221 protein-coding genes, 1 tRNA gene, 2 pseudogenes and 1 other annotated feature (2 of these 225 only partly in view) are annotated in these 230,686 nt (G+C 45.6%); of the genes and pseudogenes, 42 read left to right on the top strand and 182 right to left on the bottom strand.

All coding sequences use genetic code 11. From position 1 onward, the window contains the following. From AB4Z45_RS09320 to AB4Z45_RS09280, 9 genes are all read right to left on the bottom strand, one after another. Nucleotides 1-127 carry the beginning of an alpha-glucuronidase family glycosyl hydrolase gene (locus AB4Z45_RS09320; protein WP_441908878.1) on the bottom strand. 1,922 nt of this gene lie to the left of the window's left edge, so the window shows 127 of its 2,049 coding nt (coding positions 1-127); the start codon lies at nt 125-127; the stop codon falls past the left edge of the window. A gap of 28 nt (nt 128-155) precedes the next feature. Next, the gene (locus AB4Z45_RS09315) at nt 156-1,175 is read right to left on the bottom strand and encodes an endo-1,4-beta-xylanase (RefSeq protein ID WP_441908877.1); all 1,020 of its coding nucleotides are present in this window, start codon (nt 1,173-1,175) and stop codon (nt 156-158) included. An 18-nt stretch (nt 1,176-1,193) separates the two neighbouring features. Continuing rightward, nucleotides 1,194-2,138 (bottom strand): carbohydrate ABC transporter permease, encoded by a 945-nt coding sequence (locus AB4Z45_RS09310; RefSeq protein WP_441908876.1) that lies wholly within the window; start codon nt 2,136-2,138, stop codon nt 1,194-1,196. Nucleotides 2,139-2,153: 15 nt separating this feature from the next. Next, complete coding sequence (locus AB4Z45_RS09305) at nt 2,154-3,128, bottom strand: ABC transporter permease (RefSeq protein WP_441908875.1); 975 nt, start codon at nt 3,126-3,128, stop codon at nt 2,154-2,156. Between the two features lie 192 nt (nt 3,129-3,320). After that, nucleotides 3,321-5,000, bottom strand: a complete 1,680-nt coding sequence (locus tag AB4Z45_RS09300; protein ID WP_441909084.1) for an ABC transporter substrate-binding protein — start codon at nt 4,998-5,000, stop codon at nt 3,321-3,323. A gap of 160 nt (nt 5,001-5,160) precedes the next feature. Continuing rightward, complete coding sequence (locus AB4Z45_RS09295) at nt 5,161-6,936, bottom strand: sensor histidine kinase (protein ID WP_441908874.1); 1,776 nt, start codon at nt 6,934-6,936, stop codon at nt 5,161-5,163. Between the two features lie 47 nt (nt 6,937-6,983). After that, a complete protein-coding gene (locus AB4Z45_RS09290) occupies nt 6,984-8,564 on the bottom strand; it encodes a response regulator (RefSeq protein ID WP_441908873.1) in 1,581 nt (526 codons plus the stop codon). Nucleotides 8,565-8,587: 23 nt separating this feature from the next. Continuing rightward, nucleotides 8,588-9,382, bottom strand: coding sequence for a Nif3-like dinuclear metal center hexameric protein (locus AB4Z45_RS09285; protein ID WP_441908872.1), 795 nt, complete (start codon nt 9,380-9,382; stop codon nt 8,588-8,590). A gap of 248 nt (nt 9,383-9,630) precedes the next feature. Further along, entirely contained in the window at nt 9,631-11,604 is a 1,974-nt protein-coding gene (locus AB4Z45_RS09280; RefSeq protein WP_441908871.1) for a glycoside hydrolase family 127 protein, read from the bottom strand. Between the two features lie 137 nt (nt 11,605-11,741). On the opposite strand from AB4Z45_RS09280, the gene AB4Z45_RS09275 reads away from it, so the two are divergent. Further along, on the top strand, nt 11,742-12,614 hold the full coding sequence (locus AB4Z45_RS09275; protein ID WP_441908869.1) for a helix-turn-helix domain-containing protein: 873 nt from the start codon (nt 11,742-11,744) through the stop codon (nt 12,612-12,614). Between the two features lies 1 nt (nt 12,615). Here AB4Z45_RS09275 and AB4Z45_RS09270 read toward each other — a convergent pair whose 3' ends face one another. Beyond that, entirely contained in the window at nt 12,616-13,638 is a 1,023-nt protein-coding gene (locus AB4Z45_RS09270; RefSeq protein WP_441908868.1) for a dienelactone hydrolase family protein, read from the bottom strand. 144 nt (nt 13,639-13,782) lie between these two features. On the opposite strand from AB4Z45_RS09270, the gene AB4Z45_RS09265 reads away from it, so the two are divergent. Next, nucleotides 13,783-14,997 (top strand): aspartate aminotransferase family protein, encoded by a 1,215-nt coding sequence (locus AB4Z45_RS09265; RefSeq protein ID WP_441908867.1) that lies wholly within the window; start codon nt 13,783-13,785, stop codon nt 14,995-14,997. Between the two features lie 111 nt (nt 14,998-15,108). Here AB4Z45_RS09265 and AB4Z45_RS09260 read toward each other — a convergent pair whose 3' ends face one another. Beyond that, the gene (locus AB4Z45_RS09260) at nt 15,109-15,843 is read right to left on the bottom strand and encodes an SDR family NAD(P)-dependent oxidoreductase (RefSeq protein WP_441909082.1); all 735 of its coding nucleotides are present in this window, start codon (nt 15,841-15,843) and stop codon (nt 15,109-15,111) included. A gap of 100 nt (nt 15,844-15,943) precedes the next feature. Between AB4Z45_RS09260 and AB4Z45_RS09255 the strand changes: the two genes are divergently transcribed. Next, a complete protein-coding gene (locus tag AB4Z45_RS09255) occupies nt 15,944-16,198 on the top strand; it encodes a hypothetical protein (RefSeq protein WP_339207608.1) in 255 nt (84 codons plus the stop codon). Between the two features lie 15 nt (nt 16,199-16,213). On the opposite strand, the gene uxaC is transcribed toward AB4Z45_RS09255, so the two are convergent. Continuing rightward, the gene (uxaC, locus tag AB4Z45_RS09250) at nt 16,214-17,620 is read right to left on the bottom strand and encodes a glucuronate isomerase (RefSeq protein WP_441908865.1); all 1,407 of its coding nucleotides are present in this window, start codon (nt 17,618-17,620) and stop codon (nt 16,214-16,216) included. Between the two features lie 21 nt (nt 17,621-17,641). Further along, on the bottom strand, nt 17,642-18,934 hold the full coding sequence (locus AB4Z45_RS09245) for a Gfo/Idh/MocA family protein (protein ID WP_441908864.1): 1,293 nt from the start codon (nt 18,932-18,934) through the stop codon (nt 17,642-17,644). A gap of 132 nt (nt 18,935-19,066) precedes the next feature. Here AB4Z45_RS09245 and AB4Z45_RS09240 point away from each other — a divergent pair, with 132 nt between their 5' ends. The 4 genes from AB4Z45_RS09240 (at nt 19,067) to AB4Z45_RS09225 (ending at nt 23,187) form a co-directional block, all read left to right on the top strand. Continuing rightward, nucleotides 19,067-19,918: a helix-turn-helix domain-containing protein gene (locus tag AB4Z45_RS09240; RefSeq protein WP_441908862.1), complete on the top strand. Its 852-nt coding sequence runs from the start codon at nt 19,067-19,069 to the stop codon at nt 19,916-19,918. Nucleotides 19,919-20,078: 160 nt separating this feature from the next. Further along, a complete protein-coding gene (locus AB4Z45_RS09235) occupies nt 20,079-21,083 on the top strand; it encodes a Gfo/Idh/MocA family protein (protein ID WP_430057532.1) in 1,005 nt (334 codons plus the stop codon). Nucleotides 21,084-21,124: 41 nt separating this feature from the next. Further along, nucleotides 21,125-22,072: an AraC family transcriptional regulator gene (locus AB4Z45_RS09230; protein ID WP_076267964.1), complete on the top strand. Its 948-nt coding sequence runs from the start codon at nt 21,125-21,127 to the stop codon at nt 22,070-22,072. A gap of 35 nt (nt 22,073-22,107) precedes the next feature. Beyond that, nucleotides 22,108-23,187: a Gfo/Idh/MocA family protein gene (locus tag AB4Z45_RS09225; RefSeq protein ID WP_076267965.1), complete on the top strand. Its 1,080-nt coding sequence runs from the start codon at nt 22,108-22,110 to the stop codon at nt 23,185-23,187. Nucleotides 23,188-23,263: 76 nt separating this feature from the next. On the opposite strand, the gene AB4Z45_RS09220 is transcribed toward AB4Z45_RS09225, so the two are convergent. From AB4Z45_RS09220 to pdxR, 13 genes are all read right to left on the bottom strand, one after another. Next, nucleotides 23,264-25,111 carry a glycoside hydrolase family 9 protein gene (locus AB4Z45_RS09220; RefSeq protein WP_441908861.1) on the bottom strand — a complete coding sequence of 616 codons (1,848 nt, stop codon included), beginning with the start codon at nt 25,109-25,111 and terminating at the stop codon, nt 23,264-23,266. 29 nt (nt 25,112-25,140) lie between these two features. After that, nucleotides 25,141-25,836: an SDR family oxidoreductase gene (locus AB4Z45_RS09215; RefSeq protein WP_441908860.1), complete on the bottom strand. Its 696-nt coding sequence runs from the start codon at nt 25,834-25,836 to the stop codon at nt 25,141-25,143. A 58-nt stretch (nt 25,837-25,894) separates the two neighbouring features. Continuing rightward, nucleotides 25,895-26,353, bottom strand: coding sequence for a VOC family protein (locus AB4Z45_RS09210; protein WP_339207600.1), 459 nt, complete (start codon nt 26,351-26,353; stop codon nt 25,895-25,897). Nucleotides 26,354-26,602: 249 nt separating this feature from the next. Continuing rightward, nucleotides 26,603-27,652 (bottom strand): LacI family DNA-binding transcriptional regulator, encoded by a 1,050-nt coding sequence (locus AB4Z45_RS09205; RefSeq protein WP_441908858.1) that lies wholly within the window; start codon nt 27,650-27,652, stop codon nt 26,603-26,605. 152 nt (nt 27,653-27,804) lie between these two features. Next, complete coding sequence (locus tag AB4Z45_RS09200; RefSeq protein WP_441909081.1) at nt 27,805-28,584, bottom strand: ABC transporter ATP-binding protein; 780 nt, start codon at nt 28,582-28,584, stop codon at nt 27,805-27,807. 5 nt (nt 28,585-28,589) lie between these two features. Beyond that, entirely contained in the window at nt 28,590-29,450 is an 861-nt protein-coding gene (locus AB4Z45_RS09195) for an ATP-binding cassette domain-containing protein (protein ID WP_441908857.1), read from the bottom strand. Nucleotides 29,451-29,480: 30 nt separating this feature from the next. Then, on the bottom strand, nt 29,481-30,347 hold the full coding sequence (nikC, locus tag AB4Z45_RS09190) for a nickel transporter permease (protein WP_441908856.1): 867 nt from the start codon (nt 30,345-30,347) through the stop codon (nt 29,481-29,483). Next, entirely contained in the window at nt 30,344-31,288 is a 945-nt protein-coding gene (gene nikB, locus AB4Z45_RS09185; RefSeq protein ID WP_441908854.1) for a nickel ABC transporter permease, read from the bottom strand. The genes nikC and nikB overlap by 4 nt, the downstream gene beginning before the upstream one ends. Beyond that, complete coding sequence (nikA, locus tag AB4Z45_RS09180; protein ID WP_441908853.1) at nt 31,288-32,865, bottom strand: nickel ABC transporter substrate-binding protein; 1,578 nt, start codon at nt 32,863-32,865, stop codon at nt 31,288-31,290. The genes nikB and nikA overlap by 1 nt, the downstream gene beginning before the upstream one ends. Before the next feature lie 33 nt (nt 32,866-32,898). After that, nucleotides 32,899-34,113, bottom strand: coding sequence for a GTP-binding protein (locus AB4Z45_RS09175; RefSeq protein ID WP_441909080.1), 1,215 nt, complete (start codon nt 34,111-34,113; stop codon nt 32,899-32,901). 535 nt (nt 34,114-34,648) lie between these two features. Then, nucleotides 34,649-35,212 (bottom strand): hypothetical protein, encoded by a 564-nt coding sequence (locus tag AB4Z45_RS09170; RefSeq protein ID WP_441908852.1) that lies wholly within the window; start codon nt 35,210-35,212, stop codon nt 34,649-34,651. Nucleotides 35,213-35,407: 195 nt separating this feature from the next. Further along, nucleotides 35,408-35,797 (bottom strand): tautomerase family protein, encoded by a 390-nt coding sequence (locus AB4Z45_RS09165; RefSeq protein WP_339207598.1) that lies wholly within the window; start codon nt 35,795-35,797, stop codon nt 35,408-35,410. 91 nt (nt 35,798-35,888) lie between these two features. Then, nucleotides 35,889-37,292 (bottom strand): MocR-like pyridoxine biosynthesis transcription factor PdxR, encoded by a 1,404-nt coding sequence (pdxR, locus tag AB4Z45_RS09160; RefSeq protein WP_441908851.1) that lies wholly within the window; start codon nt 37,290-37,292, stop codon nt 35,889-35,891. A gap of 103 nt (nt 37,293-37,395) precedes the next feature. Here pdxR and AB4Z45_RS09155 point away from each other — a divergent pair, with 103 nt between their 5' ends. Continuing rightward, nucleotides 37,396-37,941, top strand: a complete 546-nt coding sequence (locus AB4Z45_RS09155; protein ID WP_441908850.1) for a pyridoxamine 5'-phosphate oxidase family protein — start codon at nt 37,396-37,398, stop codon at nt 37,939-37,941. Nucleotides 37,942-37,970: 29 nt separating this feature from the next. Here AB4Z45_RS09155 and AB4Z45_RS09150 read toward each other — a convergent pair whose 3' ends face one another. The 16 genes from AB4Z45_RS09150 to AB4Z45_RS09075 all read right to left on the bottom strand — a co-directional run bounded on the left by AB4Z45_RS09150 (nt 37,971) and on the right by AB4Z45_RS09075 (nt 57,374). Next, complete coding sequence (locus AB4Z45_RS09150; RefSeq protein ID WP_441908848.1) at nt 37,971-38,450, bottom strand: GNAT family N-acetyltransferase; 480 nt, start codon at nt 38,448-38,450, stop codon at nt 37,971-37,973. A gap of 120 nt (nt 38,451-38,570) precedes the next feature. Continuing rightward, on the bottom strand, nt 38,571-40,415 hold the full coding sequence (locus AB4Z45_RS09145) for a glycoside hydrolase family 127 protein (RefSeq protein ID WP_441908847.1): 1,845 nt from the start codon (nt 40,413-40,415) through the stop codon (nt 38,571-38,573). Between the two features lie 27 nt (nt 40,416-40,442). After that, the gene (locus AB4Z45_RS09140) at nt 40,443-41,273 is read right to left on the bottom strand and encodes a carbohydrate ABC transporter permease (protein ID WP_076267977.1); all 831 of its coding nucleotides are present in this window, start codon (nt 41,271-41,273) and stop codon (nt 40,443-40,445) included. Next, nucleotides 41,270-42,208 carry a carbohydrate ABC transporter permease gene (locus AB4Z45_RS09135; RefSeq protein WP_076268074.1) on the bottom strand — a complete coding sequence of 313 codons (939 nt, stop codon included), beginning with the start codon at nt 42,206-42,208 and terminating at the stop codon, nt 41,270-41,272. The genes AB4Z45_RS09140 and AB4Z45_RS09135 overlap by 4 nt, the downstream gene beginning before the upstream one ends. 84 nt (nt 42,209-42,292) lie before the next feature. Continuing rightward, the gene (locus tag AB4Z45_RS09130) at nt 42,293-43,729 is read right to left on the bottom strand and encodes an ABC transporter substrate-binding protein (RefSeq protein ID WP_076267978.1); all 1,437 of its coding nucleotides are present in this window, start codon (nt 43,727-43,729) and stop codon (nt 42,293-42,295) included. A gap of 124 nt (nt 43,730-43,853) precedes the next feature. Continuing rightward, on the bottom strand, nt 43,854-45,626 hold the full coding sequence (locus tag AB4Z45_RS09125) for a sensor histidine kinase (protein WP_441908845.1): 1,773 nt from the start codon (nt 45,624-45,626) through the stop codon (nt 43,854-43,856). 2 nt (nt 45,627-45,628) lie between these two features. Then, complete coding sequence (locus AB4Z45_RS09120) at nt 45,629-47,221, bottom strand: response regulator transcription factor (protein WP_441908844.1); 1,593 nt, start codon at nt 47,219-47,221, stop codon at nt 45,629-45,631. A 226-nt stretch (nt 47,222-47,447) separates the two neighbouring features. Continuing rightward, nucleotides 47,448-48,017, bottom strand: a complete 570-nt coding sequence (locus tag AB4Z45_RS09115) for a histidine phosphatase family protein (protein WP_441908843.1) — start codon at nt 48,015-48,017, stop codon at nt 47,448-47,450. 39 nt (nt 48,018-48,056) lie between these two features. After that, nucleotides 48,057-49,013, bottom strand: a complete 957-nt coding sequence (locus tag AB4Z45_RS09110; protein WP_441908842.1) for a serine hydrolase domain-containing protein — start codon at nt 49,011-49,013, stop codon at nt 48,057-48,059. Next, entirely contained in the window at nt 49,010-51,412 is a 2,403-nt protein-coding gene (locus AB4Z45_RS09105; protein WP_441908841.1) for an ATP-binding cassette domain-containing protein, read from the bottom strand. The genes AB4Z45_RS09110 and AB4Z45_RS09105 overlap by 4 nt, the downstream gene beginning before the upstream one ends. 120 nt (nt 51,413-51,532) lie before the next feature. Beyond that, a complete protein-coding gene (locus AB4Z45_RS09100; RefSeq protein ID WP_441908840.1) occupies nt 51,533-52,552 on the bottom strand; it encodes a DUF4871 domain-containing protein in 1,020 nt (339 codons plus the stop codon). Then, complete coding sequence (locus AB4Z45_RS09095; protein WP_441908838.1) at nt 52,549-53,103, bottom strand: sigma-70 family RNA polymerase sigma factor; 555 nt, start codon at nt 53,101-53,103, stop codon at nt 52,549-52,551. The genes AB4Z45_RS09100 and AB4Z45_RS09095 overlap by 4 nt, the downstream gene beginning before the upstream one ends. A 16-nt stretch (nt 53,104-53,119) precedes the next feature. Beyond that, entirely contained in the window at nt 53,120-54,022 is a 903-nt protein-coding gene (locus tag AB4Z45_RS09090) for a phosphotransferase (protein WP_441908837.1), read from the bottom strand. 209 nt (nt 54,023-54,231) lie between these two features. After that, complete coding sequence (pyrH, locus tag AB4Z45_RS09085) at nt 54,232-54,963, bottom strand: UMP kinase (protein ID WP_441908836.1); 732 nt, start codon at nt 54,961-54,963, stop codon at nt 54,232-54,234. Between the two features lie 205 nt (nt 54,964-55,168). Beyond that, nucleotides 55,169-56,242 carry a Gfo/Idh/MocA family protein gene (locus AB4Z45_RS09080; RefSeq protein WP_441908835.1) on the bottom strand — a complete coding sequence of 358 codons (1,074 nt, stop codon included), beginning with the start codon at nt 56,240-56,242 and terminating at the stop codon, nt 55,169-55,171. Nucleotides 56,243-56,246: 4 nt separating this feature from the next. After that, entirely contained in the window at nt 56,247-57,374 is a 1,128-nt protein-coding gene (locus AB4Z45_RS09075; RefSeq protein ID WP_339207580.1) for a Gfo/Idh/MocA family protein, read from the bottom strand. A 176-nt stretch (nt 57,375-57,550) separates the two neighbouring features. Between AB4Z45_RS09075 and AB4Z45_RS09070 the strand changes: the two genes are divergently transcribed. The 3 genes from AB4Z45_RS09070 (at nt 57,551) to AB4Z45_RS09060 (ending at nt 60,200) form a co-directional block, all read left to right on the top strand. Beyond that, the gene (locus tag AB4Z45_RS09070) at nt 57,551-58,405 is read left to right on the top strand and encodes an AraC family transcriptional regulator (protein ID WP_441908834.1); all 855 of its coding nucleotides are present in this window, start codon (nt 57,551-57,553) and stop codon (nt 58,403-58,405) included. Nucleotides 58,406-58,504: 99 nt separating this feature from the next. Continuing rightward, the gene (locus tag AB4Z45_RS09065) at nt 58,505-58,957 is read left to right on the top strand and encodes a MarR family winged helix-turn-helix transcriptional regulator (RefSeq protein WP_441879177.1); all 453 of its coding nucleotides are present in this window, start codon (nt 58,505-58,507) and stop codon (nt 58,955-58,957) included. 28 nt (nt 58,958-58,985) lie between these two features. Continuing rightward, nucleotides 58,986-60,200, top strand: a complete 1,215-nt coding sequence (locus AB4Z45_RS09060; RefSeq protein WP_441908833.1) for an MFS transporter — start codon at nt 58,986-58,988, stop codon at nt 60,198-60,200. Here the strand turns inward: AB4Z45_RS09060 and AB4Z45_RS09055 are convergent. The 22 genes from AB4Z45_RS09055 to ilvB all read right to left on the bottom strand — a co-directional run bounded on the left by AB4Z45_RS09055 (nt 60,192) and on the right by ilvB (nt 95,502). Next, the gene (locus tag AB4Z45_RS09055; protein ID WP_441908832.1) at nt 60,192-62,003 is read right to left on the bottom strand and encodes a PAS domain S-box protein; all 1,812 of its coding nucleotides are present in this window, start codon (nt 62,001-62,003) and stop codon (nt 60,192-60,194) included. The genes AB4Z45_RS09060 and AB4Z45_RS09055 overlap by 9 nt on opposite strands. A gap of 195 nt (nt 62,004-62,198) precedes the next feature. Further along, complete coding sequence (locus AB4Z45_RS09050; RefSeq protein ID WP_441908830.1) at nt 62,199-68,675, bottom strand: S-layer homology domain-containing protein; 6,477 nt, start codon at nt 68,673-68,675, stop codon at nt 62,199-62,201. A gap of 33 nt (nt 68,676-68,708) precedes the next feature. Further along, a complete protein-coding gene (locus AB4Z45_RS09045) occupies nt 68,709-69,584 on the bottom strand; it encodes a carbohydrate ABC transporter permease (protein ID WP_441908828.1) in 876 nt (291 codons plus the stop codon). Beyond that, complete coding sequence (locus AB4Z45_RS09040) at nt 69,581-70,486, bottom strand: carbohydrate ABC transporter permease (protein WP_441908827.1); 906 nt, start codon at nt 70,484-70,486, stop codon at nt 69,581-69,583. The genes AB4Z45_RS09045 and AB4Z45_RS09040 overlap by 4 nt, the downstream gene beginning before the upstream one ends. Before the next feature lie 107 nt (nt 70,487-70,593). Beyond that, nucleotides 70,594-72,036 (bottom strand): ABC transporter substrate-binding protein, encoded by a 1,443-nt coding sequence (locus AB4Z45_RS09035; protein ID WP_441908825.1) that lies wholly within the window; start codon nt 72,034-72,036, stop codon nt 70,594-70,596. 169 nt (nt 72,037-72,205) lie between these two features. After that, complete coding sequence (locus AB4Z45_RS09030) at nt 72,206-73,495, bottom strand: response regulator (RefSeq protein ID WP_441908823.1); 1,290 nt, start codon at nt 73,493-73,495, stop codon at nt 72,206-72,208. Continuing rightward, the gene (locus AB4Z45_RS09025; RefSeq protein WP_441908821.1) at nt 73,488-75,290 is read right to left on the bottom strand and encodes a histidine kinase; all 1,803 of its coding nucleotides are present in this window, start codon (nt 75,288-75,290) and stop codon (nt 73,488-73,490) included. Before AB4Z45_RS09025 ends, AB4Z45_RS09030 begins: the two co-directional genes overlap by 8 nt. 227 nt (nt 75,291-75,517) lie before the next feature. Further along, nucleotides 75,518-76,783: a 2-oxoglutarate dehydrogenase complex dihydrolipoyllysine-residue succinyltransferase gene (gene odhB / locus AB4Z45_RS09020; RefSeq protein ID WP_441908819.1), complete on the bottom strand. Its 1,266-nt coding sequence runs from the start codon at nt 76,781-76,783 to the stop codon at nt 75,518-75,520. A gap of 6 nt (nt 76,784-76,789) precedes the next feature. After that, nucleotides 76,790-79,705 (bottom strand): 2-oxoglutarate dehydrogenase E1 component, encoded by a 2,916-nt coding sequence (locus AB4Z45_RS09015; protein ID WP_076267998.1) that lies wholly within the window; start codon nt 79,703-79,705, stop codon nt 76,790-76,792. Between the two features lie 293 nt (nt 79,706-79,998). Continuing rightward, entirely contained in the window at nt 79,999-81,003 is a 1,005-nt protein-coding gene (locus AB4Z45_RS09010) for an acetylxylan esterase (RefSeq protein WP_441908817.1), read from the bottom strand. A 175-nt stretch (nt 81,004-81,178) separates the two neighbouring features. Next, a complete protein-coding gene (locus AB4Z45_RS09005) occupies nt 81,179-81,886 on the bottom strand; it encodes a DNA alkylation repair protein (RefSeq protein ID WP_441908815.1) in 708 nt (235 codons plus the stop codon). Nucleotides 81,887-81,978: 92 nt separating this feature from the next. Continuing rightward, nucleotides 81,979-83,502, bottom strand: coding sequence for a leucyl aminopeptidase (locus tag AB4Z45_RS09000; protein WP_441908814.1), 1,524 nt, complete (start codon nt 83,500-83,502; stop codon nt 81,979-81,981). 232 nt (nt 83,503-83,734) lie between these two features. Then, nucleotides 83,735-85,105, bottom strand: a complete 1,371-nt coding sequence (locus AB4Z45_RS08995) for an ATP-binding protein (protein WP_441908812.1) — start codon at nt 85,103-85,105, stop codon at nt 83,735-83,737. A 198-nt stretch (nt 85,106-85,303) separates the two neighbouring features. Then, nucleotides 85,304-86,623, bottom strand: coding sequence for an anti-sigma factor domain-containing protein (locus AB4Z45_RS08990; RefSeq protein ID WP_441908810.1), 1,320 nt, complete (start codon nt 86,621-86,623; stop codon nt 85,304-85,306). After that, the gene (gene sigI, locus AB4Z45_RS08985) at nt 86,620-87,435 is read right to left on the bottom strand and encodes an RNA polymerase sigma factor SigI (protein WP_441908809.1); all 816 of its coding nucleotides are present in this window, start codon (nt 87,433-87,435) and stop codon (nt 86,620-86,622) included. Before sigI ends, AB4Z45_RS08990 begins: the two co-directional genes overlap by 4 nt. Before the next feature lie 231 nt (nt 87,436-87,666). Next, a complete protein-coding gene (locus AB4Z45_RS08980) occupies nt 87,667-88,083 on the bottom strand; it encodes a hypothetical protein (protein ID WP_076268004.1) in 417 nt (138 codons plus the stop codon). A 273-nt stretch (nt 88,084-88,356) separates the two neighbouring features. Further along, nucleotides 88,357-88,905, bottom strand: a complete 549-nt coding sequence (locus tag AB4Z45_RS08975) for a peroxiredoxin (protein ID WP_076268005.1) — start codon at nt 88,903-88,905, stop codon at nt 88,357-88,359. A gap of 144 nt (nt 88,906-89,049) precedes the next feature. Beyond that, a complete protein-coding gene (gene leuB / locus AB4Z45_RS08970; RefSeq protein ID WP_339207563.1) occupies nt 89,050-90,129 on the bottom strand; it encodes a 3-isopropylmalate dehydrogenase in 1,080 nt (359 codons plus the stop codon). Between the two features lie 364 nt (nt 90,130-90,493). After that, a complete protein-coding gene (locus AB4Z45_RS08965) occupies nt 90,494-92,038 on the bottom strand; it encodes a 2-isopropylmalate synthase (protein ID WP_076268007.1) in 1,545 nt (514 codons plus the stop codon). A 120-nt stretch (nt 92,039-92,158) separates the two neighbouring features. Further along, nucleotides 92,159-93,151, bottom strand: a complete 993-nt coding sequence (ilvC, locus tag AB4Z45_RS08960; RefSeq protein ID WP_076268008.1) for a ketol-acid reductoisomerase — start codon at nt 93,149-93,151, stop codon at nt 92,159-92,161. A 123-nt stretch (nt 93,152-93,274) separates the two neighbouring features. After that, on the bottom strand, nt 93,275-93,760 hold the full coding sequence (ilvN, locus tag AB4Z45_RS08955) for an acetolactate synthase small subunit (RefSeq protein WP_076268009.1): 486 nt from the start codon (nt 93,758-93,760) through the stop codon (nt 93,275-93,277). After that, a complete protein-coding gene (gene ilvB, locus AB4Z45_RS08950; protein WP_076268010.1) occupies nt 93,757-95,502 on the bottom strand; it encodes a biosynthetic-type acetolactate synthase large subunit in 1,746 nt (581 codons plus the stop codon). The genes ilvN and ilvB overlap by 4 nt, the downstream gene beginning before the upstream one ends. 514 nt (nt 95,503-96,016) lie before the next feature. On the opposite strand from ilvB, the gene AB4Z45_RS08945 reads away from it, so the two are divergent. Beyond that, nucleotides 96,017-96,517, top strand: a complete 501-nt coding sequence (locus tag AB4Z45_RS08945) for a GNAT family N-acetyltransferase (RefSeq protein ID WP_083681944.1) — start codon at nt 96,017-96,019, stop codon at nt 96,515-96,517. 14 nt (nt 96,518-96,531) lie between these two features. Here the strand turns inward: AB4Z45_RS08945 and AB4Z45_RS08940 are convergent, their stop codons facing one another. The 5 genes from AB4Z45_RS08940 to AB4Z45_RS08920 all read right to left on the bottom strand — a co-directional run bounded on the left by AB4Z45_RS08940 (nt 96,532) and on the right by AB4Z45_RS08920 (nt 99,767). Next, nucleotides 96,532-96,924 (bottom strand): hypothetical protein, encoded by a 393-nt coding sequence (locus AB4Z45_RS08940; RefSeq protein ID WP_441908808.1) that lies wholly within the window; start codon nt 96,922-96,924, stop codon nt 96,532-96,534. Between the two features lie 184 nt (nt 96,925-97,108). After that, on the bottom strand, nt 97,109-97,468 hold the full coding sequence (gene rplT, locus AB4Z45_RS08935) for a 50S ribosomal protein L20 (protein ID WP_054028358.1): 360 nt from the start codon (nt 97,466-97,468) through the stop codon (nt 97,109-97,111). A 50-nt stretch (nt 97,469-97,518) separates the two neighbouring features. Next, nucleotides 97,519-97,716: a 50S ribosomal protein L35 gene (rpmI, locus tag AB4Z45_RS08930; RefSeq protein WP_076268012.1), complete on the bottom strand. Its 198-nt coding sequence runs from the start codon at nt 97,714-97,716 to the stop codon at nt 97,519-97,521. Nucleotides 97,717-97,750: 34 nt separating this feature from the next. Continuing rightward, nucleotides 97,751-98,248 carry a translation initiation factor IF-3 gene (gene infC / locus AB4Z45_RS08925; protein WP_144376751.1) on the bottom strand — a complete coding sequence of 166 codons (498 nt, stop codon included), beginning with the start codon at nt 98,246-98,248 and terminating at the stop codon, nt 97,751-97,753. Nucleotides 98,249-98,304: 56 nt separating this feature from the next. Then, nucleotides 98,305-98,462: a sequence feature (ribosomal protein L20 leader region), on the bottom strand. Nucleotides 98,463-98,528: 66 nt separating this feature from the next. Next, nucleotides 98,529-99,767: a glycosyltransferase family 2 protein gene (locus AB4Z45_RS08920; RefSeq protein WP_076268014.1), complete on the bottom strand. Its 1,239-nt coding sequence runs from the start codon at nt 99,765-99,767 to the stop codon at nt 98,529-98,531. A 706-nt stretch (nt 99,768-100,473) separates the two neighbouring features. Between AB4Z45_RS08920 and AB4Z45_RS08915 the strand changes: the two genes are divergently transcribed. Next, the gene (locus tag AB4Z45_RS08915; protein WP_076268015.1) at nt 100,474-101,046 is read left to right on the top strand and encodes a phosphatase PAP2 family protein; all 573 of its coding nucleotides are present in this window, start codon (nt 100,474-100,476) and stop codon (nt 101,044-101,046) included. On the opposite strand, the gene trmB is transcribed toward AB4Z45_RS08915, so the two are convergent. Both trmB and AB4Z45_RS08905 read right to left on the bottom strand, forming a co-directional pair. Beyond that, nucleotides 101,043-101,810, bottom strand: coding sequence for a tRNA (guanosine(46)-N7)-methyltransferase TrmB (gene trmB, locus AB4Z45_RS08910; RefSeq protein WP_076268016.1), 768 nt, complete (start codon nt 101,808-101,810; stop codon nt 101,043-101,045). The genes AB4Z45_RS08915 and trmB overlap by 4 nt on opposite strands. Nucleotides 101,811-101,963: 153 nt before the next feature. Continuing rightward, nucleotides 101,964-102,173 carry a hypothetical protein gene (locus AB4Z45_RS08905; protein ID WP_076268017.1) on the bottom strand — a complete coding sequence of 70 codons (210 nt, stop codon included), beginning with the start codon at nt 102,171-102,173 and terminating at the stop codon, nt 101,964-101,966. A gap of 282 nt (nt 102,174-102,455) precedes the next feature. Here AB4Z45_RS08905 and AB4Z45_RS08900 point away from each other — a divergent pair, with 282 nt between their 5' ends. The 3 genes from AB4Z45_RS08900 (at nt 102,456) to AB4Z45_RS08890 (ending at nt 105,097) form a co-directional block, all read left to right on the top strand. Next, nucleotides 102,456-103,421, top strand: a complete 966-nt coding sequence (locus AB4Z45_RS08900; RefSeq protein ID WP_076268079.1) for a TIGR01212 family radical SAM protein — start codon at nt 102,456-102,458, stop codon at nt 103,419-103,421. Nucleotides 103,422-103,427: 6 nt separating this feature from the next. Then, nucleotides 103,428-104,021: a class I SAM-dependent methyltransferase gene (locus tag AB4Z45_RS08895; RefSeq protein ID WP_441908805.1), complete on the top strand. Its 594-nt coding sequence runs from the start codon at nt 103,428-103,430 to the stop codon at nt 104,019-104,021. Between the two features lie 95 nt (nt 104,022-104,116). After that, nucleotides 104,117-105,097: a type I phosphomannose isomerase catalytic subunit gene (locus AB4Z45_RS08890; protein ID WP_441908804.1), complete on the top strand. Its 981-nt coding sequence runs from the start codon at nt 104,117-104,119 to the stop codon at nt 105,095-105,097. Nucleotides 105,098-105,180: 83 nt separating this feature from the next. Here AB4Z45_RS08890 and AB4Z45_RS08885 read toward each other — a convergent pair whose 3' ends face one another. Together AB4Z45_RS08885 and AB4Z45_RS08880 are read right to left on the bottom strand one after the other, a co-directional pair. Next, nucleotides 105,181-107,073, bottom strand: a complete 1,893-nt coding sequence (locus tag AB4Z45_RS08885) for a B12-binding domain-containing radical SAM protein (RefSeq protein WP_441908803.1) — start codon at nt 107,071-107,073, stop codon at nt 105,181-105,183. Between the two features lie 157 nt (nt 107,074-107,230). After that, on the bottom strand, nt 107,231-108,781 hold the full coding sequence (locus AB4Z45_RS08880; protein ID WP_441908802.1) for a stalk domain-containing protein: 1,551 nt from the start codon (nt 108,779-108,781) through the stop codon (nt 107,231-107,233). A 190-nt stretch (nt 108,782-108,971) separates the two neighbouring features. Between AB4Z45_RS08880 and AB4Z45_RS08875 the strand changes: the two genes are divergently transcribed. Continuing rightward, nucleotides 108,972-109,898, top strand: a complete 927-nt coding sequence (locus AB4Z45_RS08875) for an RluA family pseudouridine synthase (protein WP_083681946.1) — start codon at nt 108,972-108,974, stop codon at nt 109,896-109,898. Between the two features lie 148 nt (nt 109,899-110,046). After that, nucleotides 110,047-110,382, top strand: a complete 336-nt coding sequence (locus AB4Z45_RS08870) for a DUF1904 family protein (RefSeq protein WP_441908800.1) — start codon at nt 110,047-110,049, stop codon at nt 110,380-110,382. A gap of 108 nt (nt 110,383-110,490) precedes the next feature. On the opposite strand, the gene AB4Z45_RS08865 is transcribed toward AB4Z45_RS08870, so the two are convergent. The 3 genes from AB4Z45_RS08865 to AB4Z45_RS08855 form a co-directional block, all read right to left on the bottom strand. Then, nucleotides 110,491-112,458: a glycosyltransferase family 39 protein gene (locus tag AB4Z45_RS08865; protein WP_441908797.1), complete on the bottom strand. Its 1,968-nt coding sequence runs from the start codon at nt 112,456-112,458 to the stop codon at nt 110,491-110,493. After that, nucleotides 112,451-113,755 carry an MFS transporter gene (locus AB4Z45_RS08860; RefSeq protein WP_441908796.1) on the bottom strand — a complete coding sequence of 435 codons (1,305 nt, stop codon included), beginning with the start codon at nt 113,753-113,755 and terminating at the stop codon, nt 112,451-112,453. Before AB4Z45_RS08860 ends, AB4Z45_RS08865 begins: the two co-directional genes overlap by 8 nt. A gap of 105 nt (nt 113,756-113,860) precedes the next feature. Further along, nucleotides 113,861-114,421, bottom strand: coding sequence for a GNAT family N-acetyltransferase (locus tag AB4Z45_RS08855; protein ID WP_441908795.1), 561 nt, complete (start codon nt 114,419-114,421; stop codon nt 113,861-113,863). Between the two features lie 69 nt (nt 114,422-114,490). Between AB4Z45_RS08855 and AB4Z45_RS08850 the strand changes: the two genes are divergently transcribed. Together AB4Z45_RS08850 and AB4Z45_RS08845 are read left to right on the top strand one after the other, a co-directional pair. Next, entirely contained in the window at nt 114,491-116,725 is a 2,235-nt protein-coding gene (locus AB4Z45_RS08850; protein ID WP_441908794.1) for a UvrD-helicase domain-containing protein, read from the top strand. Between the two features lie 18 nt (nt 116,726-116,743). Then, nucleotides 116,744-117,730: an HD domain-containing phosphohydrolase gene (locus AB4Z45_RS08845; protein WP_441908793.1), complete on the top strand. Its 987-nt coding sequence runs from the start codon at nt 116,744-116,746 to the stop codon at nt 117,728-117,730. A 71-nt stretch (nt 117,731-117,801) separates the two neighbouring features. Here the strand turns inward: AB4Z45_RS08845 and AB4Z45_RS08840 are convergent, their stop codons facing one another. From AB4Z45_RS08840 to AB4Z45_RS08825, 4 genes are all read right to left on the bottom strand, one after another. Next, nucleotides 117,802-118,362 carry a GNAT family N-acetyltransferase gene (locus tag AB4Z45_RS08840; protein ID WP_441909079.1) on the bottom strand — a complete coding sequence of 187 codons (561 nt, stop codon included), beginning with the start codon at nt 118,360-118,362 and terminating at the stop codon, nt 117,802-117,804. A gap of 176 nt (nt 118,363-118,538) precedes the next feature. Then, on the bottom strand, nt 118,539-119,420 hold the full coding sequence (sigJ, locus tag AB4Z45_RS08835; RefSeq protein WP_441908792.1) for an RNA polymerase sigma factor SigJ: 882 nt from the start codon (nt 119,418-119,420) through the stop codon (nt 118,539-118,541). A 37-nt stretch (nt 119,421-119,457) separates the two neighbouring features. Continuing rightward, nucleotides 119,458-120,651 (bottom strand): NAD(P)/FAD-dependent oxidoreductase, encoded by a 1,194-nt coding sequence (locus AB4Z45_RS08830; protein ID WP_441908791.1) that lies wholly within the window; start codon nt 120,649-120,651, stop codon nt 119,458-119,460. 60 nt (nt 120,652-120,711) lie between these two features. After that, on the bottom strand, nt 120,712-121,689 hold the full coding sequence (locus AB4Z45_RS08825) for a phosphotransferase enzyme family protein (RefSeq protein WP_441908789.1): 978 nt from the start codon (nt 121,687-121,689) through the stop codon (nt 120,712-120,714). 244 nt (nt 121,690-121,933) lie between these two features. Here AB4Z45_RS08825 and AB4Z45_RS08820 point away from each other — a divergent pair, with 244 nt between their 5' ends. Beyond that, nucleotides 121,934-122,962 carry a Leu/Phe/Val dehydrogenase gene (locus AB4Z45_RS08820; protein WP_441908787.1) on the top strand — a complete coding sequence of 343 codons (1,029 nt, stop codon included), beginning with the start codon at nt 121,934-121,936 and terminating at the stop codon, nt 122,960-122,962. A 92-nt stretch (nt 122,963-123,054) separates the two neighbouring features. Here the strand turns inward: AB4Z45_RS08820 and AB4Z45_RS08815 are convergent, their stop codons facing one another. The 3 genes from AB4Z45_RS08815 to AB4Z45_RS08805 form a co-directional block, all read right to left on the bottom strand. Continuing rightward, nucleotides 123,055-123,558 carry a ferritin gene (locus AB4Z45_RS08815; protein WP_076268034.1) on the bottom strand — a complete coding sequence of 168 codons (504 nt, stop codon included), beginning with the start codon at nt 123,556-123,558 and terminating at the stop codon, nt 123,055-123,057. A 93-nt stretch (nt 123,559-123,651) separates the two neighbouring features. Then, a complete protein-coding gene (locus AB4Z45_RS08810; protein WP_076268035.1) occupies nt 123,652-123,873 on the bottom strand; it encodes a DUF1450 domain-containing protein in 222 nt (73 codons plus the stop codon). Between the two features lie 68 nt (nt 123,874-123,941). Then, entirely contained in the window at nt 123,942-125,366 is a 1,425-nt protein-coding gene (locus AB4Z45_RS08805) for a S41 family peptidase (protein ID WP_441908785.1), read from the bottom strand. A gap of 277 nt (nt 125,367-125,643) precedes the next feature. On the opposite strand from AB4Z45_RS08805, the gene AB4Z45_RS08800 reads away from it, so the two are divergent. Further along, on the top strand, nt 125,644-126,447 hold the full coding sequence (locus AB4Z45_RS08800; protein WP_441908784.1) for a Cof-type HAD-IIB family hydrolase: 804 nt from the start codon (nt 125,644-125,646) through the stop codon (nt 126,445-126,447). A gap of 23 nt (nt 126,448-126,470) precedes the next feature. Then, nucleotides 126,471-126,656 carry a cysteine-rich CWC family protein gene (locus AB4Z45_RS08795; protein WP_441908782.1) on the top strand — a complete coding sequence of 62 codons (186 nt, stop codon included), beginning with the start codon at nt 126,471-126,473 and terminating at the stop codon, nt 126,654-126,656. A gap of 58 nt (nt 126,657-126,714) precedes the next feature. On the opposite strand, the gene AB4Z45_RS08790 is transcribed toward AB4Z45_RS08795, so the two are convergent. Both AB4Z45_RS08790 and fur read right to left on the bottom strand, forming a co-directional pair. Next, the gene (locus tag AB4Z45_RS08790) at nt 126,715-129,141 is read right to left on the bottom strand and encodes a bifunctional diguanylate cyclase/phosphodiesterase (protein ID WP_441908781.1); all 2,427 of its coding nucleotides are present in this window, start codon (nt 129,139-129,141) and stop codon (nt 126,715-126,717) included. Nucleotides 129,142-129,320: 179 nt separating this feature from the next. Next, nucleotides 129,321-129,800, bottom strand: a complete 480-nt coding sequence (fur, locus tag AB4Z45_RS08785) for a ferric iron uptake transcriptional regulator (protein WP_339207536.1) — start codon at nt 129,798-129,800, stop codon at nt 129,321-129,323. A gap of 226 nt (nt 129,801-130,026) precedes the next feature. Between fur and AB4Z45_RS08780 the strand changes: the two genes are divergently transcribed. Then, a complete protein-coding gene (locus AB4Z45_RS08780; RefSeq protein ID WP_076268041.1) occupies nt 130,027-130,275 on the top strand; it encodes a type B 50S ribosomal protein L31 in 249 nt (82 codons plus the stop codon). A gap of 89 nt (nt 130,276-130,364) precedes the next feature. Here the strand turns inward: AB4Z45_RS08780 and AB4Z45_RS08775 are convergent, their stop codons facing one another. The 19 genes from AB4Z45_RS08775 to AB4Z45_RS08685 form a co-directional block, all read right to left on the bottom strand. Continuing rightward, a complete protein-coding gene (locus AB4Z45_RS08775; RefSeq protein ID WP_441908779.1) occupies nt 130,365-131,147 on the bottom strand; it encodes an SDR family NAD(P)-dependent oxidoreductase in 783 nt (260 codons plus the stop codon). 39 nt (nt 131,148-131,186) lie between these two features. Further along, on the bottom strand, nt 131,187-131,597 hold the full coding sequence (locus AB4Z45_RS08770) for a DUF4265 domain-containing protein (RefSeq protein WP_076268043.1): 411 nt from the start codon (nt 131,595-131,597) through the stop codon (nt 131,187-131,189). A 39-nt stretch (nt 131,598-131,636) separates the two neighbouring features. Beyond that, on the bottom strand, nt 131,637-131,933 hold the full coding sequence (locus tag AB4Z45_RS08765) for an antibiotic biosynthesis monooxygenase family protein (protein WP_076268044.1): 297 nt from the start codon (nt 131,931-131,933) through the stop codon (nt 131,637-131,639). Between the two features lie 342 nt (nt 131,934-132,275). After that, a complete protein-coding gene (locus AB4Z45_RS08760; protein ID WP_441908777.1) occupies nt 132,276-132,740 on the bottom strand; it encodes a DinB family protein in 465 nt (154 codons plus the stop codon). A 25-nt stretch (nt 132,741-132,765) separates the two neighbouring features. Further along, a complete protein-coding gene (locus AB4Z45_RS08755; RefSeq protein ID WP_441908775.1) occupies nt 132,766-133,275 on the bottom strand; it encodes a HugZ family pyridoxamine 5'-phosphate oxidase in 510 nt (169 codons plus the stop codon). Between the two features lie 19 nt (nt 133,276-133,294). Continuing rightward, nucleotides 133,295-134,074, bottom strand: coding sequence for an ABC transporter ATP-binding protein (locus AB4Z45_RS08750; protein ID WP_076268047.1), 780 nt, complete (start codon nt 134,072-134,074; stop codon nt 133,295-133,297). Between the two features lies 1 nt (nt 134,075). Continuing rightward, nucleotides 134,076-135,068, bottom strand: coding sequence for a FecCD family ABC transporter permease (locus tag AB4Z45_RS08745; RefSeq protein WP_441908774.1), 993 nt, complete (start codon nt 135,066-135,068; stop codon nt 134,076-134,078). Nucleotides 135,069-135,088: 20 nt separating this feature from the next. Then, a complete protein-coding gene (locus AB4Z45_RS08740; RefSeq protein ID WP_441908773.1) occupies nt 135,089-136,084 on the bottom strand; it encodes an ABC transporter substrate-binding protein in 996 nt (331 codons plus the stop codon). A 382-nt stretch (nt 136,085-136,466) separates the two neighbouring features. Beyond that, nucleotides 136,467-136,700, bottom strand: coding sequence for a hypothetical protein (locus AB4Z45_RS08735; protein WP_076268049.1), 234 nt, complete (start codon nt 136,698-136,700; stop codon nt 136,467-136,469). A gap of 592 nt (nt 136,701-137,292) precedes the next feature. Beyond that, the gene (locus AB4Z45_RS08730) at nt 137,293-137,994 is read right to left on the bottom strand and encodes a PIG-L family deacetylase (RefSeq protein ID WP_441908772.1); all 702 of its coding nucleotides are present in this window, start codon (nt 137,992-137,994) and stop codon (nt 137,293-137,295) included. Beyond that, entirely contained in the window at nt 137,991-138,302 is a 312-nt protein-coding gene (locus AB4Z45_RS08725) for a DUF1806 family protein (protein ID WP_441908771.1), read from the bottom strand. The genes AB4Z45_RS08730 and AB4Z45_RS08725 overlap by 4 nt, the downstream gene beginning before the upstream one ends. A 129-nt stretch (nt 138,303-138,431) precedes the next feature. Next, on the bottom strand, nt 138,432-138,887 hold the full coding sequence (locus AB4Z45_RS08720; RefSeq protein WP_441908770.1) for a DinB family protein: 456 nt from the start codon (nt 138,885-138,887) through the stop codon (nt 138,432-138,434). A gap of 191 nt (nt 138,888-139,078) precedes the next feature. Further along, nucleotides 139,079-141,181 (bottom strand): transglycosylase domain-containing protein, encoded by a 2,103-nt coding sequence (locus AB4Z45_RS08715; RefSeq protein WP_441908768.1) that lies wholly within the window; start codon nt 141,179-141,181, stop codon nt 139,079-139,081. A gap of 292 nt (nt 141,182-141,473) precedes the next feature. Further along, nucleotides 141,474-142,544, bottom strand: coding sequence for a sulfate ABC transporter substrate-binding protein (locus tag AB4Z45_RS08710; RefSeq protein WP_441908766.1), 1,071 nt, complete (start codon nt 142,542-142,544; stop codon nt 141,474-141,476). A 34-nt stretch (nt 142,545-142,578) separates the two neighbouring features. Further along, entirely contained in the window at nt 142,579-143,643 is a 1,065-nt protein-coding gene (locus tag AB4Z45_RS08705; RefSeq protein ID WP_441908764.1) for a sulfate/molybdate ABC transporter ATP-binding protein, read from the bottom strand. Nucleotides 143,644-143,646: 3 nt separating this feature from the next. Continuing rightward, nucleotides 143,647-144,444 carry a sulfate ABC transporter permease gene (locus tag AB4Z45_RS08700; protein ID WP_441879435.1) on the bottom strand — a complete coding sequence of 266 codons (798 nt, stop codon included), beginning with the start codon at nt 144,442-144,444 and terminating at the stop codon, nt 143,647-143,649. Beyond that, the gene (gene cysT / locus AB4Z45_RS08695) at nt 144,444-145,205 is read right to left on the bottom strand and encodes a sulfate ABC transporter permease subunit CysT (RefSeq protein WP_076271066.1); all 762 of its coding nucleotides are present in this window, start codon (nt 145,203-145,205) and stop codon (nt 144,444-144,446) included. The genes AB4Z45_RS08700 and cysT overlap by 1 nt, the downstream gene beginning before the upstream one ends. Before the next feature lie 288 nt (nt 145,206-145,493). Then, complete coding sequence (locus AB4Z45_RS08690) at nt 145,494-146,126, bottom strand: YigZ family protein (protein WP_441908763.1); 633 nt, start codon at nt 146,124-146,126, stop codon at nt 145,494-145,496. 36 nt (nt 146,127-146,162) lie between these two features. After that, complete coding sequence (locus AB4Z45_RS08685; RefSeq protein ID WP_076271049.1) at nt 146,163-147,512, bottom strand: glucose-6-phosphate isomerase; 1,350 nt, start codon at nt 147,510-147,512, stop codon at nt 146,163-146,165. Nucleotides 147,513-147,684: 172 nt separating this feature from the next. Here AB4Z45_RS08685 and AB4Z45_RS08680 point away from each other — a divergent pair, with 172 nt between their 5' ends. After that, entirely contained in the window at nt 147,685-148,584 is a 900-nt protein-coding gene (locus AB4Z45_RS08680; RefSeq protein ID WP_441908762.1) for an NAD(P)-dependent oxidoreductase, read from the top strand. 65 nt (nt 148,585-148,649) lie between these two features. Here the strand turns inward: AB4Z45_RS08680 and AB4Z45_RS08675 are convergent, their stop codons facing one another. The 5 genes from AB4Z45_RS08675 to AB4Z45_RS08655 form a co-directional block, all read right to left on the bottom strand. Beyond that, nucleotides 148,650-149,171, bottom strand: a complete 522-nt coding sequence (locus AB4Z45_RS08675) for a DUF420 domain-containing protein (RefSeq protein WP_441908761.1) — start codon at nt 149,169-149,171, stop codon at nt 148,650-148,652. Between the two features lie 190 nt (nt 149,172-149,361). Beyond that, nucleotides 149,362-149,679, bottom strand: coding sequence for a pyrimidine/purine nucleoside phosphorylase (ppnP, locus tag AB4Z45_RS08670; RefSeq protein ID WP_441908760.1), 318 nt, complete (start codon nt 149,677-149,679; stop codon nt 149,362-149,364). Nucleotides 149,680-149,741: 62 nt separating this feature from the next. Continuing rightward, a complete protein-coding gene (tkt, locus tag AB4Z45_RS08665; protein WP_441908759.1) occupies nt 149,742-151,760 on the bottom strand; it encodes a transketolase in 2,019 nt (672 codons plus the stop codon). 164 nt (nt 151,761-151,924) lie between these two features. Further along, on the bottom strand, nt 151,925-152,827 hold the full coding sequence (purU, locus tag AB4Z45_RS08660; protein ID WP_339207517.1) for a formyltetrahydrofolate deformylase: 903 nt from the start codon (nt 152,825-152,827) through the stop codon (nt 151,925-151,927). Nucleotides 152,828-152,879: 52 nt separating this feature from the next. Next, the gene (locus tag AB4Z45_RS08655) at nt 152,880-154,010 is read right to left on the bottom strand and encodes a deoxyribonuclease IV (RefSeq protein ID WP_441908758.1); all 1,131 of its coding nucleotides are present in this window, start codon (nt 154,008-154,010) and stop codon (nt 152,880-152,882) included. 391 nt (nt 154,011-154,401) lie between these two features. On the opposite strand from AB4Z45_RS08655, the gene AB4Z45_RS08650 reads away from it, so the two are divergent. Together AB4Z45_RS08650 and AB4Z45_RS08645 are read left to right on the top strand one after the other, a co-directional pair. Then, the gene (locus AB4Z45_RS08650; RefSeq protein WP_441908757.1) at nt 154,402-154,737 is read left to right on the top strand and encodes a YolD-like family protein; all 336 of its coding nucleotides are present in this window, start codon (nt 154,402-154,404) and stop codon (nt 154,735-154,737) included. Then, nucleotides 154,727-154,933 carry a hypothetical protein gene (locus tag AB4Z45_RS08645; RefSeq protein WP_441908756.1) on the top strand — a complete coding sequence of 69 codons (207 nt, stop codon included), beginning with the start codon at nt 154,727-154,729 and terminating at the stop codon, nt 154,931-154,933. Before AB4Z45_RS08650 ends, AB4Z45_RS08645 begins: the two co-directional genes overlap by 11 nt. A gap of 87 nt (nt 154,934-155,020) precedes the next feature. Here the strand turns inward: AB4Z45_RS08645 and AB4Z45_RS08640 are convergent, their stop codons facing one another. From AB4Z45_RS08640 to AB4Z45_RS08460, 37 genes are all read right to left on the bottom strand, one after another. Further along, a complete protein-coding gene (locus AB4Z45_RS08640) occupies nt 155,021-155,686 on the bottom strand; it encodes a hypothetical protein (protein ID WP_441908755.1) in 666 nt (221 codons plus the stop codon). A 23-nt stretch (nt 155,687-155,709) separates the two neighbouring features. After that, a complete protein-coding gene (locus AB4Z45_RS08635; protein ID WP_441908754.1) occupies nt 155,710-156,759 on the bottom strand; it encodes a hypothetical protein in 1,050 nt (349 codons plus the stop codon). 191 nt (nt 156,760-156,950) lie between these two features. Beyond that, entirely contained in the window at nt 156,951-157,607 is a 657-nt protein-coding gene (locus tag AB4Z45_RS08630; protein ID WP_441908753.1) for a peptidoglycan recognition protein family protein, read from the bottom strand. Beyond that, entirely contained in the window at nt 157,600-158,100 is a 501-nt protein-coding gene (locus AB4Z45_RS08625; RefSeq protein ID WP_441908752.1) for a phage holin family protein, read from the bottom strand. The genes AB4Z45_RS08630 and AB4Z45_RS08625 overlap by 8 nt, the downstream gene beginning before the upstream one ends. Before the next feature lie 58 nt (nt 158,101-158,158). Continuing rightward, nucleotides 158,159-158,263, bottom strand: coding sequence for a CD1375 family protein (locus AB4Z45_RS08620; protein WP_441908751.1), 105 nt, complete (start codon nt 158,261-158,263; stop codon nt 158,159-158,161). Between the two features lies 1 nt (nt 158,264). Beyond that, nucleotides 158,265-158,663, bottom strand: a complete 399-nt coding sequence (locus tag AB4Z45_RS08615; protein WP_441908749.1) for a hypothetical protein — start codon at nt 158,661-158,663, stop codon at nt 158,265-158,267. An 11-nt stretch (nt 158,664-158,674) separates the two neighbouring features. Further along, nucleotides 158,675-159,754, bottom strand: a complete 1,080-nt coding sequence (locus AB4Z45_RS08610; protein WP_441908747.1) for a hypothetical protein — start codon at nt 159,752-159,754, stop codon at nt 158,675-158,677. A 12-nt stretch (nt 159,755-159,766) separates the two neighbouring features. Beyond that, complete coding sequence (locus tag AB4Z45_RS08605; protein WP_441908746.1) at nt 159,767-160,657, bottom strand: hypothetical protein; 891 nt, start codon at nt 160,655-160,657, stop codon at nt 159,767-159,769. 26 nt (nt 160,658-160,683) lie between these two features. Then, the gene (locus AB4Z45_RS08600) at nt 160,684-161,454 is read right to left on the bottom strand and encodes a hypothetical protein (RefSeq protein ID WP_441908744.1); all 771 of its coding nucleotides are present in this window, start codon (nt 161,452-161,454) and stop codon (nt 160,684-160,686) included. Next, a complete protein-coding gene (locus tag AB4Z45_RS08595) occupies nt 161,447-161,635 on the bottom strand; it encodes a hypothetical protein (RefSeq protein ID WP_441908743.1) in 189 nt (62 codons plus the stop codon). The genes AB4Z45_RS08600 and AB4Z45_RS08595 overlap by 8 nt, the downstream gene beginning before the upstream one ends. A gap of 54 nt (nt 161,636-161,689) precedes the next feature. After that, complete coding sequence (locus tag AB4Z45_RS08590; protein ID WP_441908742.1) at nt 161,690-162,226, bottom strand: hypothetical protein; 537 nt, start codon at nt 162,224-162,226, stop codon at nt 161,690-161,692. 41 nt (nt 162,227-162,267) lie between these two features. Beyond that, the gene (locus AB4Z45_RS08585; protein WP_441908741.1) at nt 162,268-164,340 is read right to left on the bottom strand and encodes a hypothetical protein; all 2,073 of its coding nucleotides are present in this window, start codon (nt 164,338-164,340) and stop codon (nt 162,268-162,270) included. A gap of 2 nt (nt 164,341-164,342) precedes the next feature. Then, nucleotides 164,343-164,702, bottom strand: coding sequence for a DUF6711 family protein (locus AB4Z45_RS08580; RefSeq protein ID WP_441908740.1), 360 nt, complete (start codon nt 164,700-164,702; stop codon nt 164,343-164,345). Between the two features lie 12 nt (nt 164,703-164,714). After that, the gene (locus AB4Z45_RS08575) at nt 164,715-167,726 is read right to left on the bottom strand and encodes a phage tail protein (RefSeq protein WP_441908738.1); all 3,012 of its coding nucleotides are present in this window, start codon (nt 167,724-167,726) and stop codon (nt 164,715-164,717) included. Next, nucleotides 167,727-168,107 (bottom strand): Gp15 family bacteriophage protein, encoded by a 381-nt coding sequence (locus AB4Z45_RS08570; RefSeq protein ID WP_441908736.1) that lies wholly within the window; start codon nt 168,105-168,107, stop codon nt 167,727-167,729. Further along, nucleotides 168,061-168,375, bottom strand: coding sequence for a hypothetical protein (locus tag AB4Z45_RS08565; RefSeq protein WP_441908735.1), 315 nt, complete (start codon nt 168,373-168,375; stop codon nt 168,061-168,063). Before AB4Z45_RS08565 ends, AB4Z45_RS08570 begins: the two co-directional genes overlap by 47 nt. Nucleotides 168,376-168,387: 12 nt before the next feature. Further along, nucleotides 168,388-168,834, bottom strand: coding sequence for a phage tail tube protein (locus AB4Z45_RS08560; RefSeq protein WP_441908733.1), 447 nt, complete (start codon nt 168,832-168,834; stop codon nt 168,388-168,390). After that, nucleotides 168,835-169,260 (bottom strand): phage tail terminator protein, encoded by a 426-nt coding sequence (locus tag AB4Z45_RS08555; protein WP_441908731.1) that lies wholly within the window; start codon nt 169,258-169,260, stop codon nt 168,835-168,837. It lies immediately after the preceding gene. Then, a complete protein-coding gene (locus AB4Z45_RS08550) occupies nt 169,227-169,625 on the bottom strand; it encodes a hypothetical protein (protein ID WP_441908730.1) in 399 nt (132 codons plus the stop codon). Before AB4Z45_RS08550 ends, AB4Z45_RS08555 begins: the two co-directional genes overlap by 34 nt. Then, a complete protein-coding gene (locus AB4Z45_RS08545) occupies nt 169,625-169,951 on the bottom strand; it encodes a hypothetical protein (RefSeq protein ID WP_441908729.1) in 327 nt (108 codons plus the stop codon). Before AB4Z45_RS08545 ends, AB4Z45_RS08550 begins: the two co-directional genes overlap by 1 nt. After that, entirely contained in the window at nt 169,951-170,316 is a 366-nt protein-coding gene (locus AB4Z45_RS08540) for a hypothetical protein (protein WP_441908728.1), read from the bottom strand. Before AB4Z45_RS08540 ends, AB4Z45_RS08545 begins: the two co-directional genes overlap by 1 nt. Before the next feature lie 8 nt (nt 170,317-170,324). Further along, entirely contained in the window at nt 170,325-170,621 is a 297-nt protein-coding gene (locus tag AB4Z45_RS08535) for a hypothetical protein (protein WP_441908727.1), read from the bottom strand. Further along, nucleotides 170,621-170,830 carry a hypothetical protein gene (locus tag AB4Z45_RS08530; protein ID WP_441908725.1) on the bottom strand — a complete coding sequence of 70 codons (210 nt, stop codon included), beginning with the start codon at nt 170,828-170,830 and terminating at the stop codon, nt 170,621-170,623. The genes AB4Z45_RS08535 and AB4Z45_RS08530 overlap by 1 nt, the downstream gene beginning before the upstream one ends. Before the next feature lie 13 nt (nt 170,831-170,843). Continuing rightward, nucleotides 170,844-171,797, bottom strand: a complete 954-nt coding sequence (locus tag AB4Z45_RS08525; RefSeq protein ID WP_441908724.1) for a major capsid protein — start codon at nt 171,795-171,797, stop codon at nt 170,844-170,846. Between the two features lie 14 nt (nt 171,798-171,811). Next, nucleotides 171,812-172,396 carry a phage scaffolding protein gene (locus AB4Z45_RS08520; protein ID WP_441908722.1) on the bottom strand — a complete coding sequence of 195 codons (585 nt, stop codon included), beginning with the start codon at nt 172,394-172,396 and terminating at the stop codon, nt 171,812-171,814. A 125-nt stretch (nt 172,397-172,521) separates the two neighbouring features. After that, nucleotides 172,522-172,836 (bottom strand): hypothetical protein, encoded by a 315-nt coding sequence (locus tag AB4Z45_RS08515; RefSeq protein WP_441908721.1) that lies wholly within the window; start codon nt 172,834-172,836, stop codon nt 172,522-172,524. Further along, nucleotides 172,833-174,482, bottom strand: a complete 1,650-nt coding sequence (locus tag AB4Z45_RS08510) for a phage minor capsid protein (RefSeq protein ID WP_441908720.1) — start codon at nt 174,480-174,482, stop codon at nt 172,833-172,835. Before AB4Z45_RS08510 ends, AB4Z45_RS08515 begins: the two co-directional genes overlap by 4 nt. Next, nucleotides 174,479-175,984, bottom strand: coding sequence for a capsid protein (locus AB4Z45_RS08505; protein ID WP_441908719.1), 1,506 nt, complete (start codon nt 175,982-175,984; stop codon nt 174,479-174,481). The genes AB4Z45_RS08510 and AB4Z45_RS08505 overlap by 4 nt, the downstream gene beginning before the upstream one ends. Before the next feature lie 2 nt (nt 175,985-175,986). Then, a complete protein-coding gene (locus AB4Z45_RS08500; RefSeq protein WP_441908718.1) occupies nt 175,987-177,303 on the bottom strand; it encodes a phage terminase large subunit in 1,317 nt (438 codons plus the stop codon). Next, nucleotides 177,296-178,009 (bottom strand): phage terminase small subunit, encoded by a 714-nt coding sequence (gene terS / locus AB4Z45_RS08495; RefSeq protein WP_441908717.1) that lies wholly within the window; start codon nt 178,007-178,009, stop codon nt 177,296-177,298. The genes AB4Z45_RS08500 and terS overlap by 8 nt, the downstream gene beginning before the upstream one ends. Before the next feature lie 78 nt (nt 178,010-178,087). Then, nucleotides 178,088-178,906 carry a TIR domain-containing protein gene (locus tag AB4Z45_RS08490; protein WP_441908715.1) on the bottom strand — a complete coding sequence of 273 codons (819 nt, stop codon included), beginning with the start codon at nt 178,904-178,906 and terminating at the stop codon, nt 178,088-178,090. Between the two features lie 148 nt (nt 178,907-179,054). Next, a tRNA-Pro gene (locus AB4Z45_RS08485) sits at nt 179,055-179,130 on the bottom strand. A gap of 101 nt (nt 179,131-179,231) precedes the next feature. Further along, complete coding sequence (locus AB4Z45_RS08480) at nt 179,232-179,660, bottom strand: hypothetical protein (protein ID WP_441908713.1); 429 nt, start codon at nt 179,658-179,660, stop codon at nt 179,232-179,234. Beyond that, nucleotides 179,657-179,935, bottom strand: coding sequence for a hypothetical protein (locus AB4Z45_RS08475; RefSeq protein WP_441908712.1), 279 nt, complete (start codon nt 179,933-179,935; stop codon nt 179,657-179,659). Before AB4Z45_RS08475 ends, AB4Z45_RS08480 begins: the two co-directional genes overlap by 4 nt. Next, nucleotides 179,932-181,323: a DEAD/DEAH box helicase gene (locus tag AB4Z45_RS08470; RefSeq protein WP_441908711.1), complete on the bottom strand. Its 1,392-nt coding sequence runs from the start codon at nt 181,321-181,323 to the stop codon at nt 179,932-179,934. The genes AB4Z45_RS08475 and AB4Z45_RS08470 overlap by 4 nt, the downstream gene beginning before the upstream one ends. After that, nucleotides 181,311-181,616: a VRR-NUC domain-containing protein gene (locus AB4Z45_RS08465; protein ID WP_441908710.1), complete on the bottom strand. Its 306-nt coding sequence runs from the start codon at nt 181,614-181,616 to the stop codon at nt 181,311-181,313. The genes AB4Z45_RS08470 and AB4Z45_RS08465 overlap by 13 nt, the downstream gene beginning before the upstream one ends. A 281-nt stretch (nt 181,617-181,897) precedes the next feature. Continuing rightward, nucleotides 181,898-184,318, bottom strand: a complete 2,421-nt coding sequence (locus AB4Z45_RS08460) for a VapE domain-containing protein (protein ID WP_441908708.1) — start codon at nt 184,316-184,318, stop codon at nt 181,898-181,900. A gap of 208 nt (nt 184,319-184,526) precedes the next feature. Between AB4Z45_RS08460 and AB4Z45_RS08455 the strand changes: the two genes are divergently transcribed. After that, nucleotides 184,527-184,733: a hypothetical protein gene (locus AB4Z45_RS08455; protein ID WP_441908707.1), complete on the top strand. Its 207-nt coding sequence runs from the start codon at nt 184,527-184,529 to the stop codon at nt 184,731-184,733. Nucleotides 184,734-185,027: 294 nt separating this feature from the next. Here AB4Z45_RS08455 and AB4Z45_RS08450 read toward each other — a convergent pair whose 3' ends face one another. The 13 genes from AB4Z45_RS08450 to AB4Z45_RS08390 form a co-directional block, all read right to left on the bottom strand. Further along, the gene (locus AB4Z45_RS08450; protein ID WP_441908706.1) at nt 185,028-185,183 is read right to left on the bottom strand and encodes a hypothetical protein; all 156 of its coding nucleotides are present in this window, start codon (nt 185,181-185,183) and stop codon (nt 185,028-185,030) included. 28 nt (nt 185,184-185,211) lie between these two features. Next, nucleotides 185,212-185,430: a hypothetical protein gene (locus AB4Z45_RS08445; RefSeq protein ID WP_441908705.1), complete on the bottom strand. Its 219-nt coding sequence runs from the start codon at nt 185,428-185,430 to the stop codon at nt 185,212-185,214. Nucleotides 185,431-185,468: 38 nt separating this feature from the next. Next, nucleotides 185,469-185,912: an XF1762 family protein gene (locus tag AB4Z45_RS08440; protein WP_441908704.1), complete on the bottom strand. Its 444-nt coding sequence runs from the start codon at nt 185,910-185,912 to the stop codon at nt 185,469-185,471. A gap of 11 nt (nt 185,913-185,923) precedes the next feature. Beyond that, on the bottom strand, nt 185,924-186,466 hold the full coding sequence (locus AB4Z45_RS08435) for a site-specific integrase (RefSeq protein ID WP_441908703.1): 543 nt from the start codon (nt 186,464-186,466) through the stop codon (nt 185,924-185,926). Between the two features lie 45 nt (nt 186,467-186,511). Then, the gene (locus AB4Z45_RS08430; protein WP_441908702.1) at nt 186,512-186,889 is read right to left on the bottom strand and encodes a hypothetical protein; all 378 of its coding nucleotides are present in this window, start codon (nt 186,887-186,889) and stop codon (nt 186,512-186,514) included. After that, nucleotides 186,889-187,989: a zinc-finger domain-containing protein gene (locus tag AB4Z45_RS08425; RefSeq protein WP_441908701.1), complete on the bottom strand. Its 1,101-nt coding sequence runs from the start codon at nt 187,987-187,989 to the stop codon at nt 186,889-186,891. Before AB4Z45_RS08425 ends, AB4Z45_RS08430 begins: the two co-directional genes overlap by 1 nt. Nucleotides 187,990-188,013: 24 nt before the next feature. After that, the gene (locus AB4Z45_RS08420) at nt 188,014-189,984 is read right to left on the bottom strand and encodes a DNA polymerase (protein WP_441908700.1); all 1,971 of its coding nucleotides are present in this window, start codon (nt 189,982-189,984) and stop codon (nt 188,014-188,016) included. Nucleotides 189,985-190,037: 53 nt separating this feature from the next. Beyond that, a complete protein-coding gene (locus tag AB4Z45_RS08415; RefSeq protein WP_441908699.1) occupies nt 190,038-190,871 on the bottom strand; it encodes an ssDNA-binding protein in 834 nt (277 codons plus the stop codon). Between the two features lie 84 nt (nt 190,872-190,955). Further along, entirely contained in the window at nt 190,956-192,149 is a 1,194-nt protein-coding gene (locus AB4Z45_RS08410) for a DUF2800 domain-containing protein (RefSeq protein WP_441908697.1), read from the bottom strand. Further along, nucleotides 192,146-192,619: a hypothetical protein gene (locus AB4Z45_RS08405; protein WP_441908695.1), complete on the bottom strand. Its 474-nt coding sequence runs from the start codon at nt 192,617-192,619 to the stop codon at nt 192,146-192,148. The genes AB4Z45_RS08410 and AB4Z45_RS08405 overlap by 4 nt, the downstream gene beginning before the upstream one ends. A 154-nt stretch (nt 192,620-192,773) precedes the next feature. Further along, the gene (locus AB4Z45_RS08400; protein WP_441908694.1) at nt 192,774-193,016 is read right to left on the bottom strand and encodes an AbrB/MazE/SpoVT family DNA-binding domain-containing protein; all 243 of its coding nucleotides are present in this window, start codon (nt 193,014-193,016) and stop codon (nt 192,774-192,776) included. Nucleotides 193,017-193,319: 303 nt separating this feature from the next. Beyond that, nucleotides 193,320-193,589, bottom strand: coding sequence for a hypothetical protein (locus tag AB4Z45_RS08395; protein WP_441908692.1), 270 nt, complete (start codon nt 193,587-193,589; stop codon nt 193,320-193,322). 30 nt (nt 193,590-193,619) lie between these two features. Further along, nucleotides 193,620-193,841, bottom strand: coding sequence for a helix-turn-helix domain-containing protein (locus tag AB4Z45_RS08390; RefSeq protein ID WP_441908690.1), 222 nt, complete (start codon nt 193,839-193,841; stop codon nt 193,620-193,622). Between the two features lie 232 nt (nt 193,842-194,073). Between AB4Z45_RS08390 and AB4Z45_RS08385 the strand changes: the two are divergent. The 7 genes and pseudogenes from AB4Z45_RS08385 to AB4Z45_RS08355 form a co-directional block, all read left to right on the top strand. Then, a pseudogene (locus AB4Z45_RS08385) lies at nt 194,074-194,199 on the top strand (helix-turn-helix transcriptional regulator); the annotation flags it as partial. A gap of 330 nt (nt 194,200-194,529) precedes the next feature. Then, nucleotides 194,530-194,730, top strand: a pseudogene (locus AB4Z45_RS08380) (transcriptional regulator); the annotation flags it as partial. Between the two features lie 12 nt (nt 194,731-194,742). Further along, nucleotides 194,743-195,204 (top strand): ImmA/IrrE family metallo-endopeptidase, encoded by a 462-nt coding sequence (locus tag AB4Z45_RS08375; protein ID WP_441908689.1) that lies wholly within the window; start codon nt 194,743-194,745, stop codon nt 195,202-195,204. A gap of 129 nt (nt 195,205-195,333) precedes the next feature. Continuing rightward, a complete protein-coding gene (locus tag AB4Z45_RS08370) occupies nt 195,334-196,509 on the top strand; it encodes a tyrosine-type recombinase/integrase (protein WP_441908688.1) in 1,176 nt (391 codons plus the stop codon). A gap of 102 nt (nt 196,510-196,611) precedes the next feature. Next, on the top strand, nt 196,612-197,049 hold the full coding sequence (locus AB4Z45_RS08365; protein ID WP_076271042.1) for a DUF2621 domain-containing protein: 438 nt from the start codon (nt 196,612-196,614) through the stop codon (nt 197,047-197,049). A gap of 156 nt (nt 197,050-197,205) precedes the next feature. Beyond that, on the top strand, nt 197,206-197,691 hold the full coding sequence (locus tag AB4Z45_RS08360; RefSeq protein ID WP_339207515.1) for a hypothetical protein: 486 nt from the start codon (nt 197,206-197,208) through the stop codon (nt 197,689-197,691). Nucleotides 197,692-197,734: 43 nt separating this feature from the next. Then, complete coding sequence (locus tag AB4Z45_RS08355; RefSeq protein ID WP_441908686.1) at nt 197,735-198,637, top strand: TIGR01777 family oxidoreductase; 903 nt, start codon at nt 197,735-197,737, stop codon at nt 198,635-198,637. A gap of 9 nt (nt 198,638-198,646) precedes the next feature. Here AB4Z45_RS08355 and AB4Z45_RS08350 read toward each other — a convergent pair whose 3' ends face one another. The 15 genes from AB4Z45_RS08350 to AB4Z45_RS08280 form a co-directional block, all read right to left on the bottom strand. Continuing rightward, nucleotides 198,647-200,215, bottom strand: a complete 1,569-nt coding sequence (locus tag AB4Z45_RS08350; RefSeq protein WP_441908684.1) for a DUF6382 domain-containing protein — start codon at nt 200,213-200,215, stop codon at nt 198,647-198,649. 30 nt (nt 200,216-200,245) lie between these two features. Continuing rightward, nucleotides 200,246-200,758 (bottom strand): A24 family peptidase, encoded by a 513-nt coding sequence (locus tag AB4Z45_RS08345; protein WP_441908682.1) that lies wholly within the window; start codon nt 200,756-200,758, stop codon nt 200,246-200,248. Between the two features lie 33 nt (nt 200,759-200,791). Beyond that, nucleotides 200,792-201,763 (bottom strand): TadE/TadG family type IV pilus assembly protein, encoded by a 972-nt coding sequence (locus tag AB4Z45_RS08340; protein WP_441908680.1) that lies wholly within the window; start codon nt 201,761-201,763, stop codon nt 200,792-200,794. Continuing rightward, the gene (locus tag AB4Z45_RS08335) at nt 201,729-203,993 is read right to left on the bottom strand and encodes a hypothetical protein (protein WP_441908679.1); all 2,265 of its coding nucleotides are present in this window, start codon (nt 203,991-203,993) and stop codon (nt 201,729-201,731) included. Before AB4Z45_RS08335 ends, AB4Z45_RS08340 begins: the two co-directional genes overlap by 35 nt. A gap of 52 nt (nt 203,994-204,045) precedes the next feature. Next, complete coding sequence (locus tag AB4Z45_RS08330) at nt 204,046-204,771, bottom strand: TadE/TadG family type IV pilus assembly protein (protein ID WP_441908678.1); 726 nt, start codon at nt 204,769-204,771, stop codon at nt 204,046-204,048. 12 nt (nt 204,772-204,783) lie between these two features. Then, nucleotides 204,784-204,969: a Flp1 family type IVb pilin gene (locus tag AB4Z45_RS08325; RefSeq protein ID WP_441908677.1), complete on the bottom strand. Its 186-nt coding sequence runs from the start codon at nt 204,967-204,969 to the stop codon at nt 204,784-204,786. A gap of 25 nt (nt 204,970-204,994) precedes the next feature. After that, on the bottom strand, nt 204,995-205,879 hold the full coding sequence (locus AB4Z45_RS08320; RefSeq protein ID WP_441908675.1) for a type II secretion system F family protein: 885 nt from the start codon (nt 205,877-205,879) through the stop codon (nt 204,995-204,997). A gap of 18 nt (nt 205,880-205,897) precedes the next feature. Beyond that, nucleotides 205,898-206,770: a type II secretion system F family protein gene (locus AB4Z45_RS08315; protein ID WP_441908674.1), complete on the bottom strand. Its 873-nt coding sequence runs from the start codon at nt 206,768-206,770 to the stop codon at nt 205,898-205,900. Then, complete coding sequence (locus AB4Z45_RS08310; RefSeq protein WP_441909078.1) at nt 206,767-208,002, bottom strand: CpaF family protein; 1,236 nt, start codon at nt 208,000-208,002, stop codon at nt 206,767-206,769. Before AB4Z45_RS08310 ends, AB4Z45_RS08315 begins: the two co-directional genes overlap by 4 nt. After that, complete coding sequence (locus AB4Z45_RS08305) at nt 207,992-209,167, bottom strand: hypothetical protein (RefSeq protein WP_441908673.1); 1,176 nt, start codon at nt 209,165-209,167, stop codon at nt 207,992-207,994. The genes AB4Z45_RS08310 and AB4Z45_RS08305 overlap by 11 nt, the downstream gene beginning before the upstream one ends. A 181-nt stretch (nt 209,168-209,348) precedes the next feature. Further along, nucleotides 209,349-209,747: a nucleoside-diphosphate kinase gene (gene ndk / locus AB4Z45_RS08300; RefSeq protein WP_441908672.1), complete on the bottom strand. Its 399-nt coding sequence runs from the start codon at nt 209,745-209,747 to the stop codon at nt 209,349-209,351. Nucleotides 209,748-209,782: 35 nt separating this feature from the next. Further along, the gene (locus AB4Z45_RS08295; RefSeq protein WP_441908671.1) at nt 209,783-210,583 is read right to left on the bottom strand and encodes a pyruvate, water dikinase regulatory protein; all 801 of its coding nucleotides are present in this window, start codon (nt 210,581-210,583) and stop codon (nt 209,783-209,785) included. Further along, nucleotides 210,580-211,215 (bottom strand): CBS domain-containing protein, encoded by a 636-nt coding sequence (locus tag AB4Z45_RS08290; RefSeq protein WP_076271030.1) that lies wholly within the window; start codon nt 211,213-211,215, stop codon nt 210,580-210,582. Before AB4Z45_RS08290 ends, AB4Z45_RS08295 begins: the two co-directional genes overlap by 4 nt. A gap of 125 nt (nt 211,216-211,340) precedes the next feature. Beyond that, nucleotides 211,341-212,231, bottom strand: a complete 891-nt coding sequence (locus AB4Z45_RS08285) for an NAD(P)-dependent oxidoreductase (protein ID WP_441908670.1) — start codon at nt 212,229-212,231, stop codon at nt 211,341-211,343. A gap of 221 nt (nt 212,232-212,452) precedes the next feature. After that, nucleotides 212,453-214,237: a M3 family oligoendopeptidase gene (locus tag AB4Z45_RS08280; RefSeq protein ID WP_441908669.1), complete on the bottom strand. Its 1,785-nt coding sequence runs from the start codon at nt 214,235-214,237 to the stop codon at nt 212,453-212,455. Nucleotides 214,238-214,349: 112 nt separating this feature from the next. On the opposite strand from AB4Z45_RS08280, the gene AB4Z45_RS08275 reads away from it, so the two are divergent. Together AB4Z45_RS08275 and AB4Z45_RS08270 are read left to right on the top strand one after the other, a co-directional pair. Further along, complete coding sequence (locus tag AB4Z45_RS08275) at nt 214,350-214,514, top strand: YycC family protein (RefSeq protein ID WP_441908668.1); 165 nt, start codon at nt 214,350-214,352, stop codon at nt 214,512-214,514. Further along, nucleotides 214,511-214,753, top strand: coding sequence for a hypothetical protein (locus tag AB4Z45_RS08270; protein ID WP_076271026.1), 243 nt, complete (start codon nt 214,511-214,513; stop codon nt 214,751-214,753). The genes AB4Z45_RS08275 and AB4Z45_RS08270 overlap by 4 nt, the downstream gene beginning before the upstream one ends. On the opposite strand, the gene AB4Z45_RS08265 is transcribed toward AB4Z45_RS08270, so the two are convergent. Together AB4Z45_RS08265 and AB4Z45_RS08260 are read right to left on the bottom strand one after the other, a co-directional pair. Next, nucleotides 214,750-215,490, bottom strand: coding sequence for a DUF2225 domain-containing protein (locus tag AB4Z45_RS08265; protein ID WP_441908667.1), 741 nt, complete (start codon nt 215,488-215,490; stop codon nt 214,750-214,752). The two genes, AB4Z45_RS08270 and AB4Z45_RS08265, sit on opposite strands and share 4 nt — an antisense overlap. 4 nt (nt 215,491-215,494) lie before the next feature. Continuing rightward, nucleotides 215,495-215,884 (bottom strand): globin domain-containing protein, encoded by a 390-nt coding sequence (locus tag AB4Z45_RS08260; protein WP_076271024.1) that lies wholly within the window; start codon nt 215,882-215,884, stop codon nt 215,495-215,497. Nucleotides 215,885-216,382: 498 nt separating this feature from the next. On the opposite strand from AB4Z45_RS08260, the gene ylbJ reads away from it, so the two are divergent. Both ylbJ and AB4Z45_RS08250 read left to right on the top strand, forming a co-directional pair. Further along, nucleotides 216,383-217,393, top strand: a complete 1,011-nt coding sequence (ylbJ, locus tag AB4Z45_RS08255) for a sporulation integral membrane protein YlbJ (RefSeq protein ID WP_441909076.1) — start codon at nt 216,383-216,385, stop codon at nt 217,391-217,393. 77 nt (nt 217,394-217,470) lie between these two features. Further along, nucleotides 217,471-218,268 carry an NAD kinase gene (locus AB4Z45_RS08250; RefSeq protein WP_076271022.1) on the top strand — a complete coding sequence of 266 codons (798 nt, stop codon included), beginning with the start codon at nt 217,471-217,473 and terminating at the stop codon, nt 218,266-218,268. A 45-nt stretch (nt 218,269-218,313) separates the two neighbouring features. Here AB4Z45_RS08250 and AB4Z45_RS08245 read toward each other — a convergent pair whose 3' ends face one another. Together AB4Z45_RS08245 and lipA are read right to left on the bottom strand one after the other, a co-directional pair. Continuing rightward, entirely contained in the window at nt 218,314-219,048 is a 735-nt protein-coding gene (locus AB4Z45_RS08245) for a YutD-like domain-containing protein (protein ID WP_441908666.1), read from the bottom strand. Between the two features lie 26 nt (nt 219,049-219,074). Further along, complete coding sequence (gene lipA, locus AB4Z45_RS08240) at nt 219,075-220,010, bottom strand: lipoyl synthase (protein ID WP_076271021.1); 936 nt, start codon at nt 220,008-220,010, stop codon at nt 219,075-219,077. A gap of 132 nt (nt 220,011-220,142) precedes the next feature. On the opposite strand from lipA, the gene AB4Z45_RS08235 reads away from it, so the two are divergent. After that, entirely contained in the window at nt 220,143-221,198 is a 1,056-nt protein-coding gene (locus tag AB4Z45_RS08235) for a M23 family metallopeptidase (RefSeq protein ID WP_441908665.1), read from the top strand. A gap of 68 nt (nt 221,199-221,266) precedes the next feature. On the opposite strand, the gene yunB is transcribed toward AB4Z45_RS08235, so the two are convergent. Beyond that, on the bottom strand, nt 221,267-222,397 hold the full coding sequence (gene yunB, locus AB4Z45_RS08230) for a sporulation protein YunB (RefSeq protein ID WP_441908664.1): 1,131 nt from the start codon (nt 222,395-222,397) through the stop codon (nt 221,267-221,269). A 150-nt stretch (nt 222,398-222,547) separates the two neighbouring features. Here yunB and AB4Z45_RS08225 point away from each other — a divergent pair, with 150 nt between their 5' ends. Further along, nucleotides 222,548-222,931: an STAS/SEC14 domain-containing protein gene (locus tag AB4Z45_RS08225; RefSeq protein WP_441908663.1), complete on the top strand. Its 384-nt coding sequence runs from the start codon at nt 222,548-222,550 to the stop codon at nt 222,929-222,931. Between the two features lie 14 nt (nt 222,932-222,945). Here the strand turns inward: AB4Z45_RS08225 and AB4Z45_RS08220 are convergent, their stop codons facing one another. After that, nucleotides 222,946-223,638 (bottom strand): response regulator transcription factor, encoded by a 693-nt coding sequence (locus tag AB4Z45_RS08220; protein ID WP_076271018.1) that lies wholly within the window; start codon nt 223,636-223,638, stop codon nt 222,946-222,948. Continuing rightward, nucleotides 223,635-225,110 carry a sensor histidine kinase gene (locus tag AB4Z45_RS08215; protein WP_441908661.1) on the bottom strand — a complete coding sequence of 492 codons (1,476 nt, stop codon included), beginning with the start codon at nt 225,108-225,110 and terminating at the stop codon, nt 223,635-223,637. The genes AB4Z45_RS08220 and AB4Z45_RS08215 overlap by 4 nt, the downstream gene beginning before the upstream one ends. Before the next feature lie 156 nt (nt 225,111-225,266). Here AB4Z45_RS08215 and AB4Z45_RS08210 point away from each other — a divergent pair, with 156 nt between their 5' ends. After that, entirely contained in the window at nt 225,267-225,482 is a 216-nt protein-coding gene (locus AB4Z45_RS08210; RefSeq protein ID WP_441908660.1) for a hypothetical protein, read from the top strand. Nucleotides 225,483-225,551: 69 nt separating this feature from the next. Here the strand turns inward: AB4Z45_RS08210 and AB4Z45_RS08205 are convergent, their stop codons facing one another. Continuing rightward, nucleotides 225,552-230,686, bottom strand: the 3' portion of a protein-coding gene (locus tag AB4Z45_RS08205) for an S-layer homology domain-containing protein (RefSeq protein ID WP_441908659.1). It continues 1,543 nt past the right edge of the window; the window shows 5,135 of its 6,678 coding nt (coding positions 1,544-6,678); its start codon lies off the right edge, out of view; the stop codon is at nt 225,552-225,554.

Raw genomic sequence — 230,686 nt, 5'->3', positions numbered from 1 at the left:
TTTCCAAAACGCCGGTCGCTACGCCACTAAAGACGATCTGACCAAAAAGAGCTGAATACTCCTTTTTCAAATGCAAATCCTCTATCCGCTGAGGATTCAGCCAAGCCTTATACGTGTGACTGTCCATTTATTAACGTGCCTCCTTGTAAGCTGGCTCAGAGAGATGAGTGCTGCTTCATGACGCGCCAGAACGAACCTTTTGGCTCATGGTTCTCATCAAATAGCATTGGCCAATTTTTCCGTCCACGTACAGGAAAATCACTGAGCCACGTATAATCATCCGCCGCTCCCCAGAACGTAACCGCATCAATATGATTGCGATATTCCGTCAGCAAATGAAAGACAGCCTCATATCGTTTCTCCTGCAGCTCCAGCATTTCTTCAGTAGGCTTTGCTAAGTCGGTTCGTACATCATCATGGCGGAACATCGATATATCAAGCTCTGTTAATTGCAGTCTTAGGCCAAGTGAAGCGTACTTCTCGATAGCAGCCCTTATTTCATCTAAATGAGGATTATATAAGCTCCAATGCGCTTGAAGGCCAACGCCATGAATCGGGACATCCTGCTCTAGCAGCGATTTAACCAATTGATAGATTTTATCGCGTTTCAGAGGGTTCGACTCATTATAATCATTGTAGAAAAGCTGAGCTTTAGGATCTGCTTCATGTGTGAATTCAAACGCTTTGGCTATATAGTCCACTCCGGCGATATCCAGCCATTTGGTTGGACGCAGCATAGCTGCGCCTTCGTCAGAAATGACTTCATTTACGACATCCCATGCATAAATATCATCTTTATAACGGCCAACAACGGTATGAATATGCGATTTCAATCGATCCAAAAGCTTCTCGCCGCTAACCGGGCTTCCATCCGCTTCTTCAAACAGCCAATCGGATGTCTGATTATGCCAAACCAGTGTATGCCCTCGCATTTTTTTCCCATGCTCTCTTGCAAATGCGACAATTTTGTCTGCTTCTTCGAACGTATAGGTAGCTTCGGAAGGGTGCAAGCTAACAAATTTCATTTCATTCTCAGCAGTCAAGCTGTTAAAATGTGTGGCAATGAGATCGCGAGCCTGAACAATCGTGCGCGGATTGACCGCTGCGCCTATATCAAATGAATCTTTGAATGCTTCATATAGCTTAGGAATAGAACTAGCTGCATTGCTGCTCATCGTATTTCCCCCTGTCTATTAACCTTTCACGCCGCCTACGGTCATACCTTTTACAAAGTATTTCTGTAGAAACGGATACACCATAATGATCGGCAAGGAAGCCACAATTGTCATCGTTGCCCGAACCGCAACCGGGGTCACTGAATTAGCTCCTGAATTAGCCGCACCTGAGAAAGCATCGGCTGCCGACTTCGTCGTCAAGGAAGCATTGGAGTTCTGAAGAATTTTTTGCAGCTCATACTGCAGCGTACTGAGATCGATATTTGATGAATTGTACAAGAACACATCAAACCACTGGTTCCACTGATACACCGCTGAGAAAAGCGCTACAGTCGCGAGTACAGGAATGCAAAGCGGCAGGACGATACTGTAAAACATTTTAAAATCGCCGGCTCCGTCTATTCTAGCAGACTCCAAAATGCTCTCAGGCAGCCCTTCAATAAAGGAACGAATAATGATTAAGTTAAATACACCAATTAAACCTGGGAAGATGTATACCCAGAAGTTGTCAAGCAAACCCAAATCACGAATCAATAAAAAGTTTGGAATGAGCCCACCGTTAAAATACATCGTCAAGATGAACGCAATTGTAACGAATTTCCTAAGCACATACTCTTGTCGAGTAATCGTGTAAGCCACCATCGCTGAACAAAAGACAGTAGCTATTGTACCAATCACCGTTCGAAGGATGGAAATCAGCGTCGCATGGAATATCGTTGCTTCTTTTAGTACATAGGCGTAATTGTCCAGCGTCCATATCCTTGGCAGTAAATAAATGCCGCCCTTAATCGAATCCGTCGCATTGTTAAGTGATACGGCGGCTGTATTCAAGAAAGGATATAAAGTAACAACCATCAGCAAGGTAAGAAATATATAATTGCAAATATCAAATATGAGATCGCCGCGTGATGAGCGGATGCGGCTTGGTTTGTTTGGCACAGCTTCTGATGCCGAATGATTCATGTTGTACCCCTCCCTTTAAAACAGTCTGGACTCGCCCATACGTTTTGCAAGATTGTTCGCTGCGAACAATAAAATAAAGCTGATAATTGTTTTAAACATGCCCGCTGCAATCGATAGCGAGTAGTTGCCTTGCGCAATCCCGTATTTAAGAACAAATATGTCAAGGTTTTCGGAAAAATCGACGTTCATGCCGTTCCCCAGCAAATACTGCGGCTCGAAGCCCGATTCAAGCAAATACCCGATATTCATAATGAGCAATACGATAATAACCGGTTTGATACCCGGAAGCGTTACATACCACATCCGTTTAATTCGGCCTGCTCCATCCATCTCTGCTGCTTCATATTGCGCAGGGTCAATCATCGTCATTGCCGCTAGGTAGACGATTGTATTCCAGCCTACATCTTTCCATACAGAGCTTGCTCCAAAAATGGTCCAAAATTGCTCGGGTATACCGAGAAATAATATTTCCTCGCCTTTTTCCACAAAGCCGGTCCAAAGCAGCATTTGATTGATGATGCCATCTGGAGATAACGTTGTTTGAATAATGCTTGCCGCAACTACCCAAGAAATGAAATGGGGCAAATAACTGACCGTTTGAACAATGCGTTTGAAAGCAACCTTGCGAACCTCATTTAATAACAATGCAAGAGTTATTGCCGTAACGAAGCCGAGAACCAGATTGATTCCGCTCATCGCCAACGTATTTCTCAAGACACGAATAAACCGTTCGTCTTCGAACAAAAATTTAAAATGATCAAACCCAATCCATTTCTGCTCACTGAAGCTTTTGGCTGGCTTATAAGCTTGGAAGGCGATCGTCCACCCCCATAGAGGCATATATTTAAAAATAAACAACCACGCTAGAAACGGTACAGACATAAGAACAAGCACGCGCTGCTCAATGAGCTTTTTCGCAAAATTCTTCAGTCCCGACGGCTTCTTAGGCAGCACCAGGTTTGACGATGACATATCGGGCTTATGTTCCATCTTGAATCTCTCCTTCCGGACTGAATGATGCTGGATAGCAAGCAAAGACGTCTTCGGCGACCTCTGGACGCTGAAGCAGCTTTGACGGAGAAATATAAGCCTTTTATAAGCTAATAAACTTATAAATTCTTATATTTGAAGAAAGGCCGGCATTTTGCATGCGCAAGCCGGCCTTTCACCGTTCCTTCTATATTATTGCTTGGATGCTTCGATCAATTTCTTCACTTCATCTGTTGTCCATTTCTCGTAAGCAGCCGTATCGAGCTTGCTAAATGCATTGGTGTACTCAGTCCATACTTTTTCAAAGTCTGCTGATTTTGCAAGGACAAGCTTAGGGAAATATTTTTTCGTAAGCTCATCTTTTTTCGTTTCCCAAATTTGCTGTGGAGAGCCTTGCTCCTTCGGAATGCCCCAAGCAGGGTACCATGGACGATCGTCCGGTGCTGCGAACATTTCCGAATACGTTTTCACGCCATACTTCTCGAGAATAGTTTTATCTTCATTGGTTAAGCTCATTTGAAATACTTCTGCTTGCATTCCTGGTGCTACGGAGTTTCCATCCGGCAGGGACGAGCCGTTGTTGTATAGCGGCCAGTTCCAAGAATAATATTTAAATCCAAATTTTTCGTTGAAAGCTTCATCAATTTTGGCGATTTGTTCCGCTGTACGGTACATCCGGCCTTTATCGTTTATTTCGTACGTTTCCCCTTTAATGCCCCATTTTTGAAGAATTTGGTTCTCGTCTGTCAACAAATTATCCAAATATTGAATAATGCGAACCGGGTCTTTCGCGCTTACAGTAATACCCATACCACGGTTTTTAACAAAGCCTGGAGGATCCAGATATTGATCCTTTTGACCGTCAAAAGTAACAGGAAGCGGGAAGTATACGAAATCATCCTGTGTTGGATCTTGTTTAGCAGCGTCCTTGAGCGCATTTTGCGCATTAGCAAACTGCCAGCCGTAATCAAAGAAACCTACTACCTTATGCGAAGTTAATTTCGCCAAATATTGATCGTAATTGTCTACGAAAGATGCTTTATCGAAATAACCGCCAGCATTCATATCATTCAGCTTCTGCAACCAACGTTTCGTGTTGTCATCTGCTGCATATGTTTTTGCTTCAAATGTGTTCATATCCACGATGACGTTTCCATCATTCGGGTAACCTGCCAAATGGTTCGGCGGGTTAGCTGTAGCGAAAAATCTCCAGTCATGCGTCAAAGAAACGATTCCCGTCAAATCTTCGTCTTTATGCTTGTCTACAAAATTTTTGACTAAATCCATGTAAGCATCAAGAGTCGTAATTTTCGGATAACCGGCTTCTTTCAAAACACGTCTTTGAACCCAGAAAGCACCTTGGTTTATATTCGGATCTGGAATGTACTCGCCAACCGTATTTGAAAACGGCAGGAAATAAATTTTACCATCCGCTGCTTTCATTTGATTGAAATATTTACCGTATACACGCTTAATATTCGGACCATGTTCTTCAATTAGGTCGTCCAATGCAATAAACGCACCTGCTTCAAGAATTTTGTCTATTGCAGCATCCGGAATCATAACATCCGGATAAGCGTTGGATGCGATCATCGTTCCAACCTTCGTGTTCAAATCGCCAACCAAATGCTCGATTTTAAAGTTTACACCCGTTTGATCTTCTAAAATTTTGCCGATTGTCGTTTCATTGGTGTTCGTATCCTTGGCCGCTGCTACACCGTTGAAATAAGAGAAGGTTACTTTCTCAACCGGCTTTTTTTCTTCCCCATCTTTAGCTTGTTCGGTTGGAGTGTTCGTGCTGTCTGCTTTCTTTGCTTCTCCGCCATTGCCGCTGTTCGAGCATGCAGCAGTAAAGATCATAAAGGCAGTCATACAAGTCAATAATATTTTCTTTTTCACTTTCCCCAGCCCCTTTCGAGTGCAACTTATTTTGTAAGCACTTTCATTATAAGTAATTCAAAATACTTTGTTTACCCAATAAACTATAGTTCAAACTTTAAAAAACATATACGATATTCTTTTTACGGGCACCTCATATTTCTACAGGAACAGCAACCCGAATAAATGTGCCTTGTCCAGGCTCACTCTCAATTAATAGTTGAAAACGGTCACCATAAATCAGCTTCAAGCGGTAAATAACGTTTTGAACGCCAATTCTCTCGCCCAACTCTTCGTCGCTTTCCAAATAGCCATAAAACTGTTTTACTTTTTGTTCATTCATGCCAATTCCATTATCTCGGATCGAGAAAATTAACGTGTCCGCCTCGCGTTCAACCTGCACCTGAATGCTGCCTCCATGTCTTAGAGGCTCAATTCCATGGATGCTGGCATTTTCTACGAAAGGCAAAAACATCATTTTGGGCACCATGCACTCTTTTGCAGAAGGATCTACATGAATGTGATAATTCATCCGATCTTCAAAGCGGTATTTCTGAATTTCGAGGAAACACAATATAAATTCAATTTCCTCACTAACCATGACGCGGTCCTTGCCCCAAGTGAGCGAGGTTCTAAATATTTTCGCCATATTATGAATGATCTTGGCCGTCTCCATCTCGTCCTTAATCAAGCTTCGCATTCGAATCGTTTCCAGCGCATTAAATAGAAAATGAGGATTGATTTGGCTTTGCAGTGCATTCAGCTGCGCTTTCCTCCGTTCGAGCTCTAATGTTTTGGTCTGAATGTCCGCGATATAAACATCATCAATCAAGCTTTTCACTTGTATCGTCATCCGATTGAATTCGCTCGTTAATTGTCCGATTTCATCCAAGGATTCACCCTGCTTAATCGTATCGAAGTTTTGGTTCTTCACTTTTTTCATATGCTGCAAAATACGAACCAACCGCTCATGCAGTGAACGTGAAATCCATAATATAATCAGCGTTGGGATGAAAATATTTAAACAGGCCAGCACAAAAACAAATTCTCTAGACTGTCTTACGTCCTTCAGCACCTCTTCCTCCGAAATCGTCCCTACAATGCGCCAATTTTCCAAATAACTCACATAAGAATTCGTTGAAGGAAATTGGATGGAATCCTTTGGAAAAACCAATTCATCAAACGATACCGGTTTTCCGCTCCAGTCCACCTCAGGGTCTGTCGTATACTCCACATGACCTTTATCATCAATTAAATAAATGTTGCCCTGCAGGTTTTGATTTCGAAATATTTGGTCAATCGTGCTCGTTTTCAAATCAATTTTCAAATACTTTTGCCATTTATTTTTGGATTCAAAATAATTCATTTCACGGATAATGCTGAATGTATTCCGCCTGTCCGCGCCATCGCTTTTCAGATATAAATCCTCCTGCTGCGTTCTGATGAAAATAGGGTAAGAATTGTTCCTTTCCTTCAGCAATTGATACCAATCAGACTGCTTAATTTCGTTTGATAAATAACCAACGCCGCCTGAATGCAGCATCGTAGGATTTTCTACGAAAATTTTTATGCTTTGAATGGAGGCATAAACAGGAGTATAGCTATTCAAAATTCTCCGGAAATACGTATCATAAGCTTCAACATAAGCAGCCGGCTCTTGATAGTCCGTTTCTAAAATTTCGTTTAAGTTGTAATCGGTATAAAACACAGCTGAAATGGTCACGGCATCCTCGACTTCGGCGCGGAATTCGTTGTTGATCTGTTCTACTGCTCGTGTAATATCCTTCATCCGTTGATTTCTCACATTATCCGTCGTCACATTATAAAAAATAACGTTGGTTAATACGATTGGAAGAAACACCGAAAAGATATAAAGGATGAGCAACTTATTCCGCAGACGAACATTGTTGAGACTTAGGCTCAGCTTCACGGATATTCTCCTTTTCTTGTGCAAACGGATGGTTTAAGTAACTACGCCTACAAAAGCTTATTTCGGTATTCTGTAGGAGTCATATGCTCGATCTTCTCGAATTGCGTAACAAAATAATCTGCATTGCTGAAGCCAATTTTCTCTGCAATCTCATATATGCGCATCGTGCGCGATTGTCTAAGCAGCTTTTTAGCCTCATTCACCCTAAGCTGGAGTAAAAATTCATTAAAATAGACGCGGTATGTCTTTTTAAATAATTGGCCTAAATAGACCGGATTGACATAAAATAACGCAGCAATGCTCTTCAAGCTGATATTTTGCGAATAATTAGCTTCAATATAGCTTTTAATTTTTTGAATATCACTCTTCAGCTGTTCCTTCCTAAGCTCTGCAATACTTTGCTGACTCTCTTCGATAAATGCATAAAACAGTTTTTTCAGTTCACCGAGCGATAAATTAGAATCATGCCAGTTTAGGAGCGGTGCCAGTGTATGCAAGGAGTTTTCATCCCCCTCCATATTGCGGATCGTTTTCAAAATTCCCATCAAGCATAGCTGAATGTTCATTTTAACCGCTTCTGGAGCATATCGTTTCTCGCGAAAATCAATAAACCATTTATCAACAATTGTTTTCACTGCCTCCAGCTGCAGCTCTTCCATTTGCTCCATAAATAAATTAAATTCAGCAGGATCAAACCCGATATAATTGAGCCTCTCCAGCTTTTTTTGATCGAAGCTAACGATGCGATTGTCCTCGTTTATATATTTGTATAAACTGGCTTCCTTGGCGGTCTTGTACGATTCTCGGATCTCCGACAAATGTTGAACAGCAGAACCTGCGTAAAGAAATACGCCTTTTCCCAAATGTGCATCCAGCGCATCTCGAAAGGCCGTTAACAATCGCTCAATATCTCCACCCCATCTTGCCAGTAAATAACTAGGCAGCAAAATCCCGATGCGATTGCGATGCTCATTTAAGCAAATTGGCTGATCTGCAGAAGTTATACGCGTAAGCTCTTGTTGAACGAGCTCCTTGAAGTGCGCGTAGGAAACTTTCTCCTCATACGGATGCCAGTTGTAGTTATCATTCAGCTCAGCAAGCAAATAATATAAACGATCAGCTTTACTCAGATTCAAACGCTGCTCCCATTCTGCAATGGACGCCTCGCTCGCTTCACCAAGAATGAGTGATTTAATCATTTCACCGCCCAGAAGCCGTTCATTTCTAGCCTGTTCCTCTTGCTGCAGTATTAATTTATCTTTTAATTTGCTCAACGTAGCGGCGAATTCAATCTCATCGACCGGTTTAACAACGAAGTCATGAACGCCATAACGCATCGCTTGCTGGGCATAATTGAAGTCATTGTAGCCGCTTATGATAATAAAATAAGGTACTGCAATATTTTCCAGCATGACGCATCGAATGAGCTCAAGCCCATCTATAACCGGCATACGAATATCCGTTATGACAAGCTCTGGCTGCACACGCTTGATCAGCTCAAGCGCATCCTCGCCATTGTCAGCCTCCCCTACAATCTGAAAGCCGCAGGTTTCCCAATCGATAAGCTTCATTAAGCCTTTGCGGGTAAATGGTTCGTCATCAACCAGAATTGCACGATGTAAATGCATCAAATTCCTCCTCTTATTGGGGGTTAGACCACTTTAAAAACCGGATCTACAGGCAAGTAATGAACAGGAATAGTGGAATATTTATGGCGAAGCCGATCAGCCAGCAGTTTCATACCTGGCTGCTCGCTTTCGGAATGTCCTAGAACAACCAGTGCTTGGTGCCTGCCTAGGTGGACGGCATCCCTTACATACTCTGGCGTCTCCCACTCCGGGCCTTCGCCGTATATGATCAAGTCCAGCTTATAGTTTGCAAATAAAGGAATTGCGTTGTCCCCCCCGCCTCTGTAGCCGGCCAACAATCCAATCCGGCTGCAACTCGTGGATAAATCCCCTACTGCACGCACATAACGGATTCCCAGCTTTTTTTTGATATGCTCGATTACTTGCTCGAGCTTCATCGGTTGAACGGCAACGATTGATGCGGCGGGCAAATGCTCCGTCACATAATCATTCCAATCCAAGGCATGAATAAGCCCCTCCATAATGCCGTCTGGCTCGTACCGATGCCAATAATCGTGGAAGCGATAAATCGCCAAACCTGATTCTTCAATGAATCGGCTTTTAGCCTTATAAATAGGATCATTCACGTAAGTAGATTCCTTGGCATCATGGTGGCTGAAGAAGGTTCCTTCATGCGTAATAATGAGGTTCGCACCCATTTCGACTGACCTTTCCAGCACCTGCTGCGTTGCCATAAACGCAACAACAATGCCCTTGACTTCCGTTTGAGGATTTCCAAACTTTAGCGTATCCACACTGCCTGCAATTGGAGTTACAGGGGCCAATAAACCATCCACAACATTTTGTATTTTTATCATTTTATAGGTGCACCCCTTCAGATTTATTATGACATGTAATTGAATAAAAAGATGAAATAAAGCGTATTCATATTTAATTAAATTGTAATTTCAAAAAATAAACTGCACAATGTAAAAAGTATAGTGTCAACCCTATAAACTATATATTTTGCAATACAAAAAAGGCGATTGCTTCCGAATTAATTTCGGTAAGCAATCGCCAAATTATTTTGATCGTTTCAGTTCAAAAATGATGGAATGCTAACGGCCTATAGACGTTCCTTCACCCATACCGCCATCTCGCCTTTGCCGCGATTCGCCCATGCGTAATAGGGAATAAACGTAACATCCGTCTGCTCAAGAGCTGCATCTGTGTTGGTGCGGTAAAGCTGAGTGCCCCAATCCTCGAATTGAAGCTTCAGTGCCTGCGCCTTAATGACTTGGATGCCGCCAATCAGATGTTGTTCAAACGTTTCCTCCAGCTTGGCATCCTGCGGCAGAAGCAGCTGCTGAAGCTGCTTCCCATTGTCCGCCTCCTCTAGGCAATAGACGAGCGGTCCGCGCTGCAGCGCTACCTTACCAGCATTTTGCTTCACTAGCGGATGGCTTCTTACTCGTAATATAGGCATATCGAGTGCAAGCTCCACAACATCGCCGGACTTCCACTCCCGCTCAATTCGCGCATAGCCGTCCACGATTTGATTCGCAAGGGAAAAGGCTTCTCCGTTTATGAGTACCGCTGCATTGGAAGACCAGTCTGGTATACGCAGCGCCAAAGTGAATACTGCCGGCTCGCCGAGTGTCACCTCAAAACGTGCTGACCCTGCCCAAGGCATATTGGATTGCTGATGAAGCTTGATTTTTGTATCTCCTAATGAAAGCTCCATTTCTCCGCCGATATACAAATGCGAATAAATGGTATTACCTTTTGTGGAATACAAATATTCGCCAAGCGAGGCAAGCAAGCGCGCAATATTCGGCGGACAGCAGGCACAGCCGAACCACTCTTGGCGGACAGGCTTCACATGGTTAAAGTTTTTGTTTCTTCCTTCACATACATCCGGCGTTACCTCCAGCGGATTTACGTAGAAGAAATGTCTGCCGTCGCGCGACATGCCTGCAATAACGGTATTGTACAAAGCACGCTCCATAACATCCGCATAGCGGCTGTTAGGCTCGAGCTGAAGCATGCGATGAGCGAAGAAAATGAGGCCGATCGATGCACAAGTTTCTGAATATACCGTATCATTTGGCAGATCGTAATCGAATGAAAAAGCTTCGCCCTGCGCCATAGATCCAATACCGCCAGTAATGTACATCTGCTTGGAGGCTATATTGTCCCACAATCTGCGGCATGCCTCAAGCAAAGACTCGTCGCCCGTTTCGCGTGCAACATCCGCCATACCCGCAAGCATATAAACGACACGTACCGCATGGCCAACCGCCGTTTCTTGCTCACGAACAGGCAAATGCGCTTGGAAATAATCCGCTTCAATATGAATTTTATTATTGCTCCAATGCGAAGTTCTGCCCCTGCGGTCAGCCTCTGCTTCGAAGAAGCTGGGCTGCTGGCCGCGTTTATCAATAAAGTAGCTGCTTAGCTCCAAATATTTGCGATCACCTGTCGCTTCATATAACTTCACAAGCGCCAGCTCAATTTCTTGATGACCGTCATATCCTGCAATTTGACCTGGTCCATCACCAAACACGACAGCAATATCATCTGCGATGCGGCATACAATTTCAAGCAGCTTCTTCTTGCCTGTTGCTTTATAGTAAGCTACTCCAGCCTCGATCATATGGCCTGCGGTATAAAGCTCATGGCACTCCGTCAAGTTTGTCCACTTCTTGCCCGGCTCTTTAATCGTATAGAAGGTATTCAAATAACCGTCAGGCTGCTGCGCCTTTTCAATAATGTCGATCATTTCGTCAGCAATTTGCTCTAGGCCAGTATCTGGCTTTGTCTCAAGCAAATAAGCGACCGCCTCCAGCCATTTGGCTACATCGGTATCTTGAAATACGAAGCCGTAAAAATCCCCTTTTTCTAAACCTGCCGCAATTTTAAAATTACGAACCGCTCCGCTTCGTTCGGCTCCCTCTACTTGATCATTTATAGCATCCCATTGATAGGGTACAACAACATCCCTAACTAGATTAATATAATAATTCCAAAATGAATCTTGAATTTTGATCTGCTTAAGTGATACGGGTTTGGCATGGTCCCTGCTTGCGGTTTGCTCCATTTATTAAAACCCCTCTTCCGAAATGAATAACTTTCATACTGCTGATCTCTATTTTATGGGTTAAAATAAAACTTAAATACAAACGAAAATAACTAAATACTTATAAAATTTCACACAAGCAGGGAGTGTAATTGATTATGATAGCAGCATCGGAGCATATTTATTTTGCAGCCCCTCCGCTTCCTTATTACTTAGAGAGCGGCGTTACGAATCACGAACGGGGCGATCAGCATCCGAGCCGGAAGCAGCTAGGCGTATTTGATCTTCTTATCGTAGAACATGGCTGCTTATTTATAGGCGAGGATGAGCGGAACTGGCAATTAACAGATGGTCAAACCTTGCTTCTGCTGCCTGACCGCTATCACTATTCCGTAAAACCTTCCGAGGAAAAAACACGCTTTTACTGGGTTCATTTTCAAGCGGTGGGGGAATGGCAGCAAACGGAGCTCGATCACTCGGGCATTAACCAAGAAGAGCATTACAATCGTTTCTTAACTTCGCCTTACTCCCTTCACCTGCAGAAAGCATGGACGCTCCCCTATCCAGAGCAAGCGTTTCGCTTAATGCGTACGCTGAACAAAGCTGGAGGAGAGCGTCAGTCGAGTGCATTCTGGACGCAGCAGCAGACATTCGAGGAGCTGCTGCGCATGATGGACCTGCGGCAAAATGACAGCTATACAAGCCCCATTGTCACTCTAGCTGAGAAAGCGGAGGCTTATATAAAAAATAATTATCGATTTGAAATTTCAAGCAAAACGATGGCTGAAGCTCTCAATTTTCACTATAACTACATTACCCGCTGCATGAAGCAGGTGTATGGCATGACACCTATCGACTATTTGTCCAAATATCGGCTTGAGCAAGCCAAGCTGATGCTGCTCAAAACAGAATGGCCGATCGTAGAAATCGCACAATATGTTGGATTTGAAAATGTTCCCTACTTCTCCAATTGCTTTACGCAGCAAATCGGGTTGCCGCCTACGAAGTTTCGCAAGCAATATACGACGTAATTTAAGGCGATAACGTTTGCTTCAACCAATCGTAAGCCAGTCGGCCGCTTATTTCATGCTTGCCCGGAAATACGTCCGTTAAAAGCTTGTCACCAGCTCCATCCGCCTCATAAATGGCCTGAATCTCTGCCTCCGCCTTCCGAAAGCCTGCCAGCGGAAAAATCGGATCATTTTCTCCAGATTCAAGAAATAATGGACGCGGAGCAATTAATCCGATCAATTCCGGCAGCTCCGCGTGAACGAGTAAACTTGGCGTGTAATTATCAATGCAATGATGAACAGCGAAGATGCTGTCTTTGACTGTGCTGGCGAAGCCAGTCAATACCGTTGCATTTATGCGCGCTTCCAGCACGGCCGTCACAAACCCAATTAAACCTCCGCCAGAAAAACCCATGAGGCCAATCCGATCAGCATCAACCTCTTTGCGCGTAGACAAATAATGAAATGCTTTTAACGCTTCTGATACGCGCAGGCCGGTCAATGTCTTGCCAAGCATCATCAGCTGCGTCGACAGCCGGTAGCACGAGCTTGGCGTATCTGGATTAAGCGCAAGATCGGCATGGAGCCTGCGTTCGCCGAAGCCGATCACGTCTGGTGCGATCACGACCATGCCCCGTTTCACGAGCTGAATAGCAAAATGCTGATGGCTGCCGGGGTCTTCATCATCTTGTGATCCATCCTGCCGCAAACCAACAATTTGCCTGCTCCCATAACCATGACCATGCAGTGCCAGCACACTCGGCTGCGGCCCCTGCACATCACTCGGAATAAGCACATACGCGGCAAAGGTCAGCTCTGGCGTAGCCGACAGCTCCACCCGTTCGCGAACATATCCATCGCATTGAACGCGCTCAAGCAGCTTCGGTATATGTGCGGGATTAGGCTCGAACTGGCCTACCAACTCTCGCAGCGCTGATTTCAGCTTCGGCCTGCGTTCATTTCGGAGCTGCAGAGTTCGAAGCTGTTGATGCCGAGCTATGGCTTCGTCATATAGCTTCGTTAAATAAGAATCACCATTCCACATCGTGATCTCTCCTCATTGTTTGCGTTTTTGTTGTTCTCTTCCCTACATTCTGTTGTCTTTAAGAAAATTCAAGCAAAGTGGTTGAATCTTTATTCTTAATGTTGTATATTTATGCAATACAATGAATAACCGGGAGGCTCGTAAATGATTCAGATGGAAAAGTCAGCAACAAAGGCATTATTAGAAACGGCGGAGAAATCGGTTCTTTTTACGGCGCACCGTCCCAGCGTCGTGATGGAAAAAGGCAAGGGTATGTTTTTGTGGGATACGGATGGAAATCGTTACTTGGATTTTGTCGGCGGCTGGGCGGTTGCAAGCTTGGGGCATTCCCCTGCTGTATTGCAGGAGGCATTGTCACGTCAGGCTTCAACGCTTGTTCATGCAAGCCCCGGTTACTATAATAAACCAATGATTGAATTCGCCGAGACGCTGACCAGCGTCAGCGGTATGGATAAAGCTTTTTTTGTAAGCAGCGGTGCTGAGGCGAATGAAAGTGCAATTAAGCTGGCAAGAAAACATGGCTCTGTTAATTTGAATGGAGCATATGAGATTATTACGTTAACGAACAGCTTCCACGGACGCTCGCTAGCTATGATGTCTGCAACTGGGAAAGCAAAGTGGAAGGATCTATACGCTCCTAAGGTCGAGGGCTTTAAACATGTACCTATTAATGACCTTGATGCTTGCTTTGCTGCGGTTACGAACAACACCTGTGCAATTATGGTCGAGCTCGTGCAAGGGGAAGGCGGCGTTCATTCCGTAGATGAAGCGTATTTGTTCGGATTGCGTAAAATATGCGATATGTATGGCATGCTGTTAATATTTGATGAAATACAGACGGGGATGGGCAGAACAGGCAAGCTGTTCGCCTATGAGCATTACGGTATTATGCCTGATGTCATCACCTTAGGCAAAGGCATTGGTGCTGGCTTTCCGTTGGCGGCGATGCTGACAAAAAGCAAATATGATTTATTTGAGCCGGGAGATCAAGGCGGAACCTATACAGGAGCCCCGCTTGCCATGGCCGCAGGTTATGCCGTGCTTCAGGAACTGCTGGAGCAAAACTTGGCAAACAACGCTAAGCTGCAAGGCCAATTTCTAGAAGGCAGCCTTCGTGATCTTTCTCACGAATTTCCGATTGCGAATATTCGCGGCAAAGGACTTCTGCTCGCATTTGACGTACCTGAGAACACCGCGGATGAGCTTGCTGCGATTTGCATGCGTGAGGGACTGCTTATTAATGCGCTGAATTCATCGACCATTCGGCTCGTTCCTCCATTAATTGTAACGCAGAAGGATATCGATCTCATGATATTCATCCTGCGCCGCTCTTTCCGTCAGCTGCTTGCTGCCAAATAATGACTCATTCGTAACGAGCCAGCTGATCCAGCGAATGCTGAATCGGCTGGTTTATTGAAGTGAGCTCTTGCGCTGGCCTCAGCTGCACAATCGAATCCGCGTCTCAAGCTTCTACCAATTCAGCGCATTGCCTGCATAATCCACGTATTCACAATCTGCTGACGCAGCATCCAAGCTTATGCGGGCTTCAACTAGCTTTAGAATAGCGGACGCCGATTGCTTAGGTGTAAGCGTTGCTGCAGCATCTAACTTGCCCTGCATATACGTCTGCACCCAGCCTGGGTGCACAACCAGTACACGGCCACCCAGCTGCTTAATGCCATTATGGATCAGCTTGGATTGCATGTTCAGCGCTGCCTTTGACATACAATACGCATACCAGCTGTCCCGGTAGCAATCACTTATGCTGCCCGCCTCCGACGAAATATTGAGCAGAAACTTTGACTCTCCTTTTAGCAGGAGCGGCATAAAGGTCTGGCTCATCCGCAAACTCCCTAGTGTATTCACATTGAAAACATCAAGCATCTCCGCGTAGTGAAGCCGATCCAGCACCGTTGCTGTAATGTCTCCCAATATCGCTCCGTTATTGATTAATAGATCCAGCTGATCCGTCCTTGCAGCTGTTGCCGCGAACGCCCTCGCCACACTCTCATCACTTGATATGTCCAGCTGCAGCACCTGCAGCCGACCTGCATGTGCTTCTTTTAACTCATCAAGCTGCGGTACATGGTCCGCATATTGTCCAGCAAAAACGTCATATTCTAGCTCAAGCAAGCATTTTACGAGGGCCAAGCCTACTCCTCGATCTGCTCCGGTTACGAAGGCTGTTTTCTTCAATACAATCACTCCTATTATACTTATTGAAATCATTGCGAATGATGGATAAGCTGCTCCGCATAATCTAGTTACGGTTGTAATGCGCCTAATTAGCAGGAGGGCTCCCATTTTGCGTACTCGAGCTGCCAAAAAAGAAGAATTTGAAATATACATTGTTCCCGCCTGGAAATGGAAGGAGTTCATTGCCTTTGAGCTCATCGGCGGCGCGGCATTTTATTTGCTATGCCGAAAAGCAGTGCATTCCGAGCTATTCGGAATAGCCGCGAATATAGCCGGACCGCAGATGCTCAAATTTTTGATGGCTGCTTATCGCTTGGATACAAAAAAACGTCCCACAGCCCCCGCTGAGCTAGCGGAATTGTAGAACGTTTCAAGCATGCTAGAAGCCGAAGTAAGCTTTCGCGTTGCGATAAGAAATATTTTGAACCATTTGACCCAGCAGCTCCATATCTTCCGGCGCCTCGCCATTCTCGACCCATTCACCTAGCAAATTGCAGAGCAAACGCCGGAAATATTCATGTCTGGTGTACGAGAGGAAGCTGCGGGAATCGGTCAGCATGCCAACAAAGCGGCTAAGCAGTCCCTGATTGGCAAGCGTATTCATTTGGTCAATCATACCATTTTTTGTATCGTTGAACCACCATGCAGAGCCAAGTTGAATTTTCCCAGGCACCCCGCCCCCTTGGAAGCTTCCAATAATGGATCCCAGTACATCATTGTCCTTGGCATTTAGCGAATAAACGATTGTTTTCGGAAGCGCGTCGTCCATATCCAGCGCATCAAGCAGCCTCGTTAGCGGGTAAGCTACGTCGCTATCATTGATCGAATCAAATCCTGTATCCGGTCCGAGCTTGCCAAACATGCGCGAGCTGTTGTTTCTAGCCGCATTGATATGGAACTGCATCGCCCAGCCGCGCTCGGCATACAAACGTCCCAAGAAGAGCAGCGTATACGTCTTGTACTGTTTCTCTTCTTCCAGGGTGACCGTTTCCTTGTTCAAGGCTTTGGCAAAAATAGCGGCAGCAACAGCCTTCGTTGTCTCTGCATACGCAACGTAGTCCAGCGCATGGTCAGACACTTTGCAGCCCGCCTCAGCGAAAAACTTTACTCTTGCCTCAAGCGCATCAAGCAGCGCATCATAGCTGTCGATCGTCGTTGCAGCCGCCTCTTCAAGCTTGCCAACCCATTCTAGAAAAGTAGGACGATTGATTTCCAGCGCTTTGTCAGGCCTGAAGGAAGGCAGCACCTGTACGTTAAAATCATCTAAAGCTTTGATCGCGATATGATACTCCAGCGAATCAACAGGATCATCTGTCGTGCAGATGACCTCGACCTTGGACATGTTGACCAAATCACGCGCTTTAAATTGGCCTGTCGCGAGCTTCGCGTTAACCTGTTCCCATATGGACGGTGCATTTTTCTCATTAATAAGCTCATAAATGCCAAAATAACGACGAAGCTCCAAATGCGACCATTGGTAAAGCGGATTGCCGATCGTTTGCGGAACTGTTTTGGCCCATGCTTCAAAGCGCTCGTAATCGGTTACTCCCTCGCCGCCTGTTACAAAACGCTCCTCTACTCCATTCGCACGCATTGCCCGCCACTTGTAGTGGTCACCGTACAGCCATGCCTCCGTAATGTTCTCAAAGCTTTTATTCTCAAAAATTTGCTGCGGACTCAAATGGCAATGGTAATCAATGATCGGCATATCCTTTGCAAAATCATGATACAGCTTAATCGCCGTTTCGTTTGACAACAAAAAATGATCGTCCATAAATGGCTTCATTCCAGCTTCCTCCTCCGCAACCTAATTATGAAATATCACAAGCTCATCAATTTGTACTGCGAGTCCCGTCTGGATTGAACGGTTTGCTGCAATGCCCGTTAGAATCGATCTTGCTCCATCAATATGATTCGCCGCCCTATGGAATGGGTCCTCTACAGGCGTTCCAAATAGATCGTTCAGCAAAACTGGATCGCCGCCGCCATGACCGCCAACGCCTTCTTCTACCTCGACCTCATAAGGAGCTGCAAACATTGGAAATACTTTAATCGACTGCTCTTTCAGCGCGCCCTCATCGGATTTCTCGCCGCCGGAATTCACATACGATTGTTCCACGATATTCATCTCGATGCGTCCTTTTGTTCCATTAAATGCGATGCGGTAGCCTTCCCATGGCAAATATGCGTTTAAGGAGTAAGTTAAGATCGCATTGTTTTTGTAGCGGACAAGCACGCCCATCGTATCTTCAATATTAATGCCGTCACCGAACACGCTTTGATCGCGGCGGTAGCCGTCCTCATGCTCCGCATCCAAATACATCGCTTTCAAATGGTCATTTTTGTCCAAATGCAGCGCAAATGGATCATTCTCAGCCAGCGGATTTCCCGTCGCGCGCTCATAAAATTGCGTCTCCCCGCGTTGCTCTGCATTTTCGCGACCATAGAACAAGAGATCACCAAAGGCAAATACCGACTCCGGCTGCGAGCCGATCCAGAAGTTCACGAGATCAAAGTGATGCGTCGATTTATGAACCAGCAAACCGCCGCTGTTCTGCTTGTTGCGATGCCATCTGCGGAAATAATCTGCGCCATGCTGCGTATTCAGCAGCCACTCGAAGTGAACAGAGGTTACTTTGCCGATTGTACCATTAGCAATCAGCTCTCTTGCTTTCGTATGATGCGGCGCATACCGATAGTTGAACGTCACACGCACATTGCGGCCCGTCCGTTCAACAGCATCCAAAATTTGCTGGCATTTTTTCTCGTCTACCGTCATAGGCTTCTCGGTTACGACATCACAGCCAAGCTCCAGCGCACGAATAATGTACGTATGATGCGTCCGATCCATGCTCGTAACGATGACCGCATCCGGCTTCTCCTGCTCAATCATTTGTTCAAATTCATTTGACTTGTACGTTTTTACAGCCTCATGGTTATATTTATCAACTAATATGCGATTCGCATAGTCCATCCGAGTTTGGTTAATATCACAAAAAGCGAGCAGCTGCGACGTTTCTCTGAAATCGGTTGCAAGAGCACCGTAGAAAAATTCTGCCCTGCCGCCGCTGCCTACCAATACATACCGTTTTTTTGCCATACTCATTATTCCTCCTCGATTCCAATTACCTTCATATTACTGCATGATAGTGATATAATTCTCTGCATATCCTGCTCTATTTCGATCAAACACCGCTTATTTTGCGATAAAATCAAAAGGAGTACATCCCTAATGAGCATCCAGCCCGACATCTACAGCTTTGGCTCTATAACCGACCTGTACATTGAGTATACGAAGCGGACAGCACCCTACACGATGGAATACAATCACTACCACGACTATTATGAAATCTACTATATGCTGTCAGGGCAGCGGATTTATTTTATACGTGACCGTTCCTATTCCGTTGAGCAAGGCGACCTCGTCTTTATTTCGAAGCATGAGCTGCACAAAACGATGCAATCCGGCGATGCCGCTCATGAACGAATTATCATACACTTTGATGATGCCATGTTGACCAAATTGGCAGGAGCACATGCCAGCTTCTTATTGACGCCATTTGAACAGCAATCCCATATTATTCGTATGCCTATGCAAGAGCAGCTGGCGACAGCACAATTAATGAGTAGAACGCTCTCAGAGATCAGACAGCAGCCTGCTGGCTTCGAGCTGTTTCCTGCGTTTGCCGTAACGGAGCTTCTGCTGACTGCAGCTAGACATATTCAGCAGCATGAGCCAGTGCCTCTGCACCACGCCACTCCCATGCATGCCAAAATTTCAGAGGTTATCCGCTACATTAATGCTCACTTTGGGGAGACGCTTCGGCTTGACGAGGTCGCAAAACATTTTTTCATCAGTCCTTACTATTTAAGCCGCATGTTCAAGGAGCTGACAGGTTTTACCTTCTCCGATTACATCACTCTGACCCGCATGAAGGAAGCGCAGCGTCTGCTTCGCGAGTCCGATAGGAGCATTACCGATATTGCCGCTGCGGTTGGCTTCGATAACTTCTCCCACTTCGGAAAAACCTTTAAAAAGATAACCCGCATATCCCCGCGTCAATATCGGAAGCAATATAGGTAAGAGAATTTAAGCGAAACAAATTTTTGTCGTAATTTCATACAAATTTGGTCATTAAATTACACTAAAAATAAGCATAAAACTATGTTAAATTATAGCTGTTGTCATAAATTTATATATGCAATGCAAATTCGCTAATAGATGCCCAGGGAGAGATGAACCTATGATTCGAATCGGTAAAATCAGTTATTGGCATGTACACGCATGGGATTATACGAAACAAGCTCAGGAGCACCCTGGTACGGAAATCGTTGCTGTATGGGACGAAATCGCGGAACGCGGTCAAGCAGCTGCCGAGAAGCTTGGCGTTACTTTTCATTCCGATCTTAATGAAATGTTGAGTCGCGATGATATTGACGCCGTTATTGTTGACGCTCCAACTTTCAGACACCAAGAGGTTATCGTAGCAGCGGCTAAAGCCGGCAAGCATATTTTCACAGAGAAAGTTATTGCCCCGACTCTTAAAGAAGTAAATGTTATACTAGATGAAGTAGCTAAAAATAATGTAAAATTAACTGTATCGCTGCCTCGTCTAAATGACGGCTATACACTGGCGATTCGCGATATTTTGTCACAAGGCGTACTTGGAAAAATCACACTCGTTCGTGCTCGTCTCTCACATAACGGAGCAACAGCGAACTGGCTGCCTGAACACTTCTACAACCTAGAGCAATGCGGCGGCGGTGCTTTAATCGATTTGGGCTGCCACCCTATGTATTTGACTAGACTTTTCTTGAATGAAATGCCAAAAGAGGTTTCTGCTCACTTTGGTTATGTGACTGGCAAAGAAGTAGAAGATAACGCAGTTGCGATATTGAACGCGCCATCTGGAGCAATCGGAATCGTAGAAGCCGGCTTCGTTAACAATCATTCACCATTTACGCTTGAGGTGCATGGAACTGAAGGAACGCTATTGTATGGCAATCCTGAGAGCCAGCTGCTGCTTCGCACTTCTACACCAGGAGCACAATCATCTGAGCAATGGACGGCACAAGTGATTCCGCCGAACAGAGAAAGTGCATTTGACCAATGGGTGCAGCACATCGAGAACAACACGTCCGCTGACGAAAATGTAAGCCTTGCCATTGACTTAACAAAGCTGATGGAAGCTTCAAACCGTTCTGCTAATGAGCACCGTGCAATCCGCATCGATGAGCTGAGCGAGTAATACTACACACATAATTTGAACGACTCCAAGGAGTGATCGGCATGCCTAACTTCCCGTATGAGGTCATGCATGAACGCCAGGATGCGCTTGAACGCCTTGAGCTGTGCATCAGATGGGGACCCTACGACATCCATGTACTGCGCTTCCATCTGACGCAATTTCCTCCCGGCAGAATGATTGGATTTCATAAGCACGCGGAATATGAATTTCACTTCATACCGCAGGGCAAAGGAAAGGTCATTATTAGCGACCAGGAGTATGCGTTAAAACCTGGCATGCTTTATTTAACCGGACCTGAGATCATGCATTATCAAGAAGCAGACCCGCTTGAAGCGATGGATGAGCTTTGTCTGCATGTCGATATCATTGATCGCACCGAGCAGAATAACGGCGAGGATGTTCATTCCTATGACGACTGGGAAGCTGCTGAAGCGCGAAATTGTATCGAGAAGCTCAAGGCGCTTCCACTCTATCCAACAATGGATCTTCATCAAGCGATGCCTCGCTTTCTTGAAGCGTATCAAGCTTGCAACGATAATTTTGTCGGCAGCTATACTACCATTAAGCAGACAGTTATCCAGATTTTAATGCGAGCGGTTCGTGCTTATGAAACAGCAAGTGAACAGAAGCATTTTCCAACGCGGGATATGAAGGCTTATCGTTATCGACTCGCCTTGGAGTATATTTACGCTAACTATGACGGCTTCATCACGCTTGAGGACGTTGCGGACAAGCTTAATTTAAGCTCTCGGCAAATTCAGCGATTATTCAAGGAGCTTCATCACGGACATACATTCAGCCGTATTCTTGAAGACATCAGGCTAGCTGTCGTATGTCGTGAGCTGCTCGAGAGTTCGCATTCGGTGGAGAAAATAGCTAAGTTATCCGGCTTTGCCGGCGGCAACTATTTACACGCTGTATTTCGCAAGAAATTCGGCGTCACTCCTTCCGAATATCGCAGGAATGCTCGTCAAACCGTTTCTCAATAGAAAAAAATCATTATACTACTAGGAGGCTTTATAACATGTCTAAAGTATACAAACTTGCTATTATTGGCTGTGGCGGAATTGCAAACGGAAAACATCTACCAAGCTTGAAGAAACTTAAAAACGTTGAAATCGTTGCATTTTGCGATATCGTTGAACAACGTGCGATTGACGCAGCTGCTCAATACGGCGCAGAAGGCGCGAAAGTATACACGGATTACACGGAGCTGTTGAACGATTCTTCCATTGAAGTTGTTCACGTATGTACGCCAAACGATTCACATGCAAACATTGCCATTGCTGCGCTTGAAGCTGGCAAACATGTTATGACAGAAAAGCCTATGGCCAAAACAGCTCACGATGCACAACGTATGGTTGACGCTGCTCGCCGTACTGGCAAGAAACTTACTGTTGGCTACAACAACCGTTTCCGTCCAGACAGCCAACACTTGAAAAAATTGTGTGAAGCTGGTGAGCTTGGTGACATCTACTACGCGAAAGCGCATGCTGTTCGTCGCCGCGCAGTTCCAACTTGGGGCGTTTTCCTTGACGAAGAAAAACAAGGCGGCGGACCGCTTATCGATATCGGTACTCACGCACTTGATTTGACGCTTTGGATGCTTGACAACTACAAGCCAAAAGTAGTGCTTGGTACTTCTTACCACAAGCTTTCGCAACGTGAGAATGCTGCTAATGCATGGGGCCCTTGGGATCCTGCAAAGTTCACAGTTGAGGATTCCGCATTTGGTATGATCGTTATGGAAAACGGCGCTACAATCGTGCTTGAATCCAGCTGGGCACTTAATACACTTGAAGTTGACGAAGCAAAATGTACGTTGTCTGGTACTGAAGGCGGCGCGGACATGAAGGATGGCCTTCGCATTAATGGCGAGAAGCATAGCCGTCTATTTGCAACAAAGGTTGATCTGAATGCAGGCGGAGTTGCTTTCTACGATGGCAAAACAGAAAGCGATGCTGATCTCGAAATGAGAATGTGGCTGAAAGCTATCGAAGAGGACACTGAGCCTGTTGTTACACCAGAGCAAGCTTTTGTCGTTTCTCAAATTCTTGAAGCGATTTATGAATCATCCAAAACCGGCAAAGCCGTATATCTATAAGCTATACAAAAGGAACTGCCTCGCTTGGTCTATACAGACCTTGCAGGGCAGTTCCTTTTTTTATTCTCCTATTGAATTACTCATTAACGAAAAACGAGGCCAATAAAATGACAGGAGCATTATAATCAATCGCGTATTCATTGCTGGAATAAGAACCTCTTACGTCCAAATAGGCCATGGCAGGTGCAAGACTATCCTTGACCGCATCCAAATCAGGATCTCCTCCGTAACGATTCGGACCTCCAACGACTAAACCTGGAATCAATACTCCAGTAGCTGCATTAATGCGGTGATGAGGCTCCAGCGGGTATTGACTGCCTATTCCCGTCACATAACTAAACCCCGTTGCGCTGCGGCCAAATACATGGTGCAGCTGCTCAAGCGCAGTAGCTCTGAAGCTAGCTTCTTCAGGCTTCATTAGGTTTGCAATTAGAAGGATACAGCCATAAGCAGCTCCGGATTTCACCGATGCCCACGTGTATTCCTCTGCGTTCAATAGGTTGAAATAGCCGTCTGCTTCGGATCTTGCAACAAGCTCCTTCGCTCGATCAATTACTGCTGTACGAATAAGCTCCTTCCACTGCTCATCGGCTTTCTCCGCACGATAGTACGCCCATTGACCAAGCAGCTGGGCATTCGCCCAGTTGACCGCCTGTGGGGAGCTCTTCAACAAATAATCAAACCGACTAGTCAGCACGTCGCTATAACTGCTATTTCCCGTAGTGCGAAACAGCTCAGCAAGTGCCCACATCCTCTCTTCTGCATCGGTTTGCTTGCCATATCCGCCAGAGCCGTTATCCTGCATCGGATCCTGCCGGAAAGCAGCGGCTTCGTTTGCGCTCAAGTAACTCTGTGCTTTCTCAGCCGCAGCTAACAGTCGATTTGAAAATTTTTCGTCGAAGGGTTTATATAATCGGGACGCCAGCGCTGTTGCACCCGCAAATTGAGCGGTGCCATACGTCGACAAACCATATACATAACGAGTTTGTGTATCCGTATCTGGCGTAACAAATCCAGTCCAAGCGGAGCCGCTCACTTTATGATAAACCGCACCGTCTGCACGCTGCATGCGCAGCAACCATTCCAGCTCATAACGCACCTCTTCCAAAATATCAGGAAGCGAGGAATTAGCAGCCTTTAACCCTTCAGGGAACTTAAGCTGTTCCGCAGGAAATGCTTCTGGATTGATGTCGTATGCGAGCAGCAGCTGAGCAACTGTAACAGCTGCAGGAGGTATGTATTTCCCATAATCACCCGCGTCGTACCAGCCCCCGGATACATCTATGGGATCACCTTTATGCGATACCCCATCATCAAAGAAGATCTCTGCTTGCGCATCTTGTAAATGCCCCGCTGTCTGCTTCAGCTTCGTAATCGGATCGTCGATCGTTACGCCCGAACGCTGCAATGTATAGGATCTGAGCAGCGTAGCGAGTGCATCATGATATGGAGCATCTCCAATGACAAAAGGATAAGAACTGCCCGCCCCAGCTACCAGCAGCTTATATTCTCCAGCCGTTTGGAAGCTAGAGAAATCCGCTCTTCTTACTGTCTTTTGTGATGCTGCATCCGCAAGCGGCTCAGATAAGCTGCCCGTAAACATCGTGTTGCCATTGCTGTCTACTAACGAAAATTCCGCTCCGCTTGGCAATTCACCCTCCACGATGGCAAACTTCGCATGCGCTGTTCCATAGCCTACCTGATCCACCTTCACTTGTGTTCCTTGCTTAATTTCTGGCTGCGAGTCAGGTTCCGTTGCAATTGGCAATTCAGCATTGTTTATTGGGGCATTTCCTTGTTCCTGCTGCTTATTCAATGTATTCCCGCCTTCTGACCCTGATAACAGTCGAAATGATATCGTCACGACTAACAAAAGAATAATGATTCCGCCTATGACATACAAAGAACGTCTGCGTATACGCATCAGTCACCGCCAATTTTGATTTTGCTGCCTTATAAATTCATAGGAGCGCCATTATGATCAATAAAAAGTGCATCTGCTTCCGTTTTCCGCTCGACGATGTTCAAGATGCCAGCTGCAGATACTGTCGCATCTCCTGGCGCTTGCTCGCCTCCCATATCTGTTTTGATCCAGCCGGGATGAAGCGCATGAACAACAAAGCCTTGCGGTGCAAGCTCGTTCCGCAGCTGAGCTGAGAACATGTTCAGAGCAGACTTAGACAGCGCATACGAATAGTCGCCGCCATAAGCGCCTGTGAAGCTTCCTGCTTCCGAGCTAATATTAATGATGCTTTGCCGCTCTCCTTGACGAAGCATAGGCAAAAAATGCTTGAGCACGACGATCGGACCAAAAAGATTAGTCTGGAACGATTGCTCTACTTGCTCCAAGTCGAGCTGCTCCAGCTTCTGGTCCCGTCCCAGCAATATCGCTGCACTGTTTATAACCGCATCCAGACTGCGAACTCGGTTTTCCGCTTGCTCGGAAGCGTAGCGAACCGAATTCTCATCCGTAACATCAAGCGGCAGGATCGTTACTTGATCTGGAAATTTCGAAAGCAGCTCTTGCAAGCCCTCTGCGGATGATCCCGGGCTGCGAACCCCAGCTAGCACATAATGCCCTCTTTCGCACGCTTCACTAGCAATCGCTAAGCCAAGACCTCGATTGGCGCCTGTAATTAATATGTTCATACCGCTCATTCCTCCTGTTCATTCATCGCCTATATTGGGAAGCTCGTTATCGCATCATTTACTTTTTATCGTTTTCTAGAAGCTCCAGCATGATCTTCAAATTTTTAAAAGTATCCATATAAGCGTATCGTCCGCCGGTATACTCTCCCTTTTGAACCAATGCCATTCCGTTTTTCTCCATGGACGCTACAATTTCTTTCATGCCGTCAACGACAAACGCGATGTGATGCGGGCCTTCACCATGCTTGTCGAGATGCTCTCTCCACGTACTAGGATGTTCATCCGGCTCGATAAGCTCAAGCTGCAAGGAACCCATATCAAAAAAAGCAAGCTTGGCGCGAGCCACTGACGATTCACCATTGTATTCCGTTTGTGCTTTATCTACCGTGTCCGTCCAAAACCAATTCGGCTTTTCTATTCCAAAAAAATCGGCATACGCCTGCGACGTTGTATCAATATCATGAACTAATAGTCCAATTTGAGTTACTGTACGTGTTCCAATCAAGTTTTTATCCATGCCCGTTTCCCCCTGTAGATTGATTTTATCGTTATAAGTGCTGTAAAAGACGTATAATCACTATTCAATATCCGGATGCTCCAATTCATTGTAAATCCTTCACCTACATCCGCATTCCCCCTCTCACAAAGCTACAACACGTGAACGCGTGTTCATTCGAAAGTAAAAAATAATATGCAGTTCAAACCTGACATTAGAAGCCATTATGCAAATCATAACGACCTCTAACTACGTAGGCTTTTGTCTTAACTATGAATCTTCCCTTGCCCTTTGACAGGAATCACGGACAACAAGCTCCGTGCTTGCCGCAACCGGTTGATAGTCGCCCGAGCCATTCTCAATGCTGGAAATCAAGGTTTTCGTTAATTTGTCCATCATGTCTGCAAAATCAACCCGAATCGTCGTTAATGCCGGACTGGAATGCGCACTCAATATATGGTCATCAAAACCTACGATCGATACATCCTCCGGCACACGAATACCGGATTCCTTCAATGCTCGAATAGCTCCGAATGCAACGCTGTCATTTGCCGCAAATATCGCTGTCGGCAGCTCCATCTTGGATTTCATAAATTCCTTAATGGCCATGTAGCCGCTTGATTCGTTAAAATCTCCCGGCAGCATCCACTGCTGCACGAGCGGTAATTGATGCCTTGCCATCGCTGCTTGAAAGCCGCGCCACTTGGATGGTCCTGAGTATCTATTCATGTCTCCGTTAATCATGCCGATTCGCTTATGGCCCAAGCTGACTAAATAATCAATCGCTTGCCCTACACCCGTTTCGTTGTCAAAGTTGAACACAATACGATTGGATTCGGTTCGTCCTGGCAAGTGCTGATCCACGATTGCCACCATAAATCCTTCGGCTATAAGTTCTTCAATGAGCGGTTCATGATTCGCTGCTCCAATGAACACGCCTCCATCGATTCTGCGCTGATAGAAGCTCTCCTTAATCGTACGAGCCTCATTCTGATCTTTCATATCGTGAACGATATGAGTCAGCACATAATAGCCATGCGAAGAAGCGTTTTCAATAACCCGCGCAAGCAGCAAGCTTGAAATGCTGTCGCCGGATACTCGCCCGGAATCGGCCATAAACAAACCAATCGTTCGCGTGCGTTTGCCTGCCAGCACCTGCGCGGATAGATTAGGGTAATAATTGTATTGCTGAATGACCTTCAATACCTTTTGCTTCGTCTTCTCAGGAACATTCGCATAATTGTTAATAACACGGCTGACCGTGCTTCTGGAAACACCTGCTAGCTTAGCAATTTCCGTACTATTAATTTCCTTGCTCAATCCTAGTCCCTCTTTCCGTAAACACGCGTTTATGAAAATATGGTACCAATGTTCCGAAGCGCTGTCAATTCATAATTGCAAGCTGCTTTAAAGATATTAAAATAGAAGCAGCCTCAAAGGTTTCCCTGAGGCTGCTTCTTATATAAAAACAGCTAAGTCGAGGCTGCGGCCAGCTGCTTGGTGTATGCGTGACGATCCTCATTGAACAGCTGACCACGTGCGAATTGATCTACGATTTGCCCTTGTTTCATAATGATGATACGATCACTCATTAAACTGACAGCCGAAATATCATGCGAGATGAAGAGATATGATATGCCAAGGTCTTCCTTTAGTGAGGAGAGCAGCTTCAGTATCTGTGCCTGCACGGTTACATCAAGGCTAGAAGTTGGTTCATCACAAATGAGCAGCTTAGGCGCCAGACTTATGCCGCGTGCAATTGCAACTCGCTGTTTTTGTCCGCCGCTCAGTTCATGCGGGTATCTATCCAAATGCTCAGCCTGCAAACCGACCAGCTCCAGCAGCTTTAACGCTGTTTCTTTACGGGATAAACCTATATTGCCCAAGAAGGAAGGCCTTACCTCCTTGAAGTTATCTAGCGGTTCCATAACAGACCGCCAAATCGGCAAACGTTCGTTCAAAGCGGCTGACGGGTCCTGAAATATAACCTGAATATGCTTCCTCATCTCACGTAATTCCTTACCCTTCAAGGAGAACAACGATACCCCGCTGAGCAGTGACTCGCCGCTGTCCGGCTGCTCGAGCGCAAGCAGCAATCGGACAAGCGTGCTTTTTCCGCTTCCGCTTTCTCCAATGACTCCTAAACATTCATCTTGATAAATGGTAAGGGATACATCACGTAATGCATGTACTATTGTGCCGTTTTCCTTATACGTTTTGCTTAAATTAGCAACGGACAGAAGCTTTGTCATTTTTGTCACGCAAGCCCTCTCAGCGGGTATCGCAATGAAAGCTCATCGGCCGCCATATTCTGATGAATACGTTCAATATCCATTAAATTCGGTTTTGCTTCAAGAAGCATTCTCGTATAAGGATGGCTGGCTTCATGTCCTATTTCATCCGTACGATCAATGTCGAGGAGTTGTCCATATCTCATAACGGCGACGGTATCCGCCCGCTTTAACACATTTCGAAGATCATGTGAAATAAGCAAAACGGCACAACCCGTCTGCGCCTGCATCTGGGCAAGCAAGTCAAGTACACGCTCGCCTGCCAAAACATCCAGTGCTGTCGTTGGCTCATCTGCGATTAGCAGAGCCGGCTCCAGCATCATCGCCGACGCCAGCACTGCACGCTGAAGCTGTCCGCCACTCAGCTGAAAGGGATAACTTTCATAAACCCGCTCTGCCTGTATCCCAGCTTGCTCAAGCCATTCTAGCACCACTTGCTTCGCCTCCTTGCGCGTACAGCTGCGATGGCTGCGCAATGTCTCCGAAAGCTGATTGCCTATTTTGATAAAAGGAGTAAAGCTTCCTTGGTAATCTTGGAAGACAAAGCCGATTTTGTCGCCGCAAAGCTTCCTTCGCTTTTTTTCCGGCAACAGGCTAATGTCCTCACCGCTGAGCAAAATACGGCCTTCCGTCATCTTAAGATGATGAGGCAGCATGCCAAGCACAGCGTTTGCAGTCACGCTTTTTCCACTTCCGCTTTCGCCTACCAGCGCCAATGTTTCACCTTGATTTATTTGTAATGTCAAATCCTTCACAAGCAGTCGATGCTCCTTGCCTTTGTCTGCACATATGTACAGATTTTCGATTTGCAACACGGCTTGGTTCATTGCATCTCACCTCCGCTTAGCTTAGTACTGTTAATGGCTTCTAACATCAAACCGATCGCGTACGCCCTCACTTATCAAATTACATGAAGCCACGACGAGCATAATCGCAAGTCCCGGGTAAAGCATGAGCGAAGGATTCGACTCGAAGTAAGGCCTTCCGTCATTCAACATCGCCCCCCATTCCGGAGACGGAGGTTGTGCGCCTAATCCTACATAGGAGAGCGAAGCAATAATTAAAATAATTTTTCCGATGTCGAGTGCCGCAAGTACGATGATCGGCGAAATGATATGAGGCAGCAGATGACGCCAAATCAATTTCCAGCTGCTGCAGCCTGCTGCCCGAGCCGCGAGCACATAATCCTTCTCCCGCTCAGACAACACAATACCGCGAACAACACGAGCGTAATTAATCCAACTGACAACGACAATGGATATCATCAAGTTTTTTAGGCTGGGACCAAGAAAGCCGGTAAATGCGATCGCCAAAATAAACTCAGGAAATGCGCCGATAGCATCTACGATTCTCATTAAGACGATATCAAACCGCCCGCGCTTATAACCAGACAGCAGTCCGATTGGAATACCAATGATCATTGCGGCGGCAAGCGTTAGCGCGGCAATGCCTAATGTTGTCTCAGCACCAACAGCAAGTCTAGTGAAAAGACATCTTCCCAAATGATCCGTTCCGAGCGGATACTGCCAGCTTGGCGCCAGCAGACGCTCAGATAGATTGACAGTCAGCGGATCATTTTGCCAAATAAGCGGCTCTATCATTACGATCACTACAAGGAGCGTAAGCATAGCAATTCCAATAACAGTTAGCGGGTGATTGCGAATGGAACGGTTTCGCTTCCAGCTAGCTTCATTAACATTTACATTCGTTATCGTCGGCCTCACAGCGGCTTCTCCTTCCGAATACGGATACGCGGATCAAGAACTCCATAGCTTATATCGACGAGCAAATTCACGCTGACAACAAGCAGGCCCATCAGTAATACAAAACCTTGAACAATAGGATAATCGCGCTCGAATATAGCAGATACAGCCATCGTTCCAAGTCCTGGCCAAGAGTATAGCGTCTCTGTGACGACAGAGCCTGCAAGCAGGCTGCCAATGCTCATCCCGCAAACGGTAATAATTGGCAGCAAGGCAGCACGCAGCGCATGCAGTGACATTACCCTCCATTCCGATATACCTCTAGCACGAGCAGAACGAATGTAAGGCTGCGACATGCTCTCCAAAAGACCAGCGCGCAGTAAACGTGAATATTGCGCAGCTAAACCAATTCCTAACGTAAGTGAAGGAAGAATCATATGCAGTATGCTGCCCTTGCCCAGCATCGGCAGCCAGTGCAGCTTGTTAGCAAACAAGTAGATAAGTAGAAGTCCCAGCCAAAATAACGGCATCGAAGCACCGATTAACGAAAAGATTCGGCTAAAGTGATCTGGCAGTTTTCCTTGATATTTTGCAGACCATATTCCAAGCGGAACCGCAATAAGCACCATAAAAAATAAACCGCCTGCAGTAAGCTGTAGAGTTGAAGGCAGCCGGTACAAAATTTCATCAAGCACCGGCTTTCCTTTCATATAGGAATAACCCAAATCTAATTGCACTAATTGCAGCAGCCACATGCCATATTGCAAAATAACCGGCTTGTCGAAACCAAGCTCCTTGCGCAGCTCCTCTTCATCGTCTTGCGTTACCGTTACGGTATCCGCTTCAAGCATCAAGAGAACAGGATCGCCCGGTGCCAGCTTCATCAATATAAAAGTTAGTAAGGATAAAAAAAAGAGCACGAATACGAGCTGCAGCGCACGTTTTTTGACCATATACAGCATTACTTCACATCCAGCTGGTTTGTAATAATGTAGTACTCCTCAGGACCAGGTTTCCAGCCTGTAACACGGTTATTGACGCCAACGATGAGATTTGGATAGACGATATAGGAATGTATCACTTCGTCCATCACAACCTTTACTGCCTCTTGTGTAAAATGGGCTCTGCTTGCTAAATCATTCGTTGCGTTCAGCTTGTTCACAGCTTCGATAATGGAACGGTTCTCATAGTGAGTACCATTCAACGATCCGCCCGGCATGAGCGCCGCGTTCAAAAAATAGCCGCCATCGCCGCGCGGAGCTGACAAATTGCTATATGTAACGATGTCCCACTGTTTATTTTCACGAATATACGTATCTGCATTTTCTACGGTTGAAATATGGATGTTGATCCCTATTTTTGCCGCATCGGACTGCAGCAGCTGAGCAATTAACGAAAGCTCTGGACGAGCGCTGTACGTTGCCAGCTCAAGGTTAAGCTCCTTACCGTCGCTCTCCATTTTGCCGGCACGGTTTAGCGTAAACCCCGCTTCCATAAGCAGCTTCTGCGCTGCAGCAGAATCCGCCTCCCTAACTGCCTCTTTACTGCCAAAAGGCAGGCTGGAGTTGAATGGGCCGTTCGCGGGTGTCCCATTTCCCAGCATGATATCACGTGCTACACTTTCGCGATTAAGCAGGAGATCGATCGCTTTGCGAACCTTAATATTTTGCATTAAAGGCTTTTGTTGGTTGTATAACAAGAAATGAACCCGTAATCCAGCAATAGATTCTACGTGAAGATTGTTATCCTTCTCGATACTGGAAACAGTCTCAGCAGGTACCGAATAGACGATATCCGCTTCCTTCGATTGCAAAGCGAGCGCTCGCACGTTGCTATCCTCGTTAAATTTATATACCACGCTGTTCACTTTCGCTTTTCCGTCCCAATAGCCGTCGTAACGCTTTAATTCCACTTCAATGTTCGGTGTAAATTTCACCACTTGGAAAGGCCCAGTCCCCACTGGCGCAAGATTAAAAGCTTCTGTCCCCAACCCCTCTTCCGCCGCTACACTTATAACCGATGCGTACGGATTTACCAGCTCTGAAGGCAAGGAAGGATGTGGCTCGCTCGTTATGATTTTTAGTTCGTTTCCGTCCGCCTCCATCGCCTCAATCTTTAAAGAGCCTGCAAGCACCTGACTCGCAGCGATGCCTCGCTCAAAAGAAGCTTTTACCGCCGCCGCATCCAGTGGTGTACCATCTTGAAACGTAACCCCTTCACGAATGGTAAACAACCAGGTTACATCGTCGATCGCTTCCCATTTTGTAGCAAGCCAAGCCTTTAACTCTAACTTTTCATCCATACGAACGAGCGTCTCCACAATTCCGGCACGCAGCGTTTCCCAGCTGTTATGCGGGTCTAAGCTTGCTGTTTTAAAATTGCGTATGACCGTAATCTGTTTTATGGCTTCTCCCCCTTCTCCTTTCACCGAAACCATTTGATTTTCATTTTTTCCGCATGCAGCAAGCATTGCCGTACATAGCAAGACTGACGCCAGCAAAGAAATATACCGTTTCCTCGTTTTAAATAAGGATATCACTTTAATTCTCCTATTCTATTAAGCTTCTTGCCGTTATTGAATCGCTGAGTTCATCTGATCATTCATTGCATTCGGAAATTCATCAAGAAAAACGTTCCAGTCGAGCGGCAGCTCCTCGTCTCTCAGCAAGCAGCGGTCGAGCGATTCGGTCAGCTGCTTACGATTCATCGCAATGCCGATAAGTACAAACTTGTTAACACGATCACCATATTCCTCGTGCCATACGTTTGCCAGCTCCGGGTCTTCGAGCAATAATTCTTCTCGTTCCGCATCCGGCAATGCAGCAGCCCACAGACCAGCTGGTCCAAACTGTATGGAAGGCCCTGCTTGGCTCAAGCTTTGTGCATAGTTGTTGCGAGTCGCCAGCCATACGATACCTTTGGCCCGAACGACTTCCTCTGGCCAGCGCTCCATCCAAGCTTTAAGACGCTGCGGATGAAATGGCTTCGCACGTTCGTATACGAAGGAGGATATGCCGTACTCTTCCGTTTCAGGTGTATGTGATGGAGCTTCCAATTCCTTTATCCACCCTGCTGAACGACTAGCTTCGTCAAAATTAAATAACGACGTATTCAAAATTTCTTTCGGATTAACTTCGCCTTTGGAAGTTCGAATAAATTTGGCGCGCGGCTGCATGGTCCGGAGCACCCCTTCAAGCTCCGCCAAATCCTCATCATCAACAAGATCGCATTTGTTCAAAATTAGCACATCGCAAAACTCGATCTGATCTATCAACAAATCAACTACCTCGCGTGTATCGTCTTCTCCAACGGCTTGACTGCGATCAAGCAATGTTTCGCCTGATGCATAATCATGCCAGAAGCGATAAGCATCAACGACCGTTACCATACAATCCAGCCTGCAATATTGTGTTAAATCAATTCCTTGCTCTTCATCGATATAGGAGAAGGTCTGAGCTACGGGAACTGGCTCACCAACACCCGTTGATTCAATCAGAATATAATCAAAGCGATTTTCTTTCGCCAAGCTCTCTACTTCCTTAAGCAAATCTTCCCTAAGCGTGCAGCAAATACAGCCATTGGACATTTCGACAAGCTTTTCTTCTGTCCGTGACAAGCCGCCCCCATCTTTAATAAGACTAGCGTCTATATTCAATTCACTTAAATCATTTACAATAACAGCGACTTTCAAGCCATCGCGATTATGTAGGATATGATTCATAATCGTCGTCTTGCCAGCGCCCAAATATCCGCTCAATACAGTTACAGGCAGTTTTTTAACAGTCATCATTGGCACCTCCGGTTAATTTAAGCTTTCGTTTAAACGTAATTATTACGATTATATAGCAAATAAAAAAGCGCACTCAATTAATAGTAATCATTACGCTTAATGAGTATAACGATATTTCGCTAACTCGTCAAGATCGTATTAATTACAATTAAACAACCATGCTTTTTGTCCCATTTATTGTTTTTCCATAAAAACCAATCTTAATTGAGCATTGATTAATTTTGTTTGGAATATCTCATATCCTGCTTTTTTATAAAGCTGAATGTATTATACCCCCCATCCGAATACAATCTATATCCGTATTATCATTTAACACGACTAGTTTATTGCTGTTCGGCTCCAATAGCTTGAAAACTTGCACATTTTCCTTCTTTTTATGATTATAGTTCTACGCGTACATTCTCCATAACATAGAAAAGATTTGTTTGTAATTCTCTTTTTCTAAATCCAAGCTTCTGTACAATAAATCTTTTTTGCACGAATGCACACATGCGAGTCCACCTACTTTATTCAAGTTCATTCTCTCTATCCTTCAGTCATATCCGCCTTCTGCTTCTGGCAGTTTCTGATAGGCTTCCTTCCCTGCAACGATTTGATGAATGAACTGTCGCAGTTCCAGCAATTGTTTTGCATCCTTTGTTAACTCGCAATATTTCTCGGTCCAAGTAAATGTCTTTGATTCCCCGTTTATACTAACTTCCCAGCTGTCTTCCCCGTAAGGAGTCCGTTCACACCCTATAGCAGCAGGCTTTAAGTTTTTTGTTCCCATTATATTTATTTCTCTCATTTTCTCATAAATGCTGCGCATCTCTTCTGTCGTAAACGCAATTTTTGCAGACGCAGTCCCGTTCATTACTAAATCCTTTGTAGCTGTATCTAGAAAAGTATTAATTTCGTTTTTGTTCACTTCGCTGTATCCGTAACGCACCATGAAATCAAAATCACTTGGCATTTCTTTAGGCATATTGTTTGATTTTATAACGATATCATTTGTTGGTTGATACTGATCAACCGTGTTTATCTCTGCACTCGTCCCCTTGCTGCAACCACTTGCGATAACTGCAAATAGGAGTAAAACTGAGCATAAACGTTTCATTTTAATGCCCCCCAATTAAATTAATGCAATGTTAAAGACGTAATTGGGAGATATTAGTTGCATCTATCCATCTTGTTCCTTTGTGAAACTAATCATATCCTCGCACCTCGCTAAGTGTATGATTACTATACAAAAAAAGCCGATGACCCCTTTGCTTTGGATTCATCGACCTATTATCATTGGGCTCTCTCTGCGCTACACATTAACATTATAGGAGAGCTGCAGTTCATCCCCTGGCAGGCCGCGAATGCCCCAGTTATATTTTGGAGTTTCAAAAATTGTTATTTCGATATCTTCAGGAGAAATATGCAATTGTGCTTGAATGTGATCAAAGAGCGAACGAATAAGCTGTTTTTTGGAATCGATGGAACGACCTTCAAATACGCTTATTTCGATAATCGTATACGCTTCGGTCCGTCCAGGAGCGTAATAAAAATCTTCTTTCTCCATTGCGAAAAAACGATGAAACTTCTTATCGAGTGGCATCTTAAATACATCCACTACACAGGAATGAATAACTTCTGATAATTGTTGTTTTATCGGATTTAATTGATCCTTAAGTCCAAAAACTTTGACCTGAGCCATTCTACTAATCACGCCTTTCTTATTTCAATAGTCACTAGTTTAATATTGTATATTTAGTAAAATTATAACACACGCAATTAGAATAAATCTCCTATGCTGAGCCAAACCAAGCATGGCTTAGCAGACGAATGCCTTCTTCAATTTCAACCTCACTCATTCCGCCAAATCCAAGCCATACAAATGATGCCGGACAGCGCTCACTATCCATCCAATGTACATTTGGAGAATAAACTTTTACCCCATTTTCTGCTGCCCGTTCGATCAGCTGGCCGCTTTCTCTGTCCTTAACATCAAGCAGCAAATGCAGTCCTGATTTGCTCCCAATGACACGTACACGATCACCCATATATAGTGAAATCGCAGCAACTAAAGCTTTATGCTTCGCTTGATAAAGTCTTCTCATTTTGCGTATATGCCCAGCAAAATGTCCGCGATTCATAAACAAAAACACGGCCTGCTGAATGATAGGTGATGCAGGTTGACTGTAAACGGAAAATATCTCATCCCGCTTTTCTAGCATGTTTGTTGGAAAGACGATATAGCTTAATCGGGCCGCAGGCAAAAATGATTTCGAAAATGTCCCCAAATAAACGACACGTTCTCCTGAGTCCAATGCTTTAAGAGAGGGAATCGGCTGGCCAACATATCGGAACTCACTATCGTAATCATCCTCGATAATGACAGCGTCGTTTTGGTTTGCCCACTGGAGCAGCTTCATTCGTTTCTGTACTGACATCACCATGCCTAATGGAAATTGATGTGATGGTGTCACATACACTGCATTGACATTGCTTGATTGCAGCTCTTCTATGTTCAAACCATCAGAATCGACCGAAATGGGCGTAATTTCGCAGCCATGATTTTTGAAAATCGTTCTAACGCCATTATACCCGGGTTCTTCCATAGCTATGTTTTGCCCCCCTAGAGACAAAAACTGCAATAACATGCTTACGGCATGTTGTGTTCCTGAACAAATGATAATTTGATTCGGGCTGCACGATACTCCCCGAGATTGAAATACGTATTTTGCAATTTCTTCCCTAAGCTCCTCTTCTCCTTGTGGATGTCCATAACCCAATATTCGATAAGGGTCTCCATTTAAACCATCCGACAAACATTTCTTCCATATCTTCATCGGGAAACGATGCCATTCAATATCACCATAGTTAAAATCATACCGATACCTTTTCCAATTAATATCCTTAGTGGATCTTACTTGAACTGAATCTCGATTGGTATTCACATCCTCTAGCGGCAACACTCTTATCCCATTACGGCTTTTACTATCCACATACCCTTCTGCAAGCAGCTGCTGATAAGCAGCTTCTACAGTGTTTTTGCTAATCTTCAAATAGTGCGCCAACTCACGAATCGATGGAAGCTTAGTACCTTCAGCCATTAATCCAGATTCAATTTGATCCTTAATATACGTATACAGCTGCGAGTATAAAGGATGTTTTCCCTGCTTATCGAGTAAAGGAGTAATCTCTATCATATGCAGCACCTGACCCCATGAAATATTCGGAATCTGCCCCTTTTCACAGGGACAATTGTTCATTACTATTACATTATCATAAAGACAAAGGGTGTGCCTAACTATGTTTCCCGTAAGATTACAGAAAAGAGAGTGTACTGATCAGGGTAAAATTCAATCTTTTTTGTTAAACGCAAAAACGGGATTCCTTGGCCTATCTGCCGATGGAATCCCTTACGTTGTTCCGTTAAACTTCACTTGGCTGAACGACACTGTTTACTTTCACGGTGCTGCTGAAGGGCGGAAAATCTCCTATATCGAGCAAAATCCAGAAGCTTGTTTTACCGTAAGCGAAGAATATGGAACATTAACTGATCCCGTACCTGCTCATACCGATACCTCTTATATGAGCGTTATGATTTCTGGGCAAATACAGTTTGTTAATGAAATAGATGAGGCTGCAAAAGCTATGCAAAGCATGCTGGACAAATATGTGCCTGGCTACTATAAACAACCGTTGTCAAAATCGCATTTGGAAAAATATGAATCATCCTTGGGGAGTAAAACTAAAGTATTTAAATTAATAGCAGCTTCCATCTCTGCGAAAGAAAACGAGAAAGTAGAGAGCGCTATGTTTTATCCAGGTAAAACGGTACACAACGATTTGTAATAACGGTTAGACAACTAAAGAAATCATCATTACCGATGAGCAATCGTCAATTGGAACTTTTGCCTTGAACCGCCTTCGGGACCGTTTGGAATCGATTCCTCCAAGGGAATGAAACCAAATCTCTCATAAAGGCGCCGTGCAGGCATCCCATCTGGAATATCATCGCCAAATGTTGTGACTGTTATTTCTGAAGGAACATCAACAAGCGTTAGAACATGATTCAGCAATGCCGATGCCACGCCTTTATTTCTTGCTTTAGCGGAGACAGACAACCAGCCGATTTTGTAGCTTGGGGCATTAGATGTAGAAAGCAATAGTCCCCCTAACAGGCTGCACCCTGGCGAACCATCATTTTCCCGCACGCAGAACGCGCGATTTTGATGGATATTTCTCTCTAGTGCCAGAACAAAGTTTGGATCATCCACCATTGGGCCAAAGAGGTACTCCACCTCGGCAGCCAGCTCTAACCAACCATTTATATCTTCTAATGTTGCGATTACGACACTCATTTATTATGTCTCCCTTTAACTGCTTCCTGAACAAAAAACCGAAAGATAGACACTTTATAAAAAAGCGTCTTGTCTCTCGGGTTTTTGCTTATCTATCTATTTTATTCTAAAGCATTCTGCTTAATAACGATATAAATGGCGATCTTCCTTTTCACGAATCCATACCTGCATGAAGCCCGCATCTCGATTATCCCAAGCATAATAAGGAACAAATAAACAAGCGCTGCCTTCAGCCACTTTTCCTTTGAGAACAGTCACGCCGCCAAGCCATTCTGCTCGGTGCTCAATGAAAAGCGGGTCATGTGCTGCAATAGAAAATTCATCATAGGATAGCTCCGTATTATCAATCTGCTCCATGCAGTACACAATAGGTCCGCGCTGCAGAGCAATTCTTCCAATGTTAGCCTCCACCTCCGGCCGTGACCGAATAACTTCAACCGGCATATCCAGCTCTAATACAATGGAGTCTCCCGGCGTCCAGCAGCGATTCAGTACGAGATAACCATTTTCGATCTTTCCTTCCGATGGCTCCAACTGCTCCCCTGGAAGCGATAGCTTATATCCTCTGCACCAGCCAGGAACACGAAGCCGGATCTCGAACGTTTCCGCTCGATCCAAGCTTACCACAACTTCGATTTTTCCATCCCAAGGATACGCGGTTGTCTGCTTAAGTTTGACGGTTGTCCCACCTTTTATTTCCAAAGCAGTTTCCCCGTTCATGTATTGATTGACGACTACTCCAGCATCCGTAGCAGCATAAGCATATTGTCCAATGGATGGTAAAAATCTAACCAGGTTAGTCGGGCAGCAAGAAGTGCCAAACCAATCTACGCGGTGATGCTCGCCCTTTGATGCGAGCGGATTGACGTAAAAAAATTTGTCGCCAGACAACGAGATTCCGGCTAAAGCGCCATTGTACATCTCACGTTCTACAACATCGGCATATTTGGCATCGCCAAACAACAAGTTCATCCGGTGATTCCAAAAAACCATAGCGATCGCCGCACAGGTCTCGCAGTAAGCCGATTCATTCGGTAGATCGTAATCATGTGTAAAGCCTTCATTATGCTGAGATGGCCCTATGCCGCCTGTCACATACATATTCCTTTCAACCGTATGCGACCAAACGCGGTGCAGCGCATCAATATACGTCGGATCACCGGATGCATGCACGACATCAGCCATCGCGGTGTACAAATACATCGCTCGTACAGCGTGTCCTGTTACCTTCTCGATATCTCGAACGGGTACATCATCCTGGCAGTACGCAGGGCCCCATTCCTCTTTGTCCCAAATGGCACCTTTACCATGACCATGGCCACGTTCTTCCAGCAGCCAAAGCGCCAGCTTCCAATAACGATTCTCGCTGGTCGTGCGGTAAAGCTTCACAAGCGCAAGCTCAATTTCCTCATGCCCTTCCACCCAGTGCCGCTTGCCAGGGCCAAATACGCGATCATAATGATCAGCCATTTTGCATGCTACATCCAGCAGCTTCCGCTTGCCTGTCGCTTCGAAATAAGCAACCGCTGCTTCAATCAGATGGCCGCCATTATACATCTCGTGTTTTTCCATATCCGACCATTTGAGATCAGGCGCTTCAAGCGTGTAATACGTACTTAAATATCCATCCGCTTCCTGCGCCCCAGCTATGAGATCGATAATCCGATCGATCTCTGCTTCCAGTACTGGATCTCGATCCGTCATAAGTGCATAAGCGGCACCTTCAAGCACCTTATACACATCGGAGTCGTTATAATACATCCCTTCAAATTTGCCTTCCAGCAGTCCGCCTGCTATTGCAAAATTGTCAATTCGGCCTGTCTCCTCGCATTTGACTAAACATGCCTTCATCGTAATATTTTTGTGAATTTCCAGCCGCGGCCTCCAGAAAGCATCATTGATCTCAACTTTCGTAAAAGGCACGTTTTGCCAGCTTTTTATCGCCTTCGTTTCCGTTAATGTCATGTCTAACCATCCTTTCATCGCTAATTGTTATCCTTTCAATCCCGTTAACGTAATGCCTTCCAGAAAATAACGCTGGCCGATTAAAAATACGAGCACGCAGGGCATAACGACAGTTGCTGAAGCCGCCATGAGCAAATCCCATTGCGCTGTATAGCTGCCTTGAAACATTTGCAAGCCAAGTGCTAGCGTAAAGCGGCTGTCACTCTTCAAATAGATAAGCGGCCCCATGAAGTCATTCCATGAACCTAAGAAGGTAAATAGCGCAACGACGATAACAGCCGAACGGCTAAGCGGCATAAGAATACGCCAGTAAATTTGAAAATAATTAGCCCCGTCAACAAAAGCAGCCTCGTCAAAGTCACGCGGAATCGTCATGTAGAATTGGCGAAGCAGGAATATATTAAAGATACCTCCGCCAAAGAACGCAGGAACGATAAGCGGATAGAACGTATCATAGAAGCCCAGCGTTTTCCATCCAAGAAAGCTTGGAATTAACGTAACCGCAGCAGGCAGCATCATGCTGGTCATGAGGATTGCAAAAATCGTGTCTCTGCCCTTCCACTGAATTCGAGAGAAACCAAAGGCTGCGATCGTACTCGTCAGCACAGTTCCGATAATAACGCTGAACACAATAATAAGCGTATTTTTGAAAAATTGTCCGAAAGGCAGCACGGTAAGCGCTCTCTCGTAGTTATCCCATTTAAAAGGATTAGGAATCCATTCCGGCGGCATAACGAAAATTTGCGATAAATCCATCACTGAGCTTCGAATCAGCCAAACGAACGGAATGATAAACATAACTGAAATAATAATAAGGGCCGCATAACCTGCTGTCAGCTTGAGTTTGGACTCTCTCATGATTTTTCCCCCTCGTAGTAAACCCAAGATTTCGAGGTTTTGAATACGATAAACGTAAAGAACAAAATAATGATAAATAGAATCCATGCCAGGGCAGATGCATAACCCATCTCTGTATCACGGAATGCTGTACTCCACAAATAAAACACGAAAAATAAACTTTTATTATTCGGCCCGCCCTGTGTCAAAATGTAGGCTTCGCTAAACACCTGGAAAGAACCGATAATCGTCATGATTGTATTAAAGAAGATTGTTGGCGTTACCATCGGGATCGTAATATGGCGCAGCTTATGCATCCAACCGCCGCCATCAACATCAATGGCTTCATAGTACTGCTTCGGAATACCCGAAAGCCCCGCTAGAAAAATAATGACCGTGCCGCCTATTCCCCAAAGCGTCGTCAAGACAACAGATGGAATAACACTGCTCTCGCCAAACAACCAGTTGCTTGTCGGCAAATGAAGCCATGCGAGCACCGTATTAACTAAACCAAGGTCTGGATTTAGCAGCCACAGCCATATCATGGACGATGCAACCGCTGGAACGATACTTGGCAAATAAATAATGGTGCGGAACAACGATCTACCCTTTACATTCATATTAAGGAGCAGCGCCAGCAGAAAAGAGATGATGATGACAGCAGGTACCCGCAGAATAACAAAATAGAAGGTAACGCCTAGTGATTTATAAAATAAATCATCTTCACCTGAGAACAGCTTGGCGTAATTATCGAAACCAATAAATGAGGTTGTATCTTTGAACACGCTATAATCGGTTAAACTGAGCACCAAACTAGCAATCATAGGACCGAGCGTAAATATGATGAAGCCTAGTATGGCAGGAGCTGTAAACAATAACCCGTAGAATAACGCCTTACGCTCTCTTATGCGACTTTTTTTACTGACTGCTGGAATGGTTTGCGCAGGAATATCCATGCCCATACTTGCCTCCTATCCTAAGAAGACGGCGGTCTTCAGGAAGAACGCCGTCAATCTGACTATAGTTCTTTCTTTAATTGGTTATTGTACGTCACGACGTCCTTGAACCTGTGCTTGCGCTTTCGCAGCGATAGAATCCATTGCCTCTTGAGCGGTTTGCTGGCCTAACCAAACTTTATCGAGTGCTGGATTAACGATATCCATAATTTTATTAAAGTTTTTCACATAAGCGGTTGGTGTTGCATGGCTGTTGCTCAATACCATCTCAACGACCGCATCCTTGTAGCCCGATGGGCGAGAAGGCAGGTTTTCAGTCCATCTGGTTAGGTAAGATTCATCCGTGTACCACTCTTTATGAGATGGCATCCATGTGCCGGCAGTTAGCAGCTCGATTGAAGCTTCTGGATCAATCAGCGCCTTCAAGAGCTCCCATGCTTCCTCCGGATGTTTCGTTGATTTAAACATCGAGAACATGCCAGAAACGACAGTCGTCATCGGCTGTTTCATCACGGGAAGCACGCCAACGTTAAAATTAAATTTGGATTGTGCCAAGCTTGTGCTTGCCCATTGACCATCAAATGCCATCGCTACTTTTTTGGTTTGCAGCGCAACGTTGGTGCCTGGTATATTTTTCGCTTGAACAGGTGACGGCGCTACATGATGAACATTAATAAGATCGGAAATCTTCTGAATAGCTTCAACAGCTTCAGGCTGGTTCAGAGCAAAGGTTTTGCCGTCCTCAGACAAGAAGTCTCCGCCATTTGAATAGATGAAGTTGCTGTATGCGCCCCACCAAGTTGGTACGTTGACTCCGAATTGTTTAATATTTTTAGGATCAAAGCCTTCTTCTGTCGCATTCTTGCCTTTGTTGTCAATCGTCAGTTTCTTTGAAACCTCTACGAACTGATCCCATGTCCACGCTTCAGAAGCTTTGGCTGGCGGAGGTGTTAAGCCTGCATCCTTAAATACATCTTCGTTATAAAATAAAGCAAAAGATTCTGGTCCAGGCGCAATACCGACTACATTGCCAGGCTCCGAGGAATACATAATGTTAGGAACGAGCCTATCCACAGTCAACTCCGTATCCTTATCAAGGAAATCCTGAAGGTTGACGAACTTTCCTTCTTCCGCTAAAGGAAAAGCGATCGTGCTGGACTCCATCATGGCAATATCCGGCTCATCGTTGCCAGCTACCATGGTCGTTAATTTCGTATCGTAATCCGCTGAAATGGCTTGGAAATCAACCTTAATATTGGTATGTTTAGCCTCAAAACTAGCGACTGCTTTCTTAAATGCTGCGATCTCATCAGGTGCGCCCCAAGCGGTAAGACGCAGTTTGATCGGATCTTTGGATACATTTTCACCGCTACCTGTATTTTCGGTGTTGCTTGAGCCATTCGTTGCCCCAGCCTGAGAATTTTTGTTACCCGAATCAGACTTCGTGCAAGCCGATAATACGCTGATTGCCATAAGCAGCACAACCAAGAGAACGGAAACCGATTTCCATTGTCTTCTCATATTCGTAACGAGCCCCTTTCATTTATCCATCTCATTGGCTCATAGCTGCAGTCTATGATGGTTTTATTGTAATCGATAGATAACGCTTTCAAAACCCGAGTATTATTGGAATGGTGGACTATTATTAGGTATCGAGCGGAAGTCTTATCAGAATGCTGGTACCAGATCCTGGCACGGACTGTATCTCGATCCCGTATTCATCACCGTATGACATCTGTAAACGGGAGATCGTATTTTTAATGCCGACCGAGGAAGAATGTTTGTACATAATCACCTTGATCATCTCTTCGCTAATCCCTCGACCATTATCCTTGATTTCAAAAAAACGTGTACCCTCGTCTGCCCAGCCGCGAATGAGGATAACTCCTCCCTCTTCCATCTGATTAAACCCGTGCAAAATAGCATTCTCAACAAACGGCTGAAACAACAGCCTAGGCAGCTTATGATCATAAAGGATCGGATCAATTTCATAGTTAACGGTAAACTTGCCTTCGAACCGCGCAGACATAATATAAAAGTAGTTTTTCATCCATTCGATTTCCTCTGACAGATGAACGGCGCCCCATTCCTTACGAGAAGTATAATGCAGCATATTGGACAAACAGACGAGCATTTTGCTTAGCTCCTTCTGATTATTTTCAATCGCTGTCCAATTCATAATATTGAGCGTGTTATACAGAAAATGAGGATTCATCTGCATATTGAGCGCGTGAATTTCTGCTTCCTTTTCCTTTAGCTTAATCTCATAGTTTTCTTTGACGAGCAGGTGAATCCGATCATTCATCCGGTTAAATCGCTGCATCAAGATGCCGAATTCGTCATTCGTGCTGACTTCTACGCGGGTTTGAAAATCACCTTCGCCAACGGATCTCATCGCTCCGAGCAGCTTCTTAATCGGACCTGTGATGCGGCTTAATATAAAATAGGCAAATAAAAATGCAATTCCGCTCAATATAGCAGCCAACACAATCGTTGAGGTTCGAATAACAGGCACAAGGTTGCTTACCAATGCAGACTCTGGCGTTATTACGATCGACAACCATCCGGTTACGGTTGAGCGGTCAAAGCATATGATCATATTCTCGCCGTTCAGCTTCATTCGCTGAGTACCGCTTCCCGTCATGCGGAATGAATCCACCCAATTCTCGTTGAAGCTTTTTGTCACTTGCGACACATCACTGCCGGCAACTACCATGTCGTTCAAATCTAACACCATATAGCGGGAACCGACTGGTATGCTCTTCTCAAACAGGGCATCCAGTACGGTCGATTTGAAGCTTATCGTAAGCACTGGACGCTCCACATTCGGATTCAGCTTAATTAATGTACTGTCTTCCATATGTGAGAAATTGAGCAAACGCGTGGCTGAATATAAATAGCGATAATCGATCATGCTCTTGGAAAGATAAGACTGATCAAACATCTCCGTAAAATCATAGGTAGGATACCAAATCATTTTTCCACCCGCATGCACAGCTTGCTTGTAAATATTTGAAAGTGTAGGATCGCCTTGCGGCATGTTTTGTGAATTGCCGAAGGTGAAGTAAGAAGTCCAAAGCTGATAGGCGTAAACATCGTCGTTTTGTGAAAAGTATTTGCTGAGAATAGTAGATACGCGCCGGTCCGCTGCAAGCAGCTCCTCAGCCTTTGCTGGATTCAGCTGACTGAAAATTTGAAACAGATCCTTGTCTACGAACAAGGCCAAACTGTTCTGATCGACAACTTTGAGCTTCGTATCGATGACTTCATTATTTTTTTTGACGATCTCATAAACATTTTTTTGCGCTTGCTCCGTCACAACCTTGAGGCTTGTACGATAAAATAAAGTGCTTAACACAAGGAACGGCAAAGCAATTAGAATGATATAGCTGATGAACAACCGTGATCGAAATGTCATATTCATATCTCGTCTCTATTCGTTGTAAGGGAATTGTGCTTATAAGCTTCCGGTGATAGGCCATTCTGCTTCTTGAACACTCGGCAAAAATACTTCGTATCGCGATAGCCGCATTGCGCAGCTATATCATATATTTTCAAATGGCCATCTCTGAGCAATTGTTTCGCCCGTCGCATTCGTGCCTCGGTGATATGGTCAGAAAAAGACTTTCCGGTACGGCTTTTAATCAATGTACTGAAATAAGACGAATTAAAGGCAAACTGTTCAGCTGCCATCTCTAGTGTCAAATCCTCCATATAATTCTCTTGTATCCAGCTCAAGCACTGCTCCATAATAATCTCGTTTTTCCCTTGCTTCATGTTCCGTAATGCTTGGTGCAGCTCACGAATTTGAGACTCCATGAGCGCCAGCAGCTCGCCATAACTATCGCATGCAGGTATTTCCGTTACGACCGTATTCGTGAGGACGCTTCCAAAGTTTCTTTCGACAACATCTCTTGTTCGGCTTTTAAGCTTCATAAGGGTGAGTGAGGCACACTCTTTAATAAGCTGCGGCTCCGTGTGGCCCTCGCCTGCCAGTTCTTGAAAGGCAGATCGGCATAGCATGATGGCAGCCATTGGATCGTTATCCTGCAACGCTTCAAAAAGCCGCTCCCCATCTAAGTGAAAGGACTTGCTGGAGTGGTTCAGCTCATCATAAAATAGGACTCCTTGCCAGCAATCATGGAAATTATACTCACATGCAGTTTGAGCCGTTCGGTAAGCATGCGGCAGCTGCTCTACTAATGATAAACAGCTCGTCCCCATGCCATGAACAAGCCGGCCATACAGCAGCCACTCCTTGTTTAGTTCGCTAAATGCCAATCGAATCTCATCGCGTCTAAGGAATGGGCTCGGCGTACGCACAATAGTAATTGCTTGGAATGCATCTTCACGAAGCGTATTGATGGAGAAGGTACTGGCTTGACCGTAGCAGGACCCCAAATGCTCCAGCTGCTGCAGCAACGCAAGCGTATAGAGGCTCTTATCCTCCTCAAGCCGAATGGTGAGTTCAGAAAATATAACTGTACCGCTTCCTTGCACAATATCGAGTGCTTCAAGCTCCACTTGCTCAACTGCCGATAGATTGCCGCTTAACCATGACAAAAGCAGATTGTTTTGGTAGGCAGAGGAGGTGAGCTTAAGCCGATGCTGCAGTTTTTCGGAAGCCTCACTTTGCATAGACTCTGCCGCTAATTGTGCATCAAGCCGCCCCAAGATATCCTCCACTTTGTCTATATCAATCGGCTTCAATAAGTAGTCATAAGCGCCATGACGCAGCGCGGTTTGCGCATATTCAAATAAATTATAAGCCGATACCATAACTACCTTCGGTCGATGTTCCTTATCCTCAAGCCATTTCAATAAAGTCAATCCATCCATATTAGGCATCTGGATATCCGTCAGTACAATTTGCGGTGGATTCTGTTGAATGATAGCGATAGCAGATGCCCCATCCTTCGCTACTAATATTTCAGCTTTTGGCCGCATCGCACTAACTAATTTAGCCATTCCTCTGAGATGCCTTGGCTCATCGTCTACAATTAGTATTTTCAATCCGCTCACGCTCCATCTTCATGCGGTCGCTTTCACTCAGTTACTGATGAATTTCCGCATTAGTTGTCAATTTAATAGCGAGTATAACACTAAATATCTGGTCTGTTGCAAAATTATATTACATGATCCTATATATGTAATGAACGCACATTTTGGATTGATAGCATACAAAAAGGCCATCCTTTGCAGGATGACCATTGGTTTCAATGGATTCTTATCGCCTTACTTAAGTCCATATCCTTTCCACATGCTCCAGCTTATTCAGATTAAATGTTAATTTATAAATATCCGGCTTCGAGGTCGTATCCCAAAAATCGAATCCAAACCTATCATCATAATGGTTCATAATGATCGTCATTATATTGCCATGTGTACCCAAAACAATATTTTTACCTCGGTGCTCCTCAAGTATTCTCTCTATGACGGGTATCGCTCTTTGTTGTACGCTTCGAGTCGTTTCGCCGCCCTCCAAAGCAAAATCGATATCGATAAAAGATTTCCTTATCGCTTCATACAGAACGTCCCACGCAGCTTTATAATCCAAACCCTTTATCGCTCTTTCCACCAGTTCTTCATACTGTACAATCGTCATCGCTTTCCGCTCAGCTAACTCCTGAATCGTCTGCACCGCTCTCGTGTAGGAGCTGGATGCCATAAAATGAATATCGATATCGCCCAGCACCTCTGCAATACGTTTTGCTTCTAAGAAACCCTCCTCCGAAAGCCCGCGCGTTCGTTCTTGTCCAAATTCAAAAGGCGATTCTGCATGTCTAACCATATAAATGACCGTATTCATAGGTTTATCCTCCGTTAATGTTCAGATCATAAGCAGCTTTTATTTAATCGCTTGGCTAAGAAACAGCTCATGAATATCCGGATACGATTTACTCGATGGTGTAGGTGTTGCTTGTATGACGGATACAAATTGATGCTCAGGAATGACATTCACCTCTTGCCCGCCAAATCCGCGACAGCCATATCCAGCTTGAGTTAGCCACCAAAGAAAACCATAGGACGGATAGGATGGGGTTATCGCTTGCTTCACAAACGCTGGAGAAACAATTTGTTTGCCATTAACACTGCCATCTCCTAAAAACAGCAAACCTACCTTAGCCATATCTCTAGCAGACAAATCCGATTGCTCTTCACCCTTCATTACCGTATAGGAGAAGCCGCATGGACTGCTCGGCCAAATTCCACTGGCGATATCAAGCGGTTTATACATTTCATGATAAATGAGGTCGTAGGATGTGCTACCATAGGCTTTGCCTATGACCGCTGATAACAACATGACATCCCATTCCTTATACTGAAAATTCATGCCAGGAACACTGTGCATGTCAATATCAGCGATATGCGATAGCCAGTCATTCGTACGCATCATTTGCTGCATCATCGGACAATGGTAATGAACACCGCCATTCCAGTAAATGCCTGATGACATCGTTAGCAAATGCCGAATCGTAATCAGCTTATGATAATGATGGTTATGACCAGCAAAGGCGGGCAAATAATTGCCTATCGGTTCATCTAGATTATTAATCAAGCCTTTGTCCAAACAGATGCCTGCAGCGATGGTTAAAATACTCTTCCATACTGATTTAATGGAATGCCTCGTATTTTCATTACACTTATTTAAGTAACGTTCATAAACCAGTTTCCCGTTTTTCACAATGATCACACTGTTTATGAGCCTATATCGCTTTTGCTTCACATAATTATCTATCTGCTCTAGAAGTTTAGCATCCATTCCCTCCGCCTCGGGAGTGGACAACTGCCATTCAAAGCTCATTTCAACACCTGCTTTATATATTTCCCGATGATGGAATGACGGTTCGACATTAGTTCAAGCGGCATGCCCTCGGCGATAATAGCTCCCCCATCCCTTCCGCCGCCAGGTCCCATTTCGATAATATAATCACAATTGGCGAGTACAGCTGGATCATGCTCGGTAATGATAATCGTATTGCCAGCATCTGCGAGCTGCTGCAGCAATGTCATCAGCCGCTCCGTATCTGAGAAAGAAAGGCCTGTCGTTGGTTCATCCAAAATATATACATTATCTTTCCCGCTTTGCCTGCACAGCTCCTTGGCGAGCTTAATCCGCTGCGCTTCACCGCCTGAAATAGATGGCGTCTTCTGGCCGAGCGTAATATAACTCATACCTACACTTTCAAGCGTGCTGAGCGTAGCCGATATCATTTTGTCATATGCCATAGATTGTTCATTTCCAAAAAAAACGCTGGCCTCTGCGACGCTCATCATCATAATTTCCTTAATGTTTTTTCCCTCAAGCCTTACACTTAGAGCTTCTTCAACAAATCCTGTTGCCCCGCACATATCGCACTCTACCTCTATGAAGTTGCCGAAGCCAACATAGTGGTTTTTAAATCCTTCGCCCTTGCAGCCTCTACAGCCTCCTTCAGAATTAACGGTAAACAGGCCGGCTGTATATCCTTTTTCCACCGCATCAGGTGTTTTGCTGAACAAAGTTCGGATTCGATCAAATATGCCCGTATAGGTTGCTGGACAAGAGGTTTTGCTCCTTCCAATGGGCTTCTGGTCCACCACTATACATTTTTTAATCTGCTCGAATCCAAGTAACGTCACCTCGTCTTGCAGCACAAGCTCTGTATCATCGTTGTCATATATAAACTTGCTTTGGAGTGACTGCTTAAGCTTTGGTACAAGCGTGTGCTGGATTAGGCTGGATTTGCCGCTGCCCGATACTCCTGCTAATCCTATCATCAGCCCAAGAGGTATCGTCACGGAGACATCCTGAAGATTATGTAGACTCGCATGCTCCAGCTTAAGTGCTTTGCTTGGATCGGCTATCTTATATTGTGTTTTGACATGCAAGGTTTTGGTGCCATTCAAATAAGGGGCTGTTCGCGATCGTTCACAAGCCATAAAATCAAGGTAGCTGCCTTGGAAAATAAGCTCTCCGCCTTGAACTCCCGCTTCGGGTCCAAGATCGACAATGTAATCGGCAGCTTGCATAAATTTATGATCATGCTCTACGGCAACGACTGTATTTCCTCGCTCCACTAAGCCTTGAATGATGCTTATCAGCATCTCCTTCTCTACTTTATGCAATCCAATTGTAGGCTCGTCGAATATAAAAATAATAGAATCCATATCCGCAATAATAAAAGACGCCAGAAACAAACGCTGGATTTCGCCCCCTGAGAGAGTAGGAACTGGACGCGATAAAGAAAGATGATGAAGCCCTACATCGACCATACACTTAAGTTTCATGACCATTTCATCCAGCAAATTTTTGCTTGATACATTGCCGTGCTGCTTTTGCAAAAACGCAAGCAGTTCATTGATGTACATATCCTCGAGCTCTTTAATCGTTTTCTTGCCAATTGTGGTATGAATCGCCTGAAGGCCAAGACCTGTGCCTTTGCATTTGGGACATGGGATCGAATCCGCATTAATCCCCCATAAATTCACTTCTTTGTCTTTGCCCCCATGTCTCTTCACTTTGCTAGCCATATGTTTCATCATATCGGTAAAAACAACAACTGCACCTGCAAATCCACTCTTGCGGCAGCCATACTTAAAGGAATGAAAAACATCCTCCGGCAAAACACCGATTTTGTCATTTATATCAATCTTGTATATTTCACAAAACTTTTTGAAGTTTCCTCTATGAAAACGATGCTTGACCAAAAAACCATCAAATACGTTTTTGATTTGTGTTTCCGGATTAAGAATCGTTTCTTCTTGAATCATCTGATGGCTTCCCGTACCAAGACACTTCACACACATTCCCTTAGGCGAGTTCCTCTGAAACAACTCCATGGAGAGCGGCAGCCCGTCATTGTAGGCAGGATCACGTTTGCCATACGTTGCAAACAAAATGGCAAGTAAATTTCCGATTTTTGTCCGCGTGCCTACAGTACTTCTAGGATTGGATTGCCGGATGATACGCTGCTCAATGGCTACCGCAGGCGACAAACCCGTTATTTTATCAAAAGTAGACACCGCATCAACCATATACTGTGTACCCGAGAACAATAGATAGCGCCGCTTTCCTTCTTCATATAACGTATCGAAAGCAAGACTCGATTTGCCGCTTCCCGATACACCTGTTATGACTGTCAGCTTATTTTTTGGAATACGAACATCGATATCCTTGAGGTTATGCAGCCTTGCTCCTTCTATCTCTATGAACGCTTTCATGCATGCACTCCATTCTGGCCTAGATCTCATACCCATAATTTACCGCACATACGTTCTTATGTAAATAGTTTACTAAAAAGGCTGCCTAATGGCAGCCTTCTCGTTTTAAAATAATGAATATCAGCTCGCCGATTCCACCTGAATAGTAATACTGCTAAATAATTTATCTTGAATGTATACGTTTAGCCGCCACATGCCGGCTTCGGGCAGTACCATCGATGATGGAATGACCGCGTCTGCCCCATTCAGCGGAGAGCCCACACTGCGCGCAGAGAAAACTTCAATCTCCTGCGTGGTGCCTTCTTTTACGCCCATAACGTTAAAGCTGCCCGTGAGCTCCTTCTTGCTCCCCCAGAAATACCACATATACTTGTTTCCTTTCCCCGCAACAATCGGCTGCTCGTCGAGGATCAATCCTTGCTCATTTTGATAAGGGCCTACAAGAAATCCAACCTTGTCTTTCTCGCCAGCAAGCACATAGTTGTGAGGCATTCCATCGTTGCCTGTATAAGGCAATTTGAACGTAGATGTTTTTACCCATGGCGAAGGCTCCTGCACTGCCAAAACAAAGTCACCGTAAAATTGTTCATTCAGCTTGACCTCGAATGTCCATGTTCCGCCCAGCGGCAGGCTAAAGCCGGTTGTAAAACGTTCCAACGTCTCATACCCTGAGCTCGGCTCTGTAATGGTCACAGGGGACATAACGGTCAACCGTTTTCCCGATTGTGCGTGATAGCCTTCAATAGAAATGTTTTTACCTAGAAAAACAGCAATGGGCTGCGTGAAATGGAGAACATAACCTTGCTTTGCCCCTGCAACCACATTCTCTTCAGGAAATACTTGAAATATCATTTGGCCGTTCTTCCTATATTCCGTTCGAGCCCCCTCTACCCTGTTGCTTCCATTTGTTCCGATTATTTGTGAAGGGTTCGTAAACAGCTTGCTTAAATCTGTGACAAACAACATATAGACAAGAACGGCTGCGATTGCACCCACTGCTCCCAGACGAGCGATAGGAAACTTTTTCTTCGCTTTATCATTAGCCCTAAAAACAATTTTCTCCCTCAATTGCTCAGTGAAGCGAGGATTCACAAACGGGGAGCGTCTAAGCGCTTCTTCCCACTGTTTTGGCTCCTTCATATGATGTTTCCTCCTTTTGAATCACTTTGCAGTAAACTTGCCATTTTTTTGCGTGCGCGGTGCAGCCTCGATTTAACCGTCCCTTCCGCTAGTTGCAGCATACTTGCCATTTCTTGCATCGATAATTGATAATGAATTTCCAGTATGAGGACTTCTCGGTAGCGCAGCGGCAGCTTCATAACGGTGTTCCAAATATATTTGGTTTCCATCCGGTCAAAAACTTCCGCTTCCGCTGATCTGGATGTTTCCCTTCTAGTTACGAAATCCATCACAATGACCTTAGAAAAATAGGCGCTTCTTTTGTACTTATACGTTTTGTTTCGTGTAATGGCAAGCAGCCAGCTCTTCATACTGGCTTCGCCTCGAAATGTATGCAGCTTCTCATATACTGTCAAAAAAACATCCTGACAAATGTCATCTGCCGCATGGGCATTCCGAATTAAAAAGAATGCAAAATTCCAAACGTCGTTGCCGTATGCATTCATCAAATCAATCAATACGGCATCCGTTTCAAATCCTTTTGCCAAATACTTCACATATTCGAGCTCCACCTCATCACCTCTCTAATTAAGAAGACCCTTCTGCGTTCCTAAAGTTCCCGAATAGTTGAGGAAAGGACATCCATTTATGATAGTCAAAGGCCGGCCCCTTAATTTCGAGCAAGCAAAAGAAATATCGGTACAACTCACGCACCTGTAATAAATCAGGGAAAGGAAGCACTTCAGCATAACCTTTGCGGAAATGATGAGCTCCCACTTCATCCAACGAGCATTCAATCGCTATTAAATCCATTTCACGAGGACCAAGCACATACGCTTCTGTATCAACGATTGCGCTAACACGTTCTCCATTTGATAAAAACTGCCTCGGGTCCATATCAAGCATGATACATGAGGCATACGTCGGTACCGGCATATTTTCAGCTAATGAACAGTAGTAATCAAGAGATTCATAGATTGCTGCATTTTCCTTGTAATAACGTGCTGCCAACACCCTCAATGCATCTGCAAGCTTCTGAGGAAAATCAGTTAATTCATGCCGGACTGAACCGTTTAGAGAACCCCATTCCATAACTTTGTGGGCATGAATCTCCGCAATCGATCTGCCGAAATCCTCCATCAGCATCGCGGATTTATTTTGAAAAGACAATGGAACTCCATTTATTTTTTCAACCGAAATCACTTGTCTTCCATCGATCACGGCCTTGCCAAGTACACTGGGAATAGCGATATTGCTTGTCAATCGCGAGAGATATTTATTAATCATTTCCATATCAAACGTCTCGCTTAATTGTTTCCCGAACAAATTGCTGCATGCCCATACAAAAGGAGCATCAACCGTCTCATCTACGCCGGATGACCGAACTACGTATTCCCCTGCTTCCGTGATGACTAGAAACACGTCACTAGCAAAGCCACCCAGAGTGGACTGTGACATAATAGGTTCAGAAAATAATGATTGTAGGTTCATGCTGTACCTCCCATTCAAGATAATCAAATTTTTACATATTATCATTCAAAAATATAGACTTATAATTACCCCTCTGTTATGATGTTGAATAAGGTCTTTATAAAATTCCCGACTCCTAAAAACATCAAAGGACTGCTTAAAAAGTACATTTCCCGGCTTTCATTTAACGGGAGTACCTTTATAAGCAGTCCTTTTTATTTCAACATTTATTAGTAGGCAAGAACAGATTCACCGCTAATGATGGTACCATTGTTTCCGCCTTCACAAATTTCTTTCATGGATCCGGGCTTGTCGAAGTTGAACACATGCATAGGCAAATGATAGTCTCTAGCCAATATAAAGGCTGACTGATCCATTACCTTCAAATTATATTGCAAAACATCATTGTAATGAAGAGATTTGAACCGCTTCGCATCGGCATCGAATTTAGGATCGGCATTAAAAATGCCATCAACGCCTTGTTTTGCAACTAGAAGCGCCTCACTATTGACTTCAATGCCCCTTTGTACCGAAGGATAATCCGTTGTCACGTAGGGTTGACCGTTGCCTCCAGCAAATATGACGATATATCCTTGCTCCAAATGGTGGATTGCACGCAGTCTGATGTATGGCTCGGCGACCGAAGTAATCGGTATCGCTGTCATTACGCGTACTTCTTTGTCTGTTTTAGCTTTCAGCACCCCGCGAAGCATCAAACTATTAATGACGGTTGCAAGTGTTCCGATGTTGTCTGCTTCCGCTCTTTCGATTCCCCAGCTTTCCGCCATATTGCCGCGAAATATGTTCCCCCCGCCAATAACGAGCGACACCTCAACACCTAAACGGACCACGGATATAATTTCATTCGCAATGTAATTTAACCGTTCAGGCTCAAAACCGAATTCAGCATTTCCTGCAACTGCCCCGCCGCTAAGCTTAATAAGAACTCTCTTGTATCTCATTCGCCGTTACACCTCCATAGGATAAAAAAAACACTAAAGCAATAGATGCTTTAGTGTAAAAGTGAAATGGGAATATGAAAAACACGATTGGTTAACGTAACCCTGCACTTGATCCTCATATTCCCACTCCTTCCATTTATTAATTCTCACCTATTTTATACTGAGTACGAGCAAAAAAGCAACTATCCATTAGCAGCAAACATTTCTACTCCACTTTTGTCGCATGCTTCTGAGCAAGAAGCGACAGCTCAGCTGCTTTGAAAGCATGCTCCTGCGTCATGGCATGCTCAGTGCCGTTCAAGCAATCGAGAATGAGCTGGCCAAAATAAGGGAAGCCCACTTTGCCGCGAAGCTGAATATGCTGCTCGCCATCTGCGTTTACCAAATAAAGCTGGTCGCCATCCTTATCTTTAGCGATATCAATATACTTCCTCATCTCGATGTAGCCTTCTGTTCCTAGAATCATAGTACGGCCGTCGCCCCATGTTCCAAGACCGCTTGGTGTCAGCCAGTCGACACGGAAGTAGCCGGTTGCCCCGTTCTCGCCAACAAGCGTCATATCTCCAAAATCCTCAAGCTCTGGATACTCCTTATTGGCATAGTTGGCCACCTTGCTGTTTACAACATTGGCATTCTGATTGCCTGTAAAATATAGAAATTGTTCAATTTGATGCGATCCGATATCACAAATAATGCCGCCATACTTTTCCTTCTCAAAAAACCATGATGGGCGGGAGGCAGCGTTTAAACGATGCGGCCCGAGCCCAATAACTTGAACAACACGCCCAATTGCGCCTTGTTCGATCAATTGCCCCGCATAAACCGCACATTCCACATGCAATCTCTCGCTGTAATATACTGCGTATTTTTTACCTGTATCTGCATATGCAGCGCGAGCGTCCGCGAGCTGTTCAAGCGTTGTGAATGGCGCTTTATCGGTAAAATAATGTTTGCCGCTCTGCATGACGCGAACGCCTAGCGGTCCGCGCTCCGATGTTACCGCTGCAGCTGCAACCAGCTGCACCTCATCATCGGAGAGCACCTGCTCTTCCGACTCAGCTGCCCGTACCTCCGGATATTGACGGATAAATGCTTCAACCTTAGCGGGGTCAGCATCGTATACCCATTTTAAAGTGGCGCCCGCTTCCACTAGTCCGTTGCACATGCCATAAATATGACCGTGATCAAGACTAACAGCGGCGATTACGAATTGCTCATCCTCAACTACTCTATTCGGCTTTCCCTTTGGCGCATATTTCATGCCATCTGCATTACTCATCGATCTAGTCCTCCTTCTGATAAGCTGAGCTTGCGATTTTCTCTTGCAGATGCTTATAAAACAACTCCTCATCAATCGGCAAATCTACCCAGCCATCCGTCCATGTCGAAAGCAGCATCGCATTCGAGAGCATAAGCCCTTTGATGCCTTCCTCACCTGGAGCAATCAATGGTTCATTGAAGAGAATCGCATTCACCCAGTTTTGTGTAATGCCTTTATGATCAGGGTTGCTGCCATGAATCGGAATTTCACATTTCCAACATTCTGGCTGACCGAAGCCGCCTTTGAACTGCTTGTTGAATTCCGGCTCAGGAACGGTTAGACGCCAGAATGTTAATTGGTTATTTTCAATTACAATTTTACCGCGATCACCGCTCACTTCCAGTCTGTTCGTGCCTGGCGCTTCGCCAGTCGTCGTCACGAACACTCCAGTAGCTCCGTTCTCGTACTCTACGAATGCGGTTACATCATCCTCAACCTCGATGTCACGATGCTTGCCGAAGTAGCAGAAAGCACGGACGCGCTTTGGCATCATACTGATCGTCCATTGCCACAAATCGAGTTGATGCGGATCTTGGTTTAGCAGCACTCCGCCGCCTTCACCAGCCCAAGTTGCACGCCAAGTACCGGAGTCATAATAGCTTTGTGAGCGATACCAATTGGTTATAATCCAATTGGTTCTTCTTATTTCACCTAGCTCGCCGTTATCTATCAATTCTTTCAGCTTCACGTATATCGGGTTTGTCCGTTGGTTATACATCATGCTGAATTTCACATTTGTTTGGCTGGCTGCATCATTCATCTCGCGAACCTGCTTCGTATAAACACCTGCCGGCTTCTCGCAAAGCACATGCAGACCACGCTTAAAGCAAGCTATAGAAAGCTCTGGATGGGAGAAATGCGGCGTTGCAATGAGCACTCCGTCAACAAGTCCAGAGTCCATCATTTCATAAGGATCCTCATATAATCCGACTTGATCGCCAAGCTTTTCTTTTGCCCACGCAAGATTTGCTTGTACACAATCACTAACTGCGGTTATTTCAACTCCACTGACTTCACCTTTTAATAAGTAGCCAATATGACCCTTGCCCATATTTCCTAGTCCGATAATTCCCAAACGAACGATCTGCATCCGAATACCGCCCCTTTATTTACATTGTTATAATAGCAGCTGCTTTCACAATCGTTTTGCCTGCCTATATGGTAGCATTTTGGGATGCAGTGGGCTTCATTCGCATTAACTTGTTTACGCTTTTATTTGACTGTGGTTGGTGTATAATGATGGTATTTATGAGTGGAGGCGAAACGATGAGCAAGCAGCAACAAATCCAATTACCGTTCACAATGGGAACCAGCTCTGATTTTAATGCTCATATTCCCTATCATAGTCACTTTCATTACGAAATCTATTATTTCCATGGCGGCAAAGTAAACTATCTTATTAATGACCGCATCTATGTTCTGGAGCCTGGCGACTTGCTGCTTATGCACGGGATGACACTTCACCGGGCACATGTCGATCCAAGCGCAGTTTACCACCGGTCGATCCTACATTTTGATCCGTATTACTTCAAGCAATTTATTCAGCCTTCATTTGCAGCGGACCTGCTCGAGCCCTTCGAGAAGCTTCAAAATATACGTTTGCAGCTGAGGGGCAATGAGAAAGCGGAAATAGAAGCTAGTCTTCATAAGCTTGAACAGCTTTACGTCCTGCAGGACAGCTTCTCCATTCAGCGATTTCAAGCTTTAATGCTCGATTTTCTTATTCAGATCAATCAGCTTTGCCAGAAGCCGCTGAAGGATAAACCAACCTTTCCTACCTCCAAGGAACGCCATGTTCAAGCGGTCATCTCCTATTTGGAGTGTCATTATAATAATGATATTACGCTGGAGGCGATTCAAGCAGAGCTGCACTTAAGCAAATACTATTTGGCTAAAACATTCAAAGAGGTTACTGGATTTACAATCTTCCAGTTTCTCATGCAGCGTAGAATCTATCAGGCCAAAATCGAACTTATCAACACCATTCACCCCATTACCGACATTGGTTATGATGTTGGTTTTAAGCATCCCTCTCATTTCAGCCGCGCTTTCAAGCTGCATACCGACCTTACACCCGAACAATATCGCAAGCAAAATCATGTCTCTTCCGATCAACTGTAAACCGCTTCATTCCAAATTTGTGGATTGAAGCTCTTGACCCATTTAGTTGTTAAGCGTATTATTGTCATAACAACTAAATGAAAATAGCAGGTGAAAGCAATGGAAATTATACAATCAGTAGGCTATATGCTCAGCAATACAGGCCGCAAACTAAACCTTCGGCTGCATCAGCTTTTTCAAGATTATGACGTTACGCCTGAACAATGGTCGCTGCTCATGTATCTTGATGAGCATGATGGCATGACTCATAAAGATTTGGCACAGCGCTCCGACAAGGACCCCGCCAACATTACACGGCTTGTTGACCAGCTTGAACGAAAAGCGCTTGTCCGACGTGTCGCCAATCCGAATGACCGCCGATCGCAGCTGCTTTATTTAACCGCTAATGGCAGAACATGCTCTAATGAACTGGCACCTATCGAAGAAAAATTTGTTGCACAGCTGTTGACCGATATTTCTGAAGACGAAATTCAATCATTCAAAAAATTTATCGCCAAAATAACTAAAAACGCAGAACTGAACCACGAATCAAACACAAAGACGAGTGAATGATCGGCGAACATCTGAGAGGGGAACTATAATGAATACGAATAAATTATGGAGCGCCGACTTCATTAAAATATGTTTAAGCAGCTTTTTTCTATTTTTTGCTTTTTATACATTAGCAACAGCGTTGTCCGTTTATGTGACCAATGGACTTGGAGGATCTGACACGCAGGCCGGATTATCGATGACCGTCTTCGTTATCGCCTCTGTATTGCTGCGGCCCTTCGCAGGCCAACTGATGACTCGTTATGGGGAACGGAAAATCGTTATTATTTCGTTGCTGCTGTTTCTATTGTTTTCGATCGCATACTTAGGTGTCTTTGGATATGCGATGCTGCTGCTGGTTCGTTTTTTTCATGGCGGCACGTTCGCTATCGCAACTACCTCAACGAATACGACTGCAATTGGAATCATACCCGAACATCGCAAAGGAGAAGGAATTAGTTATTTCAGCTTATTTATGAGCCTCGCGATGGTCATCGGGCCCTTCGTTGGTTTAACGATAACGACGCATGGCGGTTTTACAGCGATGTTCGCACTATGCGCTGTCTGCGCGCTCTTCGCCTTCATCCTAGGCGCTTCAACAGCCAAAAAATCCGCTGCTGCCAAAGCTGAACGACCGATCTTAAAAACGAAGAGCAAGCTGCATTGGCGCGATCTTGTAGAGAAGAAAGCTGTGCCAATTGCACTTAGCGGCTTTATAGTCGCGTTCGCCTACAGCGGACTTGTAACGTTTATGTCGGTTTATGCTCATGAACAGGCTATTGATCAATATGCAAGCTATTTCTTTGTGTGCTTCGGCATTATGATTGTATTGCCTCGTCCGCTTGTCGGTAAATTGCTTGATCGTGTAGGAGAACATGTCATTGTATATCCCAGCATCGTTATATTTGCCATCGGCATGCTGCTGCTTAGCCAAGCAAGCTCGCCAGTTATTCTGCTTGTTTCCGGTGCTGTCATTGGTCTCGGATACGGCGCCCTGCTGCCTTGCTTTCAGACCATAGCCGTGCTTGCTGCTCCGGCTCATCGCAGAGGGCTCGCTACAGCAACGTTTTATTTGCTGTTTGACCTTGGATATGGCATTGGATCCTACACGCTTGGCTCGTTGGCTTCAAGCTACGGATACAGCGTTATGTATATACTTTGTGCCATTATAATTGCCTTATCTTCCGTCATTTATTTCACACTTCACCATAAACGCAAAAGATTGTTGGCGACATCAGACGATAACGCCTATAGCTCATCCTAGGCCTATCGTTAGCTGATGCTCAACAGGCAGCATAATTTCCACGACTGTTCCTTCATTCATCACACTGCTAATTTGAAGCGTACCCTTGTGCGCTTCAATAATGCGGTTGCTGATCATTATGCCAAGCCCAGTCCCTTTTTCTTTCGTTGTCAGAAAAGGTTCGCCGATTTTTGAAATAAGCTCCTCCGGTATACCTGGACCGCCATCTATAATTCGGATATGAACGAAGCCATCCTCCAAGCTTGCAACCGTCACTACAACTTCGCCGCCCTGCGGCATCGCCTCTAACGCGTTTTTAATAATATTCAAAAAAACCTGCTTAAGCTGGTCCACATTGCAAAATATACTCGGCCGTGTATGGTCAAAACAAACCTTCAATTCCACATTTATTAGAATAGCTTGTGTTTCCAGCAAAGATAATACACTTCGCAGTATCGGCTCTAGAGGCTCGCTGCGATAGTTCGCGAAATGCGGCTTCGCTAACGTCATAAACTCATTTACGATTAAAGTAATACGGTCAATTTCATTGGCCATAATTGAAAAATAATGCGGGTTCTCCGGGTATTTACTGCTTAATAGCTGCGTGAAGCCCTTTAGCGCTGTTAACGGATTTCGAATTTCATGCGCTACGCCTGCGGCAAGCTGACCAATTGCCGACAGCTTCTCTGAACGAATAAGAACCTCCTCCGAGCGTTTGCGGTCGGTCAAATCACGAATCACACTGAGCATGACATCCTTGCCCAAATAATTGTTAATTCGGATACTAGATATTTCTACATCCAATAACTGTCCGTCTGGACGTACAAGGACTCGTTCAACAAATGACGTCGGTTCATCCGACGACATGATTAAATCCATCTGCTCCAATGAAGAGGCATGATGACTGGGATGAATAAACTCGAATACACTTCTTCCAATGACCTCTTTTCCAGGTTCAATCCCGAGTGCATGCAAAGCTAGTTTGTTCGCATAAAGGACGATTCCTTGATCGCTAATAACGATGGGTTCGGGGACAAACTTAATAATTTTTTGATATAGGTTCGCATTGTCCCTTAGCAGATTTTCCTTTTCACGTTTAAAGGTTACGTCTTGTATCGTGCCGAGTAAGGACAGCTGTCCATTGAACATAATGATGGAGGTGTTACCCTCTAAATAAATGATGCTGCCGTCTTTTTTTCTGCCTGTACACTTGAGCGGAAATTGATTTAACCCAATCGCCGATCCATGCATAATCTCGTTTCTGTGATGATTGATTTCATCCATTGACACCAAATCGCTTGAAGTGAGTTCATACATCTCCTCTAATGTGTAGCCATACATCTCCGCCAAATAAGGATTGGCATAAACAATTTTATTGCTTTGTCCTACAAATACGCCTGCTACGACATTTTCCATCAAGCTTTTATATAAATAATCCTTCTCGTGCAAGGAGGCTTCCATGCGCTTCTGCTTGGTTATATCATGAATAATAAGCTGGACAGCATTTTTACCATCAAATTTCACAGCAACTGCTCTCATTTCAACCTCTATCGTTTGCTGATCCAGACGAAGCAGCTCGTAGTAAGTAAACGTAGAAGGATTAGCCTCTATAATTAAATAGTTGATCATTGCTGGAAACCGCTCTAAATATTCGGAATGTATGAATTTATTTATGGGGTCTCCAATAATATCATCGAGATTGCTAATGCCCAGCATGGTTAGCATTGCGTGGTTAGCAAATACAATATCACCTTCTAACACAACAATTAGCCCGTCAGGAAGCATATGAACTAAATGCTGATATCTCTCTTCGCTTTCCCTCAATTGTTCGTTAACCTCGACGATTTTAATCCCCTCATCTCATCTCATTTCAACAAACAGCTTCATCCTGTTGATTACTTTCAACATCCCCAGCCTTCTTCCTGCTCCGCTTCGATTTTAAAATACAAAAAAACATTGCCGCCAGCAAGTGTATCGATTAGCGGCAATGTCTATAAGAGAGTCATGTAATCCGTTTTACTACTCGTTCATAAAGCCCCGTGCCACTAATACTCTAGCAATCATAACTGCTGCTTCCGCTCTTGTGGCTAACGCCTTCGGCGCAAGAGCGACCTTGTTTTGCCCTTCTACAATTCCTAAGCTCAGCGCAAGCTTCCAATCCTCTACAGCCCAAGCTGAAGCATATTTTGCATCACTGAATACATTAAGATTGAAATCCGCTTGTTTGATTTGTGGATTTGCCAAACGATAAGCCCGCATTAACATGACGATCATCTGCTCTCTCGAAATAGATTCGCTTGGCCTAAACATCATATTGTCAAATCCTTTGATGAAACCCGCTTCATACGCTGAAGCGATAGCGTCCGAATACCAAGCGTCAGCCTTCGTATCTTTAAATGGTTTGAGGCTGCTAGCAGAAAGACCAAAAGCTTCGGTCAGCATAACCGCGAACTCTGCTCTTGTAACCTTTTGCCCTGGAGCAAATTCACTCTCGGTAATCCCTTTAATCATTTGCTGAGAAGCAAGCTTCGTTACTTCCTTCTCCGCCCAGTGCCCCTTCATATCTAAAAAGGTTTTCTTCTCATTGATAACAGTGTAGATGCTATTCGACAAGCTGCTTATGACTGCCTCAATTTTTCCATTTGACATCGCCTTGAACAGAGTCGGCACATGCTTCCACCGTTTACCGGCTTCATCATAAACTACACCTGTTGCAAACTCAGTCATTGAAGCTGCTGGCAAAATGATGGAGCGCTTCACATAATGATTAGCGAAACTATGAATCGTTTGCACTTTACCTCCCGTTTCTAACATAAGCTCAAAAGCATAAACCTCACCAATCGGTTTGATTCCTGTATGCTCTGTTAGCAGCTGGCTAGCAGCCGAATCCAGCTTTTTCATTCGCAGCCTCAGCTGTGCATTCGGATCATCAGATAGAAGATGACGAATAGCTGAGATATTCAGCTCATACACGGCATTGTAAATCGAAATTTCAATAATCGTTTCTGGCTGAGCGGCTGCTGCCTCCTTCAAGACAGAGACAGGTAAAACGATATCCGCGGCTGATTCCTTTGTTGTTAATACAAGCGACAGCACGGAATTATGGTTTGCTGCAGCGCGCTTCAATGCAGCTTGTAAATCTTCCTTCTGGAATGTCAGCTCTGCAAACGTTTTTCCGTCCTCTTGCTTTTTTACAGTTTCGTTCCATTTCAAGCTCTCCGACGGCTGTGGAGTTACAGCACCGTCAGGCGGAGTGCTTGGAGCATTAAGATCAGCCATTAATGCATTTGCGGTCCAGTTTCCGGCTTGATCGCGCGCTTCCAGTACAAATCGATAGCTGCGCCCTGCGGAAAGTCCACTCACCTGAGTTGCTGTTTCCGTGCTTGGAACGATTTTAAAGCCGGTATCCCATGACAAGCGATAAGCGGCGATTTGTCCATTATCAATAGCTAACGGCCATTTTAACGCTGCGCTGCCATTCTCGCCCTGAGCAGCAGAAAGTGCTGCTTCTGCTGGCCAATTAGGTGCAATATCATCCGCTACTTTAACTGTATACGTTCTTATTGCATCTCCATACGCAGCCTTTAGCTGTGTTTCACCTTGACCTATACCCGTTAATACCCCGCTGCTGCTTATTTCTGCAACAGCTGAATCTTTCACCGCCCAAATTACAGCTTCAGCCTCAGCTTCAGTGCCATTTGCGAAAGCAGTCAGTTGAATGCTTTGCCCTGCTTCTACTAGGTATGGCGCTTGGCGCTGTTCACCTGCTGCAACCGAGAAGGCATGATGAGTAAAACTAAAGGCTTCATTTGTTGTCTCAAATGCAAAACCAGAAGCTCCATTCATAAATGCTCCGACCTTCACTCCGCGAACAAGGGTATCACCGAATACCGCAGAACCTTTTATATTGCCGGATGCTTGAATGCCCCATGTACCCGCACCGTCAACTACGTTATTTTCAAGCACGATGCCAGACGTATACTTTTCGCCAAGCAAAGAAATACCTTGGAAAGTGCTGTCTGAAATAATATTGTCACGCACTTGAATGTTCCCTGTCATATCCGTATCACCTGAGAATAAGAATAAACCGCCAAAATCTGCTGGCCAGTTATGCTCTCTTCCTCCTGTTCGCAGCAACGTATTGCGCTCTACGATAACATTGTTTTCAAAAGGAACGGGATTATGTCTCGTACTAACGCTAATTCCTGCACCAAAAGCAACGGTATCCGAAACGATATTGTCTGAAATGGTAACGTCCTTGCCGCCGTAAACGGCAATGTTGTTGGACAGCCACGGCAGCTCCGCTGTATTGAAGCGGAACGTATTGCCAACGGATTGTTTTCCGTTTGCCCACATCGCAAGCGAATCATCTCCTGTATTGCGCAGCTGGGTTTGCTCGGCCATCGCATTCGAGGTGCCTGTGCTAAAGTTAATGCCATCGGCAAACGTATTCCTAATTTGCAAGCCAGCAACATATAAGCCATCTGTTGCAAGGGTTGCACCGCCTGCAAGCTCCTTCTCCGTTACCCAAATCCCGGTTTTCACATGGTCTACGCGAATATGCTGAAGCGTTGAACCAATGCCATAAGTGCCATCAAATGCAGATTCTGGCTGGTCATCACGACGGGAGGTTACCTCTCCATCAATAGCAAGATCATACACGCGTATATGATTTCCTACTCCCATAAATCCGCCGCCAACGAGCGTCGTTTGCCATTTGCCTGCACCGCGAATCGTAATGTCAGCAAGCTCGATAGGACCCTGGTCAATACGGAAGGTTCCAGCAGGAAGCCAGACCCCCTTGCCGCTCAGCTTTGCTGCTTCAATAGCCTCTCTGATTGCATTAGAGTCATCAGTTCCGTCATTTGCTGCAGCTCCAAATTCAGTTACAGAAACAAAACCGTCAGGCATGCTGTAAGCAGCATCAGCAAGCTCAGCCTCTACTAAATCGATCACGATATGGTCAGCTGCGCTGTCCGCTTCCTTTTGCACTCTAATCATAGAGCCAGCTGCTGCATCAGCAATGATGAAGCTTGTTTCATCAAAGAAAAGATGAGCGTCTCCATCGCTTGGTTGATTGGTCCAAGGATAGCTTCCATATACCCAAGAGTATTTAGAGGTTAATAGCCCTGCTTCTTGCTTCACTCCGTTTACATATAAACCTATGGATGATTGATTGCCCATACCGTCTTCGGAATCCGGAATCGAATAACGAAGCGTTAATCGATTTGCCGCTTTTTGCAGCTTGAACTCCACATAATCGCCTGCTTCTTCCAAACGGACCGCCTGTCTGCCGGATGCTTCAGAAGCTAAAGCACGATAGGCACGGGTTGGTTCAATGATCACTGCATTCGTCGCAGCATGCTCGGCTTCATATTGACTGTAAGCCGTGCTTGCTCCTCTGCCTGCGAGCGGAAGCACATTATTTACTACAAGCTGATCGAGCAAAATTTGACCAACGTCGCCTTTGTTATTCGATAAGGTTACGGTATTTAATCCAGCTCTAAGCGTTAGCTTGAACTCATGTTTCTGCCAAGTGTCCCAGCTGCCTGCAGCTGTAAAGGCAAGCTGCTGCTCATTCAAGCCATTGACTGCCGCCGCTAGCACCTTTGCTGATCCGTTAGCATTCGCATACCGAATCGAAGCGTCATACGTGCCAGCTTCCTCAGCAAATACGGTAAAAGTCACAGAAGCATTTAGCGCCGAGAAATCCCCCGCGTATCCATCGCCGCTGAAGCCTTTCGCATCAGCGCCTGCTTGAACCCCACCGCTTAGGAAAGCATCTTCTGCTTCTAATGTGACATTAGCTTTAAGCAATGCCATTCTAAGCTGCTGCTCGTCTTTAGGTGCGTTAAGCGTTCCTGAAGACAGACCTGCAGCATTGCCGCTTATTTGGAGAAGCATACCTTTGACTTCGACGTTCTCGAAGCTTAAAAGACCGCTTCGATCGATCATTTTCCACTGGCTCGATGCTTCTGCTTTACCTGTATTCTCAGAAACGATCAACTGACCATCCTTCACAGCAAGGTAGCGATCTGCCGCTTCATTATAGATCAGCTTATAACCATCCTCGTCCTGAAGACGCCAATTCGATTCTGAACTTCCGCTTGAGGCAGGAAGTACAACAAGCTCATTTCCGTTAATCGCAAGTCTAACATCACTGCCAGCACTCAAAAGCTGGAAGCTGCGAGAATCATTCAGCCTTGTTGTATGCACAAGCTCGGAAGGTGCTTCTGGTTCTGGAACAAAGCTGTCTTTTGAAGCCGTCTCCAGCTCCCATTGGAGCGCCGCCGATTCGATCGAGCGCAAACCAACCTGTGCATATCCTGTTCGGTCCTGAATATGCATGTAGTCTACCGGCTGTGACTTGCTGCGCAGGAGAAACTTGCCGTTTACTAAATTCCGCTCTAAGAACCAGGTCTGCTCTCCATTGCTGCCAAGCATTCCTGCTCTGCTTACTAAATAGGCTTCCTCTTTTGCTATCGTAATCTTATGGTTCGTGGCACGGTTAATGATTGTAACTTCTCCAATCACACTGCTAGTATTGCTTAACAGCATCCAGTGTGATCTTGCATCTCTTGCATTTGGTGTTCCGTAAAGAATAACCCCGAATTCATTTTCGTATAAATAGCTGCTGTTGTCGGCATTTTTCAAACGAATATAATCCGTCGGTATTTCCGATGGCAGCAAAGGCTGAGCTTCGATTGCAATCCATTGCGCGCTACCCCATTCAGCAGGGATATTGCTTGATTGGGCGTACCCTGTTGCGTCCTGCACATGAATAACTTGATCTGTTTTGTATCCGTTTGTAAACACTAATTTATGATCTTCTGTAACGATGACAGTCCATTTAGCACTTGTCCAGCTCTCTTCAATCGTTCCGCAGTTTAGTGGAAGCAAATGGGGATTTGTATCCGCCTGCATGCCTTCTACATGAAGATAGTGTCCAGTCAAACGATTTTTGACACGTTTTAATCCATTTCCTGCATCCTCAATGAGCCAATGTGATGCCGCATTCAAGGAATCAGGATCACCATATTTTACTTTTTGCTCATCTTCATAAAGAAGCTTGTTCGTATAGCTATTTTTTAATTGAATATAGTTGGGAGCTGCTTCCTTCGCTACAGGAACAAAAGTCCATTTGGGACTACCCCAATCACGAGGAACTGCGCCAAATTGTACAAAACCAAGCTTTTTCTCAACATGGAGAAAGCTGCCTTCATCGCTTGCAGGATGAATTAGCTTTGATCCTGAGGAGTTTAAGTTATCAATTACCCATTGCTCCGTGACAGCGCTTTCAGTTGCTTTAACTGTTTTAACCGAGATTTTGTCGGAGCTCACATCCTTCAAGCTTATGTAATTTCCAGTTGCGCGGTTCTGAATTCGCTGCATGCCTTCCTCTTCAACGATGAGCCATTGTCCGAGCTTGTTATCAGCTAATACGTTTCCGTATTTGACGATTCCATCGTCCTCATACATATAGAGGCCAAGCCAATCGTTTTTGATTTGAATATATTTTGGCGAGTTGTCGGGATTAGGATTGTAAACCGTTTTTACGGTAACCGGCTCAACCGCCCATTTTGGCGTGCCCCATGTTTTATCAATAGTGCTCAATTGAGCATCAGTTTTGCCTGCCTCTTCTTGAACATGAAGATATCGATAGGCACCTTCAGATGTTGTTGCCGCATGCTCAATGTTTACATAACCAGCTTCGTTGGCGTCTAGTATTTTCCAATCTACATCTACCAAGTTCTCATCTGCTGGAATGAGCGTGACAGGACTATAATAATACGTCGAATCAACAGCGGAAACATAGGCATTCGAAGCTCTATTCTTAATTTGCTGATTGCCATCCTTATTCTCTACTGCAAAATGAGAGGACGGATCTGCTTCAGCCGGCTTGCCGTATTTCAATATCCCTTCTGCGGCAAATAAATACTCTCCCGTATGCTTGTTTTTGAAACGCACATAATCAACAACGGGTTCAAATGACCACTGCGCTGTTCCCCAATTAGGCGGGATGCTGCTAGCTTGTGCAAATCCTGTTTTGTCCTCAATATGAATATAGTGATTTGGATTAGTGCTTGGCTGAATCGATTTAAAACCTTCTGTAGCCGCATTCACAATTTTCCACAACGCAGCCGCATCACTACTTGCTGCTGCCAAGCGAATTGGACYCTCGTGAGAAGTCCACCCTTCCAATGACATATAAAGACCAGTTTCTCTATTTTTGATCATCTGCTTCCCATCGTGCTCTTCAATAAACCACTGGGAGGCTCGGTCCGTTTCTACAGGAGCACCGTAAGCTACTTTATCTCCATCTGCTAATAAGTAGGTTCCTCTGTATTGATTTTTAATGCGAACATATTCCGCTTTATCCCCTTCTGCAGCTTGTACAGCCGTATTTCCCCCGCCCTGCAAGGCGGGGATATACGAGCTTAGCAGAAGAAAAATTAATGCACTGAGCGAAACTCGGCGCAGCTTTTTCTTCATCATCAATTCCTCCACGTATTGTTTTGCGATAAAATGCTAACCTTTCACCCCAGCTACATTAAGTCCACCCATAATGTAACGCTGGAAAATAAGGAAAAATATTAGCGGCGGAACCATCGTAATGGAGAGCACCGCAAACTTCACGTTCCACTGAATCGTGGAGCCGGAGTAGACCACATATCTGAAAATACCTGTTGCAAGAGGATACATATCCTTCTCCAGCATAACAAGTGACGGCCAATAAAAATCATTCCATGTGCTGGAGAAATAGAAGATGATAAGCGTCATTAGGATAGGTACCGACAAAGGAATCGCGATCCGAATAAAACATAAAAACTCACTAGCTCCGTCGATTCTCCCTGCTTCAAACAGTTCCTTATGCAATCCATCGAAAAAGTTTTTCATGAGCAGCAAATAAAAAGCATTCGCGCCTGCTGGAAGCCAAAAGGCCCAGTAGCTGTTTAGCAAACCTAAGCTTTGCAAGTTAAGGAAGTTTGGAATTAAGTAAGTAGCAGATGGAATCATCAGGGTAGACAAGAAAAACAGCATGACCACTTTCTTGAAAGGTACCCGCATATGAGACAACGCGAATGACGTCATGCCAATAAAGACAAGCGCGAAAATGACCGTGCCAATAAAAATCATCAGCGTATTTTTCAAGAACATAAGCATCGGAATAACATGCCATGCATCAATATAGTTATGCCACAGCCAATCCTTTGGGAAAAACGGCGCAGGGAAAGCAAAAAATTCCCCAGTCGTTTTCAGAGAGCTAAGCAGCGTATTCAGAAAGGGATACAGCATGGATACAATGATTATGCCGATAAACAGCACCATCACAGCGTAACCAAGCTTTACTTGCCAACGTTTGAAATCAAATGACGAGATTATGGAACGCTCGGTATTTTTCATCCTTTTTCACTCCTATTCTGCACTTTCAGGTAGAAGAAGGAGAGCACCATCATAACGGCGAACATCATCGTACCCATTGCTGTTGCTTTGCCAAAATCCAAATAAGTGAATGCATTTCTGTTCATAAGCAGCATATAAGTTAAAGTCGCGTTGTCCGGACCTCCGGCAGTCATAGCCAGTTGTGCTTGGAAGCTTTGCGAGGTGTTAATGATTTGAAGTAAAAACATCAGGAACAGCAATGAGCGCAAATTAGGCAGTGTAATAAACTTAATTCGTTGCCATACACTTGCACCGTCGATTTCCGCAGCTTCATACAGATCCCGCGGTATGCCGACGATTGAAGCCAAATAGATGAGCACCGCTCCGCCAAAGTTTTGCCACGTTTCCATAATAACGATCGAGATCATGGACATGCCTTTTGTGAAAAAATCAATTGCCGGCAATCCGATGCCCATCAGAAATGCATTAATTGGACCGATCGGATCATAAAACCAAACCCACATGCCATACAACACGATAGCTGGTATTACACTTGGCAAATAACCCGCTACGCGAGCTAGTCCTTGAAATCTTCTGAGCTCCGATACAGCAATAGCAACCGCAGCAGGCACCCAAAAGCCAATGACTACGCAAAGCCCCATATAATACAGCGTATTTTTTATTGCGGTATAAAAGTCACTTGAACTAGTAATATCGATGTAGTTTTGCAGTCCAACAAAAACATTCCCTTTAACGAAATCCACCTCTTGAAAGCTGTACAGAACTCCCTTAATAATAGGAATCCAGAGAAAGAGCAAGAAAACGATAATTTCGGGAAGTACAAACAAGGCCCCCCACATATAGAGGTTCCACTTGCGCTTTTTCTTCGTGCTTATCGTTGATGTAATCGTTTGTGTTGCCATGGTTCTCCCCCTCCCAAGGTGCTGCGATACTTATGATCACTTCTAATTTGTAAAAAAAACGGGCCAATACCGAGGTTATTGGTATTGGCCCTTGGTGTCGCGGCTTATTATTGAATCGTAATTTTGTCGTAGAATTCCGATTGGACTTTAGCTGCTGCTTCATCCAACACTTTTTTCAAATCAACATTTTTTGTCGTGAACACTTTTTGAATAACGTTAGCCATTTCTGCATAGAAAGCTTGTGTTTCATATTGCGGCTCCGGCTTACCATCAAGCAAAGCCATCAAAGCAGGGTCATATGTGAACACATTGTCGTGTTTAGCCAACATCGTATCCCATTTTTGACCGAACTCCGATTCTGGTGTCCAATAGAAAATTGTTTGTGGAATATATACTTTGTTTTCTGATTTACGTGTAGTAATTTCACCATCAATTGCATTAATGAATTCGTCAGTGAAATACTCGGAAGTCAACCAGTCAAATGCTGTTTTTTGCTGTGCAGCATCTGCTTTAGGGTTGATGACTTTGAAGCTGCCGCCTAGTACGCCAGTGTGCTTGCCGCCTTTAGTTACGGATGGGATTGGATAAATCACGACGTCGTCTTTGCTGATACCGCCTGTGTTGATGGCTGCATCCGCTGCATTGCCGCTTCCGCACATAACCATTGCACCACGGCCTTGGTTAAACAGGTTGAGTGCATCGCCGTAGCCTAGCGCCCAGTTTTTCGGAAGCACGTCAGCATCTTTCAGCTGCTTGTAAAACTCCAACGCTTTCAAACCTTGCTCGCTGTTGAATGTTGCTTTTACTTTGCCGTTCTCAACCGTTTGAATGTCGCCGCCCGCTGCAAACAAGAAGTTCGTCCAGTTCCAGCCTGCTTCTGTGCCTTTGCCCATTGGGATAAAGCCAGCAATACCTTTAGCCGGATCGTTTACTTTTTTCGCAGTTTCAATCAGCTCTTCCCAAGTCCAGTCAAGCGATGGAAGCGGAACGCCCTTTTCCTCGAAAATTTTCTTGTTAAGCGTAATTGTCATAACATAAGCATCTACTGGAATACCATAAATTTTACCGTCAACGGAGAATGGACCCGTCATAATTGGATTTAGGTCATCTTTGTTTTTCCAATTTTCAATAAGGCTCGTAACATCAGCCGCCCAGCCTTTTTCAGCTAGAACACGTCCTTCTGTCAAATAAGCATTAAACTCAGTTGGCGCATTGTTAGCAGCCATTTTAATTCCGATTTCAGTTGGATTGTACTGCCAATCGTCCGTCTTGATCGTAACGTTAGGGTTTGCTTTTTTGAAACGCTCAATTTTCAGGTTCAACTGCTCGATCGCTTCTGTTCTATCCGGCGGTTGGCCTTGAACTGTAATTTCTACAGGCTCTGCTGGTTTCTCAGTTGCTGGCTGCTCCTCTGTTTTGTTTACAGCTGCATTCGTTGCTTTTCCAGCATTTTCTTCTTTCCCTTTGTTTCCGCCATTGTTACTGCCACTGCAGCCTGCCAATACAATCATTAGTACGAGCATGCTGATTACGATTCCCCTGATCTTCATCGTGTTGGTTCCCCTCTCAATTAGGTCTTTTGTTGCTTGCATCCTCATTATAAGTCAGCTTCTTCCCTCTACACGATGGTCGCTGTTACGGTTAAGGTGTGCGCTGTTATGATTTCGACATATTGTTCGACATATAAAAACTGCTCGCGCAGCAGCACGAGCAGAAATGTTATTTTTTTAAATCTGATAGATTATAGCCAAAATACTTTTTAAACATTTTGCTAAAATGCTCCGGCGACTCATAACCAATCTCATCTGCAATCTCGTATCTCCGCATATCAGTCGTAAGCAGCAGCCTTCTTCCAGCTTCCATTCTCTGCTTCGTCAGGTAATCCCATATCGTAATATTAAGCACCTTTTTAAATAAATAGCTCAAATAATTGGGACTTAGATGAACGGCATCCGCAATATCCTGCAGCTTCATTCCTTTTTTACTAAAATGTTTGTCTATGTAGCCTCTCGCTTCCTGAATATCTCCATTATGATCCTCCGTAGATTTTTTGTCTGACACATCCTCGGCCAAAAATACATGATGATCATGATGAACCTCTGTCATTTTTAGCGCGGAGATCGCTTCCTTGTATAGCTCTGCCCAGCTGTACAGCCCTTCCTTAATCGTACTAATCCCAATCGTGCATTGGACATTTAAGTATTCCAGCAGATGCGCATGAAGTTGTTGTCCGATCGTCGTCAGCAAGCTGCTTCTCATCGAATGGTCCAGCTCTTTTGTTGAAAGCTGCAGCACGACAGTCAGAGCTCCATTCGGTGAATAAAACAATAACTTATCCCAGCTGCTGATCGTTTCCTCTACCACGTTGTAGCAGGCATACTTAAGCAAATTCCGATCCCGCAAGGACTGAATGTCTTTATCCGTTTTACCAGCGTTTTTCAAATGCAGCTGGATTGTAAACAAACAGAAGCAGGGGCCCTCCATCTTTAATCCTAATGATTGAAATAAAGCTTCAACCTCCGACTCGCCAAGCCCTTCCGTAATTAACTCGTTAAGCAGCATATGCTGCTTTGGATTCGTTTCCTCCAAATAAAACTTGCGATTGAACGCAGCATCGGATGCCGTGCGAAGCTCACTTTCCTTATGTCTTAGCAAACCTCCAACTATTTGAATAAGCTGCTTCGGCATGACTGGCTTTACGATATACTCTTTGGCGCCGAACTTCATTGCTTTCTGAGCATAAGCAAACTCTCCATGCGCAGACAGCACGATAATCGGGACCGCACTATTTTCTACAAATATCGTTTCCATGAGCTCAATGCCGTTCATATGCTCCATCTGAATATCTGTAATGATCAAATCTATTTTCTCCAGTCGAAAATAATCCAAGGCTTCAAAGCCATTGCCAGCCGTAAACAGCTCGCCGATTTGAATATCTGACTGCCTTAATATTGAGCTGATCCCTTTACAAATCATCGGTTCATCATCAACAATCAGTATATTATACATGCTCTTCCTCCCTCATGAGGTCTTCTGTGGTATGTGAGATTGGTATCGTAAGCTGAGCCCGAAGCCCGCCTTCCGCACGCAAAGCATATTCCAAACCGAATAACTCGCCAAAATGCAATTGGATTCGTTTATTGACGTTTCGAATGCCGTATCCTGCATCAGGATTTCTGCCTTCCAAAATATCATAAATGTGCGCAACATCCCTCAAGCGATATCCGTTGTCTTCTATTGCAATGACGATGCAATCCAGCTCCAGCTTGATTGATATCCATAGCTCGCCATCACTATCCATTCGTTTGATGCCATGCACGATTGCATTTTCGATAAGCGGCTGCAGTACAACCTTCGGAATTAGACAGCTCTTCGCTTCCTCTTGAATGATCCAATTGACACTGAAATTATAATCATAACGCTTTAGTTGAAGCCTTACATAAGCCTCTGCATGCTGCAGCTCTTCTTCAATCGTAATTAATGATTTGCCTCGGCTAAGGCCAATTCGCATTACAAGGGAGAGATCTCGAACCATTTCCGCTGACTCGTCCGTTCCCTCAAGCGTCATCCGCCAATAAATGGATTCCAGCGTATTATAAAGCAGATGCGGATTGATTTGTGAATGAAGGATCGACAGCTCCGCCTCCTTTTGCTTCAGCTCAAGCACATATTTATCGTGGATCGTTTCATTTAGCCGCTCTGTCATATCCATGAAATTATTGTTTAAAATTTCGATTTCATCTTTGGTACGCTGTGGATATTGTGTTAAGCCAAGCGGTTTGCCTGGCTCATAAGAGCGTGTATGCCTAGCGAGTCTAGAAATTGGACGAACGATGGAACGAATAAAGTAAACACCTAATAGGAGCAAGAGCAGGAAATAACCCATCATCGAATAATAAACGAGCTGCTCAATAACCTCATGATCGCCGATTATAGATTGCAGCGGTGTTTTGTAGAGCAGCTTTGTTTTACTTTGCTCGCTTTGATGAATGGCATATAGCCACTTTTTCCCATCAACCTCTAGCGTATAATATCCACCTTTGGAATTCGATACGTAGTCCGGCAACGGGAGGATCTTTCCGATGGAGTAGTTGCTTGTTGTTGAGATGACGATATTATCTTCATTTAAAATCAATAATTCGCCGTCCTTCGCCACATTATCAGGATCAAGATCACTTGCCAGCACACGTTCAAGTCCCGACGCGATCAAGTACCCAGCTTCTGGTGAGCGCCCATTCGTTATGCTGTTCATTTGTTTTACCATAACAAGCGTCTCCAGATCGGACGGATTATCTCCGAATTGATGCAGTACCTTCAGCACTCCCCGCCCCTGTGCACGATAAGCCTCCTTATACCATGGAAGCGCATCCACATTTGTAGAGAAGTAGATGCCTCGCGTCTGAATATCCAAAGAAGGCACAAAAGAGTAAAGGCTTTCAGAATCCGGCATAAAAAAAGAATACGCTATTTTAGGAGATGTTTGTTTGAGCAGCATCTCATCCAGAGACGTGAACCGTCTAAAACGCTCGTAGGATGAAGATAACGGGATATTAAGCATTTCCTGAATTTCCTTGGTCATCATGATCGAATTCATGGTCTCTTCCATATGCATGATTGTTCGATCAATCGTTACATGACTTGATTCCACCCACTTCACCAGAGTCGAACCCACTTGCCGCTCCGTAATTTCTGCGACATTGCGCGAGACAACCCAATCCATAAAAATAACAGGTATAACGACTAGTACAATAAACAACGCGATGAATCGCTGGAGCATTGTGAGATTAGTAAAGGATTCTCGCATCTATTATGCAGCCTCTCTCCATTGAATACTTCTTAAATCTTAATTGTAGCCGATAATACGCCCGCTTCCATGTTCAATATTATGTTTATTGTAATCGATATTCAGATCTTTTTTCGACATCTTTTTTTCATAACATAATAAAATGGCCATCTTAATCGCAAAAAAGAGACTGTCCTTTGAGTAGATCACTCTACTTAAAGGACAGTCTCTAATGTGATGCTTTATATTTAGCCTTCGAGAAGAAGTGCTTCTGGATCTTCTAGAAGCGCTTTGACGGTTACGAGGAAGCGAACAGCTTCGCTGCCATCTACGATACGGTGATCGTAAGACAATGCAAGATACATCATCGGACGGTTTTCCATACGAACGTCATCGATTGCTACTGGACGAATTTGAATTTTGTGCATGCCGAGAATACCAACTTGCGGTGCATTAAGAATTGGCGTGGACAGCAAGGAGCCAAATACGCCGCCATTCGTAATAGTGAAGCTTCCGCCTTGCAAATCAGAAATGGCAAGCGTGTTTGATCTTGCTTTGCCAGCAAGCTCAACGATATTTTTCTCGATTTCAGCGAAGCTTAGACGGTCCGCGTCACGTACGACTGGAACGACAAGACCTTCTTTTGCAGATACTGCAATGCCGATATCATAGAATTTTTTCGTAACAATATCTTCGCCGTCAATTTCAGCATTAAGCAGCGGGAATGCTTTAAGCGCACCAACTACAGCTTTCGTGAAGAATGACATAAAACCTAGGTTCACATCATTTTTCTCGAAGAAAGCTTGCTTGCGGCGTTTGCGCAAATCAAGAATCGCAGTCATATCCACTTCATTGAAAGTCGTCAGCATCGCTGCTGTGCGTTGTGCTTCAACTAGGCGGTTAGCAATCGTAACCCGGCGACGAGACATCCGTTTGCGTTCAGTCGGCTTCACATCTTTGCCTGCGTTAGCAGGTTCTGATTGTGTTAGCGGAGCAGATTTAACCGGAGTGGCAACCGCTGGCGCAGGTGCAGCAGCAGGAGCTTGTCCTTGCGCTGAAAGATCAATGCCTTGCTCACGAGCACGTTTACGAGCAGCTGGCGATGCATTAATCGTTGCTGCACTTTCAATTGCAGAAGAGGCAACAGGCGCCGCTTGCGCAGCAGCTGGTGCAGCTACTGCGGCAGGAGCAGCAACAGGTGCTGGCTCAGCTACTGCGGCAGGAGCAGCAACAGGTGCTGGCTCAGCTGCCGGAGCAGCAGGTGCGGCTGCTCCGCCCGCTGCTTCTCCAATCGAACCGATTGCTTCGCCTACAAGTACAACTTCTCCGTCTTGTTTAGCAATGCGAGATACAACACCGCTATTGTCTGCGCTAATTTCTATGTTAACCTTATCGGTTTCAAGCTCTAGTAGGACATCTCCCTGATTGACGGAGTCGCCTTCCTTCACGAACCATTTGGTAATTGTGCCCTCAGAAATGGACTCGCCTAGTTCCGGTACAATAATTTCAGCCATTAGTCACTACCCCCTAATCAAACTTGTTTCAACTGGTTTGCCGTTCAATGCTGTCGAAATAATCCATTTTTGTTCTGCGGCATGTACTTCTTGGTGTCCGCTTGCAGTACTTGAACGATCAGGTCTGCCAACGTAGCGAACAGCTGCCTTCTTAGGAGCTAACGCGCGAAGACGCGGTTCCATGAAGCTCCATGACCCCATGTTTTGCGGTTCTTCTTGTACCCATACGATTTCTTCAAGCTTGTCGAATTGCTTCACAATGCGTTCGATTTCTGCATGAGGGAACGGATACAGCTGCTCTACTCTTGCAACGCGCAGCCATTCATAATCTTCAGCATTTGTCGATGCAAGCGCCTCTTCAATATCGATTGCTACTTTACCGGTGCAAAGAAGCAAACGTTTTACTTTATCCTTCTGTTCCTTCGGCTCTGTCAGCTTGAATTGCGGAAGCACCGGCTTGAATGAGCCTTCGCTGAACGCAACGCCATGCGACGCAACACGAGGGTTGCGGATCAAGCTCTTAGGCGCCATTAGAACGAGCGGACGAACATGCTCCGTGCCAAGCGACGCTGCTTGCTTGCGCAGCAAGTGGAAATATTGAGCGGACGTTGAAAGGTTCGCAACGGTCCAGTTGTTATCAGCTGAAAGCTGAAGGAAACGTTCAAGTCTAGCGCTTGAATGCTCCGGTCCTTGGCCTTCATAGCCATGCGGCAGCAAAATCGTAATGCCTGATTTTTGCGACCATTTCGCACGGCCAGCTGAGATGAATTGGTCAAAAATAACTTGGGCAACGTTGGCAAAGTCACCATATTGCGCTTCCCAGATAACAAAGGTTTCAGGCGCAAATACGTTGTAGCCATATTCAAAGCCGAGTACTGCCGTTTCCGACAATGGGCTGTTATGAACGGCGAAGGATGCTTTCGCTTGCGGCAAAATATGCAGCGGCGAGAACTTAGCTGCCGTCGCATTATCATTAAGCATAATATGACGATGTGCAAACGTTCCGCGCTCCGAATCCTGACCGCTTAGACGAATAGGTGTACCGTCTGCAAGAATCGTTGCGAAGGCAAGCGTCTCGGCATGTGCCCAGTCAACCTTTTCCCCATCGTTCAAAGCTGAAGCTCTGCGCTGCAAAATACGTTGAAGCTTCGTATATTCTGTGAAGCCTTCTGGACGGTTAAGCAGCTCCAGATTGATTTCACGAAGCGTCTCAAGCGGAACTGCAGTGCGTACTTCCTCGCCTGTAGGAAGCGTTGTTTTGTTTTGCTCACCGCGAAGCTTCGGCTCGCCTTCCTTCGCTTTCATCGCATCATAGGCTGCTTGCAGCTTGCCGTTCGTACGTTGACGCAATTCTTCAACCTGCGCTTCCGTAATCGCCTTCTCACCCTTCAACTGCTCGCTGTAAAGCACGCTTACGGTCGGATGATTGCGAACCTTTGCATACATCAGCGGTTGTGTTACTTCTGGATCGTCCATTTCATTATGACCGAAACGACGGTAACCAATCAAATCAATAACAAAACCTTTATTGTAGCGGAGACGGTATTCACAAGCGAGGCGTACTGCTGCCAAGCAAGCTTCCGGCTCATCCGCATTTACGTGTACGATAGGAATGTCGAAGCCTTTCGCAAGATCACTTGCGTAATGCGTCGAGCGAGAATCAATGCTGTTCGTCGTAAAGCCAAGGCGATTATTTGCGATAATATGAATCGTACCGCCATTGTGATAACCTTGCAGCTTGTTGAAGTTGAGCGTTTCCGCTACAATTCCTTCACCAATGAAAGCCGCGTCGCCGTGAACGGCAATCGTCACTGCTTTCGCTGGATCTTGTGTAGGCATTCCCCGCTTGCTGCGATCTTCTTGAGCTGCGCGTGTGAAGCCTTCAACGACTGGATTAACAAATTCCAAGTGGCTCGGGTTGTTCGCAAGGGTAAGATTCGCACGAATCGTTTCGCCTTCCTTCACAGCTCTGTCAGCACCTAGATGATATTTTACGTCGCCGGTCCAGCCATAATTAAGGCCCATTGATCCTTCAGACGGAATAAGCTCTTTATTCGGAGCATGGTGAAATTCAGAAAATATTTTCTCATAAGGCTTGCCAAGTACATGCGTCAGTACGTTGAGACGACCGCGATGCGCCATGCCCATAAGAATATGGTGTGCTCCATCGTGTGCAACGGAGCGGACGATTTCATCAAGCACTGGCACGAGCATGTCTACGCCCTCGATAGAGAAACGTTTTTGTCCAACGAATGTCCGGTGCAGGAAGTTCTCGAAATACTCGACTTCCATTAGACGCTCAAGCAGCGCTGAACGTTCTCTTGCAGACAGCGGTGCTGGGAAGCTTCCCGACTCCGCCTGTTTGTTAAGCCAATTGCGTTCACTCTCATCATGAATATGTGTAAATTCATACGCCGCTGAACGGGTATAAATCTCTCTCAAGCGGTTGATTGCTTCCCAGCCATTCGAGATTGATGCTGGCGCATTATCCCAAATAAGCGATGCTGGAATAGAGGTTAAGTCCGCTTGCGTAAGTCCGAAAGTTTCTGGCTCAAGCAGCTTTGTATCAGCAGCAGGGCTGAAGCCGAGCGGATCAATATCTGCAGCTAAATGGCCGTATCTGCGAATGTTCAGCATTAGCTGATGCGCAGCGACAACCTTTTTCAACATATTTGAATCAATCGGACCAGGTGCTGCTGCATGTGATGCAGCCTTTTGCTCGCTTGGCTTAGCCGTAATGCTCGGAGCTTCTCCTTGTAGTGTAGCCGGAGGTTCCCCGAAACGTACAAAAAGCTCACGAACTGTAGACTCTACGGAGTCTGGATCAGTTAAGAAACGCTCGTATTGCTCCTGCACATACCCAAGGTTGGGGCCATAGTAGCTTTGCCAAGGCGAATAATTTCGCTCATCATGGTTGCTCATTGCAGAAAATTCCACCCTCTCTATTCATTGCCATCCTATTATTTTCTAAGGCGATGCTCGCCATACATGCTCGCCAACTTGCACTTGCCTAAATCGTTTTCAATAATAATCAAGCAAACACTAATCCCTTAACATATAAAGGGAAAAGTAAGAAAAATGAACATGTGTCAAGGACACCGTTTTATAGCTCATATATATTCTAGTACATAGTACGCTCTCCATCCATAACCATATTGGCATCGATATCATCCATTTGAAGCATTGATTGTCTCTTTTGGACAACTAATTGAGCATTAATTCTGATCTTGCTGCTCGATTGCATCAATTGAAGGCTTTAGGCCGTTTTTCAGCGCTTCCTGTAAAAATAAAATCGATTCTCGGTTCTGGTATTCACTTACCTCATGACCTGAAAAAGGATAATCATTTAGCTGCTTAAGCGATCGTATCCGATTGTATACGGCGTAGATGGTCTCTGGCATACACACGGTATCTTTCCAGCCAACCGACATCAACACAGGCGCCTTAATGCGTTCAGCCAAATTCAACAGGTCAAAATGAGCAAGCGTAGACAGCACTGCGTTGAGCCGATCAGGATACCTTTTAATGTACTGCGCAATTTCCGTAAGCGAGCTCGTCGAATTCATTAGGCCAAAATCCATATGGCACATGTTCGGAATATCGGCAACGACCGCGCTTACCTTGGAGTTCAGCGCTGCAGCAAGCAATGACAATCCGCCTCCTTGACTAGCGCCAACAACCGCAATCCGCGACTCATCCACCTCATCCTGTAGGGCAGCTGTATCCACTGCTCTAACCGCATCCATTGTAATCGCCTGGTAGTAGCTGCGCTCGGTATTCGTTATTCCCTGTGAAACCCAGCCTTTGACGAATCCTTCATCAGAGGTTAACAAGTTGCCTGTTTCGCCACCTTGCCCTCTAGCATCAACTGCAAATACGGCATAACCCAGCAGCAGCCATGCAGCATAACGCTCTGGTAGTCCCTTGTCGCCTGTATAACCCTGATAAATAACGACACAAGGCAGCTTCGCACCGTTTAATCCTTGCTGAGGAACGATGTACAACCCGTGAATAGGCGTATCATCTCCGCCTTTATAAGTTAAACGCTCCGTTCTCACCGTCGTGATTGGCGTTTCAACCGTTTGTCTCCTCACATCAAGCGGCCTCTCTGCATAGCTGTTTAATACATTTTCCCAGTATTGATTTAACTCTTCAACATCCATCGTTACGGATGGCCGATAAGCTAATAAATCATTTTTCCTTCTATTTATTGCATGCATATAAGTATACCCCTATTCCACTATGTATTTTCGTTCCGACACACAAAGAAATTGTTCTTTGAGGCATAAATAAAATAAGCTATCTCAAGTTTAACTCATTGAGCCAAACCAAAAATAGCCTTTTTTGAAAATGAATTGTTCATTATTTACCATAGGGCATTAACAGTTAGCACAGTTAGCAGATACAAGTTTTTTTCTTAACGCCTGCTTTGCCCAAAGAAACTGTTTTTTGGATATAATCACTAGCTAACGGGACCTTGCATGCTGTATTTCCGACATCTACATGCACCTTGCCGATGAATGCTGCAACGGCCTCTGCTTCTTCACGCAGCTCCGAGACATAAATACCGACAATCATAACGAAGGTGTTCATCGTATAACGAACACGATTTTGCTCCGTATGAATAGTTTCCTTTATTCTATTTAACAAAAAGCGAATTTCATCAAAATCCAGCTGCTCGTCCGGTGTAATAGAAATGTAATTCGCATAAGTGCTCCAGCCGCACGTTGACACCATCTCTTCCGAGGAGTCTATCCATTCTACTGCCAGCTCATGGGCAAAAGGGCTTTCCGCTGCGACACCTGCTACCGTATATTCCGCTGCCATGTACCAATAAGCTTGTTTGACCCATTGCTGCAGCGTCTCTTTAGCAATGGTTTTTGGATTAACTGAAAGTCCCGCCAAATACATCGCATCGCTATTACTGGACGCAAACAGCTTTAGCGCTAGCTCTTCGTCTTTTTTTACATATTTAACAAGCTTCTTCAAATCACCGATTTTCACACCAAAGAGCGGCTCCATCGCTCCATGACGAATAAAGGTCATTTTCGTTTGCTCATTGCCTAGCCGCTCTAATTCCTTCATTATCTCTTCATAGGTCATATGTCAGGCCTCCATTTTAGTCCACGTATTACTGCGCAAATAAAGGAGGTACGCCATTAGCGGCGAACCTCCAAATCATCACATCTCAAAGCTTATTCTTGATGTACAATCAATTCAACTAAAGTTCTAACCATGACGCCAGTAGCTCCCTTAGGCTCCCAGCCTCTGCTCGAATCCAGCCATGCAGTTCCGGCAATATCGAGATGCACCCACGGCAATCCTTCGGCAAAATGTCCAATGAACAATCCGCCGGTTATCGTACCGGCATATCTTCCGCCGCTATTTTTCAAATCTGCCGCATCGCTTCTAATCTGGCGCTTATATTCCGGATAAGAAGGAAGCTGCCAGATTCGTTCGCCAGCTCTCTCTGACGCAAGCTGCACCTGTTTGTAGAGCTCGTCATTGTTTGTAATAGCGCCCGTTGCGTGCGTACCCAAGGCTACGGATACGGCACCAGTTAAAGTTGCCACATCAATCAGCTTCGTTGCTCCCCTTGTAATTGCGGTCGTAAGTCCATCTGCCAGCACTAATCTGCCTTCAGCATCGGTATTCACAATCTCAACGGTATGGCCGCTCATCATGCGCAGCACATCTCCAGGTTTAATCGCTCGGTCCGAAGGCATATTTTCAGCTGTCGGAATGACTGCGATGACGTTGATTGCTGGTTTTAGCTCTCCAATGACGCGAATAGCACCCAGCACAGCAGCTGCGCCGCCCATATCGGAAATCATATCCTGCATGCCCTCCGCTCTCTTCAAGGAAATACCGCCCGTATCAAATGTAATTCCTTTTCCGATTAGTCCCCATGCCTCTTCTGAATTTGGATTGCCTTTATAGTGAATAACGATCATACGCGGTGGATTTATGCTGCCTTGACCAACGCCTAATAGACCGCCCATCCGCTGCTCAGCCGCGCTCCACTCGTCAATGACTTCAATTTCCAAATCAAGCTCACGCCCTAATTCCTCTGCATGATACGCCAACCGTTCTGGCGTAAGATCATTACCAGGCAGATTCGTAAGATCTCTCGCCAAAATGACCCCTTCAACATACAATCGGCCTTTTGTTATCCCTTGTGTCCATAAAGCCGCTTCCTCTGCGGATGCAGCTGCTCCCTGTGGTACGAGTGCAACCTCTTTCAGTGAAAATCGCTCCGCTTTCTCCCGTTTTAACGGCTGTCGATCATGAAGCGCGAGCAGCAAGCCCTCAGTCAGCGCTTGTGCAGTAGACTCCACTCCAAGGCTTGCAGCTGGCCCTTCAACAAGTGCATCAGACAGTAGTACTTGCACATTTACCGCCAATAATTTTTTCAATGCTTTGGCTGCAGCCGCTGCTGCAAGCCGCAGGCTCGTAGCTCCGCCATCCTGATCAAGTCCAACAAACACGATATGAGACGCAGGATACAATCCAAGCGTCGGCATAATCTCCGTTTGCTCCGAATCCGCTTTAAACAACCCTTTAGCATAACGCCCTCTAAGCGCTTCATCGATTTGCGGCTGTACGATTGGGGTAACTGCTTCTGATTGCGTCAACTCTTTTTTACTGACAAAACGAATAACCGCATCTACATTTGCTTGCTCTGTACCGCGAACCCCGTATGTAAATTGAATACTCATTATTATTTCCTCGCTCTCCAAATGGATTTACTTAACTGAATCCATTTCATTTGAATCGTTTCAATCGCTTTTTTCAAACTCATTATACCTAAGCGTTCTCCTCTTTGCCATGTTTATAATTGCAGACTTGTCACTTAGCTAACATGATATGAAAAAGCAAAATACTCCCCGCCCACGATTGGGGGAGAGCATCCGATTCAATTCAGCTAAGCCAATCTTTTTGTAGTGAACATTAAGCTAATGGCAGAGTCAGAATAAATTCAGTCCCTACCCCTAATTGACTATCTACTCTAATCGTACCGTTATGATTGCGAACAATTCTGTAGCTTACCGATAAGCCTAACCCTGTACCCGACTGCTTCGTCGTAAAGAAGGGGTCAAACAATCTGCTCATCGTTGCTTTGTCCATCCCTTTTCCGTTATCCTTAATAATAATTTCGGCAAATTGTCCATTTCCACGTGTAATAATATCAATAAGGCCTCTACGCTCGCTCTGAACTTCTTCAATCGCATCGAGTGAATTTTTAATAATGTTCAAAATAACCTGCTTCACTTGTTTAACATCAATCGAGACGAGATGCTCTGAGCAATAACACTCCGCTTTAATTTCGCAATTCCGCATCAAAGCTTCACTTTCTGTCAGAAGCACAACCTCTTTTATTAAATGATCGATAGACACCAATTGTTTCATTGGTGCTGATGGCTTGGACGAATTTAGAAATTCATAAATGATATCATTTGCCCGGTCGATTTCCGTTAAAATAATACGAGCGTATTCTTCTTTGCCCACTTCCAGTAAATATGGCCGCAATAGCTGAATAAAGCCGCGAATGCTTGTCAACGGATTACGAATTTCATGTGCAATTGCAGCAGCAATTTTCCCGAGCATGGCAAGCTTGTCGTTTTGCAATGCCGTCTGCTCAATTTGCTTATATTCAGAAACATCCTTCACGCTAATTAAAAAATCACCGTCTAACTGATCACCGTATGTAACCGTTACCAATAGATGTTTACCATCTTTGTGTTGGAACTCATAATATTTGCTATGCATGAGAAACATTTCTTTGTAGAGTCTAAGAACTGTTCGCTTCGTGCTGCTAGTAAGCCGCCGATGTCTTAATATTTCCTTTATCGTACAACCAATTAATGTTTTCCGAGGGATGTCGAGCAGCTTGGCCATTTGTACATTAATAAACGATAAAATTCCATCACTATCAAACAAAGCAATTCCACTGTCCATGTGCTGCAAAACATTTTCATACTTATTTTTGACTCGTTCAAAGGAGCGGTTGGACCTGAAAAGCATCTCACGCATTTCAGTGAATTTTTGGTCCGTTGATCTCTCTGGCTGCAAACGAAATCGGCAAGCAACCATAATCTCCATTAAAAATACAAAGGAACGATTATATAATCGCACAGCCTCCTCCGAGTCAACATTTGCAGCCAAAGACTGTATGCATTCCTCATGTACGGCAATAATTTCTTCAGGATTTATTCCGTAAAGCTCCTTGCCAAGCTCGTTAGCATGGAATAATGATACTTCCTTACCACTCCGAATATACTCGGCAAGCGCCGGGAAATAGCGCTTTCGAATGGCCAACATCTTGTACTCCTCCCCGGCAGCATCTATAAATAACGGTTACAGTTACTACTAATCATAGGGCGAGTTTACAATCCCTGTCAATCGGAAATCCTGTCGAATTATGCACCTTAAATAGGCAAAAAGTCTGCCCGAAAGTCATCTAGGACTTTAGCCTAAAGCATTTATTTCCTGCTATTTGTTCATTTTTATATCGGAAGTCTAATCATTATTGTTGCTCCCCCGACCTTTATACCATCGATCCCAATCGTGCTTCCATTCCTTATTTTTTTTATCATCATCTCGATTTTTCCAATTATGATTTTCCTGATTGCCTTGATGACTGTTTACGTTATTATTGCGATTATTGTTGCTATCATTGCGATCTCGATTTCGATCATTGTCATCATCATTATTATTTCGATCATGATTATGATTGTTATTATTTTTGTCGTCATCGTTATGATCGTTTTTACCGCCGCTCGGCATTGTAGGCTGAACTGGCTTCGTTGGTTTCCCTGGCGTAATTACCGGCTTGTTGCCCCATGTCCCGTTTTTATTGGGCTTATTAGTTGCGTTGCCTTTATTTACTCCGCTAACGACAGGCTTATTTGGTTTTTCTACTTTTACAGGCTTGTTTGCAGTTGGAGTCGCAGTCGGTTTAATCGGTTTCGGTTTTGGCTTTGTTTCTTCCTTTTGCTGCTTAACCTTATCCTCTTTCTCCAGTGCTACCAGCTTCTTGAGCTTTTCTTTGCTCGTATCTCCCGCATTGCTTACAATCGTCTTCACTCCGCCGATAGACGCTGTTGCCTGATCGATGGATTGCTTTTTCAATTGCTCCAATTCGATACTATAGCCTTCATCCTTTGCCATTAAATATACGGCCATCTTGCCTGAAGAAATACCATTTATAGCTGCTTCCTCACGCACCTCATTAGGCAGCGACAACGTTGTAATTGTAGCACTTGCTGCTTCTGCCTCAAGCTGAGCGAGCAGCATTTTCAGTTTCTCGTCGACTTTTCCCGTCAAAATATTCTCAAAATCGCCTTTACTCGCAAATTTGTCGTCTAATAAAACACTCGTAATAAAAATATCCTTGTTTGGCGTATCCAGATAATGTGAGCCTTTAGCCCTCTCCAAAATAGAAGCAGCAACCTCTTCCACATGAATACCTGCGTATTTGAGCCCTTTAATAATGACTTCTCCATCTTCATTAAGTGCGCGAAGCTCACGTACTTTCTCGTTTTCATCGACGCCTAGCTCTACGCTTGGATTAATATCCATGCTCACGTAAGCAACTACGGATTGTGAGTCTCTTTGCATGAAAAATAAAAGTGGAACAAACAGAATCAAAATTAGAGCGGCAGCACTCCCATACCAATAAATCGGCCTCTGGATGACGCGCTTCTTAAACTCTTCTTCGAATGTCACTTCTTCTCCGATTTGTGTAGTTCCCTGAATAGGGGCCTGCAAAAATTGACCGTCTGCCGTCATCACAACTGCATACTGCTTATGAATGCTCATAACGACTCCACGTTTCATTTGCTTGCCTCCTTATTCTCGACGATGCGCTCATCGGATATATGTAAATAATCATGCATGTAAGGGTATGTCCCGGAAATGATTAGTGCGATAGCAATAATATATTTTCGATTTCTTTCCACCGTTTTGCGGGAAACGCCGCACATTTCGGTCAGCTCTTTTACAGCCAACTTATTCGTTTGCCTTAAAGAATCTAATAAGTCCGTTTCACTTACGAGCGTTTGCGCGATACCAATCAACAGCTTTCTTGAATCGGTATGCTTGGGAGAATTGTCTACCAATTCTGCAAAGGAAATGCCAAATCGCAAAAGCTCTTGATTAAGCTCAGTGATCTCAAGCCTTCTCTCGTCCTCTGTGCGCTTCATCTCAAATGCATTCATCGCTTGTCTTGTCTCGACTGAATTATATTGAGGCTGCTCCTCATCCTCTGAGTCGAACATACTGTAAGGCACAACCTGAGAATGCCTCTGTTCTTTCCGGACATGGTCAATAAGCCGACGACGAATGACGGTTTCAGCAAATCCGAGAAATGATTTTCCAGCACTGCTGGAAAATTGATTGATGGCTTCATTAAAAGCCAGCAGCGCTATGCTGAATTCATCATCTCGACTCGGATCGATATACCGTTTACAAAATCGACTTGTAACTTTTATTATATAAGGCTTATAGTCTGCTATGAACTGCTCACGCAGCAGCTCGTCACCTTCACGAATTTGAGCAACCCATTGTTCTGGAGTGAGCTTCTGCTCATCCTCTGCTGCTTTGGCAGAAACAGACTTCCGCAGAAAGCGTTTGAACAAAACAAGTAACAACCGCTCCACCTCACTATTAGTATGATTCGTTTCTGTCTGCCCGGTTTCGGGGGGTACATTCTGAGAAAATCTTAATTTACATTTAAAAGCATGTTTAGTGCCCTTTATATCGCCAAAGAACCGTTGATTGAGAAACAAACGAACTTAAAAAATTACAAAATGATACATTTTTATATTTTCAAAATAAAGAAAAGCCCCCGTGAAGGAGGCTCACCATTCATGTTTAAAAAACTAAACGGAAGTACGGCGTTGACGGAGCTTATTCCTTCTATTGTTAAGCATCCCTAGACGCTTCTTAAGAACAAGCTGCCATTCCGTATCCTCAATTTGCTTGGCAAAGCTTAGCAAATCAAGCGCCATATCGATTTGACTGTGGACAACATCCATTGGATCCTCATTCTCATGGTTAACACAATTCTCAAGCAGCGCCTTGCCTTCTTGCTCTACGTACTCCTGAAAATCAACCTCAGCAGCACCGTCGCCATGTGCATATTCGGCTAGTATCTCATATTCATTTTCGATTAGATAATGAATATCTACACGGTGACAGACAGGACAAAACATAATGGGCACATTGTGAATATGCGTCCGAATATGCTTAAGTGTACCTTTTGTTCCAATCATACTAGCTCCACAGCAAAAACTCATTGACGACTCCTCCTCAAAGGTTTACGTAGTAAACCTATCTTCGTAAGCATCAACTTAGGCTTGCGTAAGCAAACCTGTCTTCATAACCATCAACTAAAGTTTGCGTTAACAAACCTATCATTTTTTATTATCTGTTGCTAAGTATACCATATTCGCTCTGCATGGACGAAATTCCTGCTTTCTCCTCACATTATCCGTATCCCTATGTAGACAAAAACAAAACCCGTACCATTAAATGGCACGGGTTTTGTTAATACTGCTATTCGAAATATATTATTTCGATACCAAAGTTTGTTGACCTGGTTTCCAGTTGATTGGGCAAAGACCACCGGATTGCAAAGCTTGCAATACGCGAAGAGTTTCGTCTACGCTGCGGCCAACGTTGTTGTGGTTAACAACTTGATATTGTACTTCTCCTTCTGGATTGATGATGAATAGACCGCGTAGAGCGATACCTTCTTCTTCAATCAATACACCGTAGTCACGAGCTACGCTTTTCGTAATATCAGCAGCAAGAGGGAATTCAAGTTGACCTAGACCATTATCGTTAACCGGCGTGTTGATCCATGCACGGTGACTATGTTTGCTATCAATGCTGACACCAAGAATTTCAGTGTTCAAGCTTTTGAATTCAGCTGCAGCCATGCTAAGTGCAGTAATTTCAGTTGGACATACGAATGTGAAATCTAGTGGGTAGAAGAACAATACCAACCATTTTCCTTTATAATCTGCAAGTGATGCTGTACCGAAATCTTTACCGTCACCTGTTGCTGTTTCCATTGAAAAATCAGGGGCCTGACGGCCTACCAAACGCTCTGCCATAATAGAAAACCTCCTTGACCTATCCATAAATTTTATTGTTTATGTCACTTCGTCTGTGTGACTTACCTAGTAAATAGTATCACTAGTTTATAAACAAGTCAATATTATAATTAATATTTATTTATAATAATTATAATCTAGATGTTATTTTCTTAGAGCAGCTACGATCAAATCGCCCATTTCTGTTGTGCCAATTGCTGTGCTCTTATCAACAGCAATATCACCTGTACGGTGGCCTGCATCAAGAACTTCTTTCACCGCTGCTTCAATTGCTGCAGCAGCTTCGTGGTAACCAAATGTAAGGCGGAACATAAGCGCTACGGAAAGGATTGTTGCAATTGGGTTGGAGATGCCTTGACCCGCGATGTCAGGTGCTGAGCCGTGTACCGGCTCATACAAGCCGAAGCTGCCTTCTCCAAGCGATGCAGATGAGAGCATTCCGATTGATCCAGTCAGCATTGCAGCTTCATCACTAAGAATGTCGCCGAACATATTTTCTGTTACGATGACATCAAAGCTCGAAGGACGGCGAAGCAATTGCATTGCACAGTTGTCAACAAGCACGTGCTCTAGCTCTACCTCTGGATATTCAGGAGCGATCCGGTTTACCACTTCGCGCCATAGGCGGGATGTTTCTAGTACGTTTGCTTTATCAACAGAAGCAAGACGTTTGCCGCGAGTCATTGCGATATCGAATGCTTGACGAACGATGCGCTCGATTTCTTGCACGTTGTATACGCATGTATCAACCGCTTCTTCGCCGCCAGCGCCTTCACGACGGAATTTCTCGCCAAAGTAAATACCGCCAGTCAATTCACGAACAACGATGAGATCCGTGCCTTCAAGCACTTCTGGCTTCAAAGTTGAAGCTTCTTTCAAGCAATCGAATACGGTAGCTGGACGAATGTTTGAGAAAAGGCCAAGTGCTTTGCGAATGCCTAGCAAGCCTGTTTCTGGACGAAGCTCCTTGGAGTTGTTATCCCATTTTGGTCCGCCTACTGCGCCAAGCAATACCGCGTCTGCACCTTTGCAAAGGTCAAGTGTTTCTTGCGGCAATGGTGTGCCTTTTTCGTCGATTGCAATACCGCCGAACAAACCGTGTTCTGTTTCGAATTTGTAGCCGTAAAGCTCCTCGGTTTTTTTGAGCACTTTAAGCGCTTCGCCAACTACCTCAGGGCCGATACCGTCGCCGGCAATAACTGCAATTTTTTTAACTTCTGACATAATAATGTAACACTCCTCGTTTTGAGTTAAACTTGTCCATTCAACGTTTTCAAAAATATAAGAATTTATAAGTTTGTTAGCTTATAAAGGGCTTATATTTCACCGTCAAAGCTATTTCAGCGTCCAAAGGACGCTAAAGCGTTTTTGCTTGGCGAATCCTGTTGAAAAGTTCAAGTCTACACATTCATTCTCATTCTATTATCATTTGTACCATAAAAACGAGTTGATTACCAAGATATAAAATCTATTTACTCTATAGGCTGTAACTATAGGGTAATTGATTATCCCTTTTTTGAAGCTATATCTATCAAAGAACAAAAAAACAGTCCGCCCAAAGGTTATACTCTGGCGAACTGCTTTTCATTTAGATTAGACTCATCTTATCGCGGCGGCCTGGCGTCTTGCGCTTCTCGATCAGTCGATTAAGTGCATCGATGTATGCTCGCGCGCTAGCTTCAAGAATGTCCGTGCTAAGTCCACGTCCTTGAGCAGAAACATCATCCTGCTTTAGTACAACATGAACCTCACCTTGCGCATCCTTGCCTTGCGATACGGATTTGATCGAATAATCTTCAAGCTCCACGACTTCCTGTGTCACCTTGTCGATCGCGTTATAGATGGCGTCTACGGAACCGTTGCCGATTGCCGCTTCATCTATGACCTCACCCTCCGCTTTACGAATCCGAACGGATGCGCTTGGCGTAGATTGATTGCCATAACTGACTTGGATCATTTCTAATTTGAATACTTCCGGCGTATCAATGAGCTTCTCTTCTAGCAGAGCAAGAATATCCTCATCACTTACGGTTTTCTTGCGATCTGCCAAATCTTTAAATTTAGCAAATGCAGCATTAACCGCTTCGTCCTCAAGCTCATAACCTAGGTCGATCAGCTTCTCACGGAACGCATGGCGTCCTGAATGCTTGCCAAGCACCAGCTTGGATTCCTTCAGTCCGATCGTATCTGGTGAAATGATTTCATACGTCGTTTTTTCTTTCAGCATGCCATCCTGATGAATACCAGATTCATGCGCGAATGCGTTGGCACCCACAATTGCTTTGTTGCCTGGAACGACCATGCCCGTCAGCTTGCTGACAAGGCGGCTCGTCTTGGCAATTTCTTTCAGGTTCAGCGTCGTTTGAGCTCCGAAGTAGTCAGGACGCGTAGCAAGCGCCATTGCAATCTCTTCGATCGCTGTGTTACCTGCGCGCTCCCCAATACCATTGATCGTACCCTCAACTTGATCTGCACCATTCAAGATCGCTGCTAGCGAATTTGCAGTCGCCATGCCGAGATCATTGTGACAATGTGCGCTCAGCTGAATTTTTTCGATATTCGGAACATTTTCCTTCAATACCTTGAAGATGTTCCCGAATTCTTGCGGATTCATATAACCGACCGTGTCCGGAATGTTTACGACCGTTGCTCCCGCTTTAATGGCCATCTCGACGACTTGACACAGAAAGTCCAGCTCTGTACGTCCTGCATCCTCTGCTGAGAATTCAACTTTGTCAAAATATTGCTTTGCATACCGAATGGCACGCTCTGCCGTTTCAAGCACCTGCTCCTTCTCCATCCGCAGCTTGTGCTTGCGGTGAATCGGACTTGTAGCAAGAAATACGTGAATGCACGGATCCTGTGCGCCGATAAGCGCTTCACGAACAGCATCGATATCCTGCTCACGCGAGCGTGAGAGTCCGATAACTGTAGCATTTTTAACTGCTCGTGCTACCGCATTAACTGCAGCAAGGTCTCCCGGAGACGCAGCAGGGAAGCCAGCTTCCATGCGGTCCACTCCCAGCCTTTCAAGCTGAAGGGCAATCTCTACCTTTTCCTTCGTGTTCAGGTTAACCCCAGGAGATTGCTCTCCATCACGAAGTGTTGTATCGAAAACATATATTTTCCGCATTTGTGCAATGCACCTCCGTGAACAAAATGATCCCGGTGCGCTCGGACCACATGGCGATACTACGTGCTCATCGTCAAACGATCCGGCGAACCGGGATATTTTCCTACATTCTATCTTTTATTACTTCTTGATCCAGTGCATCAATTCACGAAGCTGTGCGCCTGTTTTTTCAATCGGGTGAGCAGCTTCATTACGGCGAGTAGCTGTAAGCATTGCACGGTTCGATTGGTTTTCCAAGATGAAGTCACGAGCAAAACGACCGGATTGGATATCTTCCAATACACGTTTCATTTCTTTTTTCGTTTCTTCAGTAACAATGCGAGGACCAGTTACATAATCGCCGTATTCAGCTGTGTTGGAGATAGAATCGCGCATGGACGCCATTCCGCCTTCATACATCATATCAACGATCAATTTAAGCTCGTGCAAGCACTCGAAGTAAGCCATTTCTGGAGCGTAGCCAGCTTCAACAAGCGTTTCAAAACCAGCTTTAACTAGTGCAGTAGCACCACCGCAAAGAACGGCTTGCTCACCGAACAAATCTGTTTCTGTTTCTTCTTTGAAAGAAGTTTCGATAACGCCTGCACGAGTACAGCCGATACCTTTAGCATATGCAAGACCGATAGCTTTAGCATTGCCAGTAGCATCTTGTTCAATAGCGATTAGTCCAGGAACGCCAAAGCCTTCTTGGTACGTACGGCGAACCATGTGACCAGGAGATTTTGGAGCTACCAAGAATACATCTGTATCTTTGTTCGGAACGATTTGTCCGTAGTGAATGTTGAAGCCGTGGGAGAACATAAGAGCCGCGCCTTTTTTCAAGTTAGGAGCGATTTCATCATTGTACACTTTCGCTTGTGTTTCATCAGGAAGCAAAATTTGAACAACGTCAGCCACTTTAGTTGCTTCAGCAACTGTAAGTACTTCGAAACCATCTTTTTTGGCAACGTCTGCGGATTTACCAGGACGAAGACCAATAACAACTTTCAAGCCGCTGTCGCGAAGATTTTGTGCTTGAGCGTGACCTTGGCTGCCGTAACCGATAACTGCAATTGTTTTACCTTGTAGTACGCCTTGATCAGCGTCTTTTTCATAGTACATTGTAACTGCCATATTAATAATTGCCTCCTTTAGTTTAACCCTTTTGAGCGGGTGTTTAAGCAGAGAATGACCCTTAAGCAGCGGTTCTCCCCTTAAACTCCCGCTCAAAGCGGGATGTTGAATGATGAACTCTTCTTACTTGGAATTGCCTCTGTTTAATGCTGTTACTCCTGTGCGCGACAGTTCACGAATGCCATACGGTTTAAGCAGTTCAACCATAGCATCGATTTTTTCAGTGTCCCCTACTACTTGTACCATAAGCGAATGAGTGCCAATGTCCACAACCGCTGCGCGGAAAGTTTCAACAACACCTAAAATTTCCGGACGAGATGCTGGCTCTGCATTCACTTTAATGAGTGCAAGCTCGCGGCCAACCATCGGATTTGAGCTAAGATCAATGACCTTAATAACGTCAATCAGCTTATAAAGCTGTTTCGTTACTTGCTCGAGCGTATGATCATCACCAGAAGTGACGATGACCATACGCGACAAGCCTGCTTCTTCACTGGAACCAACCGTTATGCTTTCAATGTTGAAGCCGCGGCGTCCAAACAAACCAGATACGCGCTGTAGAACGCCGGGCTGATCGTTAACGATTACTGCGATCGTGTGTTTTTTCATTCCGCATCCCCCATGATCATTTCGTCGATGGTGCTTCCTTGCGCTACCATTGGGTACACGTTCTCTTCTTTGCGAACGACGAACTCAACAACAGCCGGACCAGGATGGCGTAATGCTTCTTCCCATGCAGCACGCGCTTCTTCTTTGTTCGTTGCGCGGAAGCCTTTAACTCCGTAAGCTTCTGACAGCTTCACAAAGTCTGGGCTGCCTGAGAGATCAATATGACTGTAGCGGTTGTCATAGATAAGCTCCTGCCACTGTCTTACCATACCAAGCACCTGATTATTGATAATTACTACCTTAACCGGAATGTTGTTAATTGCGCAAATTGCAAGCTCTTGCGCACACATTTGCATCCCGCCGTCACCATTAATGGAAACGACTACGCGATCCGGATTCGCCATTTGAGCTCCGATAGCAGAAGGGAATCCGAAGCCCATTGTGCCTAGCCCTCCGGAAGTAACCCATGAACGAGGCTTGTTGAACTTGTAATACTGAGCAGCCCACATTTGATGTTGACCAACGTCAGTTGTTACAATCGCATCGCCATTCGTTGTCTCATGGATCAGCTCAACAACCCACTGCGGCTTAAGCTCAACATCAGAATCCGTATAGCTGAACGGATATTCCGCACATGAAGCTTTGAGCTTCGCACGCCAATCATCCGCTTTGTCTGCACGTTTCGCAAGCTTATTCACAATTTCAAGAACAGTCTTTACATCACCGACAATCGGAATGTCTGTTGGTACGTTTTTGCCGATTTCCGCTGGATCGATATCGATGTGTACGATTTTCGCCAGTGGAGCAAAGCCCGCAAGCTTGCCGGTTACGCGGTCATCGAAGCGAGCGCCAATATTAATTAGCAAGTCTGCGCTTTGAATCGATTTATTAGCCGTATATGTGCCATGCATGCCTGGCATGCCTAGGAATAAATCATTGCCGCTTGGGAAAGCTCCCAAACCAAGCAATGTTGTTGTAATTGGTATTTGCGTTTTAGTAACGAATTCGAACAGCTCTTCATGTCCGCCAGAGTAAACAACTCCGCCGCCTGCTAGTATAAGCGGGCGCTCCGCTTGCTCAATCGCCTTAATCAGCTTATCCACTTGATTTTTGTTAGGCGTAACTGTCGGGTTGTAACCACGGATGTTAACTTCTGTTACTGGCTTGAACAATGTCTTAGCCGCTGAGATGTCCTTCGGAATATCGATCAATACTGGACCTTTGCGTCCCGTGTTGGCAATATGGAATGCTTCGTGAATAATACGAGGCAAATCCTCAACGTCGCGAACCAAGTAGCTGTGTTTAGTGATTGGCATTGTAATTCCCGTAATGTCTGCCTCTTGGAATGCATCGCTGCCAATCAGACTGGAGATGACATTACCGGTAATAACAACTAGTGGTACGGAATCCATATATGCAGTTGCAATTCCCGTCACGAGGTTTGTTGCACCAGGACCTGATGTAGCGATACATACGCCTACTTTGCCGCTTGCGCGGGCGTAACCGTCTGCTGCGTGAATCGCGCCTTGCTCGTGCCGTGTTAATAAATGATTGAAATCGGGGTTTCCGTGCATCGCGTCATAAATGTACAACACTGCTCCACCTGGATAGCCGAACACACAATCTACACCCTCAAGCAATAGACTTCTTAGTAAAATTTCCGAACCAGAAATAACCTCAGGTTTCGAAATTCTTTCCTTCATTTCCTCTTTTGACTTCAGTGTTGCACCTTGCGTTATCATCAGTCATCCTCCTCTCAGAAAAAACAAAAAAACCTCTCGTTCCTCATGCTCCAATACGAAGCAACGAGGGACGAAAGGTATATCTTCCGTGGTACCACCCAAATTCGTTACACATCTCCCGATGTATAACCTCTACAAGTAAGAACGTCATGCATATACGTTCTACCAATGGCACTGTAACGCTTGCCCTGCGATTCCCCCTAATAGGCAACACATGGTTGCTTTTCAAGGAAACAGCTCCGAGGTGAGCTCGTAGAAAAGGGATTTTGGCGATGGTTGCAGCTAATCCATCCGCTCTCTGTTCAAAAGGGCCCTAAGCACTTCGTCCTCATCAATGCTGATTTTGTATTTACCACACGGTACGAATACCAGTACGTGGTAGATAAGACTTTCCTTATTATATGCCGTGAATCTCAGTTCGTCAAGAACCATAAACAACTCTTGTTGTAAAACGTATTCGGCGCAATCCTTTAGCGCGCTACATATACTAGTTTAGCCCTAATGCGGCAAATTCATGCTGCGTCCCAGATCCATTTGGCGCGGTAGAAATGGAATGATGAGCATGATTCGTATTTATGAGCCTAGGTATGATCAAGCCGAAGTGGTTCGCCTCATTCGCAATGAGCTTATTCCCTTATCTCATACGGTACACCAACATGATGCGCAAACGATTCGAGAGCTTCCTAAGCGTTTCCGTCGTGGCGTTACTTTTGTAGCATCCTTATCTAAAAAAAGCCCTCCAGTCTCCTTCATCCATTTTGAAGTGATGGGTGAGGTGCTTTATTTAGATATGATGGTCACGCATCCTGATCACCGGAATAGACAATGGGGCAGAAAATTAATAGCTCATAGCGAAGCTTACGGCAAAACGCAGAATTGCAAAGTTGCCAGGCTGTTTGTCGATCAGGTTAATGGTAAAGCACATCAACTCTATAGTAAGCTTGGCTACTATACCGTCCAATACTATCCTGAGCTGCGCTGCTACGAATTACTTAAACCGCTCACCCCGCTATGATTACTTAATTGCCATTAAAAACCGTTGTAGCCCTGGTTTCCATAACCGCCATAGCCAGCATTGCCGTTATAACCAGCATTGCCACCATAGCCACCATAGTTGCCATTGCCGTATTGGTTAAAATTGTTGTTGCAGCAGTTGCCGCCGCCGTAGCCACCGCCATAACCACCACCAAAGCCGCCACCCCATAAAGGAAGCGTGCCGATGGCAAGAAGGTCAAACAATACGAGAGGCAAAATTGCTTTCGTTTGCACGAGCTTGCCTTTGTCTTTTTCGAGTGGAGCGACGATCAGTTTATTTTGGTGTACCCGAACGAGCTTGCCAGTGACGACAGAGCCGTCAGGACGTACTGCATAAATGGATTTGCCGACCAGTTTCCGTACTTGCTGCTTGGAAACGTTACGCATGCGAAATCCCTCCCTTCCCGTTGTCCTACAGCATATTCGCGGAGGGTGGCATCCGTCTGTTTATTTGTCCTCTGCTCCAATAAATGTGCGCATGTTGGTTCATCTTCGCAAAAAAAAACGCAAAAAAGGCTGTCCAAAAATCATCGATTAGATGACTTGGACAGCCCTTATATGCGGTCAACGCCTAAGCGTTAATTTTTTCTTTTGCAATGCCAGCAAGCGAGTTGAACGAAGTCATATCGTTAACTGCAAGGTCAGCAAGGATTTTGCGGTTTACTTCTACGCCCGCAAGTTTCAAGCCGTGCATGAATTTGTTGTACGAAAGTCCGTTAATACGAGCTGCCGCGTTAATACGAACGATCCACAGTCTGCGGATGTCACGTTTTTTGTTGCGACGGTCACGGTAAGCGTACATTAGGGACTTACCAACTTGCTCCTTCGCTGTTTTAAACAGACGATGTTTCGAACCGAAATAACCTTTAGCTAGCTTTAGAATTCTTTTGCGACGACGAGTGCGGACAAAACCGCCTTTAACTCTTGCCATGAGTGGAAACCTCCTGTAGGTTGAATTAGCTTATTTGGTGTAGCTTATTATTACAAGTTAGCAAGGCCTTGTTTCAAACGACGAACATCGCCAGCAGCCATAAGCGGTTGGCCAGCAAGTACGCGTTTTTGACGACCGGATTTGTGTGAAAGCAAGTGGTTACGGTAAGCTTTGTAACGTTTTACTTTACCAGTTCCAGTAATTTTAAAGCGGTCTTTCAGACTGCTGTGAGTTTTCATCTTAGGCATATCAGTTATCCTCCTTAAAGTTCTTCATCAGTTGTTAGCTGTTGGTTTTGGGTGCCAAAATCATAATCATGCTCCGGCCTTCCAGCTTAGGAGCGCGCTCAACGCTGCATAATTCGGCAACCTCTTTTGAAAGACGATCCAAAATCTTTTGGCCTAGAGAAGCATGAGCAATCTCACGACCGCGGAATCTTACGGATGCTTTCACTTTATCGCCTTCATTGAGAAACTTAACAACGTTACGAAACTTCGTTTGGTAGTCATTTTCATCAATGTTAGCACGGAACCAAACTTCTTTAAGATCAACGATCTTTTGGTTTTTGCGTGCTTCTTTTTCTTTCTTCTGCTGCTCATAACGGAATTTTCCGTAGTCCATGATGCGGCATACCGGCGGTTTAGCCGTCGGTGCGACGTTCACCAGGTCCAAATTCAGCTCGATAGCAAGCTGCATAGCATCGCGAATGGATTTAATACCGATTTGCTCGCCTTCAGCGCCTACTAAACGCACTTCTCTGGCCCGGATTTCATCATTGATTTGATGTTCTCTGCTAATAACGTGCCACCTCCAAAAATGGTTTGTTCATGTCTCCACGCAATAAAAAAATGCGGGTTCGCTCGAACCCGCATCTCATAACCGTACATGTATGTCAGAGCATCACTTCAGTTGAAATGATGGAATGACTAATCGATTATCGCGAACCAGCCAGCCTGAGCCGAAAGGTGAGAAGCGGGTGCTTCTGCTTGTGCGTATTAAGTTAGTTGTAAATGTTACCGTGTTACTATACCATGGCCTACAAAGCCTTGTCAACAAGCGATTACACTTGTTTGCTTTGAACTTCTTCAAGACGGATGACGCGTGTATGCTGGGTATGACTCCACTTTTTGTTGTTTTGCGTGAAGAATGCATGCACCGTTATCGGCCACCATGACAAGGTGAACAATAGAAAGGTCGGAATCCGCAAATATAGCTTCCACGAAACTTTAGCCATATACATGGATAAAGGTATTTGCACAAAAATATATGCCATGTACGGAATGCTTAGCCAAATTGGAAGCAGGTTGTACACGGAGGTGACGTTATCTCCGCCTGACAGAAGGATGTCTCCCCAAATGATCGCTGCAATAAAAAATCCAGCCAAATAATTATAAGCATTGAACACATAAAGGGCCGCATCAATCTTCGTCATGCTGCGATCCTTGATTCCCTGCCAAAGCAGAGGAAGCATATGTTTACGAGTAACATCAAAGTGTCCTTGCATCCAGCGAAGCCTTTGGCGAGCTGATGCTTGGAACGTAATCGGCTTCTCGTCGAACACCTTTGCCTCAAAGTTGAACTTCGGATAAATTCCGCGTTTAATGCAGCGGACTGTAAATTCTAAATCTTCAACCAAGCTTGTAGCTCCCCAGCCCATTTCCTGAAGCAGCTTTGAATCAAAGCACATGCCTGTTCCACCTAGAAAGTTGGCAAGGCCAAGATTTGTACGCGGAAGCTGCCAAAGCCGGTTGCAGAACCAGTAGTTGATTGCATTTGCTGAGCTGACCCAAGAATCATTTGGATTTTTTGTATCCAGATAACCTTGAATAACTCGGAATCCATTGCTCAAATCATTGTTCATGTACTGCAAGAAATCAGTCGCTACAAGGTTATCGGCATCAAAGATCGCTACGCCGTCGTAGCTCTTTGGCATAGCCCACAACTCTTTAAGCATCCACTCAACTGCAAAGCCCTTGCCGCGTTGATTTGGATTTTCACGAACACATGCATATACTCCATCATAACTATTTACAACATCGACTGTACCATCGGTGCAATTATCGCAAATTACAAAAATATCATAAAGCTCCCGTGGATATTTCATTTTTTGCAAGTTTTCAATCAGTGCGCCAACAACCTGCTCTTCGTTATGAGCTGCTATCAGCAGTGCGAATGTTTTTTTCGGTGCATGAGAAAGATCTTCTTTTTTACGCCGCCATCCGAAAAACGTTAAAAACAGCTGATACACACCTAGCAACGCAAATAGAATTTGAACCACAAACATAATCGTATTGAACATGCGGCATTACCCCTTTAGACCCCATTTTTTTTGCTTTTTTTCAGCATCCACCCGTGGCTGCCGTAAGCTTTTTATTATATATTTTCTCTTTGTATGAGTGTTTCTCTGCAAACACTCTCGGACCTTAATTGATTCTCCACAGAAACAACTTCTTTGTCAAAAGTTGAATTAGTCTTCATTGCGCTTAATCTTGGCAGAAAAACGCTTGCATTGCACACGGATGAATACATTACCTCCTTTTACGACGACTCAGCCTTATTTTCAACCAATTGCTAAGTTTTTAGCACTAACGTCCTTATTTACGTTAAAATGTGTGAAAATGTTTCTTAAATCGAAATAGGTCTATGTGACGAACGAGTGAACGAGAAAGTTCCGTTCCGACATCTTTTGCGGTTTCGACAGACCCTGTCACAACCGCGTGGAATTTGTCCATTACAGTTTTACCATCAAATGCACATTATTAAACAGTAATTTGAAATCAATATTTATTCCCTGTATTTGGAGCGAAAACAGGATACCGATAGACGCATGACAGCGCATTCTCGTCAGGCAGCACCCATGGAAAGCAAGTTAGTGCTATAATACTTACTTATCCTTAATATAGGGACAAGAAATAGTTTACGCTCAGCGAACAAAAACATGCTAAAATTAAGTCTGGAATTGATAAATGTTATAGAAGTAAGCCACCGTTAGGAGGATGACAGCGATGGAACGAATGATAGGCTGGCTGAAAACGAGTGAGCAAAGATTATTGATTTGGGCAAACCGGAGACCTTCAGGGAGAAAAAGACATCGAATTCTGGGGAAATGGTTAAGCACGGTCACACATATGGGCGGCGCAACCTTTACGCTCGCAACCGCCCTTCTATATGCACTACTTGCACCTGCTCCTTGGAGCCTTACTGGGTGGCAATGCTTAACTGCGGTCGTCATAAGCCATTTGCCAGTAGCAATTGTAAAGCGTAAATTCAAACGACTTCGACCTTATCAAGCGCTGCCTGATGTAAATACATGTCATAAGCCGCTTGTCGATTCTTCATTTCCATCCGGACACACAACAGCGATCTTCGCATGGCTAGTCCCTATATTGCTGACTAGCGGGATATGGATGACTCTGCTGGTGCCGCTTGCGTTAATAATTGGACTATCCGTTGGATGGTCAAGAATGTATCTAGGGCTGCATTACCCATCTGATGTTGCAGCAGGCGCACTGATCGGAACGATAACAGCTTTGGCAGTCAATTATTCCTGGGTATCATCTGCAGTAGGACTAAATTAATTATCCTCGTCATCAGAATCATTCGATACTGATTCTGATGCCTCAGCTTCCTCTTTAAGCGACTTCTCATGTTTCGCTTCACGATGCTTCCGAATAGCCTCGGAGCCGATAACGGCTTCAACACGATAAATATTTTGTCCTTTTTCCATAAACTTCATCTCATATTCCGTAAACACAAGGTCCTCTCGAGGGCCTTCTTTGTGTAAATGAAGCGAAATATTGCGCATGATAAGCTCCATTTCCGCGAAGCTGTTCAATGAAAACTCAAACAGAGATTGTGAATCCGTCTTAAAATGGATCTCGCCGCGCTCGTTAAGCAGTTCAATATACTTGGCAACAAGTCTTGGATGCGTTAGTCTTCTGCGCGCATGCTTAGCCTTTGGCCAAGGATCGCTAAAATTCAGATGGACGCGTTCAAGCTCACCCGGAGCAAACATCGTCTCGATTCCTTCAATATTAGCGCGAAGCAGCGCAAGATTGGGCGGATGAGACTCCCCTTTTTGCTCCCATACGATACGTGCCTTCTCGCTTGCGCGGCGAAGAAGCTCATCATACATGTCGACACCAATAAAATTGATGTGCGGGTAGCGAGCACTCATTTGACTAATAAAACGACCCTTGCCCATGCCAAGCTCTACATATATAGGCTGGTCGTTGCCAAAAAACTCACGCCACTTGCCTTTGTGCGGCGCAGCATCTAGCACGACTAGCTCCGGCTGACCCTCTAAACTTTCACGAATACCTTTTCTTCCTCTTAAACGCATATGCAGTGATTCCTCCATTTATCGTAGACGATGCAACGAATAGACTAGTCCTTATTGTGCCCAAGAATTTGAGCAATGTAAAGAGGATAGAAAAAAGCCGCAGCCAATTATTGGCGATGCGGCTTGCTTATCATGTCATTGGATGTATAGTCGTTACAGCAAAAGCTGATACGGAATCGGAGCGTTCTCTTTCTGCTCACGCTCGTATGTTCCCACTAATACTTCATTCAACTTCTTGCGAGCGGAAATTTCTACACCATGATTATTGTGAAAGCGGACACCTGTAAGCGCCATCAATTCTTTTACAGTCAGCTCAACAGTTACAGTATCGTCGCCGTGCGGGATTTTGGTTACATTATTCATCTCTAATCACCTCATCGATTTATTAGTAAGAGTATTTCCATTTAATCGACGTTTCATGAATGCAGGTGCATATGGGCTATGTTAGGTTTATTTGTTGTTTTGTCGCACTTTTAATATAACACTTCATGTAAGGTTACGCAAGTCTAAAAACACCCATTTCAAAAAATATTTCCAATTAAAGCGTTTTCCGAACATTCAATAACTATTCGCATGACAAACGTGGCTTTTCCACTCGTTTTTCGCTAAAATATAGGGTGTAGGTCTTGAATGAAGGGGAAAACGATGATTAAATTATCAACATCGCAACACCAGCAGCCACTGCTTTGGGGCGATAAACGATTTCATACATGGAATTACGAAATGCATGAGCAGTTGGGAGGCAAGGTATTCAAGGTTACGCTTGATGCCGGCTTCACTTGCCCAAACCGTGACGGGTCCATTGCAAAGGGCGGCTGTACATTTTGCAGCGCTCGCGGCTCTGGTGATTTCGCGGGCAGCAGGCGGGACGACCTCGTTACACAATTCAATAAAATACGGGACCGTCAGCATCAGAAATGGCAAAATGCGCAGTATATTGGATATTTCCAAGCTTATACAAATACGTATGCGCCCGTTGAAGAGCTGAGGGAATATTATGAAGTCATTTTGCAGCAGCCTGGCGTTGTTGGTTTGTCCATTGCAACACGTCCTGATTGCTTGCCCGATGATGTAGTCGATTATTTGGCTGAGCTGAATGAGCGAACCTACCTTTGGGTGGAGATGGGACTTCAAACCGTGCACGAATCTACTTCAGAGCTCATCAACCGGGCACATGATACGGCCTGCTATCTCGATGCCGTAAAACGTCTTCGGGAACGCGGCATTCGCGTATGTGCGCATATCATTTACGGTCTACCTCAGGAAACGCATGAAATGATGCTTGATACAGGTCGCGCCGTCGCCAAGATGGACGTGCAAGGCATTAAAATTCATTTGCTTCATCTCATGCGCAAGACGCCGATGGTACGTCAGTACGAGGCTGGTCTGCTTCAATTTCTTGAGCAGGATGAATATGTGAAATTAATTGTTGATACACTTGAGTTTCTGCCGCCGGAAATGATCGTGCATCGCCTTACGGGAGATGCGCCGCGTGACCTGTTGATTGGTCCGATGTGGAGCATGAATAAATGGTCAGTGCTGAATGCCTTCGACGACGAGCTTACGCGCCGCAATACGTGGCAAGGCAAGTTATGGCAGCAGGAGGTTTAGCGAGATATGGGTTTTCTATCAGTTCTAAGCATGGCTCACAAATGGATCAACGAGCGTACCTCGCCAGGTGACATTGTCATTGATGCTACTGCCGGCGGTGGTGTAGATACACTTGCGCTTGCCGAGCTTGTTGGACCTAACGGCACGGTATATGCCTTTGATATCCAGCAAGAGGCGCTTAATCGCACGCAAGAGCGCCTTTCTTCCCTTCAAAATAACAATAAGCTTCCCGATATTAAACTTGTGCTGAGCAATCATGCAAGTATGGCTGAGACTGTTGATCCTTCTATTATCGGACAAGTCTCAGCCGTAATGTTCAATCTCGGTTATTTGCCGGGAAGCGATGATCTCACGATCATAACGGAGACTGCAACAACACTGGCTGCGCTCGATGCAGCTATCATGCTGCTGCGTCCTGGAGGTATCGTGACCTGCGTATTGTATCCAGGGCATCCTGGCGGTGCTGAGGAAGCCGCCTCCGTGGAATCATGGGCAGAGCAGCTGCCTCAAAGCCTAGCGCAGACCGTTATTTACAGGCAGACCCAGCGCAAGGCTGCCCCTTACCTTATTGCGGCAGAGAAACGTCCAACTGCTCGTTAATCTTTTGCAACGCGCTCACCTTACAGCTCTTTAAAGCCAATGTTATTTTTTAGCTGCAGTAGAACGACATACTACCAATATGGGAGAGATAAATAATGACAGTAAAACCTTATCCATTACAATTTAAAGCGGAAATGAAAGAACGTATTTGGGGAGGACGCGCACTAGAAGGTTTTGGCCTTGAAATGCCTGAAGGCTCAATTGGCGAAGGCTGGATGATTAGTGATCACCCTAACGGCATTACAAAAGTAATGAACGGCGAGCTTGCTGGCGTTGGACTTGACCAAATTCGTGAAACTTACGGACCTGTATGGTTTGGCTCACAAGGCTTTTCCGAGAAAAACGGACGTTTCCCGCTCCTTATCAAGCTGCTCGATTGCAATGATGACCTATCCATTCAAGTCCATCCAACGGATGCATACGAAGGGCTGCCTGACGGCGAGCTTGGCAAAACAGAAATGTGGTACATCCTCGACGCTAAGCCAGGCGCAAAAATCATCTATGGCCTAAAAGACGGCATTGACCGTGCGGCGATGGAAGCAGCAATCACTGAAGGCCGCATTATGGACGCGCTTCAAGAAGTGACTGTTGAAGCTGGTGATGCCTTTTACATTCCCGCAGGAACCGTTCATGCTCTCTGCTCTGGCGTTGTTGTAGCTGAGATTCAACAAAACTCCGACACTACTTATCGCTTGCATGACTACAATCGCCTTGGACTTGATGGTCAACTGCGCGAGCTTCATATCGAAGATTCCCTTAATGTCATCGCCTATGAAGGCGCAGGCGCTGAGCGGATGAAAACAGACAGCGCAGTAGCTGGCCAGTGGCTGACCATCGCTTCTTCTCCTTACTTCATCGTTGAGAAGGGTATCGTAGCCGCGCCTTGGAAGCTGTCCACATCGCTTGATAGCTTCGTTATCCTTGTAGTTGCCGATGGTGAGGGACAAGTGAAATGGGCAGATGGCGAGCAATCCGTTAAAGCAGGCGAGTGCTTCCTCCTTCCAGCTAACCTTGGCGACTATGAGCTCTCCGGCAGCATGACAGTACTTCGCAGTATTGTACCTGCTTCTGTTTAATTTCATATTTTCAAACCAGTAACAAAGAACCTCCAAACCCGTTTGCTTCATGGGTTTGGAGGTTCTTTTCATTTCAATCAGGACTACTTAATCATCGCTTCTTGACCAGCTTTAATCTTTAAAGTGAATGGACGCGGCTTCGGTTTGCTGCTGCCTGCCTCAAGTGCATACAGAACAACGAGCAGCGTATGATGTTCGCGATCAACCTCTCCTGTAGCAAGGAATGTTGCAAGATCAAACGGCAGCTTCTCAATAACCGCATGTTTGTGAAGCTCCTTCTCGCCAAATCGCAGTGCTGCGAATTCAGGAGATACATCCTCTGGGCGATCCGCTAAGTGGCGCATCCAGCCGCTCCACAGCGACTTGTCCATCGTAAACTCCCACCAAATTTTGCGAGGCTTATAATTATGATTAAGGAAATAATCATATTTCATTAGCCCCAGTACGACGTCCTTATCTAAGCGTTCGCCTGCAATTGCGAGTATCTCTTCTGGTGAAGCAGAAACTCTCTTCGTATCCTCTTGCAGTGCTGGCACATGTTCGAAGTTCTTCTCGGCTGAGATAGGCAGCGATCCAAGAAACGTCGAGAGCCGAGAGAACAGATCCTCCAGCTGATGGCCGATCTTTTGCCAGCCGCTTCGTTCCCAGAAATCGCCGAACGCCTGGAAGAAGTCGAATGGCGATGGAAACACACGATCAACCAAATAAAGCAGCGTATGATCCATTCGGTGCGCATTCCAATATTTCTCTAATACATCCTCTACCCGTTTAATGCGAACGATATCGCCAAATGGCATCAGATCATTGCCCAGCATTTCATAAGGCGATCTGTCCATATAAATATAGCCCCATTTATCTGCCTCACGGCGGAGACCCGTACCGCGCAGCATTTTGAGAAAGCCTAGCTGCAGCTCCTCGGGACGCAGCTCGAATACATCATTAAACGTTCCACGGAACGTATCATAGTTCTCAAGCGGCAGACCGGCAATCAAATCAAGATGCTGATCAATTTTTTGAGAATTTTTCACTTTCATAACGGTACGCACCAGCTTCATCCAGTTTTGGCGACGCTGAACCGCTTCATTTGTTGGATCATTCGTAGATTGTACGCCAATTTCAAAGCGGAATATGCCTGGAGGGGCATTTTCAGCTAAATAATCAAGCACCTCAGGTCTCATGATATCTGCTGTTATTTCAAATTGAAAAACACAGCCCTGGTGGTTTTTAATCAAAAACTCAAAAATTTCAAGCGCGTAATCCCGTTTAATATTAAATGTTCGATCGACGAATTTAATAAGCTTGGCACCTTTTTCGATCAAATACAAAATATCTGCTTTCGTCCGCTCCATATCATAATAACGAACGCCAACCTCGATACTGGATAGGCAAAACTGGCAGCTGAACGGGCAGCCTCGGCTTGTCTCAAAATAAACGACACGGCTTCCCAAATGAGGAATATCCTCCTCAAAGCGATGCGGGGATGGCAGCTCATTCAGATTCAGCTTGGGACGCGGCGGATTAATCAGCACCTCGACGCGATCCTCGCGCTGCTTCCGATACGTAATTCCGAATACCATATGGTATTTGCCATCGCCTTCAATCTCAGTAAGCAAATGATGAAAGGTCTCTTCGCCTTCGCCCACCACGATAAAATCAACCTCTTGCACACGCTCCATCCAATAGTCCATATCATAGCTGACCTCTGGACCGCCTAAAATAATTTTGATTTCAGGCATGATTTTGCGCAGCATATTAATAACCGTAATCGTTTCTTCGATGTTCCAAATGTAGCAGGAGAATCCGACTACATCAGGTTTTCTCGAAAAAATATCGGACACGATGTTCATCACTGGATCTTTGATGGTGTACTCTGCAATTTCAATATCGAATCGATCGCCGCTAAACGCCTTCAAACAGCGCAGCGCCAGTGATGTGTGTATAAACTTGGCATTTAATGTGGACAGTACCACTTTCATAAGTAATAACCTCTCTAACTTAAGCATTTGCCTATAAAGCACGTTTGCGAAAGCCTTCAGCGCTTATAGCAAGATGCCTTCTATTGTACAGAAAAAAATCAAAAAAAAGAAGAGGCATCCCTTGCCGCAGATCGCAGCAGCAGATGCCTCCATTTTTTTACACTCTTACTTTAATATAAAGCTCATTTTTGAGCTGCATATCGATGATTGGATAGCGAACACGCCATTTGTCGCCGCCAAGTGCTGTAACCTCGCCCGATTCAAAGCCGCGCGGCTCGAAACCATAATCGCGCTCGAAGGAAATGAGCACTTGAATTTTCTCATCCGGCAGCATCTTATGGAACTCATTCCCTAGATTAATTGCCCAAAGCCTGAGCTCCTGAGACATCGATGCTCCGTATAACATATAAAACCTAGGATCAATATCTGCTGTCAGCACGAGCCAGCCAGCGGAATCACGTTTGGCTTCCCACTTCGTAAACTTAGCCTCGCCTTCAGTAGTAGATACAGAAGAGAATTGATCTTTCAGCACCTTCTCGATATCAGCCAAAGGAGCGCCAACGAGCGTATCCGGCAAGCTTGAAGGTAAAAACTTGGCGTTCTTTATTTTCTCCTCTGTCACTTCGCTATTCAAACTAGCAGCATGAATAACGGATACAGCAAAATTCAAATCCGCGCTCGTCCCAGAGTATCCAAGCGTGGTGATGCCAACAAGATCTCCGAACTCATTAAACAATGCCCCGCCTGAGCTGCCGTGATCGATCGGAGCACTTGTCTGAATGTATCGGATACCGTCTTCATAGGTGATGTTGCTAATCAGACCGTCAGAAACTGTATTTTGCAGCCCAAGCGGACTTCCAATGGCAACGACTTTGCCGCCTTTATACGAGTTTAATCCGTAACCTAGAACGACCGGCGGAATTTCTATTGATTTTTCTGTTTTTACAATAGCTAGATCTGCTGCCTTATCATAATGAACTACGCCTGTAATCTTCAGCTCATCACCATAAACATCCAGCATAGTAGCAGAGGCTGCATCTCCGATAACATGATAATTAGTAAGAATCAGATTATCACCAATAACAACGCCGCTGCCTTGAGCGCGATTGGTCATAATGAGAACAACACTCTCATCATATTTATCTACGATTTCTTTAGGAGTAAGTCTAGGAATGTTTTTCTGCTGCTCAAGCCACTCGTTGTATTCTGCTTGCTCGGCAGCCTCTTGCGATGTGATTCGAACCGCGTTAGCCGCTTTATCCCATTTCACATTTGCGTTAAGAGCTTCCGAGATGAACCGAACGGGTACAAACGTAACGCCTTTGCGAACGACAGCAGGTGAATCGAGCTTCACTGTTTTACCGTTAATGACCGCTTGCTTCATGCCTACTTTAAGAGAAATAGAACGATTGCCTTTACGTCCAATAATCGTCTCTGTCTTGCCTTCCCAAGTTACGGTAGCGCCCAGTGCTGTAAAAATATCGCGCATCGGAACAAATGTGACGCCTTTCTCTGCATATGCGCCGGCTGATAGAGCTAATTTCTTGCCATCTACAATCACCTGCAGTTGTTGCGTCGATACGGCAACCGTCTTGCTTGCAGCGCTGGCTGCCGCTACAGAATCTACGCCAAGTGCTGACAATGGGGCAAGCAATAACCCGGCAATGAGCATAGGACTTAGCATAGTCTTTATAATTTTTGTTTTCACGCGATCATTTCCTCCAAACTTTTCCTTTTTCACCATTTGGTAAATCTATCATTAATCCTACCACTCCTCTTAACTCTTTGTCTATTAGATCGAGATTCATAGAGCGTGGTTAAACTGCTAAACAGAAGATTAGAACTGAAGCCCATACTCATGGTATAGTAGGAGCATTGAATCTAGGAGGTTTTTTGGCATGCATAGGGGAAAAAAGCGCGGAGCTCCTCAATCACAAGCAGATAAGAGCAAGTCTTACCCGGTTAACGAACCGATGGAACTGCTTCCCTTTCTCATAAAAAATATTTCAGGTGCTGGACGCAATGTAGTGAAATCCATATTAGCGAACGGACAAGTATCTGTAGGCGGAAAATCAACGACCGCTTACAACTATCCGCTTCAGCCCGGTCAAACCGTTACGGTTGGCAGAGACCGGCCGCAGGATAAAATACCGCTGGAAGGGCTCGCGATCCTGTTTGAGGATGAGCATATTATCGTTATAAAGAAGGAATCGGGGCTTCTGTCCATATCTTCTGATTCCGCGCCAGAAAATGAAGTGACCGCCTATCGTCAGCTTATGGCGCATGTACGGGTCGAAAATACGAAAAACCGGATTTACGTTGTGCATCGTCTGGATCGTGATACGTCAGGCGTCATGATGTTTGCAAAGAGCGAGGCGGTTCAGCAGCAGCTGCAAAACAGCTGGCAGGATTCGGTTCAAGAACGAAGCTATATCGCGCTTGTAGAAGGATTGGTTAAGAAGGAGCAAGGTACAATCAGTTCGTGGCTGAAGGAAAGCAAAACGCTCAAAATGTATTCCAGCTCCTATCCGAACGATGGTCTGCACGCCGTTACCCATTATAAGGTGCTTCGTTCCAATAAAAACTTCTCGCTACTCGAAGTGAATCTCGAGACAGGCCGAAAAAATCAAATTCGCGTTCATATGGAGGACATTGGCCATCCCGTTGTTGGCGACAAAAAATACGGCGCACGCACACGCATCATTGGCCGCCTTGGCTTGCATGCCCGCGTATTGTCCTTCACGCATCCGATAACCGGCAAACTGGTCAAGTTTGAAACTGAAATTCCTAAGCTGTTTCTTAAGCCGTTTCATGTGACGGAGTAAGCAGGAGCAAACAAACAAGCATCAGTCGTTATACAGGAATGCCCACTGATTGTGAATCAGACGGCATTCCCTGGTATAAAGCGGCTGATGCTTTTTTTTGTTATACTACTATGGATATTTAATCTATCTATGCAGGAGGAACAGCGTAATGCCACATTTATTATTCCGCGGAGTACCGTCCGAGCAGTTAAAGTCAGTTTCGGCACCGCTTGCTGCTGAGCTTGCCGCTATTTGCGAGTGCGGTACCGATAATTTTACAATGGCTTGTCTACATACGACCAGCGTTTTTGGCAGTGAGACAGATGATCAAGGGTTTGCATTTATCGAGATCGGCTGGTTCGAGCGGGGACAGCAAGTAAGAAATCGATTTGCACAGGCAGTTACCAAATACGTCAGCCAGATTGGCTTATCTGAAATTGAAATCGTGTTTCATGCTTATCGTGAGGACAGCTATTATATTAACGGTGAAGCCGTATCGGAATAGCCTCATTCCATCTTTCGTGTGATGGACGATATTTTCCAGTTATCGTTGGAATCCTCCCACTCCCCGGAGTCCAAATCCAAATGGTTTTGAGACTCCTCCATCTTTCCATTAAGCATGCTTGCTCCACGCCACATCATCGACATTTAACCAGCCCGCCCCTCCGGTAAAATAGATAGAAACGGTGTCTCCCATTTTCACGGATACTGCAGGCAGCTTAACTTCTACATATTGCTCTTGTGCGTTAATCGCAAGATCTTCAATCTTTGCTCCATTGATGGAAACCCCGATCATTCCACCAGCAGCGCTCGTACTTACTTTAGCAGAAAGGATATAGTCACCGTCATCAGCAGCCGAGAAGGTTTGGGAAACGACACGACCGTTGCCTGGGTCAACATACATTAAGTTGGAACCGCTGTAAGGACGGTTTGAGCCGATCCCCGTGCCGGAAGTAAATGACCAATACTGCTGGCCTTCCTCAAAGCCGCCGTTCTGAAATGATTCATGAACCTTCAGAGCCACCACTGTTCCTGTACCGCTCACGACCGTATAATGTTTAAATCGTTTAATCTTATAGCCTGAATCCTCACCCGGAATAGGGTCGCTATTTTTGAAAATATAAGCCGCTTCCTCATTTGGCCTTAGCTCAGGCTGCCCAAAATGATATCTGCCGAATGCTCGAACAAACTGAAAGGGCTCACCCGGATTGATATAGTCGACTGTGCTCATAAACTGCTTCGGATCCATTTTTTCATAAAACAATACATAAATATAAGGCATCATCACTTGATCTGTCACATAGATATTGCCTTCCGTTTCATCCGATGCGTACTGTACAGCTTCTCCAAAGGACTCATAGAAAAGCGGGCTTATTTGCTTCGCATACGTAGTGAAATAGTTAGCACAGAAGAAAACAAAGAAAATAGAGAATGCCGCTATAACGATAGGGAAAGAGTATTTAATCCGCTTGTGCAGCCACATAAGGCCTGCAGCTGCCAAGTATACCGTCGGATAAAAAATAATATTAATACGATTGATATTCACATCTGTAATCAATGTCATTAGAATTGCCGTTCCGAACCAGATAGCAATGACTGCTGTCTCTATGCGGAAATTATTAATCAGTTTCATAACGCCATACAAGATGCCAATCCCGATCAGCGGTAATGCTAACGGATACATATATCCAAATTTAGGCATGGCATTCCACAGCAAACCATCATTTTGAGTCAAATACATTTGCAAAAATGATTTGAAATTGTCCGCAAACGTTGAGAAAAAATGACCGCCAAATGCGGTAGAGATTTGCTCTACACGAGGAACAGTTAGCTTAGGAATAGAAAAAAGAAATTGTATGGTCGCCATGCCATATCGATTAATAAGAAGAAACAGTCCGATAGGTGCTGCTAATATAATGAGAACCGCGCAATTCCAAAGCAGAACTCGCAGCTTGAACGCCTTTTTAACAACGAGCAGAGCCAATACGCCTACTCCAAAAACAGGTGCAAAAAAATAAGCCGTTCCATAAGCATAAAGCGAAGCGGCTAGTGTTAATGTAAAGCCAATTAGCCATTTCGGCTGCTGCAGCGCTTTAAACAAAAAAAACACGGCGATCAGCACTAGAGTAGGAAAAATATTCGACTCCAGCGCCCATCGTGACATCATAATATGCCAAGGACATATGACGATAAAAAAAGCTGCAGCCGCAGCTGCATGCTTTCTTTGGAATAGCTGATTTGCAATCCGATAGAATAGCACCATGCTCAGTAGGCCAAATAAGATGCTAACCATTCGAACTGACAGTTCATTTAAACCGAATAAATAGATAAAAGGCATAGACAGGTAAGCATAAAGCGCGTTCTGACCGCTTCCCCATGCAATAAGATGAACCGGCAGCGATATGCCATTGCGATCAATGCCATAATGCAGAATAGAATAAGCCTCATAGCCGATCGATGCCTCATCCTGATTCAAGCCGCCTGGTATGGATCCCGCATATACCACTCTCACCGCAGCCCCGACGAGAAACAGAAGCAGCAATAATGGGTTCTTTTTTGCCCAATCTATAAAACTAGTCATTACTATGGGTCACCGCTCCGCTTTTTGTAATCGTATTCGTAGGACGAATAGGGTATAAATAGAAAAATAGAAGAGCTACAAGCAAAGCTATGAACGGGATAAAGCTGAGCATTGAACGAATGCCCCACACTGCCGCATCCGCTTGAACCGCGTCCTTCACATAGCCGGTTGCCTCCAGCACAACACCCAGAACAACAGCCTGCAGTGAAATTCCCCATTTGACGATAAAGCCGTTCATCCCAAAGTACATGCCCTCTCTGCGTACGTTTGTCTGCTTCTCATCCTCATCAATAATCTCGGACAACAGAACATCCAGCAAAACGAGCAAACCCGCTAAACCGATGCCGATCACGACCGCCGCCATTGCCGCAGTTGCAACGCTGGATACGAATAAAAATGGAATCGTTGCAAATGCGTAAATACTAACGGCAATCATAACGGTCTTGCGCGGGCCCCATCTCTGCAGCAATTTCCCCCATATGTAGACGCACGGGATGGCAGCGACAAAAATAGCACCGAGCAAAATCGTATTGCTGCTATCTTCAGCTCCGAGCACGTATTTGGTGAAGAAAGGGATAGCCGCGGGCAGCATGGCAAAGGTAAACTGGACGAAAAAGCTGCCAATAACGAATAAAACAAACGCCTTATTCGAGAATGTGAATTTCAAGGATTGAACGAAACCAACCTCTTCACGCGAAACAACCATTTTCTCCTTACTTGCCGATACCATAACAATAAAGAAAATAAGCGCGATCCCCGCAAAAATCGCTCCCATCGGCCCCCAGCCYATATTCGCATAAACGAGGGGAGGAAGAGCCACACCAATAATCATTCCTAAGATGCCGAACATTTGACGCCATGAGGACACCGTTGCCCGTTCTTTCATCGTTGTAAACATTTCAGGGAACAGTGCAGAATAGTTCAATACAACCATCACGAACATAATGTCATAGAGCAGCACGATCGTTAAGAAGTACCAGAACAGCGCTGATCCGGTGCCAACTGGAAACCAAATCGCAGTAAACAAGGCCACCAGCGGCACCATGCCAAACAGCATGTACGGAATGCGCCTGCCAAAACGGGAGCTCGTACGGTCGGAAATGTGTCCGAACAACGGGTTTAGCACCGCATTGACGATGCCGTGAATCACCATGGCCAGACTGATTAAAGTCGGTTTTACACCAAGCACATCCACATAATAAAAAACGATGTAGGATGCGAAGGCCTGTGCAATTAAGTTGACTGATAAATTTCCCGAGCTGTAAGCTAATTTCGATTTGAAGCTTGCCATAGCCATAAATAAAACGCCCCCGGTTACGATGAAAGTCTATTATAAATTACATATAACTCTCTCATCTTACCGCACAAACCCTTTTTATTCCATAATTAACTTATTGAACAATTACTTGATTTTTACCATTCGGATATAAGGACTTCCGCTCACTAAAATCGTACCATCCTCAGTAAAACCAAGCTTTTTGTAAATCGCATAAGCTCTCGTATTTTCTGGCTCTACAATCAGCGACAGCCTGCTGCATCCAGCCTCTTCACCCTTCTGTTCAAAAGCGCTAATTAGCGCCTTAGCTATGCCCTGCCCCTGATAACGTTCGGCGACTGCGATAGAATCCAAGTAAAAGTCGCCTCCTTGTGCCTCAACAGCAATCGTTTCATCCGCACGCACACCTTTATCTCGCCCAGGACGTGTAACAAATGGCACATCCAGCTCTGCAGCTCCATCGCCTGAATAGCTAATAAGCATTCCTGCAATGCCATCTTCTCTCCTATCGACAAGAACATGCTTATAGCTAATCCGATTGTCCTCGCGAACATAAAAATCGCCAAGGATGCGCTCTACTTCAGCATCATCCTCAGTTCCTGCCAAGGTGTAGGCAATATGGCCGATCGCAGATAGCAGCAGCGGCATTACTTCTTTTAAGTCTTCTTTCACAGCTTGTTCAATCATGATGTCATCCCTCATTCTTTTAATGTTCTGTTATAATAAGTGAATATTATTCTTAAAGGTGATGAAGTAGTGAGTCATGTCTATTATACATTTCCCATAGGCATTCGGAACAGTCAGGTTCCTTTTGCCGAGCAAGCAGAAGCCGAAACGAGCCTTCAGCTTGTTGATGCAAGCCAGAAGGATGCCGGCTTCTTCCGGTCTTTAGAGCAATTCGGCATATCACTCAATAGGCCTCAAATTGCCGCTGTTCGCCATAACAAAGGAGCAGCCCTAACGCTGGCAGGAGCAGGATCGGGCAAGACGTCAGTACTCGTATGCCGAACAGCTTATCTGCTTGCTGTGCAAGGCGCCTTGCCGCAGCATATTTTATTAATGACTTTTTCCAAAAAAGCAGCTGATGAAATGCGAAGCCGCATTCGCGCTCTTCCTGTGCTTAATCCGCAAGCAGCAAGCGGCGTAGAGGCTCGTACCTTTCATTCCTTCTGCCTCCAACTGCTGCGAGGGCGCGGCTATCGCCAAGGCATTTTGGGTGAAACCGGACAAAAGCATATTTTTTTCAAACGTCTGATGCGGGAGCTTTTGCTGCAAAACGAATATGAGCCCGAAACCATTCTTGCACAGCTCTCCGCCATTAAGCTGCAGATGATCAACATCGAAGACCTTCCCGCTTCTACAACGGAGGAAAGAGAGCTAAAGCTGCTTTTCACCCGTTATGAGCAGTGGAAGAAAGAGATGGATAAATTCGATTACGATGATTTGCTGCTTGAAGCGTACAAGCTTCTGAGGGACGACAAGGCGCTGCTTGCTACCCTTCAGCAGCGCTTTCAGTACATCATGATCGATGAATTCCAAGATACGAATCAGGTGCAATACGTGCTCGTCCAAATGCTTGCCGACAAGCATCGCAATCTTATGGTCGTCGGCGATGACGATCAGACGATCTATTCCTTCAACGGTGCAAAAAACGATTATATATTGAACTTCGAGCATCAATATCCAGGTGCAGCAACTTATGTACTGGATATTAACTACCGCTCAACGAGCACAATAGTCGGACTTGGCAATGCTATCATTCAATATAATAAGCTCCGCAAAGAGAAATCGCTCTTTGCTGTCAAGCCCAAAGGAGTTAGCCCCTCCTATGCACGGCTTAAGACGACGCAAGACGAGGCAAAGCTCATTACAGACACAATTAGCACTCAAATTGCTCAAGGCAATCGCTCCTTTGGCGATTTTGCTGTTTTATTCCGTACTGCGAGCAGCAGCAGGGCGCTCGTCGAGCTGCTTCTTACAAAGGAGCTTCCGTTTATCGACTTCGGCGACGGCCAGCTATTTTATGACCAGTGGGCGATAAAGCCGCTAGTTGCCCATCTGAGGCTTGCAATAGATCGCCGCAATTTCGATGCGATGGAAATTTTGCTGCCCTCGCTTTATGTCAATCGGGAACAGGCTATGGCTTTCATATGGAACCAAGACAAACAGCGTGCTAAGAAATGGCCGCTCATACATCTGCTTGAATTTCCGCAGATCAAAGAATTTCAGAAAGACAAAATCAAAGAACGCATCAAGCTTATTAAAGCGCTGGCCGAATTAAAGCCTGCTGAAGCTATTATGCAGCTTCGCCAATCCTTTTATGACCAATTTCTTGAAACGAGCAAGCGTCATGAAATGACGGAGCATAAGGAAGGTCTAAAGGAAGTGCTTGATGAGTTCGAGTCTGCGGCGAGCAGCTATGATAGCATCGAAGCTTTTCTGGCCTATATTGATGATATTACGGACAAGCATGCTGCCGTGCAGCAGCTTCAGAAGCATAATCATAACCGCAGTGCGATATCTTTGATGTCCATTCATAGATCCAAAGGACTTGAATTTCCTGTTGTATTCGTCATCGGTGCCTCAGAAGGCATTTTACCGCATAGCTCTGCATTAGCTGCGGATAAGCATAGTGACCGGAGCTCCATTCAAACGGGCGACAACGCACTGGCAGAAGCGCTGGAGGAAGAACGAAGACTCGCCTATGTTGCTGTTACTAGAGCCCAAGAGGAGTTGTATATCAGCTCCCCTGCTCTGTACCGGGGAAAACCGGCTGAACTATCCAGGTTCATTCGCTCTGCCTTTATGTCAGGTGAAGAAGAGGACGGTGATACAGAATCTGCTCTTGCATGGTTATGTACTAGCGATTCCTGCGAGGTATGGCAGCGTATTATTACGTACGAGGATTCGCAATCAGAGACTCGTGCTTGCCCATTATGCCAGTCTCCAATGGAGCAAGGCACAAAGATTTTGCCGAAGAAAAAGAAGTGAGGAGAAACGATTTGCAACATGAATGAACACCTAGTCCATTACCTTAAACTAGCTGATGCTGTGATCATCACAGATATAGAACATCATATTCTTGCAGTCAATCCGTCCTACGAGAAAATTACGGGCTACTCATCACTAGAAATAGCAGGGAAAAAAGCTGGCATCCTGCGAACATCCTATACGCCAAAGGAAACGCATGATCAGATGAAGCAAGCACTTAAACAAGGCTTGCCATGGTCAGGCGTACTAACAAATCGGCGAAGAGACAGCAGCATTTGGCATTCCTCCATTACCATAACACCTCTGCAAATCGCAGGGGTAACCTATTATATCGGTATTTTTCGTGAGCTGGAGAAGTTAAAGAGCGGCTTCTATTTACCAGAGGAGCGCATCGGCTCCATTCAAAGCTCGATGCTTAAGGTGCTCGCCATTTCTTGCGAAATTCGTGATCCGGGCATCGAGCAGCATCTCGTCCGTGTGCGGGATTTAACGGAACGGCTCACTCACTTCCATAATGAACGCATGCAATTATGCTGGACGGAGGAAGCCGTGAACCGCATTTCGCATGCGAGCATTTTGCACGATATCGGCAAATCAGGAATTCCGGAGGGCATTCTATATAAGCCGGGTCCGCTCGCTTATTACGAACGAAATATTGTTGAAATGCACACCCAAATCGGCGTTGATATCATTGATAAAATTTATGCTGAGCTTACAGATGATTTATTTAAGCTTGAGCTCGAAATGGGTAAAAATATTATTTTATACCATCATGAAAAATGGGACGGCACCGGCTACCCGCATCAGCTTGCCGGAGAAACCATTCCAATTGAAGCGCGTATCGTCAGCGTCGTTGATGTTTATGATGCATTGACCAGCACCCGTCCCTACAAAGAAAAATGGTCCGAAGAACGGGCGCTGGAATATATTAGCGAACAGCGCGGACTGCATTTTGACCCTGAGCTCGTTGACTCCTTCCTCGCGCTCCATTCTAACGAGATGTAGTTGCAAAAAAAAGCGCCAATCCCGAACATGGAATGAACCGTGTCCTCGATTGGCGCTTTATTTGTTTGTTTTTATGCTCCATATAGCGCGTCGAACTCATCCTCTAATATAGACATCGTAATGAGATCATGAAACTTCCCATCCATAAACAAAGCATCCCTCTCTACTCCCTCGCGATGAAATCCGATCTTCTCATACACATGGATGGCGCGCGGATTAAAGGCGTATACTCCGAGATGGATTCGGTGCAAGTTCAACTTATGAAAGCCGTATCTAAGCATGAGAAGCAGCGCTTCTGTACCATAACCTTTGCCGCGATGCTGCGTCCCTTGAATACCGATACGTATATTCGCGCTGCGATTGATCGTATCCATATCATTTAGTACAACCTCGCCAAGCAGCTCTCCTGTTTCCTTCAATATAATCATGGAGTCAAATCGGTCTTGGTTTATGACGCTAATTTTACGAATCCAAGCTTCGATTTCCTCACGTGTAAAAGCTTTTTGTGACCCTGTCAGCAGGTTCATCTCCGTATCTTGTAAAAAAGCTAAATAAGGCTCTATATCGGACTCCTTTGCTGGACGCAATAATACCGAATTCCCCTCAATAATGTGTTTAGCAAGTTGTGTCATCACGATAATCTCTCCTATTTTTACTCTCAGCATTAATAAATCAACTCATGATTTTCCTGTATATTATTTTGTGCGCAAAAATCCTTATACCTCTGAAGTACAGTGAAAATATCATCTTTGGCTTGTGCCGATTTTACAACGGTCTCGTCAATTAACTTCAAATGAAGACACCTCCCTCATGATGATCCGCCAGTATTCAATTCCAACAGTTTCAGCTTATCTGGATTTCTTACAATGTACAGATGAAGTGCGCCCCCCTGCACCACATGGAAAAGAGTAACCCCCTCGATTCCTTTATCTGATCGTAAAACAAGTCCCGTCTGACCGTTCAGTATTCTAAGCTCGGCTTTCAAACTGCCATCAGCAAGTGGTCCTTTTTGAACCAAACCGAATAGAAACCGAGAAACGTTTTCGCGTGTTTTAATAGGATGAATAGCAGCAGACACTTTGCCTCCGCCATCTGAAAGGAGTACAACCTCCTCTGCAAGCAGAGAAAGGACCTCCTTCACATTGCCCTCCGCAAGCTCCAATACAAAACGACGAACCCATTCTTCACCCGCAGGCTGCGCATGAACAGGTTCAGCTTCGGAAATCCCCATTTTGTCTCGCGCACGGCTCAGCAGCTTTCGACAATTGACTTCGCTTTTTTCTATTAGCTTTGCAATATCCGAATATTCGAAGCCCAGCGCTTCACGAAGCACAAATACAGCACGCTCCGAGGGGGTTAACCGTTCAAGCAAAACCAGCATTGCATAAGACAACAAATCGTGGTGAATAACGGCATCCAGTGCATCCGTCTCTTCTGTAATAATGGGTTCTGGGAGCCACGGCCCAACGTACCGCTCTCGCTGCTTTCGGGCAGACTTTAGCAAATCCAAGCTGCGGTTTGTCGCCATTTTGCACAAATAAGCCTTCGGCTCGGCTATGCTCTCTGGATCTATATCATATGCCTTCACGAAAACATCCTGCACGATATCTTCAGCGTCAGCAGCCGAACCCGTAAGCTGGTATGCGATTTTGAACAAAAGCGCTTTATATTGCAGGTAAAGCTCTTTCATTTCACCATCCCTCGTTTCATAACAAATGCTGCTTTTATCATTTTATGAGACTCGCATAATCCCAAGTCATTTTCCGAACCTTCCATCCAAGCTTCCCCGTAATGATAATGTCGAGGCCCCATTGCCTTGTCCATACCATTCCCCGCTCTGGCCCGAGACCAAAACAGAAAAAATCAATATAGCTCTTGTGTACAGGTGCAGAATGACCCATTATTTCTGCCGTTATGACTTTCCCCAGCCTATCTGCTTGCGCTGTCGCTTCCTTGCACGTCATCCTATCCTCAAGCCCGCTCACCGGGTCAACAATTTGAGCACAGTCGCCAATGCTATATATCCCAGATGCTTCTTTCACACGGTAATTAGCGTCCACAATGACTCGACCATCTGCAGTAAGCGGCAGCCCCATGCTTCTGAGCATCGGATTGGGCAGCAGGCCAAGCGTCCAAATACATAAGCCCACCTTTAAAATCCCACCATCCGATAAGAGAAGCTCCCCTTCCCTCTCACGAATAGCTTTGCGTCCGTGCAGAACGGTCACTCCGCTGCCCTTAAGCAAGCGCTCTAGCTTCATGCCAACCTTTGCCGGTCCCTCCTGAAATAACCTATCCTGCGCATTTAGCAAGTAGAGAATCACCTCTGACGGATCAAGTCCGAGTGCACTTGCTTCCTTACGCAAAGCGTAGACAAGCTCAGCAGATGATTCGATTCCGCTAATCCCCGCCCCTGCAACGGCAACAGTCATCCATCTTTGACGCTCAGCACGGCTTGTTTCCTTTACCGCTTTTCTCAAGTTTTCATGCCAATGCTCTCGAATATGAGCTGCGCTTGCGAGTCCAGTCAAGGCAATACCGCCCTGATCGGCATCGGGCTGACGAATAACGCTTCCAGCTGCCAAAATGAGAATATCGTATTTTAAATGCTGCTCGTGCCCGCTCTCATCTTGATACAATAACCGCTTATCTCTTTTTTCTATGGTCATTACCATTCCTTGAATAAATTCCACGCCATCTGGAAATAAGCTGCCAAAAGGAACAACAATATTATCATCATTAACAGCCGGCTTGAACAGCAATACCTTCCGAAGATGGTATGGCTGCTTATCAATCAGAATTAAACGGAGCTTCCCAGCTCCTAATTCCGGCTGCAATGTTTTTCGTATTGCCTTGAGGGCGTTAATGCCTGCATAACCGCCGCCAATAATGACACATGTTATTTCCTTTTTCTCTTTCATCTCCATCAGCTCCTGTGCATGTTTGCACATATAACGATAAGATGAGTTTTTTTGTGACATCTACACTAAATTTCTAAAATACTCCATCTTGCTGTCGATAAATCCGTCATCAAAATCAGCTGCTCCGATCAACTTAGATTCACTGAAGCATAAGCTAAAGAGCCATAGCTGTCTAAGCGCTACAAATATCGGAACCGCTTGAATATCATTTTCGCCTATAGATCTGATTTCTCTGTATCCGCAAATAAATGCATCCCAAAGACGTTCAACCTCTTCTTTATCGTGCCTGCTATGAATTTCTCTTGCCAGTCTAAATTCCGCAATGTCATAAGCTCGCCAGCCATAACCGCAAATATCAAAATCATAATGCGTCAATGTCCCATTTTCCGTAAAAGCGACATTCGTATTGCCATGCAAATCCCCATGACAAATTCCAAAGTCCAGCCCTGCTTCCAGATGAATGTTAAGCTGATCTTTTAAGCGCATAACCAGCTCATTTAGAAATTGATAATCCTCTTGCCGATTTTCCATGTGCTGCTTAATTATGCGAAGCGGATTGTCTATCAAATGCTCCAAATCGAGCTCTCCCCTTGTGTGCTCAGAGGTGAAATCGTCAGCAGCTTGATGAATTTGAGCAACGGAAGCGCCAAATAGACGACTGTCTTCTGGATGCTGCATTCGCTTTTCTTGACCATCTGCAAAACTAAACATTACCCCGTACTTTACACCCTCAGGGACCAAAAACTCATTAATAAATGTGCCGTCATTTTTCTCAATCGGTACGGACACGCTTATCCCTTTTGCATGAAGATCGTTTAATAAATCTAATTCAAAAGCAATCTCTGATTGGTTTCTCCGGTCCGCTCGGTACACTCTAAATATGTATTTGCCTTGCTCCGTCTCTAAAATATAAGTATCGTTCATCCCTCTCAGAAAATAGTGCAGACGAGCGGACTCATGAATGCCATAGTGGGCTTTAATATGCGACAATAACGCTTCGGTTGATAATAGCGAGTATGCTACAGGAAATAAATGCAAGGGTACCTCATCCTTTTTCATTATCTATTTTAAATCGTGAATCCATCCTAGTTGTTTGCAAATGATGAATCTATTCCATTCCACTATAACAAATTATTTGTGCCCGATCTGGTAGAGAATTACTATGATTAATTTTGCCCGCTTTATTGATGCGGCTTGGGACACATGACGTAGCTCATGATAGCAGCAATGAATACACTACATACAAGAAGCGCGACAGGCAGACCTCAAAGGAGGAATCCACTTGGATGTATGGAATCAAAGCTATGAGCAGCTCATCTTCCTCCAGGATCGTTCTATCGGTTTAAAGGCAATTATTGCAATAGACAGCACAAAGCTTGGTCCTTCCCTCGGCGGCTGCCGGTTTTGGCAATATGCCAGCGATGAAGCTGCTGTCCTCGATGCGCTGCGGCTAGCGCAGGGAATGACCTATAAATCAGCGATCTCAGGTTTGCCATTTGGCGGCGGCAAAGCTGTCATTCTAAGCCAGCCCGGTCAAAGCTCGCGGGAAATATTGTTTCGGGCGCTAGGCCAGCATATTCAAAACCTGCAAGGAAGCTATATTACCGGTATGGATCTGGGTACAGATGTTTCGGATATGGACTGGGTTCGCCTCGAGACACCCTATGTGACTGATGTATCAGGGTCGCTCGGAGCAGTAAATGATTTTACAGCTAAAATGACCGCATACGGCGTTTTCCTTGGCATTCAGGCCTCTCTCAAAACGGTTTACGGTTCCGAAAATATGCAGCAAAAAATCATTGCCGTTCAAGGATTAGGCAAAGTAGGCTATCAGCTATGCCGCTATTTGAAGCATGCGGGCGCAGAGCTCGTTGTAACGGACGTTGATTCAAAGCGGGTGAAGAAGGTTGTCGAGGAGTTTGGGGCAATTCCTTGCAAGCCAGATGTCATTATGCGCATACCTTGCGATGTCTTCTCGCCATGTGCCTTAGGCGGCATCCTAAATGATTTTACATTAGGCCAGCTGGACTGCAGCATTGTTGCTGGGGCAGCGAACAATCAATTAGCAGAAAGCCGCCATGGCGAGAAGCTTCATGAGCTTGGCATTTTGTATGCACCGGATTATGTGATTAACGCAGGCGGCATTATCGTAACCTCTGTTGAGCTTATTGGTGGGGATGCTGCGACAGCACAGCAAAAGGTTGAGAAAATAAATGGTACACTGATGAACGTATTTCAAGCAGCTGACGAACATGGAATTTCAACCGCAGCAGCAGCCAATCGAATTGTGGAGCAATTGCTTAAGGGCTGAATAACCACTCGATCGAAAAAAGGGGATGTATCGAAAGTAGATTTCTCTACTTCCGGCACATCCCCTTATTATTCATTATTGCGGTGTCCAGCTTAAACTGCTGGAGGAGTGAAGGAACGTCCAGCGAACTCAGCATCAAGCATATAGAATGCATTGCTATCCTTGTCGATGCGTTTCAGCTTATGGATAATGTTATCGAACAACGCCTCTTCTTCAACCTGCTCATCGATAAACCACTTGAGGAAGTTGATCGTTGCATGCTCGCGATCGTTGATCGCAAGGTCAGATAAATTATAGAAACGTTTTGTATTTTGCTGCTCATGTCCGTAGCCTTGCTCGAAAGTGTCCAAAATGGAAGAGTATTCGTTATTCGGCTCTCCAAGAGCAGACAGCGTAGCACGACGACCACGGTCATTCAGAAACTTGTATATTTTCATTGCATGAAACCGTTCTTCCTCAGCCTGTACAATGAAGAAGTTAGCGAAACCATCAAGACTTTCACCTGAACAGTAAGCCGCCATTGCCAGATACACATGCGCTGAATAAAATTCAAAATTCATCTGTTCATTTAATGCTTCTGCTAATCCATCATTCATGCTTATGCACCTCAGCTTTCCTAGATTGTACTTATTCTAACATAAAAATAAAGAACGGCAAATGCCGTTCTTGTTAATTTATTGAAATTTAAGCTACCCGATCATTTTTTTCAATCGCTTATAGAGCTTCTCTGCGGACGGCGCGCTAACCGTCTTCGACTTGACCACGACGAAGCACTCTAGCTTGCAGGTTTTGCAATCGCCAAGGCAATCACTTTTTTTCTGCTTAATATCCGGATATCGATTTTTCATCGCCTTATAAACCGGCTCCAAACCGTTCTTGAGATTCCGTTTGCAATACTTAATCTTCTTCATAAGATACACCCCGCAGCGCAACGAAGGATTTGCTTCCTACTTGATGATAATGATTATCATCCCCGTTGTCAACTGCCGTTTTTAAGAACCTCTAACCCTTTAATCAGCTGACTGTCCTCGCGTCCAAGCTTCTCGCGTAGACGCTCCAGCAGCTTATACCCCGTTTTGTCATTGAAACTGCCCGTAGCCTCCAGCTTCTCGGCTTTTTGGAACTTAGTTAATGCTGCTGCTGTTTGTTTATCGAACATTCCTTCTTGTCCTGTAGGAGAATAACCGAGCTCCTTCAGCATCATCTGCAGCGTCTTTACATCCTCGCCATAGCTGCCTATCTTCATATGTGTGCCAATCGCAAGCGGTCTTAGTTTCGTATATTCGGGAAGGGCTACTGCAAAATCCGGTGATACGCCTGTTTTGTTAATCCAAGTGCCGCCCGGCGTCTTCCACTGCGCTTCCGTTAAGCTTAAGACAGAACCGTCCTTAAACTGATTAAAAGCTTGTACAACACCTTTGCCATACGTTTTTTCACCGACAACGGTTGCTCCCGCTGATTCCTTTAACGCAGCCGTCAGCACCTCGCTCGCGCTTGCAGATTGTCCATTCACGAGTACTACAATCGGCACTTTCCATTCCTTCTTCTGATCAGATTTATACGAAATCGTTTGCCGCTCATTTTTGTAAACGACATTCAAAATAACCTTGTTTTTCGGTATAAGCCTGCTTGCAATCTTAATGGTTGGCTGCAGCAATCCACCGGGGTTGGATCGCATATCCAGCAGCAATCCTTTAAGCGGCTGCTTCGCCTGCAGCTCCGTAATTGCAGCTTCAAATTCATCCGCAGTTTTCTCAGCGAAACGGCTAATCGTTACATGCCCGATACCGCCTTCAAGAAGCTCAGACGTTACCGTATGTACTGGAATAGCTTCCCGCTTCAGCTTTAATGTAATCGGCTCAACTTGATTCGGGCGCTGAATCTGCAGCGAGACTGATGTTCCTTCCTTGCCTCTAACAAGGCCAAGCAGCTCCTCAAACGTCTTTCCAGCCAGCTTCTGATTATCTACCGAGAGAATGATATCGCCCGTCAGTAAGCCGCCTCGCTCGGCTGGAGCTCCCTTCGTGAGCCCGGTAATGATGAACATGCCTTCCTCTTCGCGCAATTCAGCACCAATTCCATATATTTCGCCCTCATAGGACTGGGTATAGGCACTGCCCTTTTCCTCAGCCAAATACCGGGAATACGGGTCCTCAAGCGAGCTAACCATGCCTGCAATTGCGCCATTAATCAGCTTCTTCGGCTCAGCTCCGTTTAAGTAGTCATTCATAATTTTGTTGTATGAAACCGTAAATTGCTTAAAGGTCGGCTCCTTGATCATCGGATACTGATTCCCCATCCAGAAAAACCCGATTGCAAAGCCAAGAGCAGTAAATACCACAGCTCCCATGACGCAGAGAGTCAGAAATCTTTGTTTTGCTGCCGCTGATGTAAAATAGTTCATCTGTTCATCTCCTCAAAAGTTATACGAAGTAAAACTTACTTCGTAAGCATAAACCCAGTTTTGTGAAGCAAAACTTACTTCGTAAGCATAAGCCTAGTCTTGAATGTCTGGATCATTTTAGCTACAATCAACCTAATCAAAGCGCAAACGGCCAACGCCGTCTTTGGCGGCGTATGCAATCGTTTCGCAGCGAAATATAAGCCTAGTTATACATGTGGAACTTATAACTTCTTATATTTTTAAATATAGAGAGCTGGAGAGGAGCTTCACCGCTAGTATGTATAAACTTATCGCGATTGATGTTGACGACACGTTATTAACGGATGACCTAACCGTAACGGAAGGCACGAAGCGTGCCATGGAAGCTGCTATTGCCCAAGGTGTAACGGTTACACTGGCAACAGGCCGCATGTTTGCTTCCGCTCAAAAAATTGCTAAGCAAATTGAACTCAATGTTCCTATTATTACCTATCAAGGGGCACTCGTCAAAACACTGCTTGATGGACAAGTCCTGTATGAAAGAAACGTACCGATTGATGCGGCTAAAGAGCTTCACGCATTCGCTGAGGAGAACGGCTTGCACCTGCAGCTTTACGTTGACGATGAGCTTTACAGTACTCATGACAATGACAAAATCAAAGCTTATTCTAAGCTTGCCAATATCCCTTACAAAATAGAGCCAGACTTCAACAAATTGCTCGACTTTCCGATGAACAAAATGCTTATTATCGATGATCCGGCTCGCCTCGATGAAATCGCTGAGCAGCTTAAGCCGCTAATCGGTGATCGCGTGCATATTACTAAATCCAAAGCGCACTATTTAGAGTTCTTGCATAAGGAAGGCACTAAAGGACATGCACTGAAATTTATGGCCGAGCATCTTGGCTGTACAATGGACCAAACAATCGCCCTTGGCGATGCATGGAATGATAATGAAATGATTATCGCTGCCGGACTTGGTGTAGCAATGGGCAACGCCATTCAATCTCTGAAGGACATTGCAGACTATGTAACGTTGTCGAATAACGAGGAAGGCGTTCGCCACGTTATTGAGAAATTTGTGCTTAACGTCACTGAATAACAAGCAAGGAGGCGACTGCATTCATGAATTGTCCCCTTTGCAATGGGCCAAACGATTGTGCTATGGAAGAAAACAATACAGCGAAAGATTGCTGGTGCTTCCAGAAATCATTTCCCAGCACGCTTCTAGAGACCGTTCCTGAAGAGCTCAAAAACAAAGCCTGCATCTGCCGAAATTGCTTAAGCAAAGCAGTTGAAGAACAAAATTAAGAAGCTGTCTCTGGAAGGTAATCACCTTTTAGAAACAGCTTCTTTTTTTAAAGTTTGCTTATCGCGCTGGCACAAAAAAACGTTCTTCCACAGCACTTGCAGACAACGGCTTGCTAAAATAATAGCCCTGAATCTTTCTGCACGAATTGTCCGTTAAAATATCCAGCTGATCCTTCGTTTCAATTCCCTCCGCAATAACTTCCATATTCAAATGCATAGCCATCGCAATGATCGTTGAAACGATCGCTCTATCATCGCTGTTATTTGTAATATCACGGATGAAGGAGCGATCTATTTTAACTTTTTGAATCGGGAACATTTTCAAATAACTGAGTGAGCTGTAGCCTGTCCCAAAATCATCTAAGCTAATGCGAATACCATATTCATTCAATTGATTCAAAATGCTGCTGGACAATGCAGCGTCCATCATCATGCTTTCTGTTATTTCCAGCTCTAAATACTTCGGCTCCAATCCCGTTTCCTGCAGTATAGCCATAATATAATCCGCAAGTTTAGGCTGATGGAATTGTTGCGAAGATAAGTTGACGGATATAGGGATAAGCGGCCCTCCCTGTACATGCCACATCCGCATTTGTTTGCAGGCTTCGCGCAGTACCCATGTTCCCATTTCATAAATGAGACCGGTCTCCTCCGCAAGCGGTATAAAGACGCCTGGACTTAGAAGTCCTCTAGTTGGATGCTGCCAGCGTACAAGCGCCTCCATCCCAATCATCGCACGATCCTCTGTTCGGATTTGCGGCTGGTAATGGAGCAGCAGTTCCCCTCGTTCGATCGCTTTTCGAAGATCGCCCTCTAATTCGATTTTTTCTTGCAGCACTCGGTCGAGCTCGCCAGTGAAAAATTGATAATCGTTTTTACCTTTTTTCTTCACTTCATACATCGCTGTATCGGCATTTTTGAGCAGCTGTACAGCATCCTGTCCATGGCTAGGGAACAGTGCAATTCCGATACTTGCGGATACATAAAAATCGCTGTCCTTTAATCGATACGGTGCTTGGATGCAGCTGATGATCTGTTCCGCTAACCGCTTAATCGTATCTTGCGTTTCATAATTGCGGCACAGCAGCGTAAACTCGTCTCCGCCCATGCGGGCAAGCATAACGTCTTGCCCTGCAATAGCTTGTTGAATGCGTCCGCTAACTTCCTGCAAAAACTGATCGCCGACCATATGCCCTAGTGAATCATTTATAATTTTAAAACGGTCGATATCAAGCACCATCACAGCAAAGTGCGAATCGCTTGTACTGCTCTGTTCAATGGTCTCAGCAATCGCTTGATTAAATTTGCGACGATTCGGCAAACCTGTCAATTCGTCATGAAAGGCTAAATGATTGACTTTCAGCTGCGCCCGCTTCTCAGCGGTTATATCTTTAAAAATAATATAGCTGCCTACTACTTCACCATCCACAACAACCGGTACATTAGCTACGTTGAGCTCAATTCTCATGCCGTCAGCACGGATGATGGCGGTTTCGTGATTCAAAGTCTCCCCCGCAAAGGATCTTTGAAACATTTGCTTCACACGTTCTTGATCTTCATGAACAATAATCCCGCTTAACGTGGATATCGATTGATGCATAACCTGCTTGCTGCTGAAACCGGTTATCTTCAAAGCATTCGTATTATGACTAGTCACACGGTAATGCAAATCAACAGACACGATGCCATCCTGACTATTTTCATACAAGGACTTGTACCATTTTTCATTTTGTTCAATTTCTGAGTCCTTATGGGCAAATCGCTTCGATATATAGATTCCAAACAAAGATAATCCAAGTGTAAAAAATATACCTAACGCAATAATGTAGGCCAGCCACGTTTGATCCAAAATAACGCCAAAAAACAAAGCAGTCTTATTGCTAGTATGAAAATTAGCTGCGACCATTCCTGTATAATGCATGCCAACTATCGCAGCCCCCATAATAGCGCCGCTTCCAAGCTTTTTCCACCATTGTCCTTTCTGTCTATCCTTACGGAAATAAAACGATAGCCAAAGAGCTGCAATGGATGCGACAAATGCGATAAGAATAGAGAGCATAACGATAATCGGATTATAGGTTATATGTATAAGCATTGCAGACATGCCAACATAGTGCATGATCGTAATGCCTGTGGCAAGCAATAATCCGCCAGCTAGCAATTGCGATCTCGAAAGTTCACTACGACCGACAACATACAGCGCAGTAAAAGCCGCTCCAATCGCTGCAATTACCGAGATAAGCACGATAACCAAATCATATTTTATAGGGAAAGGAAGCTTTAACGCGAGCATGCCGACAAAATGCATCGACCAGATTCCCATCCCCATAGAAGCCGCTCCAAACATCAGCCAGCTTAGCTTTGTGCTTCCTTTGGAGGTACTCACTCTTCCTGCAAGATCCAGTGCTGTATATGAAGCCATGACTGCTATAATATAAGAGAAAATAACTAATAAACTATCATAGGTTCCATGAACATGCTCCATTAAATCCCCTCTATTCTATGTAAGATGTTTATCTGCGAGAGCATTCTTATATTATACAATAATGTTTTGAAACATTTTTGAAAATTTCGATGATGGCTAGACATGCAACGACCGCATAACTAAACAAATAAGAGCCTCTCCCACATAGTGGAGAAGCCCTTCTTACAACCTTTATGAAGTTAAGATACAGCTTTATTTCTCCGTTTGCATTGGCCCTTGCTGCAAGACTTATAGTTGCCTGTAAAATCAAGCCGATGATCCGTCACTTTAAAGCCATACTCCCGTTCAATTCGCTGCTCAAGCTCGAGCAGCCAATCCTCTTTAATTTCTGTCAGTGAGCCGCATTCATCGCATATTAGATGATGATGCATATGCTCATGATCCTCACCGCGAAGATCATAGCGGGCTACACCATCCCCGAAATTCATTTTCTCAACAACATGAAGCTCAGCGAGCAGTTCGAGTGTCCGATATACAGTCGCTAGACCGATATCAGAATTTTTCTGCTTTACGAGCATGAAGACACCTTCTGCACTCAAGTGATCCATTTCGTTCTCAAGCAGCACTCGCAATATAATCTCACGCTGAGTTGTCAGTTTATATCCGTTCGCCATCAAATGTCGATTTATTCGATCCGTTTCTGCTGTGATGTTTAACATGCAAAGCTACCTCCTTTTATTGAAAAGCCAGTACATGAATGCATTCCACTTTATGTAAAGGCTTACTTTTAGAATGATTATAATTTAATGGTAGTATACTTTTGCGAAATTAGCAAATACCATATATTAATAAGTGTTTAACCATACTCCTTGACACAAAAATCGTATTTCGAGTATGATAAAAAAAAGTTATTCGTAACAATTACAAATAAAAGGAGAGAACAAAATGAAAAGTGGCATACATCCCGTTTACCATCAAGTATTGTTTTTTGATGTGAGCAGCGGCTACAAATTTTTGACGGGCTCAACCAAATCGTCCAATGAAAAAATGGAATGGGAAGACGGTAATAGCTACCCGGTCATTCGCGTAGATACAAGCTCCGCTTCGCATCCTTTTTATACAGGCAAACAACGCAATACCGATAAAGGCGGACGAGTTGACCGCTTCAACCAACGATTCCAACAAAAGAAATAAAAAAATAGTAATAATAATAGCTCCAAACAGAACCGTTCAATGCGGCAATCTGTAAGGAGCTTCTTTCGTTTCTTATTTCAGCAGACAGACTACAGCACCGCAGAAATGCCGCCATCAATATTTACAGACGTGCCCGTTACGAAAGATGCGGCTTCCGAAACGAGAAAACCGATAACATTTGCTGCTTCCGACGCCCTGCCAATTCGACCCAAAGGTATCCCATGGCGCTTGTCCGCTGAGAATTCATCCCAGCTAAGCTCAGGGCTCGCAGCTTGCCACATCCGCTCGATTTGAGCGCTGCGAATCAGCCCGATGCAAACTGCATTTACACGAATTTGATCCACAGCCAGATCCTTGCTCATCGCTTTGGTCAGTGCAAGGCCTGCGGCGCGGCTAACGGAGGTTGGGAGAGAGGAAGCACCCGGCGTTTTCCCGCCTATAGCTGTCACGTTGACGATAGCTCCTCCACTTGCTTTACGCATATATGGAAGTACCGCACGCGCAAAATGAACTGCTCCAAGCAGCTTCAAATCGAGATCCGCTGTCCATGCATCAGTCTCCACCTTCTCAAAAGGCTGCGCCGCAGAAACTCCTGCGTTATTCACAAGAATGTTGACACCGCCAAAGTGTGCTGCCGTTTGCTCAACCGCTCTTGCGGCATCTTCCGGCCGACTTACATCCGCGCTGATTGCCAACGCTTCTTTGCCTGTTCGTTCCTTTATAAGTGCTGCCGCGCTGCGCAGAGACTCCTCCTCCCGTGCAACAATGGCTACCTCAGCACCTTCCTCTGCCAGCAGCAATGCTGTTGCTAGTCCAATTCCTTTGCTCCCGCCTGTAATGAGTGCGATTTTTCCTTTTAGCCCAAGCTCCACCTATAACTCCTCCTTCTCTGCTGCTTTATCGTTTAAACTTTACTTCCCAACTGCTTTGATTACCTTTTGTACCTCATGGTTTATATCAATTTCTGAATGAGCAGGTAAATTTACAATAAAAATACCGCCAAACACTTGCTGCGACTTGCCTTGGCACTCTCGAATTTTATTTTTTAATAGTTTAAGCTCTAATGAATAAATAACTTCTTTGCTTAGCAGCCAATTATGCCTGGTGAACGTTGATTTCTCTATCGTTTCTATGTACATGGATACATCCTTGAACGCTCTTACACGAATAACGTCTCCAAAGGCAACATTTTCAGTAAATACAGGATTCTCCTCAATGCGATACAGGTCATCACCCAGTTGTACAACGTCCAGTATCTCGACCTCTTGACCTACACCATCGAAGCAAAGATGTAACGGAATAAAATCTTGAATGCTTCTCACCTCTATGTTTATTTTCAGTGATGGCTCATACCATTCACTCTAGCTAATATCCACATTTGTATAATGCTCCACCGCTGGAAATGGATCATAGAAATGATGCAGCAGACTTTTCCACTCCAAATATTCCGCCGATCCGCGAAAACCAACGGTATGATCCTCCAGCGTTTCCCATCGTACAAGCAATATATATTTATTATCCTCTTCTAAGCATTTCTGAAGTTCATGACTGACATAACCGTTCATGCTTGAGATAATTTTCGATGCGGCTTTGAAATTGCTTTCAAATTGTTCGGACAGCCCTGCCTTAACCTGCAATGAAGCAACCTCTAATATCATGATAGCAACTCCTTGTTAAATATCTAGTTTTAGCAATAGCCTTGCAATCCTAATTATGATGTTATGTATATATTATAAGTGGTACTACAAATAAGGCAAAGAGTAAATCAAATGATACAATATCTTGTTTTCCAAACTGTCTAATCGCTCCATGTGTCCATAATTTTCAGAGCGAGTTCAATTTAATCGATTCTTTCCCTTCAAATTGCGGCATCATTTACCGAAATCACCTGCGACCTTTACTCTTAATCCGTATTTTCCGTCATGATCCGACATTTGTATTTGACTATTATTTCATAAAAAAAGCCCCAGAGAGTGGTCTCTGAGACTTCAATCGTATCCCTAAGTAGCTGACTCCTCTTTAGGAGCGCATTTTTGAATAAGCGAGATTTGGCCTGCATGGATGCCGGTATGGTACATTAAACGGCCAACAGCCTCAAGCGGCGTTGAGGGGCCGATCGGACAGTCCACGATTTGATGCCATTTCTCCTCTGGGAGCTCTTTCATTGCATCCATAAGATGATTGTTGGAGGATTCAAGAAACGCAATAAGCTCCTGTAAATTATCGTAGGTTGCTTTGCTTCCAGCAGCACCTCTGCTTGTCGAGATCTGCAATCCCTCCGGCATGCTTTTACCGAAGAACCAGTCTGCGAACATATATTCAACCTCAGCGTTATGTCGAAGCATATAGCCAATGGAGGATGCTCCAAGCTGTAAAGACAAATCCTGCTCCGGCAATGCTTTGACCGTTTTGTGGAATCTTTCTTGAATAGCACGCCAAATAGGCAGTACTGTTGTGATCATCATAATAGCGTCCGCTCCTCTGCTCTTATTAAGCTTTCTTCGCTTGTGCATGCCCATCTCTTGCAACATGCTCAAATTTCTCGCCTGACAAGTCGATATCGTAAGCCTGACCGAAGCCTGCTACATAACGGCCTTCCGAAGCCGTCAGCTCAAACAAAGAGAAATCGAGGCCGCGAAGCATGCCTATCATGTTTTTGCCGAAGGTTTGCTCAAACCGTTCAAATATCTCAATATGTCCTTCATTGCCGATATTAACCGCATTACAAACGAAGCGAGCACGCTGCCTAGCAAATAAATTTGTAGTCTGCGACTCATCCTCCAGCAGCATAACGTCCACTGATGGATTGGCTTCCATGTACCGGAAATGATGAGCGATTCTGCTAATATAAATGTAGAGCTTTCCGTTGAACTTCACAAAGGGAGCATAGGAAACAAAAGGTTTTCCCTCATCGTCGATTGTACCGAGCACGACAGATTTCAAGCTTTCCGTAAAATTTAAATAATTCACCTTAATCATTTCAACATCCATCGCCTTCATTCGTCATCCCTCGCTTTTCTCATAAAACTTTTTTTAATACGTGAATTCGTGGACTAGCGCTTTCGGGCATTTGCTGAATTTCTGTTTCCACACCGTAGACACTGCGAATCAGCTCCATCGTAAAAACATCCTTCGGCTTACCAAATACATGTTTATCCCCATTCTTAATCACACAAACCCTATCGCTATAAGCGGATGCATGGTTCAAATCATGCAGCACCATTATAACCGTCAGCTTCAATTCACGATTTAGTCGTCGCACAAGTTCAAGCACTTCCAGTTGATGTGCGATGTCCAGATAAGTAGTGGGCTCATCGAGTAGAAGCACCTTAGGTCTTTGAGCGAGCGCCATAGCAAGCCATGCCTTCTGTGCTTCTCCACCAGAGAGGGATACGATGAGTCTGTCTTTAAACTCCATCATGCCCGTCTGTTCAAGCGCCCAATGTACGACCTTATAATCTTCAGCATCCAGACGCTCATACCATTTCTTATGAGGAATTCGCCCATAACCAACCAATTCCTCTACTGTCATGTCGGACGGACTGACGTTCTTCTGACAAAGCATGCACAGCATTTGCGATACTTGCTTCGTACTAAGCGAGCGAATCTCTTGATCGGCAATACAGACGCGTCCGCTAACGCATGGAATCATTCGAGATACAGCCTTCAAAATAGTCGACTTTCCCGAGCCGTTCGGTCCAATAATGGATACCACTTCTCCCTCATTCACATCGAGAGAAAAGTCGCTCACTATTGTACGATCCGCGTAACGAATATTCAACGATTGGACCTTTAACAACTTAGACCCCTCCTTTTCGCATCAAATAGAGGAAGTACGGACCTCCTGCCAATGCCATGACGATACCTGCAGGCACCCCTACAGAGCCGAAGGCAGTCCGCCCAATCGTATCTGCCACTAAGAGAAGCAGTGCCCCAAGTATTAAGCTAAGCGGCAGCGTGTGGCGATAATTTGTGCCAATTAATAAACGAGCCATATGTGGCACAATTAAGCCAATAAACCCAACAAGACCTACTGTCGACACTGAGACAGCAGCTAAGTACACCGCCACAAAAGACAGGATCAAGCGGCTTCGATTAAGGTTTTGCCCCAAGTTATGTGCTACTTGCTCGCCTAAACGTAATATATTCGCTTGCCGAATACATAGAATCGCGGCAATCCATCCAATAATCGAATAGGGCAATATCATGAGCACATCGCCCATTCCTTTGCCTGCCAAACTCCCGTTCATCCATGCAAGTGCGCCAGGCAGCTTATCGCTGTATTTGATGGAGAGCAGGCCGATCATTCCTCCAAATACCGCATTTACGGCGACACCCGAAAGAATGATGCGAACAGGTGTAAAACCTGTTTGCTTGTTCCATGCCCAAGTATAAACCATTCCGGCAGCAATACCGCCGCCAATAATTGCAGCTAACGGAATAAACGATGAATAGCTAGGCATGACTAGCATAATGAATAATACGGTAACCGCTGCCCCGGAAGAAACACCAGTTAGCCCCGGATCTGCCAGTGGATTTAACATAACTGCTTGCAGCAAAGCTCCAGATGCAGCAAGGTTCGCGCCGATTATCAAAGCAAGAAATACTCTAGGGATTCGAATATCCCAAAGCACAGAATTTGCCGCTTCATTCCCATTGCCTAGTATCGCTTGAAAAGTAGAAGCTAGATCAAATCTTGCACTACCAAGCGCAACTGAGAACAAAATAGCCACAATCAGCAACAAAAATGAGAGAGCTAGAAGCGTGGTCGTTCTCATTTTCTTATTATCCATCACCTCTAAGCTCCCTTTCATTAGTTATACAAAATTTTCGCCATATCTTGGTATGCATTTGGTGCATTTACTAACGAAGCTACTCCATACAAGCTATAATCAAGTGCAATCAGCTTGCCGTTTTTGAATGCGTTCAGCTTCTCCCAAGCTCCGTTCTTCTTCACATCATCTTCAAGCTGCTTCGTAACAGCAGAAGGATCACCATGAGCAACTAGCAAAATAATATCTGGATTAGCCGTTACGATGCTTTCCATATCAAGTGGTACATAAGCATCTTCTTTTTTCAATACTTCTGATAATACGTTTTTTGCTCCTAGCTTCTTCGCCAAGCTGCCTACAAAAGTACTATCGTTCATGAACATTAATGATTCAGCAGAACCGAATAGAACCATTACGCTTGGAGCATCTTTGCCTTCGGAGAGCTTAACTGCTTCCGCTTCTTGTTCGCTCAGCTTCTGTAATACTTCATTTGCTTTGTCTTCTTTCCCGTACACTCGACCTAGAACTACCGTGCTGAGTTTCAACTCGTCTAAGGAGTCCGCAGGCAAATAAGCTGTAGGTAAATTCGCTGGTTTAAAGGACTTATCCAAACTATCCTTAATGGAGCTTGGTCCAAGAATGACACCAGGCTGCAGCTTCGCAATTTGCTCTAGATCCGGCTGATGGGATGAGCCGATTCGAGGCAGGTTAACGAAAGCTTCTGGCAATTTGTTCTTCGTCGTTGGAACACCGGCTGTCTCAATTCCAAGCTCATTTAAAAGCTCAGCAATAGCTACTGATATGGTTACCGTTGATGATGGAGCTTGGTTATTGAACTGTGCAATCAGTTCCGCTGCTTTTGTTTCATCTACTTCTATTTTAGAATCAGACACAGGAGCTTTCGTTGCAGCCGGGCTTGGCTGCTCTGTTGCTGTGTTTCCAGTCACCTGTTCTGGCTTATTTGCATTGTTTCCGCATGCTACCGTAGTCGCTAATAATAAAGTCATAATACCAATCTTCCATCCTGCTCGTTTCACTTTGTTTCCTCCTGTATGATAATGATAATTAGTATCATTATATTGATACCGTTTCTCATTATACAGCGAATGAAAATCATTTTCAATTAGTATTTTCGCTAAACTTTTATTTATTTAATTTTGCGGTTATTTCCCCATCCCCCTTCAGACCCTCTCTTTCATTCCCATACTGGACACTAAAATTTCGAATGCCTTCCTAAGCACATTCGTCTCATCATACGCTAATCAAAATAAAATAATGCCAAGGGCAGCTGTTCGCTCCTTGGCATCCTTTTGACTCCTATTGCCAGATCTAATCTTTATTTCCCCATAGCCTAGCTGCAATCAAGCAGCTCTTCCGAACCATGCATGTCCATGTTATTGACATCCTTGCTCTATTTGATTACGCCTGCATGACAGATTGAGATGCTTTCCCATACGGCTCCGCCAAAAAATAAGTGAAATCCTCGCGTTTATTCAAAAACTGCTCATATTGCACCAAAGCGATCTCATCATCCGGGTTTGTCTCCAAGTAGATTTCCAATTCCGCAATCGTTTCCTCAATTTCAAGTAGGATGTCCCTGTGGCTATGGCTCATCTGTGTACTTAGCTGTAAAGGCTTCCTTGCTTCGTTCAACTTATATGCCTCCTGTTGCCCTATTCTATTGTTTTGCAGAATAAAGGTGTACCTGCAACAATAGGGCTTCGTTAACTAAGATATTCAGAACTTCGTAAAAAAGAACCTCAATTCTCAAAAAAAAGGGTAAACCCTTTTTACTCACTGTAAAAAAAGAAATGCCTTTTCCGTTATTATCCATCTTCCTCATGACAGATTCAATGGTACAAAATGATTAGGTTACCATTTACCTATCTCGACTATTTCCCAAGAAATGATCGAAAAACATCGATATATAAACGATTTTCTGCACGCCATTGATTCATCATTCCCCCAACAGGGTATTCAATATTATCAAACTTACTGAGGGAGTGATTCAAATGACGACAAGGCAACAAAATTTAGAGATTGAAGAAAGACATGTTGAAAAGAAATCAGATTCAAGTTTAGTGGCGTCTACATTCATCAAATATGCTGCCTACATTATTATCTTCTTCGGAGCTCTATATTTTCTTGTTCGATATGTATTTCCAATGTTTTAAACAAAATAAAAACAGGCAGTCTTTCAGCAGATTAAGCTGCTTGAAGACTGCCTGTTTCGTATGTGCGTTTATTAAAAAAGATCATCCGCAGTTTTTGGCATAATCGTTTGATTGCTTTGTATAAAATACTCATACTTGCCAAAGCGTGCCAATGCCGCGCTGTCTGCTTCCCATACCCATTCGTCCATTTCGGTTTGACAGCGATGCGCACGAAACGCAGCAAGCTTGGCTTCTAACTGATTACGAACATCAATTTTGACAATGTCCTGCTTCGTGTAACCAAATCGTTCCGGAGCATTCATCATATCGCCGAAACTGATGAAATAAAGCGAACCCGGCTGCTTGCTGCGGTGGAAAGCGGTAGTTGTTGCTTTTCCGATTGCGCAGTGATCAGGGTGTCCGCCCAAAATTTCATGGAATGTAAGGACTATATCCGGATTGATCTCATCCATAAGTACGCCTATTTTTGAGATGAGGCTCTCCGAATCGTAAAATTCAACCATCTTGTCACGGATATCAAAAAAAATAAGATTTGGAATGCCAAGTGCCTCGCAAGCATTCCGCAGCTCTTTTTCCCGAATATCAGGCATAGTCTCTCGATTCACATAAGGCGGGTTTCCCATTCGACGTCCCATTTCGCCTTTTGTCGCACTTACGAGAGTAATTTCAACTCCCATGCTTGCATACTTTGCCAATGTTCCTCCGCAAATAAAGGATTCATCATCAGGATGCGCAAACACAGCTAATAGCTTTTTAACTGCTTTTTCACTCATTCCGGAAACGGCTCCTTTCCAAGCTGCAGAGCAACGTTCATTCTGCCTTTATCATCGTAACCCGCCAGTAATAGCTTCCCCTCCACCGTTACTTCATAATGGGTGAGTGCTTCTGTACGCAGCCAGCCAAGCTCATCAAAGCGAAGAGCTATCCGGTATGAACCCTCGCCAGCAATATGGGCTTCAGTGAGGCTAACCTTGAAGTTTCGGACAAAGACGAAAGAGGTCGCTTCACTATGAATATAAACTTCCTTGCCAATAAATGCTTGAAAAGCAGCGTTCAATTCTGAACTGTTTATTTTGATCATCGTCTCTTCATTCCTATTCTATAAATTTGATAGGAGTTGCCAAGTAGGAGGAGTTAATAAAAAGGAGGAGTTGCTTCATGAGACCAACGGCCTGATGTATGAACTCCTCCCCTTATAATACAATTCCTATTATCTGCTTACGAAAAACGGCAATGTTTCGATGCCCAGCAAGCGCAGATAAATGAACAATTGACCTTTGTGATGAATTTCATGATCCTTGCCATTCTCGAGCAAAATGCTTCCAGCCATTTTCATGCCATGGAAGTCGATCTCTTTTTCCAATTGCTCATCCGTTAAAGATTCTAGCAATGCTTTCGTTGAAGCGGTATCTGCTGCTACGATCGCTTTCAGCTCTTCAATCGTTTCAGCTTGTTTAGCTGTTGAAGGTGGCGTGAACACGCCGTTTTTTACCGTTTGTGCGAACATGTCCATTGCTCCATTGATATGGAGAACAAGAGTTGACAACGACATTGCCTTTTCCCAAGGCTTATATTGGAGGTTTTCATTTTGCACAGTATCAAGCATAGCAAGCAATACTTTACGATGATTCAACCAGTTTGTAACAAACACGTTAATTGTTGACATAGGATAATACTCCCCTTTTTCACTCGAAAATTAATTAACCATAGAAAAAATAGTTAATAGCCTATTCATTATACAATGGTTGTCCGACAATTGCATTTTTTCCTGTACAAGCTTATATTATTAAAAACTTGATCCTCCTTAGTTGTTATAACCTTTCACCAATTCCCTATTACGTTATCACGCCCTATTCCTCAGTTTTTATCCTTATCCTTATCCTTATCCTTATCCTTATCTTTATCCTTGTGCCTCTCTTTCTTTCTCTCTTTTTCTTGTTCTCTTTCTTTTTCCTTCTGTTTTTTCCTTTCTTCCCTATCCTTCTTCCAATCCCGTTTCTTATCAGAATCATCATCTTTGTTTGATATATTATTTTTTTCTTTTTCCTTATCCTTCTTCTTCGGCAAAAGATCTGGTGCCTTAGGAAACGGTATAACCGGCTCATCCTTTAATGCATCTGCGAATATAGCTTGAAAGACAACAGCCGCAGCCTTTGAGCTCGTCGACAAATAATGGCTGCTGTCGCTTTGATCGTACCCAAGCCACACCGCGCCTACAAGCTGCGGAGTGTAGCCAACGAACCAATTGTCCTTTGCGCCGTAGCCTGTCGTGCCTAGCATTTGTGTCGTTCCAGATTTCCCTGCAACTGGACGGCCTTCAAGCATTGCAGCAGTACCCGTCCCATCCTTTATGACTCCCTCTAACATAGCTGTCATCGTTCGGGCAATTTCTGGCTCCGTTACTTTCACACTGCCTTCACTCTGCTTGAATTCAGCCAGTACGCTGCCGTCTGCCGATTCGATGCGAGTTATGGTATGCGCATGATTACGAACGCCATCACTTGCGAATACGCCAAAAGCTTCAGCCATCTGAAGCGGCGATACACCCTCATGAAGACCGCCGAGCGCAAGCCCCAGCGAGCGATCCTCATCTGTCAGAGGAATGCCGAAACGCGCCGCCGCATCCATTCCTTTTTCAATACCCATTTCATTAAGCAGCTTCACAGCGGGTATATTGTAAGAGTTAATAAGCGCTTCATAAAGTGACACTCTGCCATGAAAAGAGCCGTCTGCATTTTTTGGCTCATAGCCGTTAATATTGATCGGTTCATCAACTAGATCATCGCTTGGCTTATAGCCAAGCTCCAGCGCTGGCGTGTATACAGCGATGGGCTTGATCGTTGAGCCTGGCTGACGACTTAGCTGCGTCGCTCGGTTAAAGCCGCGAAATGGCTGCTCCCCTCTGCCGCCAACAATCGCCCGAATTCCGCCGTCACGCGGATCAATCAGAACAGCACCGCTTTGAATGAGCTGGTCTGCAGCACTATTTGGGAATAGTGATCCCTTCGCATACACCTGTTCCGCCGACTGCTGCATTTTCGTATCCAAAGCAGTATAGATTCGAAGCCCGCCCTGCAGCACTTCATTTTCCGATAACCCATATTGCGTCATCGCCTCACGAATGATCTGGTCCACATAATAAGGATAGTTGATATCATCTACTCGATTAGGCTTTGCGCTCAGTAATTTCACAGGCTCATGAATGGCCTTATTGTATATATCCTCGCTAATCAGCGCTTGATCCTTCATAAGCTGAAGAACCACATTTCTTCGATCAACCGCTTTTTCTAGATGTTTATAAGGAGTTAGGGCGGATGGCGCCTTGATTAGACCAGCAAGCAGCGCTGCCTCCGCTACGCTAAGCTGATTTGGCTGCTTGCCAAAATACGTATGCGCCGCTCTATCGATTCCCCATGCTCCATCACCATAGTAGATTTGGTTGAGGTACTTCTCCATAATATCCTCTTTGCTGTAGCTTTCCTCAATCTTTTTCGCCAAAAGCAGCTCATCCCACTTCCGCGACCAGGTTCTCTCCTGCGACAAAAAGACATTTTTCGCGAGCTGCTGTGTTATCGTGCTTCCGCCCTGTACGGTCCCGCCTGAAGTTATATTTGTCCAAATCGCTCGGCTAATTGCCCGCATATCCATTCCTTCGTGCTCGAAGTAACGTCTGTCCTCTACCGCAACAACGGCATCAACCATATGTTTTGGTATGTCTTCATAGGCAATCTCATCAATTTTATTGAAAGAAATACGGGTAGCTTCCATTCCGTGCTGATCATACAAAATCGTAGCTGCCGGCAGCGGCACCTCAAGCTGTCCAATATCCTGCTTGCCGATCAGGAAACGAAATGCCCCCCATCCGCCTAAAACAGCGATAATAAGCAAAGCTGTACCTATGATCAAAATGTATTTTATCCTTTTCATTTTCTTATTCGACGTTTTATTCGTCTTCATCATTTCTCCCCCTTGCCCTTGCTTCTCTCGGTTCTACATCATTCGCAGCGGAGTATCATTTTTAGTACGTTCGGCCCATGAAGTGCCTTTACATTCAAAAAAAAGCCCGGAAACTTTGCCTGCTCCCCAGCATCTTTTAGACTTATTTTAACAATCGCAAACAAATCGCTCATAATTCGTTTAGTCGATGGCAGCATCATGCTTTCATCAAAAAAACCTCTGCACCCTATGCCTCTCGTTTAAACGAGAGACATAGGGCGCAGAGGTTTTTTAAAAGCTTTCCTCACACATCTTATTAAAGATCAGCGAGCACTTGATACCAGACGCCTTTTTTGGAATAAAGGTTTTCTCTAACCTCAGACCAGCCGCCTAGGTAAGAAATATCAAACAATCCTTCCGGCACCACATAACGGTCTTTCGTATCCGCAGCTACCTTCTTGTCTACGGAGCGGAATCCATGATCCACGAAAAGCCGCTGTGCCTGCTCCGTTTGCAAAAAGGCAATAAATGCCTCGGCTACCTTGCGAACACCATGCTTATCCGCATTTTTATCCACGATCGCTGCTGGATTCTCGATTAATATCGTGTCTTTTGGAACAACGATGTCATAATTGACGCCTTTCTTAATTCGAGCGAGCAGCTCGTTCTCGTAAGTGACGATGACATCGCCTACACCATATTCGAAGGCTGCCATCGATGCGCGACCGCTCTTATCAAGCGATTCCACATTGGCATGGACTGCTTTTAGAAAATGCTTCGCATATTCAGCATCCTTTGTACCCGTCTGCTCCTCTGACTGCTTAAGGCCAGCGCCATATATGGCGTTAATGTCCCACTGAGCGCCGCCGGAAGTTTTCGGATTCGGATACAGCACCTTCACACCCTCGCGTGTTAAATCATTCCAATCCTTAATTCCGAGCGGATTGCCGGTACGAGTCCCCAATACAACGATGGAGTTCGTGATCATGCCATTATTGCTCTGTGCCTTCCAGTCATGTGTAATGAAACCCGCCTTCGCTATTTTGTCGAGATCACCTTCCATAGCTAACACGGCAACATCGGCTTCAAAACCTCCAGCGATCGCCCTGGCCTGCGTGCCTGAAGCCTCATACGATTCCTGAAATACGACCTTTTGCCCTGTCTCCTGCAGCCAATATTTTTGGAATGCAGGCAGCAAATCCGCGAAAGCATCCTTCACTACCGAATACGCACCGATTACAAGTGTAACATCGCCGTCCTGTACGGTAGACCCAGCCGCATTGTTGCTCTTCTGCTCCTCTTTACTGCAGCCTGCCGATACGATCAGCATAACTGCAGCAAGCAGCAGTACAAGCATGCGCTGACTTGTTACCAGATTGATTTTCATATTCGCATACAACTCTTTCTACGTAGCATATTGGTTAAATGTGAATAGGCATGGGGTCAACCTTCAACTTATTTTCCGCAATCCAGCTTTCGTTGTCATTGAATAAATAAGCACGATGGACGAGTACCCTTACCTCATCTCCGGGATGAAGCACTTCTTGCTCCAGCGAACGGTACGTAATCAGCTTCGTATCGCCAACAAGCAGCTCAACCATCCACTCGCTGCCGCGGAAATGCAGCTGTTTTACTTTACCGGCAAGCGTAGCAGAAGCCAGCTTGATCTCGCCCGGTTTGCCAATCTCAATATATTCAGGCCGGATAAGCGCTTTGGTGCCCGGACGGCTTGCTGCATCCTCAAAACCTTTAAGCTCCGCGATATTTTCTACGATAGTAGACTCGCCAATAAAGCTTGCTACAAACGGTGTCTCTGGATTTTTGTAAATGTCCCACGGGCTGCCCTTTTGCTCTAGCTTGCCTTTGCTTATAATCATGATCTCATCGGCAACTTCAATCGCTTCCTCTTGATCATGCGTAACGAAAATCGATGTGATGCCGACACGCTCAATCATTTCTTTAAGCCATGTGCGAAGCTCGGTCCGGATCTTCGCATCGATAGCAGCAAACGGCTCATCGAGGAGCAGCAGCTGCGGCTCAGGCGCGAGCGCTCTAGCGAAAGCAACACGTTGGCGTTGTCCGCCTGACAGCTGATGGGCGTATCGATGCTCGAAACCTTTTAGCCCCGTAAGCTCTACCAAGTACATAACGCGCTCGCGAATTTGCTCCTTCGATTGCTTCTTCACCTTTAAGCCAAATGCGATATTGTCATATACGGTCATATGCTTGAAGAGCGCATAGTTTTGAAATACGAAACCGATGCCGCGCTCCTGCGGCGGAAGATCGTTCACACGTTTGCCGTGGAACAGAATATCGCCTGAGGAAGGAGACTCGAGACCCGCCAGCATTCGAAGTATGGACGTTTTACCACCGCCGCTCGGTCCGAGCAAGCCGATCAGATGACCTTTTTCGATTTCAAAGCTTACATCCTTCACTGCATGAAAATCGCCAAAGTTTTTATTCAAGTTCCGTACTTCAATATGCATGGCTTAATGCACTTCCTTTCGTTTTTTCGCCCATTCCATTAGCAGCAGCAGTCCAACTGAAAATGCCGCAAGAACTAGAGCCACTCCATTGGCGGCAACAACGTTAAAATTTTCAACATCTTGATAAACGAGTGTAGTCGCTGTTTGTGTTTTATTCATAATATTGCCGGAGACGACGAGTACAGCTCCGAATTCTCCCAGTGACCGTGCAACAGTCAATACTACGCCGTAGATAACCCCCCACCGGATCGATGGCCAAGTTACTTTCCAGAACGTGTACCAGGAATAAGCGCCGAGCGTTGATGCCGCTTCCTCCTGCTGTGCTCCAATCTCCTGCAGCACGGGCATAACCTCGCGTACCATTAGCGGGAATGTGACGAACAATGTCGCTAGGATCATCCCTGGCAGCGCATAGACGATTTTGAAGCCCGCATCCTCAAACAATGCACCGATAATTGTATTAGGTCCCAAAATAAGAACGATCATCAAACCGCCGATAACTGGCGATACCGCAAAGGGCAAATCGACTAAGCTGTTAAGCAGCCGCTTCATCCTTTTCCCAATCCATTCGGCCCGGACGAGATACATCGCAAGCATGATGCCAAACAACGTATTTAAGGCTGTAACGACAACAACGATAATTCCCGTCATCATAAGAGCATGCAGCGACTGCGGCCTAGTAATGCCTTCTATAAAGCCGCTCCAGCCATCTGCCCAAGACCCTGTAAAAATTTTGATCAATGGCGCGATGAGCAGCAATCCAAAAATAATATAAGTTAATGTAATCCATAATCTTCTCATCATAGGTCACCCCTCCTGCCTTGAATGAGGTTGACCGTCCATAAGATGAGGAAGGACAGCGTGAGCAGCAGCACCGATACAGCGGCAGCTCCCTGCGGATTACTGCTTTCAATTTCTCCAAAAATATAAACGGAGGCAATTAACGTCTTGCCTGGAATATTGCCTGCAACGAGTACGACTGCGCCAAACTCCGCAATTCCGCGAGAGAAAGCCAGCATAGCGCCGCTCAAAATTCCTGGCAGCATCGTAGGAAAAATAACGCTAAAAAACGTTTTCGCGCGCGTTGCGCCTAGCGTATAGGCTGCTTCTTCCTCCGATTTATCCATTTCCTCAAGCAAAGGCTGGATGGCACGAATAACAAAAGGAAAGGTAACGAACAGCATAGCGACAACAATTGCCGGCTCATGGAACACGATTTCGATGCCAATCTTTTGGGCTAGGCCGCCTACTAGACTATTAGGCCCTAGCAGGAGCAAGATCATAAGTCCGCCTACTGCTGTAGGTAGTGCAAACGGCAAGTCAACCAAACTGTTGAGCAAGCGACGGCCGGGAAACCGGTAACGAATAAGCACCCATCCGATCATCGTCCCCAAAAACATATTGAGTACCGTTGCGATAACCGCCAACTTTACTGTAAGCAGCACCGCTTTCCAAGCTAGTGGATCGGATACGCTTTCCCAGAAAGGGGTCCATCCAAGCGAAAATGATTGCGTGTAAATGCCAACGATTGGTAAAATAATTAAGATGACAAAATAAAGCATTATGGTGCTTCGAAAACCAAAACTCCACCCTTTACCACGAAACAAAGCATTCACTGTGACTTTACCTCCAGACCATCGGCTCGTGCCGTAGGTGTAGCAAAACAATTAAAAACATAATTCCTATTAAGATACTAGGTATTGATAATGTAGCATCCAAACTGGGATTAAGTCAATAATAAATTTGGAAATTCTTATTGCTTTTATAGCTTTTTCTTATGATTGTTTGTTATACAAGCCTCTGAGTACAAAGAAGAGGAGTATCAGCCTAAGCCGATACTCCTCTTCTTCTTATTCACCTTCGATATAATAGACATTTTCTCCTTCGGAGAGGATCGCTTGTCCTTGTGTCAGATCGGTTACCCAAGCGATAAAAGCATCTGCTTCAGGCTCTTCCGGCAGGCAGCGCACGATGACACGATCGGTAAAATCCGTCCCGCCAACGCGTGTACCTTTCGTATGCAGCTCATTTTCCAGCTTGCCATACCAAGTGTAGTCCACATCAACAAATACTTCGCGGTGAAGCACATTGACGATTTCATCTGCTGCTTCAATGCCGGCTACAGCACCATCCGTATAAGCTCTAACGAGACCGCCTGCTCCGAGCATAATGCCTCCAAAATATCGCGTCACAACGACAGCGACATTTTTAAGCCCCTTATGCTTGATAACCTCGAGAATCGGCTTGCCCGCTGTCCCGCTTGGCTCACCATCATCCGATGCCTTCTGAAACTGGTCTCGCTCACCCACCATATAAGCCGAGCAGTTATGGGTCGCCTGCTTATGCAGCTGCTTAATCTCATTGATGAATGCAACGGCTTCCTCTTCGGTTTCCACTGGCTTCGCATACCCGATGAACCGCGATTTTTTGATGACGATCTCTGCGCTAGCCTGCGACCTGACTGTTCTATACTTCTCAAGCATAGGCTATGACTCCCGTATACCGTTCAAGCCGGTTGATTACAGCCTTGCTTCCAGCTCGGCTTTTTCTTTCTCGAAGCCCGGTTTGCCAAGCAAAGCGAACATGTTCTTTTTGTATGCTTCAACACCCGGTTGGTCAAATGGATTAACACCCATCAAGTAACCGCTGATTCCGCATGCTTTTTCGAAGAAATACACAAGATAGCCGAATGTGTATGGCGTCATGTCTTTGATGTTGACGATAAAGTTCGGAACTTGTCCATCCGTATGAGCAAGAAGCGTTCCTTCAAAAGCCTTCTTGTTAACGAAATCCATCGTTTTGCCTGTCAAGAAGTTGAGGCCATCAAGATCCGCTGCATCGTGTTCGATAGCGATATGCTCAGACACCTCTTGAACTTGAATAACAGTTTCAAAAATATTGCGGTTACCCTCTTGGATAAATTGACCCATCGAGTGCAGATCTGTCGAGAAATCTACAGCTGCCGGGAAGATTCCTTTGAAGTCTTTGCCTTCGCTTTCGCCAAACAGCTGTTTCCACCACTCGGAAACGAAGTGAAGCGATGGCTCGTAGTTAACGAGAATTTCAGTCACTTTACCTTTGCGGTACAGCGCATTGCGTGCTGCTGCATATTGGTAAGCTTCGTTTTCTGCAAGATTAGGGTTGCTGTATTCTTTGGATGCGTCTGCTGCACCTTGCATAATGGATTCGATATTGATGCCTGCAGCTGCAATTGGCAGCAAGCCTACTGCTGTAAGCACGGAGTAGCGTCCGCCAACATCGTCAGGAATAATAAAAGATTCATAACCTTCCTCAGAGGAAAGCTTCTTCAGTGCGCCCTTCTCGCTGTCTGTCGTTGCGTAAATGCGTTTGCGCGCTTCTTCTTTGCCGTATTGTTTCTCAAGTGCAGCACGGAATACGCGGAATGCAATCGCAGGCTCAGTTGTCGTGCCTGACTTCGAAATTACATTAATCGACCAGTCGCGGCCTTCAACCAATTGCAAAAGGTGAGTCACATAGGTCGAGCTGATGTTGTTGCCGGCAAACAAAACTTGCGGTGTTTTACGTTGTTCTTTTGGCAAAATATTGTAGAACGAGTGCGACAGCGCCTCAATTGCTGCACGTGCACCAAGGTAAGATCCACCGATACCGATAACGATTAGAACTTCGGAATCCGATTTGATCTTCTCAGCAGCCTTTTGAATGCGAGCGAACTCTTCTTTATCGTAGTTAGTCGGAAGATCGATCCAACCAAGGTAATCTGACCCTGTACCTGTTCCGTTATGTAATTGCTCGTGTGCGAGACGAACGGATTCTGTCAAATAATCGATTTCATGCTGGCCAACGAATGCTAAAGCCTTGCTGTAGTCAAACTGAACTGTTTTGCTCATGTAAATGGAAACCTCCTAGAATGTTGTAAACCAATGTGGCTTCTACACCTGAAAATGCTTTTCAACTTAGCATCTACAATATCGGATTTGCCTTATAAAAACAAGCAACAAACGATGAAAAATTAATGAAGTGTCTGTATAATTAAACAAAAATCGATTCAAAGTGGAGGATATGATTATGAAGAAGATCGGATTTATCGGGTTAGGTGTAATGGGAATGGGAATGGCTGCTAATTTATTGCGCAAAGGATTTGAAGTTGTCGTTTATAATCGAACTCCTGGTAAAGCAGAGTCCTTGCTCGCCTTAGGTGCCTCCGAGCTTGAATCACCGGCTGACGTTGCGCGTGCTGCACAAATCGTCATTACAATGATTAGTAATGATGCTGCAATCCGTGAAGTATACTTTGGCGAAAACGGTATTTTTGCAGGTGCTCGCGCAGGCATTACGCTAATTGACAGCAGCACGATATCTCCAACGCTTGCTAAGGAGCTTGCCGCAGCGGCGGATACTATTGGAGCAGTATTCCTAGATGCGCCGGTTACAGGCAGCAAGCCAGCCGCTGAAGGCGGTACACTCGTATTTATGGCTGGCGGCGATCCAGGCAAGATCGAGGAAGTCCAAGACGTTTTGCTCGCTATGGGACGTAAAGTCATTCCAATGGGCCCAAGCGGCAGCGGCTCCATTGCCAAGCTCGCCCACAATACGATTGTTGGCATCAACGTTGTGGCACTTGCAGAAGGCATGGCGATAGCAGCGAGCGGCGGCATTGACGGCAGCTCGTTCGTCGAGCTCGTTCAATCTGGCGGTGCAGCAAGCAGAGCAGCTGAAATGAAGGGACCAAAGCTGCTTGAAGGCAATTACGACGTTCAATTTTCGCTCGAGCTGATGTTAAAGGATCTAAGGTTATCCTCTGCCCTCTCGGACAGTCTGCATGTGCCGACTCCTCTGCTTGAAGCAACGAAGAGCCTATTCCAAATTGGTGATGCAATGGGACTTAGCCAGCTTGACATGTCGAGCGTAGGCCAAGCTTACGAGCAATGGATCGGCCGCAAGCTTAGCGGACGGGATTAATTTAAAAAGGGGTTGTCCGCGTGTATCAATCACTGTGGACAACCCCTTTTTCTTTGAAATACTGCTTAATAATATGGCGAGATCATTAAGTAAACAATTACGCCAGTAAGACTTACATACAGCCAAATCGGCATCGTCCATCTTGCAATTTTACGATGCTTCTCCACTTTCATCTGCAGCCCGCGTACAACCGATATTAGGGCTAGAGGAACGACAACAATCGCTAGCAGGATGTGTGTAATGAGGATGAAGAAATAAATCGAGCGAAGAATGCCTTCTCCTCCGTATTTTGTTGATTCCGTTAGATAATGATACGCTACATAAGAAACTAGGAACAACGTTGTGGAGACAAATGCAGCGCCGATGAACGCACGGTGCATCCGAACATTTTTTCTCATAATCGCCGTTAGCGCTATGCAGAGTGCAATAAAAGTAAAGCAGTTAAAAATCGCATTCAGCAATGGCAAAATCGTTACGTCAAAGTGAATTTCTCCCTCGTATGCCGGCAGAAAAAACAAAACAGCTATCAGCCCGACAAGGACAATTGTTAAGATCGATATGAGCGGTGTATAGTTTCTTTCCTTCATCCAAAAAATCCTCCAGTCATGGAATACGGTGCATATGAATTAACTTTATCCGATTCTACACCTCAAAACAATTCGCTTTGAACAAGTTTTGTCACGAAATAACGAATATTATAAGTCAATGCTGCGAACGGGCAGCAAAAAAAAAAGGCTTCTTCACCGAAGCGAAGAAGCCTTTTTTCAAATTTTGTACTTACTCGTAAATATACGAGCAGCAGTAGTCCGTTACTTCAGCAACCTGAAGCTTAAACTTCGTGTTCGCAGGCACAGTGAATTCGCCTTCGCCTTGAATGTGCAGCCACTCGGTTTCACCAGGCAGAAGCACCTTCAAATCGCCAGCCAAAATTTCCATGATTTCAACGCAGTCTGTTCCAAACTCATAGTCGCCCGGCAGCATGATGCCGAGTGTTTTTTTGGTGCCGTCAGCGAACAATACAGCACGGCTTGTTACTTTACCGTCGAAGTAAACATTTGCCTTCTTGACGATCGATACATTTTCGAATTGAGACATCGTAGACGTAATCTCCCTTATATATCGGATGCTAAAGCTTTGATGATCTGTTGAACAAGCTATTACAGCAATGCTTTCACTTTGCTAACAACGTTTTCGACCGTAAAGCCATACTCTTTGATTACGCGATCGCCAGGTGCTGATGCGCCGAAACGGTCGATAGCAAGAATATCGCCTTGATCTCCTGTGTAACGCTCCCAGCCAAATGGATGAGCCATTTCAATCGCAAGGCGGGCTTTAACTTCAGGAAGAATGACGGAATTTTTGTATTCCTTCGATTGCTTCTCGAACAAATCCCAGCTTGGCATGCTGACAACACGTACTTGAATGCCCTCTTCTGCAAGAGCTTTTTGAGCTGCAACAGCAAGTTGAACCTCGGAGCCCGTTGCAAGAATTTGTGCTTGCGGCTTGCCATCTGCTGCATCTGATACAACGTATGCGCCGCGGCGAAGGTTTTCATGAACACCGTTCACTGTGCCTTCAAGAATTGGCAGGTTTTGGCGAGTAAGCACTAGTGCTACCGGGTTGCCAGTGTTCTCTACAGCATAAGCCCATGCAGCGGAAGTCTCGTTGCCATCAGCTGGACGGATAACCGTTAGATCAGGGATGATGCGGATCGAAGCAAGCTGCTCAATCGGCTCATGTGTAGGACCGTCTTCGCCAACTGCGATACTGTCATGCGTCAGTACATAAACGACAGGCAGCTTCATCAATGCAGCAAGACGAACAGCAGGACGAAGGTAATCTGTGAATACGAAGAACGTACCGCCGAATACTTTCAAACCACTGTGAAGAGCAATACCGTTCATGGCAGCAGCCATACCGAATTCACGTACGCCATAATAAAGATTGCGGCCATCGTAGCTGCCTGGTTTGAACTGCGTCAAACCTTTCAGATGAGTCATTGTTGAGCTTTCAAGGTCAGCCGATCCGCCGAAAATAGTCGGAACGTTTTTCGCAAGACCGTTAAGTGCATTTCCTGAAGCTACACGAGTTGATACCGCGTTGTCCGCAGTTGTGTACACAGGAAGGTCAGCATCCCAGCCCTCAGGCATTGCGCCAGAGATAGCGAGCTCAAACTGAGCTGCAAGCTCAGGGAAAGCTTCTTTATAAGACGCGAAGCTTGCATCCCACTGTGCATTTGCTTGCTCGCCGCTGCTTTTCACATCTGCAAAGTGAGCGCGAACTTCGTCAGGCACGTGGAACTGAAGCTCTTCAGACCAACCGTAAGCTTGTTTCGTCAATTTTGTCTCATCAGCACCAAGCGGTGATCCGTGAGGACCAGCATGTCCGCCTTTGCCGCCTTTGTTCGGGCTGCCATAGCCGATTACTGTTTTTACTTCGATCAAAGTTGGTTTGGATAGATCTGCTTGCGCCTCAGCAACGGCTTTGGACAAAGCATCTAGATCGTTTCCATCTTCTACGCGAAGCACTTGCCAGCCGTAGCCTTCAAAACGTTTTTGAACGCTCTCGGAATAAGAAAGGCCCAATTCGCCATCAAGCGAAATATCGTTGGAATCATATAGAACGACCAATTTGCCGAGCTGCAGGTGGCCTGCGAAGGATGCAGCCTCATGAGAGACGCCTTCCATCAAGTCGCCGTCGCCGCAAATGGAGTATGTGAAGTGGTTAATAAGCTCGTGGCCTTCTTTATTGTAAGTAGCGCCCAGCTGTGCTTCCGCAATTGCCATACCAACCGCCATAGCGATACCTTGTCCAAGTGGACCCGTTGTTGCATCAACGCCAGCCGTGTGGCCAAACTCAGGGTGTCCTGGTGTTAGGGAGCCCCATTGACGGAAGTTTTTCAATTCCTCCATCGGCAGATCATAACCGGAGAGGTGAAGCAAGCTGTAAAGCAGCATCGAGCCATGACCCGCAGACAAAACAAAACGATCACGGTTTACCCAAGTAGGGTTCGATGGATTATGCTTCATATTTTTTGCAAATAATTGATAGCCCATTGGAGCAGCGCCCATTGGCATACCAGGGTGACCTGATTTCGCTTTCTCGATGGAATCGATCGCAAGTGTACGGATCGTATCGATAGAAAGCTGTTCAACCGACTTTTGTGTGACTGACATTACAATTTCCTCCTATGGTCTAAGCTTGTCTAATTTCATCTCGTTATATGGTTTCTAAAAACAACGATACAGCGTCATACCAGTACGCAATAACTTTGAATATTGTATCACTCTGCATGCTCGTTTTCCATCAAAAAAAATAGATAATTCGCATAAAAATACAGTTAGTTGAATACAACAGTTTTATTATTATGCACGATTACACGATCTTCAATATGCCATTTCACAGCTCTTGCGAGAACGACCCGTTCAATTGTCCGACCGATTCTTTTCAAATCATCGACGTTGTCACGGTGGCTGACGCGTTGAACATCCTGCTCGATAATCGGCCCGCCGTCTAATTCTTCTGTTACATAATGCGCTGTCGCGCCGATAATTTTTACACCGCGTGTATAAGCCTGCGCATAAGGCTTGCCTCCAACGAAAGCGGGTAGGAATGAGTGGTGAATATTAATGATCCGATTTGGAAATTGTTCAATGAACTTAGGCGAAATGATTTGCATATAACGCGCCAATACAATGATATCCGCTTTATCTGCAACAACTTCCATCTGTTTGCGCTCGGCTTCTTCTTTTGTAGTCGCTGTAACTGGGATATGGTAATACGGAATGCCAAAGGATTCGACCAGTTCGCGCATATCAGGGTGGTTGCTTATAACCATTGAAATATCGGCATCAAGATCCCCTGCCTTCCACTGCCAAAGCAGCTCTAGCAAGCAGTGATCCTCTTTCGAAACGAATACAGCAAGACGTTTCTTGCGGCTGGCACGGAATGTATGCCATTTCATATCAAACCGATCGGCTACTCTGGTGAAGTCCTCCATGAGAAGTGGAAGCTCCTTGTCCAGATCAACTAGATCAAATTCAAAACGGATGAAAAACATTCCGCCTTCCGGGTCCATCGTATATTGATCCGATTGAACGATGTTAGCCCCGTGCTCATATAAGAAATGAGAAACAGCAGCTACGATGCCCGGGCGGTCCGGACAAGAAATAAGCATGCGCGCACGCCCGCTCTTTCCACCTGCTTCAACGGTTATTTCAGATGGGGTGGATGGTGATGACATGGACTTCAAACTTCCTTTCGCAATGATCTATATGAATTAATGTTAACTTTAATTAAAGTCTAGCAAGCAGCTCTTTGCCGCCAAACCAAGCCGTAATACGCTGATTGATTTGTTCTTCTGTTAGTCCTGCCGGCAAAGCTTCGCCTGCCATTACAAGATCGAACAGACGCTCCATCGGCTCGCGCGGGTCTGCTTTTTTTGCTTTTGCGTCATTTTTTAGCAAATCCCAAGTAGAGAGTACAAAACCTCTGGAATCAATTTCTTGCTTGCCGAAGAAATGATGCAGGCGCTCCACATCTTCAAAGAAGCTTTCACCTAAACGAGCTCTGCCATTGCCGCTCAGCAAAGCGATCTCCGCTTCATACATAGGACGTTCAGTCTTGTCTTCCTTGCCAATCCAAGGCGTTTCCAGTATAAACGGACGCCCCTTAAGGCCTTCATGTTCAACGATTCTTTGAATGGCATCGTGACCAAGCCAGCCTGCGCCAACTGGAGCATGTCTGTCTTTACCAGCACCGCGTGAGTTCTTGCTGTCGTTCACGTGAACAACGGCAACACGGTTTAATCCAACAACACGATCGAACTGCTCAAGAACCCCGTCCAGATCATGAACAAGGTCGTAACCAGCATCATGCATGTGGCAAGTATCCATACATACAGTTAACCGTTCGTTATCCTGAACTTTGTCAATAATCGCCGCAAGCTCTTCGAAGCTGCGGCCAATTTCTGTGCCTTTGCCTGCCATCGTCTCAAGAGCGATGTTAACATTCGTTTCTTTTGTGCCTGCAAGCACTTCATTCAAGCCTTCAGCTATACGAGCGATGCCATATTCTGCATCCTTGTCCGTATAGGCACCTGGATGAAGAACAATATTACGTACACCGATGTAATCGGTACGGCGAATTTCTTCTTGTAAAAAAGAAACCGCAAGCTCGTACGTAGAATCCTTATATGAGCCAAGATTCACAATATAAGGCGCGTGAACCACAATCTCACTCATACCGGATTGCTCCATAAGCGCTTTTCCTTCTTCAATATATAACGAATCGATCGGCTTCCTTCTTGTATTCTGAGGTGCGCCGGTGTAGATCATAAATGTACTTGAGCCATACGATACTGCTTCTTGTGCTGCAGTGAGCAGCCCCTTGTCCGAAAATGATACATGGGAACCTATTTTCAACATAAATATTACGCCCCTTTCGGTTGATCAAACCTTATTTTACAAGGAATGTCGAAATAAATCTAGTAATGCCCAAACTATGCAAACTGATTATTCAAATCGTCAAGAACCTTACCAATAAGGGATACTCTATATACTGTCCTTTTAGGAAGGATGCATAATCATGTTTTAAGATGCAGTGATTTGGGGCTGAATTGGGGCTGTGCTTTTTCAAAAAATAAGGGTAGACGCTAACGGGTATTGAAAAGATTGATCAATAGGAAGAGCCGCAGGGATGCTTTCCCATACGGCTCTTCTTCATATTAACCTGTTATATTTACTTTTACAACACCTTGAATAAAGAACATACGTTCGCATATAATAAGAACACTACGAAGAAGGACGGTGTTCTAAAATGAATACAGGACGGAAGAAACTCGAAGGAAATGGATTGTGGGAAAGCAGCCGCATGATGCTCCCTGAGCATAAGGTTAGGATTAACCAGCTCGAAGCTGACCAAAAGAAGCGACAACGTATCGAACTAGACGAACAGGAATGGGCAATCATCTCACAGCTGGTGGATGCATCACTCAAGATGAGGCAGCTTATCAACCTGCAGATGTTTCACGAGACAGAAGAACTGGTTGTAGTTGGAGTTGTGGATCGGGTAGACCAGCTTCAAAGCCGTTTCATGGTGGATGGAGAATGGTTTGCGATCCGAGACATCGAGGGCGCCAGCCTTGAGCATTGATCGTCAAAAGCTGGTTGAACACCTTGAGCGTAATGCAGAAGATCTACGGCTGAAGATCGAAAGGTTTGACGAATCAAAAGGCATCGACACCGGGATGGTCTTAATGTGGCTTGCAAAGAAGATCGTACTCACACATCTGCTTGATGATTTATACAAAGGCACCTTTAATGAAGAAAAGCCGCTTAGCGAACCTTAAACTCGCAAGCGGCTTTTATGTATTGCATACAAAGCCGGACTTAAGCATATTCTCGCTCCTCAAAATAACACCTTAATTATTCGTTACCTAATTCTTTCTTTTTTGTTCAAGAATAGCAGCTGTTACTGAAGATCGATGTCTTAGGTCCTCAAGCTCTTTTTCAGCTAAGTATTTTCCCAATAGATGCATCGTATGTTTATCTTCTTCAATTTCTTGTTTTTCTTTCTCGAGATTACTTATAATCCTATTCAGATCATGAGCATAAATAACTGAAATAATCATAGCAAATCTAAAGGCCGTCAATAACATGTACATAAGCAAAATAAAAATCATAAATGATCTTACAAAAGGATTAGGTATAGCTAACATTATTAAGGAATAAAAAATTACTAAGAAAGATGCTATTAAAGCACTAAGTATATAATGGATTAGTTTACTCACGTCAGATTTGTCTAAATGAGCTAAAAATGAATTTACCTTTAAGCTTCCGAAAATAGATAATACTGTAACATATATTCCAACAAATACAGCTGCGATAGTTGTAATAGTACCGATATTCAGTGATATTAATTGATCATACTTCAATACGAGAAATGAGTTGATTGCTTCAATTTTCTGTGAATAAACAAAATTAGATACCACTCCGCTTGTTAAGAATAACAATGAGTAACTTCCGCATATGAGCCATATCAAAGGACGTTCTACAAACCAGCCGATTCGGTCCAATAATTTAATGTTTCTTTGGTTTAGCATATCACACTACCTTTTAAATTATTTTAAGCAGTATCAACCTCCACCTCTAAATCTTGTCGGACATCATCAACTACTTGTACCCGATAATGCGCGGCTGGAAGTTGATTAATTTCTGGCATCTCCTCATCAATAAATTGTATCCTCTTATCGAGAAACACAGTACTTGCTGGACGTCCTAATTCAATATATTTTTCAAGAATTTTATCACCGATGAATTGCCAACCATGATTACCATTGTCATTTTCTAAAACAGTGTTGCTCCTCACCCCGACGTTCTTTAATTCCAACGTCTCATACTTTTCACTTATTGGGTTCTTATAAGTAACTTTACATGATTCAACAGCATCGTTATTATCAACATCCAATAAATCAACAAGGTTCATAATTTCTCTAGCATCTAGTTCAAGAGTTCGTTTTCTCCCTTTCCCAAATGATAAATTAACTATAGGAGCTTCAGTCTCTTCTTTAATATCATTCGAAATACTAATCAACTTACCAAATAATGAATTTTTCCTTTGAACAGTTTGAGCTTGTTCAAGCATGCTTGCAAACATTCCACTTCCAGCATTAATTCTTAAATCAATTTCTTTAATGTCAGTAGAAGTTCTAATGTCATGTATGCTTCTATCCGAACTAACAAAATCAAACACTACATTCCAATTATTCCCTGGAGCTATTGCGTTAAAAAAAGTGTTGAAATATTCTTGTATGTCTTTTGCCCTAATACCATAAAAATTGAACTCAATTAGTACTAATCTTGATTGTGGTATAGCTACAATTGTTGTCATTTCAATAACATCATTTTGAATCATTTGAGCTTGGTTAGTATTAATGTCACCTAGGTAAGGTTTAACATTCTGTCTATACTTTCCAATTGTTGCAACTCTACAAAGCTGATCTTCTTGAGGTACTGCGATCTCGAAGAGCGCTGTTGGATAATTTTTAATTTTGCGTAATCTATTTGGCCATGAAACAGTTAACCTTATCAAATCAATTAGATCAGAAAAATATAATCTAGTTGCTGTTCCATCTTTAGTTATATAAACATTGTAATAATGATATTTTCTAGCCAATCCCATCTCCGCCTTATAATCAAGTTTTTTCGACAATTAACAGTTCTATAATCCCTGATTATGGAATGGATGGCAATTGGAACACATATTCCCAAGAACATATGTTCCCTTTTAGTTTACCATACTTTTTTGATTTTCAACAGAATAGATTATACAATTAAACTCCGAACATTTATGACGACAGAAAAAAACTATTGCTCTTTCTGGCCGCTAGCCTTCCGCAGCTCATTTGCCAGCCTATGCGCTTCATCGCGACTAGCCTTATCTTGAGCTAGTCCATGTGCCGCGCTTAGGAACGCGATTATCTTATTCGCATCAGCAGGTTTCATCATATTTTCTTCCTCCTTAATAGACTGCAGCCTAGCTGCAACCCTCTCTTTAAACATATTCCAACCTGACCATTTACCCCCGTTGTACATCTTACGTGGGCATATCTTACCACTCCAGTCATAATGCCGGCGAAGACGATCTACTTGCCAACCGCGCTCCTTAAGCATGGCAGCCACAAGCTCAACTGCATTATTCAGTGTCTTTGCGTAGTTGCCGCTCTCGCACAACTCCATTCCGATTGATGTGCGATTACCACTTGCCACCCCGCTGCCGTCACCAGCATGCCAAGCGTTCTCGTTTAGTGGCAGGCATTCTATAGCTCCGTGTTCGTCCACAACTATATGGTAGGATGCCGTCCGGTTGTTGGTCGGATTAGTCAGCCAGGCTCTCTCATTTTTCGCTGTGCTGGACGGGTTGCCCGTATTGTGGATTGTGATCGTTTGAAGAAGCAGCACATTACCAGGACGACGATTGCACGCCGTCCCCTTTGGGATATGATCCTTTACGTAATTAGTCAATCTTGTTCACCTCTTCCGCCGGCACAACAGTCAAATCAGGCGTTACCCCGCCGCGCTGTGTTGCTCTCTGTACTTTCTTATCTAGCTCACTGCCCACCCATTTAAGAAGAGCCTCCAGCACGTTAAGCGGCAGCCACTCGCCCCAGCCTGCGCGGATAGAGTTGGCGACCATGGACTGGATAACGTGGTAGAGTAATCCCGCAGTCAGTGCCCCGAATAAAAGCCCAGGTAACTTGAACACAATGTCAAGGAGATGGCCACCAGCAGGAAGGAGCAACATGAACAGTGTACGAGCCACACCGTCAATGCCGTAGGAGCTGCCGTAGCTCAAATCTTTCTTAGCTGCCCTTGTGCCGCTGATCCAGTCCATCAAGATAAAAAACAATAATGCGATCATGGATGTATACACCGCTTCACCAACCCCATACATAAACTCGAATGCTGGTACGAATAGAGCACCTAATGTTGTAAAAACAAAATGATCTTTTGACACGCTGAACGCCTCCTCAAATTAAATAGCCCCGCCGAAGCGGAGCCGAATTGATCAAATACTACTTAGCATCTAACAAACTTTGAACATCAGATCTCCAACGTTGCGGCACATCCTCGATCGTTTTCAAATCCTTTTGAATCAAATCAAAGTAGATTTTAGCCAAATTACTCACCTCCAAGTAGCAGATCTGCCAACTCAGCGAGTGCGAGCTGCATGTCTGTTTTATCTGCTTCTTGCGCTTCCGCCAATTCAGCCAGTGCTATCTTTAATTCGGTATTCTCCAGCTTCAACAGGTCCAGCTCGCTTAGCGGCGTTAATGGTCGTAGTTGCCATTCAGCATCCAGCTCCTCTTGCGATCTTGCAACGAATTCAGCGTCAATCACTTTAAAACGATATTGCCCGCGCTCGTTGGTTAATGGCTCCGTAAACGATTCGTGAAAATGACGCGACGCTTCCTCCGCAAAGAGATAATCCGTCTCTAGTGGCTGTTCGAAGGCAGAAGAAAAGCCGTGGATGATCATCCCGGCTTCATTGGTTCTTATATAGTGTTTGTATCCGTTCATGTGATCCTCCTTTATAGTTCGGCATCTGCAAAGATGTCAAAATCGTAATAATCACCAACCGTAAATGTTGCCCCAGATATAGAAATTAACAGAAAACCTTTGTTATTCCCCCCTCCAAAAAATTGTGATGTCGCGGTTACCAACGATCCATTTGTAGTACTTCTAAACTGATTGGATACCCCGTTATTAACTACGTTCACTGTTGGTGTAATTCGCATCGGCACAGGAAACCTTGCTCCTATTAGTAGAGCTGTACTTGTAATAGCGACCCCTGATACTGATCCCGTGCTCGGTGATGCTGTTGCATCCGCCCACGATTGCCACCTGTACCGTAAACAATCTTGTTCCTCTTGTTGTTTAGCTTTTGGTTGAAACGGCAAAGCTGCGTCTCCTGCGTTAACCTGGACTTGTGCGATGTCGATTGTATAACCCGTTGTAACTGGCAAACCGATAACTAAGGATATAAAGTTGTTACTACCTATGGTTTTGCCAACGATTGATGGGCAATCTAAAATGACTGTATATTTTGTCCATGACGTATTTAAGCTTACATTACTGACTGCAGACGTTACGAGTGGAGATCCACCAACACCAAATGATTGATTAAGATAAACATTTAATACGCGCGATGCATCTGCTTTAGCCCAAAAACTAATCGCCACTTTACCTCCAGCAAAATTTCTAACGCCTTCAATGGCTTGTTGGATCACGATATATTGACAATTAACTAAAGATGTTGGATTAATCCTCATGAATGATTCTGCATTTGGTATTACGCCTGGTGTTAAACTACCTCTTGATATAGTCCCTTGAGAAGCATCAGCAACTATACCCACATACCATCTATCTGCTACAAAATGGTTGGCTATGCTAAAATTTGTCCCACGCTGCCACACATCAAAGTTACCGTTAATAATTGCCTGTCTCATCATCCCGCTAATTGGCGTGTTTATCGTTGGGATTTGAGTATTTCCACCTGTAGGATTGCCGATGTAAAGCTCTTTCGTGTCAGTGGTATAGCCAAACTCACCAGCCGAAAGTACTGGCAAGCTGGCTTTAAGGCCACGTAATACCTGTATTTTATTAGCCAATTGCCTCGCCTCCTAAAATGTACCGCCATCAATGTCACTGCTTGCTGTCAGATACCCTTGCGACTTCACATAGGCAGTAGTGGCGATCTGTGTTGAATTAGTTGCCGTCGCTGCTGTGGGAGCTGTTGGGACACCTGTCAGTGCTGCAGAGGTTAGCATAGTTGCTTTGGATTCATTAGTTACGTTGCCTAGTCCTACATCAGCTGAGGTGAGTGTGACAACCCCTGTCCTTCCTGCCACGCTTTGTACGGGCGAGGTAGGTGTAAGTAGTTCCTGCCAGTTTGCAAGAGTTGATGGCCCCGCTGTTTTGAGGATGAATGACTTTTGTACATCCGTCCGAACAGCGACATCACCAACTTCACATGTTAACGCCAGCATTGCTACTTGTGTGGCAACAACAAATGTATCGGTAATCGCAATTGCTGGAAGCACTGCCGCATCCAACTTGCCTCCAGAATCCAGAATCGGGATTTGCCCAGCTGCTGTGCCTGTATTTTTACTCGCTGCTGTTCCGGCGTCTGTGATCTTAGCAAGTGTAAGATTAGGGATATCGGCTGCTGTAATCTGTGAGGCTGAAATGACACGGCCTTTTGCATCAACCTGAACTTTTGTATACATTCCGGCTGTTGCTCCACTGTTTGCTAATACGAGCGTAATGGCCACATTTGCTGAACCATCGAAACTAGTTGATCCTGTGCCATCTCCGTTTAATGCAATTGTTCGTGGTGTCGTTAGCTTCGCCGCGGATTCCGCTGCCGCTTGATCCGGATTGATGAGGATCTTTTCGCCTGCCGGACCGCCAATATAAAATTTCCCGGTATCAAGCAGAAATGCTGGCTCCCCCGATACTAATGTGATTGCTGAAAAGTTAGCGGCATTGCCGCGTCGTAGTCTTAGTGCCATATGGATAATGCCTCCTTGATTATGTTTTAAAATTGTCCTGCATCAAACGGAGGACCGCCTTGCGATCCTTGAAAATCCCCCCCATCAATTGGCATGAAATTTAAATAAGCATTTAGATCGGCTAAACCCTGAACCGTTTGGTTCAAGGCTGCTTTATCTGCTCCTGACATTAATCCGGAATTCCCGCCTGCAACGGCATTAGGGATGACATCCGAACCGCCTGTCACATGTGTTGAAGCATGTGCGCCCGGAGCTGCCGTTCCCGTTGCAGTTATAATGACGGTATCCGTTGTCGGGTTCGTAGTTACCGTTATCCCGATCCCGCCCGCAATCGTGAGCGTATCTGTTTTAGAATCGGCATCCACATCGCTTTGTCCAGCAACGGCGACTTTAGAAAAAGCGTTCTGATTGACTTCTGCTCCCGCCGCAATCCCTGCGAGCTTGTCCTTTTCCACTTGTGTTGTATGGATGGCCACATTGTTACTGTGAGTCGTCAGATTGTTTTGTACCGTATTGACCTTGCCCGTCGCATCAGCAGCAGCCGTACTTACCGCAGCATCAACTTCAGCTTTCCGAGCAATATCGTCCGAAGCTGCCGGCGCCGCTACTTTCGCTCGTCCTGCTGGATCCCGTTGCATGATGCGGCTGGCTGTCGCTGCTGATGTAGCTCCATGGGCTGTATTCGCGCCAGTATGTGCGTCTAGGTCACCCTGTACGCCGTCAAAGCCTTCATTAATCTCATTGTAGGTATCACTAATTCTTTGATTACCTTGCAGATTCGTATAACGGTTAGCCATTCTGTTCAACTCCTTTCCGTAGTTGATTCAGACGAGCTTCACATGCCTCCTGAACGCCAAGCAAGATTGCCTCCTCCTGCCCTTGGTGATACGGAACTATAGCCTGAATAACTGCGCAAATCTCTGGTACCGGCTTCAGTGGATCGATCGCAATGTTAAGTACATGCTGCACTTGTGCCATATTAAGCCTCCTTCAAAGTAAAAGAGCCGCCCATTTGATGGACGACTCTTTGAATTATTTTAGTGCTGCTATTTCTGCATCGATTTTTGCAATCTCGACATCAATGTCTGCGATTCGTTTCTCGTTAGTAGCAATGCCGGTATTATTGCTTGATATTCTACTTCGATAAGACTCTTTGGCCCATTCTTGAACAATTTTGTCCATTTCTTCTTGAACTTTTACATTGTCCGCTTTCATATTTTGATTGGCTGTAGTACGACTATTCTTTTCCTCAATCAACAAACTTTTGTTTTTATTTAGAGATGCTAGTTTCTCGATCCTCAATGTTTCTGCGTCATCAGTCATTGCTTTTTCTATCGTAATCACGCCCTTTGTATAGGAAGCTGAAGCTCCTAATGCCTCTGCAATATCGCGAACCGGCGCATAGCTTTTGCCTTCGCTTATTACAGCGTTACTAAGCTGATTGCCGTTAAGTACGACCTTAGCTTCACCATCGATTTTCTTACCAATTTTAGAAACACTATCTGCTAAAACTTGCCCCGATGCCATGAGTAGCGCCCCTGCTACAAATGCGATGACAACCTTTTTCATAATCCGACCTCATTTCCCAATTTTTGAGTCTAGTATATCACTCAATTTTGGGCATGGCTATGATTGTCTGCAACGGCCCAGATAACGCTCCCTGTAACTACTCCTGCACTATTTACAATCGCCAATCTAGTCCCATTCGGTATGCCGTGATTATGTCCGCCAGATAGACTTGTTGAAACTCCTGAATTAGATTTAGCGGTTAGTGCTTGTTGTAGCGTCTTGGATTCCAATGTCGAATATATTGAATCCCATGAGGGGAATATAACCATCCCATTTTCGGGAGTAATTCGAATATTGGAACCTGCCCCTGTTACTGACATGGTTAGATCCCCTGTCGCTCCCAACATCATATTTCCAAACGCCCCAACTGAAAACGTTCCTCCTAGGAGAGCAAGCCTTGCAAGACTGGATCCATTATTAAAATATAGAAGCGGATCGCCGGAATCATTCGCTAAGATGTTAATATACTTTGTTGCTGAAGCGTATACGCCAAAATAGTTCCCAGTAGCCGACATTTCTGCATGTGGAAATTGTCCCGCAGGTGTGGTCTGGATCAATGCTCCTGTCACTGTACCTCCTACGAATGAAGAGGCGGAAATCGCACCGCTGAAGCTGCCACTCGCTGCCACCAGTTGACCCGTAAACGTACCCGAAGCAGCTTGCAAAGAGCCTGCAAATGTACCACTAGCAGCTACAAGCTCGCCTTTGAATGTGCCTGTCGCTGCCTGTAACGAGCCGGAGAACACGCCGTCAACGCCTTCCAACGTCCCCGTAAACTTTAACCGGTTGGCCTGGGCATCATAATGGAGCGAGCTGTTACCGTTTACCTGCCAATCCATGACATCAGAGTTAAGTGTCAGCTTACTCTTACCGTCCTCACGCTGGACGATAATTCCCTCTGCTCGGCTGTGCGAGACGCCGTAATAGGCTTTATCGTATTTAACCGCATCTTTATTAATGCGATCGATCTGCTGCGTCAGCGGGCCTTTAACAACGAACTCGCTTTGCTGCTCAGAAATGGACGGACTTTCAATTCGCATCTTAAGTCCGCCGCGATAGCTGAACACCTGGTGCATTATGATCGTCTGATAATGTGCCACGCCGTCCCACGGCAAATGTGTATCCTGCCATGGTGTTTGTGTCTCCAGCCATGTACCGCCCTCGTAACGCTCGACTCCTATCCTGTCGCCTGGCTCCAATTGCGGATAACCGCGAGCGTCCATATCAACAGGTAGATAACTAAAGCCGTTGAGTGACACGAGCAGCGCATTTGTGATGGCCTGCGTGGCAAACGGGTTGGTCACATACAGCGTGTGGTTCTCGTCTCCAATACCAGCTTCATAAGTCAATTTGTCTTCTGTGTCATAAGTTACGACAACCCTCGTATATGTCTTTATTGGGTTGAGCTGCTTAATCCTCACATAATCAGCACCAGTCATGGTCCAGACGGGATTATCAGCAGCACTGAAGCGTTTGAACTTGATGGTGCCATCTTTGCCCACAAACACGCATGCGCTGTTGGCAGAGGCAATAAACCCAAGCATTTGGCGCATGCTGAAGCCAGCCGGTCCGGCTTGTATGTGATAGCTTGGGCTGATCTGCACACTGCTATCATACGTGTAGCCCATCATATCGCATATCTCGTTCCATACCGCCTGCTGGGTCGTTGGATAACTCAATGAGCTGATGTACGGCGTGTCAGCCCAGACAAGCCTGTCATAGCACGTAAACGCCCACACGTCATTGATCTTCTTACGGCTATCGACGTAAAACTCGCCAAGCGGCATGCCAGATTGATTCCCAAGCCAAGTCACGTCCATCCCTTGCCACGGATAAATAGCTTGCTCCCATGTTAGAGAGGATAGTGACTGTGAGAGGTACAATCTAATCCGAGCATTGGCGGGAATACTCTCCTGAGTCCGTAGTTTGATGGTTAACTGTCCAAGAACCGTAGTGCCCAGTTGAAACTCCTCGCCAGCCCTTATACTATTCTCAATCTGAAATTCAACAATTTGGGAGCTTGTGTACGTCACTCCATCAATGTCCGCGTAAATCTGAAAATCTCGATCCCGACGTCGTAGCTGGTCCAAAAAAACATCAGATATGGGATACATGGCTATTGCTCCGTCAGGGTCACTTTAAGCCCTGACCACAAAACCTGATTGCCATCATCTACTGCAAAAGGCGCCGGACGATTCCCTGCATAGAATGTTTTTGTTGTATAAGTCCCAATCTGCGGATCGGGATAATACATACTGAAATAAACATTCATTATCGACTTCAATAGAGCGGAAATCTGCGGCCAGGTGAGCACGCCCCATTCCATATCAATCTGACGTTTGACTGCGATACGATCCCGATTTAGGGCTCCGTCCGCCGTCCTAAGCGTAGTATCACCATCATCAAGATCCAGCGTAGTTACCGTAAACTTTGAAGGGAACGCCGCAATGGGCGCTCCGTTAATCTTGAGCTCCATGCTCAGCCCTCCTTAAAACTGTAATAGGCCGCCCCCCGCTTGTCTGTTGGCAGCATTAATAGCCCGTGCCGCTGTGCGACCAAGCTCTGCTTCTCCAACCTGCAGCACCGCAGGTCGAGCATTACTATCTTGTATAGCCCTCAGAATCAACTCCAGCACTGCAACGACAGGCTGCTGATTACCTCCAAGCATATCCTGCAGCTTGGAGAGCGGGCTGACTACCTCCGGATCAACGGAAGCTCCCTTGTTATCCCCGACCATCGCCAGCGTCGGGCCATAGGCTAAACCGCCTTTGGCTAGTTTCGGGATTTTGGGTATCTTGAAACCGATTTCGCCACCTATACCGTCTGGGACACCTGGAATCTTACTGACCCAATCAGGGATGTCAATCTTCACGTTATTAATGACCCCAATCATGCCATTGATCAAGTCAATGATAAGATTGACAGCACCTCTAAATATGCCTACTAAGGCGTCACCCCAACCGCCCATAAAATCCTTCAATCCATTCCAAGCCTTCTTCCAGTCACCCGTAAACACGCCAGTTATAAAATCAATGGCTCCACCGAAGGTTCTTAAAAGACCCTTTACCACATCGGCAATGACTCCAATTGCAGTGCCTACAACTCCCGCAATAAAATCAAAGGCTACTTTAAACGCTGGCTTGAGCTTGTCTAACAAATAACCGAGTATTGGCCAAATAAATTTGTTCCAAATCTCCGTTACGGCATCTACCAGCTTAAAGATAAACCTACCAACTTCCTCTATTAACCCTTTAAGATGTTTGTCCCAAACATCAGACAGCATTTCCAAGAATGGCACGATGATAGGTTTCAGAATGTCATCCCAAAGCTTCATAAATAGATCGCGTAACGTACCCAATGTTCCCCTGATATTTTTTATCGTGGTTTCTCCATGTTCCTTCCAAAGCGTGTTTACGATACCCAAAGTGTCCATCACAATCTTTTTAATCAAATCAAAGACCGGCTTTAATACCGTATTATAGACATCATTGATTAACTTAACGGATTGCTCGAACACCAATGCCGCTTCCTCAAACGCTGCGGTTAAAATGTCGGTAAAGATCGGAACAAATGTCTGTTGAATCTCACTGGAAATTGGAATGATGAACTCGTTTAGCAAATAATCAACGAATGGCTGTATCGTCTCCGTTAGCAGGCTTTTAAACGAATCGCCGATCTGCGGGATGATCTCTAAAAAAGTATCCCGAAACTGTTCAATGGATGGCTGGAGCGTAGTGGTCCACAGCTTATTCATATGGGTGACAGCATTGTCAAAAGTCTTCGCAAATTCATTTACTGCCCAAACCAATGTATCCGCAAAGATCGGTACAAACGTCTCCTGCAACTTAGCAACGATCGGAATGGCAAACTGGTTGATTATGAAATCGGCAGCAGGCTTAAGCGTATTATCAATTAGGCTTTGCATGGCTCCAGCAATGGTAGGCATGGCACCCGTAAAACCTTTTTTGATACGTTCAAGTGCTGGCAGCCATGTGCCGTCCCACAACATCACAGCCGTATTGACAGCATTGCGCATTGATTTTGCAAACAATTCCATCGCTGATACACCAATATTAGCAAACACCGGCGCAAAATTTTGAGCCATGCCCGTAACGATCGTCGGAATGAAATCGAACATGAAATAATCGCTGACCGGAACAAGGAAATCTGTCACAAGTCGCTTAGCTGACTTCCCAGCATCGAGAAATGCAGCTTTAAGCGGCTCCTTCATGGCAACGATCGGCTGCATCGCCATGCCAAGCCCTGAATAGGCAGCTGACAGCCTGCGGCCATAGTCCTGCACATAGCCCCATATCCCTTGCCAAGTAGCCTTAGTAACCGTAAGCATTTCTTGCATTTTGGCTTTAAACACATCAGTAGCTATATCAGGCTCTGGCATTTCAAATGCTCCGAAGTCAGCACCTGCTCCGATTCCCCCGAACATGTCGCCAGCAGAGCCAGCAGCATCGTCCAACGCCTTAGCAGCCCCTTGAGATATGGTGTTGAGTTGATCAAAACTACCAAGGGACCCTTTTACCTTTTTGCCTGCTTTTTTCACCTTGTCAGCTGCACCAGCAGTAGCATCGCCCATCTCCGCCACAGATCCGCTTGCTTGCTCAGCCGCGTTTGCTGCGGAAGCTGCGGAAGCGCCCACGGCATCCCCGAAAACAATCTCAGTAAATGCCTTAAAATAGGCCGCGGCGATCTGCAGCTTGGCTATGAGCCAGTTCAAGCCCTTTACGATCGGCGTCAGAATATTGATAAAGCCAATCCCCATCGTCCCTTGGAAGATTTTCCACTGCTCTGTCATGATACGGATTTGGTTGGCCCAGCTGTCACCATTACGTGCAAAGTCACCTTGTGCATCACCGGTCACAGATAATAAGTAGTTGTAGCGTAGCAGTGTTTGCTCGGCTTGCGACATCTTCTCGTAGCTTTTTTGAATGCCCTGGCTAAGTGCATACGCCTCCATGTTCGCTACGCTCATATTGACGCCCAGCGCCTTAAGCGGCTCCGTCTCACCAGTCATCCCGGCAAAGACTTTGTAATAGGCTTCATCGGTTGAAAGGTTGTAAAATGACGCCATATCCGCTGACAACTCGGTCAGGTTCTTGGACATGTCTTTCATTTGGGCTCCGGCGAGGCCTGACGACTTGAGCATGGCCCCCATCGTCGATGCGTACTTTTTGGCAGACAGCTCTGAGAGACCAAAGCTATCGATCATATCTTTAGACCAGGCGTCTATCTCCTGCTTCATACTGCCGAACGTGACGTTCACAACGTTCTGAACTTCCTGCAGGTCGGACGCTAACTTGATCGCTTGATTACCAAAATCAATAAGGCCATTAACCGCAAAAGCCGCTGCAATAATCCCACCAACGCCTCTAAACGCCTTTGCCACTTGATTCGAAGCTTGCCCTGCTATCCCGGAGAGCTGGCGGTTAAACTCACCAAGGTTCAGCCCTAAATCTAAATCTATCCTGCCTGCTCCTCCTGGCATCTATCCGCCACCTCCAAATAGCCGAGCCATTTCGGCCTCCATTTTCTTCATCCCATCTAGTAACGTGTCAGGGTCAATTAACTTGCTCTCTGCACTCCGTTTACGCCAATCGTTGTAGATACGACGTTGATCTGCGCTCCAGCCTCGACGTACCTTAGCATCCTTTTCCGCCCTTATAGATATAATGCTACCTAGGGGCGTGTCGGGCATCAAACCCGACAGTAACGCGCAAAATTCATCCCAAGGCATATCTGCATGTTGCCGGATCCGGATACCGTACTGCGTCGTAAGGCTCGCTTCAATCAGCGGCCAATCATCGTACAAGTCATACCAACTATTGGCTTGACTCTGCCCGTTGAAATCGCGCAGCTGCCTCGTCATAGGAGATTCCGGACTGAGCCGCAAGAATTCCCGTAGACAGCACTTTGACGTTATCCAGGCTAAAATTCATAACGCCAATTTCGTCGAATGCTTCATCACCTAGCGCGCCTTTTAAAGCGTCAAGCATCCCCTGCACGCCTTTATCCGCCGCCTCCTGAAAAGCGAGCACGGCCTGAATACCGTTATTGATTTGGTACTTTTTTTTATCGATCTGGATAACCGGTTGCTCCGAATTAAATTTACCTGATAGATTAATAACCTTTGACATGTATTATCCCCCTTATGGTGCAGCCGGCGTAAATGTCGGCTTGCCGTCGCTCAATAGTTCAAATTCTAGTCCGTCGATATTCGTTGAATCTCCACCTGCAGGAGCTGTAAGGTTGATTACACAATCCATAACCAGCTTCGCGCCACTTGGCATTGTCCACTCAAACTTTGTTTCCACGTCCTGCCCGGTACCGATCATCAAGCCTGCGATGTAGTCATTGCCTGGATCTCCGTAGTTACGCTTGCCTGTGAAGCTGATCGTCATGCCCTTGCCCGTTACGGCCCGGCGCGTCCATCCGCCTTGGTCCATCGGTGACCACTCTTCCGTATTCCCATCAATGCTAATAGAGAAATTCTCCAGATCCTTGACCGTCACCATTTCCGCCGCTGTCGATGCTCGACCAGCCTTGCCAATCTTGAAAATATTATTATGAACCGGAAAAACGCCTGTTTCAGCCATCTAATTCCCCTGCCTCTCGTAATAAATCGTGACCTCGATTACGTATTCGTAAATCCCTTCGTCGTCCGTACCAATGTTTACCGGCTCCGGCGTTCGCATATCAAATATGGCGCGTCGTCCATTGATCTCGGCCATCTGGCCAAACAACGCAGTAAAGACTTCCTGAGCCTTCTGCTCTGCAGCGTCAGGATTCTTGCCCCAGTGCACCAATATGGATGCGCCCTTGATCGCGTAGCTCGTTTGCTCCAAACCGCCAAGCGCAATAACTGGCTTACCTGCGTTGAGGTTATACACCCCTATACATTGCGGCTTTTTTCCATCCAACTTGCCGATGTACCAGCTTGGGGAATCAACCTGCGTCTTTAGCCAGTCCTTAACCTGCACCAGTGTCATCATCGTATCAAGCCCCCTGCAAACCGTTTCCATAAATCGCGAAACACTTTCTTAACAATGTTGTCTTTCTTGCCGTTTGCCCACTCTTCGAGCCACATTCCCTGTGCATTACGGTTCTTGTCCCGGCGGAAGTTGTATTCTGGATGGAAATAGAGCCGGCGGGCATACGGCGTATCATAGATCAGCGTCACTTTGCCTTTTTTGGACGATGACTCATCAATGAATACACTACGTTCTAGCTCGCCTGTTTGCTTAGGAACTACCTCGGCAGCCATGATATCACCCAATATGCTGTCTTTTGATGCGTCCAAGGTATGTTCCAGCGCTTTTACCGCTGCATCCTTAATCTGCTTGACCGCTCTTGGGTCCATCTTACCGCGTGCTTTGACTTTGCCCATCAGCTCAGCTCCAATTCAGTTGAGAAAATGCTACCGTCCGGATTATGAGGGCGAGCTGACCTGAATATCGAGCGCTGTGCTCCACCAACAACGACATAGCCCTCGATTAGCTTGCCGGGGTTAATGTCACCTTGAATGATCACCTTGCCAGAGAGCGTAACCAGTCGGCGCTCCTTATCCAGTGTCTGACGCATCTTCTCGTCATAACAACAAAGCCCGTCGAAGATTAACTCCTCGACAGGCCCCTGGTCCTCACTTAATTCAGTTTGATAGACTTTGATCGGTGTAACCAGAATCCATGTCGGGAACGGTAACTTACCACGCATCAGCATATCCCCCTGTTCGTCAGCCCTGTAGCTCGCAGCAGGCTTGTGACAGCTTCAGTAGTCTGCACGCCCCCTGCACCCTCAACGGTCTTGAAAGACAACGAGACGCTGCCAGCAGAGTAACCAGCAAGCGGCATCGTTAGGTAATCCCCGTATTGATAACCGAATGAAGCCTGTTGGCAGACCGCTTTGATCACATTAAGCTGCTGAAATGCAGACAGCCCAACCAGTCCGCGTCCAACGATGCGGTTATAGGTCAAGCTGTCCACTTGATCAGATGCAAGCTGTAGCTCACGATCAAGCTCCTCTGATGGAATTTGTCCATCTCCGTATTGTTCATAATCCTCCGCTGTTGCATAAGCCATACGATCACCTATTTCAGCTCTACAGCAGCAATTTGCGCTGTGAGTGTATCAGCATCCTTGTCGGCCACGTCATCAATCCCAAGCTCAGTAGCTTTCTTGCGGAGGGCCTTAAGCTGCTTCTCCGCTTCTTTCTTAGCTGCTTCAGCTACCTTGTCTTCTTCTTGGGTTACCTGTTCAACCTCGTAGCCTTTTTCAGCAAACCACTCAAGCAAGTGAGGATCGTCTGTCTGGCCAACACCGTTCATAAACATGACACCTGCGGACAACCCTGTATATTCTCTGTTTGGTGCAATGACTTGTGCCATTAGCTACCACCCTCCTCTTCCTCAGTTTCCGGTGCAGGGTAATTAGGCTCGAGCGCATCCGGAGTCACTGTGCCAATACGGACAGTATCGCGTTGCACGGAATGTCCGTCTCCCTGAGACTCCAAAGCGTCTTGTGTGGGGCTACCTTGCCGTAAGCCGACATAATAGCCGTTCACATAGCCATTTGGCAGATCATCTTTATATTTCATTGATTAGCCCTCCTTACTGTACTTTGATTTTGCGCATAACGCCGGCAGCCTTGGTTGCCTTGAGCGCTACTGCCGCAACCATCTCGACCTCACCTGTTTTAACCGCTCCACTTGTATTGAAATCAGGCAGCCAAGTCCGTACTGGTGGGTGACCAGCCATTGATACAGCGTGGAAACCATCCAGGCCGAGGCGCGGTACATATATGCTCGTTTCTCCGGTGCCACTTGTACCCACAACCGAGTTATTCGTCCCTGCTTTCGCACCAAGATCGACCAACGGGATCTCGTTATATTTCTCGACCTGCTTGCCGAACTCATCACGAGCTGTGGTATATGTGCCCGCACGTCGCGCGCATGCTCTGATCTTGGCAATCAACTTCAAATTACCCATGATTGCAGACGGATCGCCGTCAAGTCCCATCAAGAACTCGTCAAGTTGATCGAGAAACACCTTGTAGTTCGTGTCAATCGCTGCTGAGGTAGACAAGTCGATTGCAGCACCAGGAATGTACTCCGTGCTGGAACCCGTGAGCGCCTTGTCCAAGCCGTCGAACGTCTCTGCATTTACTGCGCTGTCACCGTTGATGACCGTGTCATTAAACAACGCCTGTGCAGCCTTGATTTTCTGTTGCATTTGCAGTTGTACCTCATCGGCAATGCCGCCCATACCCGCAATGATGCGGTCGAGCTGATAGGCACCGCCAAACACCTTGAGATCAACCGTATAACGCTGCTTCTTCACCTCTTGCGGCGTGTACTCTTCGTTAACTGAACGAAATTGTGCAGTAGGCTGCGTAATCAAACGCGTATAGCCATAAGTCAGTGTCGCTCCGCCGCCTGTTGGACTTACTGCATCATCAAACGTCAGATTCTCCAACAGAAAATTGTTCTTTCGAAACTCATCAATTACGCCCTGCGTCAATGCGTCCTGGACGTTCTTCTTTGCTTCACTCAATGTAATTGCCATAGTGATTCATCTCCTTATGATTGTGCTTGAATACGTGCAGCAATAGCGTCCTTAAGGGACGTTGTCGTTGCTGGAGGTGTTGGGTTTCCTCCGCCCCCAACGACGAAGCCAGGCGGTTTAGGATTTGGGTTTGGATTCGGATCCTCGGTTTTAAAAAGAAACCCCTTCGATTCCTTCAGTCCTTTAATCTGCTCTTCCAAACCAACAATCTTATCGCCATCAATAACCAGCTTTGTTTTATCGATCAGTCCTGCAGCAAGCGCCTCGTCATGGACCTGTCCAGCCAACCCTGTTTTAATGGCATTGGTCAGTGTCAGTTCCTTAAGGTCAGCCTCGTACTTCTCCTTGGCCGCTGTGTTCTCACCCTGGAGCTTCGTGATCTGTGCCTTCAGCTCCTCGCTGGCTCCCGCCGTTTTGCTTAGCTCATCCAGCTGCTTGTCGCGCTCTTTCAGCGAGTCCTCTGCTGTCTTCTTGGACGTGTTTACCTCGTCGAAGCGAGCTTTGGGCACAAAACCCTTAAGCTCATCACCTGAAGCAGCGGCAGCCTTATCGGCCAAGTCCTCGGTCAATCCCAATGCTATAAACTGTTCCTTATTCATGTACTTTTCCTCCATTCATCTTCGCTTGTTAACCCGGTCGCGTCCGGTGATGAGCTGTTCTTTAACGTCTGCAGCAACCAAAAGACGGCAACAAAAAAGCACCCTCGCCTATGCGTGAGTGCTTGTTAATCATCCAGAGCGTCTACAGCCCATTGTATGTCCTTTTCCAAGTCGATTTCGGGATACTTCTTCTGAAGCTCGCGCAAAAAATCAATAAACTCCTGGCTCTGCAGATTGTAAGAGACATCTTCAAAATATCCGCCCATTATATTAATTTCATCAGGCGTACACTTCAACAACAATTCCTTGGTTGTAGCAATATCCTTGCTCAACAAGTCAATAATCGGATCCCAGTACTCATCCAACGGCGGGGAAGCACCGTCTTGTGTCATCATGACAATTATTTCTAGATTATTCGTAATCAGTTCATTATCACTCAATCTGCTTCGCCTCCTAACCGTTGCGTTTCGTCTGGGAATATTGTTGTTACCTCGCCCTTTTTGGCGTCATAGCAAATGCCCACTGTTACTCCCTTATACTCAGCGTACTTGAAAACTGCAATCAGCTCTCCATTTGCGCGTTTAGGGGTCATTTGGAATTTAGTTGAATCAGCCAGGTTGGCCACATAAGCAGCAGCGTCATCAATATCCTTTGCGCTCCAATCCTTAGGAAACCATGCTTGCTTGGTACCAGACTGCTTAATTTTTTCCTTATGGTCAGGCACATTACCGATACGAACACCATTCTTGTACTCTTTAACGATATTATACTGGATGCCGTGCTGTTCCAACAACTGGATATTTTCTTCACCGTGCCCACCTTTGCTGAATCTACCGACGGCTTGCTTCTTAGGATTTTTCGGGTTGGTGAATTCCCCTTGTGAAGCATGGGACAGATGTTCCGGTTTAATCGTAATCCTTTTGTTGCCATTGCTTAATCCGTTGTCTGGCTTTTTCTCGATGGGTAGCTTGTTCTGTTCCCTGCTGCTGTCCCTTCGTAGCTGTTCGTTTTCAGCCAAATGGCCACGCAGTTTCTTCTGCCACTCCTTGACCTTAGCTTTGGCTGCCGCTTGGTTCTCAGGATCAACACTGCCAGCTTCCCGGCGTTTGTACTTCCTGATCTGGCGCTCCATAGATCGCTGCTTCTGTTCCGCCTTGTAGTTGCCTAGCGCAACCTCATCGTCAACTGGTTCAGGCAGCCTGCTAACTCCTGGGAAGAACGTCGCCATGTTGTGACGGCAGTTGGGATGAAATAAGCCCGCGGCAATAGCCTTACTGAGCAACGGGTAATTGCCATCCTTCTTGCTCCCTTTGCTGTACACATCATCAATGTATACCTTACCTTGCCACGGCAGGCAAAGCGGCGAACAGTTGTTATGGGCTGATACAACGACAGTACGCACGCCTATTTCATCGCGTCTGGCCCCTTCGCCGGCGAACACCGCACGTTGGGAAGCAGCACGCAGCGTCATTTCGGCATAACTGGCGATATTGACGCGGCGCCCATTGGAATAGGTTATACAATCGATTCCCTTATCCAAAAAGTCCTTTGTCGCCATGTCGATGGCCTTGCCTAGAGTTGCAGCACCGCTATTCATGTAAACTTGCGCTTGGAAGATCGTCTGCTTGTACACGTCATCCATCTGGCGTAGAATAGCATGCTGTGGCGCTCTTATCTCGCCCTGTGAGACTTTTACCAATGAACCTATTCGGCGCTCATTGATCTTAAAAAAGTTGCTGTCGTCGTCCATGCGCGGAATAGGGCGCGTAATGTCTTGTCTTCGACCAAAGCCGAATCGATTCCACAGCTTGCCAGCAAAATCACCAACTTTTCGAGCTCCTCGGATAAAGGACCCGCGAATGCTCCTATCAATAGCCTCGTAAGCTACAGGCATGTGCTCCTCTAAGATACCGCCGTTACGCTTCTGGTAAGCGTTCAGTGCTGCCAGCTTCCTAGCCTGCCATTGTGTCCACTTGAAGCCGTGTTTCTCCTGCTCAGCCTCATGCCGGGGAAAGTTACGCTTCATGCTCTTGATCAGATCAAGCTCCATTTCAGCCATTATCTGCCGCATGTTGTATTTACTCATTCGACATCGCCTGGATCGTCTTCCTCATCGTCAGGAGGTGGATCTTGATTGAGCGCAGGCTCTTTAGCTTCCAGCAGACCTTGTTCAGTTTTTAGTCGCTCGACTTCGGCAGCTTTATCTTCATCGCTCCAAGTGTCGCCATACAGCTCCTCAACAGCGCGCTCGACAGACATAACGCCAAACGTCCGTGCCTTACCGACTGTCTCCACCACACTGTCAAAGCTTGGGCTTGCATATTCACCGAACGTTACCGTTGCTTCGTAATCAGCTGCTGAGCGGCTTCGCATCGTGTCGTACACCTTCAGCACAACATCAACGAGCTGCGGTATGACTTGGTTCAACACCTCTACCAGCTTACCGCGAGTGTACAGCGTAGCCTTCTCTTTCTCGCGCTGCGCCTCGGCATTGTCAAGCTTCTTCAAGTCGATTCCAAGTGTCGAAGGTGAGATAATACCCTGCAAACACATATCCAGCGCGCTGGCATATGACTCCACAAACGCCTCATAGAGTATTGCCGGCTGCACGGTGATAACCTGGCCTTTGTTGTCCTCAGCAAGCGATGTGCTCAGCCTGACAAATTGATTGTCAAAGGGGTTAGGCCGCAGCAGCTCGCCTGTCTCTACCGATCGCGGTATCATGTCCTCTGGGATATACTTCTGAACTCGACCGGCGCGGATCGCATCCACCCATTGGCTGATTACTTCATCCAGCGCGTCAAATTCGTCATTCTTTGAATCAAACAACGATTTGCCCCGACCTTGCCACTTAGGGGAATTGTAAAACTGCATCGGCACGGCCATCATAAAGCCACCGTCATAAGTAACTTCTGGCTGAAGATGTGCCGTCTCAGGCACCGTAGTTAGTGCTACCTCTTTACCATAGGCATCAAGCAACCGTGAGCGAACATAACCCTTACCGAACATCTCTTCCAGACGGTAATCTTTCTTATCATGATGGTAATCAGTATAGAACAGCACCTCTTGGAGCCTTCCACGCTGCCGCTTGTAGTCAACCTGCTCTCCGCTGTAAAACTCGATGATCGGGTATTCCGTCACGTCCGGATCGACCGTAATCTTGAATGCCCCGTCACCGGCTACCAGCGTATCGGTGATGCTCTCACCTAGAAGCTTATCCAAGCCGTTATCCTCAGCTATCGTTTGCCAGTTATCGGCTACCTCTTGCGGCTGAAGCTCGATCGCATCCAGATCCGCTATGACAATGTCACTAAGCGTTCCCGCAATGATGGACGGCAGCCCACTGTGGATCTTACGGATGCGCAGCCCCTGACTTGCTGAAGCTGCCCAGAAACGCGCTTTACTGACGTTATCCGTCGCCGTCTGCATGGCGAATTGCTCCAGCTCGGACGGATCGCCGCGGAACCAGAGCCGATTACGTAGCACGTTAGTACCATAACTCAGAGGCTCCGTTATTGTGATGGTTCTATTCTCAGCTGCCGGCTGTATCTTAAGCATTCGCATGACCATATTCTTAAACCACCCCATTCCTATACCTCCAATCTCCGCTTAAACGGCTGTACGGCGTATTCGCTACTGTCCAGGCAATCCACTGGGTAACTACCGTCATCGGTCCGTACCCACTCACCAGCCACTCGCTCTTTCTCGTCCCATGTCGCATTCTCCAAAGCCTCCAGCCACTGTTTAAGGTGCTGCATGACCTTATAGCGGCCCTGATTGATCAAGATGTTCGTTAGCCTGATGCGGTCCACGATGCCCTCTTTTTTATAAGCAGGCACGACTTGGATATGAATGCCGCGGCGTCGCAGCTCATTAGCCAGCGCCTGCCTGAACAACTTGTCAGCGGACTCCGCGAAAATATGCGCACACGACAAAAAAGCCGGATAGGTTTCCGACCACTCAACAACTTTATCAACGATCTCCTGTGCATACCTGTCATGCGTGTAGCCTGACTCTTTGCCCTGCTTATGATAATAGCCATCCAACAACACGACATCCTTATATCGGGCTGTCATACCTGTCAGCGTGGCTACCGTGGCGTCAGTGCCGCCTATGTCGATGCCTATAGAAAACTCAATAAAGCGGAAATCCCTTATGTCCTGCCGTGTGACGATAACCGCCTTGCTGTAGCCCGTGTAGATCCGCCCTGTGGCAGCTGTTCGTTTGCCCAGTATATCGGCTTTATACCACAAACTCCCCTTGTCATAAGTGGCTAGCACCGTTTTCAGGCGGTCATCCGGAATGCTCAGATTGCCCAACACCGTGAAATGCCCGTAGTTGTAACCGGAATTATCTCCACGATCAAGCAGCTCGTCCTGGTAGTCCAGTACGTCCCGATAGAACCAATGTGACGGCGGCTTAGGGTTGAGGTCGAAGAACAGCTGCCTGAAGCTACTGGCCAGCGTCCGGTCAAATACCTCCTGCACAAATGACTGATGGCACTCGTTGACCTCAGTGCCATATACCGTACCATAGGAGTTCCCCTTGATCCGGGCCGCATCGTTCGCTTTCCCGCCGCCTGCGATAATGATAATCTTCTCGCCAGTCTTTGTCTGGATGTACAAGGCATCGCGGTTCTTGTACTCACCCTCACGGCAGCGGCCCTCAAATAACCATTGCAGCCCAAAGCCATTGGAGTCGATTACGTTCATTTTAGCAGCACCTAGGGAGACCCCGAATACCAAATGCAGCTTATCCGGATGGATCTCTAAGCACATGGCGTATGCGATAAGGTTGATAATGTTCTTCCCAGCTCGCTTGCCGCCTTCAGCCACGTTCAGCCATGAGTCTTTACTACGACGTATATAATCGGCCTGCTTGGCCGTCAGAGGCGCATAATCAATCATCGTCCAGCACCCTCTCAGGAGCCGGATTATTGATCAGATCCGCCAGTGCCGTTATCTGGGCGTTCGGATCAACGCCGTCTTTGTTCGGCACCTTCGATTTCAGCACATCGATACGGGCCTTCTGCTCCTCTGTAGCCAGCTCAGTCCGCAGCAACTCATCGTACTGGCGGATTAGGCTCTGAAGCGTCCCCATAGCCCGGCTCTGCGCCTGCAAGAAGGTTGCCTGCTTGACCCAAGCTTGTTGTACTTCCCAACGCTTCTCTGTACCAAACATCCCTGGCTTATCGCCAACAAGCGTCTTCGTACTGTCCTTCTGGTCCTTAACGTACATGATCTGTTGAGCCCTTATGATTGCTGTGTACTGGATCATGATGTTATCCCAAACGATATCAAGCGGGCTCTGTTGCTTGAGCTGTTCCATGATCTCCAGCGACTCAGCAGGCATAAATTTAGCAAACAGGCCGTGCGACACTGCATTGCTATTTCGAGGAGGCGCACCTCCATTGTTGCCTATAGCGTTTTTATTGCCTGGCGGTGCACCAGGCTTTTTTGTATGCACACCTTCTTGAGAGGGTGCACCCTTTTTACGCTCCCAGCCATGTCGCTGCTTCCACGACTTAACAGTATTAAGTGATACGCCGTACTTGTTGGCTATCTCCTTGTATTTCATGCCGCGCTGATAATCGGCTTCTGCTTTTCTATGCATGCTACATTATCACCACCTCCGGCTTTATGTTGTTTTGCAAAATAAAAAGCACCGGTTAGGGTGCTTTTTTACCAATACTCAAACGACGTTAAATTCCTTATTACGTTTGCGAGATAAATTCTGCTCATCTAATCGCGACTCTAAAAAGTCTATTACGCGCTCTAAACGCATACGTCCATCTTCTTGTTCACCTAAAAATTCACTTGTGAATGGGCCGCCATCTAGTTGAGTTTGACTTTCAACTAATACTTTATGAACTTTCCTTAAATCTAGAATTAATTTGCTTGGTACAAAAGGTCTCATTTCTTTATTCGTTGTTTCCCTTTTCAATAACTTTTCCTGTTCGACGACCTTAGAATAAATTACATTTAAAAGATCTTTTTCTGATGGCTCAGCCACTGGGGAGATACTATCATCAGTTGTAATATTGTTGATCTGGCCGTTTAATTCTGGCCACCATACCTCAAATGCTTTTTCTAATCTAGATTCATCTAGTTTCCCCTGTTCATTAGTACTGTTAATACTCTTTAATAAACTGTATACGTCTTCTTTTCCTAAACTTTTAGCGGATTGAAATTGTTTAAGCGGGCCCTCATTTAAGATCATTACATCTGCATTATATAAAATTGGTACTACTTTTGAATCTAATGTTTTCGCCAAAGCACCAGCTTCATAATTTATCCAAGGTGAGTTTATATTGTTAGGTGTTACAAATATCAAACCAAATACAGACTCTTCTAGGTTATTTCGAATATTATTATTCCACATTTCTCCTAAAAAGATGTCTTTAGCGGACATATATGGTTGAGTATACTGTAGTACATTTGGCAACCATTCTTTAAAAATGACTGCTAATTGTTTACTTTCGGTTCCTGACCAACTTAAGAACAATTTCATCTGTTAGATTTCCCCCTCATGGTGTATCTAAAATATTCGACACATTACTATTTTCCCATGTATACCCATACTAGTCCATAAGAGATATTGTCGAATAATGTAAAATACCGCCTCCGAAGAATCGGCTAGGAAGAGGAGTTATGAAAAATACGGATAACTGGATTTGAACCAACGACTTCCTGCATCCAAGGCAGGCGGGAACGCCCCCACATACCCATATCCGTACAGTGAGACGGCGTCGGAATAACCGATCACCGCCTAAGTGGGTCACGTTAAAAGCATATCATGGATTTACAATAGCGTGGGTGCCATAAAAGTACCCTCTTTATCCTTTTCGAGTTCGCTTGGATCTGCGCGGGATCCGCGAGCTTATTCGTTTTATGTGTCTCTCACTATACCCCAAGCGCTCAGCGATTACCTTCAACGGCAGACCCAGCGCGTCCCGTTGATACTCGACCGCCTTATCTAAGCCTTTAATTTGCCCAATAGCAATCTCCATGCGTTGCCGGGTATTCTCTTTTGCTCGAAGCATCTCCAATGTCTCTTGAAGTGTTGTCAGCGCCTCGTCATACTCCTGCAATGCCTTGTCCAGCGGTACAACAACCGGCTGACCAGCCGACCAAGGCAATCCGCTATTGTGCATTTTACGCCTGGCATATTTCAAAGCTCGCTCTTGATCCTCAGCTCGCATTTTCAGCAGTTCGATCTCCGCACATACATCCTGATATGCAGTAATGCCTGTTACCTGGTTCATTCTGTTCCCTCCCCGTGTGTCATGAAGGTTTCCGCTGTTGTTTTGTCTGTCGTTACTGTACTCATTCCGTCCCATTGTTCGCGGATCTCCGCAGCCTTTGCAATCACGGCTGCCTTTTGCTTTGGCGTTAGTATGATGTCCATTGCCTCGCCGTATTGGCGCTCAGCTGCCGCGTAAGCTCTTGTATGCAAAACGTTCATTGCATCTTGAAATGACTTGATCGACATTGTTTTTACTTTCTGGAAGAACCGGCGAAATTGCTCCTCGTAGTTCATGCTCCTTCACCTGCTTTCTCAATTCTGGCTTTCAAAGCTGTAAGCAGCCGGTCTTGTGTTGTCGCTTTGTCTTCTAGCGCTGCCATTACGTCCTGGTCTGCTCCGCCTTGCACAACCAAGTGATGTAAGATAACCTTTTGCTTTTGTCCTTGCCGGTGTAAACGGCCGTTGGCCTGCTGATATAACTCCAGGCTCCAATTGAGCCCGAACCATACAACGTGGTTGCCGCCGTCCTGCAGGTTAAGCCCATAGGCTGCGCTGGCTGGGTGCGCAAGAAGGATATCCACTTGCCCCGTGTTCCAATCAATCTGATCCTGTGGCGTTTTTAGCTCTCGAATCCGCAAACCTGATTTACTCAAAACTTTTAGAATCCGCGACAAGTCGTGTTGAAAGCTATAGAACACCAGTGCAGGCTTACCATTCAACTGCTCGATCAGCTCCATGAATGCTTCTATCTTGCAATCATGTAACTCATGAATGTTACGCTCTGCATCGTACATCGCCCCGTTGCACATCTGCAGCAGCTTGCCCGATAGCACTGCTGCACTCGTGGCCGTGATCTCGGTATCCTCGATCTGCAGAAGCAAATCCTTTTCCATCTTATCGTATTGTTTCTGTGCCTTATCATCCAACACAACAGGTATGACGTTAACCACGCGATCCGGAAGATCCAAATAATCCTCTGCTTTCATCGAAACACATATATCTGCAATCTTCCGCTGAATAACCTCATCAGCGCCAGGCTTAGCTGTGTATCCAAATCCGTTGTAATTATGTTCGAAATACTTCTCCCGGTATCCGGTGATATTCTTCTCCAACCGCTGCCCCTGATCTAGCAAATGGATCTGAGCCCACAGATCCAACAATCCATTAGGTGCTGGTGTTCCGGTCAAGCCAACGATACGTTTGATATGGCTCCGTACCCAACTCAGTGATTTGAACCGTTTCGCCTGATGGTTCTTAAAACTAGACAGCTCATCCACGACAACCATATCGAACGGCCATGCATTCCGGTAATGATCGACGATCCATGATACGTTTTCACGGTTAGTAATCCATATATCGCCTGGCATGTTCAGCGCCCGGATTCGTTTCACCTGATTGCCAAGCACCGGCACAATTCGCAGATGCTTCAGATGCTCCCACTTAGCTGCTTCGTTCGTCCATGTGGCCTCCGCTACTTTCTTTGGGGCGATCACAAGCGTCCGGCGAATGGCAAAGCGGTTATATTTCAGATCGTTGATTGCTGTCAACGTGATAACGGTCTTCCCTAGCCCGAGATCCAGCAGAAGCCCCAAGGCTTCATCGACTAGCAGCCGGTTGATGCAATAGCGCTGATAGGCATGCGGGATAAACTTCGCTTTCGGCTTCTCGACTACTGCTCCCATAGCTGCATGCCTCCCTCTGCTTGCATCTGTTTAATCAGGTCATCTACCTGTTCCTTGCTATCGATTACCACAACGGGCAATCCCTGATTTGCAATAAAACGTTGCTGGTTCATCTGCAGTGGCGTAGGCTTCTTGCCCGGCGCCTTCAGCTCCGCAAATGCAATCCTGCCTCCCGGTAATGTGACAATCCTGTCTGGTACTCCGCTGTTTCCTGGACTCACAAATTTATAAGCTCTGCCTCCAGAGGCTTTCACCTGTTTCACCAAATACTGCTCAATTTGTTTCTCTAGCATTTTGCATCCCTCCTTAAATTTAGGCGTTGTAAACTTTCGTAACCTCTCCCGCGTATATGTCCAGAATCAGGCGGTTTAGGCGTTACGTGCGCGCCCTAATTTCTTTAATCTCTCTATTTTTTAACTCTATAGAAAACAAAGTTTACAAGGTTTACAAGTGGGTAAAAGCCTTGATACTGCTGGGTTTTTCCGTAAACTTTGCCTGTAAACCTAAGGTTTACAAAGGTTTACACAGAAAGTTTACAACCGCATAGAAAGTTTACAGACAAAGTTTACAGCGATTACTCTCTGGAATACCCGCCTTTAATCACGCCATGGCAACCGAATCTGAATACATTAGGCCGCTTTTTCCACCCCGGCAACTGGTCCATGATCGCGTTAATCCGTACAGCCTCCGCTCGGCGCATCCCCCTTGCATCGCCTTGCAGGGCTTCCAGCCAAACCTCCTGTGCACACACTCGGTCACGTTCCACAAGCTCGCCCTGGTACTGGCCAAACTCACTAGACCAAAACAGCTTACGGTCTTGAATGCTTCGATTCATCCAATCAGGCGGCACCTTGCGCTCTACAAATTCAGAAACCATGCCCTCCCACGGATCCGCTTCCGCATGAAGCTCTTGCTGCTGCTTAGCCTCAAGCTCAAGGTCATTCGGTAGAATCAATGCTTCGCCCATCCTCCATCGCATAACGGCCTCTGCCCATAGCTGCTCAATCTCTGGATCCAAATCCCTGAAAACAGATTTCGTCCGCTCTTGTTTGCCGCAGTCGATTGGCCAGAAGCGCCGTCCACCTGTCGGATCCTTCAAATACTGATCGTCATTGCTTGTACCAAAAAAGACGCAGCGCCTCGGATGCTTTTCCGTCTTGCGAGCATATGCCGCACGATACTGATCTTCTGTTCGAGATAGAAACCCTTTTATAATTTTGACGTCCGACCTGCTGTAAGCGCCCATCTCACCGATCTCGACGATCCAAGCGTTCTGCAGCAGCTCCGCCGCTTCTTTCCCCTCAAAGCTTTCAATACTATTGTTAAACCACTGCTGCCCCATCCGTTGCAGCAAGGTCGTCTTGCCAAGCCCCTGCGCTCCGGTTAGGACGGGCATCGTATCATATTTAAGTCCGGGCTGCATGGCGCGTGCCACGGCTGCCGTGAAAGATTTTCGCGTAACTGCTCTAACATAAGAAGAGTCTGCTGCACCTAAGTAATCGATGAATAAACGATCAAGCCGAGGGATCCCGTCCCACTGCAGGTCGTTCAGATAGTTAGTCACAGGGTTAACCTGGTTCTTTCGCCCACACAGCACAAGCGCATCCTGGATAATACCCTCAGTCCGGAACTGCAGCACACCGTGAATGTAATCACGAAGCCCACTGTCGTCATCGTCCCGCCATTGAAAAGCACCCTGCTCAACGTTACGCGGCGGCCACGGCAGCGGAGCAATGCCAACGAGCTGATCCGCAAAAGTATCCATAAGGATCCGACCTGCTAAAGCAGCATCGTTCTCCAGTACAACTCGAACGTTCTTACTCGACTTAACGGGTACACCGCTGTTGTTGATTTCAAGCTTTTTGATCCATGACATATCATTCGGCTGCGCAGAAGTTGTCTGCTGTACTTCACCATCGGCGAAGCTCTCCACGGCTTTCGTGTACCTCTCCTGCATTAATAGTTCGGCAACCGGCTCTTGCTGCATGGCGAAAGCACTCATCGCCGCGTAAGATGGAAGCTTGTTAATCGGTGTGCCTGGCTTGGCATCATCGTCCTGATCACCAAACTTATGAAGGCGCACCATGTCATAAGAGTTGACAAGGCGACCGCCGCACGGATCAGTAGAGTGATGTGAATATAGAAACGCACCGTCATCGTAAACGATAGCACCGCCTGTTGTGGATCCGCCGACATAGCTCAGCCTCCCGCTGCCATCGTCCGTCGGAAGGTAGAGCCCTGGCAAGAATGCCTCCATGGCCTGCGCCACATCATACATGCGGCAAAATGCACCTACGATGCCTGGCTTTGTTGTGGGGTCCCCTTGCTTAGCTGCCATCCGAACATGCGTCTGTTGAGCTCCCGGAACCTGTGGCCATTCCGCCACGTTGCGCCAATCAGCGTACATCCCAAGCAGACCATCGACATAAAGAAAAGGTCGATCTCCAACTTGATACACGTATTGGCTATCCGCGCTGCAGCTCGGCCAGTACATAAGCCGAGCCGCTTGGAACGTCGTCGGATCACAAAGCTCGATCCCAATGATCTGGGCAAGCTTTCTTGCAATTGGTTCATACTCGTCTGCCGTCACCGTCCGATTAAGCGGCACAAGCACGCGAAGCCGCGGACGCGACTCCTCATGCTTACGTGTGCTGTATACGGCATATCCGCAGCCAAGCCCCTCCAAGCGGCGAAGCACATCGGCCGTACCACCTGCAGGTATATTGTCCATGTCTAGCGTTGCCACGTCCCGCCCGGTTACGGCATCAGCCTTCCGTCGTCCACCTGAGAGGGAGCCGGCCACAAAGCCGCCGACATCCTTTAAGTCATCCTGTTGCCCCTTTGGCATGGCGAGGTATTCGGCAAGTGTCTCCGTTCCTCGGGCAGCCGTCCGGAGGCGGTTCACCATCTCCGACCAATAGAGGACTTGCGGCTGCCAGTTGGTACTGTGACGGCTGCCAGCCGCCGATATGGTTAGTTGTCTATCATTTTGCATGACTAGCAGCTCTCCTTTTGAAGGTAATTCAAAAAAATTTCTTCATTTTTCCCAGTTGATAATGTCGGCTCGGCGACGCGTACAAGGGCAGTGCCGTTAACTAAATAACTGGTAAAATTCCAATTTTTAACATTGTTTTGCATATAAAAATCGTTAGTATTAGGTTATGTGTTAGAGACATAGCACATAAAAAAGGAGGAATTTTACCATGCCAAGAAAAGGTAAAGTGCTGAAAAAAATCGAGTTCCATCTAGCTATGAATGATCCTGATGCAATCCTGGCGATGAACGTCTATAACAACCATCGCGCGAAACACAATGGTAAAATCACAAGTAAAAAGACGGGAATTGATGAGGCCATTTATTCATTTTTCACCAAAAGAAACTCAAATGCACATATAAAATTCACTGCGTAATCTCACCTACTGACTGCCCCACTCGCTGTCAAGTAATGCGAGTGGGGGCACTTTCCGCATGTCTCTCAATATTCAAGCTGTCCGTCAGCTTATAAGCTGTGATATACTACCAATAAATACCTATTGCACATATAAAAAAGGTGGATTAGAGTAATGAGCCGCAGAGATAATAAAGATAATATAGTTCAAGTTATTGTAGGCATCATTCAAATACTAGCTTGCTTACCACTAGAATTTTTCAAACTAATCGGATCGATTTTTAAAGAATAATAAACTTCTTTATCCAAACGATGTTCACTCTTCCTCGCCATGATCTGCGTCAGGTCCTTCTCCAAACATCTCAGCGCAAGCCTTAGAATCAGGTCGCATAAACATGCAATCATCTCCTGTTATCTGGCAGCTATACCTACCTGTATCAGTATCGTATTTACCAGCTGAAGCACAAACCATTCAAAACCCTCCTCATGTATTTCCTTATTCAGACCTGTTCGTCAGTAAATTGGGGCTTGCATTTTTCGCAGTAGTTCATAAATTGTTTACCTGTATTCAAAAACGTATATCCAAAATGGATCGCGCCATTCATTCTGTTGTCAAATCCTAGCGGCGTTTTTCCTAACGACAACTCTCTCTCAGACTTGCAGCTGTCGCAAATAACAACTGTTCTAAAGGTAGTTATTTCATCTGTTCTGAAAGCCATTTTAATCCCCCTCATGTATTTCGGTATTCACGCAATGTTCATTCCGCCATGAACTCCCATAGCGTCTTTTGGCCTGTCGGATGCTTGTCAATTCGAGGTCTAGTCGGTGTATCCCAACTGCCTCCTCGCGTTTGATGAAGCGCCTTCCAACCCGCTGCCCGCAAACTCGTTCCTGGCTCCTCAACTAGTGTATAGGTGACCAACCTTCGATAACCCATAGCCTTGGCCGCGGTCCATGCAGCTGCGTACAGCTTTGATGCAGCATTCTTCGTGCCGTCCGTACAACAACGAATGACTTCCAGTGTTCGACCATTGTCGTAGGATCTTGCTACTGGCCTGCCTACCATGACTACTCCGACAACCTTATCCGCATCAGCAACCGCTATGCTAAATTTGTGGCCCTGCGGAGGTATGTGGTGACGATGATGTTGTTTCACAAACTCACAAGCCTCTGAAAATACTATTGGCTGCGTCTCTAGCAAATTTAATCACCTCACAAGTGGAAGCCCCCAACGGCCTCGTCTATAATGTCCTGGTTAATGCCGATGTAGCGCATTGTTATGCTTGGCGCCGAGTGATTAAATATCTCCTGCAACAACGCCACATCTTTATATCGTTTGTAAAAGTGGTATCCAAATGTCTTCCGCAGCGTATGAGTGCCGATTTCTATCAGCCCGACTTCGGCTGCTGCGTAATTCAGAATGCGGTAAGCCTGCACACGTCCAATGTTCTGCTTCGTCCGATAGCTTGGGAACAGCGGCGCGCTGTCTGGCATGCCCTTCGTATATGCGTTGATGATCTCGCGAAGCTCCGAATTGATTGGAAACCTCTTTTTCTTCTTGGTCTTGCCTTCGATTATTCGGATGTGTGATTTATTCCGTACATCGCGGACATGCAGCTTTAGTAAGTCACCGATCCGCAGCCCTACGTTTATTCCCATGACTAGCAAAAACCAATCTCTCTCCGACCGTTTCCTCAGCGACGACTTCATAAGCTCCAGCTTTTCCATGCTTCGAATAGGTTGTACGACTTCCATTGGCTTTTCCTCCTGTCATGCACACCGAGTATTCAATATGTTGTATCACGTACCATCACGTAATATTGCATTTGATGTTGGAACAAACCTCCCATAACATTTATCGTCTATAGAATCACCGCTACCACAGATTGGGCAGATTGTTGCTGAATGGTCAATCTCCTCACAATCCTCTACCCCAAAAGTAACCGCGCAATCCGCGCATTCGTAAAGGTGCATCATAAATGGTGGAACTTCGGACTTTCTCGGATAATTCCCTCGAAGCGGCCACTCTAGCGGATTGCGTACTCTTTCGTGATAGATCATTGTCCGGATGCTGCCGTGTGTGCTTCCAAGTTGCCTAGCAATCTCTGATAAAGGGATCCCAGCTAGGAACAGCTTATGCAGCTGTTCCTTATTCACGATTTCAACTCTAACTCTCATTACGCTTCCGCCTCTCCAATCAGCCGGTTCACGTACCATGCTGCTTTTCGCAAATCCTCAATACCGTTTTTATGGCTCCAGCGCCACAGGTATTTAATAGCCGCCCCTGTGCTGTATGCCTGTGGCCCGGCTAACCCGGTAAGAGCTGCCTCAATCGCGTCAATACACTCTATACCGCCTGCTGTATAGTGAGCTGGGTGATTCACGTTATCCCGGGCAGGTTGAAGGGCGCCGAATTCAACAAGTGCTTGATAGGTGCTATTTGGATCCCTCTTAGGTGTAGCTGCCCTTTCGAGCGTCTCAAGCAGAAGACGTTTCTCTTCTTCTAGTTCAGAGATAGCCTGCAGCGCCTCATTATGTTCAAGCCCTTGCTTGTAAGCATCCTCTCGATAAGAGTTGGACTGAAGTTTCCATTGGTCGCGGTCTTCCGTAACCTCTGCTACAATCTTCCGCTCTTCGGCTAACTTCTCCTGAAGGGATTTGTTCTCAAGCAGCAACCGATCAAATGCCGCATTCCGATCTAGCAGTTTGGCCGACAACACTTTAACCTGTTCAGCATCCCGTTGACTGTTGAGGTTAGATAAACCAACAGCCTTCACTTCGATTGCCTTCGCTGTCGGTGACGTAGACCGAAGCAATGGGGCTTTGCCCTCCAGAAGCTCTTGCGCCGTCTCTGCCTTGAGCCCTTTTAGATCCCAACGTTTGATCCACTCATACAGCGTGTTAGCTTTCATCCCCCAAGCCCGTTCAATGCTGGCATTCGTTTCACCTGAAGCGATTTGCTCAATGTAGATTTGTTTTGTCAGTCCACAGCTCGGTGCATCCTTCGGTACAGGTCCACGTTTTACACTAGACATATCTTGTTCCTCCTTAATTACTTTTGCTATTTTAGATTTCCGTCTGCTAGAGCTAATCGTTAGCAGCTCACCGCCTAGCTTACGAAGCTCAATACCTATATCGCACTCGTTCTGACAATAATGGTCAACAGGCGCGGTATTACCTGGAGGAAGCTCCCTAACTAGCTTGCGGCGTATCTTACAATTCCTGCAGTTCTGCTCCGATAAATCACCGATTTTATGGATAATGGAGAGCCTATTCAATTCGTCTCTCCTTCCTTTATGGAATCAATCTTTCATATAAAAAGTGGTTGTAAAACCATCACCTTTAAGCGGTAACCCCTTCGCCCATGGAATGGGCTCTGCCATGATCGCTAGAGCTTGATCCAATGCATTCGGGTCATTTATTTCAATGCCCGCCTCGTCATGCACATGCAAAACAGTCTGGAAGCCAGCCATATCTAATTTAGTAAGCGTCACAGCTAGACAGTCCCTCGCGATAGCTTGAACCACGTTCTCGGTAAGCTTGCCGCCGTATGTGTTCAATACCGTCCATTTCTTCGTTTGCTGGTCCATTCCCCAATAATGAAGCGCATGCTTACCAAAGTCGTTCTCTTTCAGAAATGGCTTGGCATAATAAAGCTTACGTCCGGACGGTAGCTGGATCGTAAAGAAATCCTGCTTCGTATCAAAGTGGCTCTCTCTTGCAAAGATCAACCCTTTAACCCCTACAGCCTCGCCTGTCTCCATGACTTCCAGCGCAGCAGCCTCCAAGCTATACCATAGGTCAACAATTCGCCGGTTGGCATTCCGCCAGCGCGTCACGATCTCCGGCAGCTCACCCTCTGTAAGCCCTTGATCCAAGGCGCCCATGTTTATCAGCGCACCTTTACCACCCTGGTAACCTAGTGCAAGCTCGGCCACTTTCCCTTTTGCTCGTAGATCATATTCTGGATTACCCTTCACGATACGCTCGAGCGGAACACCGAACATCTGAGAAGCAGAAGCCTCGTATATCTTGCCGTGAGTTGCAAATACATCCAGCCTCCACTGCTCACCAGCTAGCCAGGCGATAACGCGTGCCTCGATCGCTGCGAAATCTGCAACACCAAGTATTTTCCCAAAAGGCGCTATGAACGCCGTCCGGATTAGCTGAGATAACGTATCTGGAACCGTTCCGTACACAAATCGCAACATGGCCACGTTCTGTTCCACAACGAGCTGCCTTGCGTACTCTAATGTAGAAAGATAATTCCGAGGCAGGTTCTGAATCTGCACAAGCCGTCCTGCCCAGCGTCCTGTTCGGTTAGCTCCGTAAAACTGAAGGAGCCCACGAATACGGCCATCTGCACATGCAGCCTGTCGCATGGCCTCGTACTTCTTTGTTGAAGTCTTACTAAGCTCTTGCCGGATCTCCAGCACGCGCTTTGCGTTGCCCTCATCGAGCTCACCAATCAACTTGGAGACAGTACCCTTCTGCAGGTTGGCAATCTCTTCCCCTGTTTCTGTCTCCAGCCACTTAGTAAGCTGCTGAACGCTTTTCGGATTATCGAGCCCCGTTAGTGCTATAGCCTCTGCTCTGAGATCAGCAGTCACCTGTTCGTCTACCGCTAGGGCGCTTTCGACCATTTGCATATCCACGGCCAAGCCGCGAGCATTAATCCTCTGATCGAGGTGCCACATCTGCCACTCCTGATCTGGCACTGGGAAAAAAGATAGCCGGCGCTGGATCTCCATTTCAGCTACAACATCATTCACACAGTAATCTTTGAAGAGCCTCCACTTGTCAGGCTCATGATGCGGCAGTGTCCGAGTCCGTTGACCGTTCGTCTTAGTCGGCTTCGTAGGGATGCAGAACGTCCGGATCAGCGACATGCCCGTTCCAAGCTTCCGTTTATCCTGTGGGATGCCTAATGCTTCACCAACTGCACCTAGCCCCGCCGTGTACCCACAATACAAGCCATGAACTTGCGTACAGCGCCACTGCTCGATCGGAGAGTAAACAAAACGATTAATGCAATACCACTCGAATGATGCGTTGTAAGCGTGTTTCATGATCTTTCGATCAGATAGTGCTTCAATAATATGAGGCGGTATTAGCTCCCCCTGTGCCAAGTCAATTATTTGAATTGGACAGTCATCCATTGCGTAAGCGAACAACAATATCTCAAAGTCTGGCGATTGCGCATATTTATATGAACCTGATTTTTTGATGTCCACGCTGCTGAAAGTCTCAATATCTATCGATAAAGTCCGCATAAGCCCTCCTTTTAGGCAAAACAAAGGGGACCCTTTCGAATCCCCTGAGTTTGTTAGATGCCCCAAACGCCGCCTTGATAAGGCTTGCCTGTGATCGGGTCGTTCTGTGGAGCCGCTTGTCCAGCTGGCGGCACATACCCTTGTTGTGGTGCACCATATGGAGCTACTGGAGGCTGACCATACGGCTGCTGTGGTGCTTGGCCATAACTCTGTGGAGCAGGTTGCCCATAACCTTGAGGTGCATATGCTGGTGGAGCTGCAGGCGGTTGTTGACCATATTGTTGTGGCGCTGTTTGCTCCCATCCTGCAGGAGGCTGATGAGAAGGCTGCTGATAACCTACACCTGCAGGAGCTCCTCCAAATGCCTGTTCAGCGCTGATCCGACCTCCTAACGGCTCCCCGCCACGGAGGATCTGAACAGGACCTAGCCCTGCACCAACACCACGGTTTCCGCTGTTATCAAAAGGGAAGAAATTGATATTTACTCGTGCGTATACTCCGGAATAGACTTGTGTCTGATCAATAATTGGGTTCATGTTTGCATCAACAATTGCCTGCTGTTGTCTGCTACCTGCAGTAAGTACCCAATGCCCCTTGCACTCAGGACCAAACGGCTCACCGTTCTGTCTTACACCGTCACCATCCCAAATGGGTGTTTTCGGTTGCGGTGGCCGAGCACCCTTCCAAGCGGTCTGTACTCCTTTTTGAATAGCTGACTCGATCGCTGCGTAGATGCGCTGCATAGTGGCTGTGTCTGATTTAGGAATAAGGATCGTCRTGCTGAACTTCGGTTCCTGACCAGGCTTATTAGCATGGGCTTGGAATAGATGTACAAAGCTCAGTCGAGCTTCACCGGTTGTCACTGTCGTTACTACTTGATTATTCATATGTTTGTTGCCTCCTCGGATAGTGCCGCTTGACCAGCGGCCTAATGTCATTTGATCGATATGTTAATCCGCGATATTTCCTACCTATGTTCCCATGGGTGTTCCAAAAGCTTGTTCTGGCGATATAGCATTGCTAATAGATTCGCGCGGATCGTCAGCAGGTGCTAACGTTGGCGCTCCTGATTTCTTAATTACGTGACCTTGTTCCTCTAATAGCTCGGTATAAGTTTTCTTTGAAAGGACCTTTTCAGCAGCAGCTGCCGTAATCGGCTTACGATCGTAGAGCAGTGCTTCATCGATACCGTTCGCCTGCAGGTGCGCAAAGGCAGCATCGATATTTACGAAATCTCGTCCGCCACGCCCATGTACTGCCTTCCAGCCGGGAACGTCCCTGCCTTTCAAGACCTCAGCAAGCGCAGACTCCTTCAGCGAGTTGAACCATTTAACGATGCCGTCACCCTTCTTCAGGATCTCGGCAACCTCGTCCAACCCAATAAGCGGCGGTTTCATTGGCGCTTTTTCCGCTGCAGAGAAGAACTGTTCCACTCTAGCGCGGCAGGTATCCCTCGCCCGACAGAACCCACAATGTTCACCGACAACAAATTCACCTTCGCCGTTGAACGCTTGCTGTGCGATCGGCTTAATCGATTCACCCCAAGCTAGTAGCTCCGAAGCAGGAAGCGACCATACAGAGGGTTGATCCCACACTTTAGGCTGCACGATGGCCACATGAACCGTTTCGATTTCATACAGCAAGCTGTAAGCCCGAAGTGCGCCGAGAGCGTAAAGCATCATTTGAGGATTGTTATCTGCCGGCACTGGAACGCCCTGGCCGTTTTTGTAATCTACAATGTGAAGCTGCTTGCTACCGATAATAATACAGTCAGATGTACCGAAGGCTTCTGGCACATAAGCAGTAAGATCGACCCGGCGCTCCACCGCTATGTAAGGCGGCGAAGGGAAAGCATGGACAAGCGCCTGAATGTATTCCACATATAAATCTGTGTTCGCATCCATGTCGACTTCATAGAGCTCGTTTTCTTTCATTTTCTTCAATGCAGTGTTGTATTTACGTGCCGTTAAGGGATCAATGCCAAGCACCTTACGAAGCTTGAGCTCTGCCATCTCGTGAGCGTGTGTACCCTTTTGTGCGGCGCTGCTTGTTGTATCTGGCAGCGTTGCTTCTAACCTTGCGCTAGGCGTGCAGTGCAGCCAGCGGTGTGCTCCACTGGCTGACAGCAACGCATGCGCTCGTTCTGCATGCGCAATTTGACTCATATCTTTGCACCCAAGCTACGCAGGAAGGTTGCGAACTCACCGTAAAGCTCTTTAGGTAGCTGCGTTAGTGACTGTGCGCCATACTGCTGGAGCCAGCCAGTGAGAGTAGGACCCTGACCTGCATCAACCAATGGGCCAGCTGCTACTCCAAGCTGCTCCATGGTGTAACCTTGAGCAATAGTTGGTACACCGGATGGCGGTGCAGGCTGCTGAGGCGGTACGGTTCCCTGTACATATGATGGAGTTGCTGATGTTGGAACTGTATCAGCTGGTGCGCCATACTGTAGCTGCGCTTGTTGTGTTGGTGCAGTATACGTTTGAGTTGGTGCTTGAATCGGTGCTGTTGTAGCTTGTGGCACGAACGGTGCAGCAGTTGAATCTTGTCTATTTTCTAAACCGGATGAAAGATTAAAAAGTTCATTAAGCGTTTCTTTGGCGGATTCACCGTTAATTGTGATTTGTACTGGCATGTTGAATTGCCTCCTCGTTAATTTCGTTTATGCAATAATGGCAAGCATCTATTCCGTTCCAAACTTTTAAAGATTGAACCTCTACTTCCTGACCGCAGATTTCACACTCTGGCGGCAACAATAGGATGGCTACCTTAGACAATAGCAACGCCCCCTATTGCCCTAAGGCTTTCACACAATCGGAGCAAATCAATTTATCGTGGAATGGCTTCAAATCATCCAAACGACCACAAAAAGTGCAACCAGGTGCGTATTTGCGAAGGACGATGTCTGAACCATTGACGAATATTTCAAGTGGATCTCCTTCAGCAATTCCAAATGTACGACGAACCTCTTTTGGGACCACAACACGACCAAGATTGTCAATACGACGAACAATTCCAGTAGCTTTTAACATGAAAGCACTTCTCCTTTTATCCGCAGTGTGATACACTGACGGTAACTAAATTTGTCTTTCGAGACCTTTGCGGCTCCTACCCCGCAAGGGTCTTTTTCATGCGCTTTTGATTCTGCCATGCTGCAAATTCCAGACATACCATACGCTCACCACATGTCAGCTCACGCCATACAAATCCAGTAACGTTCAATCCTTCTCACCTCCCTTCAAGATGTCAAAAGGTTTCGATTTATGCTACACCCTAGCGGCGTTTAGCTCGATCTAAACTATCCATTCCATTAAAGCGTCTACCCACGCTTTTTTTTACCATCCGTCCACAATATCTAAAATCGCTTCAAATGTAGGTTGTGCAATCCACCAACGCTTTCGGTTCTTCTTGCGCTCATGAATCCTTACTCTGGGATCGGATAAAATATCATCTTCCAAATACCTTACTGACATAGATGTCATTTCGCTCAGTCGATTGATATCAACTAGCAACAATTGCTGGTAAACATGTTTCTGTAGCTCCTGCTGTACATACTCTTGGATTGCTTTTTCGTCTATTCTGACTTTGACTTCCGCCGGAATCATTCAAGTCACCTCACATTCAGAGCATCCCGTTTATTCAACTTGTATTTCCGTCATTTTAAGTACATTGAGATCCAAATCAAGACATGCTGCTATCTTAGATAGAGCATCAACACTTGGAGTATACCTACCGCATTCGATATCTGATATATAATTTCTAGAAAGACCTGTGGAATCAGAAACATCTTCTTGTCGAAGTTTCTTTTCCTTCCTCTTTGAGCGAATATGATTACCTAAAAGTCTAGACTCACCCATTTATCTCACCTCCCTCTCACGTATAAATGTATTGTATTTCCGTCATTGTGTAAATCATTATATACGCCCATATAGTACTAAAATATTGAACTAATTAACCGTTTTCTCTTGAATGGTACCTCAATCTTTTAATTACTTGTATTTCCGTCATAAAAATACTTGTTATTCCGACAAAAGTTGGCTACAATAACATTAAAGTCGGAATAACAAGTATTTCAAAGGAGAAATTGAAATGACTCTAGGAGAAAAAATAAGGGATTTTCGCAAACAAAGAAAGCTAACTCAAGAAGATCTAGCGAAACTATCCAACATATCCAGATCTTATTTAGCAGATGTTGAACGATCCAGATATAATCCTAGTTTGGAGACACTAATTGCAATTAAAAATGCTTTGAGGATAGAACTTCATGAATTAGTAGGTAATTCCATTAATGTGGATTTAAGTGAAAGACTCCGTCTCCTTATCATGGAACTATCTGAAGGTCCGCTTCATTTAAGGTTTTTTAAAAAAGAGTTTGAATCGGAGATACTATCTGAGATTCACTCTTTACAAACAAGATATAAACTTGACTTTGAAATAACGCCTTCTAATTTAACTGATGTTGTTAGAGAAAAAGATGACGAAGAATTTGCGGTAGATGTTTTACGTTCTCTTGAGACAGTTAAATACCAAAGATCAAATCTTACACTTTCTGTAAAAGAAGAACGAGATATCGCTACCGACCTAGAGAACATGATAAATGAATTGGGATCTAAAGAGGCTATGTCGTTTCACGGGGAACCCATGGATGATGAAACAAAAGAACTAATGAAAATATCACTTGAGAATTCTTTACGTCTCGCGAAGCAGATGGCAAAACAAAAATTTAACCCTAACAAAAATAAATAAGGAGCGTGCCGGATGGCGATAAAGCTGCTAGTCAGTCAGCTGGTCCGCAAATATGGAACGAACAACCCCTTCACAATTGCAGCTCAGAAAAACATCCTTGTTCTGTTCGAGCCTTTAGGCGGCATGATGGGTTATTTCAATACTTATAAACGAATTCCGATGATTCACATAAATTCTGATATGGACGAGCAAGAACAGCGTTTTACATGCTCTCATGAGCTAGGGCATGCAATCCAGCATCCCAAAGTAAACACACCATTTCTACGGCGTAACACTCTGCAATCGATCGAGAAAATCGAACGTGAGGCAAATGAATTTGCAGTTGAGCTCATGATCTCGGACGAACTTTTATTAAACGGGTTGACTGTCTTTGAAGCAGCCATTGCTAGCGGTGTTCCCATTGAGGTTGCTCATCTCAAAAAAGCCCCAAAGAGAAATATCTGGAACGATGAAAGGTCATATATTAACCTGTAAACTTACGCTTTCCAGCCGCAAGGCTGTTTATTATACGCCAAAATAGAACATACATTCTATTCAGGTAATGCTTTCCTATATTAGCCATCCGTCAAAGCGTCTACCCACGCAAAAAAGGATGGATGACAAATGGCAAAGAAGAAAGCTGAAAAAGAAGTTGAAGAGTACCGACTGAAAAACGGTGAGATTAGATACCGTTACCGCTACAAATACTATGATGTTCTTGGTAATCGTAGGGAGAAAAAAGAAAGTAGTTTCATGTCTGAAAAAGCTGCCGAAATGGCTCTGCTGCATGTCAAGTCTGATATTCTGAATGGCAACCTAAAAAAAGTCGAACACAACCACATGACTATTGGGCAATGGCTTGATACATGGTACGAAATGTATAGTGATAGCTGGGAGGTTTCAACCAGGAAAGTAAGGCAGCAGGCGATCAGAAAACATATGAAACCCTTATTAGGCCGATATAATTTAGTTGAGTTTGATAGATCGACTTATATGCGGACGTATATCAAACCATTGCTAAAGAAATTCAAACCCAGCACTGTTTCGACTTACCACAATTATTTTAAAATAGCCATAAACGCGGCGATAGAAGAAGAAATTATTACTCGTAATCGATTCAAAAAAGTGAACATTGAAGAACGGGAAAAGAGAATTAATTTTCTGACCCCACACGAATTAAACATATTTATCGACGCAGCAAAAAAATATTGTAACGTAACAGGCTATACGATAATAGTATTGCTCGCATATACCGGTATGCGAATTGGAGAGGCTTTAGGCCTCAAATGGGCAGACATAAATTTTAAAACAAATCAAATAACTGTTAATTGTACGAGGGATAGCCACGGCGAACGATCTCCGAAGACCAAAAACAGTTATCGCACATTTCCCGTTGATCAGTTTGTTATCGACACATTGGTTTCATATCAAAAGCGGTGCCTCGAAACTAAGTTTAAGTATGGTTTGAAGCTAGATAAAAAAACAGACCATGTATTTATATCCCAATACGGAGGCACGGCCATTAATACAGAGGTTGCAAAGTTTACTCTGCGGCAACTCTATAAATACTTGGATGTAGAAGGAATCTCCATCACACGAATTACTCCGCATGGATTACGGCATACGCATGCAACGGTATTAATCAATAATGGTGTGCCACCTAAAACCATAGCGGACCGGCTGGGCAACAGCGTAGAGATGATCTACAAAGTTTACGGACACTCGTTTAAAGAGATGGAGAACAAAGCAGTAACCGTGTTTACAGACATCGTCATTGGGGCTAAAATTGGGGCTGATTAAGCCCCTTCCCCTCTGAGACCTTATAAATCAAGGGAATTTTTAAGGAATGTCGAAATAAATCTAGGAATACGGTATAATTCATTATTGAGGTGAAAGACACGTATGAAAGTTGCCCCCGACTGGTTTATGTATTTTATCGTTTTTTGGGCGGTCGTCATGGTTGCGGCTATGTCGATTGGCGGATTTTTCATGTTTCGAAAATTTCTCAAGGTGCTTCCGATGCGAGACGGCAAGTCTAAGCTCGATTGGCAAAACTACTGGGTAGATCGCAGTCGCAGCATGTGGAATGATGATTCCAAAAGTTTGCTGGACGAGCTTGTTTCCCCAGTGCCAAGCGCTTTTCGTGATATAGCTAAACATTCTATCGCAGCTAAGATTGGTCAAGTGGCGATCGAACATGGCGCATCATCCGTTACGCGCGAGCATTGTATCGAAGGTTACATACGAGCAACTCCAAAACGTGATTACCGTAGTCTTGTTACTTTTCTTGACCGTCAAGGAATCGACTATACTCCCTATAAGCATCTACTTAATAAATAAGTTTAAGCCGCATCAGTGCGGCTTAAACTTATTTATATTTAATCGTAAATTAATGACCCCCTTATATACATGCTTCATACTCGTATTTTATGGTTATATATAAAAATGTAACCTAATACTCATCTATTTCGTTATTAATTACAGGAGGTGGTTCTCATGATGAACTCATCGAAGCGAAGAAGAAACAAAAAAGCAGCGACAGCAGGAGCCGTTCTTCTAGCTGTTATGCTCGCAACATCCGCATGTGGCGGTGGCAATACTAATGCAGGAAACGAACAGCAAGGCAGTCCAACTGATGGACCAGTTATTACTCAGTTGCCAGAAGATAATGGTGTCATTGATCCTGATCTTTCTTCACCGGAACCGACAGATACTGCAACAAACAACAACGGTACGATCGAGGATCCAGCAGCGCCAAACAAAGTGAATGAAGGTATTTATAGCGGTCTAAGCGACTCGCACTCTATAGAAATAGAAACAGCTGCCGGTGCAATTGCACTTCAAGTAACAGATGACCAAAAAAGCACGTTAGAAGCATTGCCGGACGATGCTAAAGTGAAATTTGAGTATTCGGAAAAAGCCATTGAAGGTGAAGCAACTCTCAAACAAAATTGGTTAGTTAAAATTGAAGAAATAAAGTAATCAATGAAATGAAGTAATGGGTGAATTGAAGGAGCGAACGAGGATGCGGGTTGCGATAGCTGGAGGAACTGGGTTTATCGGAAGGGCGCTTACCAAGGCTTTGCTTGAGAGAAATGATGAAGTATGGATTATTTCCAGAACTAGTTCTAAAAATCAATCCAAACGCAACGGGTTTAACCAATTAACTTGGGATGAACTCGAAGCTGCTCCAGCTTTGCTGGAAGGCATAGATGCCATAGTCAATCTCACAGGTGAATCCATTAATCAAAGATGGAATCAAGCTGCCAAGAAGCGTGTCATGGACTCAAGACTAACAGCCGCCGCCCGCATCTCAAAGCTTGTACAATCGCTCGAGCGCAAGCCGCCGCTTGTCATTAATGCATCCGGCATTTCTGCGTATGGCATATCAGCAGACGGTATTTTTGATGAATCAAGCCCGACTAAAGTTACCGATTTCTTATCCGAAGTCGTTCAGAAATGGGAACAGGCCGCAGACAGCATACCAGCTGAGCGGCTTGTTAAGCTTCGTGTGGGCGTTGTTTTAGACAAAAAGGAAGGCGCTTTTCCTTTAATGGCTATGCCTTATCGCTTGTTCGGCGGAGGTAAGATCGGCAGCGGCAAACAATGGCTGTCTTGGATTCATCTTGAGGATATGATTCGGCTAATCCTATTTATTTTGGACAACAACTTTATTGAAGGACCCATAAATGCTTCTTCACCTGAACCTGTAACAAATGATTCATTTGGTCGAGCCATTGGCAAAGCAATGGGCCGGCCTCATTGGTTCCCGGTTCCAGCTTTTGTGATGCGAACATTATTTGGTGAAATGTCCACACTTCTATTAGACGGACAGCGAGCTTTACCAAGCAGAGCGCTTGAAAACGGGTTTGTGTTCCGCTATCCAACGGTAAATAGTGCAATGGAAGAACTTGTAGGACAAGGTTAGCTTCGTTTCTTATTCCGATTTCAGCATATACGCTGGTCCTTGCTCGCCTGCAAGATGGATGACATCTCCTATCGATAGCTTATAGCTTTTATAAGGGATCATCATTTGTCCATTTAGCAGGCTCCCATTACGGGAACCTAAGTCTTTCGCTTTATATTCACCCGCTAAGATTTCAATTTCCAAATGAAGCCGCGATATACCGCTTGCCCCCTCTGCATAACTCACCTGCTCTCCCGAACGCCCAATTTTAAAGCTTCCTTCTTGTAATTCTATCCTGTTCTCCTGACTCTTCCATCTCCTTTGGAGCCATACTGACGCTTCACTTAAACCCTCCAATGACTGATTATTTCCTAGCAATACTGTTGGTTCTGCTATATGAGAAACAGGATTTGCTGCAACAACATGCAGCGAGGCCGCCGACTGAGACTCGAATAATTCGCTCTGATCCTCTGGCGGTTTAATAGCTGGCGCCTCGACAGAATCATCATTTGCATGAGCACGATTAAGCCCTGGAAATAGTCCAGAGTGGAACGATGACTCTTCTATCATTTTTTTCGATTCGTCGTAGTCTGCTTCGTCATTTGTTTTCTTTTTCCAAACTAGCATAACGACTGCTAGCAACAGCAAGGAAATGCCCGAGCTGATCAATAAGCTCTGCCTACCAGCAGCTTCAAAATAAACAAATCGCCAAACACATGCAAGTGCTACGACAATAATTGCTGTACCGATCCATTTTTTCTTTGTTTCCGGCTCATCCTCTTCCCTATCCAAAGGGTCAGCATACTGTTTTGAATATAATTCATGATCCTTAAACTCTTCCATTATGGGGGAGGAGTAAGAAAGTAATGAAGGGTTTGGTATTTGAACCCGCCCTTTTTCATCGCTATTCTTCAACTCAGATCGCTGCTGCCAATCTAATAGTGGATTTTTTTGCGTTGGAGCAGGTTTTGCTGCTTGCTGCGTCTCCGGCTTCTCTATTGCATCGTATCGCTGGTTCGATGAAGATGAAGCTTCCCCTATGAGTTCCAACAGCGTCGCCCGCAGCTCTTCAAGAGGCCATCTTTTGCCGAAATGCTGAAGCACACGCTTTAATCCTTCTCCATCAATGCGGTCTACATAAGAGGTGAAACGCACAATTAACGCCAAGAGATCGCCCGCTCCTTTTGTTTGTTCAGCAGTCCCCTCCATTATTGGAATATAAGCAAGCCGTATATCATGAAGCTTCTCTCCAATAAAAATATATTGTTCATCAAGCAGACAGCCCTCTGGCCGCAGCATATAATGCCTGCATTCGAATAATGCATCCGCTACGCCTAATATTAGCGTGTAGTATTGCTCCATCGAGAGCTGCTGTTGCTGCAGCCTGTGCAGAAGCATTCTCATTCCTGAAAGCTTGTATCGGAATGTAACCTTGCTATCGAGCTCGAACCAATCAATAGGCAGCAGATAGGGGATTCGCTCGCTATGAAGCATATGAAGCTCAATTTCATCAAGCTCGCTTCTATACAAGCCGCTCTCTCGATCAATAATCATCTCATGCGACTGATTCATAGCAAAATCAATTCGAAAGCTTTTCATTTCTCAAATTCCCCCTTGTAACATGAAAACTTAGCTGAAAATGGACCATACCGTAACAGCAGCGGGTGCAACCGCCAGCATAAACGGAAACTTTTTGCCTGATTCCGCCCATTGCAGCCACTGAAGCTTTCTATACCCTGCCACTGGCACAACAAATGCGGTTACGTCAGCAGCCATTCTTTTCCCGAATGCACGATTTACAATGATAAGGCAGACACCAATTGCACCAGCGTATAAGATGGCATAAAACATTATCTGCAGCACCAACCATACTCCCACCCAAGCTCCCAATGCGCCAAACAGCTTTACGTCGCCAGCACCTATTCCTCGGGCAAGATGAAGCAGCAGCAAAGGAATAAATCCGGTTAAGGCACCAACTGCTGCAATTGCAGCTCCTTCCAAACCGCTGATAGCAGTATGATAAATAAATGCAGCGGAGAAAAAAGTCACGGTCAGCCAATTCGGTATAATTTGAGCCTTTAAATCCGTATAGAGAGCGATCATTAAAAACACTGTAACAACAGCTGTTACAATAAACTCCATGGCGACTCCCCTCCAAGGCGGCTAAGTCTTTCCTTACTTTCTATCGCTGCTCTTCTCAACGACAAAATGCATCGACACTTGATTGTTTTCCTTATCCACCTCTGAAGCTTTAAGCTCCCATGTGCCAGGAGTTGTATTTCCGGATACATGCCAGGTCCATTTGATATAGCCATCTGCATCGGCAACTGCTTCACCAAGATGTTTCGCTTTGCTTGAGCCGCTTTTATAAGTAACACCCAAAGAAATCGCAGCACCCGGCAGCGTTTTTACTGTAACGGCAGCTTTCTTACCAGGTCGGAGCGGATTTGGCTCAATAGAAACGATTTGTATCGGAATGTTTTCTTGATCATTTTTGTTTTCACCATATCTTGCTGGTGCGGCGTCACTTATCCAAACACGTTCGGAGGCTTGTTCTTTAAGGACAATCGGTTTACCGTAAAAAGGCAGCTTTAACGGAAAGTCATATTCCACCTCGATAGCTAAATACGGCTCATGCTCTTTATTTAGATCCGGAAGCGATAGCCAGCTCAGCCTTATCTTCTGGGGATCAATAATGGCTGCATCAGAAAGTTCACTTATTAACGGCTGAATAACAGATCTGCCTATTTCAGTAGCGGCCATATTTTGAATCGGACGAAAATCTCCTCGCAATGTAGATGAAATCAGCGCTCCTGCGGGTGAAGGCAGCCATTCAGCCGCTTCTGCGGCAATCTCACTCCATGAAGATAAAGGAATATTTCCTTTGGAAGGCAGCGGAACGACGGATGATGCCTGCTGCCAGGCAAGTTCTACTGGATAGATATGTGCCGCCATTTGCCTTACGGTCTGAGAAGCAGCAGAATGCAGTGCCAACTGTACCGCACATAAACGAATGAGCATGACGAAGACTAGCAGCACAACTATAACCATAGGCATAACTAATGCAGCTTCTACGACTATCGAACCTTGTTCCTGCTTAAGGCGTCGACATTTAATAAGACCAGCCCATCGTTTGTGTCGTCTCATAACGGTTGCCTACAACCTTTCCTTCCAGAAGTCCGACTGCTCCCAGCGTCCGAATTAATCCGGGAATGAACCAAAGCTCCATCGAAACGGCTGCTTCACCTGTCACTCCGCTCGGGACTGCAGAGAGAATCGTCCCACTGTTTAGTTCGATGGCTGCAATCATCCGGGCCAGACTTGCCCCATCATCGGCACCATGCATCAGTAGAAAAAGACGTAAATAATCCGTATATGAAAGCTCTACTTTTATGTATTTGGAAAGTGGGGCAGACCCTCGTTCAGTGAAAGCAAGCATATCCTCGATCGATTTCTCTAATCCATAAATAAGCGCAGCTGATAAGATAAGCAATGGATGGCCTAATGATTTGCTTTCAAGCAGCCCCTCCATCGTTCTCACAGCCAGTCGAGCCGCAAATAATTCACCATATGCAGCAGCTATATTCCCTACTGGATTGTTGAAGCCATAAATAATATATTCCGCTTCCTGATTATGAAATGAAATGGCATGTGACAACTCTGATATTTCTCCTCCAGTCATCATCGAACGTAAATGCTGAGGAGCAAAAGAAGTGAAGCGTTGAATAACGTATTCACCAAAGTATAATGAATCTCTCGTTTTCTCCAGCATCCCGGCCATACCTGAGAACAATCCACCCATAAGCGTATTAGACTGCTCAGCTGCCATATGCGCATCACTTGCCTTCTCCATGTCGACAATCTCTGTTGCTTCATCAATCTGCTCATTGAATAATAGGTTATCGTTATAACGTAGCTGTACCTGTTCGAACACCTTTTGATGTTCTTCCATTTGCGGGATACTTGTCAGTCCATGCAGCAAGCTGCGTGCCTGATTCCAGAGAGAACCGGCTTGCTCCTTTTGCTGTTTAAGCTGTTTCGATATCTGACCCTGATCGAGTGCTTTCTGTCGATCAACGATGATACTAGCAGGTCGAATATATTTCTGTTCATATGCCCCATAAGCAAGACGCAGGCTTGTGACGCTTTCAAGCAATGTATCAGCAGTTATGCTCTTAACCGGCTTAACTATAGAGGCAAGGCTGCTGGATTGATACGCCCCTGCTTCCATATCGATTGAAGCAGCAGACGAGCCCTGCGCCTCCACCTCCTGACGGTACTCCGTGAACCATCCATCCGTCTTTACAAGCTCATCCGCAGCTTTCCTTACCTGCTCAATGTCAGAAGCAGCATCAGCGGGAACCAGATGCTGTTCAGTACTCGTTGCCTTATGCTTGGACACCGTATCATATCCACTATGCTGAGGCTGTTGATTAGCTTGTTGAACAATTCTCAGCATATCGACATTTAATGCCCTTGCAGCTTCCAGCTCCTGTATTGCTTCTCCCTGAAGCTTCACATGCTGTCTATTTATGTCATCACTTACTTTGCGCAGCTCCATAGCAAAAGCTGTCACTTTCTCCTCGTATGCTTCTATTTCCGCTGTATGCAACTTTTTCTCCCCGGCAGTTAACGATTGATTATATATAACTTTGGCCGCATATGAGCTGTATTCCCCTGCAATGCTCAGAGCAGAATTCCCCTCTATTGCTACTACATCTGGCTGGACAGGAATTAACATAGAAATACTGCTTCCACTTATCATCGAGGCCATCTGCTTTTGCAATTGAAGCACATTAGCAAGATGAGTTTCCCGTTTCTCATAAAGCTTCCGCATACTCTCCAGCAGATTTATTGCAATCGATGCCTCCTTCATTGCACCTGCCATTGGTACAAACCTTGCTGCGAGATCCAATGTGAAATCTACTGGCGCCTTATACTTCATTTCTTCGAGCACCTGTCTTGAGAATACATTATGGCTGCCTAGAAACGTCGCTGCGTGCAGTGTTGCAGCATCTGACTTAGCGCGAACCAGCTTCATCCCTGATCGACCCGAGTCATCTGCTGTTTCTGTATTCGCCGTCATCATTTCCTCGAATATGATTTGACCGTCTGTACCGCCACGGCCAAATAAACCATATCGCTCATACAGAGCAGCGTCATAAGCAGAGAGTACAGATCTTACGCTTGACCTTACAACATCCTCTGTTAATTTATGCAGAGCCGTAATTCGGGCATAATCAATAAGAAAAGAGAAAAACAACAGCAGCGAGGATAAAACAATAACCGAAAACACGGTCACTGCCCCATCTTCTCGAAAGAAAAGCTTGCAAATAAACTGCCGATAACGATGCTTCGAATCTTTTTTTATGCTCACTGCTGCCTTTCACCTCCATCGTTACCTTTCAAGCCTTATTTGTTCCGCTACATTATGGCTTTGTCGCCTTCCCCTTATCTTTATAAGTATCCAGCACTTGACCGGCCTGAGACTTTGCTTGCTCCGCTCCTCCAGCCCGATTTGCGAATCTTGATGAATAATAGCGTACGAGATCAACACTCCGAATAAACTCAGTTGGATCAACAACCGTGGAAGAGGCTGCACTTTTGGGTTCACGCTTCAACCAGCTTTTCTCAATGGATTCAGCCGATAAAGGCTCCTTCAGTTTTACTTTGATCACTCTTCTCAGAATGCTGCTTGAATAGCTGATTTCTCCTTCGTATGTTAGGCCTGCTTGTCCCAACCATCTAGCAGACTGCTCTATTTTCCGAATAGCTAAAGCATTCTTTTCTCCATCACCCGTCTCTGCAAGTGGGAGCACGACTTTCGCTGCATCATTTTCTTCTCTCAGTCCAAATAAGCTGCTGAGCACGCCATCCTCGCCAATACGCCAATATAAACCATCATAACTTGGCTCATTGAGCATGCCGCTCCTTGCGTCTCGATTACTGTTATCCCAGCTAAAGGCGGCACGCTCTGCTGTTGAAGAAGCTGCATAATAGACAATGACCTTCTCGTACATGTACATTCCAAATAAAATAAACAACAATATAAGCCCGAACAGCATTGGAAATACGATCGTAGACTCCAGCGTAAAGCTGCCTTGCTCCTTCTTAAGCAAGCGAAGCAGCCCTACATTTATTCGCAATCTGTTCAAAAGCCTCACCCGCTAACTGAAAATTTTGTCCGCCTCGTCATCTGCTTTGCCCATCAAACGCTCAATCAGCTCAATAATCCAGTCTTTAAACAACAGTGCAATAATGATAACAACTGCAATAATCAAAATAATTTCAAGTGTCCCTAAACCTTCTTCCTCTTTCCAAAATGAATGTAGTGATTGGCTTATTTTTCTCATCCTTCATCTTCCTCTCTAATTTAAGTTAAGACATGAGCAGTACTGCGGGTGCAGCTACCAAAATCATGAGTACTAGCAATATACCTACAAGCGGAAATACAAGCTTTGAGGAGGCTTGCTCCCCGCGCGATCTAGCGATTGCCTTGCGCTTCTCCCATAAAGTGTAAGAGAGCTCTCGCAATGCAAGAATAAAATGCTCTCCTCCGCGGCGATAATTCAATAAGAGCACCGTTGTGAAGATCGAAACCTCCTGCACCGTGCATCTTCTATTGAACCGCTCCATTGCCGTACTGAACGATTGACCGTTGCGAAGCATAGATACCGTCTCCCCCCATTCCTTGTAGAGAGGATGCTGCACAGCCTCCTTTCCCTCTAAGCATCTTGCTAGCGCTTGCTGTACCGTCTCACCGGCACCGACCAGCAGCATTAACTTGCTGATCATAACGGGGAGCTCCATAATGATTTGCTGCTTTCGTTCCTCAACTTGCCGCCTTGCATCTACGAAAGGGCGTATCGTTAGCACGATGCCGAATACTACCCCCATGACTAACAATGTAGGCTCCTGTCCAAGTAAACTCATCCAAGCACAGCCTGTTAAAGCAGCATATCCCGTACCGAGAGCAGCAGTTGCTTCACCTTTTGTCCGCTCAATTGACCAGCTGCTATCCTTCAATAAGAGGAGCTTCATATGGTAGCTGCCCATAGGCAGATGCAGCGTATCAAAAAGCTTGAACCGTTCTAGCACATGCATAAATGGATCAATCAAACTTAGCTGCATAAGCTGCTGCCGCGTTTGGTCATTCGTTTGTTTTCTACCCATTAGCTGACGCCATATGGCATACAATGCTCCTTTGCCTGCCAAGTACACCCAAATCGCCGTTAAAGTAACCGGCGCAATTGCCGCGAGCATGCTTTGTCTCCTTTCGTCCTACATTCGGATACTCATCATCTTTGCCATCAACCAAAAGCAGAGAAGCAAAAGCAGCAGCGCTCCCGTCAATAGCAAATATCCGATTCCTCCATACAAAGGAGCCATATAATCGGGTGCAGCTAGGCTTAAAAACGCTAAAAAAACAAAAGGCACCGCCATCATAATTCGACCTTCGAATTTTTTTTGAGCAACCATAACTGCAATTTCCTGCTCAATTTCTAATTTCTCTCCAATGATGATAGAGGTTTGTTTCATCACCTCAAGCAAATCTCCTCCAGAGCGCTTGCAAGCAGCTAATGCATCAACGAACTGAGTAATCTCATCAATTCCTGCACGATTAGCAAAGTTGCGCAGCGCGTATTCTAAGGGCTCGCCGTTATCTAGACGAAAGCGAATGATTTGAAACTCCAGCAGCAGTTCCGTTCGAGCATCAGGGTAAATTAGCTTCAAATCATCGTGAGTAGATAAAAATGCATTTTCAAGAGAGCGTCCTGCTGCAAGCGAGGAGGTCAGTGAAAATAAAGCTTCTTTAAATTGCAGCTTCAGTCTCTCCTTGCGCTGTTCCAGAAGAAATTTACGTCTAATTCTAGGAGCGAGTATACCAAGGCTTGCCGCTGCAAATGAAAGGAACACAGAATGATAAAATAAGAAGACAGCACCATAGAAAATCACAGCTGCGATTAAGGACGTAGCAATAAACTGGTTTCGATTAAGCGGGTATTGCTCATAATTGGTAAGGGTTCGGCCTGCTCTGAGGTTCGCTATCGTCGCATCGCTTTCCCAGCCACACCATAAGAGCATTCTCTCTATCCGTCCCCCATGTTGACGATGAAGGCTGCTGCTTTTATTCACGCCGCTTGAATTGTTCATATCGCCACTCCTTCGACCGTTCTTTTCCCAGCAAGCGTCAATTTGTCTATTCTCATTACCGGATTCGCCGTACGTTTTAGCCCGCCAAGCACTCTGCCATTCCGCTCTCCCTCCTCCTCAAAAATAAACAGTGGATTAAGCAATATTTCTCCATCTTCAACACCTATGACCTCGCATATCTCCGTCACTTTGCGGGTGCGATCACGGAATCTCGATAGATGAATAACAATATCGATGGCTGAGGCGATTTGCTGGCGAATAACGATCACTGGCAATTCTGCTGCACTTAGCACCATCGACTCCAGCCGAGCCATCATATCCTTCGCGCCATTACTATGGCCCGTTGACATGCTTCCGGCATGGCCGGTATTTAATGCCTGCAGCATATCAAGAGCCTCTCCTCCCCGCACCTCACCGACGATAATGCGATTAGGACGCATCCGAAGCGAGGCACGTATGAGGTCGCGAATCGTAATCTCCCCTTTCCCTTCCGTATTCGCATTGCGCGTTTCCATCGCCACTAAGTTAGGAATGGAGCGAATTTGCAGTTCAGCGGAATCCTCGATCGTAACAATCCGCTCATCCGGCTGGATAAACTGCGACAATGCATTTAAAAAAGTTGTCTTGCCTGTTCCTGTTCCGCCGCTTATAAACATATTGTATTGAGCCCCGACAAGCTCTTTCAAAAACGATGCCGCTTCCTGCGAGAGCGAGTGGAATGCTACTAGCTCCTCCATCGTGAGAGGCTGATCAGGAAACTTCCGAATGGTCATGCATGGTCCTTTAAGCGCAACCGGCGGCAATACGACATGCACCCTAGAGCCATCTTTCAGACGGGCGTCAACAATCGGCGTAGACTCGTTAACGACACGATTCACACTCGCAACAACGGTCTGGATTAGATCCTCGAGCCGCTCTCTACTTTCGAAAGAAACCGGCAAAAGTGTCATTCTCCCTCTTCGCTCCACAAATATTTCTGCATGATGATTGATCATAATTTCACTAATCGAGGCATCCTCCATGAGCGGCTGCAAAATATCAAGACCTCTAAATGAATGGAACAGCCTCCGTACAAGCTTCACTTTCTCGGTTGCGGTAAGAGGATGAAGATCGCACCATTCGAAGACGATCTCTTCTGCTATTCTCATCAGGCTTTCATCTGACAGTGATCCGCTAAAATCAATTTTGGCTCGTACCTTATTGCGCAGCTCAAGCACCGTTTCATCGCTCAGCAATTGATCCGCCTCCTTCCAAATAAAGCTGCTTGAATAATTGATCTGCAGCTGCTCGGTATAACGGCGATGACAGCAGAGCAACATGGCTTGCTCCTCGCCATTCTGGAATTTCCGGCAGCCCCACCTTGGCGCATGCCATGCCATCAATCTCCTTATGAACGGTATGCTTCGGGTTAACCACATGGTTTTTTATGCATTTGAATTTATTGGACAAAGAGCTAAAGCGATCACTCCACTTTTGCGCTCCATAACGCAGGGCCATTTTTTGTTTATCCTTCACAGACGGATTATCGCTTGCAACCCAAAGCACATGATTTGATCGTTCAAAAATAGCAAGGTGCAGCTCATCCAGACCGCCCTCCAAATCAACGACAATGAGATCATACTGCCCGCTTCGAGCAATCGTACTCACTATTCCGGCCGCATCTTCCTCATTAAGCGTCAATCGATCCTCCAAATTGGTGCACGGGGCTAAATAATCACCCTTAAGCTGCGAATCCCGTTTTCGATGCTCCATAAGCCAATTGACCGACTGCTCCGGCTGTGCCTTGAGTCCATAAAGCAGTTCTGACAACCCCTCCTCTTTCACCTCTCCTTCACTGAGGCCATCTGTATATTTCTGGTTGCGCAGCCAAGCTTCAGAAGAGTTCCACCGCTCAAGGTTCAGATAAAAGGTACGACATTGATGCACACTTGCAGCATGTACCAAATGCAGCGCCAAAGCCGTCTTCCCAACTCCCCCCGATGCCGAATAAACAGATATAATATTCATGCCAGACGGCCTCTCGTAAGCGCCTGACGATGAGGCAGCATGTCCTATCGCTTGGGAATGAATCTCCGAAAAACGCTTCAGCAGCTGGGGAATGGGTTGATATTGCAAAAGCTCATGCTCCTCCTTGCTCTCTCCCAGCTGTAATACTAGAGCAATTACAGGAATACCCGCTTGCTCTGCATCCATCTCTGCAAGCAGCTCAGGCTGAGCGGCCAATAAGTCAATCTTGTAGCCTTGCTTCACATAGAGCTTCCAAGAATCTGCGTGCGTGAACGCGATAATCTGCCATTGCTCGCCAAGCTTGCTGCCTTGCATATAATCAGCCAGCCGCTTCAAGTATTCCGGCTCCCTTACCGCCACAGCAAGTTGATATTTGTTCAGCCTTTTCACCTTCCTTCCGCTTAGAAAACACAAAAAAAGCACCGTAGAAGGCGCAGATATCTGCGTCCTTATACGGTGCTTCCGTGTTTGATCATTAACTTTGTTTAAAATTTACCATACCCATATTCCATTCGTCAACTAAGGAATTTTCTGCTGTTTATCTTATTTCTTTAACTTACAATTCCGTTGACTATTGGAAAAAGTTTTTGATCTCGCGCTCTGCGCTTTCGATAGAGTCAGATCCATGAATAATATTGCTAGCTACATCAATTGCAAAATCTCCACGGATTGTACCTGCAAGGGCTTCGGATGGATTCGTTGCGCCAATAAGACTCCTTGCGTTTTTAATAGCGTCTTTGCCTTCCCATATCATAGCAAATATAGGCCCCGAAACGATAAAATCGACCAACTCGTCAAAAAACACCTTTGAGCGCAAATGCTCATAATGTGTCTCGGCTTGCTCTCTTGAAAGGCGCATTACCCTTGCATCTACTAGTTTAAAGCCCTTCTCTTCAAATCGAGCAACAATACGACCTACTAAACCACGCGCGTAACCATCTGGCTTTACCATTACAAACGTTTTATCCATGTTGAATCCCCCTTTGTCTCTATCGGTATAGCCATTTATTTGTTAAGCCATTCAGTAATAATACCTGCAGTCTCTTCAATAGCACGATTTGTAACATCTATAACAGGACAATTCAATGATTTCATGACGGACTCTGCATAATCAAGCTCTTCTTGAATGCGCTCGGTTGTCGCATACTGCGCAGATGCCGGAAGTCCCAGCGTCTTAAGCCGTTCAGAGCGGATCTCCAGAAGATGCTCAGCTTGCATCGTTAAACCTATAATGAGCCTGCCAGGTGCAGGCTTCAATTCTTCGGGAGGATTAACCTCGGGCATTAACGGCAGGTTAGCCGTCTTAATTCCTTTATGGGACAAAAAGATGCTCAGCGGCGTCTTCGACGTTCGAGATACGCCAATCAGAACGACCTGCGCTTGTACAAAACCTCGAGCATCCTTGCCGTCATCATATTTCACAGCGAACTCAATAGCATCCATCCGGCGATGGTAAGCATCGTCAATGGAGTGCAGCAGCCCCGGCTCACGCTTCGGGAAACTCCCAAACGTATCAACGTATGCTTGCATCATCGGTCCCATGACATCAACGGCTCTAACTCCAGCTCTAAAAGCCTCTTCCTTCATTTGCTCCCGAAGCTCCGGCTGGACGAGCGTGTAGCTTATAAAACCTCCAGTATTAGCGGCCTCAGCCACGATACGGATAATTTCATCCTCGGATTTAATGTGACCGTAACGCTTTATTTTCACTTGTTCTGAGGAGAATTGACGTAAAGTCGCCTTTGCAACTGCTTCCGCCGTTTCTCCAACAGCATCGGAGCATACATAAATGATCTGCTGTTTCATAACTCTGGCTCCCCCAATTTCCCATCCATCGCGATGTCCGCCATAAGACGTATAATGTTCGACTTCGATACCCAGCCAGTAACCTCTGGATCAGTCACCTGATCCTCGCGCGGAATGATAACTGGTAAACAATCTACTTGATGAAGCGACATTTTGCGAATCGCTTCCATCACAGATTCGTCGGGCATTAGCGTCACAATATTAGGATAACGGGTCATCACCATACTGATAGGAATAGATGCAGCACCAGCGTTGCCAAGCGTTATTTTCAGCAAATCCTTCGGTGTTACGATTCCAACAAACCGTTTCTGTTCATTAACGATTAGAAGAGTATCTGCATTTTCAGTAAATAACGTAATAACAGCGTCATGCACGGACAACGAGTCCGGAACATTAACGGGAACACCTTGTACTTCTCTCACCTTCATATTGTTCAATTGCTGCAAAGGCTCGCTGCTCGAGCGATAGGTGTTGCCTAAGAAATAACCAACTTTGGGCTTCGCATCAAGCAATCCAAGCATGACGAGAAGTGATAAGTCCGAGCGCAGTGTGGGCCTGCTGACACCTAGAGATTCTGCCAACTGCTCACCGGTAATCGGCGCATGCCTCTTCACAAGCTCAAGAAGCTCCAATTGCCGCGAAGATAATTGAATCGTACTCTCCCCCGTCCTCTATATGAGTCATACTTGTATTATATATAACTATTATTTAAAAATAATATATCATATTAATAAATAATGTACAATATATGGTTGTCCTACTCGTTAAAAATAACTTTATATAACGCTTGTGTTCCGCTATTTTCTTCACCAAGTGAAATAAGTTGCTCATATAAAGATCGTGCTAATGCTAATCCTGGCAAAGGAAGACCCATCTCATCAGCTGACTCGATGGCGATTTTAATATCTTTCACGAAATGTTTTACGTAAAAGCCCGGAGCAAAATCTCCGTTGATAATGCGAGGTCCTAAATTGGATAAGGACCAGCTTCCCGCAGCGCCGGCTTCAATGCTTTTCAATACTTTGCTAGGTTCGAGCCCCGCTTTTTTGGCATAGGCAAGAGCTTCGCTCACGCCAATCATATTGGATGCAATCGCGATTTGATTACACATCTTAGTGAATTGACCCGCCCCTGCCTCACCTTGATGAACGATGTTTTTACCTATGAGCATGAACAATGGCAATATCGCATCATAGGCTTGCTCCGAGCCTCCAACCATAATCGACAGTCTAGCCTCCCTCGCGCCTACATCGCCGCCAGAGACAGGGGCATCCAGCGCCATAAGCCCTCTGGTGCCAGCCTCTGCTTCAATGCGTTTGGCAAGCGCAGGGCTTGAGGTAGTCATATCAATAAGCACCGCATTGGACCTAGCATTTTGCAATAAACCATCGGCTCCAAAATAAACCTCTTCCACATCGGCCGGATAACCTAGCATCGTAATAATAATATCCGATTGCTCCGCAACCAACTTCGGCGAATCCTGCCAAACAGCCTCTTTTGATACCAAGAGGTCTGCTCTTGATTTCGTTCGGTTAAACACATTCACTTCATATCCGTGATCAAGCAAATGGCCCGCCATGCTTGCGCCCATAATGCCCGTTCCAATAAATCCGACAACTTTTTTGTTTGCTTGCTCTTTCAATTCCATTCCGCCTCTCTGTGCTTCTCTATAATCGAACATAGTCTTATTATAATATAATCTGCCTCGCTTCCCGCAAATCAGAGAAATGCACTCCTGTTTTTGCAGAGTTATTTGCAGTAGCTAGAATACTATCCATCCCCATTTCACATAAAAAATAGCCGTAGACCAATGGTTTCCCATGCCTACGGCTAATGCTATTGCTATTACAGCACTTCTGAAGAAGCGCTTTACTCGTTTGTCATTTCGATGAACTGATCTACATCAACAGCTGTCAATGCAACCGCCTCGCGCCAGAAGTCCATCTCTTCCACATTTACGCCAAGATGCTCTTTAGCAAGCTGCTCTACGGTCATGCGGCCAGTGTCACGAAGCAATGCAACATACTTGTCTTTGAAATCTGAGCCTTCCTTCAGTGCCCTTGCATAAATACCCGCGCTGAATAGATAGCCGAAGGTATAAGGGAAGTTGTAGAAAGGAACATCCGTTAAGTAAAAATGCAGCTTCGATGCCCAGAAATGAGGATGTACCTCACCTAGCGTATCGCAATAAGCTTCCCGCTGTGCATCTTCCATTAAGGAATTAAGCTCTTCAACGGATACTAAACCTTCGCTGCGACGCGCATAGAAACGAGTTTCGAATAAAAAGCGCGCATGAATGTTCATAAAAAATGCAACAGACCGCTGAATTTTATCTTCAAGCAATCCAAGCTTCTCCTCGTCCTCCGTTGCTGTTTTAAGTGCTTGATCCGAAACAATCAGCTCCGCAAACGTCGAAGCGGTCTCAGCTACATTCATCGCATATTCTTGCGACAACGCTGGCAGATCGTTCATGACATGCTGGTGGTAAGCATGACCCAGCTCATGCGCCAGCGTCGAAATATTCGAAGCCGTACCTGAATACGTCATAAATACACGAGTTTGACCGCTCTTTGGAAAAGCAGTGCAGAAGCCGCCTGGACGCTTCCCTGGGCGATCCTCAGCCTCAATCCAGCCATCTTTGAACGCAAGCTTCGAGAATTCCGCCAGATCGGGACTAAACGTCCTGAACTGCTCGATAATAAAAGCTGCTGCTTCGTCATAAGGAATTGTTTTTGTCGCAGCTCCGATTGGCGCTTCTACATCATGCCAGTCCAGCTTCTCCACACCGAGCAGCTTCGCTTTACGATCTAAATAACGAACGAGTACATGTTTGCTCTCTTGGATTGCAGACCACATCGCTTGCAGTGTAGCTTCGCTCATCCGGTTCATTTGCAGCGGCTCCTGCAGCACCGAATCCCAGCCGCGCTTGTCGTACAGCTTTAAACGAAAGCCTGAAATTCGGTTTAACGTCTCTGCACATAAATCCGCCTGCTCTGCCCATTCCCGCTCCCACTCTGTGAATGCCGCCTTCCGAACTTCGCGGTCTCCATCGGATAAGCGGTTGTGCATTTGACCAGCGGATAAAACTTTTTTCTCCCCGTCTTTTCCTACATCGTTAAATTTCGCTCTGGATACAATGACGTTGTAATAATCGCCCCAGCCATGGTAACCGTCTACCGCTAAATCTCCAGCCAGCGCTTCCAGCTCGGGAGCCATTTTCTGCTTCGCAAGCTCGCGGCGCTCAGTCAAGCTAAACGCTACCTCAGCGAGTTGTGGATGCGTAAGCAGCTTTTCCCATTCACTGTCATCAAGCCCACGCAGTACGTTGTCAAAGCGGGTAAGCACCCCTAGAAACTTCGCAGCAAGCGTCTTTACGCGATCGCTTTGCGAGTTCGCAGCTGTGTCCCGCATATTCTGAGCGAGCAAGCAAGAAACAMACGACTCTGTTTCACGCAGCCTAATGATGATGCTTTGCAGAAGCTCCGTCATCGTCGCAATGTCAGAAGCTCCAATGCTTGCTCCCGTTAAAAGTGCGGCATCGAGCTTCTCAATGTCCTCACCTATGCCCTTCAGCTCCTGCAAGAACGCTGCTGAGCTTGAGCCGCCTTCATAAAAAACTTCCAAATCCCAGCTTTGCGGATATCCCTTATTCATTGCTCTCATCCTCTCTTCCATAAAAAAAGCCAAGATGCGGCCGCGTTTTTATTTGCGCAAACCTTCTCGGCAGTGTATAACTTAATTATATCCAGATTGGAGGAATTACACCATGTCTAAACCGTTGCAGATTTCTGCTGATACAGCTGTTAAGCTTTCCGAGCAGCTTGGCGTCCCAATAGAGCACTTAATGCATATGCCGCGCCATATATTATTGCAAAAGCTCGCCGAGCTTGCTAAGCCTAACGTTGCACCTGAGAGCGAAAACAAATCATGATTCCGTTCGAAAAAGCCTGGCCTTATGACATTATTATGGGCGACCTTTATGTATCGAGCTGTCCCTTCTGCCATGCAGAAAACGTGCTGCTTCCAGTAAAACCAGAAGAGCTCCAAGACATACAGGATGGTACGAAACGATTGCTCGTTTTCCCTTGCTGCCATAATAAAGTGACTATTGTTGATGCAGACCGCGATTATTTGCTGACAAACCGTGTTCTAAAAAAGGCGCTCCGCTAAGCGGAAGAAGAAACCGACTGCTTCAATAAATCTGTTCCGTCGTCAGGAGAAGTGTTGCCGGATGCATGTTTTGATCTGGCTTCCATCTCCTCGCGTATAAGCTGCCACTGTTCGCGGCTCGCACGAATCATTGCAGCATCCACGATTTTTTTATCATTCACCACGCGGGAAAACCAACGTACAGCATCGTTTAATTGTCCGATACGACGATTCAGCTCCCCTATTAAAAACATTAGCTTCGCATTGTTAAGCGCAACACCCTCTGCCTCATATACACGAATATAGGCTTGAAGCGCAAACGTAAGAAACCGTTTCTCGTCTTTCTGATTGTCTTCATAACGATACAGCCAAGCAATGTGATGCAAAATACCAGCAAGCACGCGGTCCTTCTCGTCAATGGCTTGGGCTGATAAAAGCGCTAGCTTGTAGCTGGCCATCGCCTTCTTCAGATCGCGCTCCCCGCCATAATCTTGATTGTTCCAATGCATTCCGATTGCATCATGATAGTTCTTTTTTTGCCGATCATTCAACCGCTCCATCCCGTTCTCAGTTGAGGCAAAGCCGCAATTAGGACAAACCCGTACAACATAAAAATCAGGGTTTACGTCCGTTTTATAATATCCGCAAAAGTCAGAGTCCATTCTAGCTGCTCTTTTGAAGCTTGGTCTAACACGCGAAGTCATAAAAGTCTTTTCACAGCAAATGCATATGATTTTGGATAGGTAGAGCGGTTCCATACAATCACGTCTCCTCTTCAGATGTGTTTACAAAGTGGTGTGCAGGTCCGGATAGTCTGTTGATAACGATCTCTTGCAGCTCGTCATTTATGCCAACCTCTTGCAATGCTCTTTGCATGCAGTCAAGCCATGCGCCAGCATGTTCAGGGGTTATAGGAAAATGCATATGTCTTGCTCTCATCATTGGATGTCCATATTCATCAGAATATAAAGAAGGTCCGCCAAAAAATTGCGTCAAAAATAAATATTGTTTTTCTATAACAGGATCAATATCTTGCGGGAACAAAGGCCCAATTAACGGATGGGCTTGTACCTTAGGATAAAAAGAGTTAACAATCAGCCTTAAAGTCTCAGATCCGCCTAAAGCCTCATAAAGGCTTATATTCCTATTCATCGTCAAATTCATCTCCATTGTGTAGGTATTTAGTATTATATCACAAATAAAAGTACGGACTTAACAAAAAAAAGCCCGCGGGATGCTTATCCGGGGCTCATCATATAGTGCGTATTACCCATCAACCTTCATAGTCCTCTTCCCCTGGTGCTGTAAGAGATTCTCGAATGACATAGACGAAAGCACAGACCAAGATGCCAGCGATTATACTCATACCCATCACTCCAACCGTTTCAAAGGTAATTCCATTGTACCATAAAAAAAATAGGAATCCAGCGTTTTGCAAGCGTTTTCTTTGTCAAACTTATTTATTTTTAAAGCATATCCAGTGATGGATATCCTTATTCCCACATATACGTTTAGGAGGGGTTGTACAGCATCTTATGGCATCTGCTCGGCTCCCCTTTCTAATTAGTTGAGGAGGCGGTCTATCTGCTGCGAACGATCATTCATCCCTTATCTATAACCGCGCTTGGCGCAATTATAATCGTGCTTTTAATGACTGTCTTTCCTACAGAAACCCTTCACTCCTCGCTCCGCGGGCTTTCTATTTGGTGGGAGGTGCTTTTTCCAGCGTTGTTCCCTTTCTTCGTCATATCGGAATTGCTGCTCGGCTTCGGTATTGTACATTTTTTCGGCAAGCTGCTTGATCCGCTCATGAGACCTATATTTCGGCTTCCCGGCATCGGAGGTTTTGTCGTGACGATGGGTTACATTTCCGGTTATCCGGTAGGCGCAAAACTTACAGCACAGCTCTTTGAGCAGCGGCTCGTCAACCGAGCAGAGGGTGAACGGCTTGTTGCCTTTACGACTACTTCTGATCCTATTTTCCTAATTGGTGCCGTGTCCGTTGGTTTCTTCCAAAATGTAGCGATTGCTCCTATACTCGCTGCTGCCCATTACGGAGGCGGCCTTCTTATCGGTCTTCTCATGCGCTTTCACGATAGACATGCCCCTTCATCTGGAACCAAAAAAACGGAGAATACAAGGGAGGGGGTCAGAAAACGACGTCCCTCTCGCATCTCCGAAGCACTCAAGGCGATGCATGAGGCACGATTGCTGGATGGGCGCGGACTAGGACGGCTGCTGCAGGATTCTATCCAGTCGGCGCTGCGGCTTATGATCGTCGTTGGCGGACTCGTCGTTTTTTTCTCCGTCGTAATGGAGATGCTGACGCATGCAGGCATCATTGAGGCGATGGCTGAAGCTCTACGATTTTTGTTTGGTTTAATCGGCCTGCCTAAGCCGCTTGCAGACGCTGGGATATTCGGATTGTTCGAGGTCACATTAGGCTCTCGTTCGGCAGGTACAGCTGGTACTGGACTCATGCATCAAGCTGCAATCGCTGCTTGGGTGCTCTCTTGGGGCGGCTTATCAGTCCATGCCCAAGTAGCAAGCCTGCTCAGCAAAACAGATTTGCGCTATCGTCCTTTTTTTATAGCTAGAATGGTTCATGGTTTAATTGCAATGTCTCTCGTTTACTTATTATGGGGTTGGCTCGGGCCATGATTAGAGCCGCTCATTGAATTTAAACACAATTTCCTTTATCATCTTAAGTACTATGGAGATCGGAAGGAGATTTACTTTTGAAGTATGCGGTAATTGATCGAGGCGATGATCTATCTAAATCGTTAGCAGAAAAATTTCATAAGCTAGCCGGGGAGCGAGGCTTCACTCGGAATGATGAATCACCGGAAATCGTTATTTCCATCGGAGGCGACGGTACACTGCTCCTCGCTTTTCATAAATATGTAGATCAAATTACGAATGTTGCATTTGTCGGCATTCACACCGGCCATCTTGGATTTTATGCCGACTGGAAGGCAGACGAGCTTGAAGACCTTGTCGCAATGATGGCAGAGGAAACACCACGAATCGTTAGATATCCGCTTGCCGAGATTGAAGTTGAGACACCAAGCGAGACCCGCCATTACTTATCATTAAATGAATTCACACTAAAAGGCGTTGACGGAACGCTGGTCGCCCAAATCAATATAAATGATGAGATGTTTGAAATGTTCCGCGGTGACGGCATTGTCATTTCGACCCCTTCGGGAAGCACAGCGTATAACAAAAGCTTAGGCGGAGCGATTGTCCATCCATCGATAGAATCGCTGCAAATTGCGGAAATCGCTTCGATCAATAATCGTGTATATCGTACACTTGGATCATCCGTGCTGCTGCCGCAGCATCATCACTGCGATATTATCTCTAAGAAAGAGCAGCGGCTGCAGCTCGCAATTGATCATATCAGCATCATGAGCAGCGATATCCGTTCCATCCGCTGCAGTGTATCCAGCCGTAAAGTAAGCTTTGCACGATATCGTCCGTTTCCTTTCTGGAACCGAGTACGTGAAGCATTCCTTGGTTACGACGTCCGATAAGATCTGTTGCATTCATCAAAAACCAAAAAAAAGACACAGAGCGTATTATACGCGCTCTGTGTCTTTTTTGTTTGGTCGATTCGTTTCTGCAGATGAAGCAGCTGTTTCACTCGCTGCAAGGCGGAACGGTTTCTTGGAGCGGTTATCGTTATTGCCTTTATAGCCGCCTTTACGCTGCTGTTGCTGCTCACGTTTCCCGCTGCCCTGCTGCTGTTCGCTGCTATTTTTACCTTCGCCAGCACTATTCGCGCTGTCGTTGCCTTTATCCGCGTCGTTTTTATTGCGATTGGAGCTTCTATGGCGATTTTCTCTTGTGTGATTGCGAGTATGCCTTTCATGTGCTGGAGCGCCGCTTTCTTCCTTTGCACTCGCAACCTCATCATGTTCAAGACCTTCAGAAATATCCACAAAACCGGCAGCTGCTGCAAGAAGATCAGCTGCTTCTATACGCGGACGCTCATCGTCTGCATCCAAGTCATAGTCGTCTGGCTCACGAACGGTACTGTTTGTTTTTTCTAAAATAAAATAAGCGCAGCCAAAGTTGCAATACTCATTGATGTAATCCGGCATGCCAGATAGATTGCTTTCCTTCGTAGCTTTCTGATGGCTGTCACGAAAAAAACCTTTCAGCCGCAGCTGGCTATAGCCCCAGTCGCCAACAATATAATCGTAGCGCTCAAGTACTTCGCTGTATCGATCACGAAATGCTTCAGGATTCCAGCCATTCCTATTTTCAAGCACAATTTCATAAGATTTTCCGCCGATATGAATCAAAGCCATATTTTCCACCTCATCTTGAGCGTCAGTTACAAGCTGCTCGAGCAAGCACCGGAAGAAATCTCACGGCTCGCTTCGGCTTCCGCTGCCATTGCTGCGTGTGCCGAATCGGTCTGCTCATGTGCATGATAAGAGCTGCGTACTAATGGTGCGGATTCTACATGCCTAAAACCGCGCTTCAGCCCTTCTTCTTTAAGTTTTGCAAATTCGTCTGGGTGGACATAACGTACGACCTTTAAATGTTTTGGCGTTGGCTGTAAGTATTGACCTAATGTCAAAATATTTACATCGTTTGCGCGAAGATCATCCATCGTCTGCAAAATTTCATCCCATTCCTCACCTACGCCAAGCATAATGCTCGATTTGGTTGGAATCTTAGGCTTCATTTCTTTGGCGCGCTTCAACAGCTCCATCGTACGGCTGTATTTGGCTTTGGCACGAACACGATCCGAAAGCCGCTCCACCGTTTCGACGTTATGATTTAGAATATCCGGATTTGCATCCATTACGATTTGAAGCGCATCTTTATTTCCCAAGAAATCAGGAATAAGCACTTCAACTCGGCAAAACGGCATACGTTTGCGAATCGCATGTACAGTAGCTGCAAATATGGATGCGCCGCCATCCTTAAGATCGTCACGAGCAACCGATGTAACAACACAGTGCTGAAGATTCATTTGCTCTGCTGCCTCTGCTACCCGTTCTGGTTCGTCCAAATCCAGTTCAGTCGGCATACCTGTCTTAACCGCACAAAAACGGCAAGCGCGCGTGCAAATATCACCCAATATCATAAATGTGGCTGTTCGATTCGACCAGCATTCATAAATGTTTGGGCAACGTGCTTCCTCACAAACCGTATGTAGCGTTTTTGAGCGCATCATATTTTTAATTTCGGCAAAGTTACCGTCTGTCGCTAATTTTATTCGAAGCCAATCAGGCTTTTTGAGTGTTTCTTGTTGTTTCATAAGGGATTACCTGCTTTCAAGTTCATTTATAATTCCTAAACTCATGCGTTTATTATAACATGTTTCGTATAAAAACCAATGATTTGCAAAACATAACGTTATAACCGTCATGCTTTTGGAAGGGTGAGACGTTTGAAACTGACTATTCCTATTGTTGCAGCAATAACCGCAGCTTCTCTGTTCATTGTCACGCCCGTCAGTTCTGTAAGAGCAGCTCCTGCTGTCAAACAACAAACTGATAAGGCCCATGAGCAAACAGTCGATGCTGAGACCGATCCCTTTTCCGTTAGAAGAGGGTTGTATGACAAATTAAGCTTATTTACCGAAGTGCCTTGGTTCTGGATCGCAGCCATCGATCAGTATGAGCGATCCATGTCTAAAGCACGTCCAAAGGCTCGTCCAATGCTTGGGAACACCGTTGGCGTGTTTATCGACCAGGAACGCTGGGTCGGCCCGCTCAATCCGAATACGGATGACAGCTCGCCGGTATCGATCAACTTTTTTAACGGGATTGGCCGCGATGGTGACGGGAATGGACAAGCGGAACGAACAAGCGACATCGATCTTCTCTATTCACTTGTTAGCCGCGTTGCCGCGTACGGTATCTCCAATGATGATTTCGCAATCGGACTTTGGGAGTATTATCAAAATAATCGTTCAGTGCAGCGCATCCAGCAGTTCGCCCGAATCTATGAAGCATTTGGCCAGCTTGATTTGTTCGAGCATGCATTCCCGCTGCCTATCAGCACTCATTATGCCTATAACAGCACCTGGGGAACCGGGCGAAGCTGGGGCGGCAGGCGTACCCATGAAGGTACCGATATTTTCGTAAGACATGGCGTCCCTGTTCGGAGCACCTGTTATGGCATTGTTGAGGTGCAGGGCTGGAATCCATACGGCGGCTGGAGAATTGGCATTCGTGATCTAAACAATTTTTACCACTATTACGCACATTTGTCCGGCTTTGACAAAACCGTTAATATAGGCGATGTCGTAAAGCCTGGACAGGTTGTTGGATGGGTAGGAAGCTCTGGTTACGGCAAACCCGGGACGCAGGGAAAGTTTCCTCCTCACCTGCATTATGGCGTATACAGCGACCGCGGTTTAATTGAATGGTCGTTTGATCCATATCCGATGCTGCGCCGCTGGGAGCAAGCCGAGCGTAAACGAATGCGTTCCGGAAATTAAAGCAAAAAATATAAAACGACTTTATCGTCCTCTTTGCAGAAGACAATAAAGTCGTTTTTATATGTATGCTATTCAGAGGATGAATTTCCCGAACTATTTGATCCTTGGCTAGTACCTTTAGAATGATTAGAGCCTTCATTCGTTGCTTCTGTTGACGGTCCTGTATTAGATGCTCCAGTGCCTGAAGACTCTCCATTATTGTTGTTTTGCGGACTGGATGTAACTCCGCCTCCCGCACCCTCGCCAAGCGGAACCGAGATGTTTGGCGCCTGCGCAGCCGACTCTCCTACAGGTTTGCCCGTATTGTCGTAATAGTACATTGGCACGTCGCCGACTACTAGCAAATATGAAATCGGAATATCCGTTTCGACCAGCTCCGGCTCGGTATCAAACGGAATAATGATCGTAACCTCCGCTATTATGCGAATGTAAACCTCAACCAAAATCATATTGATGCCGGCATCCTTCTGACGCGTGCTAAGATCTACCTTAACAGCCCCAACCGGCTCGAACTTTACGGGTACTCTTGGTCCGTATGAGGAAATGATTGCACTACCCAGCGCATGCCCAATCGGAATATGCTCCGGTATATCCTTCATTTCATTTAATGTATTTTGTACGGTGTTTATCGTTTGCGAGGTAATTTTCATATGCTCCGCGTAATTAAGCATGAAGCCAGATATTTTCCCATTGCTGTTCATCTTCCAGTCAATAAGGTTGCTGCTGTCCGATCGGCTCGCTACTTGCTCGGTTATCGCTTTATTGATAGCTTGCGTGGCGATTTGCTTTACTCTGATTTTCGCTATATTCATCAGCGGCGGCCGCAAATTTTTCTCAATATAGACGAAGGATTGGATCGAAAAAACCATAAAGACAAGCAGGGCTAAAATAAAGATTGTGCGTCGTCTTATACGAGGCTTAGCTGGGCGAGAGCCCCAAATGCCGCCTGAACCGCCATTGCCGCTGCTTCGGCTGCTGCTGTATTTTACAGCTGGACGCCTTATGCCCCATTTCCCGCTGCTTGCGCTTGAACGAGCTCCCGAACCCCATTTCTTTGGTGCTGGCCTTGATGAAGCTGAACTCCCACGACTGCCCCAAGTGACTGATTTTACTTTAGAGAATGGACGGCCAGACCAAAGCTGCATACGGCTGCCGCCAAATCCTCGAAAATGCCAGCCTCGCCTTCCCCATTTCGCCAATCCGATCCCCTCCCGCACCAAGCTGCACACTCTTTATTACCCATACTTATGCAGAACTTGGTCAAAAAAGAAGACGACCTCAGCAAGTTGCAGCCTTATTGACATTATGGAAACGTTATACATAATTGTAACTAAGGGAGATGAATCTAGTTGAGTGAACGCAATATTAGCACAACCGTTTCAGGAGATTTAATTGTTACTCGTCTGATTGGAAAAATAAGCACAGATGATGTTAATGACTGGTTTAATGGTTTCGAGCAGGCGTGTCAGCCATTCATGGCAGAGGGGCGAAAATACCGTTTGTTAGTAGATCGAAAAGGCTATACACCCGACCATTTTTCGGTTCAAAAAGCATGGAAAGATAAATTTTTTAATGAAAACCTTTTGAGTCATAGCAAAGCCATCGCATTCCTATTGGAAGATGGTGAAATTCTGAATCACTTGCAGCAAACCAATACCAAACCATCTGTACAATTTTTTAGCGATGCTGAACGAGCCTTCCACTGGTTAAATAACTATAGCGTACCGGAATAGTCTATTTACTCCGCCTAAATCGTGAGCCGATACCCTGCGCCCCATATGGTTTCTATATATTGCGGATTCGAAGGATCCGCTTCTATTTTTTCTCTTAACCTGCGAATATGAACGGTTACCGTCGCAATCTCGCCAAGGGAATCCATCCCCCACAGCTGTTCAAACAGCTCTTGCTTGCTGAATACATGATTAGGGTTCAATGCTAGAAAAGAGAGCAGATCAAATTCCTTTGTCGTGAACTGCACCTCTTGGTCGTTGACGTACACGCGCCGGGAAGAGGCATCAATCTGCAAGCCGCGTATTTGGATCTTATTTGAGGCTTTGGTATCGCGGTTTCCCATCAATCGCTTGTAGCGCTGCAAATGTGCTTTCGCGCGGGCGACCAGCTCACTTGGACTAAACGGCTTCGTTATATAATCATCCGCCCCTAAGCTTAACCCGCGAATTTTATCGATCTCTTCTTTTTTGGCAGATACGATAAGGATAGGAACCTCCTTTACCGCACGGATTTGACGACAAATCTCATATCCATCCATGCCTGGCAGCTGCAAATCTAGTACGATCAGATCATATTCACCTTCTACAGCAGCGCGGAGCCCCTCTGTTCCTGTTAAACATATGTCCGCAGAAAAACCATGCAGCTCAAAATAATCCTTTTCCACCTCAGCTATCGACACTTCATCTTCAATAATGAGAATTCTCGTCATGTTCGTCCTCCTATGCTTCTCGCGAGCGGCAGCTTGATGATCATGCTAGTTCCCGCTCCAAGCTTGCTCTCAGCATAAATGCTGCCGTTATGCCCTTCGATAATTTGTTTCGTAATCGCAAGTCCTAGGCCGCTTCCACCGGTCTGCTGGCTGCGTAAGAGATCCTCGCGGAAAAAACGTTCAAAAATAAACGGGAGAGCTTCCTCCGATATTCCTGAGCCGCTGTCGCTAATCATCAATCTAACGAAATCAGTCTCCACACTTAGTGATATCCCTATTTGCTTTGGCTCGTCCAACATAAATTTCATGGCGTTGTCCATAATGTTGGTTAGAACCCGCTTCAGCTTATCCCGGTCGGCAAGCACATTAGTTGATTCCGAATGAACAATGTCCCACGTCAGTGCAATGCCTTTGTCTTGCAAATCAAATTGCAAATCCTCGGCATAGTCCTCTATGAATTGCCCCAAGCTGATTTCCTCGAATGTAAACGGCAGCTGCTTCAAATCAAGCTTCGAGTATAGAAAAAGCTCGTCAATCAGTTGATCCATATGCTCGGCCTTGGTCAAAATCGTATTCACATAACGCTCCATCTTTTGCTTCGTATCCGGTACACCGTCCCGAATGCCTTCAATGCTTGCTTTAATCGAAGTTATCGGCGTTTTCAAATCATGTGTAATGTTCGCGACAAGCTCCTTGCGATTTTGCTCATATTGCAGCTGCTTCTCTACCGATTGCTTCAGCTTCATTCTCATATCTTCAAAGGCTTCGCTTAACCTTGCAATCTCATCGCTGCCTACCGCTTGCAGCTCAAACTCCAAATCACCTTCCTTAATGCGCTCTGTCGACTTCCGAAGCAGATCAAGCGGCTTTATTATACTGCGCGTCAAAAAATAATAAAGCAGCATATTCATGAGCAGAAGCACGATAAACAGCACGCCTAATATAATAGGCAACAGTGTACGAACAACCTCTGCAAACGGACTGCGCTCCCTTACAACGAGCACGCTTCCCTTGGATTGATCTGGAAAACGAAAATCAAATTTCGCATAAGCATAAAAATGGTCCCCTATTTGCAGGGTATTGCGGATTGCATTGTTTTCCATCTCATAGTCAGGCAAAAACGTGATGAATTGGGGCTGTTTTACGGACAAGGACGAATATATCGCCTCGTCGCCTTTTCTTATAACCAGCTCCGCTTGAACCGAACGAAGCTTGTAATTATATCGATCGAGCAGTGTATGATCAAGAAGCGAGTCGGGTTCATTTTTCGCCAAATACTTTAGATCAAGGAAAATCGTTTCCTCCTGCTCAGACAATGGATTAACGGAATAATGAATATTGTAAAAGTCCTTTACGCTTCGCACATCGCCTGTTATCGCTACTACAAAGAGCAGAGCAGCGGCAAGAAACAATACGATCGTAACGATAAGAATACAGCTGTAGGACAATAGCAGCCGAACGCGGATGGACATACTCGGATCTCCTTCTCCTTTTGACAATTCGTTTTTCGTGAATACAATGTAACATAGGTTGCCCTGAGGGGACAAAGAGAAACAAAGACAACTTTGCAACACGATCTAACATGGGATAGACTATAAGAAATCATTTTCCGTATTAAAGGAGTATATATGGCCATTAATCGACGACTCAGCACCGATCAGGACTTTGAAGAGGTTATCGAACTGCAGCAGCGCATTCGCGTGTTTCAAGACAATCAGCTCATCGATGCCAGCTCGCTGGTTGTGCGGTATGATGATAGCACGATTGTGACACAATCGGGGGTAAGCGATATTGCCTATCATAACCGAAAAGAATGCGAGTTTTTTCTACTTAGAAAACGCTAAGTTATACAAAAAAACGGTGTCGCCCTGTTAGCCCTCGCGGGACAGGTTGACACCGTTTTTCATTGCATATTACTTATCCAGCAGCTCTACGAACTGCAATAACCGTGTGATCATCGCTGCTGCTTCGGCGCGGCTTGCTAGATCTAGAGGCAGGAATGATTGATTTCCTTTGCCCTCCAATATACCCGCTGCTGCAACCCGAGTCACCGCATCAAGCGCCCAGCCATGTATAGCTGCTTCGTCTTTAAAGCTGACAGCTTCATTAACTTCTTTCTTGACGTTAGCTCCTGCTGCTTCCGCAAATTTTAATGCGCTTGCTGCCATCACTGCCATTTGCTCGCGCGTAATGGTCGTATTCGGACGGAAGGTTCCATCCTCGAAGCCTTTAATCAGTTCAAAACTTGCAGCTGTTGCAATTGCATCCGCATACCAAGCGCCCGGCGCAACGTCGCTGAACGCCGACGCCTGCTTTCCTCCACTATTTTGGAGGCCAAGCGCTCTTACAAGCATTGCCGCAAACTCGGCGCGCGTAACTGTACGGTTAGGAGCAAAGCTCGACGCCGTTGTACCACTCACAATTTGTTTGGAAGCGAGCAGCTCAATATTCGATTTTGCCCAGTGGCTGCTAATGTCTGCAAAAGTTTTGGGATTTAAAGCGACTACGTAGCTGCTGTTGCTAGTACTCAAAATGGTGACAGTTGTTTTCCCTTCAGCTGATCGGAACAAAGACGGAACGTAACGGAAAGCTCCCGTTGCCGGATCAAATACGAGCGCTGTTGCTGTTTTGGCATCCAGTTCACGGTCTACTGTCATCGTACGCTTCACATATTTGCCGCCAAGGCTGTGTACTTCTGCTGATGTGCTTCCATCCGAGACGGAAATAATAAAATCAACAGGATCACCAGCAAGCTCTAAACCTGCAGCTTTGGCTTTAGCTCGAATGTTATCAAGCACTAGTTGACTAACCGGCTTGATTGAGAAAGTTACAATTAGATTGCCGTTATTCGCAAGCTTTGCCTCCTCCAGAACGCCGTTTACAAGCGCCAGCGGGAATTCATACGACGCTGTACCCTGCTCAATGACGACTACCGCATTTGGACTGCTCTTAAGCGCGTCAAGAAGAGCTTGTGCGGAGAAGGAGAGTTCTCCATTTGATGTTAACGCACCTTTGGCGAAGATGATCCGCTCAAGCTTGCTTGCGGCATCTGTCTTCAGCTTGCTGTCATTTTGCGCTGTATTAATCGCACCGCCGATTTGGCCTGAACCTGAACCGTCAGTGCTGCCTTCATTTCCTTCCTCTGGCACAACGACCGCCTTCACTTCCACCGTATACACTCTGCTTTGCGAGCCATGAGACACAGTAAGTGCCGTTTGGCCGATTTTTAGTGCGCGAAGCTGTCTATCTTCACTAATAGCTGCAATGTCTGCTTGCGCAATCGTTATGATCGCATCCGCTGTGACATCGACGCCTGCTTGATCAAACACCTTTATGGCTTTTGTATCACCCAAAGTCAACGACAGCGGTCCTCTATCGCCATTCTCAAGAGCTATGCGGAATGGCTTCGGACGATTGGCAAAACCTTCATTTTGCTCGGTGAACGATAATTGATCATTTGAGCTTGCTAGTGTCGCTATCCGCTCGCCACGCACAATGACATTATCCACCTGAATATTGCCCGACACCCCGCTTGTCACATCTATTCCGTTTGTACCCATTCCGTCGAGCACGATATTTTGCAGCTTCACACGATCAATGCTAAATCCTCCGCCGTGTACAATTAAACCGGCATACGTACTGTCGAGTGCGACGTTGTCTCGTACAATGACCTCGCCGTTCAAATCCTTCTCGCCAGCGAAAATCCAAATCGCACCTAGATTAATGTTGTACGCAGAGTCGGCGCTGCCCGTACGAACCAGTGTATTGCGCTCCACAACCGTTGTGCCGCTGAATGCCACAGGATTAAAGCGTGTCGATACGGCAATGCCCGCGCCGTTCGTAATGGTATCCGTACCGATGTTATCTTGAAGCTTATTGTCTTGCCCGCCAAAAATAACGAAGTTATCGGCCAGCCAAGGCAAAGCCACCGTATTAAAACGCGCCGTATTGTTGATGCTTGCGCGTCCTTCCGCCGACCACATCGCCAAACCATCGTCGCCTGGATATCGGATATCCGATTGCTCCATCACACTATTGCTCGTGCCTACGGAGAAGTTGATGCCGTCGGCCATCAAATTGCGCAAACGAAGGCCAACCATATGCAGGCCATCCGTTATTTCGTCGCTGCCCCTTACCTTGGACAGCCAAAGCCCTGTTTTTGAATGCTCGACCCAAACATTCTGAATGACCGAGCCTTTACCGAAGCCGCCATAAAAAGCATGGGTCAACGCTTCATCATCACGAATATTCAGGTCGCCGTCGATGAGTAGATCATATACGCCAATATTAGCGCCTTTGCCAATAAACCTAGCACCGATCAGCGATGTATACCACATCCCTGCACCGCGAATCGTGATTTGATCCAATTCAATCACATCCGTCTTAAGCTCAAATACCCCTTGAGGGAACCATACGCCTTTCCCTTGTTCTTTCGCTGCATTCATTGCAGAATGGAACGCTGCCGAATCATCAATGCCATCGCCAGGTACAGCTCCGAATTCGGCAACTGACAGGAATCCATCAGGCTTTGCAAACGGACCTTCCACCTGCTCCATATCGACAAGGTCAATAACATAATAATCTGCCGCATTCTCAGCATCCTTTTGCAAACGGATCGTAGCTCCTGCGGGAATATCACCGATCAAAGCATGTATTTCATCGAAGAAACGATGTGCATTGCCCTGCTTTGGATCATTAGACCATGGATAGCTGCCGTACTCCCAGCCATGTTTTGAGCTAAGCTCTAAATTTTGCTTAAATTCTCCGTTTACGTACAGGCCCAACGTTTCGTTTCGACCAGCCCCGTCTGCGCTGTCTGGTATGACATAACGCAGCACAAGTGAATTAGCCGCCTTCGCTAATGTAAATTGTACATAATCACCTTCATCTACCAGCTTAACCGCCTGCCTGCCCGATGCCTCAGAAGCGATTTCGCGATAGCTGCGCGACGGTCCAATCAGCTCACCGTTCGTTAATCCATGTTCCGCTTCATAGGTAATGTACGGAACTGTCGCTCCGCGGTAAGCAATGCCGATGCTTTGTCTGACTAGAAGGCTATCGAGCCATACTTGCCCTGAATCCGCTGAATCCTTTTGCAGCGTAATCGTATTAATCCCGCTGCGCAGCTGCATTTCAATAACCGCTTCGGACCAGCTTTGTTTTTCTCCTGCTGCATTAAACGCCACTTGTTTGATCCGTATGCCATTCACATAAAGGCTAAGCTTGCTTGGCGCATCGGTGACGTTCAAGTAACGAAGCTCCGTTAAATAGCTGCCTGCTGCCCCAGCATGAACGGTAAAGCTGATTTTATCTCCCGTTTCAGTGAAGTTCCCAGCGTACCCAGCACCTTTAAAGCCTGTTAACTCCTTACTTACCTTAATGCTGCCAGACAAAAAAGCGTTCTCTGCTTCATATCGCTGATTGGAGGCAACGGGCTCAAACTGCCAAAGTGCCTCATCCGATTGACTCGGCGTACCGTATTGCAGCTTGCCAGCCGTTAGCAGCAGCAATCCGTCTTTCTGCGTAGCATTTATCATCCGTTTATAGCCAGCACGATCCTCAATCGTCCATTGTGCCGCATCAATGCCTCTAGCCTCACCCGCGATTGCCGCCAGACCATCTGCTTGTAGCGTCAATAGATGTCCGGTAGCTTTGTTTTTCAACAGCCTCCGTCCGTTGAAATCCTGAAGCAGCCATTGGGAGCTTGCGTTATCTTCCCTCACTGAGCCGCTGAGCACCTTGCCGCTGTTTTCATATAAATAGCCTGTGCCTGACTTTTCTTTAATACGAATATAGTTCGTGTCGTCAAATGTTGGGGTAGCCGTGTCATTCGTCTTCTCCTCGCCCATTGGCGGCGTCTCGAATTGCTCCGGCGCATTCTCAAACGTCCACTGCACCGATCCAAATGATGCTGGGTACAATCCACGTTCTGCGTAGCCTGTATTATTTTGAACATGAATGAGCTCATCATCGTATTTCCCATTCAAGCTGCGAATCATATATTCCGCACCGCTCGGAGTGCTTTCTACTGCCCACTCTAAGAACGCATCGCCTTGAATGGCTTGCTTGCTCTCAATAAAGGTATAATCCCCGGTCATTGTCATGTAATGTCCTGTTGCACGGTTTTTCAACCTTTGTTTCCCGCCCTCTGACTCTATAATCCAATGACTGTAGCCGTTGTTCTCTGCCAAGTTGCCGTAAAGAACAATTCCGCCATTGTTTTCGTATAAAAATTGGCCGTTCGCCTTGTTTTTTATACGAATCGGAGCCTCTGGCAAAGACTTCGCTGGAAGTGCTAGCGGCTCAACTGCATATTGTGCGCTATCCGAATCAGCAACAAGCTTGCTCACTTTCGTATATCCCTCACCATCTGAATATAGAAAATGACGAGCCCAACCACTCCGCAGCACTACAAATTTATCAGAAGATCCAGGCTCCATGCTCCACTTCACGCTGCCCCAGCTCTCATGAATGCCGCCTTGTGCAATAATTTGCTGAGTCGGGGCATCCTTTTCAACATCCCCGCCTACGTGCTCCATTGACACATAGTGGCCAGTCTTGAGGTTTTTCAGCCGCACCGAGGTTGGTCCATCGCCCGTGCGTTCCAAATACCAAACTGAGCTAAGATCCGTTTCTGGAAGATCACCATACTTAACCTTGCCTTGATCATCACCCTCAGCGGTCATTTCATACAAATAACTGCCGGTTTGCTTGTTCTTAAGTCTTACATTCGTTAACGCCGCGTCTGTCACAGGTATAAACTTCCATTTAGGGCTTCCCCATCCTGGATTAATTACGCCGTATTCCGCGTATTTCGTCAGATTTTGCAAGCTAATATACTTTTGTTGTCCAATAACATCATTAGCATCCTGCAAGCTGTGAATGAGCTTTGAGCCGCCGACATCTTCGATGACCCAAATCGCACTCGTCCAGTCATCAGCCACCTCAGACACATCCATGCGTCCATCCTTCATATTTTGCAAATTAATGTAGTGGCCTGTTGCTCTATTCTGGATGCGTTTGCGACCGTTAAAACGTTCAACTAACC

It is taken from the genome of Paenibacillus sp. MCAF9 (assembly GCF_052114265.1).
Classification (GTDB): domain Bacteria; phylum Bacillota; class Bacilli; order Paenibacillales; family Paenibacillaceae; genus Pristimantibacillus.
Note: the sequence above shows the minus strand (reverse complement) of the source record. Positions and strands in the feature narration are given on the sequence as shown.

What these genes read in the sequence shown, in the direction of transcription:
- AB4Z45_RS09315 (WP_441908877.1), bottom strand. Translation starts at nt 1,175, where the DNA reads ATGAGCAGCAATGCAGCTAGTTCTATTCCTAAGCTATATGAAGCATTC.
- AB4Z45_RS09310 (WP_441908876.1), bottom strand. Translation starts at nt 2,138, where the DNA reads ATGAATCATTCGGCATCAGAAGCTGTGCCAAACAAACCAAGCCGCATC.
- AB4Z45_RS09305 (WP_441908875.1), bottom strand. Translation starts at nt 3,128, where the DNA reads ATGGAACATAAGCCCGATATGTCATCGTCAAACCTGGTGCTGCCTAAG.
- AB4Z45_RS09300 (WP_441909084.1), bottom strand. Translation starts at nt 5,000, where the DNA reads ATGACTGCCTTTATGATCTTTACTGCTGCATGCTCGAACAGCGGCAAT.
- AB4Z45_RS09290 (WP_441908873.1), bottom strand. Translation starts at nt 8,564, where the DNA reads ATGCATTTACATCGTGCAATTCTGGTTGATGACGAACCATTTACCCGC.
- AB4Z45_RS09285 (WP_441908872.1), bottom strand. Translation starts at nt 9,382, where the DNA reads ATGATAAAAATACAAAATGTTGTGGATGGTTTATTGGCCCCTGTAACT.
- AB4Z45_RS09280 (WP_441908871.1), bottom strand. Translation starts at nt 11,604, where the DNA reads ATGGAGCAAACCGCAAGCAGGGACCATGCCAAACCCGTATCACTTAAG.
- AB4Z45_RS09275 (WP_441908869.1), top strand. Translation starts at nt 11,742, where the DNA reads ATGATAGCAGCATCGGAGCATATTTATTTTGCAGCCCCTCCGCTTCCT.
- AB4Z45_RS09270 (WP_441908868.1), bottom strand. Translation starts at nt 13,638, where the DNA reads ATGTGGAATGGTGATTCTTATTTAACGAAGCTATATGACGAAGCCATA.
- AB4Z45_RS09265 (WP_441908867.1), top strand. Translation starts at nt 13,783, where the DNA reads ATGATTCAGATGGAAAAGTCAGCAACAAAGGCATTATTAGAAACGGCG.
- uxaC (WP_441908865.1), bottom strand. Translation starts at nt 17,620, where the DNA reads ATGAAGCCATTTATGGACGATCATTTTTTGTTGTCAAACGAAACGGCG.
- AB4Z45_RS09245 (WP_441908864.1), bottom strand. Translation starts at nt 18,934, where the DNA reads ATGGCAAAAAAACGGTATGTATTGGTAGGCAGCGGCGGCAGGGCAGAA.
- AB4Z45_RS09240 (WP_441908862.1), top strand. Translation starts at nt 19,067, where the DNA reads ATGAGCATCCAGCCCGACATCTACAGCTTTGGCTCTATAACCGACCTG.
- AB4Z45_RS09235 (WP_430057532.1), top strand. Translation starts at nt 20,079, where the DNA reads ATGATTCGAATCGGTAAAATCAGTTATTGGCATGTACACGCATGGGAT.
- AB4Z45_RS09230 (WP_076267964.1), top strand. Translation starts at nt 21,125, where the DNA reads ATGCCTAACTTCCCGTATGAGGTCATGCATGAACGCCAGGATGCGCTT.
- AB4Z45_RS09225 (WP_076267965.1), top strand. Translation starts at nt 22,108, where the DNA reads ATGTCTAAAGTATACAAACTTGCTATTATTGGCTGTGGCGGAATTGCA.
- AB4Z45_RS09220 (WP_441908861.1), bottom strand. Translation starts at nt 25,111, where the DNA reads ATGCGTATACGCAGACGTTCTTTGTATGTCATAGGCGGAATCATTATT.
- AB4Z45_RS09215 (WP_441908860.1), bottom strand. Translation starts at nt 25,836, where the DNA reads ATGAACATATTAATTACAGGCGCCAATCGAGGTCTTGGCTTAGCGATT.
- AB4Z45_RS09210 (WP_339207600.1), bottom strand. Translation starts at nt 26,353, where the DNA reads ATGGATAAAAACTTGATTGGAACACGTACAGTAACTCAAATTGGACTA.
- AB4Z45_RS09200 (WP_441909081.1), bottom strand. Translation starts at nt 28,584, where the DNA reads ATGACAAAGCTTCTGTCCGTTGCTAATTTAAGCAAAACGTATAAGGAA.
- AB4Z45_RS09195 (WP_441908857.1), bottom strand. Translation starts at nt 29,450, where the DNA reads ATGAACCAAGCCGTGTTGCAAATCGAAAATCTGTACATATGTGCAGAC.
- nikB (WP_441908854.1), bottom strand. Translation starts at nt 31,288, where the DNA reads ATGCTGTATATGGTCAAAAAACGTGCGCTGCAGCTCGTATTCGTGCTC.
- AB4Z45_RS09175 (WP_441909080.1), bottom strand. Translation starts at nt 34,113, where the DNA reads ATGACTGTTAAAAAACTGCCTGTAACTGTATTGAGCGGATATTTGGGC.
- AB4Z45_RS09170 (WP_441908852.1), bottom strand. Translation starts at nt 35,212, where the DNA reads ATGAAACGTTTATGCTCAGTTTTACTCCTATTTGCAGTTATCGCAAGT.
- AB4Z45_RS09165 (WP_339207598.1), bottom strand. Translation starts at nt 35,797, where the DNA reads ATGGCTCAGGTCAAAGTTTTTGGACTTAAGGATCAATTAAATCCGATA.
- pdxR (WP_441908851.1), bottom strand. Translation starts at nt 37,292, where the DNA reads ATGATAGAGATTACTCCTTTACTCGATAAGCAGGGAAAACATCCTTTA.
- AB4Z45_RS09155 (WP_441908850.1), top strand. Translation starts at nt 37,396, where the DNA reads ATGTTTCCCGTAAGATTACAGAAAAGAGAGTGTACTGATCAGGGTAAA.
- AB4Z45_RS09150 (WP_441908848.1), bottom strand. Translation starts at nt 38,450, where the DNA reads ATGAGTGTCGTAATCGCAACATTAGAAGATATAAATGGTTGGTTAGAG.
- AB4Z45_RS09145 (WP_441908847.1), bottom strand. Translation starts at nt 40,415, where the DNA reads ATGACATTAACGGAAACGAAGGCGATAAAAAGCTGGCAAAACGTGCCT.
- AB4Z45_RS09140 (WP_076267977.1), bottom strand. Translation starts at nt 41,273, where the DNA reads ATGAGAGAGTCCAAACTCAAGCTGACAGCAGGTTATGCGGCCCTTATT.
- AB4Z45_RS09135 (WP_076268074.1), bottom strand. Translation starts at nt 42,208, where the DNA reads ATGGATATTCCTGCGCAAACCATTCCAGCAGTCAGTAAAAAAAGTCGC.
- AB4Z45_RS09130 (WP_076267978.1), bottom strand. Translation starts at nt 43,729, where the DNA reads ATGAGAAGACAATGGAAATCGGTTTCCGTTCTCTTGGTTGTGCTGCTT.
- AB4Z45_RS09125 (WP_441908845.1), bottom strand. Translation starts at nt 45,626, where the DNA reads ATGACATTTCGATCACGGTTGTTCATCAGCTATATCATTCTAATTGCT.
- AB4Z45_RS09115 (WP_441908843.1), bottom strand. Translation starts at nt 48,017, where the DNA reads ATGAATACGGTCATTTATATGGTTAGACATGCAGAATCGCCTTTTGAA.
- AB4Z45_RS09110 (WP_441908842.1), bottom strand. Translation starts at nt 49,013, where the DNA reads ATGAGCTTTGAATGGCAGTTGTCCACTCCCGAGGCGGAGGGAATGGAT.
- AB4Z45_RS09105 (WP_441908841.1), bottom strand. Translation starts at nt 51,412, where the DNA reads ATGAAAGCGTTCATAGAGATAGAAGGAGCAAGGCTGCATAACCTCAAG.
- AB4Z45_RS09100 (WP_441908840.1), bottom strand. Translation starts at nt 52,552, where the DNA reads ATGAAGGAGCCAAAACAGTGGGAAGAAGCGCTTAGACGCTCCCCGTTT.
- AB4Z45_RS09090 (WP_441908837.1), bottom strand. Translation starts at nt 54,022, where the DNA reads ATGAACCTACAATCATTATTTTCTGAACCTATTATGTCACAGTCCACT.
- pyrH (WP_441908836.1), bottom strand. Translation starts at nt 54,963, where the DNA reads ATGAGATACAAGAGAGTTCTTATTAAGCTTAGCGGCGGGGCAGTTGCA.
- AB4Z45_RS09080 (WP_441908835.1), bottom strand. Translation starts at nt 56,242, where the DNA reads ATGAGTAATGCAGATGGCATGAAATATGCGCCAAAGGGAAAGCCGAAT.
- AB4Z45_RS09075 (WP_339207580.1), bottom strand. Translation starts at nt 57,374, where the DNA reads ATGCAGATCGTTCGTTTGGGAATTATCGGACTAGGAAATATGGGCAAG.
- AB4Z45_RS09070 (WP_441908834.1), top strand. Translation starts at nt 57,551, where the DNA reads ATGAGCAAGCAGCAACAAATCCAATTACCGTTCACAATGGGAACCAGC.
- AB4Z45_RS09065 (WP_441879177.1), top strand. Translation starts at nt 58,505, where the DNA reads ATGGAAATTATACAATCAGTAGGCTATATGCTCAGCAATACAGGCCGC.
- AB4Z45_RS09060 (WP_441908833.1), top strand. Translation starts at nt 58,986, where the DNA reads ATGAATACGAATAAATTATGGAGCGCCGACTTCATTAAAATATGTTTA.
- AB4Z45_RS09045 (WP_441908828.1), bottom strand. Translation starts at nt 69,584, where the DNA reads ATGAAAAATACCGAGCGTTCCATAATCTCGTCATTTGATTTCAAACGT.
- AB4Z45_RS09040 (WP_441908827.1), bottom strand. Translation starts at nt 70,486, where the DNA reads ATGGCAACACAAACGATTACATCAACGATAAGCACGAAGAAAAAGCGC.
- AB4Z45_RS09035 (WP_441908825.1), bottom strand. Translation starts at nt 72,036, where the DNA reads ATGAAGATCAGGGGAATCGTAATCAGCATGCTCGTACTAATGATTGTA.
- AB4Z45_RS09030 (WP_441908823.1), bottom strand. Translation starts at nt 73,495, where the DNA reads ATGTATAATATACTGATTGTTGATGATGAACCGATGATTTGTAAAGGG.
- AB4Z45_RS09025 (WP_441908821.1), bottom strand. Translation starts at nt 75,290, where the DNA reads ATGCGAGAATCCTTTACTAATCTCACAATGCTCCAGCGATTCATCGCG.
- odhB (WP_441908819.1), bottom strand. Translation starts at nt 76,783, where the DNA reads ATGGCTGAAATTATTGTACCGGAACTAGGCGAGTCCATTTCTGAGGGC.
- AB4Z45_RS09015 (WP_076267998.1), bottom strand. Translation starts at nt 79,705, where the DNA reads ATGAGCAACCATGATGAGCGAAATTATTCGCCTTGGCAAAGCTACTAT.
- AB4Z45_RS09010 (WP_441908817.1), bottom strand. Translation starts at nt 81,003, where the DNA reads ATGCATGCAATAAATAGAAGGAAAAATGATTTATTAGCTTATCGGCCA.
- AB4Z45_RS09005 (WP_441908815.1), bottom strand. Translation starts at nt 81,886, where the DNA reads ATGACCTATGAAGAGATAATGAAGGAATTAGAGCGGCTAGGCAATGAG.
- AB4Z45_RS09000 (WP_441908814.1), bottom strand. Translation starts at nt 83,502, where the DNA reads ATGAGTATTCAATTTACATACGGGGTTCGCGGTACAGAGCAAGCAAAT.
- AB4Z45_RS08995 (WP_441908812.1), bottom strand. Translation starts at nt 85,105, where the DNA reads ATGTTGGCCATTCGAAAGCGCTATTTCCCGGCGCTTGCCGAGTATATT.
- AB4Z45_RS08990 (WP_441908810.1), bottom strand. Translation starts at nt 86,623, where the DNA reads ATGAAACGTGGAGTCGTTATGAGCATTCATAAGCAGTATGCAGTTGTG.
- AB4Z45_RS08980 (WP_076268004.1), bottom strand. Translation starts at nt 88,083, where the DNA reads ATGAGTTTTTGCTGTGGAGCTAGTATGATTGGAACAAAAGGTACACTT.
- AB4Z45_RS08975 (WP_076268005.1), bottom strand. Translation starts at nt 88,905, where the DNA reads ATGGCAGAGCGTTTGGTAGGCCGTCAGGCCCCTGATTTTTCAATGGAA.
- leuB (WP_339207563.1), bottom strand. Translation starts at nt 90,129, where the DNA reads ATGTCAGAAGTTAAAAAAATTGCAGTTATTGCCGGCGACGGTATCGGC.
- AB4Z45_RS08965 (WP_076268007.1), bottom strand. Translation starts at nt 92,038, where the DNA reads ATGCGGAAAATATATGTTTTCGATACAACACTTCGTGATGGAGAGCAA.
- ilvC (WP_076268008.1), bottom strand. Translation starts at nt 93,151, where the DNA reads ATGGCAGTTACAATGTACTATGAAAAAGACGCTGATCAAGGCGTACTA.
- ilvN (WP_076268009.1), bottom strand. Translation starts at nt 93,760, where the DNA reads ATGAAAAAACACACGATCGCAGTAATCGTTAACGATCAGCCCGGCGTT.
- ilvB (WP_076268010.1), bottom strand. Translation starts at nt 95,502, where the DNA reads ATGATAACGCAAGGTGCAACACTGAAGTCAAAAGAGGAAATGAAGGAA.
- AB4Z45_RS08945 (WP_083681944.1), top strand. Translation starts at nt 96,017, where the DNA reads ATGCTGCGTCCCAGATCCATTTGGCGCGGTAGAAATGGAATGATGAGC.
- AB4Z45_RS08940 (WP_441908808.1), bottom strand. Translation starts at nt 96,924, where the DNA reads ATGCGTAACGTTTCCAAGCAGCAAGTACGGAAACTGGTCGGCAAATCC.
- rplT (WP_054028358.1), bottom strand. Translation starts at nt 97,468, where the DNA reads ATGGCAAGAGTTAAAGGCGGTTTTGTCCGCACTCGTCGTCGCAAAAGA.
- rpmI (WP_076268012.1), bottom strand. Translation starts at nt 97,716, where the DNA reads ATGCCTAAGATGAAAACTCACAGCAGTCTGAAAGACCGCTTTAAAATT.
- AB4Z45_RS08920 (WP_076268014.1), bottom strand. Translation starts at nt 99,767, where the DNA reads ATGTTCAATACGATTATGTTTGTGGTTCAAATTCTATTTGCGTTGCTA.
- AB4Z45_RS08915 (WP_076268015.1), top strand. Translation starts at nt 100,474, where the DNA reads ATGGAACGAATGATAGGCTGGCTGAAAACGAGTGAGCAAAGATTATTG.
- trmB (WP_076268016.1), bottom strand. Translation starts at nt 101,810, where the DNA reads ATGCGTTTAAGAGGAAGAAAAGGTATTCGTGAAAGTTTAGAGGGTCAG.
- AB4Z45_RS08905 (WP_076268017.1), bottom strand. Translation starts at nt 102,173, where the DNA reads ATGAATAATGTAACCAAAATCCCGCACGGCGACGATACTGTAACTGTT.
- AB4Z45_RS08900 (WP_076268079.1), top strand. Translation starts at nt 102,456, where the DNA reads ATGATTAAATTATCAACATCGCAACACCAGCAGCCACTGCTTTGGGGC.
- AB4Z45_RS08895 (WP_441908805.1), top strand. Translation starts at nt 103,428, where the DNA reads ATGGGTTTTCTATCAGTTCTAAGCATGGCTCACAAATGGATCAACGAG.
- AB4Z45_RS08890 (WP_441908804.1), top strand. Translation starts at nt 104,117, where the DNA reads ATGACAGTAAAACCTTATCCATTACAATTTAAAGCGGAAATGAAAGAA.
- AB4Z45_RS08885 (WP_441908803.1), bottom strand. Translation starts at nt 107,073, where the DNA reads ATGAAAGTGGTACTGTCCACATTAAATGCCAAGTTTATACACACATCA.
- AB4Z45_RS08875 (WP_083681946.1), top strand. Translation starts at nt 108,972, where the DNA reads ATGCATAGGGGAAAAAAGCGCGGAGCTCCTCAATCACAAGCAGATAAG.
- AB4Z45_RS08870 (WP_441908800.1), top strand. Translation starts at nt 110,047, where the DNA reads ATGCCACATTTATTATTCCGCGGAGTACCGTCCGAGCAGTTAAAGTCA.
- AB4Z45_RS08865 (WP_441908797.1), bottom strand. Translation starts at nt 112,458, where the DNA reads ATGACTAGTTTTATAGATTGGGCAAAAAAGAACCCATTATTGCTGCTT.
- AB4Z45_RS08855 (WP_441908795.1), bottom strand. Translation starts at nt 114,421, where the DNA reads ATGATTGAACAAGCTGTGAAAGAAGACTTAAAAGAAGTAATGCCGCTG.
- AB4Z45_RS08845 (WP_441908793.1), top strand. Translation starts at nt 116,744, where the DNA reads ATGAATGAACACCTAGTCCATTACCTTAAACTAGCTGATGCTGTGATC.
- AB4Z45_RS08840 (WP_441909079.1), bottom strand. Translation starts at nt 118,362, where the DNA reads ATGACACAACTTGCTAAACACATTATTGAGGGGAATTCGGTATTATTG.
- sigJ (WP_441908792.1), bottom strand. Translation starts at nt 119,420, where the DNA reads ATGAAAGAGCTTTACCTGCAATATAAAGCGCTTTTGTTCAAAATCGCA.
- AB4Z45_RS08830 (WP_441908791.1), bottom strand. Translation starts at nt 120,651, where the DNA reads ATGAAAGAGAAAAAGGAAATAACATGTGTCATTATTGGCGGCGGTTAT.
- AB4Z45_RS08815 (WP_076268034.1), bottom strand. Translation starts at nt 123,558, where the DNA reads ATGAATGATGGATTAGCAGAAGCATTAAATGAACAGATGAATTTTGAA.
- AB4Z45_RS08810 (WP_076268035.1), bottom strand. Translation starts at nt 123,873, where the DNA reads ATGAAGAAGATTAAGTATTGCAAACGGAATCTCAAGAACGGTTTGGAG.
- AB4Z45_RS08805 (WP_441908785.1), bottom strand. Translation starts at nt 125,366, where the DNA reads ATGAACTATTTTACATCAGCGGCAGCAAAACAAAGATTTCTGACTCTC.
- AB4Z45_RS08800 (WP_441908784.1), top strand. Translation starts at nt 125,644, where the DNA reads ATGTATAAACTTATCGCGATTGATGTTGACGACACGTTATTAACGGAT.
- AB4Z45_RS08795 (WP_441908782.1), top strand. Translation starts at nt 126,471, where the DNA reads ATGAATTGTCCCCTTTGCAATGGGCCAAACGATTGTGCTATGGAAGAA.
- AB4Z45_RS08790 (WP_441908781.1), bottom strand. Translation starts at nt 129,141, where the DNA reads ATGGAGCATGTTCATGGAACCTATGATAGTTTATTAGTTATTTTCTCT.
- fur (WP_339207536.1), bottom strand. Translation starts at nt 129,800, where the DNA reads ATGTTAAACATCACAGCAGAAACGGATCGAATAAATCGACATTTGATG.
- AB4Z45_RS08780 (WP_076268041.1), top strand. Translation starts at nt 130,027, where the DNA reads ATGAAAAGTGGCATACATCCCGTTTACCATCAAGTATTGTTTTTTGAT.
- AB4Z45_RS08765 (WP_076268044.1), bottom strand. Translation starts at nt 131,933, where the DNA reads ATGATATTAGAGGTTGCTTCATTGCAGGTTAAGGCAGGGCTGTCCGAA.
- AB4Z45_RS08760 (WP_441908777.1), bottom strand. Translation starts at nt 132,740, where the DNA reads ATGATGATCACAACAGTACTGCCTATTTGGCGTGCTATTCAAGAAAGA.
- AB4Z45_RS08755 (WP_441908775.1), bottom strand. Translation starts at nt 133,275, where the DNA reads ATGAAGGCGATGGATGTTGAAATGATTAAGGTGAATTATTTAAATTTT.
- AB4Z45_RS08745 (WP_441908774.1), bottom strand. Translation starts at nt 135,068, where the DNA reads ATGGATAATAAGAAAATGAGAACGACCACGCTTCTAGCTCTCTCATTT.
- AB4Z45_RS08730 (WP_441908772.1), bottom strand. Translation starts at nt 137,994, where the DNA reads ATGAGTGAAAAAGCAGTTAAAAAGCTATTAGCTGTGTTTGCGCATCCT.
- AB4Z45_RS08725 (WP_441908771.1), bottom strand. Translation starts at nt 138,302, where the DNA reads ATGATCAAAATAAACAGTTCAGAATTGAACGCTGCTTTTCAAGCATTT.
- AB4Z45_RS08720 (WP_441908770.1), bottom strand. Translation starts at nt 138,887, where the DNA reads ATGTCAACAATTAACGTGTTTGTTACAAACTGGTTGAATCATCGTAAA.
- AB4Z45_RS08715 (WP_441908768.1), bottom strand. Translation starts at nt 141,181, where the DNA reads ATGATGAAGACGAATAAAACGTCGAATAAGAAAATGAAAAGGATAAAA.
- AB4Z45_RS08710 (WP_441908766.1), bottom strand. Translation starts at nt 142,544, where the DNA reads ATGAAAATCAATCTGGTAACAAGTCAGCGCATGCTTGTACTGCTGCTT.
- AB4Z45_RS08705 (WP_441908764.1), bottom strand. Translation starts at nt 143,643, where the DNA reads ATGCATATTGAAGTACGGAACTTGAATAAAAACTTTGGCGATTTTCAT.
- AB4Z45_RS08700 (WP_441879435.1), bottom strand. Translation starts at nt 144,444, where the DNA reads ATGAGAAGATTATGGATTACATTAACTTATATTATTTTTGGATTGCTG.
- cysT (WP_076271066.1), bottom strand. Translation starts at nt 145,205, where the DNA reads ATGCTTTATTTTGTCATCTTAATTATTTTACCAATCGTTGGCATTTAC.
- AB4Z45_RS08690 (WP_441908763.1), bottom strand. Translation starts at nt 146,126, where the DNA reads ATGCTTGAGAAGTATAGAACAGTCAGGTCGCAGGCTAGCGCAGAGATC.
- AB4Z45_RS08685 (WP_076271049.1), bottom strand. Translation starts at nt 147,512, where the DNA reads ATGAGCAAAACAGTTCAGTTTGACTACAGCAAGGCTTTAGCATTCGTT.
- AB4Z45_RS08680 (WP_441908762.1), top strand. Translation starts at nt 147,685, where the DNA reads ATGATTATGAAGAAGATCGGATTTATCGGGTTAGGTGTAATGGGAATG.
- AB4Z45_RS08675 (WP_441908761.1), bottom strand. Translation starts at nt 149,171, where the DNA reads ATGAAGGAAAGAAACTATACACCGCTCATATCGATCTTAACAATTGTC.
- ppnP (WP_441908760.1), bottom strand. Translation starts at nt 149,679, where the DNA reads ATGTCTCAATTCGAAAATGTATCGATCGTCAAGAAGGCAAATGTTTAC.
- tkt (WP_441908759.1), bottom strand. Translation starts at nt 151,760, where the DNA reads ATGTCAGTCACACAAAAGTCGGTTGAACAGCTTTCTATCGATACGATC.
- purU (WP_339207517.1), bottom strand. Translation starts at nt 152,827, where the DNA reads ATGTCATCACCATCCACCCCATCTGAAATAACCGTTGAAGCAGGTGGA.
- AB4Z45_RS08655 (WP_441908758.1), bottom strand. Translation starts at nt 154,010, where the DNA reads ATGTTGAAAATAGGTTCCCATGTATCATTTTCGGACAAGGGGCTGCTC.
- AB4Z45_RS08650 (WP_441908757.1), top strand. Translation starts at nt 154,402, where the DNA reads ATGAATACAGGACGGAAGAAACTCGAAGGAAATGGATTGTGGGAAAGC.
- AB4Z45_RS08640 (WP_441908755.1), bottom strand. Translation starts at nt 155,686, where the DNA reads ATGCTAAACCAAAGAAACATTAAATTATTGGACCGAATCGGCTGGTTT.
- AB4Z45_RS08615 (WP_441908749.1), bottom strand. Translation starts at nt 158,663, where the DNA reads ATGAACGGATACAAACACTATATAAGAACCAATGAAGCCGGGATGATC.
- AB4Z45_RS08605 (WP_441908746.1), bottom strand. Translation starts at nt 160,657, where the DNA reads ATGGCACTAAGACTACGACGCGGCAATGCCGCTAACTTTTCAGCAATC.
- AB4Z45_RS08600 (WP_441908744.1), bottom strand. Translation starts at nt 161,454, where the DNA reads ATGGCTAACCGTTATACGAATCTGCAAGGTAATCAAAGAATTAGTGAT.
- AB4Z45_RS08595 (WP_441908743.1), bottom strand. Translation starts at nt 161,635, where the DNA reads ATGGCACAAGTGCAGCATGTACTTAACATTGCGATCGATCCACTGAAG.
- AB4Z45_RS08590 (WP_441908742.1), bottom strand. Translation starts at nt 162,226, where the DNA reads ATGAAAAAGGTTGTCATCGCATTTGTAGCAGGGGCGCTACTCATGGCA.
- AB4Z45_RS08585 (WP_441908741.1), bottom strand. Translation starts at nt 164,340, where the DNA reads ATGTATCCCATATCTGATGTTTTTTTGGACCAGCTACGACGTCGGGAT.
- AB4Z45_RS08580 (WP_441908740.1), bottom strand. Translation starts at nt 164,702, where the DNA reads ATGGAGCTCAAGATTAACGGAGCGCCCATTGCGGCGTTCCCTTCAAAG.
- AB4Z45_RS08575 (WP_441908738.1), bottom strand. Translation starts at nt 167,726, where the DNA reads ATGCCAGGAGGAGCAGGCAGGATAGATTTAGATTTAGGGCTGAACCTT.
- AB4Z45_RS08570 (WP_441908736.1), bottom strand. Translation starts at nt 168,107, where the DNA reads ATGACGAGGCAGCTGCGCGATTTCAACGGGCAGAGTCAAGCCAATAGT.
- AB4Z45_RS08565 (WP_441908735.1), bottom strand. Translation starts at nt 168,375, where the DNA reads ATGTCAAAGGTTATTAATCTATCAGGTAAATTTAATTCGGAGCAACCG.
- AB4Z45_RS08560 (WP_441908733.1), bottom strand. Translation starts at nt 168,834, where the DNA reads ATGGCTGAAACAGGCGTTTTTCCGGTTCATAATAATATTTTCAAGATT.
- AB4Z45_RS08555 (WP_441908731.1), bottom strand. Translation starts at nt 169,260, where the DNA reads ATGGAAACGGTTTGCAGGGGGCTTGATACGATGATGACACTGGTGCAG.
- AB4Z45_RS08550 (WP_441908730.1), bottom strand. Translation starts at nt 169,625, where the DNA reads ATGGGCAAAGTCAAAGCACGCGGTAAGATGGACCCAAGAGCGGTCAAG.
- AB4Z45_RS08545 (WP_441908729.1), bottom strand. Translation starts at nt 169,951, where the DNA reads ATGCGTGGTAAGTTACCGTTCCCGACATGGATTCTGGTTACACCGATC.
- AB4Z45_RS08540 (WP_441908728.1), bottom strand. Translation starts at nt 170,316, where the DNA reads ATGGCTTATGCAACAGCGGAGGATTATGAACAATACGGAGATGGACAA.
- AB4Z45_RS08535 (WP_441908727.1), bottom strand. Translation starts at nt 170,621, where the DNA reads ATGGCACAAGTCATTGCACCAAACAGAGAATATACAGGGTTGTCCGCA.
- AB4Z45_RS08530 (WP_441908725.1), bottom strand. Translation starts at nt 170,830, where the DNA reads ATGAAATATAAAGATGATCTGCCAAATGGCTATGTGAACGGCTATTAT.
- AB4Z45_RS08525 (WP_441908724.1), bottom strand. Translation starts at nt 171,797, where the DNA reads ATGGCAATTACATTGAGTGAAGCAAAGAAGAACGTCCAGGACGCATTG.
- AB4Z45_RS08520 (WP_441908722.1), bottom strand. Translation starts at nt 172,396, where the DNA reads ATGAATAAGGAACAGTTTATAGCATTGGGATTGACCGAGGACTTGGCC.
- AB4Z45_RS08510 (WP_441908720.1), bottom strand. Translation starts at nt 174,482, where the DNA reads ATGAGTAAATACAACATGCGGCAGATAATGGCTGAAATGGAGCTTGAT.
- AB4Z45_RS08505 (WP_441908719.1), bottom strand. Translation starts at nt 175,984, where the DNA reads ATGGGGTGGTTTAAGAATATGGTCATGCGAATGCTTAAGATACAGCCG.
- AB4Z45_RS08500 (WP_441908718.1), bottom strand. Translation starts at nt 177,303, where the DNA reads ATGATTGATTATGCGCCTCTGACGGCCAAGCAGGCCGATTATATACGT.
- terS (WP_441908717.1), bottom strand. Translation starts at nt 178,009, where the DNA reads ATGCATAGAAAAGCAGAAGCCGATTATCAGCGCGGCATGAAATACAAG.
- AB4Z45_RS08490 (WP_441908715.1), bottom strand. Translation starts at nt 178,906, where the DNA reads ATGAAATTGTTCTTAAGTTGGTCAGGAACCGAAAGTAAACAATTAGCA.
- AB4Z45_RS08480 (WP_441908713.1), bottom strand. Translation starts at nt 179,660, where the DNA reads ATGAACCAGGTAACAGGCATTACTGCATATCAGGATGTATGTGCGGAG.
- AB4Z45_RS08475 (WP_441908712.1), bottom strand. Translation starts at nt 179,935, where the DNA reads ATGAACTACGAGGAGCAATTTCGCCGGTTCTTCCAGAAAGTAAAAACA.
- AB4Z45_RS08470 (WP_441908711.1), bottom strand. Translation starts at nt 181,323, where the DNA reads ATGGGAGCAGTAGTCGAGAAGCCGAAAGCGAAGTTTATCCCGCATGCC.
- AB4Z45_RS08465 (WP_441908710.1), bottom strand. Translation starts at nt 181,616, where the DNA reads ATGCTAGAGAAACAAATTGAGCAGTATTTGGTGAAACAGGTGAAAGCC.
- AB4Z45_RS08460 (WP_441908708.1), bottom strand. Translation starts at nt 184,318, where the DNA reads ATGCAAAATGATAGACAACTAACCATATCGGCGGCTGGCAGCCGTCAC.
- AB4Z45_RS08455 (WP_441908707.1), top strand. Translation starts at nt 184,527, where the DNA reads ATGCCAAGAAAAGGTAAAGTGCTGAAAAAAATCGAGTTCCATCTAGCT.
- AB4Z45_RS08450 (WP_441908706.1), bottom strand. Translation starts at nt 185,183, where the DNA reads ATGGTTTGTGCTTCAGCTGGTAAATACGATACTGATACAGGTAGGTAT.
- AB4Z45_RS08445 (WP_441908705.1), bottom strand. Translation starts at nt 185,430, where the DNA reads ATGGCTTTCAGAACAGATGAAATAACTACCTTTAGAACAGTTGTTATT.
- AB4Z45_RS08435 (WP_441908703.1), bottom strand. Translation starts at nt 186,466, where the DNA reads ATGGAAGTCGTACAACCTATTCGAAGCATGGAAAAGCTGGAGCTTATG.
- AB4Z45_RS08430 (WP_441908702.1), bottom strand. Translation starts at nt 186,889, where the DNA reads ATGAGAGTTAGAGTTGAAATCGTGAATAAGGAACAGCTGCATAAGCTG.
- AB4Z45_RS08420 (WP_441908700.1), bottom strand. Translation starts at nt 189,984, where the DNA reads ATGCGGACTTTATCGATAGATATTGAGACTTTCAGCAGCGTGGACATC.
- AB4Z45_RS08410 (WP_441908697.1), bottom strand. Translation starts at nt 192,149, where the DNA reads ATGAGTCAAATTGCGCATGCAGAACGAGCGCATGCGTTGCTGTCAGCC.
- AB4Z45_RS08405 (WP_441908695.1), bottom strand. Translation starts at nt 192,619, where the DNA reads ATGCCAGTACAAATCACAATTAACGGTGAATCCGCCAAAGAAACGCTT.
- AB4Z45_RS08400 (WP_441908694.1), bottom strand. Translation starts at nt 193,016, where the DNA reads ATGTTAAAAGCTACTGGAATTGTTCGTCGTATTGACAATCTTGGTCGT.
- AB4Z45_RS08395 (WP_441908692.1), bottom strand. Translation starts at nt 193,589, where the DNA reads ATGATTCCGGCGGAAGTCAAAGTCAGAATAGACGAAAAAGCAATCCAA.
- AB4Z45_RS08390 (WP_441908690.1), bottom strand. Translation starts at nt 193,841, where the DNA reads ATGGGTGAGTCTAGACTTTTAGGTAATCATATTCGCTCAAAGAGGAAG.
- AB4Z45_RS08375 (WP_441908689.1), top strand. Translation starts at nt 194,743, where the DNA reads ATGGCGATAAAGCTGCTAGTCAGTCAGCTGGTCCGCAAATATGGAACG.
- AB4Z45_RS08370 (WP_441908688.1), top strand. Translation starts at nt 195,334, where the DNA reads ATGGCAAAGAAGAAAGCTGAAAAAGAAGTTGAAGAGTACCGACTGAAA.
- AB4Z45_RS08365 (WP_076271042.1), top strand. Translation starts at nt 196,612, where the DNA reads ATGAAAGTTGCCCCCGACTGGTTTATGTATTTTATCGTTTTTTGGGCG.
- AB4Z45_RS08360 (WP_339207515.1), top strand. Translation starts at nt 197,206, where the DNA reads ATGATGAACTCATCGAAGCGAAGAAGAAACAAAAAAGCAGCGACAGCA.
- AB4Z45_RS08355 (WP_441908686.1), top strand. Translation starts at nt 197,735, where the DNA reads ATGCGGGTTGCGATAGCTGGAGGAACTGGGTTTATCGGAAGGGCGCTT.
- AB4Z45_RS08350 (WP_441908684.1), bottom strand. Translation starts at nt 200,215, where the DNA reads ATGAAAAGCTTTCGAATTGATTTTGCTATGAATCAGTCGCATGAGATG.
- AB4Z45_RS08345 (WP_441908682.1), bottom strand. Translation starts at nt 200,758, where the DNA reads ATGGAGTTTATTGTAACAGCTGTTGTTACAGTGTTTTTAATGATCGCT.
- AB4Z45_RS08340 (WP_441908680.1), bottom strand. Translation starts at nt 201,763, where the DNA reads ATGAGACGACACAAACGATGGGCTGGTCTTATTAAATGTCGACGCCTT.
- AB4Z45_RS08325 (WP_441908677.1), bottom strand. Translation starts at nt 204,969, where the DNA reads ATGAGAAAAATAAGCCAATCACTACATTCATTTTGGAAAGAGGAAGAA.
- AB4Z45_RS08320 (WP_441908675.1), bottom strand. Translation starts at nt 205,879, where the DNA reads ATGCTCGCGGCAATTGCGCCGGTTACTTTAACGGCGATTTGGGTGTAC.
- AB4Z45_RS08315 (WP_441908674.1), bottom strand. Translation starts at nt 206,770, where the DNA reads ATGAACAATTCAAGCGGCGTGAATAAAAGCAGCAGCCTTCATCGTCAA.
- ndk (WP_441908672.1), bottom strand. Translation starts at nt 209,747, where the DNA reads ATGGATAAAACGTTTGTAATGGTAAAGCCAGATGGTTACGCGCGTGGT.
- AB4Z45_RS08295 (WP_441908671.1), bottom strand. Translation starts at nt 210,583, where the DNA reads ATGAAACAGCAGATCATTTATGTATGCTCCGATGCTGTTGGAGAAACG.
- AB4Z45_RS08285 (WP_441908670.1), bottom strand. Translation starts at nt 212,231, where the DNA reads ATGGAATTGAAAGAGCAAGCAAACAAAAAAGTTGTCGGATTTATTGGA.
- AB4Z45_RS08275 (WP_441908668.1), top strand. Translation starts at nt 214,350, where the DNA reads ATGTCTAAACCGTTGCAGATTTCTGCTGATACAGCTGTTAAGCTTTCC.
- AB4Z45_RS08270 (WP_076271026.1), top strand. Translation starts at nt 214,511, where the DNA reads ATGATTCCGTTCGAAAAAGCCTGGCCTTATGACATTATTATGGGCGAC.
- AB4Z45_RS08265 (WP_441908667.1), bottom strand. Translation starts at nt 215,490, where the DNA reads ATGGAACCGCTCTACCTATCCAAAATCATATGCATTTGCTGTGAAAAG.
- AB4Z45_RS08260 (WP_076271024.1), bottom strand. Translation starts at nt 215,884, where the DNA reads ATGAATAGGAATATAAGCCTTTATGAGGCTTTAGGCGGATCTGAGACT.
- ylbJ (WP_441909076.1), top strand. Translation starts at nt 216,383, where the DNA reads ATGACTGTCTTTCCTACAGAAACCCTTCACTCCTCGCTCCGCGGGCTT.
- AB4Z45_RS08245 (WP_441908666.1), bottom strand. Translation starts at nt 219,048, where the DNA reads ATGGCTTTGATTCATATCGGCGGAAAATCTTATGAAATTGTGCTTGAA.
- lipA (WP_076271021.1), bottom strand. Translation starts at nt 220,010, where the DNA reads ATGAAACAACAAGAAACACTCAAAAAGCCTGATTGGCTTCGAATAAAA.
- AB4Z45_RS08220 (WP_076271018.1), bottom strand. Translation starts at nt 223,638, where the DNA reads ATGACGAGAATTCTCATTATTGAAGATGAAGTGTCGATAGCTGAGGTG.
- AB4Z45_RS08215 (WP_441908661.1), bottom strand. Translation starts at nt 225,110, where the DNA reads ATGTCCATCCGCGTTCGGCTGCTATTGTCCTACAGCTGTATTCTTATC.
- AB4Z45_RS08210 (WP_441908660.1), top strand. Translation starts at nt 225,267, where the DNA reads ATGGCCATTAATCGACGACTCAGCACCGATCAGGACTTTGAAGAGGTT.